Annotated in this window: 211 protein-coding genes, 1 other RNA gene and 3 pseudogenes; 109 read left to right on the forward strand and 106 right to left on the reverse strand. The window is 65.7% G+C overall.

Annotation, left to right across the window (positions count from 1 at the left end; genetic code table 11):
* Positions 1-245, forward strand: a pseudogene (locus AC1DR6_RS14645) (hypothetical protein); the annotation flags it as partial.
* Positions 246-330: 85 nt separating this feature from the next.
* Here the strand turns inward: AC1DR6_RS14645 and AC1DR6_RS14650 are convergent.
* Complete coding sequence (locus tag AC1DR6_RS14650) at positions 331-1,959, reverse strand: long-chain-fatty-acid--CoA ligase (RefSeq protein ID WP_476829982.1); 1,629 nt, start codon at positions 1,957-1,959, stop codon at positions 331-333.
* A gap of 199 nt (positions 1,960-2,158) precedes the next feature.
* Between AC1DR6_RS14650 and AC1DR6_RS14655 the strand changes: the two genes are divergently transcribed.
* Positions 2,159-2,560, forward strand: coding sequence for a MarR family winged helix-turn-helix transcriptional regulator (locus tag AC1DR6_RS14655; RefSeq protein ID WP_476830217.1), 402 nt, complete (start codon positions 2,159-2,161; stop codon positions 2,558-2,560).
* A 158-nt stretch (positions 2,561-2,718) separates the two neighbouring features.
* Positions 2,719-4,098, forward strand: coding sequence for an aspartate aminotransferase family protein (locus tag AC1DR6_RS14660; protein WP_476829983.1), 1,380 nt, complete (start codon positions 2,719-2,721; stop codon positions 4,096-4,098).
* Between the two features lie 596 nt (positions 4,099-4,694).
* Here AC1DR6_RS14660 and AC1DR6_RS14665 read toward each other — a convergent pair.
* Positions 4,695-5,291: a L,D-transpeptidase gene (locus tag AC1DR6_RS14665; protein ID WP_476829984.1), complete on the reverse strand. Its 597-nt coding sequence runs from the start codon at positions 5,289-5,291 to the stop codon at positions 4,695-4,697.
* A gap of 229 nt (positions 5,292-5,520) precedes the next feature.
* On the opposite strand from AC1DR6_RS14665, the gene AC1DR6_RS14670 reads away from it, so the two are divergent.
* Complete coding sequence (locus tag AC1DR6_RS14670; RefSeq protein ID WP_476829985.1) at positions 5,521-6,450, forward strand: histone deacetylase family protein; 930 nt, start codon at positions 5,521-5,523, stop codon at positions 6,448-6,450.
* A gap of 6 nt (positions 6,451-6,456) precedes the next feature.
* Here the strand turns inward: AC1DR6_RS14670 and ribB are convergent, their stop codons facing one another.
* The 4 genes from ribB to AC1DR6_RS14690 all read right to left on the reverse strand — a co-directional run bounded on the left by ribB (position 6,457) and on the right by AC1DR6_RS14690 (position 13,990).
* Positions 6,457-7,737: a 3,4-dihydroxy-2-butanone-4-phosphate synthase gene (gene ribB, locus AC1DR6_RS14675; RefSeq protein ID WP_476829986.1), complete on the reverse strand. Its 1,281-nt coding sequence runs from the start codon at positions 7,735-7,737 to the stop codon at positions 6,457-6,459.
* Between the two features lie 219 nt (positions 7,738-7,956).
* Positions 7,957-9,075 carry a chorismate synthase gene (gene aroC / locus AC1DR6_RS14680; RefSeq protein ID WP_476829987.1) on the reverse strand — a complete coding sequence of 373 codons (1,119 nt, stop codon included), beginning with the start codon at positions 9,073-9,075 and terminating at the stop codon, positions 7,957-7,959.
* 73 nt (positions 9,076-9,148) lie between these two features.
* Positions 9,149-13,171 carry a Pls/PosA family non-ribosomal peptide synthetase gene (locus AC1DR6_RS14685; RefSeq protein ID WP_476829988.1) on the reverse strand — a complete coding sequence of 1,341 codons (4,023 nt, stop codon included), beginning with the start codon at positions 13,169-13,171 and terminating at the stop codon, positions 9,149-9,151.
* Between the two features lie 222 nt (positions 13,172-13,393).
* Entirely contained in the window at positions 13,394-13,990 is a 597-nt protein-coding gene (locus AC1DR6_RS14690) for a histidine phosphatase family protein (RefSeq protein WP_476829989.1), read from the reverse strand.
* A 177-nt stretch (positions 13,991-14,167) separates the two neighbouring features.
* Between AC1DR6_RS14690 and folP the strand changes: the two genes are divergently transcribed.
* From folP to folK, 3 genes are read left to right on the forward strand one after another with little or no spacing between them, the layout of a single operon-like run.
* Positions 14,168-15,007: a dihydropteroate synthase gene (gene folP / locus AC1DR6_RS14695; protein ID WP_476829990.1), complete on the forward strand. Its 840-nt coding sequence runs from the start codon at positions 14,168-14,170 to the stop codon at positions 15,005-15,007.
* Positions 15,004-15,378 (forward strand): dihydroneopterin aldolase, encoded by a 375-nt coding sequence (gene folB / locus AC1DR6_RS14700; protein ID WP_476829991.1) that lies wholly within the window; start codon positions 15,004-15,006, stop codon positions 15,376-15,378. Before folP ends, folB begins: the two co-directional genes overlap by 4 nt.
* A complete protein-coding gene (gene folK / locus AC1DR6_RS14705) occupies positions 15,368-15,883 on the forward strand; it encodes a 2-amino-4-hydroxy-6-hydroxymethyldihydropteridine diphosphokinase (protein WP_476829992.1) in 516 nt (171 codons plus the stop codon). The genes folB and folK overlap by 11 nt, the downstream gene beginning before the upstream one ends.
* Here folK and fabI read toward each other — a convergent pair whose 3' ends face one another.
* The 3 genes from fabI to AC1DR6_RS14720 all read right to left on the reverse strand — a co-directional run bounded on the left by fabI (position 15,884) and on the right by AC1DR6_RS14720 (position 18,487).
* Positions 15,884-16,723, reverse strand: coding sequence for an enoyl-ACP reductase FabI (fabI, locus tag AC1DR6_RS14710; RefSeq protein ID WP_476829993.1), 840 nt, complete (start codon positions 16,721-16,723; stop codon positions 15,884-15,886).
* Positions 16,724-16,844: 121 nt separating this feature from the next.
* A complete protein-coding gene (locus tag AC1DR6_RS14715; protein WP_476829994.1) occupies positions 16,845-17,765 on the reverse strand; it encodes a DnaJ C-terminal domain-containing protein in 921 nt (306 codons plus the stop codon).
* Positions 17,766-18,028: 263 nt separating this feature from the next.
* Positions 18,029-18,487, reverse strand: coding sequence for an RT0821/Lpp0805 family surface protein (locus AC1DR6_RS14720; protein WP_476829995.1), 459 nt, complete (start codon positions 18,485-18,487; stop codon positions 18,029-18,031).
* Positions 18,488-18,609: 122 nt separating this feature from the next.
* Here AC1DR6_RS14720 and pdxH point away from each other — a divergent pair, with 122 nt between their 5' ends.
* The 5 genes from pdxH (at position 18,610) to AC1DR6_RS14745 (ending at position 21,391) form a co-directional block, all read left to right on the forward strand.
* Positions 18,610-19,224: a pyridoxamine 5'-phosphate oxidase gene (gene pdxH, locus AC1DR6_RS14725; RefSeq protein ID WP_476829996.1), complete on the forward strand. Its 615-nt coding sequence runs from the start codon at positions 18,610-18,612 to the stop codon at positions 19,222-19,224.
* A 68-nt stretch (positions 19,225-19,292) separates the two neighbouring features.
* A complete protein-coding gene (locus AC1DR6_RS14730) occupies positions 19,293-20,015 on the forward strand; it encodes an SDR family NAD(P)-dependent oxidoreductase (RefSeq protein WP_476830218.1) in 723 nt (240 codons plus the stop codon).
* Positions 20,016-20,031: 16 nt separating this feature from the next.
* Entirely contained in the window at positions 20,032-20,511 is a 480-nt protein-coding gene (locus AC1DR6_RS14735; RefSeq protein WP_476829997.1) for an NUDIX hydrolase, read from the forward strand.
* Positions 20,508-20,939 (forward strand): TIGR02301 family protein, encoded by a 432-nt coding sequence (locus AC1DR6_RS14740; RefSeq protein ID WP_476829998.1) that lies wholly within the window; start codon positions 20,508-20,510, stop codon positions 20,937-20,939. Before AC1DR6_RS14735 ends, AC1DR6_RS14740 begins: the two co-directional genes overlap by 4 nt.
* A 182-nt stretch (positions 20,940-21,121) precedes the next feature.
* The gene (locus tag AC1DR6_RS14745) at positions 21,122-21,391 is read left to right on the forward strand and encodes a hypothetical protein (RefSeq protein ID WP_476829999.1); all 270 of its coding nucleotides are present in this window, start codon (positions 21,122-21,124) and stop codon (positions 21,389-21,391) included.
* Here the strand turns inward: AC1DR6_RS14745 and AC1DR6_RS14750 are convergent.
* From AC1DR6_RS14750 to AC1DR6_RS14765, 4 genes are all read right to left on the reverse strand, one after another.
* The gene (locus tag AC1DR6_RS14750) at positions 21,388-22,662 is read right to left on the reverse strand and encodes an RNA polymerase sigma factor (RefSeq protein WP_476830000.1); all 1,275 of its coding nucleotides are present in this window, start codon (positions 22,660-22,662) and stop codon (positions 21,388-21,390) included. The two genes, AC1DR6_RS14745 and AC1DR6_RS14750, sit on opposite strands and share 4 nt — an antisense overlap.
* A gap of 60 nt (positions 22,663-22,722) precedes the next feature.
* Positions 22,723-23,145, reverse strand: a complete 423-nt coding sequence (locus tag AC1DR6_RS14755; RefSeq protein WP_476830001.1) for a YciI family protein — start codon at positions 23,143-23,145, stop codon at positions 22,723-22,725.
* Positions 23,146-23,148: 3 nt separating this feature from the next.
* Positions 23,149-23,568: a YciI family protein gene (locus AC1DR6_RS14760; RefSeq protein WP_476830002.1), complete on the reverse strand. Its 420-nt coding sequence runs from the start codon at positions 23,566-23,568 to the stop codon at positions 23,149-23,151.
* 137 nt (positions 23,569-23,705) lie between these two features.
* Positions 23,706-25,046, reverse strand: coding sequence for a dihydroorotase (locus AC1DR6_RS14765; RefSeq protein ID WP_476830003.1), 1,341 nt, complete (start codon positions 25,044-25,046; stop codon positions 23,706-23,708).
* A gap of 258 nt (positions 25,047-25,304) precedes the next feature.
* On the opposite strand from AC1DR6_RS14765, the gene ygfZ reads away from it, so the two are divergent.
* From ygfZ to AC1DR6_RS14780, 3 genes are all read left to right on the forward strand, one after another.
* Entirely contained in the window at positions 25,305-26,192 is an 888-nt protein-coding gene (gene ygfZ / locus AC1DR6_RS14770; RefSeq protein ID WP_476830004.1) for a CAF17-like 4Fe-4S cluster assembly/insertion protein YgfZ, read from the forward strand.
* Positions 26,189-26,824, forward strand: coding sequence for a DNA-3-methyladenine glycosylase I (locus AC1DR6_RS14775; RefSeq protein ID WP_476830005.1), 636 nt, complete (start codon positions 26,189-26,191; stop codon positions 26,822-26,824). Before ygfZ ends, AC1DR6_RS14775 begins: the two co-directional genes overlap by 4 nt.
* A 172-nt stretch (positions 26,825-26,996) precedes the next feature.
* Positions 26,997-27,638, forward strand: a complete 642-nt coding sequence (locus tag AC1DR6_RS14780; RefSeq protein WP_476830006.1) for a YfbR-like 5'-deoxynucleotidase — start codon at positions 26,997-26,999, stop codon at positions 27,636-27,638.
* Here the strand turns inward: AC1DR6_RS14780 and AC1DR6_RS14785 are convergent.
* The gene (locus tag AC1DR6_RS14785) at positions 27,613-28,905 is read right to left on the reverse strand and encodes a vWA domain-containing protein (protein WP_476830007.1); all 1,293 of its coding nucleotides are present in this window, start codon (positions 28,903-28,905) and stop codon (positions 27,613-27,615) included. The two genes, AC1DR6_RS14780 and AC1DR6_RS14785, sit on opposite strands and share 26 nt — an antisense overlap.
* A 290-nt stretch (positions 28,906-29,195) precedes the next feature.
* Between AC1DR6_RS14785 and aceB the strand changes: the two genes are divergently transcribed.
* Positions 29,196-30,803: a malate synthase A gene (aceB, locus tag AC1DR6_RS14790; protein ID WP_476830008.1), complete on the forward strand. Its 1,608-nt coding sequence runs from the start codon at positions 29,196-29,198 to the stop codon at positions 30,801-30,803.
* Positions 30,804-30,808: 5 nt separating this feature from the next.
* Here aceB and AC1DR6_RS14795 read toward each other — a convergent pair whose 3' ends face one another.
* The 3 genes from AC1DR6_RS14795 to AC1DR6_RS14805 are packed head-to-tail and all read right to left on the reverse strand — an operon-like array spanning position 30,809 to position 32,220.
* Positions 30,809-31,024, reverse strand: coding sequence for a hypothetical protein (locus AC1DR6_RS14795; RefSeq protein WP_476830009.1), 216 nt, complete (start codon positions 31,022-31,024; stop codon positions 30,809-30,811).
* 45 nt (positions 31,025-31,069) lie between these two features.
* Positions 31,070-32,002 carry a dihydrodipicolinate synthase family protein gene (locus AC1DR6_RS14800; RefSeq protein WP_476830010.1) on the reverse strand — a complete coding sequence of 311 codons (933 nt, stop codon included), beginning with the start codon at positions 32,000-32,002 and terminating at the stop codon, positions 31,070-31,072.
* An 8-nt stretch (positions 32,003-32,010) separates the two neighbouring features.
* Entirely contained in the window at positions 32,011-32,220 is a 210-nt protein-coding gene (locus AC1DR6_RS14805; protein WP_476830011.1) for a hypothetical protein, read from the reverse strand.
* 239 nt (positions 32,221-32,459) lie between these two features.
* Here AC1DR6_RS14805 and AC1DR6_RS14810 point away from each other — a divergent pair, with 239 nt between their 5' ends.
* From AC1DR6_RS14810 to AC1DR6_RS14835, 6 genes are all read left to right on the forward strand, one after another.
* On the forward strand, positions 32,460-33,023 hold the full coding sequence (locus tag AC1DR6_RS14810; protein ID WP_476830012.1) for an NUDIX hydrolase: 564 nt from the start codon (positions 32,460-32,462) through the stop codon (positions 33,021-33,023).
* Between the two features lie 135 nt (positions 33,024-33,158).
* Positions 33,159-34,067: a hypothetical protein gene (locus tag AC1DR6_RS14815; RefSeq protein WP_476830013.1), complete on the forward strand. Its 909-nt coding sequence runs from the start codon at positions 33,159-33,161 to the stop codon at positions 34,065-34,067.
* A gap of 115 nt (positions 34,068-34,182) precedes the next feature.
* Complete coding sequence (locus AC1DR6_RS14820) at positions 34,183-35,295, forward strand: S-(hydroxymethyl)glutathione dehydrogenase/class III alcohol dehydrogenase (RefSeq protein WP_476830014.1); 1,113 nt, start codon at positions 34,183-34,185, stop codon at positions 35,293-35,295.
* A 199-nt stretch (positions 35,296-35,494) separates the two neighbouring features.
* Entirely contained in the window at positions 35,495-36,331 is an 837-nt protein-coding gene (fghA, locus tag AC1DR6_RS14825; protein WP_476830015.1) for an S-formylglutathione hydrolase, read from the forward strand.
* 66 nt (positions 36,332-36,397) lie between these two features.
* Entirely contained in the window at positions 36,398-36,829 is a 432-nt protein-coding gene (locus AC1DR6_RS14830) for a low affinity iron permease family protein (protein ID WP_476830016.1), read from the forward strand.
* Positions 36,830-36,968: 139 nt separating this feature from the next.
* Positions 36,969-37,832, forward strand: coding sequence for an outer membrane protein (locus AC1DR6_RS14835; protein WP_476830017.1), 864 nt, complete (start codon positions 36,969-36,971; stop codon positions 37,830-37,832).
* A 110-nt stretch (positions 37,833-37,942) separates the two neighbouring features.
* Here the strand turns inward: AC1DR6_RS14835 and gpmI are convergent, their stop codons facing one another.
* Entirely contained in the window at positions 37,943-39,457 is a 1,515-nt protein-coding gene (gene gpmI / locus AC1DR6_RS14840; RefSeq protein WP_476830018.1) for a 2,3-bisphosphoglycerate-independent phosphoglycerate mutase, read from the reverse strand.
* 90 nt (positions 39,458-39,547) lie between these two features.
* Positions 39,548-41,032: a sensor histidine kinase gene (locus tag AC1DR6_RS14845; protein ID WP_476830019.1), complete on the reverse strand. Its 1,485-nt coding sequence runs from the start codon at positions 41,030-41,032 to the stop codon at positions 39,548-39,550.
* Positions 41,033-41,325: 293 nt separating this feature from the next.
* Between AC1DR6_RS14845 and AC1DR6_RS14850 the strand changes: the two genes are divergently transcribed.
* The gene (locus tag AC1DR6_RS14850; protein ID WP_476830020.1) at positions 41,326-42,999 is read left to right on the forward strand and encodes a formate--tetrahydrofolate ligase; all 1,674 of its coding nucleotides are present in this window, start codon (positions 41,326-41,328) and stop codon (positions 42,997-42,999) included.
* A gap of 112 nt (positions 43,000-43,111) precedes the next feature.
* On the opposite strand, the gene AC1DR6_RS14855 is transcribed toward AC1DR6_RS14850, so the two are convergent.
* From AC1DR6_RS14855 to ybgF, 5 genes are all read right to left on the reverse strand, one after another.
* Positions 43,112-44,149, reverse strand: a complete 1,038-nt coding sequence (locus AC1DR6_RS14855; protein WP_476830021.1) for an L-idonate 5-dehydrogenase — start codon at positions 44,147-44,149, stop codon at positions 43,112-43,114.
* 182 nt (positions 44,150-44,331) lie between these two features.
* Entirely contained in the window at positions 44,332-45,675 is a 1,344-nt protein-coding gene (gene glmM, locus AC1DR6_RS14860; protein ID WP_476830022.1) for a phosphoglucosamine mutase, read from the reverse strand.
* A 303-nt stretch (positions 45,676-45,978) separates the two neighbouring features.
* The gene (gene ftsH, locus AC1DR6_RS14865) at positions 45,979-47,904 is read right to left on the reverse strand and encodes an ATP-dependent zinc metalloprotease FtsH (RefSeq protein ID WP_476830219.1); all 1,926 of its coding nucleotides are present in this window, start codon (positions 47,902-47,904) and stop codon (positions 45,979-45,981) included.
* Positions 47,905-48,026: 122 nt separating this feature from the next.
* On the reverse strand, positions 48,027-49,085 hold the full coding sequence (gene tilS, locus AC1DR6_RS14870; protein ID WP_476830023.1) for a tRNA lysidine(34) synthetase TilS: 1,059 nt from the start codon (positions 49,083-49,085) through the stop codon (positions 48,027-48,029).
* Entirely contained in the window at positions 49,082-50,020 is a 939-nt protein-coding gene (gene ybgF / locus AC1DR6_RS14875; RefSeq protein ID WP_476830024.1) for a tol-pal system protein YbgF, read from the reverse strand. Before ybgF ends, tilS begins: the two co-directional genes overlap by 4 nt.
* 155 nt (positions 50,021-50,175) lie before the next feature.
* Here ybgF and ssrS point away from each other — a divergent pair.
* The 3 genes from ssrS to AC1DR6_RS14890 all read left to right on the forward strand — a co-directional run bounded on the left by ssrS (position 50,176) and on the right by AC1DR6_RS14890 (position 51,813).
* Positions 50,176-50,331: non-coding RNA, 6S RNA (ssrS, locus tag AC1DR6_RS14880), on the forward strand.
* Positions 50,332-50,337: 6 nt separating this feature from the next.
* A complete protein-coding gene (locus AC1DR6_RS14885) occupies positions 50,338-50,937 on the forward strand; it encodes a 5-formyltetrahydrofolate cyclo-ligase (protein WP_476830025.1) in 600 nt (199 codons plus the stop codon).
* A gap of 54 nt (positions 50,938-50,991) precedes the next feature.
* On the forward strand, positions 50,992-51,813 hold the full coding sequence (locus tag AC1DR6_RS14890; protein ID WP_476830026.1) for a TIGR00282 family metallophosphoesterase: 822 nt from the start codon (positions 50,992-50,994) through the stop codon (positions 51,811-51,813).
* A 29-nt stretch (positions 51,814-51,842) separates the two neighbouring features.
* Here the strand turns inward: AC1DR6_RS14890 and AC1DR6_RS14895 are convergent, their stop codons facing one another.
* Positions 51,843-53,198 carry a methyl-accepting chemotaxis protein gene (locus AC1DR6_RS14895; protein ID WP_476830027.1) on the reverse strand — a complete coding sequence of 452 codons (1,356 nt, stop codon included), beginning with the start codon at positions 53,196-53,198 and terminating at the stop codon, positions 51,843-51,845.
* A 198-nt stretch (positions 53,199-53,396) separates the two neighbouring features.
* Between AC1DR6_RS14895 and AC1DR6_RS14900 the strand changes: the two genes are divergently transcribed.
* Positions 53,397-54,140: a YebC/PmpR family DNA-binding transcriptional regulator gene (locus AC1DR6_RS14900; protein WP_476830028.1), complete on the forward strand. Its 744-nt coding sequence runs from the start codon at positions 53,397-53,399 to the stop codon at positions 54,138-54,140.
* Between the two features lie 89 nt (positions 54,141-54,229).
* Here AC1DR6_RS14900 and AC1DR6_RS14905 read toward each other — a convergent pair whose 3' ends face one another.
* Entirely contained in the window at positions 54,230-55,009 is a 780-nt protein-coding gene (locus AC1DR6_RS14905; RefSeq protein WP_476830029.1) for a sulfite exporter TauE/SafE family protein, read from the reverse strand.
* 159 nt (positions 55,010-55,168) lie between these two features.
* Here AC1DR6_RS14905 and ruvC point away from each other — a divergent pair, with 159 nt between their 5' ends.
* The 13 genes from ruvC to pal all read left to right on the forward strand — a co-directional run bounded on the left by ruvC (position 55,169) and on the right by pal (position 65,071).
* Positions 55,169-55,684, forward strand: a complete 516-nt coding sequence (gene ruvC / locus AC1DR6_RS14910) for a crossover junction endodeoxyribonuclease RuvC (protein WP_476830030.1) — start codon at positions 55,169-55,171, stop codon at positions 55,682-55,684.
* 7 nt (positions 55,685-55,691) lie between these two features.
* Entirely contained in the window at positions 55,692-56,309 is a 618-nt protein-coding gene (gene ruvA, locus AC1DR6_RS14915; protein ID WP_476830031.1) for a Holliday junction branch migration protein RuvA, read from the forward strand.
* Entirely contained in the window at positions 56,306-56,833 is a 528-nt protein-coding gene (locus AC1DR6_RS14920) for a GNAT family N-acetyltransferase (RefSeq protein WP_476830032.1), read from the forward strand. The genes ruvA and AC1DR6_RS14920 overlap by 4 nt, the downstream gene beginning before the upstream one ends.
* A 23-nt stretch (positions 56,834-56,856) precedes the next feature.
* A complete protein-coding gene (ruvB, locus tag AC1DR6_RS14925; RefSeq protein ID WP_476830220.1) occupies positions 56,857-57,876 on the forward strand; it encodes a Holliday junction branch migration DNA helicase RuvB in 1,020 nt (339 codons plus the stop codon).
* Entirely contained in the window at positions 57,869-58,444 is a 576-nt protein-coding gene (locus AC1DR6_RS14930) for a hypothetical protein (RefSeq protein WP_476830033.1), read from the forward strand. Before ruvB ends, AC1DR6_RS14930 begins: the two co-directional genes overlap by 8 nt.
* Positions 58,445-58,466: 22 nt before the next feature.
* The gene (ybgC, locus tag AC1DR6_RS14935; protein ID WP_476830034.1) at positions 58,467-58,871 is read left to right on the forward strand and encodes a tol-pal system-associated acyl-CoA thioesterase; all 405 of its coding nucleotides are present in this window, start codon (positions 58,467-58,469) and stop codon (positions 58,869-58,871) included.
* 48 nt (positions 58,872-58,919) lie between these two features.
* Positions 58,920-59,579 carry a TetR/AcrR family transcriptional regulator gene (locus AC1DR6_RS14940; RefSeq protein ID WP_476830035.1) on the forward strand — a complete coding sequence of 220 codons (660 nt, stop codon included), beginning with the start codon at positions 58,920-58,922 and terminating at the stop codon, positions 59,577-59,579.
* A 99-nt stretch (positions 59,580-59,678) separates the two neighbouring features.
* Positions 59,679-60,134, forward strand: coding sequence for a DUF2852 domain-containing protein (locus AC1DR6_RS14945; RefSeq protein WP_476830036.1), 456 nt, complete (start codon positions 59,679-59,681; stop codon positions 60,132-60,134).
* Positions 60,135-60,477: 343 nt separating this feature from the next.
* The gene (gene tolQ, locus AC1DR6_RS14950; RefSeq protein WP_476830037.1) at positions 60,478-61,188 is read left to right on the forward strand and encodes a protein TolQ; all 711 of its coding nucleotides are present in this window, start codon (positions 60,478-60,480) and stop codon (positions 61,186-61,188) included.
* An 11-nt stretch (positions 61,189-61,199) separates the two neighbouring features.
* Complete coding sequence (tolR, locus tag AC1DR6_RS14955) at positions 61,200-61,649, forward strand: protein TolR (protein ID WP_476830038.1); 450 nt, start codon at positions 61,200-61,202, stop codon at positions 61,647-61,649.
* An 86-nt stretch (positions 61,650-61,735) separates the two neighbouring features.
* Positions 61,736-62,944: a cell envelope integrity protein TolA gene (tolA, locus tag AC1DR6_RS14960; RefSeq protein ID WP_476830039.1), complete on the forward strand. Its 1,209-nt coding sequence runs from the start codon at positions 61,736-61,738 to the stop codon at positions 62,942-62,944.
* Positions 62,945-63,024: 80 nt separating this feature from the next.
* Positions 63,025-64,302, forward strand: a complete 1,278-nt coding sequence (gene tolB / locus AC1DR6_RS14965) for a Tol-Pal system beta propeller repeat protein TolB (RefSeq protein ID WP_476830221.1) — start codon at positions 63,025-63,027, stop codon at positions 64,300-64,302.
* 250 nt (positions 64,303-64,552) lie between these two features.
* Positions 64,553-65,071, forward strand: coding sequence for a peptidoglycan-associated lipoprotein Pal (gene pal, locus AC1DR6_RS14970; RefSeq protein ID WP_476830040.1), 519 nt, complete (start codon positions 64,553-64,555; stop codon positions 65,069-65,071).
* A 99-nt stretch (positions 65,072-65,170) separates the two neighbouring features.
* On the opposite strand, the gene AC1DR6_RS14975 is transcribed toward pal, so the two are convergent.
* Entirely contained in the window at positions 65,171-65,539 is a 369-nt protein-coding gene (locus tag AC1DR6_RS14975; protein WP_476830041.1) for a cell division protein ZapA, read from the reverse strand.
* Between the two features lie 36 nt (positions 65,540-65,575).
* Positions 65,576-65,896 carry a DUF4164 domain-containing protein gene (locus tag AC1DR6_RS14980; RefSeq protein ID WP_476830042.1) on the reverse strand — a complete coding sequence of 107 codons (321 nt, stop codon included), beginning with the start codon at positions 65,894-65,896 and terminating at the stop codon, positions 65,576-65,578.
* Positions 65,897-66,219: 323 nt separating this feature from the next.
* On the opposite strand from AC1DR6_RS14980, the gene tkt reads away from it, so the two are divergent.
* The 11 genes from tkt to AC1DR6_RS15035 all read left to right on the forward strand — a co-directional run bounded on the left by tkt (position 66,220) and on the right by AC1DR6_RS15035 (position 78,505).
* Entirely contained in the window at positions 66,220-68,217 is a 1,998-nt protein-coding gene (gene tkt / locus AC1DR6_RS14985) for a transketolase (RefSeq protein WP_476830043.1), read from the forward strand.
* Positions 68,218-68,449: 232 nt separating this feature from the next.
* Positions 68,450-69,460: a type I glyceraldehyde-3-phosphate dehydrogenase gene (gap, locus tag AC1DR6_RS14990; RefSeq protein WP_476830044.1), complete on the forward strand. Its 1,011-nt coding sequence runs from the start codon at positions 68,450-68,452 to the stop codon at positions 69,458-69,460.
* Positions 69,461-69,531: 71 nt separating this feature from the next.
* Positions 69,532-70,044, forward strand: coding sequence for a hypothetical protein (locus AC1DR6_RS14995; protein ID WP_476830045.1), 513 nt, complete (start codon positions 69,532-69,534; stop codon positions 70,042-70,044).
* Positions 70,041-71,234 carry a phosphoglycerate kinase gene (locus AC1DR6_RS15000; protein ID WP_476830046.1) on the forward strand — a complete coding sequence of 398 codons (1,194 nt, stop codon included), beginning with the start codon at positions 70,041-70,043 and terminating at the stop codon, positions 71,232-71,234. The genes AC1DR6_RS14995 and AC1DR6_RS15000 overlap by 4 nt, the downstream gene beginning before the upstream one ends.
* Positions 71,235-71,379: 145 nt before the next feature.
* Positions 71,380-72,462, forward strand: a complete 1,083-nt coding sequence (gene fba, locus AC1DR6_RS15005) for a class II fructose-bisphosphate aldolase (protein ID WP_476830047.1) — start codon at positions 71,380-71,382, stop codon at positions 72,460-72,462.
* A gap of 213 nt (positions 72,463-72,675) precedes the next feature.
* Positions 72,676-73,830, forward strand: a complete 1,155-nt coding sequence (locus AC1DR6_RS15010) for a benzoate/H(+) symporter BenE family transporter (protein ID WP_476830048.1) — start codon at positions 72,676-72,678, stop codon at positions 73,828-73,830.
* Complete coding sequence (locus AC1DR6_RS15015) at positions 73,827-74,480, forward strand: thiamine phosphate synthase (RefSeq protein WP_476830049.1); 654 nt, start codon at positions 73,827-73,829, stop codon at positions 74,478-74,480. The genes AC1DR6_RS15010 and AC1DR6_RS15015 overlap by 4 nt, the downstream gene beginning before the upstream one ends.
* A complete protein-coding gene (locus tag AC1DR6_RS15020) occupies positions 74,477-75,403 on the forward strand; it encodes a tetratricopeptide repeat protein (RefSeq protein ID WP_476830050.1) in 927 nt (308 codons plus the stop codon). The genes AC1DR6_RS15015 and AC1DR6_RS15020 overlap by 4 nt, the downstream gene beginning before the upstream one ends.
* Positions 75,404-75,553: 150 nt before the next feature.
* Complete coding sequence (locus AC1DR6_RS15025; RefSeq protein ID WP_476830051.1) at positions 75,554-76,345, forward strand: inositol monophosphatase family protein; 792 nt, start codon at positions 75,554-75,556, stop codon at positions 76,343-76,345.
* An 83-nt stretch (positions 76,346-76,428) separates the two neighbouring features.
* Positions 76,429-77,442 (forward strand): flagellar motor protein MotA, encoded by a 1,014-nt coding sequence (locus AC1DR6_RS15030; RefSeq protein WP_476830052.1) that lies wholly within the window; start codon positions 76,429-76,431, stop codon positions 77,440-77,442.
* 43 nt (positions 77,443-77,485) lie between these two features.
* A complete protein-coding gene (locus AC1DR6_RS15035) occupies positions 77,486-78,505 on the forward strand; it encodes a peptidoglycan -binding protein (RefSeq protein ID WP_476830053.1) in 1,020 nt (339 codons plus the stop codon).
* A gap of 111 nt (positions 78,506-78,616) precedes the next feature.
* On the opposite strand, the gene AC1DR6_RS15040 is transcribed toward AC1DR6_RS15035, so the two are convergent.
* On the reverse strand, positions 78,617-80,395 hold the full coding sequence (locus AC1DR6_RS15040) for an ABC transporter transmembrane domain-containing protein (protein WP_476830054.1): 1,779 nt from the start codon (positions 80,393-80,395) through the stop codon (positions 78,617-78,619).
* A gap of 259 nt (positions 80,396-80,654) precedes the next feature.
* Between AC1DR6_RS15040 and rpmE the strand changes: the two genes are divergently transcribed.
* A complete protein-coding gene (gene rpmE / locus AC1DR6_RS15045) occupies positions 80,655-80,891 on the forward strand; it encodes a 50S ribosomal protein L31 (RefSeq protein ID WP_476830055.1) in 237 nt (78 codons plus the stop codon).
* A 218-nt stretch (positions 80,892-81,109) separates the two neighbouring features.
* Here rpmE and rcdA read toward each other — a convergent pair whose 3' ends face one another.
* Complete coding sequence (gene rcdA / locus AC1DR6_RS15050) at positions 81,110-81,652, reverse strand: protease adaptor protein RcdA (RefSeq protein WP_476830056.1); 543 nt, start codon at positions 81,650-81,652, stop codon at positions 81,110-81,112.
* Positions 81,653-81,980: 328 nt separating this feature from the next.
* Complete coding sequence (locus tag AC1DR6_RS15055; protein WP_476830057.1) at positions 81,981-82,181, reverse strand: DUF1192 domain-containing protein; 201 nt, start codon at positions 82,179-82,181, stop codon at positions 81,981-81,983.
* Between the two features lie 97 nt (positions 82,182-82,278).
* Here AC1DR6_RS15055 and AC1DR6_RS15060 point away from each other — a divergent pair, with 97 nt between their 5' ends.
* Positions 82,279-83,277, forward strand: coding sequence for an NAD(P)H-quinone oxidoreductase (locus AC1DR6_RS15060; protein ID WP_476830058.1), 999 nt, complete (start codon positions 82,279-82,281; stop codon positions 83,275-83,277).
* Positions 83,278-83,454: 177 nt separating this feature from the next.
* A complete protein-coding gene (locus tag AC1DR6_RS15065) occupies positions 83,455-84,183 on the forward strand; it encodes a DUF1013 domain-containing protein (protein WP_476830059.1) in 729 nt (242 codons plus the stop codon).
* Between the two features lie 114 nt (positions 84,184-84,297).
* Here AC1DR6_RS15065 and AC1DR6_RS15070 read toward each other — a convergent pair.
* Positions 84,298-86,231 (reverse strand): annotated as a pseudogene (locus tag AC1DR6_RS15070) (propionyl-CoA synthetase).
* Between the two features lie 142 nt (positions 86,232-86,373).
* Between AC1DR6_RS15070 and AC1DR6_RS15075 the strand changes: the two are divergent.
* Together AC1DR6_RS15075 and AC1DR6_RS15080 are read left to right on the forward strand one after the other, a co-directional pair.
* Positions 86,374-87,138 carry a sulfite exporter TauE/SafE family protein gene (locus AC1DR6_RS15075; protein ID WP_476830060.1) on the forward strand — a complete coding sequence of 255 codons (765 nt, stop codon included), beginning with the start codon at positions 86,374-86,376 and terminating at the stop codon, positions 87,136-87,138.
* An 80-nt stretch (positions 87,139-87,218) separates the two neighbouring features.
* On the forward strand, positions 87,219-88,847 hold the full coding sequence (locus AC1DR6_RS15080) for an acyl-CoA synthetase (protein ID WP_476830061.1): 1,629 nt from the start codon (positions 87,219-87,221) through the stop codon (positions 88,845-88,847).
* A gap of 77 nt (positions 88,848-88,924) precedes the next feature.
* Here AC1DR6_RS15080 and AC1DR6_RS15085 read toward each other — a convergent pair whose 3' ends face one another.
* The 3 genes from AC1DR6_RS15085 to AC1DR6_RS15095 all read right to left on the reverse strand — a co-directional run bounded on the left by AC1DR6_RS15085 (position 88,925) and on the right by AC1DR6_RS15095 (position 90,082).
* Positions 88,925-89,422, reverse strand: a complete 498-nt coding sequence (locus tag AC1DR6_RS15085; protein WP_476830062.1) for a YidB family protein — start codon at positions 89,420-89,422, stop codon at positions 88,925-88,927.
* 31 nt (positions 89,423-89,453) lie between these two features.
* Complete coding sequence (locus AC1DR6_RS15090; protein ID WP_476830063.1) at positions 89,454-89,708, reverse strand: GlsB/YeaQ/YmgE family stress response membrane protein; 255 nt, start codon at positions 89,706-89,708, stop codon at positions 89,454-89,456.
* Positions 89,709-89,893: 185 nt separating this feature from the next.
* A complete protein-coding gene (locus AC1DR6_RS15095; RefSeq protein ID WP_476830064.1) occupies positions 89,894-90,082 on the reverse strand; it encodes a YdcH family protein in 189 nt (62 codons plus the stop codon).
* A gap of 229 nt (positions 90,083-90,311) precedes the next feature.
* Between AC1DR6_RS15095 and AC1DR6_RS15100 the strand changes: the two genes are divergently transcribed.
* From AC1DR6_RS15100 to AC1DR6_RS15120, 5 genes and pseudogenes are all read left to right on the forward strand, one after another.
* Positions 90,312-90,530 carry a YdcH family protein gene (locus AC1DR6_RS15100; RefSeq protein WP_076438768.1) on the forward strand — a complete coding sequence of 73 codons (219 nt, stop codon included), beginning with the start codon at positions 90,312-90,314 and terminating at the stop codon, positions 90,528-90,530.
* Between the two features lie 102 nt (positions 90,531-90,632).
* Complete coding sequence (gene purE / locus AC1DR6_RS15105) at positions 90,633-91,133, forward strand: 5-(carboxyamino)imidazole ribonucleotide mutase (protein WP_476830065.1); 501 nt, start codon at positions 90,633-90,635, stop codon at positions 91,131-91,133.
* Positions 91,130-92,230: a 5-(carboxyamino)imidazole ribonucleotide synthase gene (locus AC1DR6_RS15110; protein WP_476830066.1), complete on the forward strand. Its 1,101-nt coding sequence runs from the start codon at positions 91,130-91,132 to the stop codon at positions 92,228-92,230. The genes purE and AC1DR6_RS15110 overlap by 4 nt, the downstream gene beginning before the upstream one ends.
* Positions 92,231-92,393: 163 nt before the next feature.
* Positions 92,394-92,612 (forward strand): annotated as a pseudogene (gene rpsU, locus AC1DR6_RS15115) (30S ribosomal protein S21); the annotation flags it as partial.
* A gap of 299 nt (positions 92,613-92,911) precedes the next feature.
* Positions 92,912-93,766, forward strand: a complete 855-nt coding sequence (locus AC1DR6_RS15120) for a tetratricopeptide repeat protein (protein ID WP_476830067.1) — start codon at positions 92,912-92,914, stop codon at positions 93,764-93,766.
* 103 nt (positions 93,767-93,869) lie between these two features.
* On the opposite strand, the gene AC1DR6_RS15125 is transcribed toward AC1DR6_RS15120, so the two are convergent.
* The 6 genes from AC1DR6_RS15125 to pepT form a co-directional block, all read right to left on the reverse strand.
* The gene (locus AC1DR6_RS15125; RefSeq protein ID WP_476830068.1) at positions 93,870-95,273 is read right to left on the reverse strand and encodes an NAD(P)(+) transhydrogenase (Re/Si-specific) subunit beta; all 1,404 of its coding nucleotides are present in this window, start codon (positions 95,271-95,273) and stop codon (positions 93,870-93,872) included.
* 4 nt (positions 95,274-95,277) lie between these two features.
* Positions 95,278-95,712, reverse strand: coding sequence for an NAD(P) transhydrogenase subunit alpha part 2 (locus AC1DR6_RS15130; protein WP_476830069.1), 435 nt, complete (start codon positions 95,710-95,712; stop codon positions 95,278-95,280).
* Positions 95,705-96,901 carry a Re/Si-specific NAD(P)(+) transhydrogenase subunit alpha gene (locus AC1DR6_RS15135; protein WP_476830070.1) on the reverse strand — a complete coding sequence of 399 codons (1,197 nt, stop codon included), beginning with the start codon at positions 96,899-96,901 and terminating at the stop codon, positions 95,705-95,707. The genes AC1DR6_RS15130 and AC1DR6_RS15135 overlap by 8 nt, the downstream gene beginning before the upstream one ends.
* A gap of 37 nt (positions 96,902-96,938) precedes the next feature.
* Positions 96,939-97,223 carry an aa3-type cytochrome c oxidase subunit IV gene (locus AC1DR6_RS15140; protein ID WP_476830071.1) on the reverse strand — a complete coding sequence of 95 codons (285 nt, stop codon included), beginning with the start codon at positions 97,221-97,223 and terminating at the stop codon, positions 96,939-96,941.
* Between the two features lie 179 nt (positions 97,224-97,402).
* The gene (locus AC1DR6_RS15145; protein WP_476830072.1) at positions 97,403-98,764 is read right to left on the reverse strand and encodes an ABC1 kinase family protein; all 1,362 of its coding nucleotides are present in this window, start codon (positions 98,762-98,764) and stop codon (positions 97,403-97,405) included.
* A 188-nt stretch (positions 98,765-98,952) separates the two neighbouring features.
* The gene (gene pepT, locus AC1DR6_RS15150) at positions 98,953-100,185 is read right to left on the reverse strand and encodes a peptidase T (protein WP_476830073.1); all 1,233 of its coding nucleotides are present in this window, start codon (positions 100,183-100,185) and stop codon (positions 98,953-98,955) included.
* A 166-nt stretch (positions 100,186-100,351) separates the two neighbouring features.
* Between pepT and AC1DR6_RS15155 the strand changes: the two genes are divergently transcribed.
* Positions 100,352-100,570 carry a hypothetical protein gene (locus tag AC1DR6_RS15155; protein WP_476830074.1) on the forward strand — a complete coding sequence of 73 codons (219 nt, stop codon included), beginning with the start codon at positions 100,352-100,354 and terminating at the stop codon, positions 100,568-100,570.
* 43 nt (positions 100,571-100,613) lie between these two features.
* Here AC1DR6_RS15155 and AC1DR6_RS15160 read toward each other — a convergent pair whose 3' ends face one another.
* Together AC1DR6_RS15160 and AC1DR6_RS15165 are read right to left on the reverse strand one after the other, a co-directional pair.
* The gene (locus AC1DR6_RS15160; RefSeq protein WP_476830075.1) at positions 100,614-101,009 is read right to left on the reverse strand and encodes a type II toxin-antitoxin system death-on-curing family toxin; all 396 of its coding nucleotides are present in this window, start codon (positions 101,007-101,009) and stop codon (positions 100,614-100,616) included.
* The gene (locus AC1DR6_RS15165) at positions 101,006-101,266 is read right to left on the reverse strand and encodes an AbrB/MazE/SpoVT family DNA-binding domain-containing protein (RefSeq protein WP_476830076.1); all 261 of its coding nucleotides are present in this window, start codon (positions 101,264-101,266) and stop codon (positions 101,006-101,008) included. Before AC1DR6_RS15165 ends, AC1DR6_RS15160 begins: the two co-directional genes overlap by 4 nt.
* A gap of 182 nt (positions 101,267-101,448) precedes the next feature.
* On the opposite strand from AC1DR6_RS15165, the gene AC1DR6_RS15170 reads away from it, so the two are divergent.
* A complete protein-coding gene (locus AC1DR6_RS15170) occupies positions 101,449-103,074 on the forward strand; it encodes an acyl-CoA synthetase (RefSeq protein WP_476830077.1) in 1,626 nt (541 codons plus the stop codon).
* Between the two features lie 120 nt (positions 103,075-103,194).
* Here the strand turns inward: AC1DR6_RS15170 and AC1DR6_RS15175 are convergent, their stop codons facing one another.
* The 3 genes from AC1DR6_RS15175 to AC1DR6_RS15185 form a co-directional block, all read right to left on the reverse strand.
* Entirely contained in the window at positions 103,195-104,049 is an 855-nt protein-coding gene (locus AC1DR6_RS15175) for a PCC domain-containing protein (protein WP_476830078.1), read from the reverse strand.
* A 156-nt stretch (positions 104,050-104,205) separates the two neighbouring features.
* Positions 104,206-105,840 (reverse strand): acyl-CoA synthetase, encoded by a 1,635-nt coding sequence (locus AC1DR6_RS15180; RefSeq protein ID WP_476830079.1) that lies wholly within the window; start codon positions 105,838-105,840, stop codon positions 104,206-104,208.
* Positions 105,841-105,842: 2 nt separating this feature from the next.
* The gene (locus AC1DR6_RS15185) at positions 105,843-106,655 is read right to left on the reverse strand and encodes an IclR family transcriptional regulator (protein ID WP_476830080.1); all 813 of its coding nucleotides are present in this window, start codon (positions 106,653-106,655) and stop codon (positions 105,843-105,845) included.
* A 382-nt stretch (positions 106,656-107,037) separates the two neighbouring features.
* Here AC1DR6_RS15185 and AC1DR6_RS15190 point away from each other — a divergent pair, with 382 nt between their 5' ends.
* The 7 genes from AC1DR6_RS15190 to iolB all read left to right on the forward strand — a co-directional run bounded on the left by AC1DR6_RS15190 (position 107,038) and on the right by iolB (position 116,099).
* On the forward strand, positions 107,038-108,057 hold the full coding sequence (locus AC1DR6_RS15190) for a TRAP transporter substrate-binding protein (protein WP_476830081.1): 1,020 nt from the start codon (positions 107,038-107,040) through the stop codon (positions 108,055-108,057).
* A gap of 226 nt (positions 108,058-108,283) precedes the next feature.
* Positions 108,284-109,087: an SDR family NAD(P)-dependent oxidoreductase gene (locus AC1DR6_RS15195; protein ID WP_476830082.1), complete on the forward strand. Its 804-nt coding sequence runs from the start codon at positions 108,284-108,286 to the stop codon at positions 109,085-109,087.
* Positions 109,088-109,211: 124 nt separating this feature from the next.
* Entirely contained in the window at positions 109,212-110,081 is an 870-nt protein-coding gene (locus tag AC1DR6_RS15200) for a MurR/RpiR family transcriptional regulator (RefSeq protein ID WP_476830083.1), read from the forward strand.
* 106 nt (positions 110,082-110,187) lie between these two features.
* A complete protein-coding gene (locus tag AC1DR6_RS15205) occupies positions 110,188-112,122 on the forward strand; it encodes a bifunctional 5-dehydro-2-deoxygluconokinase/5-dehydro-2-deoxyphosphogluconate aldolase (RefSeq protein WP_476830084.1) in 1,935 nt (644 codons plus the stop codon).
* A gap of 188 nt (positions 112,123-112,310) precedes the next feature.
* Positions 112,311-114,161 carry a 3D-(3,5/4)-trihydroxycyclohexane-1,2-dione acylhydrolase (decyclizing) gene (iolD, locus tag AC1DR6_RS15210; RefSeq protein WP_476830085.1) on the forward strand — a complete coding sequence of 617 codons (1,851 nt, stop codon included), beginning with the start codon at positions 112,311-112,313 and terminating at the stop codon, positions 114,159-114,161.
* A 127-nt stretch (positions 114,162-114,288) separates the two neighbouring features.
* Positions 114,289-115,173: a myo-inosose-2 dehydratase gene (gene iolE / locus AC1DR6_RS15215; RefSeq protein WP_476830086.1), complete on the forward strand. Its 885-nt coding sequence runs from the start codon at positions 114,289-114,291 to the stop codon at positions 115,171-115,173.
* Between the two features lie 128 nt (positions 115,174-115,301).
* The gene (iolB, locus tag AC1DR6_RS15220) at positions 115,302-116,099 is read left to right on the forward strand and encodes a 5-deoxy-glucuronate isomerase (protein WP_476830087.1); all 798 of its coding nucleotides are present in this window, start codon (positions 115,302-115,304) and stop codon (positions 116,097-116,099) included.
* A 16-nt stretch (positions 116,100-116,115) separates the two neighbouring features.
* On the opposite strand, the gene AC1DR6_RS15225 is transcribed toward iolB, so the two are convergent.
* Positions 116,116-116,445: a hypothetical protein gene (locus AC1DR6_RS15225; protein WP_476830088.1), complete on the reverse strand. Its 330-nt coding sequence runs from the start codon at positions 116,443-116,445 to the stop codon at positions 116,116-116,118.
* Positions 116,446-116,630: 185 nt separating this feature from the next.
* Between AC1DR6_RS15225 and AC1DR6_RS15230 the strand changes: the two genes are divergently transcribed.
* Complete coding sequence (locus tag AC1DR6_RS15230; RefSeq protein WP_476830089.1) at positions 116,631-116,942, forward strand: hypothetical protein; 312 nt, start codon at positions 116,631-116,633, stop codon at positions 116,940-116,942.
* A gap of 85 nt (positions 116,943-117,027) precedes the next feature.
* Here the strand turns inward: AC1DR6_RS15230 and AC1DR6_RS15235 are convergent, their stop codons facing one another.
* Positions 117,028-117,711, reverse strand: coding sequence for a hypothetical protein (locus AC1DR6_RS15235; protein ID WP_476830090.1), 684 nt, complete (start codon positions 117,709-117,711; stop codon positions 117,028-117,030).
* Positions 117,712-117,953: 242 nt separating this feature from the next.
* Here AC1DR6_RS15235 and AC1DR6_RS15240 point away from each other — a divergent pair, with 242 nt between their 5' ends.
* The 3 genes from AC1DR6_RS15240 to AC1DR6_RS15250 all read left to right on the forward strand — a co-directional run bounded on the left by AC1DR6_RS15240 (position 117,954) and on the right by AC1DR6_RS15250 (position 120,640).
* Entirely contained in the window at positions 117,954-118,163 is a 210-nt protein-coding gene (locus AC1DR6_RS15240; RefSeq protein ID WP_476830091.1) for a hypothetical protein, read from the forward strand.
* Positions 118,164-118,239: 76 nt separating this feature from the next.
* Complete coding sequence (locus AC1DR6_RS15245; RefSeq protein WP_476830092.1) at positions 118,240-118,593, forward strand: polyhydroxyalkanoic acid system family protein; 354 nt, start codon at positions 118,240-118,242, stop codon at positions 118,591-118,593.
* A gap of 169 nt (positions 118,594-118,762) precedes the next feature.
* Positions 118,763-120,640, forward strand: a complete 1,878-nt coding sequence (locus AC1DR6_RS15250; RefSeq protein WP_476830093.1) for a cation:proton antiporter domain-containing protein — start codon at positions 118,763-118,765, stop codon at positions 120,638-120,640.
* Between the two features lie 45 nt (positions 120,641-120,685).
* On the opposite strand, the gene AC1DR6_RS15255 is transcribed toward AC1DR6_RS15250, so the two are convergent.
* The 3 genes from AC1DR6_RS15255 to AC1DR6_RS15265 all read right to left on the reverse strand — a co-directional run bounded on the left by AC1DR6_RS15255 (position 120,686) and on the right by AC1DR6_RS15265 (position 123,070).
* Positions 120,686-121,102, reverse strand: a complete 417-nt coding sequence (locus AC1DR6_RS15255; RefSeq protein WP_476830094.1) for a DUF3830 family protein — start codon at positions 121,100-121,102, stop codon at positions 120,686-120,688.
* Between the two features lie 112 nt (positions 121,103-121,214).
* Positions 121,215-122,288: a patatin-like phospholipase family protein gene (locus AC1DR6_RS15260; protein WP_476830095.1), complete on the reverse strand. Its 1,074-nt coding sequence runs from the start codon at positions 122,286-122,288 to the stop codon at positions 121,215-121,217.
* Positions 122,285-123,070: a 3-hydroxybutyrate dehydrogenase gene (locus tag AC1DR6_RS15265; RefSeq protein WP_476830096.1), complete on the reverse strand. Its 786-nt coding sequence runs from the start codon at positions 123,068-123,070 to the stop codon at positions 122,285-122,287. The genes AC1DR6_RS15260 and AC1DR6_RS15265 overlap by 4 nt, the downstream gene beginning before the upstream one ends.
* A gap of 113 nt (positions 123,071-123,183) precedes the next feature.
* Between AC1DR6_RS15265 and AC1DR6_RS15270 the strand changes: the two genes are divergently transcribed.
* The 3 genes from AC1DR6_RS15270 (at position 123,184) to AC1DR6_RS15280 (ending at position 127,078) form a co-directional block, all read left to right on the forward strand.
* Complete coding sequence (locus tag AC1DR6_RS15270; RefSeq protein WP_476830097.1) at positions 123,184-123,726, forward strand: Fur family transcriptional regulator; 543 nt, start codon at positions 123,184-123,186, stop codon at positions 123,724-123,726.
* 29 nt (positions 123,727-123,755) lie between these two features.
* A complete protein-coding gene (ispG, locus tag AC1DR6_RS15275; RefSeq protein WP_476830098.1) occupies positions 123,756-125,030 on the forward strand; it encodes a flavodoxin-dependent (E)-4-hydroxy-3-methylbut-2-enyl-diphosphate synthase in 1,275 nt (424 codons plus the stop codon).
* 80 nt (positions 125,031-125,110) lie between these two features.
* On the forward strand, positions 125,111-127,078 hold the full coding sequence (locus AC1DR6_RS15280; RefSeq protein WP_476830099.1) for a potassium transporter Kup: 1,968 nt from the start codon (positions 125,111-125,113) through the stop codon (positions 127,076-127,078).
* Between the two features lie 196 nt (positions 127,079-127,274).
* On the opposite strand, the gene AC1DR6_RS15285 is transcribed toward AC1DR6_RS15280, so the two are convergent.
* Both AC1DR6_RS15285 and AC1DR6_RS15290 read right to left on the reverse strand, forming a co-directional pair.
* A complete protein-coding gene (locus tag AC1DR6_RS15285; protein WP_476830100.1) occupies positions 127,275-128,138 on the reverse strand; it encodes a DMT family transporter in 864 nt (287 codons plus the stop codon).
* A 155-nt stretch (positions 128,139-128,293) separates the two neighbouring features.
* Complete coding sequence (locus tag AC1DR6_RS15290; protein ID WP_476830101.1) at positions 128,294-128,776, reverse strand: MarR family winged helix-turn-helix transcriptional regulator; 483 nt, start codon at positions 128,774-128,776, stop codon at positions 128,294-128,296.
* Between the two features lie 265 nt (positions 128,777-129,041).
* Here AC1DR6_RS15290 and folD point away from each other — a divergent pair, with 265 nt between their 5' ends.
* Positions 129,042-129,914 (forward strand): bifunctional methylenetetrahydrofolate dehydrogenase/methenyltetrahydrofolate cyclohydrolase FolD, encoded by an 873-nt coding sequence (gene folD / locus AC1DR6_RS15295; RefSeq protein WP_476830222.1) that lies wholly within the window; start codon positions 129,042-129,044, stop codon positions 129,912-129,914.
* 113 nt (positions 129,915-130,027) lie between these two features.
* Here folD and lpdA read toward each other — a convergent pair whose 3' ends face one another.
* The 13 genes from lpdA to argH (AC1DR6_RS15360) form a co-directional block, all read right to left on the reverse strand.
* Positions 130,028-131,422, reverse strand: a complete 1,395-nt coding sequence (lpdA, locus tag AC1DR6_RS15300; protein ID WP_476830102.1) for a dihydrolipoyl dehydrogenase — start codon at positions 131,420-131,422, stop codon at positions 130,028-130,030.
* Positions 131,423-131,461: 39 nt separating this feature from the next.
* The gene (locus tag AC1DR6_RS15305; RefSeq protein WP_476830103.1) at positions 131,462-131,857 is read right to left on the reverse strand and encodes an MAPEG family protein; all 396 of its coding nucleotides are present in this window, start codon (positions 131,855-131,857) and stop codon (positions 131,462-131,464) included.
* A 38-nt stretch (positions 131,858-131,895) separates the two neighbouring features.
* Positions 131,896-133,173: a 2-oxoglutarate dehydrogenase complex dihydrolipoyllysine-residue succinyltransferase gene (odhB, locus tag AC1DR6_RS15310; protein WP_476830104.1), complete on the reverse strand. Its 1,278-nt coding sequence runs from the start codon at positions 133,171-133,173 to the stop codon at positions 131,896-131,898.
* An 83-nt stretch (positions 133,174-133,256) separates the two neighbouring features.
* A complete protein-coding gene (locus tag AC1DR6_RS15315) occupies positions 133,257-136,214 on the reverse strand; it encodes a 2-oxoglutarate dehydrogenase E1 component (RefSeq protein ID WP_476830105.1) in 2,958 nt (985 codons plus the stop codon).
* A 178-nt stretch (positions 136,215-136,392) separates the two neighbouring features.
* The gene (gene sucD / locus AC1DR6_RS15320; RefSeq protein WP_476830106.1) at positions 136,393-137,277 is read right to left on the reverse strand and encodes a succinate--CoA ligase subunit alpha; all 885 of its coding nucleotides are present in this window, start codon (positions 137,275-137,277) and stop codon (positions 136,393-136,395) included.
* A 9-nt stretch (positions 137,278-137,286) separates the two neighbouring features.
* Positions 137,287-138,483 carry an ADP-forming succinate--CoA ligase subunit beta gene (sucC, locus tag AC1DR6_RS15325; protein WP_476830107.1) on the reverse strand — a complete coding sequence of 399 codons (1,197 nt, stop codon included), beginning with the start codon at positions 138,481-138,483 and terminating at the stop codon, positions 137,287-137,289.
* 75 nt (positions 138,484-138,558) lie between these two features.
* On the reverse strand, positions 138,559-139,521 hold the full coding sequence (mdh, locus tag AC1DR6_RS15330) for a malate dehydrogenase (protein WP_476830108.1): 963 nt from the start codon (positions 139,519-139,521) through the stop codon (positions 138,559-138,561).
* Between the two features lie 276 nt (positions 139,522-139,797).
* Positions 139,798-140,397, reverse strand: coding sequence for a TetR/AcrR family transcriptional regulator (locus tag AC1DR6_RS15335; RefSeq protein ID WP_476830109.1), 600 nt, complete (start codon positions 140,395-140,397; stop codon positions 139,798-139,800).
* A 3-nt stretch (positions 140,398-140,400) separates the two neighbouring features.
* Positions 140,401-141,579, reverse strand: a complete 1,179-nt coding sequence (gene zapE, locus AC1DR6_RS15340) for a cell division protein ZapE (protein WP_476830110.1) — start codon at positions 141,577-141,579, stop codon at positions 140,401-140,403.
* A 200-nt stretch (positions 141,580-141,779) separates the two neighbouring features.
* Positions 141,780-142,601, reverse strand: a complete 822-nt coding sequence (locus AC1DR6_RS15345; protein ID WP_476830223.1) for an ABC transporter substrate-binding protein — start codon at positions 142,599-142,601, stop codon at positions 141,780-141,782.
* A 178-nt stretch (positions 142,602-142,779) separates the two neighbouring features.
* A complete protein-coding gene (locus tag AC1DR6_RS15350) occupies positions 142,780-143,571 on the reverse strand; it encodes an amino acid ABC transporter ATP-binding protein (protein WP_476830111.1) in 792 nt (263 codons plus the stop codon).
* On the reverse strand, positions 143,568-144,464 hold the full coding sequence (locus AC1DR6_RS15355; RefSeq protein WP_476830112.1) for an amino acid ABC transporter permease: 897 nt from the start codon (positions 144,462-144,464) through the stop codon (positions 143,568-143,570). The genes AC1DR6_RS15350 and AC1DR6_RS15355 overlap by 4 nt, the downstream gene beginning before the upstream one ends.
* Entirely contained in the window at positions 144,461-145,879 is a 1,419-nt protein-coding gene (gene argH / locus AC1DR6_RS15360) for an argininosuccinate lyase (protein ID WP_476830113.1), read from the reverse strand. The genes AC1DR6_RS15355 and argH (AC1DR6_RS15360) overlap by 4 nt, the downstream gene beginning before the upstream one ends.
* Before the next feature lie 95 nt (positions 145,880-145,974).
* On the opposite strand from argH (AC1DR6_RS15360), the gene AC1DR6_RS15365 reads away from it, so the two are divergent.
* On the forward strand, positions 145,975-146,886 hold the full coding sequence (locus AC1DR6_RS15365) for a LysR substrate-binding domain-containing protein (RefSeq protein WP_476830114.1): 912 nt from the start codon (positions 145,975-145,977) through the stop codon (positions 146,884-146,886).
* 21 nt (positions 146,887-146,907) lie between these two features.
* On the opposite strand, the gene phoB is transcribed toward AC1DR6_RS15365, so the two are convergent.
* From phoB to AC1DR6_RS15400, 7 genes are all read right to left on the reverse strand, one after another.
* Positions 146,908-147,606 carry a phosphate regulon transcriptional regulator PhoB gene (gene phoB, locus AC1DR6_RS15370; RefSeq protein ID WP_476830115.1) on the reverse strand — a complete coding sequence of 233 codons (699 nt, stop codon included), beginning with the start codon at positions 147,604-147,606 and terminating at the stop codon, positions 146,908-146,910.
* Between the two features lie 171 nt (positions 147,607-147,777).
* Positions 147,778-148,494 carry a phosphate signaling complex protein PhoU gene (gene phoU, locus AC1DR6_RS15375; protein ID WP_476830116.1) on the reverse strand — a complete coding sequence of 239 codons (717 nt, stop codon included), beginning with the start codon at positions 148,492-148,494 and terminating at the stop codon, positions 147,778-147,780.
* 77 nt (positions 148,495-148,571) lie between these two features.
* The gene (gene pstB / locus AC1DR6_RS15380) at positions 148,572-149,372 is read right to left on the reverse strand and encodes a phosphate ABC transporter ATP-binding protein PstB (protein ID WP_476830117.1); all 801 of its coding nucleotides are present in this window, start codon (positions 149,370-149,372) and stop codon (positions 148,572-148,574) included.
* Positions 149,373-149,417: 45 nt separating this feature from the next.
* The gene (gene pstA, locus AC1DR6_RS15385; protein WP_476830118.1) at positions 149,418-150,302 is read right to left on the reverse strand and encodes a phosphate ABC transporter permease PstA; all 885 of its coding nucleotides are present in this window, start codon (positions 150,300-150,302) and stop codon (positions 149,418-149,420) included.
* 20 nt (positions 150,303-150,322) lie between these two features.
* Positions 150,323-151,297 (reverse strand): phosphate ABC transporter permease subunit PstC, encoded by a 975-nt coding sequence (gene pstC, locus AC1DR6_RS15390; RefSeq protein ID WP_476830119.1) that lies wholly within the window; start codon positions 151,295-151,297, stop codon positions 150,323-150,325.
* Positions 151,298-151,517: 220 nt separating this feature from the next.
* Positions 151,518-152,543: a phosphate ABC transporter substrate-binding protein PstS gene (pstS, locus tag AC1DR6_RS15395; protein ID WP_476830120.1), complete on the reverse strand. Its 1,026-nt coding sequence runs from the start codon at positions 152,541-152,543 to the stop codon at positions 151,518-151,520.
* 114 nt (positions 152,544-152,657) lie between these two features.
* A complete protein-coding gene (locus AC1DR6_RS15400; RefSeq protein WP_476830121.1) occupies positions 152,658-153,713 on the reverse strand; it encodes an ATP-binding protein in 1,056 nt (351 codons plus the stop codon).
* Positions 153,714-153,878: 165 nt separating this feature from the next.
* On the opposite strand from AC1DR6_RS15400, the gene ppk2 reads away from it, so the two are divergent.
* Complete coding sequence (gene ppk2 / locus AC1DR6_RS15405; protein WP_476830224.1) at positions 153,879-154,835, forward strand: polyphosphate kinase 2; 957 nt, start codon at positions 153,879-153,881, stop codon at positions 154,833-154,835.
* 138 nt (positions 154,836-154,973) lie between these two features.
* Here ppk2 and AC1DR6_RS15410 read toward each other — a convergent pair whose 3' ends face one another.
* The 8 genes from AC1DR6_RS15410 to AC1DR6_RS15445 all read right to left on the reverse strand — a co-directional run bounded on the left by AC1DR6_RS15410 (position 154,974) and on the right by AC1DR6_RS15445 (position 163,053).
* The gene (locus AC1DR6_RS15410) at positions 154,974-156,260 is read right to left on the reverse strand and encodes a TRAP transporter large permease (protein ID WP_476830122.1); all 1,287 of its coding nucleotides are present in this window, start codon (positions 156,258-156,260) and stop codon (positions 154,974-154,976) included.
* Entirely contained in the window at positions 156,257-156,772 is a 516-nt protein-coding gene (locus AC1DR6_RS15415) for a TRAP transporter small permease (protein WP_476830123.1), read from the reverse strand. The genes AC1DR6_RS15410 and AC1DR6_RS15415 overlap by 4 nt, the downstream gene beginning before the upstream one ends.
* Positions 156,773-156,938: 166 nt before the next feature.
* The gene (locus AC1DR6_RS15420) at positions 156,939-157,931 is read right to left on the reverse strand and encodes a sialic acid TRAP transporter substrate-binding protein SiaP (protein WP_476830124.1); all 993 of its coding nucleotides are present in this window, start codon (positions 157,929-157,931) and stop codon (positions 156,939-156,941) included.
* Positions 157,932-157,996: 65 nt separating this feature from the next.
* Complete coding sequence (locus AC1DR6_RS15425) at positions 157,997-158,674, reverse strand: GntR family transcriptional regulator (protein WP_476830125.1); 678 nt, start codon at positions 158,672-158,674, stop codon at positions 157,997-157,999.
* Between the two features lie 10 nt (positions 158,675-158,684).
* On the reverse strand, positions 158,685-159,581 hold the full coding sequence (locus AC1DR6_RS15430; RefSeq protein WP_476830126.1) for a dihydrodipicolinate synthase family protein: 897 nt from the start codon (positions 159,579-159,581) through the stop codon (positions 158,685-158,687).
* A 96-nt stretch (positions 159,582-159,677) separates the two neighbouring features.
* Positions 159,678-160,496 (reverse strand): carbohydrate ABC transporter permease, encoded by an 819-nt coding sequence (locus AC1DR6_RS15435; RefSeq protein WP_476830127.1) that lies wholly within the window; start codon positions 160,494-160,496, stop codon positions 159,678-159,680.
* Between the two features lie 154 nt (positions 160,497-160,650).
* Entirely contained in the window at positions 160,651-161,577 is a 927-nt protein-coding gene (locus AC1DR6_RS15440) for a carbohydrate ABC transporter permease (RefSeq protein ID WP_476830128.1), read from the reverse strand.
* A gap of 138 nt (positions 161,578-161,715) precedes the next feature.
* Positions 161,716-163,053, reverse strand: a complete 1,338-nt coding sequence (locus AC1DR6_RS15445) for an ABC transporter substrate-binding protein (RefSeq protein ID WP_476830129.1) — start codon at positions 163,051-163,053, stop codon at positions 161,716-161,718.
* Positions 163,054-163,276: 223 nt separating this feature from the next.
* On the opposite strand from AC1DR6_RS15445, the gene AC1DR6_RS15450 reads away from it, so the two are divergent.
* Positions 163,277-164,179 carry an amidohydrolase family protein gene (locus tag AC1DR6_RS15450; RefSeq protein ID WP_476830130.1) on the forward strand — a complete coding sequence of 301 codons (903 nt, stop codon included), beginning with the start codon at positions 163,277-163,279 and terminating at the stop codon, positions 164,177-164,179.
* A gap of 84 nt (positions 164,180-164,263) precedes the next feature.
* Positions 164,264-164,788, forward strand: coding sequence for a hypothetical protein (locus AC1DR6_RS15455; RefSeq protein WP_476830131.1), 525 nt, complete (start codon positions 164,264-164,266; stop codon positions 164,786-164,788).
* A gap of 50 nt (positions 164,789-164,838) precedes the next feature.
* On the opposite strand, the gene AC1DR6_RS15460 is transcribed toward AC1DR6_RS15455, so the two are convergent.
* Together AC1DR6_RS15460 and AC1DR6_RS15465 are read right to left on the reverse strand one after the other, a co-directional pair.
* A complete protein-coding gene (locus AC1DR6_RS15460; RefSeq protein ID WP_476830132.1) occupies positions 164,839-165,099 on the reverse strand; it encodes a hypothetical protein in 261 nt (86 codons plus the stop codon).
* Between the two features lie 213 nt (positions 165,100-165,312).
* A complete protein-coding gene (locus tag AC1DR6_RS15465) occupies positions 165,313-166,290 on the reverse strand; it encodes an alpha/beta hydrolase (protein ID WP_476830133.1) in 978 nt (325 codons plus the stop codon).
* Positions 166,291-167,221: 931 nt separating this feature from the next.
* Here AC1DR6_RS15465 and AC1DR6_RS15470 point away from each other — a divergent pair.
* The 6 genes from AC1DR6_RS15470 (at position 167,222) to AC1DR6_RS15495 (ending at position 174,104) form a co-directional block, all read left to right on the forward strand.
* On the forward strand, positions 167,222-168,001 hold the full coding sequence (locus AC1DR6_RS15470) for a phage Gp37/Gp68 family protein (RefSeq protein WP_476830134.1): 780 nt from the start codon (positions 167,222-167,224) through the stop codon (positions 167,999-168,001).
* 27 nt (positions 168,002-168,028) lie between these two features.
* Positions 168,029-169,288, forward strand: a complete 1,260-nt coding sequence (locus AC1DR6_RS15475; protein ID WP_476830135.1) for a three-Cys-motif partner protein TcmP — start codon at positions 168,029-168,031, stop codon at positions 169,286-169,288.
* A gap of 175 nt (positions 169,289-169,463) precedes the next feature.
* On the forward strand, positions 169,464-170,642 hold the full coding sequence (locus AC1DR6_RS15480; RefSeq protein ID WP_476830136.1) for a phosphoserine transaminase: 1,179 nt from the start codon (positions 169,464-169,466) through the stop codon (positions 170,640-170,642).
* Positions 170,643-170,802: 160 nt separating this feature from the next.
* Positions 170,803-172,392 carry a phosphoglycerate dehydrogenase gene (gene serA / locus AC1DR6_RS15485; protein WP_476830137.1) on the forward strand — a complete coding sequence of 530 codons (1,590 nt, stop codon included), beginning with the start codon at positions 170,803-170,805 and terminating at the stop codon, positions 172,390-172,392.
* A 67-nt stretch (positions 172,393-172,459) separates the two neighbouring features.
* A complete protein-coding gene (bla, locus tag AC1DR6_RS15490; protein ID WP_476830138.1) occupies positions 172,460-173,458 on the forward strand; it encodes a class A beta-lactamase in 999 nt (332 codons plus the stop codon).
* Positions 173,459-173,534: 76 nt separating this feature from the next.
* A complete protein-coding gene (locus AC1DR6_RS15495; RefSeq protein WP_476830139.1) occupies positions 173,535-174,104 on the forward strand; it encodes a PAS domain-containing protein in 570 nt (189 codons plus the stop codon).
* A gap of 43 nt (positions 174,105-174,147) precedes the next feature.
* Here AC1DR6_RS15495 and AC1DR6_RS15500 read toward each other — a convergent pair whose 3' ends face one another.
* A complete protein-coding gene (locus AC1DR6_RS15500; protein ID WP_476830140.1) occupies positions 174,148-175,092 on the reverse strand; it encodes a DMT family transporter in 945 nt (314 codons plus the stop codon).
* A 107-nt stretch (positions 175,093-175,199) separates the two neighbouring features.
* Between AC1DR6_RS15500 and AC1DR6_RS15505 the strand changes: the two genes are divergently transcribed.
* The 3 genes from AC1DR6_RS15505 (at position 175,200) to AC1DR6_RS15515 (ending at position 176,949) form a co-directional block, all read left to right on the forward strand.
* Positions 175,200-176,084: a type 1 glutamine amidotransferase gene (locus AC1DR6_RS15505; RefSeq protein WP_476830141.1), complete on the forward strand. Its 885-nt coding sequence runs from the start codon at positions 175,200-175,202 to the stop codon at positions 176,082-176,084.
* A 165-nt stretch (positions 176,085-176,249) separates the two neighbouring features.
* On the forward strand, positions 176,250-176,651 hold the full coding sequence (locus AC1DR6_RS15510; RefSeq protein WP_476830142.1) for a PRC-barrel domain-containing protein: 402 nt from the start codon (positions 176,250-176,252) through the stop codon (positions 176,649-176,651).
* Between the two features lie 175 nt (positions 176,652-176,826).
* Positions 176,827-176,949, forward strand: a complete 123-nt coding sequence (locus AC1DR6_RS15515) for a hypothetical protein (RefSeq protein WP_476830143.1) — start codon at positions 176,827-176,829, stop codon at positions 176,947-176,949.
* A gap of 92 nt (positions 176,950-177,041) precedes the next feature.
* Here AC1DR6_RS15515 and AC1DR6_RS15520 read toward each other — a convergent pair whose 3' ends face one another.
* Complete coding sequence (locus tag AC1DR6_RS15520) at positions 177,042-177,620, reverse strand: tyrosine phosphatase family protein (RefSeq protein ID WP_476830144.1); 579 nt, start codon at positions 177,618-177,620, stop codon at positions 177,042-177,044.
* Between the two features lie 11 nt (positions 177,621-177,631).
* A complete protein-coding gene (locus AC1DR6_RS15525; protein WP_476830145.1) occupies positions 177,632-178,843 on the reverse strand; it encodes a M20 aminoacylase family protein in 1,212 nt (403 codons plus the stop codon).
* Between the two features lie 314 nt (positions 178,844-179,157).
* Between AC1DR6_RS15525 and AC1DR6_RS15530 the strand changes: the two genes are divergently transcribed.
* Together AC1DR6_RS15530 and AC1DR6_RS15535 are read left to right on the forward strand one after the other, a co-directional pair.
* Positions 179,158-180,450, forward strand: a complete 1,293-nt coding sequence (locus tag AC1DR6_RS15530) for an adenylosuccinate synthase (RefSeq protein WP_476830146.1) — start codon at positions 179,158-179,160, stop codon at positions 180,448-180,450.
* A 126-nt stretch (positions 180,451-180,576) separates the two neighbouring features.
* Positions 180,577-181,818: a hypothetical protein gene (locus tag AC1DR6_RS15535; RefSeq protein WP_476830147.1), complete on the forward strand. Its 1,242-nt coding sequence runs from the start codon at positions 180,577-180,579 to the stop codon at positions 181,816-181,818.
* A gap of 214 nt (positions 181,819-182,032) precedes the next feature.
* Here the strand turns inward: AC1DR6_RS15535 and AC1DR6_RS15540 are convergent, their stop codons facing one another.
* Positions 182,033-182,980 carry a polyprenyl synthetase family protein gene (locus AC1DR6_RS15540; RefSeq protein WP_476830148.1) on the reverse strand — a complete coding sequence of 316 codons (948 nt, stop codon included), beginning with the start codon at positions 182,978-182,980 and terminating at the stop codon, positions 182,033-182,035.
* Positions 182,981-183,134: 154 nt separating this feature from the next.
* On the opposite strand from AC1DR6_RS15540, the gene mtgA reads away from it, so the two are divergent.
* Positions 183,135-183,800 carry a monofunctional biosynthetic peptidoglycan transglycosylase gene (gene mtgA / locus AC1DR6_RS15545; protein ID WP_476830149.1) on the forward strand — a complete coding sequence of 222 codons (666 nt, stop codon included), beginning with the start codon at positions 183,135-183,137 and terminating at the stop codon, positions 183,798-183,800.
* A gap of 153 nt (positions 183,801-183,953) precedes the next feature.
* Positions 183,954-184,139, forward strand: coding sequence for a 50S ribosomal protein L32 (gene rpmF, locus AC1DR6_RS15550; RefSeq protein WP_476830150.1), 186 nt, complete (start codon positions 183,954-183,956; stop codon positions 184,137-184,139).
* Positions 184,140-184,244: 105 nt separating this feature from the next.
* On the opposite strand, the gene AC1DR6_RS15555 is transcribed toward rpmF, so the two are convergent.
* Entirely contained in the window at positions 184,245-184,445 is a 201-nt protein-coding gene (locus AC1DR6_RS15555; protein WP_476830151.1) for a hypothetical protein, read from the reverse strand.
* A 170-nt stretch (positions 184,446-184,615) separates the two neighbouring features.
* On the opposite strand from AC1DR6_RS15555, the gene AC1DR6_RS15560 reads away from it, so the two are divergent.
* Complete coding sequence (locus tag AC1DR6_RS15560) at positions 184,616-186,313, forward strand: bifunctional diguanylate cyclase/phosphodiesterase (RefSeq protein WP_476830152.1); 1,698 nt, start codon at positions 184,616-184,618, stop codon at positions 186,311-186,313.
* A 34-nt stretch (positions 186,314-186,347) separates the two neighbouring features.
* On the opposite strand, the gene phaR is transcribed toward AC1DR6_RS15560, so the two are convergent.
* Positions 186,348-186,944 (reverse strand): polyhydroxyalkanoate synthesis repressor PhaR, encoded by a 597-nt coding sequence (gene phaR, locus AC1DR6_RS15565; protein ID WP_476830153.1) that lies wholly within the window; start codon positions 186,942-186,944, stop codon positions 186,348-186,350.
* Between the two features lie 309 nt (positions 186,945-187,253).
* On the opposite strand from phaR, the gene AC1DR6_RS15570 reads away from it, so the two are divergent.
* Positions 187,254-188,435, forward strand: coding sequence for an acetyl-CoA C-acetyltransferase (locus AC1DR6_RS15570; protein ID WP_476830154.1), 1,182 nt, complete (start codon positions 187,254-187,256; stop codon positions 188,433-188,435).
* Positions 188,436-188,523: 88 nt separating this feature from the next.
* Positions 188,524-189,246: an acetoacetyl-CoA reductase gene (gene phbB / locus AC1DR6_RS15575; protein ID WP_476830155.1), complete on the forward strand. Its 723-nt coding sequence runs from the start codon at positions 188,524-188,526 to the stop codon at positions 189,244-189,246.
* Between the two features lie 137 nt (positions 189,247-189,383).
* Here phbB and AC1DR6_RS15580 read toward each other — a convergent pair whose 3' ends face one another.
* Positions 189,384-190,586, reverse strand: coding sequence for an MFS transporter (locus AC1DR6_RS15580; RefSeq protein WP_476830156.1), 1,203 nt, complete (start codon positions 190,584-190,586; stop codon positions 189,384-189,386).
* 164 nt (positions 190,587-190,750) lie between these two features.
* On the opposite strand from AC1DR6_RS15580, the gene yddG reads away from it, so the two are divergent.
* Positions 190,751-191,635, forward strand: coding sequence for an aromatic amino acid exporter YddG (gene yddG, locus AC1DR6_RS15585; RefSeq protein ID WP_476830157.1), 885 nt, complete (start codon positions 190,751-190,753; stop codon positions 191,633-191,635).
* Between the two features lie 185 nt (positions 191,636-191,820).
* Here the strand turns inward: yddG and AC1DR6_RS15590 are convergent, their stop codons facing one another.
* From AC1DR6_RS15590 to argH (AC1DR6_RS15605), 4 genes are all read right to left on the reverse strand, one after another.
* The gene (locus AC1DR6_RS15590; protein ID WP_476830158.1) at positions 191,821-194,520 is read right to left on the reverse strand and encodes a TIGR02302 family protein; all 2,700 of its coding nucleotides are present in this window, start codon (positions 194,518-194,520) and stop codon (positions 191,821-191,823) included.
* A 222-nt stretch (positions 194,521-194,742) separates the two neighbouring features.
* Positions 194,743-196,032: a diaminopimelate decarboxylase gene (gene lysA / locus AC1DR6_RS15595; protein ID WP_476830159.1), complete on the reverse strand. Its 1,290-nt coding sequence runs from the start codon at positions 196,030-196,032 to the stop codon at positions 194,743-194,745.
* A gap of 140 nt (positions 196,033-196,172) precedes the next feature.
* Complete coding sequence (gene lptM / locus AC1DR6_RS15600) at positions 196,173-196,436, reverse strand: LPS translocon maturation chaperone LptM (RefSeq protein WP_476830160.1); 264 nt, start codon at positions 196,434-196,436, stop codon at positions 196,173-196,175.
* Between the two features lie 219 nt (positions 196,437-196,655).
* Positions 196,656-198,047: an argininosuccinate lyase gene (argH, locus tag AC1DR6_RS15605; RefSeq protein WP_476830161.1), complete on the reverse strand. Its 1,392-nt coding sequence runs from the start codon at positions 198,045-198,047 to the stop codon at positions 196,656-196,658.
* A 30-nt stretch (positions 198,048-198,077) separates the two neighbouring features.
* Between argH (AC1DR6_RS15605) and tlpA the strand changes: the two genes are divergently transcribed.
* The 4 genes from tlpA (at position 198,078) to AC1DR6_RS15625 (ending at position 201,583) form a co-directional block, all read left to right on the forward strand.
* The gene (gene tlpA / locus AC1DR6_RS15610; protein WP_476830162.1) at positions 198,078-198,704 is read left to right on the forward strand and encodes a thiol:disulfide interchange protein TlpA; all 627 of its coding nucleotides are present in this window, start codon (positions 198,078-198,080) and stop codon (positions 198,702-198,704) included.
* Positions 198,705-198,879: 175 nt separating this feature from the next.
* Positions 198,880-200,610, forward strand: coding sequence for a carbamoyltransferase family protein (locus tag AC1DR6_RS15615; protein WP_476830163.1), 1,731 nt, complete (start codon positions 198,880-198,882; stop codon positions 200,608-200,610).
* A gap of 74 nt (positions 200,611-200,684) precedes the next feature.
* Positions 200,685-200,933: a DUF1272 domain-containing protein gene (locus tag AC1DR6_RS15620; RefSeq protein ID WP_476830225.1), complete on the forward strand. Its 249-nt coding sequence runs from the start codon at positions 200,685-200,687 to the stop codon at positions 200,931-200,933.
* A 41-nt stretch (positions 200,934-200,974) separates the two neighbouring features.
* Positions 200,975-201,583 carry an ATPase gene (locus tag AC1DR6_RS15625; protein WP_476830164.1) on the forward strand — a complete coding sequence of 203 codons (609 nt, stop codon included), beginning with the start codon at positions 200,975-200,977 and terminating at the stop codon, positions 201,581-201,583.
* Positions 201,584-201,586: 3 nt separating this feature from the next.
* Here AC1DR6_RS15625 and grxD read toward each other — a convergent pair whose 3' ends face one another.
* The 6 genes from grxD to galU form a co-directional block, all read right to left on the reverse strand.
* Positions 201,587-201,922: a Grx4 family monothiol glutaredoxin gene (gene grxD / locus AC1DR6_RS15630; protein WP_476830165.1), complete on the reverse strand. Its 336-nt coding sequence runs from the start codon at positions 201,920-201,922 to the stop codon at positions 201,587-201,589.
* 47 nt (positions 201,923-201,969) lie between these two features.
* A complete protein-coding gene (locus tag AC1DR6_RS15635) occupies positions 201,970-202,206 on the reverse strand; it encodes a BolA family protein (RefSeq protein WP_476830166.1) in 237 nt (78 codons plus the stop codon).
* A 12-nt stretch (positions 202,207-202,218) separates the two neighbouring features.
* Positions 202,219-204,429 carry a phosphoribosylformylglycinamidine synthase subunit PurL gene (gene purL, locus AC1DR6_RS15640; RefSeq protein ID WP_476830167.1) on the reverse strand — a complete coding sequence of 737 codons (2,211 nt, stop codon included), beginning with the start codon at positions 204,427-204,429 and terminating at the stop codon, positions 202,219-202,221.
* An 86-nt stretch (positions 204,430-204,515) separates the two neighbouring features.
* Positions 204,516-204,953 (reverse strand): acyl-CoA thioesterase, encoded by a 438-nt coding sequence (locus AC1DR6_RS15645; protein WP_476830168.1) that lies wholly within the window; start codon positions 204,951-204,953, stop codon positions 204,516-204,518.
* Positions 204,950-205,837, reverse strand: a complete 888-nt coding sequence (locus tag AC1DR6_RS15650; protein ID WP_476830169.1) for a methyltransferase domain-containing protein — start codon at positions 205,835-205,837, stop codon at positions 204,950-204,952. Before AC1DR6_RS15650 ends, AC1DR6_RS15645 begins: the two co-directional genes overlap by 4 nt.
* Before the next feature lie 56 nt (positions 205,838-205,893).
* Positions 205,894-206,772 carry a UTP--glucose-1-phosphate uridylyltransferase GalU gene (gene galU / locus AC1DR6_RS15655; RefSeq protein WP_476830170.1) on the reverse strand — a complete coding sequence of 293 codons (879 nt, stop codon included), beginning with the start codon at positions 206,770-206,772 and terminating at the stop codon, positions 205,894-205,896.
* A 171-nt stretch (positions 206,773-206,943) separates the two neighbouring features.
* Here galU and galE point away from each other — a divergent pair, with 171 nt between their 5' ends.
* Positions 206,944-207,936 (forward strand): UDP-glucose 4-epimerase GalE, encoded by a 993-nt coding sequence (galE, locus tag AC1DR6_RS15660; RefSeq protein WP_476830226.1) that lies wholly within the window; start codon positions 206,944-206,946, stop codon positions 207,934-207,936.
* Between the two features lie 9 nt (positions 207,937-207,945).
* Here galE and rnk read toward each other — a convergent pair whose 3' ends face one another.
* A complete protein-coding gene (rnk, locus tag AC1DR6_RS15665) occupies positions 207,946-208,371 on the reverse strand; it encodes a nucleoside diphosphate kinase regulator (protein WP_476830171.1) in 426 nt (141 codons plus the stop codon).
* 310 nt (positions 208,372-208,681) lie between these two features.
* Here rnk and AC1DR6_RS15670 point away from each other — a divergent pair, with 310 nt between their 5' ends.
* Together AC1DR6_RS15670 and AC1DR6_RS15675 are read left to right on the forward strand one after the other, a co-directional pair.
* Positions 208,682-209,914 (forward strand): lytic murein transglycosylase, encoded by a 1,233-nt coding sequence (locus AC1DR6_RS15670; RefSeq protein ID WP_476830172.1) that lies wholly within the window; start codon positions 208,682-208,684, stop codon positions 209,912-209,914.
* A gap of 58 nt (positions 209,915-209,972) precedes the next feature.
* On the forward strand, positions 209,973-211,175 hold the full coding sequence (locus tag AC1DR6_RS15675) for an SGNH/GDSL hydrolase family protein (protein ID WP_476830173.1): 1,203 nt from the start codon (positions 209,973-209,975) through the stop codon (positions 211,173-211,175).
* Between the two features lie 28 nt (positions 211,176-211,203).
* Here AC1DR6_RS15675 and AC1DR6_RS15680 read toward each other — a convergent pair whose 3' ends face one another.
* The 3 genes from AC1DR6_RS15680 to gltB all read right to left on the reverse strand — a co-directional run bounded on the left by AC1DR6_RS15680 (position 211,204) and on the right by gltB (position 217,622).
* Positions 211,204-211,389, reverse strand: coding sequence for a hypothetical protein (locus AC1DR6_RS15680; protein ID WP_476830174.1), 186 nt, complete (start codon positions 211,387-211,389; stop codon positions 211,204-211,206).
* Positions 211,390-211,407: 18 nt separating this feature from the next.
* Positions 211,408-212,832, reverse strand: a complete 1,425-nt coding sequence (locus AC1DR6_RS15685; RefSeq protein WP_476830175.1) for a glutamate synthase subunit beta — start codon at positions 212,830-212,832, stop codon at positions 211,408-211,410.
* 95 nt (positions 212,833-212,927) lie between these two features.
* Positions 212,928-217,622 (reverse strand): glutamate synthase large subunit, encoded by a 4,695-nt coding sequence (gene gltB, locus AC1DR6_RS15690; protein ID WP_476830176.1) that lies wholly within the window; start codon positions 217,620-217,622, stop codon positions 212,928-212,930.
* A gap of 605 nt (positions 217,623-218,227) precedes the next feature.
* Here gltB and AC1DR6_RS15695 point away from each other — a divergent pair.
* Together AC1DR6_RS15695 and AC1DR6_RS15700 are read left to right on the forward strand one after the other, a co-directional pair.
* On the forward strand, positions 218,228-219,280 hold the full coding sequence (locus tag AC1DR6_RS15695) for a threonine aldolase family protein (RefSeq protein ID WP_476830177.1): 1,053 nt from the start codon (positions 218,228-218,230) through the stop codon (positions 219,278-219,280).
* Between the two features lie 109 nt (positions 219,281-219,389).
* Positions 219,390-220,307: a hypothetical protein gene (locus AC1DR6_RS15700; RefSeq protein WP_476830178.1), complete on the forward strand. Its 918-nt coding sequence runs from the start codon at positions 219,390-219,392 to the stop codon at positions 220,305-220,307.
* A 64-nt stretch (positions 220,308-220,371) separates the two neighbouring features.
* Here the strand turns inward: AC1DR6_RS15700 and AC1DR6_RS15705 are convergent, their stop codons facing one another.
* Positions 220,372-220,842 carry an Hsp20 family protein gene (locus AC1DR6_RS15705; protein WP_476830179.1) on the reverse strand — a complete coding sequence of 157 codons (471 nt, stop codon included), beginning with the start codon at positions 220,840-220,842 and terminating at the stop codon, positions 220,372-220,374.
* 219 nt (positions 220,843-221,061) lie between these two features.
* On the opposite strand from AC1DR6_RS15705, the gene AC1DR6_RS15710 reads away from it, so the two are divergent.
* Complete coding sequence (locus tag AC1DR6_RS15710) at positions 221,062-222,105, forward strand: alpha/beta fold hydrolase (protein WP_476830180.1); 1,044 nt, start codon at positions 221,062-221,064, stop codon at positions 222,103-222,105.
* Here AC1DR6_RS15710 and hisN read toward each other — a convergent pair.
* Positions 222,010-222,792, reverse strand: coding sequence for a histidinol-phosphatase (gene hisN, locus AC1DR6_RS15715; protein WP_476830181.1), 783 nt, complete (start codon positions 222,790-222,792; stop codon positions 222,010-222,012). The two genes, AC1DR6_RS15710 and hisN, sit on opposite strands and share 96 nt — an antisense overlap.
* Positions 222,793-222,990 lie beyond the last annotated feature (198 nt).

Genomic DNA, 222,990 nt, shown 5'->3' on the forward strand with positions numbered 1-222,990 from the left:
ATGCCGCAGCCGGCGGCATGAGCCGCAGCGCCCCGCGCCCTGCACCACGCGCTGCTGCTCCGGTTCCGGCAAAGCCTGCGCGCTCTCCTGCCCCCACGGCCTCGCATGGCAGCGGCGGCGAACCGCAGCGCCTGCGCCAGCTCGCCGAAGCCGCCTTCGCCCAGACCCGCGCAGCCCCCGGCAAGCCCGCTCCCCGACAGGTCGCCAACGGCCGCGCCCAGGACGATGGCTGGGAAGAGTTCTGAGGCAGGACGTCGATCCTCGAACAAACGGCGCTCGAACAAACGGCGCCCGAAAGGGCGCCGTTTTCGTTTCGGTCGATGTCCGCCCTCACTCCGGCAGCCGGTAGTCCTTGAACATCTCGCGCAGCGCCGTCTTTTGGATCTTGCCGGTCGCCGTATGCGGGATCGCCTCGACCAGCACGACATCGTCCGGCAGCCACCATTTCGCGATCTTGCCCTGCATGAAAGCCAGCATCTCCTCCTTGCCGGGGTGGCGCCCGTCCTTGGGCACGATGACCAGCAGCGGCCGCTCCTCCCATTTCGGATGCGCGACCCCGATGACCGCCGCCTCGGCCACGTCGGGATGGCCGACGGCGAGGTTTTCAAGATCGATCGACGAAATCCATTCGCCGCCGGACTTGATCACGTCCTTGGAGCGGTCTGTGACCTGCATGTAGCCGGCAGGATCGATGGTCGCGACATCGCCGGTGTCGAAGAAGCCCTGCTCGTCGAGGATCGCCTCGTCCGCGCGCCGGTAATAGGCACCCGACACTGCTGGGCCCCGCACCTTGAGCCGCCCGAAGGTCTTGCCGTCCCAGGGCAGGTCCTGCCCGGCATCGTCCGTCAGCCTGAATTCGACGGTGAAGGGCGGATGGCCCTGCTTCATCTTGAGATCGTAGAGCGCATCGCCTTCCAGATGGGCCTGCCCCGGCTTGATCGAGCAGAAGGAACCGAGCGGGCTCATCTCCGTCATGCCCCAGGCATGGGCGACGGTGACGCCGTATCTGAGCTCGAAGGCTTCCGTCATCGCCCGGGGACAAGCCGAGCCGCCGATCACCACCCGTTTCAGCGTCGAGAGCTCCGCGCCCGTCTTTTCCAGATATTCCAGCAGGCCGAGCCAGACGGTCGGCACCGCCGCTGTCATCGTCACCCCCTCCCCTTCCAGCAATTCGTGCAGGGAGGCGCCATCCAGCTTCGCGCCGGGCATCACGAGGTTGGCGCCGCTCATCGGCGCCGAATAGGCCAGCGACCAGCTATTGGCATGGAAGAGCGGCACGACCGGCATCACCGTATCGCGCGACGACAGGCCCATGTAATCCGGCGCGGCGCAGGCCAGCGCATGCAGCACATTGGACCGGTGCGAGTACAGCACGCCCTTCGGGCCGCCGGTGGTGCCGGAGGTGTAGCAGAGCCCCGCTGCGGTGTTCTCGTCGAGGCTTGCCCAGGCGAAGTCATCATCCGCCTCCGCAAGCCAGTCCTCATAGGGCACGGCGCCTTTCAGCGTCGTCTGCGGCATATGGGCGGCATCGGTCAGCAGGATATAGCGCTCGATGCTCGGCAATTTCTCCTCTAACGCCTCGACCATCGGGACGAAGGTGAGGTCGAGAAACAGCAGCCGGTCCTCGGCGTGGTTGACGATGCCCGCGATCTGCTCGGGGAAGAGCCGTGGATTGACGGTATGCGTGATCGCCCCGATCCCGCTGATCGCATACCAGAGCTCGAGATGCCGGTCGCTGTTCCAGGCCAGCGTCGCGACCCGGTCGCCGACGCCCACGCCCTCTCTCGTCAAGCGCTTGGCCGCCTTCAGCGCCCGGCTGCGAATCTCCGCATAGCTGCGCCGCCGCAGAACTCCGGTCTCGACGGCGCGGCTGACGACCCCGCGCGTGCCATGCTGAACGGCGGCATGGTCGATGATGCGGTGGAGCAGAAGCGGCCAATCCTGCATCAAGCCGAGCATGGTCATTCCTCCCGAGCGCGTTCTTTCCGGGAGGATAACGACGGCCCGACCCCAAGGGAAAGCAGACCTTCGGCAGGCTCGCATCCGACGCGCGAATGGTTTAGCTGTGATCCGTCGTTCGCCCCGGTGAAATCCCTTGTCCGCACTCAAACCTGCGCCGCACGCTGCTTCGGAGCCCGATCGCGTCTGGTTTCGCGTCATGCGGCTGCACCAGCGCATGCTGCTGCAGATGACGGCACGCATTCGCGCCATCGGCTTGTCGATCCCGCAATTCGACCTTCTCTCGACACTGACCGAGCAGGAAGGCATCAGCCAGAGCGAGTTGGCCGAACGCCTTTACGTCACCAAGGGCAATGTCTCCGGTCTGGTCGATCGACTGGTTCAGGCCGGCCTCGTCGAGCGTCGCGCCATCGCGGGCGACCGGCGCTCCTACGCCATGCATCTGACGCCGGAAGGGCGAAGCCTCGCGGAAACCGGGCTCGCCATCCAGCGCGATTTCGTCGCGAATACGCTGGGCAAGCTCGAGAGCGGCGACCTCGCCGAGCTCGACCGGCTCGTGCTGACGTGGCGCGATCTTGCCCGGGCGATCGACGCAAGATGACACCTCTGCCGGGAAGCCGGCTCCAGGCGCGGACCTTGCATCGCCCGCAGGCGGATGCAGTGGCACACTCTGCCGTCTAGCCCACCAAATTTGCTCAACATTTGCGGCCAGTCAGGCGTAGGGTGGCAAGAATACTCAACAGCGAGCGGGAGCCCATCATGCTGTCGAATTTGGCCGTCAGGGACATCGAGACACTCGTCCATCCCTATACGAACCTCGCGGCCCATCGGGATAACGGCCCGCTTGTGATCGAGAGCGGCAAGGGCGTCTACGTCACCGATTCGAACGGCAAGGACTACATCGAAGGCATGGCCGGGCTCTGGTGCACCTCGCTGGGCTTCTCCAACCAGGAGCTGGCCGAGACCGCCTACGAGCAGATGAAGAAGCTGCCCTACCAGCATATCTTCGGCGGCCGCAGCAATGATCCGGCGATCGAGCTGGCCGAGAAACTGAAGGAAATCGCCCCGGTCCCGATCTCGAAGGTGTTCTACGGCGCCTCCGGCTCCGACGCCAACGACACCCAGGTCAAGATCGTCTGGTATCTCAACAACGCGCTCGGCCGGCCGCAGAAGAAGAAGATCATCTCTCGTCTGAAGGGCTATCACGGCGTCACGGTCGCCTCGGCCTCGCTGACCGGCCTGCCCAACAACCATATCGATTTCGACCTGCCGCTGCCCGGCATCCTGCACACCTCCTGCCCGCATCACTACCGCTTCGCGGAGCCCGGCGAGAGCGAGCAGGATTTCTCCAGCCGTCTTGCCGCCGAGCTGGAAGAGATGATCCTGCGCGAGGGGCCAGACACCGTCGCCGCCTTCATCGCCGAGCCGGTGATGGGCGCAGGCGGCGCGATCACCCCGCCGGCCGGCTATTTCGAGAAGGTCAACGCGATCCTCGCCAAATACGACATCCTGTTCATCTCGGACGAGGTCATCACCGGCTTCGGCCGCACGGGCGAGATGTTCGGCACCGCCACCTATGGCATGGCCGCGGATTCGATCTCGCTCGCCAAGCAGATCACCTCGGCCTATTTCCCGCTCAGCGCCGTGATGCTGAACGACAAGATCTACGACGTGCTGGTCGACCAGAGCCGCAAGATCGGCGTCTTCGGTCATGGCAACACCTATGCGGGGCACCCGGTCGGCTGCGCCATCGCCGTCAAGACGCTGGAGATCTACCAGCGCGACAAGATCGTCGATCACGTCAAGAAGGTTTCCCCGACCTTCCTGAAGCGCCTCGAGAAACTCACCGAACATCCGCTCGTCGGCGAGGCGCGCGGCGTCGGCCTGATCGGCGGCGTCGAACTTGTCCGCGACAAGCAGACCAAGGCCGCCTTCGAGATCAAGAAGGGTGTCGGCGCCAAGGCCGTCGCCTTCGCCTTGCAGGAAGGCCTGATCACCCGCGCCATGGGCGACCGCCTCGCATTCTGCCCGCCGCTCATCATCACCGAGGCTGAGATCGAGGAGATGTTCGACCGCTGCGAGCGCGCGCTGAACAAGACGTTGGATTGGGCCAAGGGCGAAGGCCTGCTCGCCGCCTGAGCGATCGCCATCGCGCCGATCGGAGCTTCGAAGCCGGGCCCAGCGCCCGGCTTTTTCGCGGGCGATTGTGGCAAAACCCGTTCGAAAAAACCGGCATTGCCACGAACTGATCACGATCGTGCCGCGCCGCCGTCCCGATCCGGCGCGACCGTAGCGATGCCGGGATCGAGACCCTCGGCACGAGACATCAGTCGGGAGTTTTATTTCACCACTGCGCGCATACCCAACTTCAATCCGATCTGGCTTCACGACGCGATCGCGGTCGAAGCTTTTCAAATGTCCCCTCTTCACCTGCCAATCGGCTGGACGAGAGGGGAACCAAGTGGATTGTCGGCGCGTTTTGAGACCGGATGATGGATGAGAGGATGACCCGCCTCACCGTCTTTCATCACGGTTTTGACGACCGTAGCCTCCTTTTCGAGACCCAATAACTGGCCGGCGTGGAGCTTCTCCCGCCGGCCTTTTTTCTTGCGCCGGCCTTATTCGCTGCTCCCGAGCCCTCGGCCTGATGAGGGACGTCTCGGTGCCCGTAAAAAACGGGCGCCTCGCAGCGCCCGCTCATCACTCTCGCATCATCGAACCCTGGCCGGCTCGGATCAGACCACGATGACCCGGGCGCCGGCAGGAACGCGGTTGTAGAGGTCGATCACGTCGATGTTCCGCATGCGGATGCAGCCCGACGACGCGCCACGACCGATCGTCTCCGGCTCGTTGGTGCCGTGGATGCGGTAGAGGGTGTCGTTGCCGTTCTGGTAGAGATAAAGCGCGCGGGCGCCGAGCGGATTGTCCGGCCCGCCATTCATGCCACCCGCCACCGGCTTCAGATGCGGCCAACGCTTTACCATCTCGGCCGGCGGCGTCCATCGCGGCCACTCGGCCTTGCGCTGGATCGTGGCCTCGCCCGTCCAGCCATAGGCCTCGTCGCCGGTCGCGACGCCATAGCGAATGGCCTTCTTGTTCGGCAGCACGAGATAGAGGAACTTCTCCTTGGTATCGATATAGATCGTCCCAGGAGGCTGGCCGGTCGGGTCGGAGATTTCGTAGGGAAGATAAGGCAGATAGGTGTCGAACTTCGGCACCAGCGCGATATATTCGGCGTCGCGGGCCGAGAGCTGCGGAGCCTGGACGCTCTTGTACTGGCAGGCTCCCAGAAGGGCAGCCAAGGCCAGGGCAACGAAAACGGTCTTCTTCATAGCTTGCACCCGCGACCCGAAGGCAGCCTTTATGGTGAATCAACGGTTAACGCTTCGTAGCACTGGCCGAAACGCCACATGAAGGCCGGCAGAACGCTGTGCCGCAGGGGTAGGCCGCAACCGGCGGTGTCGCAACCCGCTTCCGCCTTCGGGGCGGTTTCGCTGCGGAACCGTGGCAATCACGCCACGTTTTTCCTTGCCACCGACCGTCGAGCAGGATGACAGGCCTTTGACCACCCTCTTCATCACCCATCCCGCTGGCCTGCGCCACCTCATGCCCGATGGCCATCCGGAACGTCCCGACCGCTTGAGGGCCGTCGAGCGCGCCCTGGAGGCGGAGGCGTTCGCTTCGCTGATTCGGCTCGAGGCTCCGCAAGCCACGCTCGAGCAGGTCGCGCTCTGCCACCCGGCTCCCTACATCGACAAAGTGCTGAAGGCGGCGCCGTCGGACGGTCTCGTTTCACTGGATGCGGACACGGTGATGTCCCCTGGTACCGTCGAGGCGGCGTTGCGCGGCGTCGGCGGGGCGATCCTCGCCGTCGACGAGGTCATGACCGGCCGTGCCCGCAATGCCTTCAGCGCGATGCGCCCGCCGGGACACCACGCCGAGCGCGAGCGTGCCATGGGCTTCTGCTTTTTCAACCAGGCCGCCATCGCCGCGCGCCACGCCCAGCGCATGCACGGCGCCAAGCGTGTCGCCATCGTCGATTGGGACGTTCACCATGGCAACGGCACGCAGGACATTGTTTGTGACGATGCCAGCATCCTTTATGCCTCGACCCACGAGATGCCGCTCTATCCCGGAACAGGGGCGCCCACGGAGCGTGGCGCGCATGACACCATCGTCAATGTCGCGCTGAGCCCGGGCAGCGGCTCCGATGAATTCCGGGAGGCGTTCGACCTCGCCATCCTGCCGCGCGTCGAGGCTTTTCGCCCTGATCTCATCATCATCTCGGCCGGGTTCGACGCGCATTGGCGCGACCCGCTCGCCGACATCAACCTGCGCGAGGCCGATTTCGGCTGGGCGACCTCGAAGCTGATGGAGATCGCCGATCGTTGCTGCGGCGGCAGGGTGGTCTCCGTCCTGGAGGGCGGCTACGACCTCCAGGCGCTGACGACCTCGACCACGGCCCATGTCGCCGCCCTGATGGGGGGCTGATGCCGCTCAGGCGAGCGGCTGCGTCTCCGCGATCTCGATGCCGAAGCCGCTCAGGCCCACATAGGAGCGCGCCGAGGACGCCAGATTCACGATCGAGCCGACACCAAGATCGCGCAGGATTTGCGCGCCGACGCCGACCTCGCGCCACTGCTGGTTGCGCAGCGCGTCGGAGCCTTCCTCATCCACGCTCTTGATCGGCACGCCGGCGCTGCCATCGCGGAGATAGACCAGAACGCCTCGCCCCTCCTGCTGGAAGCGCTTCAGCACGCACTGGATGGTGCCGGCTCCGCCGAGCACATCGGCCACGACATCGGCGCGGTGAAACCGCGCCGGCATCTTCTGGCCGTCGCCGACCTTGCCCATGACAAAGGCGAAATGCTGCGTGTCGTCGAAGGGCGTGACGTAGACATGGCCAGTCATCTCGCCGAACTCGGTCTTGACCGGGAAGGAGTGCACGCGCTCGACCAGCTTCTCGCGCGACTGGCGATAGGCGATGAGATCGGCGACGGTGATCTGCTTCAGCCCGTGCTTGGCGGCAAAGGCGGTGATCTGCGGCCCCTTCATCACGGTGCCGTCGTCATTGGCGAGCTCGCAGATGACGCCGACCGGCGGCAGCGCGGCAAGCTTGCACAGATCGACCGCCGCTTCCGTATGGCCCGACCGCATCAGCACCCCGCCCTCCTTGGCGATCAGCGGGAAGACATGGCCCGGCCTCACGAAATCGGTCGCGCCCATATTGCCGTTGGCGAGCGCGCGCACCGTGTTGCAGCGCTGCTCGGCCGAGATGCCGGTGGTGAGCCCATGCTTGACGTCGACCGTGATGGTGAAGGCCGTGCCAAGCGGCGCGTCGTTGGAAGACACCATCGGGTCCAGCCGCAGGCGCCTTGCCTCTGCCGGGGTCAGCGGCGCGCAGACGATGCCGCAGGTGTTGCGGATGATGAACGCCATCTTCTCCGGCGTGCAGAGCGAAGCCGCGACGATGAGATCGCCCTCGTTCTCGCGATCGTCGTCATCGGTGACGATGACGATCTCGCCGCGGGCGAAGGCTTCGATGGTCTCGGTGACGTTGTTGGTCATGCTGGCCTCGCGTGGCCCTGACAGGCCGAGAAAATCATTGGGAGTGACGGAGCCGCCAGTGGCGGAGGCGATGCGCTCGGCGCTTTCGCGGGAGATCCACGACGATGGATCGTTGCAGAGCGCCGTGACGCTGGCAGGCGACAATGCTACCGTCTTTGCGAAGGTGCTGCGAGCGATGTTGTTCTGCCGGAGCCAGACGTCGAGCTTCATGCGGCGAAGTTAATACGACGCAGTTTCATCCGCAATGAACGACCCATGCACTTTCAGTATTGCTGAAATGCATGCCGATCTCGTTAGCGCTACCCGTCATTGCGAGACGCGAAGCGACAAAGCAATCCAGGAGGACAGGGCTGGAGCGCTTCACCCAGCCGCCCTGGATTGCTTCGCTACGCTCGCAATGAAGGCTGCTTCCGTGGATGGCGCCTGACGTCACTCCTGAAACGGCCAGCGCGGCTCGATCACGCCGACCTGCCCGCGATGGCGCAGATAATGATCCGCCAACACACAGGCGACCATCGCCTCGCCGACAGGCACAGCCCGGATACCGACGCAGGGGTCGTGTCGCCCCTTGGTGAACATCTCCGCCTCGCCTCCCGTCCGCGTCACGGTCGCTCTCGTGGCGAGGATCGAGGAGGTCGGCTTCACCGCGAAGCGCGCCACGATCGGCTGCCCGGTCGAAATACCGCCGAGGATGCCGCCGGCATGGTTGGACAGGAACAGCGGGCGGCCATCATTGCCGGCACGCATCTCGTCGGCATTGTCTTCGCCGGACAATTCCGCAGCGCCGAAGCCATCTCCGATCTCGACGCCCTTGACTGCATTGATGCTCATCAGCGCCGCTGCGATCTCGGCGTCGAGCTTGCCGTAGATCGGCGCGCCCAACCCCGCCGGAGCGCCTTCCACCACGATCTCCAGCACCGCGCCGATCGACGAGCCGGATTTGCGGATGCCGTCGAGATAGGTTTCGAACAGGGCCGCGGCCTTGGCGTCGGGGCAAAAGAACGGATTGTTGCCGATCTCGTCCCAATCCCAATTGGCGCGGTCGATCTTGTGCGGTCCCATCTGCACCAGCGCGCCACGCACGATCATCCCCGGCACGACCTTGCGCGCGATGGCGCCGGCCGCGACCCGCATCGCCGTCTCGCGCGCCGAGGAGCGCCCGCCGCCGCGATAATCTCGGATGCCGTATTTGACGTCGTAGGTGTAGTCGGCGTGCCCGGGCCGGTATTTGTCCTTGATCTCGGAATAGTCCTTCGAGCGCTGGTCGACATTGTCGATCATCAGGCCAATCGAGGTGCCGGTCGTGACCTGCTCGCCATCGCTCTCGCGGGCGAAGACGCCCGAAACGATACGAATCTGGTCGGGCTCCTGCCGTTGCGTGGTGAAGCGCGACTGACCGGGCCGGCGCCGATCCAGATCGCCCTGAATATCGGCCTCGTTCAGCGGGATCAGCGGCGGGCAACCGTCGACGACGCAGCCGATCGCGGGCCCGTGGCTCTCGCCGAAGGTAGTGACGCGGAAGAGGTGGCCGAAACTGTTATGGGACATGGACGCCTGCACGAAAATCCGTGCAGGCACTTAGTCCGTGGCGGGACCGGCGGTCAAACCCGCCGGCTCCGGTTCAGTGAGCCAACACCGCCTTCGCAGGTACCGCCGGCGCGCCCTCCCAGCGCGTATGCGCCGGCAGGTTTTCGCCCTTCATGATCACCGTGAGCTGCCCGACATGGGCATAGTCGCCGACATGTGTGTCGTAGAGCACGGTCGCACCCGCGCCGACGCAGACACCCTTGCCGAGCCGCACGCGCCCCGTCTTCATCACGCGGTCCTCGTAGAGATGGGTCTGCAGCGCCGAATGGGCATTGATGGTGCAGAAATCGCCGACGCGGATGCAGTCGAACTCGGTGATATCGGTCGAGTCCAGCCAGACGCCCTTGCCGTATTTCGCGCCGAACAGCATCAGGAACCAGGGCAGGAACGGCGTGCCGCGCAGATAGTCGAACAGCACCTTGCCGCCCAGGCCCCAATACATCACCGCAACGGCCTCGGTGCGCATCGCCCACCACGACCACATCGGCTTCATCACGGGCTTGTAGACGCCCATCATCAACCACTTAACGGCCGCGCAGATCAGCGCTTGCACCAGCGCGATCACCATCGCCACGCCCATGAAGGAGACGACCAGACCGAGCCAATCCCCTTCGTTGATGCGCTGCTGCAGCACGAGATCGACGGCGATGGTGCCGAAGGTGATGAACAGCATCGAGGGGAAGGAGGTGTGCAGCGCCTCGAACAGGCCGCGCCCGACCTGCTTCATCATCGAGGGCTTGTAGGTCCAGTCCGCACCGAGATCGACCTTCTGCCGCGTCGGCAGCTTGATCGGCGGCGAGCCGAACCAGGTATCGCCCGGCTGCATCCGGTCGTTGGCCGGCGGCTTCGACTTGATGCCGATCAGGACACGGTCGGGGATGATCGAGCCTGGAGGCACGACCGCATCATTGCCGACGAAGACCTGCTCGCCGGTCCGCGTCTGGTCAAGCCGCATATAGCCACGGCGCATTTCCTCGTCGCCGAACACCACCTCGTCGGCGATGAAGTTGCCGGCACCGATCCCGGTCACGTCGTAGCGGCCCGAGAGATTGGTCGAGATTTCGGCGCCACGTCCGATCCGCGCGCCCATCAGGCGGTACCAGGCCCGCATGTAGATGGTTGCAAACAGCGAGGAGAGCGTTTCCAGCGTCACCTCTGTTGCCAGCGCCACCGTCCATTTGCGCGCGTAAAAACTCGAATGGATCGAATAGGTGCCGGTGGTCACGCGCGGCAGGATGATCCAGCGCAGAGCCGCCATCAGCACGACGGTGAAAGCGATGAGACCGATCGCGGTCGGCCAGGTCAGGATCGGCAGGAACCAGAGATAGCTGATGTCGGTCCAGGTCGCGATCCAGTTGTCGATCTTGTCGAAAAGCCAGAAGGCGGGGAAGATCGGCAGCAGGCTGACAGGCGGCAGCACGATCAGCATCAGCACGTAAAACGCTGTCAGCAGCGCGCGTCGCACCGGCGACGCCTGGGCCTGCGCCGGCAGCGTCGCGAGATCGACCGTGCCCACCTTGCGGCCGGGAGAACCGTCCCAGCTTTCCGCCTCGCCGATATGGGTATGAGGCGCGATCGAGGTCAGATCACCGATTTCGGCATGGTCGCCGATGACCGAACCGTGACCGAACACGACCGAGGCGCCGGCCGAAACGTCCTTGCCGATGGTGATCCGGCCGATGATCAGCTTGTCGCCGATGGCCTCGCCATTGGCGAAGGTGGTCTTGCTGCCGAAGCTCGACCCGTCGCCGATCTCGATCAGATCGATCGCGCCGGCTTCATAATCCGAGATGATCACGTCGCGGCCGATCTTGGCGCCGAGCAGGCGCCAGTAGAAGCGCATCACCGGCGTGCCTTGCAGCCACTTGATGTGCACCAGCCCGGCGATGCGGGCCGCGAACCACCAGCGGAAATAATAGACGCCCCAGAGCGGATAGACGCCCGGCTTCGTCTTTCCGAGCACGATCCATTTCAGCGCGATGGCGATGATCGCCGTTGCGATGATGATCAGCACATAGACGCCGAGCAAAGCGCCGATCTGACCCATCAGCGAGAGGTCCTCGCCGGACATGATCATGTAGGTCACGAAGACGCCGAGCCACTGCGCCGTCGACAGCCCGATGATCACCGGCAGCACGGCCGCCTGCGCCAGACCGCACAGGAAGCGGCGCATGAAGGGCGGCGGCGTGAAGGACAGATCTTCGACGTCGGCGGCGCCGCGCTCTTCAAGCACGGCAGCCATTGCCCGCAAGGTGCGCGCACCATAGACGTCCTGCAACGTGATGCCGGCATAGGCCGGCGTCTCGCGCACGATCGAGATGAAACGCGCAGCAAGCAGCGAGTGCCCGCCAAGGTCGAGGAAGAAGTCGGCCTCCAGCGGCAAGCTCGAAGCACCCAGAACCCGCTTGGCAGCTTCCAGCAGCACGGCCTCCGCAGCATTGCGCGGCGGTTCCTGCTCGCCATCCGAGCTCGGCGCCGTCAGCGGCGCCGCCTTCAGCATTTTCCGATCGACCTTGCCGGAGACCATGCGCGGCAGCGAGCCTGCAGCCTCGAAATGCGCCGGCACCATATAGGGCGGCAGCTTCTCGCGCAGCGCCGCCCGCAGCGCCGGCCCGTCGACACCGACACCGGGCTCAGGCACCACGAAGGCCACCAGCCGCTCGATGCCGTCATCGGTGCGCAGCACGACCGCCGCCTGCGCGACTCCGGGCTCGTCGGCGAGCTTCGATTCGATCTCGCCAAGCTCGACGCGGAAGCCGCGGATCTTGATCTGGTCGTCGATGCGGCCATGGAAAACGATATTGCCGTTGGCATCGAGGCTGACGGCATCGCCCGAACGGTAGAGGATGGGATCGTCGCCTCCGGCCACGCTGGCGAACGGATTGGCGATGAACTTCTCGGCCGTCAGTTCCGGCCGGCCGTGATAGCCCTTGGCGACGCCGGGCCCGCCGATCAGCAATTCGCCCTGTTCGCCCGGCTGCACCAGCCGCAGGTCCTCTCCGACCACATAAGCGGTATAATTCGCGATCGGCTTACCGATCGTCACGACTTCGCCGGGCACGACTTCCGCCGCCGTCGCCACCACCGTGGCCTCGGTCGGGCCATAGGTGTTGAGAATGCGCCGTCCGGGCCGCGACCATTTCTGCACGATGGCCGGCGGCAAAGCCTCGCCGCCGAGCAGGATCAGCCTCAGCGAAGGCACGTCGGCGGGCAGGATGCCGAGCAGCGTCGGCACCGTATCGATGACGGTGACGCCGGCTTCGCTCAGGATCACGGGCAGCTTCTCGGCATCGCCCATCATCTCGGGCGAGGCGACGAACAGCGTCGCGCCGACGAGATAGGGCGTCCAGATCTCCTCCATCGAGAGGTCGAACGCCACTGAAGCACCCTGAAACACAACATCGTCGGGCCCGATGCCGTAGAACGCGTTCCCCGAGCGAAGGAAGTGACAGATGTTGCGATGGCTGATGACGATCGCCTTGGGCACGCCCGTCGAGCCCGAGGTGTAGATCAGATAAGCCGGGTGATCCTTGGTCAGCCCCGCCGCACGTGCGGCCGGTTCAGAGCCATCCGCCGCGGCAGACAACGCCTCCGGCGTCCAGACCTTGCGCTCGGTTGCCTCGGCGCGGAAAGTCCATCCGGGAGCGGTGACGATGCCCTTGGCGGTCGCATCGTTCAGGCAGGTCGCGATCCGCTCGACCGGTGCCTCGGCGTCGAAGGGCACCCAGGCGGCGCCTGCGCGCGTGATCGCGATCTGGGCGATCAGGAGGTCGATGCCGCGCGGCATCCAAAGCCCGACCATGTCGCCGGGGCCGGCGCCGGCAAGCTGCAGGCCGCGCGCCTGGCGACCGGCCTCCGCCCAGATTTCGGCATAGCTCAGCGAACGTCCCGGTGCGATCAGCGCGGTATGGTCGGGCCGCGCTGCGACCGTCGCCGCGAAAATCTCGGAAAGGACCTCGTCGCGAACCAGCTCCGGGCGCTTCTCGCCCGCCAGCATGCCGAGAGGATGGGCGACGGCCGCATCAGCCGCTGCCGCCAGCTTCGTCATATCGTTCATCGCGCCCCGCTGCGCTTCCAGAGCCTGCTTACTCCTCGCCAACAACCGTCGGCCGGAGGAAGCTGTTCCTACCACGCACCTTAAAAGAAACCATGAAACGCAAGCGGCATCATCGCCGTCGGGGCGGAGCCCCTTTAACAGCGCACCGTCTCTGACAGCGCTGCTCCCGCCATCGTTCTCCGATATCGACCGTGAACCCGGCGTGAATGGGGCAGCCTGCTGTCAAACCCAATCCGCGCTGTTGCCTTCCACGACAAGCAGCTTGCCCTGCCAGATCTCGACCATCGACGCCTTTTGCGGTGAAACCGCGCCGACAAGCGCGAGCACCGCACGGGCGACACCGCCATGGCTGACGATCACCGTCTCCCGCGCCAGCTCTTCAAGCACGGGGCGGACGCGTTCCGCCAGCATGCGATAGCTTTCGCCGCCGGGCGGTACGAAGCCCCATTTGTCGCGCTCGCGTAAGCCGGCCTGTTCGCGCTCCGCCTTGCGGATGTCGCGCCAGGTGAAGCCCTCCCAGCTACCGAAGGTCAGTTCCTTCAACCGCTCGTCGAAACGGTATTCGCCAGGCGTCATCGCGAGTTCGCGACGCAGGATGTCCATGGTTTCGCGCGCACGCTGCATCGGAGAGCACAGATAATCGAGATCCGCGAAATTCGGTGCCAGCGTCTTCAGCCGCCCGGCCGCCTCGGCGGCCTGCTCGCGGCCGAGCGCGTTCAGCGGAATGTCCTGCCCGCCTTGCAGGCGCCCTTCCCTGTTCCAGTCGGTCTCGCCGTGGCGGACGAGGATGAGCCGGTGCGAGAGCGTGAGCGGGAGCATGTCCGGCTTCTGCACGCTGCGGGTGGCGCCGTCAAAACCTAACACGCCTCACCAGCGGCGTTTGCCATCCGGCTTCGCCTTCCCTCCCAATGGGTGGCCGATCCGCAACGCTCTCGTGTATAGCCGGCTGCGAGCCCTTCGATCGGCTCGCGCTGCCTCTCGTCGGGTTCCGTCACCATGCCCCCCACCCTCACTTTGCCGGACGGTCGCACGCTGGTGCTCGATGCGCCGCTGGTGATGGGGATCGTCAACGTCACGCCGGACTCCTTTTCGGATGGCGGGCTTCTGGCGGACGCCGAACACGCGGTCTCCCACGGCCTGCAGCTGGCGGCGGAGGGCGCAGCCATCGTCGATATCGGCGGCGAATCGACCAGGCCCGGACATGCGGAGGTCGATGCGCAGACGGAGCTTGCGCGCGTCCTGCCGGTCATTACGGGGCTGAGCCGAGCCGGCCGCGTGCCGATCTCGATCGATACCTGGAAAGCCGACGTGGCGGAGGCGGCATTGGCCGCGGGCGCCTCGCTCGTCAACGACGTCTGGGGGGCGCAGCGCGATCCCGGGATCGCCGACGTCGCGGCGGCAGCCGGCGCCCCGATCATCCTGATGCATAACCGCGACTCGATCGACGCCGCGCTCGACATCTTCGCAGAGGTGACGCGCTATCTTGAGAAATCGGTCGCCATCGCCCGCCGGGCGGGAGTTCCGGAGCGCCAGATCGTGATCGATCCCGGTATCGGCTTCGGCAAGACGCCGCGCCAGAACCTCGATCTCATTCGCGGTCTCGACCGGCTCTCGGTTCTCGGTTGCCCGATCCTGCTCGGTGCCTCCCGCAAATCCACGCTAGGGTTGATCACCGGGCGCAAAATCCCGGCCGAACGGCTCGCCGCGAGCCTGTCCGCTCATCTCTACGGCGCGAGCCGCGGCGCCGCCATCATCCGCGCCCACGACGTCGCGCCCCATGTCGACGCGCTCAAGGTCTGGCGCGCCATCGCCGACGAAACGCAGGTGTTCCCATGAGCGAAACCGGCCAGATCCTCATCGAGAAGCTCGACATCTACGCCTATCACGGCGTCTTCGCCGAGGAGGAACGGCTCGGCCAGCGCTTCCTGATCGACCTCGTGCTCGACGCCGATCTGCGCCCGGCCGCCACGAGCGACGCTCTCACTGATACCGTCGATTACGGCCGCGTCGTCGGCATCGTCGCTGAGACCTTCACGACCCGCCGGTTTCAACTGCTCGAGGCGGCAGCCAAGGCCATCGCCGACGCGCTTTTCGCCGAATTTTCCGCGATCACGCGCATCGAAATCACCCTGCGCAAGCCCGCGCCCCCCATCCCAGCGACGCTGGCCGCAACCGGCATCAGACTGAGCTTTCGCCGTGACGACTGAAGCCATCCTCGCCTTCGGCGGCAATCTCGGCGATCCCGTCGAAGCCTTCGCCAAAGCGCTGCGCAGCCTGCGCGCGCATCCCGGTGTCGCGCTCGTGCGACTGTCCTCGGTCTGGCGCACCGCGCCCTGGGGCAAGACGGATCAGCCGGAATTCCTCAACATGGCGGTCGCCATCACGACGAGCCTGCCGGCCGAACGCCTGTTGGAACTAGGTCTCTCCCTCGAACGCGAGGCCAAGCGCGAGCGGGCAGAGCGCTGGGGTCCGCGCACGCTCGATATCGATATCCTGACCTATGGCAATGAAGCGATCGATCGTCCCGGGCTGCAGATTCCGCATCCGCGCATCGCGGAGCGTGCCTTCGTCCTGGCCCCGCTGGCGGAACTCGATCCAGCCAAACCTATCGGCGGCATCCCCGTCGCCACGCTTTTAAACGCTCTCGCCGATGACAGCATCCGCCGCGACGAGGCCGCGACGGAAAAGCTCAGAGCCTTGCTCGAAACCTGATCACTCGCTCTTGTCGAGCGAGATATCCGGCGCGGTCGGCACCTTCATGCCGACGACATGGTAGCCGGCATCGACATGGAGAACTTCGCCGGTGATGCCGCGCGACATGTCGGACACCAGGAAGACCGCAGTCTCGCCGACCTCTTCGATCGTCACGGTCCGACGCAATGGCGAATTATATTCGTTCCACTTCAGGATGTAGCGGAAATCGCCGATACCGGAGGCGGCGAGCGTCTTGATCGGCCCGGCCGAGATCGCGTTGACGCGGATCTTGTCCGGCCCGAGATCGGCCGCGAGATACTTCACGCTGGTTTCCAACGCTGCCTTGGCCACGCCCATCACATTGTAATGCGGCATCCACTTTTCGGCGCCGTAATAGGTCAGCGTCAGCAGGGACCCGCCATCCGGCATCAGCTTCTCGGCGCGCTGCGCGATCGCCGTGAAGGAATAGGCCGAGATCAGCAGCGATTTCGAGAAGTTCGCTTCGCTCGTGTCGACATAGCGGCCGGTCAACTCGTCCTTGTCGGAAAAGGCGATGCAGTGGACGACGAAGTCGAGCTTGCCCCACAGCTTTTCGACCTCGGCGAAGACTGCGTCGATCGTCGCGGCATCGGTGACATCGCAATGGCCGACGACATGCCCGCCAAGCTGCTTGGCGAGCGGCTCGACCCGCTTCTTCAAAGCGTCACCTTGATAGGTGAAAGCGAGTTCCGCGCCGGCGTCCGCCGCTGCCTTTGCGATGCCCCAGGCGATCGACCGGTTGTTCGCCACGCCCATCACGAGCCCGCGCTTGCCCTTGAGCAAATTGGCGGTCGGCGAAATGGCGTTGGAATCAGGCATGGGAAACCCGCAGATGAACGATTGAGCAGGTCTCTTAGAACAGTCGCGGGAAAACGGGAACCGCTTTCAGGCCGGGCTCCACGGCTGAATCACAGGCTTCGAGCAGTCCGGGAACGACGGATCACGATTCGGCACGGCTCTTCATGAGCGCCGTGAGTTCGGCGTCGCTGGCCGGCATTTCGATGTCGATCGCGACGAACAGGTCGCCAGCCGTGCCCTTGTCGTCCTTCAGCCCCTTGCCGCGCAGCCGGAACTGCTTGGTCGTGCCGGTCATCGGAGCGATTGTCATCTCGACAGCGCCGGTCAGCGTCGGCACATGCAGCGGCCCGCCGAGCACGGCCTTGGCGAGCGGCACAGCCACGCGCGTGCGCAAATCCTTGCCATCGATGACGAAGCGCGGATCGGACTTGACCTTGATGGTCATCAGCACGTCGCCGCTCTCGCCCGAGACCGGATCGGTCTGTCCAAGCCCGCGCAGGCGCATCACCTTTCCATCGGTGACGCCTTCGGGAACCGTGATCTCGACCTCGCGGCCGCCCGGCAGTTTGATGCGCCGCGTCGAGCCGCCGGCAGCCTCGGCCAGAGTCACCTCCAGCGTGAAGCTCTGCTCCGCCGGCTTCTGCGGCTCGGCGCGGCCCCGTGCCCGGCGGCCTTGCTCCCCGAACAGCGAGGAAAAGATGTCGGCAGGGTCGAAGCCGGCTTCCGTGCCGCCGGCCCCCGCCCGCCCATAGGGCGAGCCGCCTTGGCCGAAATTGAATTCGAAACCGCCGGCGCGGTTGCCCCGGCCCGCGCCCATGCCCTCGAAGCCTTGAAAGCGCGGCTTGCCCTCCGCGTCGATCTCGCCACGATCGAACTGCTTGCGCTTGGTGTCGTCGCCGAGAATTTCATAGGCCGTATTGAGTTCGGCGAAGCGATCCTGCGCCTTGGGGTCATCCCGGTTTGCGTCGGGATGCAGCTTCTTGGCGCGGTTGCGAAAAGCCTTCTTGACCTCGGCGTCGCTGGCGGTGCGGGCGACGCCCAGAACCTGATACGGGTCGCGCATCCGAAGAACCTCGTTTCATACGATCGGGGACGGCCCGGCTCGCGGACCACCCTGTCACGTCTATCTGGGAGCGGTGTGGCGCGAACGCAACACCCGTTTTGACTTTCTCGGAAGCCGGGCCTATGCGCCATCTCGCAATCGTCATCGCGAAGAGCGAGCGACGAAGCAATCCAGGGGGACTGGGTGAGGGGTCCGCCCGGTCCTCCTGGATTGCTTCGCTCTGCTCGCAATGACGGTCGAATCTGTTGCCGCCCGCTGGAAGCTCAGCCGAGGCCTTTCCAGGGGTCCATATCCTTAACTGCCCACTCTCCGCCCGAAGGGCGGCAGGCCGTGCCCTGGAGCTTGAGCGGCTTGCTCTGCGTCTGCACGCTGGCGATGAAGGCACGGCAAATCTCGTCGGCGCGCAGGAAGGGCCCACCGACCGGGACGAAGGAGCCTTTGATCCCGCTTTGTGGATTGTCCCATGAGACGGCGGCGCCGTTCCCTTGCGGATCGAGCGCGACCGACATCGCCCCGTCGGCGCGGCGCAGATCCTCCGGGCCCAGTTCGCTTGCAAGCGTTCCGAGATTGGCGGTCTTCTCGGCTGGACGCGCCGGCAGGGAGGCGGTCGTGGCGACCTCGTCCTCGCTTTTGCTCGAAAGCCCGATGATCGGGAACGAAACGGAGCAGCCGGCGCAGAAAAGCCCGAGCAGCACAGCGCCCAACGCGGCATGTCGGCGCATGGCCGGCCCGCGCGCAGGAAGGCTTTGGCTCGCCATGGCGGCTGCCCTATATAAACCAACCGCCCGATACCGGATCAACACCCGCACGCCCGCACCCTTGCCCCTAGCAGAGGATTAGAGACTTGGAACGGTTAACGAGCGGTGACTTCACGCAGTCCGACGAGCCTTTTGCGTTGTTTCAGGAATGGCTCGACGAAGCCACGAAATCCGAGCCGAACGATCCCACCGGCATGGCGCTCTCGACGGTCGATGCCGACGGCTTGCCCAACAGCCGCATGGTGCTGCTGAAAGGCCATGGGCCGGATGGCTTCGTGTTCTACACCAACACCGAAAGCCAGAAGGGCGAGGAGCTGCTTGGGCAGCCCAAGGCCGCCCTGTTGTTTCACTGGAAGAGCCTGCGCCGGCAGGTGCGTATCCGCGGCACGGTCACCCAGGTGACCGACGCGGAATCGGACGCATATTTTCAGTCTCGTCCGCGCGACAGCCGCATCGGCGCCTGGGCCTCGCAGCAATCGCGCCCGCTGGAGAGCCGCTTCGCGCTGGAGAAGGCGGTTGCGAGCTACACCCTCAAATTCGGCATCGGCGAGATTCCCCGGCCATCCTATTGGCGTGGCTTTCGCGTCGCCCCGGCCTATATCGAGTTCTGGCGCGACGGCGCCTTCCGCCTGCACGACCGCGTCATCTTCAGCCGCGAGACAGCCTCGGCGGACTGGACCAAGAAGCGCTTCTATCCTTGAGGGAAACAACGCCCATGGCGATGCCGACATTCGATTTCCCCAAGACCGAAGCCGGCAAGCGCCCGGTGATGCTGCTGACCGGCGCCAGTCGCGGCATCGGCCACGCGACGGTGATGCAGTTCGCCATGGCGGGCTGGCGCATCCTCTCCTGTTCGCGCCAGGCGTTCTCGGACAAATGCCCGTGGCCGTCCGGCGCCGACGACCATGTCCAGATCGACCTCGGCGATCCCGAAGACACGATGCGCGGCATCGCCGAGATCAAGAAGCGGCTCCAGGCCGAGGGCGGCAAGCTCAACGCTCTCGTCAACAATGCCGGGATTTCGCCCAAAGGCCGCAACGGCGAGCGGCTGGGCGCGGCCACGACCTCCTTCAACGACTGGCACAAGGTCTTTCAGGTCAATTTCTTCGCGCCGATCATGCTGGCGCGCGGCCTGCTGGACGAGCTGACGGCGGCCAAGGGCGCCATCGTCAATGTCAGCTCCATCGCCGGCTCGCGCGTGCACCCCTTCGCGGGCGCTGCGTACGCGACGTCCAAGGCGGCGCTGGCCAGCCTGACGCGCGAGATGGCGGCCGATTTCGGACCGATCGGCATCCGCGTGAACTCGATCTCGCCCGGCGAGATCGATACCGCGATCCTCTCGCCCGGCACGGAAAAGATCGTCGCGACGCTGCCGTTGAAGCGCCTCGGCAAGACCGACGAAGTCGCCAAGGCGATCTATTTCCTTTGCACGGAGTCGTCGAGCTACGTCACCGGCTCCGAGCTGCACATCAATGGCGGGCAGCACGTTTGAACGGCGGCTCCGCCCGATGAACCCCGGCAGCGGCCAGATCATCCGCTTCCCGTCACCGGGAAAGGCAGCGGCCCGGCCGGTGCTGGCGGCCTCGATCGCGGTGTTTCGGGAGGGACAAGTGCTCCTCGCGACCCGGACCAAACCGCCGGCCGATCAGCTCTGGTCGTTGCCCGGCGGCAAGGTCGAGGCCGGCGAAACGCTCGAACAGGCCGCTTTGCGGGAACTGGAGGAGGAGGTCGGCGTCCGCGCCCGCATCCTCTCTTTCAACCGCCATGTCGAGATTTTCGGGCGCGATCCCGCAGGCGCCATCACCCATCACTTCGTCGTCGCCTCTTTCGTCGGCGCCTGGATCTCCGGCGAAGCGCAACCGGGGCCGGAGGCAGGCGCGGTGATGTGGGTAGATCCGCTGAAGCTCGGCGGGCTGCCGACCACGAGAGAGCTCGGCGACGTCCTGCGCCGGGCGCATCGACTGTTCATCGCGGCAGGCGACGCGTGAAGGGCGCAGCGCTCCTCCTCGCCGCTGTGATGGCCTGGACGCCTCTGACAGCCATTTCGCAGCAGCGGCCGCCGCCGAAATCCGTGCCGCAAAAGCCGGTCGAGCCGGCCCCGGCTGAGCCTAGCGGCCCGGCCTATGAGCCGCAGTTGCTCAAGCTCGCCGAAATCATGGGCTCGCTCGCCTATCTGCGAACACTGTGCGGGGCCAGCGAGGCGCAGGATTGGGGCAACCGCATGACGGCGCTGGTCGAGGCCGAAGGGCGCACGCCGCAGCGGCGCGACCGTCTCACCGCCGCGTTCAATCGCGGCTTCAAGGCTTATGCGCTGACGCATCGGGCCTGCACCGATGGCAGCCAGGAAGCGGCCTCCCGCCTCGCCGGTGAAGGCGAGCAATTGTCGAAAGCGCTCGCCGGCCGTTATGGCGGATAGGCAACAACTGTTGCCCAACTGCGCGGTCGTGGCGGATTTGATCGGACGCATTAACCTTTCTTAAACACCGCGCTGGCGTGCCGCGCTGGCACGGCCTAAGATTCAAACTCTCGGCGACCGTCGCGATCCGGAGCATAACCGGTGCGATTCGCAGCAGATTGAAGGCGAAGAGACCCGTTTCGATGCCGATCCAGCCCGACGACTCGATGCTCGACCCGAATCTCGCCGAAGACCACGGCGATGCGCGCCGCGTCGCCTATGGCTATGTCGAGGACGCCTTCGCCGAAGGGCAGCAGGACGGTCTCGATTCAGACGCGATGGCCCATGCCGCGCTGTTTGCGGCGCTGCGCACCCTCGTCGAGACCTATGGCGAGGAGGCCACGGCCGTCTTTACGGAAGCCTTGCCGGAAAAGGTCCGCTGCGGCGGCTTCACCAGCGGCACCCGCCACTAATCCGCTGCGACAGAACGGGCGTTTTCCGCCCTTTTCGCTATCAGGGCCCGCTCCTTGAGATTGCGCGTCAAATCGACAGCCTGATCGAAAGCGCAGGCCGCCTCGTCATGCCGGCCGAGCTTCGACAAAAGATCGCCCCGCACGCTCGGCAGCAGATGGTAGGCCTTGAGCGCCGGGTCGTTCGCGAGAGCCTCGACCCGGGCGAGGCCGGCTTGGGGGCCCTCCGCCATGCCGACGGCAACCGCTCGGTTCAGCTCCACGATCGGTGACGGCATCACGCGGGCCAGCACGCCATAGAGCGCTGCGATCCGCGCCCAATCCGTGTCCTCGGCGGTCCGCGCCCGGGCATGGCAGGCGGCGAGCGCGGCCTGCAACAGATACGGCCCCGGCCTCGTCCCGGCGAGACGTTGGGCGATTTCCAACACCTCGAGACCCCGCGTGATCAGCAGCCGGTCCCATCGCCCGCGATTCTGGTCGAGCAGCAGGATCGGCTCGCCATCGGGCCCGATCCGGGCGCCGAGACGCGATGCCTGCAGCTCCATCAAGGCGAGAAGCCCGAGAACCTCGGGTTCCTGCGGCGCGAGGGCGGCGAGGATGCGCCCCAGCCGCATCGCCTCCTCGCAAAGCGCGGGTCGGACCCAATCCTCTCCGGCAGTGGCGGCATAACCTTCGTTGAAGGTGAGGTAGACGACCTCCAGCACGGAGGCGAGGCGTGCGCCCAGTTCGGCGCCGGCTGGCACCTCATAGGGAATCCGGGCGTCGCTCAGTGTCTTTTTCGCGCGAACGATCCGCTGCGCCATCGTCGGCTCCGGAACGAGAAAGGCGCGCGCGATCTCCTCGGTCGTCAGCCCTGCGATCAGCCGCAATGTGAGCGCGAGCCGTGCCTCCCTGGGCAGGATGGGATGGCAGGCCGTGAAGATCAGCCGGAGCAGATCGTCGCCGACCTTATCGTCCAGCATGGCGTCGATATCCGGAGGCGTCGGTGCGCCCGTCGCGGTATGGTGGCCGAGCTCATCCTGCTTGCGGCGGACCATCACCGCATGGCGGGCCGCATCGAGAGCGCGATGCTTGCCGACCTGCATCAGCCACGCCGCCGGGTTATGGGGAACGCCCTGTTCGGGCCACTGCGCCAGCGCGGCAACCAGCGCGTCCTGCGCCAGCTCCTCGGCCTGGCCGATATCGCGCGTCAATCGCGCGAGGCCGGCGATCAGCTTGGGCGCCTCGATGCGCCAGACCGTCTCGATCGTGCGCTGTGTATCGCTGGCCGACATTGCCGACGATACTCAGCATCGGGCGATCCGGCTTGCAAGCGCCGGTGCCGCCCATGCGGCTCAGCTCTCGCCGGCCTGCTGCTTCAGCCGCTCCCACGCGGCCGCCGCCTCCGGCGTGACCACATCGCCGAAATCGGCCATCTCGAAATGCGGCCGGATCTCGATCTCGGATGGTCCCGGCATCGGGTTCGGGCAGCGCTTCACCCAGGCGATGGCCTCGTCCAGCGAAGCGCATTCCCAAAGCCAATAGCCCGCGACCAGTTCCTTGGTTTCCGCGAACGGCCCGTCGACGACGGTCCTTTGCGGGCCGTCGAACTGGACGCGGGCGCCCTTCGAACTCGGCTGCAGCCCATCGCCGCCCTTCATGATGCCGGCTTTCACGAGTTCCTCGTTGTAAGCCATCATCGCTGCCAGCATCTCGGCACTCGGCTTCGCACCGGCCTCGCTATCGTGGGTCGCTTTGACCAGGATCATGAAGCGCATCGCTCAACCCTTCCGCTCGATGTCGGCCCGATGCCTGGTCTCCTGCTCGCAGAGCTCCGGCGTCATCGCCGCGCCGAAATCCTCCATCTCGAAGACGGGCCTGAGCTCGATCTCGGTGCCGCCGTCGAAGGGCGCGCGCTTCAGCCACTCGACGGCCTCGTCCATCGACTTCACCTGCCAGAGCCAGAAGCCGGCGAGCAGTTCCTTCGTCTCGGCGAAGGGGCCGTCAGTCAGCGTGCGCTCGCTTCCGGAAAAGCGGATGCGCAGGCCCTTGGCGCTGGAATGCAACCCTTCGGCCGCCAGCAGGATGCCGGCCTTCACCAACTCCTCGTTATAGGCCCCCATCTTCATGAGGATGTCCTGGCTCGGCAGGATGCCGGCCTCGCTGTCCTTGTTCGCCTTGACCAGAACCATCACGCGCATGGATCTTCTCCCTGGGTTGGGAGAAGGGCATCGGCCGGTGCCGCATCCCCTTCTCTGTCCTCACGTCGAACGGGGCTCGCCGGAATCGACATGGCCCCGAATCTTTTTTGAATTCTTTTGCCGCCGGTCCCGTGATCTTAGTCCTGCCCCGGCAGCGCCTCCAGAAAGCGAGCCGGCTCGCCCTGCGACGGAGCCGTCAGTTCGCCCTCCCACATCACCTTCAGCCCGCGCACATAGGTGCCCACAGGCCAGCCGGTGACGGTGACGCCGTCATAGGGCGTCCAGCCGCATTTCGACGCGCCCCAGGCGTTGGTGATCGTCTCGCGGCGCTTCAGGTCGACAACGGTGAAGTCCGCATCATAGCCGACAGCGATCCGGCCCTTGCCTTCCAGCCCGAAGATGCGCTGCGGCCCGGCGCTGCTGAGATCGACGAAGCGTTCCAGCGTCAGCCGGCCGGCATTCACATGGTCGAGCATGATCGGCACCAGCGTCTGCACGCCGGGCATGCCGGAATGGCTCGCGGGATAGGCATGGTGCTTCTCCTCATGCGTATGCGGCGCATGGTCGGAGCCGAGCACGTCGACGATGCCCTGTTCCACGCCCCACCAGATGCGCTGGCGATGACTGTCATCGCGGATCGGCGGGTTCATCTGGGCGTAGGTGCCGAGCCGCTGGTAGCAATCGGGCGCCACTAGCGTCAGATGGTTTGGCAGCACCTCGACGGTGGCGACATCCTTATGGTCCTTCAGGAATTCCATCTCGTCGCCGGTGGAGATGTGCAGGATGTGGACACGAGCGCCGGTTTCCCGCGCGATCCGCACCAGCCGCTTCGTGCAGGTCAGCGCCACTTCGGGCGAGCGCCAGACCGGATGGCTCGACGGGTCGCCTTCGACCCGCAGGCCCATCCGCTCGCGCAGCATCATCTCGTCTTCAGAGTGGAAAGCCGCGCGCCTTCGCGTGCGCTTCAGGATCTCCGCTACGCCCTTATCGTCCTCCACCAGCAGATCGCCGGTCGACGAGCCCATGAAGACCTTGATGCCGGCCGCGCCGGGCAGCCGTTCGAGCTCGGCCACATCCGCGGCGTTCTCATGCGTCCCGCCGACCCAGAAGGCGAAGTCGCAATGCATACGCTGGCGCCCGCGCCTGACCTTGTCGGCCAGCGCCTCCGGCGTCGTCGTCTGCGGAATGGTGTTGGGCATCTCGAAGACGCAGGTCACGCCGCCCAGCACCGCCGCGCGCGAACCCGTCTCCAGATCCTCCTTGTGGTCGAGCCCCGGCTCGCGGAAATGCACCTGGCTGTCGATCACGCCGGGCAGGATGTGCAGGCCGGTGCAATCGACCGTCTCACCGGCCGAGGCCATCGACAAATCGCCCAACGCCATGATCCTGCCACCGACGATCCCGACATCGCGCTGAACGCGCCCGTCCTGGTTCACCACGGTGCCGCCCTTGAGAATGACGTCGTAGGTCTGCGGCATGGCGGGTCTCCGGGTGGCATCGAGAGAGAAGGCAGGTCGAAGGAATTAGCGGAAAGAGCCCGCCGAGGCGAGTTGAGAACGCGGCCGAAGCCGCCTACCTATCGCCACGACGTCATTTGCAGACGCGACCGTCATTGCGAGCGAAGCGAAGCGAAGCAATCCAGTAAGACCGGGTGAGACGTTCAGCCCCGCCCCTCTGGATTGCTTCGTCGCTGCACTCCTCGCAATGACGACAAGGGCTCGCCGGGAGACCAACTCATGTCAGCCACTCACCTGATCGATCGCGGCGCCATTCGCGTCAGTGGCGAGGAGGCCCGCGACTTCCTGCAGAACCTCGTCACCAACGACATGGATACAGTCACACCCGAGCGGGCCGGCTATGGCGCGCTGCTGACGCCGCAGGGCAAGATCATCTGCGATTTCTTCATCGTCGCGCTGCCACCCAACGAAGGCGGCGGCTTCCTGCTCGATACGCCGCTGCTGCAGATTCCAGACCTGATGAAACGCCTCAAGCTCTACAGGCTGCGCGCCAAGATTGCGCTCGACGATCTGACGCAGCAGAGCGCCGTGCTCGCCTCCATCGATGACGCGACGCTGCAAGCCGAAGGCGCGCTGATCTATGACGATCCGCGCCTGCCCAACATGGGCCAGCGCGCCATCGTCGATGCGGCCGGGGTCGAGAGCCTGGTCGATGCCGAGCCTGAGGCTTATCACGCGCGTCGCGTCGCGCTCGGCGTGCCGGCAGGCGGGCGTGACTTCCCCTACGGCGACACCTTTCCGCACGAGGCGCTGCTCGACCAGCTCGGCGGCGTCTCCTTCAAGAAGGGCTGCTATATTGGCCAGGAGGTCGTCTCCCGCATGCAGCATCGCGGCACGGCCCGCACCCGTATCGTGCCGATCGTCTTCAACGAGGGCATCGCGACGGAAACCGGCGCTCAGGCGTTGGCCGGCGGCAAGGCACTCGGCACCATCGGCTCCACAGCGGATGGCAAGGCCCTGGCCTTGCTCAGGCTGGACCGTCTGGCTGATGCGATGGCGGCTGGCGAAACTCCGCTTGGCGGCGGTCTCGCCTTTCATCTCGCGCATAAGCCCGGCTTTATCCGCTTCCCCTTCCCCGGCGAGCCGGACTTCGGAGTCGCCGCATGAGCGAAGCTCTGATCGAGGAGCGTATCGCGGTCGAGGGCCCCGACGGCAAGTTCCGCTGCCGCTGGCCCGGCACCGACCCGCTTTACCTCACCTATCACGACACCGAATGGGGCGTGCCGGAATATGATTCGCGCGCGCTCTGGGAGAAGCTGATCCTCGACGGGTTTCAGGCCGGCCTGTCCTGGATCACCATCCTGAGGAAGCGCGATGCTTTTCGATCGGGCTTCGCCGGTTTCGAGCCGGAGGCCGTCGCCCGCTTCGGCGAGGCCGATGTGCAGCGCTTGCTCGCCGATCCCGGCATCATCCGTCATCGCGGCAAGATCGAGGGCACCATCAAGAGCGCGCAGGCCTATCTTGGAATCAGCGAGCGCGAGCCCTTCGCCGATTTCCTCTGGAAGCATCTCGACGGCCGCGTGCTCCAGAACAGCTTCCGCACGCAAGGCGAGGTTCCCACGCAAACGAAGACCTCCGAATCGATGGCCAAGGACCTCAAGAAAGCCGGCTTCACCTTCTGCGGCCCGACCATCGTCTACGCCTTCATGGAGGCCTGCGGGTTGGTCAACGACCACCTGACCGGTTGCTTTCGCTGGAGCGAATGCGCCGCTCTGGCCCGGGATATGCGGGCGGCATGACCTCCCGGCCCATCCTCATAGCCCTCATCCTGAGGAGGCCGCTTCAGCGGCCGTCTCGAAGGATGCTCCAGGAGGCTCCGGAACCTTCTGGAGCATCCTTCGAGACGCAAGCTGCGCTTGCTCCTCAGGATGAGGGCTGTGGGAGCCGGGTTTACGTCGGTTCGGGCCGCGCATGAGACACAGCCCCGCACAGCCTCGCGCCTGGCAGCGCATGCTCTCCGGCCGGCGGCTGGATCTCCTCGACCCCTCCCCGCTCGATATCGAGATCGAGGACATCGCCCATGGCCTGGCCCGCGTCGCCCGCTGGAACGGACAGACGCAAGGGCCGCATTCCTTCTCGGTCGCGCAACATTCCCTGCTGGTCGAGGCGATTGCGGGCCATCTCAACCCGGATTGGAGCAACGACTGGCGGTTGATGGCGCTGCTGCATGACGCGCCGGAATATGTCATCGGCGACATGATCTCGCCGTTCAAGGTGGTGATGGGGGATGCCTACAAGAGCGTCGAGCTGAGGCTTCTGACTGCGATCCACCTGCGCTTCGGGCTGCCGTCGGAAACGCCTGCCCTGCTCCGCAAACGGACCAAGGAGGCCGACACCATCGCCGCCTTCTTCGAGGCGACGCGGCTTGCCGGCTTCGCCCGCGAGGAGGCGCTGACCTATTTCGGCCGGCCCAAAGCCATGCCGGCCGATGTCCTGCATTTGCTCGAGCCACTCGACACGGAGACCGCGCAAGCGCGCTTCCTGTCGCGTCACGCAGCCCTGTCGGGCTCCGCGCCTGGCGGCGACCTTACTGCGTCAGACGCACCTGGCTGATCTCGGCTGCGATCGACTTGAAGATCGGGCTGAGCTGCGAGGCCGACGTCACCTCGTAATACATGTTCGTCGCGGAGGCGCAGTTGCGCAGCAGGGTCGCGTTCCCGTCCATCACGCGGATCGTGTAGACATTGGTCCCCGTCGCCTTGATGCTGGTACAGGCGAGGCTCGTCCGAGCATCGATGTCCGATTGGTTGGATGTATATCGGTTCTGCGTGTTGTCGCCGTCGGTCAGCAGGATCATATATTTCTTCAGCCGCGGCTGGGTGAAGGGCTTGGCCTCCGTAAAAGGGGCATTCGGTGTGAGCGTCGCTAGGCCCCAGACCGCACCGATCGTCACGTTGGTGTTGCCGGTCGGGGTCATCGCATCGATTCGGGCGTTGAGCGATGTCCAGTCCGAGGTCAGCGGCAGGATCTGCGCCAGCGAGGACACCGCGCACCAATAAGCCGGATATTGCTGCGCGCTGGAGCTGAACGAGTAGTCATCGGTGGTGTCGTAGTTTTGGTCGCGATCCTGGATGCAGCCTTCGCTCGCTTGTGACCAGGTCGCCTTATCCATCGTGTCGCACTTCGTGTCATACTTCCAGGTCAGCAAATTGAAGACCTGCTTACAGTTCCGCGTCGCGCCATAGCGCATCCACTGCTCGTTCTGGAAGGTGCGGTCGATGCGGACCTGAGTGGCGAAGGGCACGATCGAGATGCGGATCTGGTCCGTCGTCTCGGTGGCGTTCTTCATGATCTGGATGAGATCCTTGGCGGCAGCCTTCAATGCGTCCATCTTCCCGCTCTGCGCCATCGAGCCGGTGTTATCGAGCACCAGCGCAAGCTCGATCGTGTTCGTGCCCCAGGTCGACTGGCTCGTCGTCGACACCGGCAAGGATGAGGTGCCGATCACTTGGCTGATCGTCGCCGGAACGGCACCGTTGGCGACGATCATGACCGTGCGTGCGGTACGGTCGATCGTCACCGTAACGCCGGTGAACTGGTCTTTGGCGTCGCTGGGGAGGTTGTCCTTCACCCAGGCGTTGATCCGGGAGGTCAGTTGCGCATCGGTCAGCTTCTGCGCGTCGCGCGCCGCCATCAGCGCCGCCGAATCGACCGCGGAGGACAACGCTTGCCGGACGCGGCTGGCGCGCGAATAATCCACCGCGACACCGATGACGCCCATCAGCGGCACAAGGGCCAGCGCGAACATCATCGCCACATTGCCGCGCTCGTTCCGGCGGAACTGTTTCAGCAGGCGATGCAGGAGGCTGATCTTGCTCATGCGCGTCATTTCCCGATCGAACGAGAGGGTTCGACGGTGAAGCCTTGGCGCTCGCGGCTTACGAATTGATAAAATCGATCTGCGGGATTCGGCTGCATCGGCACATTTTGAGCAAAAATCGCGGTTTGATAGGGGTTATGGTGTTCAAAATAGATGAACCAGCGACCGCCAAGCGGGCGGCCTCTAAACTGTTTCCAAAAGGGAACAAGTGATCGTCACGATACGCCGTTTCGAAAACAATCGGATTGCCTCAGCATGGCAGCGTTCTCAGGGATCTTCGGAGAGAAACGATGAGCGAAACGCCCACCCTCGCGCTGCCTGAAGGCGTTGCCGTGAAAGGCGCCCTTCATCCCCGCTTCGATGAAGTCCTCACCCATGATGCGCTCGCCTTCGTGGCGGACCTTCACCGCCGCTTCAACGAGACCCGCAAGCGCCTTCTCGCGCTCCGGGTCGAGCGCCAGAAGCGCTTCGACGCCGGCGAGACGCCGGACTTTCTCACTGAGACCCGCCACATCCGTGAAGGCGACTGGAAAGTCGCGCCGATCCCGGCCGATCTGCAGGACCGCCGCGTCGAGATCACCGGCCCGGTCGATCGCAAGATGATCATCAACGCGCTGAATTCCGGTGCGAAGGTCTTCATGGCCGATTTCGAGGACGCGTCGTCTCCGGTCTGGGCCAATATGATCGAGGGCCAGCTCAACCTCAGGGATCGCTGGGCGAACAAAATCGATTTTACCGATCCGAACAACGGCAAGGACTATAAGGTCAAGGACAAGCCGGCCGTCTTGATCATCCGCCCGCGCGGCTGGCATCTGCCGGAGCGGCATATCGAGATCGACGGCGAGACCGCCTCGGGTTCGCTCGTCGATTTCGGGCTCTATGTCTTCCACAACGCCAAGGCGGCGCTGGCGGCCGGTTCCGGTCCGTATTTCTACCTGCCGAAGCTGGAAAGCCATCTCGAAGCGCGTCTCTGGAACGACGTCTTCGTCGCGGCGCAGAATGCGCTCGGGCTCAAGACCGGCACCATCAAGGCGACCGTGCTGATCGAAACGCTGCCGGCTGCCTTCGAGATGGATGAAATCCTCCACGAGCTGCGCGAGCACATGGCCGGGCTGAACTGCGGCCGCTGGGACTACATCTTCTCCTTCATCAAGAAGCTCGCCCGCAACAAGGCCTATGTGCTGCCGGATCGCTCGCAGGTCGTGATGTCGAAGGCGTTTCTGCGGGCCTATTCCCTGTTGCTGATCAAGACCTGCCACAAACGCGGCGCCTTCGCGATGGGCGGCATGGCGGCGCAGATCCCGGTCAAGAACAACCCCGAAGCCAACGCCGCAGCCTTCGCCAAGGTCAAGGCCGACAAAGAGCGCGAGGCCGGCGACGGCCATGACGGCACCTGGGTCGCCCATCCCGACCTTGTCCCGGTGGCGATGGAGGTGTTCGACCGTCTGATGCCGCAGGCCAACCAGCTCGACAAGGGGCGCGAGGACGTCGAAGTCGGCGCCAGCGACCTGCTGGAGGTCCATCAGGGCACGCGTACGGAAGCGGGTTTCCGCGAGAATATCCGCGTCGGCGTGCAGTATCTCGAGGCCTGGCTGCGCGGGCGCGGCGCGGTGCCGATCTACAACATGATGGAAGATGCCGCGACGGCCGAGATCAGCCGCGCTCAGATCTGGCAGTTCGTCCGATACGGCGTCGCGCTCGAAGGCGGCGTGACGGCGGATGCCGCCCTGTTCAAGCGCTGCTTGGCCGAGGAAATGGAGCGGGTGAAGGGAGAGGTCGGGGCTGATAGTTACGCCAAGGGCCGCTTCCCGGAGGCAATCGCGCTGTTCGAGCAGCTGTCTCTGGCACCGAATTTCGAGGATTTCCTGACCGTGCCCGCCTACGGAAAACTCGGCTGACGGACTTAACGATGGCAGGAAGAGGCGCTGTCGCAAGACAGCGCCTCTTCCTGCCAGCCGGCATGCGCGGCCCACCAGATCCGCATCGCGACGACCGCCGCCATCAGCACCACGGAGACCAAAGGGTGGAACGCGTCAGCCTTCCACCCTCCGGCGGACTGACGTCGGAGCGTCCGATAGACCGCCTCGCGGCGGCGGCGATAGGTGCCGATGACCGACATGGGTGCTCCTTTGGGCTGAAAGCCTGCCGAGCGGCGAGCCGGAGCTCATTCGCCTGCGAAATCGCGCCTTGACGCACGGTCGAGGGGCTCATCGACCGGGCGTGGCAGATTCTCGATCGCCTCGCGAAGTGCTGGCAGCAGCGCCTCGCTGGCCGACATGAGCGGGGCCCGGCAGGCCGGGTCGAAACCGGGATGCAGCAGCGCCAACGCGAGCTTGACCAGCACAGGGTCCGGTTCGGAGCCGAGCAGATCGAGCAGGGGGACGAGCCGTCGCTGCATGATTTGACCCTGACCATGCAGGTCCGAGCGCACCGCGCTGCCGAGCCTCGCCAAACCCTGCGGCGCCAGATTCCCGATGCTGGTGACAGCGCCGCAGCCGCCGGTCAGCAGATAGGCTGGGATCGTGTCCGCCGCGCCCGTGAGCCGCAGGAAACGGCGGTCGCGCAGTCGCCCGATCCGTTCGCACTGGCGGAGATCGCCGCGCCGCTCCAGGATTCCGATGACGTTGGACGTTTCGCCCAGCCGCTCTAGCGTTTCCGGCAGGACCTCGACGCCGCAGCGATCGGGGTCGTTGTCCAGAACGATATCCAGCCCTGTAGCCTGCGCTGCCGCCTCGATATGCGCGACCAACCCTGCCTGCGTGGGACGGCTGTAATAGGGCATGCGCAGCAACAGCGCCGAGGCGCCGGCCTTCTCGGCTGCGATGACCTCCTCGACCGTCCGGCCGGTCGCGTAGGTCCCGACGGCGGCGATCACCAGATAATGCCGTCCGGCGATATTCCGAGCGGCCGACAGGAGCGTCAACCGCTCGGCCTCGCTCAGCGCCGAGGTTTCGCCGGTCGCCGTCGCCAGCACGATGCCGTCCGCGCCCTGCGCGATCTGCCAATCGATCAGGCGTTCGAGCGCGTTCAGGTCGAGCTCGCCGTCGTTGAACGGCGTGACCAGCGCCGTGAACATGCCGTGAAGCCAATGGTTCATGGCGGTACTCAGAGCAGTCTTAGCCGTCTCGGCGTCACGCGTACCGCGCGCGGCCGATGGGCTGTCTCGGCCACGGCGTAGCGCAGCGCCGCAGCCTGATCGGAAAACAGGCCGCCGCCGCGCCCATGCGTCTCGACGGCGAGCCAGTGTCCCTCGTCATCCCGGCCGATCAGAAAGGCGGGAAGGTCGGCGAAGCGCTTATGATGGATGCGTTGCATTGTCCTGCTGCCCAGGCGGCCCGGAGCCGCAGGAACGAGACTAGGCCCGGCGCCATAGCCGTTCGAGGCGGAAGCAGCGCGGCGCGCATGTGAATCATGTAGGAATTTCGGACGCGCGCCAGCGCCATGACCTTGGCTTTTCGCCCAAGGGAAGCCCGCCCAGCCGGGGTCGAGGCTCCCGCGAGCATGCAGGCGCTTTCAGGATGCGGTTCGGATCGGAATCATCCTATGACGCCGCCATGGACTTCCTGCCCCGTCTCGACCGCATCATCACCCGTTATCGCGCGGAGATCGCCTCGCCGCGAGAATACCTGTCCCTGCTTCGCTGGCAGCTTGAGCAGGGCCACGCGCTCGACAGCCGCGACACCTTTCCGGGGCACCTCACCACCAGCGCCTTCGTGCTGTCGTCCGATCATGCGTGGGTGCTGCTGATCGACCATGTCGTGATCGGGCGCTGGCTGCAGCCGGGCGGACATTGGGAGGCCGCAGCGCAGTTTCATCTGTCGGCGGCGCGCGAGGCGATCGAGGAGACCGGCGTGCAGGGCCTGCGGCTGCACCCCTGGCACGGCAGCGAGGACCTGCCGTTCACCATCGACAGCCATGACGTGCCGGGCAAGCCGGCGCGTGGCGAACCCGATCATGTCCATCACGACCTGCAATATCTCTTTCTCGCCGATCCCGACCTGCCGCTGGTCCCGCAAGAGGAAGAGGTGCACGCCGCCGCCTGGAAGCCGCTTGAGGCCCTGGCAGAGATCGCGCCGCGCGCGCTGGCCCGCATCGCCCTGCTTCCGCCCCTCGGGTGAGTGTTGCATCGCAACAACAACGGGGCGGATATCGAAAACAACTATGGCTCTTTAATCGCCGCTCCAGTTGCGGCAGCGCAAGGTGTCATTGTCGTCTGCGAATCACTGGCGGCTCGTGCAATCGGAATTCGCGTCATGAACCTTCGCTTCTCCTCGACCCTGGCCGTGACGCTGACCTTGCTGGCGTCAGCGGCAGGCGCCGCTGATCTGCCCTCCCGCAAGGGCGCTCCCGCAGCGCCGGCCCCTGTCGTCTCGGCCTGCACCGAGACCGACAGCATCCCGACCGACGCCTTCGGCTTCACCACCGGCTCGGAAGTGGCCGCTGTCGGCGCCTTCGGCCCGAGCCTGACCTATCAGGGCGGCTACGGCACGCGCATCGGCCGCTCGAACAGTCACGGTGCACAGCTTCAGGGCTCTTACGGGCTGTTTCCTTGCGCCGAGGTCGGCCCCTATCTGCTGGGCGGCGCCACCAATTCCCGCGCGCTCGGCGTCGGCAACGACTCCACCAGCTATGGCGCCGGCGTCGAGATGAAGTACCGCCTGCTCGGACGCGACATGCACGGGCTGGGCCTGACGCTGGTCATCGACCCCAGCGCCAACCGCACCGATCCGGACGGCCTCGCCCGCACCTTCACCACCTACAACACCGGCATCCGGCTCTATGCCGACAAGGCGCTGATCGCGAACAAGCTCTACGCCGCGTTCAACGTCTCGCAGGATCTGACCTGGACCGGGCCCTCCCCCTATGGCCGCTCCTCGACGTTGACGCTCGCCGGCTCGCTCGCCTGGCAGGTGCAGGACGGGCTCTATCTGAGCGGCGAGGTCCGTCATCAGCGCAAGCACAACGAGCTCGGCTTCGGCAAGGACGTGGGCAATGCCACCTATGTCGGCCCCGGCGTGTTCTGGCAGGCCAGCAAGGAATGGGCGCTCTCGGCCGCCTACAACATCCAGGTCGCCGGCAAGGCCAAGGGCCAGCCCGGCGATCTCGACCTGACCAATTTCAGCCGCCATGTGCTGAAGGTGAAAGCCGGCTACAGCTTCTGACCACCACGACCGAGCATCTCGCATCAGGGCGGCAGCGGCAACGCGGCCGCCCTTTCCATTTGCAGCGGGGTTGACGTACTGCTCCTCGGACGAGACTCGAGGAAGGATCCGCCCGATGAAGACCCGTGCCGCCGTCGCCTGGGAAGCCGGCAAGCCGCTCACCATCGAGACCATCGAGATCGGCGGCCCGAAAGCCGGCGAAGTTCTGGTCGAGGTCATGGCGACCGGCATCTGTCACACCGACGCTTACACGCTGTCGGGCCTGGATTCCGAGGGGAAATTCCCGGCGATCCTGGGCCATGAGGGCGCGGGAATCGTCCGCGAGATCGGCGCCGGCGTCACCTCGCTCAAGGTCGGCGACCACGTCATCCCGCTCTACACGCCGGAATGCCGCAACTGTAAGTCCTGCCTCTCGCAGCGCACGAACCTTTGCACCTCGATCCGTGCGACGCAGGGGCAAGGCGTGATGCCGGACGGCACCTCGCGCTTCTCCTGCGAAGGCGGCGAGGTGTTTCACTATATGGGCTGCTCGACCTTCGCGAACTTCACGGTCCTGCCCGAGATCGCGCTGGCGAAGGTCCGCGAGGACGCGCCCTTCGACAAGATCTGCTACATTGGCTGCGGCGTCACCACCGGCATCGGCGCGGTGATCTACACGGCAAAAGTCTGGCCCGGCGCGAACGTGGTCGTGTTCGGTCTCGGCGGCATCGGCCTCAACGTCATTCAGGGCGCCCGCATGGTCGGCGCCGACAAGATCATCGGCGTCGACATCAATCCCGCCCGGCAGGAGATCGCGCGCAGGTTCGGCATGACCCACTTCGTCAACCCGAAGGAGGTCGGCAACGACAAGGTCGTGCAGGCGATCGTCGATCTGACTGGCGGCGGCGCCGACTTCTCCTTCGACGCAACCGGCAATACCGACGTCATGCGCCAGGCGCTAGAATGCTGCCATCGCGGCTGGGGCGAGTCGATCGTCATCGGCGTCGCCGAGGCCGGGAAGGAGATCTCCACCCGCCCGTTCCAGCTCGTCACCGGCCGCGTCTGGAAAGGCACGGCCTTCGGCGGCGCGCGCGGGCGCACCGACGTACCCAAGATCGTCGACTGGTACATGGAGGGCAAGATCAACATCGACGACCTGATCACCCACAAGCTCAGCCTCGACGAGATCAACACCGGCTTCGACCTGATGCATGAGGGCAAGTCGATCAGGAGCGTAGTGGTTTACTGAAGAGCGTCGCTTTCTGAACGCATCGGCAGGGCAAGACAGCTCGTCATTCCGGGGCAGCGCATAGCGCTGAACCGGAACCCACGACTGGGTGTGACCTTTGACGACGCAACCGGGCACGATCGCCCGGTCGTGGGTTCCGGGTTCTTCGCTCCGCGAAGCCCCGGAATGACAAAGGTCGCGCAACCACAAAGGATACCCCATGGAACTGCTCTCCAGCTCGAAAGCCTTCGGCGGCTCCCAGCGCGTCTATCGCCATCAGAGCCAGGCCTGCGCTTGCCCGATGACCTTCGCGATCTACCTGCCCCATCAGGCGGAGGACGGGCCGGTGCCGGTGCTGTGGTATCTTTCGGGCCTGACCTGCAGCCACCAGAACGTCATGGACAAGGGCGAGTACCGCGCTGCGGCCGCCGCCAACGGCATCGCCGTGATCTGCCCCGACACCTCACCGCGCGGCGAGGATGTGCCAGACGAGCCCGACAATTGGCAGTTCGGCTCCGGCGCGGGCTTCTACCTCGATGCGACGCAACAGCCCTATGCCAAGAACTACCGGATGGAGAGCTATATCCGCGACGAGCTGCCGGCGCTGGTCGCCAGCAACTTCCCGCTCGATATGTCCCGCCAGGGCATTTTCGGCAATTCCATGGGCGGCCATGGCGCGATCACGCTCGCGCTCAAGAGCCCGGAGCGCTACCGCTCCGTTTCCGCCTTTGCGCCGATCAGCCAGCCCTCCACCGCCGGCTGGTCGCGCCCTGCCTTCGAAAAATACCTCGGCTCAGATGAGGCGGCCTGGCGCGGCTATGATGCGACGCTGCTCATCGCCGATGGCCACCGGCTGCGCGAATTGCTGGTCGACCAGGGCAGCGCCGACGGCTTCCTCGATGAAGGCTTGCGTCCGCAACTCCTGGAGGTCGCTTGCGCGACAGCCGGTATCCCGCTCCAGCTCACCATGCGGGAGGGCTACGACCATTCCTACAATTTCGTCTCGACCTTCATGGCACAGCACATCGCCTGGCATGCCGAGCGCCTGAGCGCATAGGGACTTTGGAACGGCCCTCCCCTCAACGGCGTTCCTGAAGGAGACTTCAGCGCTGGGGAGCCGACCATGGCCAAGCCGAGAATGCCGCAGAGCGACCGCTCGCTGTTTACCCGTCTGTCGCAGACGGTGTCGCAATGGGCGGGCAAGCCGCAGACCTTTGTCGGCGCCGCCGCGATCATCGTGCTTTGGGCGCTCTCCGGGCCGTTCTTCGGCTACAACGACACCTGGCAGCTCGTCATCAACACCTCGACGACGATCGTCACCTTCCTGATGGTCTTCATCATCCAGAACAGCCAGAACCGCGACACGGCGGCGATGCAGATCAAGCTCGACGAACTGATCAACCGTATCGAAGGCGCTCGTAACGAACTGCTCGACCTCGAGGAGCTCGACTCCGACAAGATCGAGGAAATCCGCAAGGAATTCGAGGCGCTCGCCGGCAAGGCGCGCGAAGCCTCCAGCAAGAGCGCGGCACAGGCTTGCGCGACCGAAGGTTAAGAACCCGCGGCGAGCTTCAGCGAAAAGTAAGGTTAGCGCTTAAGGTTAAGTGTCAGTTAGGAAATTCCTGCCACCGTCCTTCTCGTTGGTAACACGCACGGTCTGCGTTTCGAGCCGTGCAAACGCGAAGGACACTGCCATGGGCAGCCTGAAAACTTTTGCGCTGTCGGGCGTCCTGGCCCTCGGTGCATCCGCTGCGGCCCACGCGGCCGATCTCGCCTACGCTCCGCCCCCGCCACCCGAGCCGCTCGGCCTCAAGGGTACCATCTCCAGCGGAATCTATCTGCGCGGCGATATCGGTGTCGGCGTCGAGAGCATCAGCAAATACAGCCAGGACGACACCGTGCAGTTCGGCGGCAGCTTCTTTGGCGCGGCCAAGAGCAATGCCACCTTCTTCGGCGGCGTCGGCATCGGCTATCGCTTCAACAACTGGCTTCGCGCCGACATCACCGGCGAATATCGTGGCGCTGGCCAGATCGGCGTCAACGACATCGTCTACAACCCATTCAACAACGGGAACCAGACCAACACCTACAAGGGCAACCTGACCTCGCTGGTCACCTTGTTCAACGGCTATATCGACCTCGGCACCTGGAACTGCCTGACGCCGTATATCGGCGGCGGCATCGGCTTCGCCAACAATCGCATCGAGGGCCTGACCGATCAGGGCGTCCTGCTGGGCAACTTTGTCGGCTCGACGCTGGGCACCGCCTCCAGCGGCTCGAAGACCGGCCTTGCCTGGGCTTTGATGGCCGGCGTCGGCTACGAGGTGAACAAGAACCTCACGCTGGAATTCGGCTATCGTTACCTCAACCTCGGCGATGCCCGCTCCGGCCGCATCATGAACGCCTTCAACAGCGAGAACTACGCCCCGCTGAAGGCCAAGGACATCGACAGCCACGATTTCCGCATCGGCATGCGCTGGAACTTCGGCGACCCGAACTGCTGCGGCACGCCGGAGCCTGTCGCCTACGCCCCGCAGCCGACGGTGCGGAAATACTGAAGGCGAAAGCTTAAAACGACGACGAAACGGCGCGGATCACTCCGCGCCGTTTTGTTTTGTGACCAGTCAGCCAAGACTTGAGGATGCCAGTCCTCGTTTCCGTAAAGCGCTCAGCGCAGGAGCGACTGCCCGGTCATTTCTGCGGGCTGGGGCAGCTCCATCAGCGCGAGCAGCGTCGGCGCGATATCGGCAAGCCGACCGTCCGCGAGACCTGTCGCCTGTCCCCCGACCAGGATCAGCGGGACCGGGTTGGTGGTATGAGCCGTGTGCGGCTTGCCAGTCACCGGATCGACCATCAGCTCGGCATTGCCGTGATCGGCCGTGACCAGCAGCGCCCCGCCCTGCCGCTGGACGGCGGCCACGATGGCGCCCAACCCCGTATCCACCGTCTCGGCCGCCTTGATCGCGGCCGCGAGCACACCGGTGTGGCCGACCATGTCGGTGTTGGCGAAATTCAGGATCACCAGATCGTAACGCTCTGAATCGATGGCTTCCACGGCTTTGGCCGTGAGTTCCCGCGCCGACATCTCGGGCTGGAGATCATAGGTCGCGACCTTGGGCGAAGGCGCCATCGTCCGGTCCTCGCCCGGATAGGGCGTCTCCTCCCCGCCGTTGAAGAAATAGGTGACGTGCGGATATTTCTCGGTCTCCGCCATGCGGATTTGCTTCAGCCCGGCCTTAGCGACCGTCTCGCCGAGCCCGTTGGCGAGCGTCTGCGGGGCGAACAGGGCCGGCATGACCTTGTCGAGCTCGGCGCTGTAGGAGGTCATGCTGACCGCCTTGGCGAGATGGGCCACGCGCGGCCGTGCAAAACCGGCGAAATCCGGCTCCAGCACTGCGTTCAGGAGTTCGCGGATGCGGTCGGAGCGGAAATTGAAACTCAGTAGCCCGTCGCCATCCGCGATGCCGCGATACGCGCCGATGACGGCCGGCAGGATGAACTCGTCGTTCATATTCCCGGCATAGGCGTCAGCGATGGCCGCTTGGGCGTCGACAAAGGCCGGCCCCTCGCCCAGCACGAGGGCTCGCCACGCCTTCTCGACCCGCTCCCAGCGATTGTCGCGGTCCATCGCGTAATAGCGTCCGCAGACCGTTGCGATCGTCGCTCCGGCAGGCAGCGCGGCCTCGAAGGATTTGAGATAATCGGCGGCCGATTGCGGCGGCGTATCGCGCCCGTCGGTGAAGACATGCACCTTCACCGCGATTCCATGAGCGGCGACGATCTTCGCGAGCGCCACCGCATGGTCCTGATGCGCATGGACGCCGCCGGGCGAGACGAGGCCGACGAGGTGGCATGCACCACCGCTCGCCTTCAGCGCCGCGACCAGCCCGCTCGCAGCCAGCGCCTGCGCGATCGAGCCGTCCGTGATCGCCTGATTGATCCGCGGCAGATCCTGCATCACGACGCGGCCGGCGCCGAGATTAAGGTGGCCGACTTCCGAATTGCCCATCTGGCCTTCCGGCAAGCCGACATCGAGCCCCGACGTCTTCAGAAAGGCGTGCGGAGAGGACGCCCATAACCGGTCGAAATTCGGCGTGTTCGCGAGCTTGATCGCGTTGTTTTGCGCGTCCTCGCGCCAACCCCAGCCATCGAGGATCATCAGCATCACGGGACGGGGCGGCATCGGTCGACCTTGGTTAGGACAGGCTGCCCTGCCGGATACCACGCTGCGCGGCCTCGACGCGAGAGCGAAGACATGGGCGAACCGGCGCGCTCACGGCGAGGCGCCGTCCTCCCGGCCACCGGCCAGCGTGTCGAATGGCGCATCCAACGTGAAGAGCAGCCCGCCAGGCAGATAGGCGCTCGCCGTCCCATGGCGAGCCCCCGGGAAGGAGCGCTCGATCAGGCGCGAGCCGAAGCCGCTGCGGGCGGGCGGCGTCACCGGCGGCCCGCCGCTCTCCTGCCAACGCAGCCGGAACTGCCGCACGCCTTCGATCTCGTCGACGCGCCAGCTCAGCCCGACCCGGCCCGTGGCGTTGGAGAGCGCGCCGTATCTCACCGCATTCGTCGTCAGCTCGTGCAGGATCAGCGTCAGCGCGAGTGCTGCCTTCGGGCCAAGCACGACATCGCCACCCTGGAGATCGAAGCGGCTGGCATCGCCATGGATGCCGATGATGCTGCGCACGATGTCGACGATGTTGGCATCCGCCGTCTGTCCCGCGACGAGAAGGTCATGCGCGCGGGCCAGCGCGCCGAGACGGGCGGTGAAGGCCTCGTTAGCGCTCGCCAGCGAGTCGGCGCTGCGCAAGGTCTGGGAGGCGATGGCCTGGATCATCGCCATCGTGTTCTTCACCCGATGCGCGAGTTCCTGCATCAGGAGCCGCTGCTCCGCCTCGTTCTCCCGGCGCTCCGTCACGTCGCGATGCGCGCCGATGAGCCGCTGCGGCCGCCCCTGGGCATCCCGCTCGATCTGCGCGGCAGCCGAAATCCATCGAACCTTGCCGTCGGATGGCCTGATGATCCGGTATTCCGCGTGGTAATCCGTCACATCGCCGGCGACGGCCTCGCGGAAACGGCGCTCGACCCAGTCCCGATCCTCGGGATGGAGACGGGCGACCCAGGCTTCATGCGTTTCCTGCGCCGCATCCGGCGGCAATCCATGAATCTCGAGATATTCCGGCGAACGGCGGTTGCGGAAACCGGAACGCAGATCGACTTCGAGCCCGCCGACACGGCCGATTTTCTGCACCTGGGCAAGCTCGCGCTCGCGCTGCCGCAGCAATTCCTCGGCCCTGACGCTCTCGGTCGTTTCCAAGAGCACCGCGAGCACGCCGACGGTCGCTCCGGTCTCGTCCACGAGCGGGCTGTAGTCGATGCTGAGGCAGACCTCTTCCGGGCTGCCGTTGCGAGAGAGAACGAAGGACAGATCGCGATAGGACAGCGTCTCGCCGGCGAACACTCGCGTCACCACCTCGCGATTGTAGTCGGCGATCTCCGGCCAGCCCTCATAGGCGCTCTTTCCCAGGATATCGGGATGACGCGCTCCAGCGATGGCCGCATAGCCGTCATTGTAGAACATCAGCGCCTGCTCGCCCCAAAGCACGATCATGGGCGCCGGAGAGGGCAGGATCATCTGCAGCGCGTTGCGCAGGACGGCCGGCCAGGTGCCGGACGGGCCGAGACCGCAATCGGCCCCGCTCCAGCCGCGCAGAAGCGCCGCGACTGCGCTTTCACCCACAGGCCAGACCTGCTGATGCATCCTTGCTTCCCCCAGCCCGATCGATCGCACGACAGTGAACGGCAGAGCCCCGCCTCTTGGTAACCGGCCTCGGCCATATTCTGCAAGACACGCAAGTCCTTGCGCCCTCCGCAGCGTTAGCAGGCGGTGTCGTTCCGTCACGATCAAAAGACACTTTGCGACTGATGCCGCAGTAGCTGTGCATCGCGCCAAGCCTGGGCTGTAAAAGCCCTTGGCGTGGCGCGACCCTTCGGCCATCGTCGCGGCGCCCGAACCCTTGAGGCGCGGGAGACCTGACTATCTCCGAGGAACGGATGCCGACCGATATCGAGATCGCACGCGCCGCGACATTGCAGCCGATCGCCAGCATCGCGGAAACCGCCGGCATCCCGATGGAGGCCCTGCACCCCTACGGCCGCTTTATCGCCAAGGTCGAGACGGATGCGGTACCCGGCTTCTCGACCCGGCCCGACGGCAAGCTGATCCTCGTCACCGCGATCAGCCCGACACCCGCCGGCGAGGGCAAGACGACCACCACTGTCGGCCTGGGCGACGGCCTCAAGCGCATCGGCCGCAAGACGATGATCGCTCTGCGTGAGCCCTCGCTTGGCCCCTGCTTCGGCATCAAGGGCGGCGCGGCCGGCGGCGGCTATGCCCAGGTCGTGCCGATGGAGCAGATCAACCTGCACTTTACCGGCGACTTCCACGCCATCACCAGCGCGCACAACCTGCTCGCCGCGCTGCTCGACAACCATGTCTACTGGGGCAACGGACTGGGCCTCGACACCCGTCATATCGCTTGGCGACGCGTGCTCGACATGAACGACCGGGCGCTTCGCTCCGTCGTTTCCTCGCTCGGAGGCGCCGGCAACGGCTTTCCGCGCGAGGACGGCTTCGACATCACCGTCGCCTCCGAGGTCATGGCGATCTTCTGCCTTGCGCGGGACGGCGCGGACCTCGAAGAGCGCCTCGGGCGGATCGTGATCGGCCGCACCCGCGACAAGCGGCTCGTCACCTCGGCAGACCTCAAGGCGACCGGCGCGATGAGCGTGCTGCTCAAGGACGCGCTGATGCCGAACCTCGTCCAGACGCTGGAGGGCACGCCGGCCTTCGTCCATGGCGGGCCGTTCGCCAACATCGCCCATGGCTGCAACTCGGTGATCGCGACGAAGGCCGCGCTGAAGCTCGCGGATTATGTCGTCACCGAAGCCGGTTTCGGGGCCGATCTCGGCGCGGAGAAATTCTTCGACATCAAGTGCCGCAAGGCGGGCTTAAAGCCCGCAGCCGCCGTCGTCGTCGCCACCGTCCGTGCGCTCAAGATGCATGGCGGGCTCGCCAAGGACGCGCTCGGGCGCGAGGATCTGAAGGCGCTTGAGGCCGGGCTTTCCAACCTTGCCCGCCATGTCGGCAACATCCGCAAATTCGGCGTGCCGCCGATCGTCGCGATCAACCACTTCACCAGCGACACCGCAGCCGAGCATGAGTTGATCCGCTCCTTCTGCCGCAACCATCTCGGCGTCGAGGCGGTGATCTGCCGTCACTGGGCCGAAGGCGGCGCCGGCGCCGAGGAACTGGCCCGCAAGGTCGCGGCGATCGCAGATGAGGGCGAGGCCGATTTCGCGCCGCTTTATCCGGATGCCATGCCGCTTCGCCAGAAGCTGGAGACGGTCGCGCGCGAGATCTACGGCGCGGAAGGCGTCAGCATCCCGCCCAAACTCGAAGTGCGGCTGGAAGAACTCGAAGCCGCGGGATTCGGTGACCTGCCGGTCTGCATCGCCAAGACCCAGTATTCGTTCTCGGCCGACCCGACCCTGCGCGGCGCGCCCTCCGGCCACGTCGTACCGCTCCGCGAACTCAGGCTGTCGGCCGGCGCCGGCTTCGTCGTCGCGATCTGCGGGGACATCATGACGATGCCGGGCCTGCCGCGCGAACCGGCGGCCGAGCGCATCCATATCGACGCTCGGGGGCAGATCGAGGGGCTGTTTTAGCTTTCCTCAGCGGTCATTGCGAGCGAAGCGAAGCAATCCAGGGGGGCTCCGCTCGACGTCCCCATGGATTGCTTCGTCGCTGCGCTCCTCGCAATGACGGCGTCGCCTCGCGTCAGGCGAAGTCGAGCTGAACCTTGATCGCCTTTGACTTGTCGGCCGCGAGGTCGAAGGCCTCGACCGCCCGATCCACGGGAACGGTCGCGGTCAGCAAGGGCGACAGATCGATCGAGCCCGAGCCGATCATCGCCACCGCCCAGTCGAATTCCTCGTGGAAACGGAACGACCCGCGCAACTCGAATTCCTTGGCGACGACGACGTTCATCGGCAGCGTGAACTGACCGCCATTGCCGATCTGCACGATGGTGCCGCCCGAGCGCACCACGTCGAAGGCGCCGGTCAGCGCATGCTGATTGCCGGACGCTTCGAACATCACGTCGAAAGCGCCTTTGTCCGCGCCAAACTCTTCCTTCAACCGCTCCGGCTCGGCGGCGACGTTGATCGCCATGCCGGCGCCCATCCGGCGCGCGACCGGCAACGGGCCATCGACGACGTCGGTCACGACGATCTCGGCCGCACCGGCCGCCTTCGCCGCGACGACGGTGAGCGCACCGATCGGCCCGGCCCCCGTGACAAGGACGCGTTTGCCGAGCAGGGAACCGGCGCGCTTCACGGCATGAAGACAGACCGCCAGCGGCTCGGCAAAGGCCGCCTGCGACGAGGTGACGCCAGCCGCGACCTTCACCGCCTGCCGCTCCTCGACCACCAGCACATCGCGAAAACCGCCCTGGACATGCGGAAACCGCATCGCCGAACCATAAAACAGCATCTCGGTGCAGTGCTGCTGCAACCCCATCTGGCAATAGCGGCAATGGCCGCAGGAGCGGCTCGGATTTACCGCCACGCGATCGCCCGGCTTCACCCGCGAAACCTCGTCCCCGATCGCCTCGACCCGGCCCGCGATCTCATGGCCGAGGATCAGCGGCTCGCGCACGCGGATCGTCCCGAAGCCGCCATGCAGGTAGTAATGCAGGTCGGAGCCGCAAATGCCGCCCGCCTCGATGCGTACACGCACGTCGCGGGGCCCCATTTCCGGCGCCGCCGCGGCCTCGACGCGCAAATCTTTCTCGGCATGGATGACGACGGCCCGCATGGCGTTTCTCCCTGGATGCGGGACGACAGGCCCGGCATCGTGATCTCATTGTTTGAAGCTGTTTATCGGCGCCAGCGCCGAAAGCGCAAACCGAAACTGCCGCACAAGCACGGCATTCGTAAGGACGCGCCCTATCTCGCCCGGCGACAAGGGTCGATGGCGGGCTGACCGCGCCGGCGTGATCAGGCGGCAGCCTTCGTCACCGCCTCGACGACGTTGTCGACGGCACGCTCAACGAGATCGCGGTCGTCACCTTCCGCCATGACGCGGATCAGCGGCTCCGTGCCGGAGGGCCGGATCACGAGGCGCCCGCTGCCGCCCAGAAGCTGCTTCGACGCCTCGATCGCGCTCAGCACCGGCTGCTGCTCCAGCGGCTTGCCGGATGTGTAGCGCACGTTCTTCAGGATCTGCGGCAGCGGCTCGAAACAATGGCACACCTCCGAGACCGGCTTGCCCATCCGCTGCACCACGGCCAGCAGTTGCAGCGCCGCCACCAGGCCGTCGCCGGTGGTGCCGAAATCCGACAGGATGATGTGGCCGGACTGCTCGCCGCCGAGATTGTAGCCGTGGGTGCGCATATGTTCGAGCACATAGCGGTCGCCGACCGCCGTGCGGGCCAGCGAAAGCCCCAATCCGGCCAGATAGCGCTCCAGCCCGAGATTGGACATCACGGTCGCGACGATGCCCGGCGCCGAAAGCCGGCCATCTTCCATCCACGAGCGGGCGATCACCGCCATCAGCTGGTCGCCATCGACGATCTGGCCGAGCTCATCGACAATCAGCACGCGGTCGGCGTCGCCGTCGAGCGCGATGCCGATATCGGCGCGCAGCTCGCGAACCTTGCTGACGAGCGTCGCGGGATGGGTCGACCCGACCTCGCGGTTGATGTTGAACCCATCCGGCTCGACGCCGATGGTGATGACCTCGGCGCCCAGCTCCCACAGCGCTTCCGGCGCGACCTTGTATCCCGCGCCATTGGCGCAATCGAGCACGATGCGAAGGCCCTCGAGACTGAGATTGCGCGGCATGGTGCGCTTGGCGAACTCGACATAGCGCGCCAGCGCGCTGTCGATGCGCTTGGCGCGGCCGAGGTTTTCGGAGAGCGCCAGCCGCGGCCCGAGATCGGCGTCGATCAAGGCCTCGATCTCGCGTTCGACCTCGTCGCTGAGCTTATAGCCGTCCGGCCCGAACAGCTTGATGCCGTTATCCTCATAGGCGTTGTGCGAGGCCGAGATCATCACCCCGAGATCGGCACGCATCGAGCGCGTCAGCATCGCGACGGCGGGCGTCGGCATCGGCCCGAGCAGCATCACGTCCATTCCGACCGAGGTAAAACCGCCCACCAGCGCATATTCGATCATATAGCCGGAAAGCCGGGTGTCCTTGCCGATCACGACGCGATGGCGATGATCGCCACGGCTGAAGGCAAGCCCGGTGGCCTGCCCAACCTTCAGCGCGAGATCCGGCGTAATGACTCCGTTGGCCCGCCCGCGAATGCCGTCCGTTCCGAAATATTTGCGTGTCATTCCAATGTTCTTCCAAAGGCACGTGCACGGTTTTACGCCGCATGCCCGGCTTTGCCTGTTCTATAGCCGAAAAACCTTGCGGCCTTCTCACAAATTGTGACGGAGCGTGACCGTGCATCGACCCCAGAGGCTCGAATGACGCCGCCACCGACTGAATTGCGAAGCCAATCGTCGATGGCGAGAAGAGAGATAGCGGGGGGTCTGCCCACCGCACGGATGCCGCTGCAGGCCTGTCGACGTACGCGGCTTAAAACATGAAAGGGCGGCCTCGCGGCCGCCCTTTCATCCAAATCTGCCTCCGGCTCAAGCCTGCGGTTGAGGCTCCAGACCGGCATCGGGCTCATCGCGCTTGCGGCCCTTTCCGGCGCTCGGCACAGCCGAGCCACGCGACGCCGAGGGCGTGTCGTCGATATCGCGGGAGGGGCGCTTGCCGGCGATCAGATCGCGGATTTCTTCGCCCGTGAGCGTCTCGAACTCCAGCAGCGCCTCGGCGACATTCACGAATTCCTCGTGATGCTTGGTCAGGATCGCCGTAGCATCGCGATAGCCCTCGTCGACCAGGCGCTTCACCTCGGCATCGATCTTCTGGGCCGTGGATTCCGACACGCTTTGGCTGCGGCCCATCGACATGCCCAGGAAGACCTCTTCCTGGTTATCGCCATAGGCGACCATGCCGAGTTCATTGGAATAACCCATCTGGGTGACCATGGCCTTGGCCATCTTGGTCGCCTGCTGGATGTCGCCGGTAGCGCCCGAGGTTACGTTCTCGCGTCCGAAGGTCATCTCCTCCGCGACACGGCCGCCCATGGCGACAGCGAGCTGCGAGGTGAACTCCTTGAACTTCATCGAGTAGCGGTCGCCCTCCGGCAGGAACTTGACCATGCCGAGCGCACGGCCGCGCGGAATGATCGTCGCCTTGTGCACCGGGATGCCCGCCGGAACATAAAGCCCGACGATGGCGTGGCCGGCCTCGTGATAGGCCGTCAGCTTCTTTTCTTCTTCCGACATCGCCATGGATTTGCGCTCGGCGCCCATCATGACCTTGTCCTTGGCGTCTTCGAACTCGGCATGGGTGACCATGCGCTTGCCGCGCCGGGCCGCCAGCAGAGCCGCCTCGTTGACGAGGTTCATCAGGTCGGCGCCGGAGAAGCCGGGCGTCCCACGGGCCAGGATGCGAAGGTCGACATCCGGTGCCAGCGGCACCTTGCGGACATGGACCTTGAGAATCTTCTCGCGGCCGGCGACGTCCGGATTCGGCACGACGATCTGGCGGTCGAAGCGACCGGGACGCAGCAATGCGGGATCGAGCACGTCGGGACGGTTCGTCGCGGCGATGATGATGACGCCCTCGTTCGGCTCGAAGCCGTCCATCTCGACGAGAAGCTGGTTCAGCGTCTGCTCGCGCTCGTCATTGCCGCCGCCGAGGCCGGCGCCGCGATGACGGCCGACTGCGTCGATTTCGTCGATGAAGATGATGCAGGGCGAGTTCTTCTTGGCCTGCTCGAACATGTCGCGCACGCGGCTTGCGCCGACGCCGACGAACATCTCGACGAAGTCCGAGCCCGAGATGGTGAAGAACGGCACATTGGCTTCGCCGGCGACGGCGCGCGCCGTCAGCGTCTTGCCCGTGCCGGGAGGCCCGACGAGGAGCACGCCGCGCGGAATACGACCGCCCAACCGCTGGAACTTCTGCGGATCGCGCAGGAACTCGACGATCTCGGTCAAGTCCTCCTTGGCCTCGTCGATGCCGGCGACATCCTCGAACGTCACGCGACCATGCGCCTCGGTCAGCAGCTTCGCCTTTGATTTGCCGAAGCCCATCGCCCGGCCGGCGCCGCTCTGCATCTGGCGGGACATGAAGATCCACAAGCCGATGAAGATGACGAAGGGCAGCGAATTGACCAGCAGCGCCATGAACCAGGGCGTGCCTTCCGACGGAGCCTTGGCCGACACCTGAACGCCCTTCTGTGCCAGAGTCCGCAGCAGTGTCGGGTCGCCATAAGGCGCGTAGGTCACGAAGTTGCGGCCGTCCGAGAACGTGCCGGTGATCTCCTGCCCCGCCACGACCACGCTCGAGATGCGGCCGGATTCGGACTCGTTGATCAGCTGGCTATACGGGATCTCATTGGTGTTCGCACGCTGACTCGGGCTCTGGAACAACGTGACCAGCGCGAGCACCAGCAGGAAAATCACCACCCAGAGGGCGAAATTGCGGAAGTTCGGATTCATCACCAGTCCGATCGGGCCTGCCGGGACCTACCGGAAGAAGCCTGGATTTCGTTGGAACCAATTTAGGTGTCGCACAGGCCCTTGCCAAGAGAAACGCCGGGGAAAGCATCGACACGACATCATTATGATGTCGCAGGGTGAACGCCGCGCCTGCGCAGTCCCTCGGGCCGGATCGTCAACAAGCCCCGGATATCGAGCGAAATCGTACAGCCGGATAATGTCCGCCGCATGGCGAGCCCAGTGCGCAATGCGGCGAAAACCGCCTCCGCGCAGGCTTCGAGACGCTCCAGCCGCGCATAGTTCCCGGCCGGTTCCGTTGTCGCCGCCACCGCCTGAGCCAGCACCCGCAGCAGAATTTCATCCGGCTCGCTGCCGATGAGACGCAGGTCCAGCCGCGTCACGCCCGCGACCGGCGAAGGCAACAGCGCTTTTTCGAAAGCGCCGTCTGCGAGAGCCGACAGGGCATCCTCCTGCCTCGCCAGGCGCTGCGCCAGCACTCCGAACCTCGCGGCATCGAGCCCGTGATCGGAGAGCAACGGGGCAAGGCTTCTCAAGCGCACCCGCTCGAAGCGCGCATCGGCGTTACTGGGGTCCTGGCTGTAAGACAGGCCGCGCGCCTCGGCGGTGGCGACCAGCCTGGCCTTGGCGATCCCGAGCAGCGGCCTGACGATGTCCACATCCGCGCGCCGGCTGCGAAAGCGCATGCCGGCGAGCCCTGCGGGGCCGGACCCATGCGCAAGCCGCATCAGAAGCGTCTCTGCCTGGTCGTCGAGCGTGTGGGCCGTGACGATCGCAGCGCCCCCGACACGTCGGGCCTCGACCGACAGAAGGTCGTATCGCGCCCGCCGGGCCGCGTCCTGCAATCCGCTGGCCGGCTTGGCGCCGCCCCATCGCAGGATATTGTGACCGACCCCGAGCCGCCCGCACAAGGCCGCTACGGACTCCGCCTCTGCAACCGAACCCGATCTCAACCCATGCTCGACGGTCGCCGCATCAAGCGCCGGACGGCCTGCAGTCTTGGCCCATTCCGATAGCAGGGCCAGCATCGCCACCGAGTCAGGGCCGCCCGACACGGCGACGAGCAGCCTCGGCTCCCCAGCCAAAGGCGCAAAAAGCGCCTCGGCCTCGCGGGCGCCGATGGCGGCCGCGCTGTGCCTTTCCGCTTCTGGAACCGCGCTCAAGCGCAGCCGGAGCGGCGGCGCTCGCGCACCACGGCGCTGCGGACCGAGGTCGAGGCCTGCGGGTAGTCGACGCCGACCTTGGCGTAGGTCGCGCAGGCCTGCTCCTTGGCGCCGAGCCCGTTAAGCGCCATGCCCAGACGCAGCAGGCTGTCGGGCGCCTTGGTCGCGCGCGGCGATTCCTTCGAGATCTTCAGGAACTGCTCGGCCGCCTCCCGGTAGCGCTGGCGCTGCATGTAGCTTTCGCCCAGCCAGTAAGTGGCGTCGATGGCGAGCCGGTCACGCGGATAAGCCTGCAGGAACTGACGAAAACCCATCTCGGCCTGCTCGTATTCGCGGCGCTGCAACAAGGCATAGGCCACGTCATAAGCGTCCTTCGCGGTGGCCGGACCGCTGGCCGCAGCCGCGCTCTGGCCACGCGGCGGCGTGGTGGTACCGTTCTGCACCGGGCGGCCGACGCCCTGGAGATCGAGAGGCTGGCCTGTGGCCGGGCCGTTCTCATCCTCGATGATGCTGGCGATGCCGCCGCCGAGCGGCTGAGGCGCGCCCGCCGCGCCCTGCTGCGTGGTCGGATCGAAGGCGTCGCCCCGGCGCTGTCGCTGCGGCGCTCCCCCTGGGGCCCCGCCGGCCGGAGGCCCGGACGGGGCGGTGCCGCCCGCTGGCGCCCGGCTCCCGCCGCCGCCTTTTTCGTTGAGGCGGAAGTCGACATCCTGCTGGAACCGGCCGAGCTGGTCGGAGAGCCGCTTGTTTTCGAATGTCAGCTGCTCGATCTGCCCCGACAGCTGGCGAAGCTGGTTTTCCAGCCTGGCCACGCGGACGAGCAGGTCTGCGGCATCCTGCGCAAAGGCTGGCAGACTGCCGCAAAGCAGGCCGGCCGCAAGCGCGAGCGCCGGCAAGGCCGGCCGGGCGAGGAAGCGGGCGAGACGGAGGCGGGACATGGAAAACATGGTCTCCTGAGTAAAGTCGCGTCGAGTATAACAGCCTGCGCACCACGGCCAAAATATGGACCGATTCCCGTCCTGCGCGAACAATTCCTGGCCTGCCGCGAAAATGGCCTCTGGCGCTTTGCCGGCGTCTTGCCTACATTAACGAGGCGGGGCTGCCTGGTGCGTGTAAGACAGCATTCCCCGGGCCCATACGACTCCCTAGGGAGCTGTCCCTGTCCGGATCCTTGGAACCGGACACACGGCGCCCACCTACTCTGTAGGTGTCCCGGGATTCAAAACTTCACGGCCGAGGTGGCTCCGCAGCCTTCATGCAAGACCAAGATACGAAAGCGCCAGCCCCGCTACGGTCCCAGGCGTCGTTGCGCAAGGCGGCCCTCCGCGACGAGGCGCTGGCGCGACGCGACGCACTTGAGATCGACGATCGTCTCGAATGGGATCCGCTCATCGCCGAATGCGCATTGGCTTTGCCAATCTGGCACCAGGGCGGCCCGGTATCGGCTTATTGGCCGATGCGGTCGGAGGCTGATCCCCGTCCGATCCTCGAAGAGCTCGGCCGTCGCAATCTCCTGCTTTGCCTGCCCGCCATCGTCGCAGGCCGGATGATCTTCCGCGAATGGGCACCCTATGGGCCGATCGTTCCGGGCGGCTTCGGCACCCTCGTGCCACCGCCGCAGCAGCCGGAGTGTCAGCCGCGCATCCTGCTCGTACCGCTGGCGGCCTTCGACCGCCGCGGCTACCGCATCGGCTACGGCAAGGGCTATTACGATCGCGCCCTCGGCGAGCTCGGCGGAACCATCAGCATCGGCATCGCCTATGCCGCCCAGGAGATCGAGGCCGTGCCGGAGGAACCGCACGACAGGCGCCTCGACTGGATCGTGACCGAGCGCGAGACGATCCGCTGCGGTTGATTCCGTCGGTCTTTCAGGTCACGGAGGAGGCAAGGCAGCCCTCGGACCCGTTTCATGCGTCTTCTCTTCCTCGGTGACATCGTCGGCCGCCCCGGTCGCCTCGCGGTTCAGGAGCGACTGCCGGCTCTGCGCGAAGCGTGGAAGCTCGATTGCGTCGTCATCAACGGCGAAAACTCCGCCGGCGGCTTTGGCATCACCGAAGCGATCTGTGAAGAGATCCTGGCGGCGGGCGCCGATGTCGTAACGCTCGGCAACCATTCCTGGGACCAGCGCGAGGCGCTGGTCTTCATCGCCCGGCAGGACCGGATGATCCGCCCCGCCAACTACCCGCCCGGCACGCCGGGCCGTGGTGCCACCGTGATCGAGGCCCGCAACGGCGCCCGCGTGCTCGTTGTCAACGTGATGGGCCGGCTTTTCATGGACCCTCTCGACGATCCCTTCGCGGCGGTGGAACGCGAGCTTGCCGCCTGCCCGCTCGGCGACGTGGCCGATGCCGTGGTGGTCGACGTCCACGCCGAAGCGACGAGCGAGAAACAGGCAATGGCCTGCTTCCTCGACGGCCGCGCCAGCCTCGTCGTCGGCACGCATACGCATGTGCCGACCTCCGACACCCGCATCCTGCCGGGCGGAACCGCTTATCAATCCGATGCCGGCATGTGCGGCGACTACGATTCCGTGCTCGGTATGCAGAAGGACGAACCGGTTCGGCGCTTCCTGCAGAAGGTGCCGGGCGCCCGGCTCGAACCCGCGACAGGCCAGGGCACCCTGTCTGGCATCGCCGTCGAGATCGACGACGGCACGGGGCTCGCGACGTCGGTGTGGCCGGTGCGGATCGGCCCTCATCTCGGCGAGGCACTGCCCGGCTGGCAGATCTGACCCAACACCTCCGCAGTCCGGCCGAAGCCTCAGGCGACGCGCGACTGCCGGATGAGGGATTCGAACGCTTCGCTCATGCTTGATGCCTGACGCGAGAGTGTCGCCGCGACGCCGAGCACATCGGTCACCGCATTGCCGGCCTCAAGCGCGCGCCCGCTCAATTGTCCGATCACCTCAGCATTCGCGCGGGTGCTGACGGCGGCCCTGTCGGCACTGCGCGCGATCTGCAATGTGGCATCGCGCTGGATGTCGATGCTGCCGGCGACGGCGCTCGCGATCTCGTTCACCTGGCTGACGAAGCCGACGATGTGCTCGATCGCAGAGACGGCCTCGCGCGTCGCCTCCTGCATGGCCGGAACCTGCAGCGCGATCTGCCCCGTGGCCTGCGCGGTCCGCGCGGAGAGTTGCTTGACCTCCGTCGCGACGACCGCGAAACCACGGCCGGCATCGCCGGCCCGAGCCGCCTCGATCGTCGCGTTCAGCGCGAGCAGATTGGTCTGCTCCGCGATCAGGCGGATCATTTCGACCATCGAGCCGATCGTCCGGGCCGAGCCCGACAGGCTCTGGACGATCGCGTCGGTCTTCTGCGCGGCGGCGTTCGCTTCATGGGCCAGCATCGAGGCGCGGACCACCTCGGCGGCGACATGGTCAAGCGACACCGACAATTCGTTGGCGGCCGAGGCGACGTTGCTGACGCTGCCGGAGGCATCGTCAGTGGTCCGCACGGCGGTCAGAGCCTGGGCGCTCGTCTCGCCGGCGACCGCCTGCATCGTCGTGGCCAGGCTCTCGACCTTCACGGCCCCGAGCCCAACCGCGCTGACCACGCCGCGAACCGTGCCCTCAAAAGCCTCGATCTGCGTCAGCGTGGCGCGCCGGCTGTCCTGCTGCACGACCGCATAGGTTTCCAGAATGAGTTCGAGGTCGAGCTGCACGGCCTTGGCGAGCGCGGCGCGCGTCGCGATGCCGGCATCGAGCCGCGTCCGGCGCCAACGCCCGCTCAGGCTGGTCAGCCGATGTCGCGCCAGCCCCATCTCGACGATCAGCGCATGGGAAACGATGGAATGGCAGATCACGACCGCATAGATCGGGACGCCGTTTTCGTGGAACGTGGTCGCCAGGCTGCGGGCGGACTCGACAAATCCCTCGCCCAGCTCGCCCGATGCGAGCCTGATCCAGTGAGCAAGCCGGCGCTCGTGCACGGCCGGCTGCTGCAAAGCGAGCGCGATCTCGGGCCAGGGTGAGAACTGCTCATGCAGTTGCGGCAGCAGACTGGGCAGTCGCTCGCGGGCGAAGCGGGCCTGGGCCGCCAGCAATGCCAGATCCTCCTCGGAGATCTGGAAGGCGCGAAAGCGGTGCTCCTGCCCTGCGATCGATGTGATGGTCAAATTGCGATCCGGAAGGGAGGACTGCGCCAGGCGGCTCACCCCGAAACTGCGTGGATTATGTGAAAAATCGGCTAATGGCGCATCGCTACGGGCGCTTGCCTGGGGGCAAACCGAGCGCCTATAACGCCGCTTCGCCAGATCGGCCTCGACGATCCCGATCTGAAACGACACTTCGCATGCGAAAAGGCAACGGGTTCCATGGCCGGCCATTCACAGTTCAAGAACATCATGCACCGCAAGGGCAAGCAGGACGCCGTGCGCTCCAAGCTGTTCTCGAAACTGGGCCGCGAAATCACCGTCGCCGCCAAGATGGGCATGCCCGACATCAACATGAACCCGCGCCTGCGCATGGCGGTGCTCGCCGCGCGCGCCGAGAACATGCCCAAGGACAATATCCAGCGCGCCATCACCAAGGCCGCCGGCGGCGAAGGCGATAATTACGACGAGGTCCGTTACGAGGGTTACGGCCCCGGTGGCGCCGCCGTCATCGTCGAGGCGCTGACCGACAACCGAAATCGAACCGCCTCCGCCGTGCGCTCCTACTTCACCAAATCGGGCGGGGCGCTGGGCGAAAGCAACTCCGTCTCCTTCATGTTCAATCGCGTCGGCGAGATCGCCTATCCGCTCGAGGCCGGCAGCGCCGACACCGTCATGGAAGCCGCCATCGAGGCCGGCGCCGACGACGTCATCAGCGATGAGAACGGCCACACCATCCTGTGCGCCTTCGACAGCCTGAACGAGGTCTCGAAGGCACTTGAAGCCGCGCTCGGAGAAGCTTCTTCCGCCAAGCCGGTCTGGCGGCCGACGACGAGCGCGCCTCTGGACGAGGAGAAGGCGGCATCGATGATGCGCCTGATGGAAGCGCTCGACAATGACGACGACGTCCAGAACGTCTTCGCCAATTTCGAAATCTCCGACGAGATCATGGCCAAGCTCGACTGAACGCCACCGAATACAAGAGCGTCATTCTCGGGCAAATCACAGCTTTGCCCGGGAATCTCCGGAAGGGAGGCGCAACAACCTTCTCCGCATCAACGCCCGAGCCAGTGGTCCCACAGCGGCAGGCTCGTCAGCGCGCTCAGGAAGATCACCGCATAGGCGCCGCGCCGGAACGTCGCTTCCGAGGCGAGCCGGAAGCCATGCGTGCCGGCCCACAGCCCGGCGCCATAGATGGCAAATAGCGGCAGGGCCATCGCCAGCCCCTGCCAGGTCAGGATGCCGTTCCACAGCAGCACGGCGCCCGTGATCAGCGTCGTCGTGCCGAAATAGGTCTGCAGGTTGGCCCGCGTCTTGTGCCGGTCGTTTCGTTGGGCGCCGAGCCAGAAGACGGCCAGCGGCATTCCACCGATCGAGGCCATGCCGTTGAACAGCCCCGAGAAAGCGCCGACCACGAGCGAGAGCGCCCGGCCGGGCGCTCCATGATAGCGCCAGCCCGACGCCATCAGCCCGACCGCCATCAACACCAGCCCGGCGAGCAGCCAGCGCATCGTCTGCCGATCGAGCCAGGTCAGAAGCCAGACGCCGACCGGCAGCGCCAGTGTCGCGGTCAGCATCAGCGGCAGGATCTCGCTCCACTCGGCCTGCCGCGAGGCGCGCGCCGCGATCGGCAGGGCGAAGGGTAGGTCGATGAACCAGATCAGGCCGAGCGCCGCGACGGGTCCGAGCACGACCGAGGCCAAGGGCATGAACACCATCGCAAAGCCAAAACCGGTGAAACCGCGCACGATGCCGCCCAGCAGCGTCGCGCCGAGCAGCACGGCCAGGCCGTCTCCGGTCAGGCCGGGAAAGAACAGCTTGGGAATGTCGATCATGAACGTGCTTCGGAACGAGGGGTCATGGCGGCGCAGCATGGTCTGGCCAAACGGACAAGGGAAATCGCGTTTTATGATCGGCCCGATGAGAGCAATTCATTCATCGCTCGAATGGCAAGCATGGGACGAATCCGAAACATCCGTTAGTTTGGGCGCGACATGGCACCCCCGATTCGCATTCTCGGCATTGATCCCGGCCTTCGAAAAACCGGCTGGGGGGTCATCATCTCAGAGGGCAGCAAGCTCTCCTTCGTCGCCTGCGGCTGCATCGAAAGCGACGGGACCGCGCCGCTGAGCGAGCGCCTGCGACAGCTTCACGACGGCCTGCAGAAGGTCATCGTCACCCAGAAGCCGCACGAGGCGGCGGTGGAGGAGACCTTCATCAACCGCGACCCGCAATCGGCGCTGAAGCTAGGCCAGGCGCGGGGCATCGCGCTGGTCGTGCCGGCGCTGGCGGGGCTCGATGTCGCCGAATACGCCGCCAATCTCGTCAAGAAGACGGTCGTCGGCGTCGGCCATGCCGACAAGAAGCAGGTCCAGGCCATGATCCGCGTGTTGCTGCCCCGGGCCGAGACCTCGTCGGCCGATGCCGCCGATGCGCTCGCCGTCGCGATATGCCATGCCCAGCATCGCGGCATGAGGGCGCTCGTCGCACAGATGCGCGCGACAGGGTGACGGAACGATGATCGGCAAGCTCAAGGGCGTGATCGACTCCTATGGCGAGGATCACGTCATCATCGATGTGCAGGGCGTCGGCTATGTCGTGCAATGTTCGTCGCGCACGCTCCAGCGTTTGCCGAAGCCCGGTGAAGCCGCGGTGCTCTCGATCGAGACCCATGTCCGTGAGGATGCGATCCGCCTCTACGGCTTCATGTCCGACAATGAGCGCGACTGGTTTCGCCTGATGCAGGCGGTGCAGGGCGTCGGCGCCAAGGTCGCGCTCGCGATCCTGTCGACGCTCGATCCCGGCGCGCTCGCCACCGCCATCGCCACCAACGACAAGGCGGCCATCGCGCGCGCCCCGGGTGTCGGCCCCAAACTGGCGCAGCGCATCTGCGCCGAGCTCAAGGATAAGGCGCCGGCCTTCGGCCATGTCGACCCCAGCCTCGCACAGCTCTCAGGCGCGCTGGAAGCAAGGGCGCTGCCGCAGCCGGTCGCCGACGCCATCTCGGCGCTGGCCAATCTCGGTTATCCGCAGGCGCAGGCGATGGCGGCCGTCGCGGCAGCCTCCCGAGCGGCCGGCGACGAAGCCGGCACGGCCCAGCTCATCAAGCTCGGCCTGAAGGAGCTCGCCAAATGAGCCCGCAGCGGAGCGGCAGGAACGCCGTCATGGCCGAACTCGATCCAGACCAGCTCGATCTGCGCGTCGTCGCCGATAAGAGCGAGCTACTGCGCATCATGATGGCGAGCTGGGGCTCGCACAGCATGATGATCGACCTGCACGTCTACGATGTCGCCGAGATCGACGCGCTCGGCCTCTACGCCCCGGACGGGAGCACCGCCGCTCTCGCGAGCTGGACCCTGCGCGGCGAGCACGCCTACCTTTGCGCGCTGCATTCGCTGAAACCCGGCGAAGGCGCCGCCATCCGCATGGTCGACGAGGTGATGTCCGCCGCGCGCAAGGCCGGCGCCCGCAGGCTCAAGGCCATGGTGACCAACGACAACATGCCGGGCCTGGTCTTCTATCAGCGTCGCGGCTTCCGGCTCTCCGGGCTTTATCTCGACGCGATCGACGCCTATCGCTCCATCGTCCCCACGATCATCGCGACCGGCTACAAGGACATTCCGATCCACGACGCGCTGGAACTGGAGATCGCGCTGTGAGCGATCCGAAACGCGCCGGGCTGATGACGGGCGAACGCCGCGAGGACGACAGCGAGACCTCGCTGCGCCCGCTTTCGCTGGCCGATTTCACCGGTCAGGCTGCGGCACGCGCCAATCTCCAGGTATTCATCAACGCCGCCAAGAGCAGGGGCGATGCGCTCGATCACGTTCTTTTCGTCGGCCCTCCAGGGCTGGGCAAGACGACGCTGGCGCAGATCGTCTCACGCGAGCTCGGTGTCAACTTCCGCTCGACCTCCGGCCCGGTGATCGCCAAGGCCGGCGATCTCGCGGCCCAGCTCACCAATCTCGAAGAGCGCGACGTGCTCTTCATCGACGAAATCCATCGTCTGAGTCCGGCCGTCGAGGAAATCCTCTATCCGGCGATGGAGGACTACCAGCTCGACCTGATCATCGGCGAAGGCCCCGCCGCCCGCTCGGTCAAGATCGACCTGCCGAAATTCACCCTCGTCGGCGCCACCACCCGCGCCGGCCTGCTGACGACACCGCTACGCGACCGTTTCGGCATTCCGATCCGCCTGCAATTCTATACGGTGCCGGAGCTGCAAAGCATCGTCGCGCGTGGCGCCCGCGTGCTCGGCGTACCGATGTCCGATGACGGCGCCAACGAGATCGCCAAACGCTCGCGTGGGACGCCGCGCATCGCCGGACGCCTGCTCAGGCGCGTGCGCGACTTCGCCATCGTCGACGGCGACCCGATCGTCACCCGAAAGGTCGCCGACAAGGCGCTGTCCTTGCTCGATGTCGACGCCATCGGCCTCGACCAGATGGACCGGCGCTACCTCACCACGGTCGCGATCAATTTCGGCGGCGGCCCAGTCGGCATCGAGACCATCGCCGCCTCGCTCTCCGAGCCTCGGGACGCGATCGAGGAGATCATCGAGCCCTTCCTGCTCCAGCAAGGCTTCATCCAGCGCACCCCGCGCGGGCGCCTCCTCACCCCCCACGCCTTCCGCCACCTCGGCATGCCCGAGCCGTCCAGGGAGACGGGGCAGTTCGGTTTGTTTGGGGATGATGATGAGTGAAGATAATTCGAACTTTGCGGTCGTACCGGCGAGCGCGGATGAGGAAGAGCTCGGACCGCACAGCCGCAACTCCACACTTCGGGAAAATATTGCGGAACACCTCTTCACCGGAGAATTGCTGCGGCGCTTATGGCAGCGAGGAATTTACGACGCGGAAATTCTCCACTCAGAGTTTGACGCGGGCGGCTATGATCTCGTCCTAAGCCGTGGAAAGCTTGTCCGGCATATCCAGCTCAAGACGGCTATAGCCAGTGGTAAAGCTGCGCGGGTTAACATCAGTCTGCGGCTTGCTGAAAAGCCAAGCGGTTGTGTTGTCTGGATGATGCTCGACGAGGATCTAACGATTAAATCCTATCGGTGGTTTGGAGCCGCAATGCCAGGTGATCCGCTGCCCGACATCCAGAACCTCAAACTCGCGAAACACACAAAAGGCGATGCATCTGGAAAAAAAACGGAAAGGCCAAATCTAAGGGTCGTGGAACGACGGCGTTTCACCGAAATCGACACGCTCGACGAGCTTTTGCGCCTCCTTCTTGGCGATCTGATGCAGAGCCACGAAGTGACCTAATCCTCCTTTTTTTGCGCAAAACATGTCGAACACCCACACCCTCCCCGTCCGCGTCTATTACGAGGACACGGACTTCTCCGGCGTCGTCTATCACGCCTCCTATCTGCGTTTCATGGAGCGCGGCCGCACCGAGCTGCTCCGCGCGCTCGGTATCGAGCAGCGCGAATTGTTCGATGGCGAGACGGCGCTGGGTTTCGCCGTCCGCAAGATGACGATCGAGTTTTTGCGGCCGGCCGTGATGGACGATCTGCTGACGGTCGAGACCCGGTCCGTCGAGGCCCGTGGCGCGACCATGGATCTCGAACAGCGTGTGCTGCGCGGTGACGAGGTTCTGATCACGGCGCAGGTGAAGGTCGCCTGCGTTGGCGGCGGCCGTGCACGCCGCATTCCCGATGGCTTGCGCCTGCGGCTGATGCTCGAAGACTGAGGCCGATGGTCATCGACGCGATGCCGCCCTCATGTTAGCGCTCCTTACATGAGCTGGAAGCGCGACCGCCCCGAACATCCCCGCGGCTACCACCACGGCAACCTCAAGGAGGAGCTGGTGCGGGCAGCGTTGGGACTGATCGGCGAGAAGGGCCCGAATGGCTTCACCTTCGCCGAGGCCGCCCGCGTCGCCGGCGTCAGTCCGGCCGCGCCCTACCGCCATTTCCGCGACCGCGACGAGCTGCTGGCCGATGTCGCGACGCGCGGTTTCCAGGCGTTTCAACTGGCGCTGTCCCGAGCCTGGGACCAGGGCAAGCCCGACCCGGAGGCCGCGTTTCACCGCCTCGGCCGGGCCTATCTCACCTTCGCCCATGACGAGCCCGCCTATTATTCGGCGATGTTCGAGGCCGGCGTGCCGCTGGACGCCAGCCCCGAGCTGCGCGCTGCGGCCGACCACGCCTTCGCCGATCTGCGCCAGGCAGCCGAGGCGCTGATCGCCCGGCTGCCGCAGGGCAATCGCCCGCCAGCCCTGATGATGGCGCTGCACATCTGGGCGATGTCGCATGGCATCGCGGCGCTGTTCGGCCGCGCCGATGGCGGCCGTCGCCCGCTGCCGATGTCGGCGGCCGAACTGCTCGAGGCCGGCATGATGATCTACCTTCAGGGCCTCGGCCTTGCACCGGCAGGCGCCCCTCCCACATCAGACTAAGCAAAAGCCGTCCGGCGCCGGTATTGACAAGCAGCAGCGTCGCGACCAGATATGTAAATGTGATTTACATTCACGCCGATGATAAAGCGGAGGAGAAAAATGCCGATCGTCGCGAAACTTGACGAACATGGACGGGGAGCCTGGATCGCATTCGCGGTGCTCGGCTTCATCCTGTGGTGGCCTTTGGGTCTGGCGACCCTGGCCTTTACTTTTTGGAGTGGACGGATGGGTTGTGGTTTCAGCGGAGACCGATACGAACATCGGATGGGCCGTCTTCAGGCCAAGATGGACCGGATGCGCGAGCGTATGGGCGGCCGTGAAGGCTTCGGTGGCGGGCTCAGTGGCTGGGGCCGTGGCGGTCCCTCCAGCGGCAACCGCGCCTTCGACGAATACCGCTCCGAGACGTTGCGCCGCCTCGAGGACGAGCAGCGCGAGTTCCAGGATTTCCTGGGCCGCCTTCGCATGGCTCGCGACAAGGTCGAGTTCGACCAGTTCATGACGGACCGTCGCAACAATCCCCCAGCGACGCCGCCGACCCAGCCTGACGCGGGCTGATCTCTCCCGCCGAACAATATCGTCGGACGATCGAAAAAGCCTGTCCCGGGAAACCGGGGCGGGTTTTTGTCATGCGGGCCTGCACCGGGCGCCCATCCGTATACCCGGCATTAACCTTGCTGGATGCTTAACTCGATCAGAAGCATGTGTTCTGTAGGAAATCCCGTTTCGGCCGCTCTTTCGCCGGATTCGCGCGTAAAAGACGGGGTACGGCATTCCCCCGGATCGCAGGACGGGCAGCGGCGCGGGATTCCGTGACGCGAGCGGCGGGGCTTGGGTTGGAATTTCGCGCTGAGCCGCGCGGCCTCCGGCCTCACCGCCCCTGGTTTGGAAGGATGACAGGATGAACCCCGCGGATGTCGCGCAAGCCGCGCCGCAGATCGACATGTCGTTCTGGACGTTGTTCTGGCACGCCCACATCGTCGTCAAGCTGGTGATGATGGGGCTGATCGGCGCCTCTGTCTGGTGCTGGTCGATCATCGTCGACAAGGCGCTGCTCTATCGCCGCACCCGCAAGGACATGGATGCGTTCGAGGAGATGTTCTGGTCCGGCCGCTCGCTGGAGGAGCTTTATCGTGATCTCGCCAGCCGGCCGGTCGCGGATATGTCCGCCGTCTTCGTCGCGGCGATGCGGGAATGGAAGCGCTCCTTCGAGAACGGCACGCGCTCCATCGCCAGCCTTTCCCAGCGCATCGACAAGGTGCTGGACGTCACGATCCAGCGTGAGACCGAGCGGCTTGAATCGCGGCTTCTGGTGCTCTCGACCATCGCGTCGGCCGCGCCCTTCATCGGCCTGTTCGGCACGGTCTGGGGCATCATGACCTCGTTCACCGCCATCGCGGTGTCCAAGAATTCTTCGCTCGCCGTCGTTGCGCCCGGCATTGCCGAGGCGCTGTTTGCTACCGCGATCGGCCTCTTCGCCGCAATTCCTGCCCTGGTCGCCTATAACCGCCTGCAGGCCGACGTCGCCAAGGCGCAAGGCCGGCTCGAAGCCTTTGCCGACGAGTTCTCCGCGATCCTGTCGCGGCAGATCGACGAACGCATGGCCGCGTGAGGATCTGACCGATGGGAATGTCCGCAGCCGCAGGCGCAAAAGGTGGAGGCCGTCGGGGCCGGCGTTCGCGCCGCCACAGCGCCATCGCCGAGATCAACATGACGCCGTTCATTGACGTCATGTTGGTCCTGCTGATCATCTTCATGGTCGCCGCGCCGCTGATCGCCACCGGCGTCCCGCTCGACCTGCCGCAGACCGGCGCCAAGCCGATCAATGTCGACCAGAAGCCGGTGACCGTGGCGATCGACGCCAAGGGCCAGATATTTCTGCAAGACGAGCCGACGCTGGAGCCGGACCTCGCCGCTAAGCTTCAGAGCTTGGCCAAGCAGGGCTTCGACGAGCGCATCTATGTCCGCGGCGACAGGCAGGTCGACTACGGCCGCGTCGCCTCCGTGATGTCGACGATCACCGCCGCCGGCTTCAAACGGGTCGCGCTGGTGACGGAGCCGGCCGCTCGCTGAGGGGCTCGAGCATTCTCCAGCGAGGCGAACACCGTTCGCCTGAAAGAGAATGCGTCTAAACAAGGATCGCCAAAGGTAACCGTCGCGTGAAGCTTTCGACCTCCGAACCTGGCATGCTGGTGTCGGCGCTGGGCCATGCCACGGCGCTCGTCGTCGGGCTGCTCGCGTTCTCGTCGCCCGCGCCGCTGCCGGAGCACGAGGAGGCGATCGCCGTCGAGATGGTCGATCCCAGCGCGCTGAACCAGGTCACACGCGGCGAGCGCAACGCCCAGAAGGTCGAGGACAAGCCGACGCCGCGCGCCGAGCGCCAGTCCGAGGTTGTCGAGCGCAAGGAGGCTGGCGAGGCCAAGGTCGACACACCGGCCCCGCCTTCGCGTCCCGTCGAGCTGAAGACCGCCGACGCCAATGCCTCCGCGCCGCTGCCGCCGGCCCGCCCGGTCGAGGAGCCCAAGCCTGAGACCAAACCGCCCGAACCGGCAAAGCAGCCCCCGCAGAAGAGCGAGGCGGCCGCCGCGCGCGAGGCCGAGCAGAAGCGCGAGGAACTCGCCAAGCTCGCCGAGGATGCCGAACTCGCCTCCAAGGCCAAACAGGCCGAGGAGGAGGCCAAGGCTGCCGCCAAGGCGAAGTCGGAAGCCGACGCGCAGCAGGCGAAGGCCAAGGCCGACGCGAAGCTGAAAGCCGACGCGCTCGCCAAGGCCGAAGCCGACAAACTGGCGAAACAGCAGGCCGAGGCCGCCGCGAAAGCAAAGGCCGAAACGGAGAAGCAGGCTAAGCTCGCCGCCGAGGCGAAGGCCAAGCAGGAGGCCGAGGCCAAGGCGAAGAAGGAGGCGCAGATCGCCAAGAACTTCAACGCCACGGATATCGAGCGGCTTCTTCAGTCCAAGGAGAAGGCGCAGTCCTCCGGCTCCTCGGCGCCGCAGGTCAACCGCACTGCCTCGCTCGGCACGCAGACCGGCTCCTCCCAAAAGCTCAGCCCTTCGCTGCGCGCGCAGCTAATCGGGATCATTCAGGATCAGCTTCTGAAGTGCTGGAACGTCCCGATCGCGCTCGCCAATGCCCATGGCGGCGGCAATGTGGTGCCCTCCGTGCGCATGAAGCTCAATACTGACGGCTCGCTCGCCGGCCAGCCCGGCGTGGTCAACAGCTCCGCCGACCCGCTCTTCCGCGTCGCCGCCGATTCAGCGCTGACCGCCACCCGCCGCTGCGCGCCGCTGCGCATTCCGGCTCAATTCGCTTCCTTTTACGACGACTGGCGCGATGTCGTCGTCAATTTTGACGCAAGGGACGTGCTGTGACCGGACGTGCTGTGACCCTCATCGACCGCAACCCCCTCCCCTTCCTCTCGGCAGCGCCCACGCGCCGCGGCCTCCTCGCGATGGCGGGCGCCAGCCTGCTCGTGCCGGCTGCGGCGAAAGCCGAGCTGGTCATCGACCTGAAAGGCGGCACCTTCCAGCCGCTGCCGATCGCGATCGCGGATTTCGCCGGCGAGGGCGGCATCCTCGTCTCCGGCGTGATCTCCAACAATCTCAAGCGCTGTGGCTATTTCCTGCCGGTCGACAAGGCCCGCTTCCCCGAGAAGAGCCCTCCCTTTGACGCCGCGCCGCAGTTCCAGGCCTGGCAGGCGGCGGGCGTGCAGGCGCTCGTCACCGGCCGCGTCTCTCGCGATGCCGGGCGCATCCGCGCCGAGTTCCGCCTCTGGGACGTCGCCACCGGCACCCAGACCGACGGTCAGCAATATTTCACCGACCCGAGCAATTCCCGGCGCGTCGGCCACATCATCTCGGATGCGATCTTCTCGAAGGTCACCGGGCTTGGTGGCTTCTTCGATACGCGTGTCGTCTTCGTCGACGAATCCGGCACCAAGGAAAACCGCCGCAAGCGCCTCGCGATCATGGATCAGGACGGCGCCAATGTTCGCTACCTCACCAATGGCGACGTTTCGGTCGTCACACCGCGCTACTCGCCGGTCGGGCAGGACGTGACCTTCATGACCCAGCGCATGGGCGAGCAGCCGCGCGTGCAGGTGCTGAACATCGAGACCGGCCAGCGCCAGATCGTCGGCAACTTCCCCGACATGACCTCGAGCCCGCGCTTCGCGCCGAACGGCCAGCGCGTCGTGCTGTCGCTCCAGCAGGGCGGCAACGCCAATCTCTACGCCATCGACATCGCCTCTCGCACGACGCAGCGGCTGACCTCGACGGCGGCGATCGACACCTCCCCCTCCTACGCGCCGGACGGTTCGAAGATCGTCTTCGAGAGCGATCGCGGCGGCAGCCAGCAGCTTTATGTGATGGGCGCCGGCGGCGGCGAGGGCCAGCGCATATCCTTCGGACAGGGACGCTATTCGCAGCCGAGCTGGTCGCCGCGCGGCGACCTCATCGCCTTCACACGCCAGAGCCCCAACGGCTTCGGCATCGGCGTGATGCGGGCGGACGGCTCGGGCGAGCGCATCCTGACCGAAGGCTTCCACAACGAAGCGCCGAACTGGGCCCCGAACGGCCAATACATCATGTTCTTCCGCGATCCCGGCGGCGAAACCGGCGGCAAGCTCTACATGGTCGACATCACCGGCCGCGTCGAAGTCCCAGTCCCGACCCCGGCCTACGCCTCCGACCCGACCTGGTCACCCCTGCTGGGCGGACCGGCGCGCTGAGGGCGCGTCAGGTGGATTCAAGACGCGGCTGCTTGTCGGAAACGTTGCCCAGACGCCACAGCCGAGCGCGGGCTGCGCTGATCTCCAGATTTGGTTAACCATACGCCGCAATGCCGCCACTTCGGCTTGTTCTGGCAAGGTCTCGTTTAGGTTGACGCTTCATTGATGGGATGAGTTCAACGCCCTCCCCGCTGCGGCGCCGACAAACCAGATCAGAAGTCCCCAAGAACAGATCGCCCGGAGTTCAGCCATGTTGACGACCCTTTTCAACGGCGGCCGTGCCGTCCGTTTCGCCGCCGCCCTCGTCTGCACGCTGGCGCTCGGCGCCTGCGCCAAGGACCAGAATGCCGACGCCAACGGCGCGGGCTCCGGCTTCGGCGCCGGCGGCGCTGCGACGCCGGGCAGCGCGCAGGACTTCGTCGTCAATGTCGGCGACCGCGTCTTCTTCGAGAGCGACTCCACCGACCTGACCTCGACCGCCACCGCCACGCTCGACAAGCAGGCCGGCTGGCTGCAGCGCTACCCGCGCTATACCTTCACCGTGGAAGGTCACGCCGACGAGCGCGGCACCCGCGAATACAACTATTCGCTCGGCGCCCGCCGCGCCCAGACGGTTCGCGATTATCTGGCTTCGCGCGGCATCCAGGCCAACCGGCTGCGCACCGTCTCCTACGGCAAGGAACGTCCGGTCGCGGTGTGCAACGACATCTCCTGCTGGTCGCAGAACCGCCGCTCGGTCACCGTGCTCGACGGCGCTCCCGGCGTCTGATCACAACGCATGCTGGTATGCAAAGCCTCGGACGGCGACGTCCGGGGCTTTTTCATTAGAGCAGGGGCGAATGTATGCCGGAAGGCATCCGCGCGTCTTTCAGCCCGCGGGCGTCGGGATCAGGCTTTTGGCTATGCCCTCGATGCGTTCGGCCGCCGCCGCTAGCGCCTCGGCTGCGCGGTCCTCGACCTCGGTAAACCGCTGATCGGCCGCCCCGGCATCGCCCCGGATCGCCGCGAGTTCGCCTTCGAGCTTCGCCGCGCGCGTTTTCGCCTCATGCAGATCGTCGGCGACCATCAACGCGGCCATGACGTGCAGGCGCATATCGCCGATCTCGCCGAAGGCCTGGCGCATTTCGCTGATCTTCTCGTCATAGGAGCGCGCGAGCCCTTCGAGATGGGCCTCTTCGCCCTCGCCGCAGGCCATGCGGTAGGCCTTCCCCGCGATCATGACGTTGACTTGCGGCATGGCACTCCCTTCCCTCGGCTCGCCCTTCGGAAAGCCTTACTCCGTCGCCTCGGGCACCGGTTCGTCATCGGCCGGCTGCTGCGACTGCACGCGCTCGATCACCGCGCCGATCACGCCCATCGCCCGCTGCAGCCGCTGATCGACATCCGCCGCCGCCGTCTCGACATGACCGAGCCTTGCCATGGCGCCGTCGAGCTCGGCCGCCAGCCTCGCCCGGTCGTCCTGCATCAGCGCGAGTTCGGTCTCGAGATTGCCGCGGCCGCGCTCTGCCTCGACGCGCCGCCGCGCCGCCGCCTCCAGCTGCCCGAGCGCCCCGTCGAGGCGCGCCAGCGCATTGTCCAGCATCAGGCTCGCCACCATCGCTCTCCTTTTCGGACCGAAGCCGGCTCACACGATTCGCTGCCCGAATTTACAGCACTGCGCTGCGGAAAGGGACTCGCGTCACGGGTTCGGAAAGGCCTCGCAAGGAGTTGTCCCCATCGCTTCTCGCCAGAGAGCGATCGGGACATGCCGAAGAGGCAGGCAAACCGCGCAAAAACGCGGCCGGCGAATTGACTCAGGTCGAGCGGCGGGCCTAATCCACGCGTCCTTTCGAAGTCCTGCGGCCGCCCACGCGCCGGCCGCCCTGCCAAGCCGCCCGCAAGGCCGGCCTGCCGCCCGCCAGACGGAGCCACGAGACGATGACCAAAATCGACCGCGCCCAGCACGACAGGCTCGCCAACGCCATTCGCGGCCTCGCCATGGATGGCGTCGAGAAGGCCGGGTCCGGCCATCCAGGCCTCCCGATGGGCGCCGCCGACATGGCGACCGTGCTGTTCACCCGCGTCATGACCTATGACGCGGCCGATCCGCGCTGGCCCGACCGCGACCGCTTCGTGCTTTCGGCCGGCCACGGCTCGATGCTGCTCTATTCGGTGCTCTACCTCACCGGAAACGGCAATCTTGAGCTGGAAGACCTCGAGAAATTCCGCGCGCTTGATTCCAAAACGCCGGGCCACCCCGAGAACTTCCACACGCTGGGCGTCGAGACGACCACCGGCCCGCTCGGCCAGGGGCTTGCCACCGCCGTCGGTATGGCGATGGCGGAGCGCATGCTTGCGGCCGAATTCGGCAGGAAAATCGTCGATCACCATACCTATGTGCTGGCCTCGGACGGCGACCTGATGGAAGGCATCAGCCAGGAGGCGATCGCGCTCGCCGGCCACCAGAAGCTCAACAAGCTGATCGTGCTCTGGGACAATAACGGCATCTCGATCGACGGCCCGCTGACGATCTCCGATAATGTCGACCAGGTCGCCCGCTTCAAGGCCTGCGGCTGGCGCTCCGAGCATGTCGATGGCCACGATCCCGATGCGATCGAGGCCGCGATCCGCCGCGCCCAGAAATCCAACAAGCCGACGATGATCGCCTGCAAGACGGTCATCGGCTTCGGCGCGCCGAAGAAGCAGGGCACCTCCAAGGCCCATGGCGAGGCACTGGGGCCGGAGGAGCTTGCCGCCGCCAAGAAGGCGCTCGGCATCACCGGCGGCCCGTTCGAGGTGCCGGCCGAGGTCTTGAAGGCCTGGCGCAACGCCGGTAAGGCCGGGGCGTCCGCCCATGCCGACTGGAACGAGCGCTTCGGCGCCTTGTCCGAGCGCAAGCGTGCCGATTTCGAGCGCCGCCTGTCCCATCATGTCCCGGCGAAGCTCGACAAGACCATCCTCGCCCACAAGAAGGCCCTGATCGCCAATCCGCAGAACGTCGCGACCCGCAAGGCCTCCGAGCTGGCACTGGAAGCGATCATTCCGGTTATGCCGGAACTGGTGATGGGCTCGGCCGACCTGACGCCCTCGAACAATACCCGCGTCAAGGAGGCGGAGGACTTCACGCCCAAGACGCCGAAGGGCCGTTACGTCCGCTACGGTATCCGCGAACACGGCATGGCCGCCGCGATGAACGGCATTACGGTGCATGGCGGCTTCCGCGCTGCCGGCGGCACCTTCTTCGTCTTCGCCGACTATGCACGCCCTTCGATGCGGCTCGCGGCCCTGATGGGCCTGCCCGTCATCTACGTCATGACGCATGACTCGATCGGCCTCGGCGAGGATGGCCCGACCCACCAGCCGGTCGAGCAGCTCGCATCCTTCCGCGCCATGCCGAATATGCGCCTCTTCCGCCCGGCCGATGCCATCGAGACGGCCGAAGCCTGGCAGATCGCGTTGGAACGGCTCGACGGGCCGACGATCCTCGCCCTCTCGCGCCAGAACCTCGCCCAGCTTCGCACCGACGCCTCGCAGAACAACAAGCTCGCGACCGGCGCCTATGAGCTGTTCGCGGCCGAAGGCGGCGAGGCGCAGGTCTCGCTCTTCGCCTCGGGCTCCGAGGTCGAGATCGCGGCGAACGCCCGCAAGATGCTGGCGGAGAAGGGCGTGCGCGCCCGCGTCGTCTCCGTGCCATCACTCGAGCTGCTGCTGGCGCAGGACGAGAAAACGCAGGCTGAGATCATCGGCACGGCACCGGTCAAGATTGCGGTCGAGGCCGGCGTGCGCTTCGGCTGGGATGCGGTCATCGGCCATGACGGCGGCTTCGTCGGCATGCACTCCTTCGGCGCCAGCGGCCCCTACAAGGAGGTCTACAAGCATTTCGGCATCACGCCGGAAGCGGTGGTGGACGCCGCGATGCGCAAGCATAACGGCTGACGCTGCCCGTCATTGCGAGCGTCGGCGAAGCAATCCCGGGGCGGCAGCGCTCGACGTAGCCCCGGATCGTCGCTCAAGCTCCTCGCAATGACGGTTTATCTTGCGTTCGGCCACGCTTTGGCCGAATTGCCCGCGTGAATGGCGCGTGAGCGTTGCAGAGCATCGCGCGAAAAAGTGGGCACCGGTTTTTCGCTGGAGCGATGCTCCCAAGGGTTCGAAGGAGAAGGTCGAGATGACGGTCAAGGTGGCGATCAACGGCTTCGGCCGCATCGGGCGCAACGTTCTGCGCGCGATCATCGAGTCGAAGCGCCGGGATATCGAGGTCGTCGCGATCAACGATCTCGGCCCCGTCGAGACCAATGCCCATCTCTTCCGTTTCGACTCCGTCCATGGCCGCTTTCCCGGCACCGTGACTGTTGCCGGCGACACGATCGACGTCGGCCGCGGGCCGATCAAGGTCACCGCCGTGCGCGACCCCAAGGACCTGCCGCACAAGGCGCTGGGCGTCGATATCGCGCTCGAATGCACCGGCATCTTTACCACCAAGGACAAGGCCTCGGCCCATCTGGCCGCCGGCGCCAAGCGCGTGCTGGTCTCGGCCCCCTGCGACGGCGCCGACCTCACCGTGGTCTTCGGCGTCAACAACGGCCAGCTCACGAACGAGCACGTCGTCGTCTCGAACGCGTCCTGCACCACCAACTGCCTCGCGCCGGTCGTGCGCGTGCTCCATGACACTGTGGGCATCGACAAGGGCTTCATGACCACGATCCACGCTTATACCGGCGATCAGCCGACGCTCGACACGATGCACAAGGATCTCTACCGCGGCCGCGCCGCCGCGCTCTCGATGATCCCGACCTCGACCGGCGCCGCCAAGGCGATCGGTCTCGTCATCCCCGAGCTGAAGGGCCGGCTCGACGGCTCCTCGGTGCGCGTCCCGACACCGAACGTCTCGATGGTCGATTTCAAGTTCCTGGCCAAGCGCAAGACCACGGTCGAGAAGGTCAACGAAGCCATCCTGAAGGCAAGCAAGCGCGGGCCCCTGAAGGGCATCCTGGCCGTCACCGACCAGCCCAACGTCTCGATCGACTTCAACCACGACCCGGCCTCCTCGACCTTCGCGCTCGACCAGACCAAGGTCATGGACGAAAAGTTCGTCAGCGTCGTCGCCTGGTACGACAACGAGTGGGGCTTCTCGAACCGCATGAGCGACACCGCCGTCGCCATGGGCGCCCTGCTCTGATCGACCCCTGAAACGAGGCTGCGACGCTCAGGTCGCGGCCTCGACCGCTTTCGAGACCTCACGGAGTGCCCATGGCCAAGATCGAGCCGACCGTCATGCCTGCGGCCACCACCCAACCCACCATTGTGACCCCTCCTCCCGCACCGGCCTCGGCCTCCGCCGCCCCGCTGCCGGCCGAGATCACCTCTCCGGTATCGCAGGCTCACGCGCCGAGCATGGCCGAAGCTGCGATCCGCGCCGAGCATGCGCCCTCCTCCGACCCCCGCAAGCTCGAGCAGCTCTCCCGTATCGAGGAGAAGACTGCCCGCATCGAGGAGAAGTTCGCCCGCTACGAGGCCGTGCTGACCCGCGCGGAAGCCTCGCTCGAGCGCAGCGCCCACAAGGTCGACGCCGCCGCCGGCACGATGGACTTCGCCGCCATTCGCGGTGAGATCGCAGCCCTGCGCAGCCGCATCGACGCGACGCCGCGCGCCGGCACGCTCTTCGTGACCGCGATCGTCACCGCCGTGCTGACCGTCGCGCTGACGGTGCTCGTGCTGCGCTTCGGCGTGCCCGGCCTGTTCGGGAGCCTGCTGGTTCGATGAACGCCTTCCGGACCCTCGACGACGCCGATCTCGCCGGAAAGCGTGTTCTCGTCCGCGTCGATCTCAACGTCCCGATGGACGGCGGCAAGGTCACCGACACCACCCGCATCGACCGCGTGCTGCCGACGATCCGCGAGATCGCGGAAAAGGGCGGTAAGGTCATCCTGCTCGCGCATTTCGGCCGGCCCAAGGGTCGCGACGAGGCCAACAGCCTGCGGCAGATCGTGCCGGCGCTGGCCCACGCGCTCGGCCGCCCCGTGACCTTCGTCGAGGACTGTATCGGCGACGATGTCGCCAAGGCCGTTGCCGCTGCACGCAACGGCGACGTGCTGCTGCTCGAAAATACCCGCTTCCATGCCGGCGACGAAAAGAACGATCCCGAGTTCGTCGAGGCGCTCGCCGCCAATGGCGACCTCTATGTCAACGATGCCTTCTCGGCCGCCCACCGGGCGCACGCATCGACCGAAGGCCTCGCCCATGTCCTGCCGGCCTATGCCGGGCGTACCATGCAGGCGGAGCTGGAAGCGCTGTCGTCCGGCCTCGACAACCCAGCGCGCCCGGTGATGGCCATCGTCGGCGGCGCCAAGGTTTCGACCAAGCTCGAGCTGCTCGGCAACCTCGTGAAGAAGGTCGATATCCTCGTCATCGGCGGCGGCATGGCCAACACCTTCCTCGCGGCGCGCGGGCTCGATGTCGGCAAGTCGCTCTGCGAGCACGATCTGGCAGGCACCGCCCGCGAGATCGAGGAGAAGGCCAAGGCCGCCGGCTGCGAAATCCTGCTGCCGGTCGATGCGCTGGTCGCACGCGAGTTCAAGGCTCATCCCGGCCACCGCGTCGTTCCAGTCGGCGAAGTCGCCTCCGACGAGATGATCATGGACGCCGGCCCGCTCTCGATCGCCGAGGTCGTGCTGCGGCTGAACAAGGTCAAGACGCTGGTCTGGAACGGCCCCTTCGGCGCCTTCGAACTGCCGCCCTTCGATACCGCGACCGTCGCGGTCGCCAAGGCCGCCGCCAAGCGCGTCAAGGCGGGCGAACTGGTCGCGGTCGCCGGTGGCGGCGACACCGTTTCGGCGATGAACCACGCCGGCGTCATCGACGACCTCACCTACATTTCGACGGCGGGCGGCGCCTTCCTCGAATGGATGGAGGGCAAGCCGCTGCCCGGCGTCGAGGCGCTGCGCAAGGCTTGAAGCACCGGCGAAAGACATGGATCAAGGCCGCTCCCGCGACGGGGCGGCCTTCCGCATTTAAGCCTGTCGGCCGCTTTCGCTTTGCGATTCCGGCCCGTCCGCACTACATCCTCCCCATCCAATTGCCTTCAAGGGGAGTGCCACCGTGGCCCGCATCACGCTTCGCCAACTGCTCGACCATGCCGCCGAGAACGACTACGGCGTGCCGGCCTTCAACATCAACAATATGGAGCAGGCGCTGGCGATCATGGCGGCGGCGGACGCGACCGACGCGCCCGTCATCATCCAGGCCTCGCGCGGCGCGCGCTCCTATGCCAACGACATCATGCTGAAGCACATGATGGACGCGGTTACCGAGATCTATCCGCACATCCCGGTGTGCGTGCATCTCGACCACGGCAACGAGCCCGCGACCTGCATGACCGCGATCCAGTCCGGCTTCACCTCGGTGATGATGGACGGCTCGCTCAAGGCGGACGGCAAGACGCCGGGTGACTGGGACTACAATGTCGGCGTGACCAAGACCGTCACCGATATGGCCCATCTCGGCGGCATCTCCGTCGAAGGCGAGCTCGGCGTTTTGGGCTCGCTTGAAAGTGGCGAGGGCGAGAAGGAGGACGGCCACGGCTTCGAGGGCAAGCTCTCCCACGACCAGCTCCTGACCAATCCGGAAGAGGCAGTGAAGTTCGTCGCCGAGACCAAGGTCGATGCGCTCGCCATCGCCATGGGCACCTCGCACGGCGCCTACAAGTTCACCCGCAAGCCCGATGGCGCGATCCTGGCGATGAACATCATCGAGGAAATCCACAAGAAGCTGCCGAACATGCACCTCGTCATGCATGGCTCATCCAGCGTGCCGCAGGACCTCCAGGACATCATCAACCAGTATGGCGGCAAGATGCCCCAGACTTGGGGCGTGCCGGTCGAGGAGATCCAGCGCGGCATCAAGCACGGCGTGCGCAAGATCAACATCGACACCGACAACCGGATGGCGATGACGGGCCAGATCCGCAAGATCTTCGCGGAAAACCCCGGCGAGTTCGATCCCCGCAAATACCTTAAGCCCGCCATGGAGGCGATGACCAAGCTCTGCACGCTGCGCCTGCAGGAGTTCAACACCGCCGGCCAGGCCTCGAAGATCAAGCGCGTCATCACGCTGGCCGAAATGGCCAAGCGCTACGCCAAGGGCGAACTCGACCCGACCTTCGCGGGCAACAAGGCGGCCTGACGTATCATTCTTTTCATACAAGCGCGGGGAACCCCTCTCCTGTAAGGAGAGGGGCAGGGTGAGGTTCGGCCGCTGGACCGGTTTGCGAGTTTTCTAATCGCAGCAGCGGTCGGATAGCAGCTTAAGCGACCAACGGCAGACCCCTCACCCTGCCCCCTCCCTACGGGAGAGGGTTCCCGCGCTTCTCGTCCCGGCGATACCGCCTGTCCCGCCATGTCCATCCTCTTCTCCGCCCTCGTCGCGGTCTTCGTCGGCTTCACCGCCTCGGTCGCCGTCATCCTGTCGGCCGCGCAGGCGATGGGCGCGACCCCGGCGCAGACCGTGTCCTGGGTCGCGGCGCTGGCTATCGGCACCGGCCTGCCCAGCATCTGGCTGTCCTCGCGCTATCGCCAGCCGATGATCTGCGCCTGGTCGACGCCGGGCGCGGCCTTAATCGCGGCCGCCAGCGGCTTCGACCTTGCCGCTGGCGTCGGGGCCTTCCTCCTGGCGGCTCTGCTGATGATGCTGACGGCCGCATTCCGCCCTCTCGGCCGGCTGATCGAGCGCATCCCGATGCCGGTGGCCTCGGCGATGCTGGCAGGCGTGATCTTCCGCTTCGTCGTCGCGGTGTTCGACGAGATGCGCGTCTCGCCCTGGCTGGTGTTGCCGCTGCTGGCGATCTTCCTCGTCGCCCGTCTGATCAGCCCCTTCCTGGGCGTCATCGCGGCGCTCATGGCCGGCATCGCGATCAGCTTCCTGGGCGGGCTGGCCCATTGGCCGGCGGGAGACGTCGCCTGGACCAGCCTCGAAATCGTCACGCCGCGCTGGGATATGGCCGCCATGCTCGGCATCGGCGTCCCGCTTTATCTCGTCACCATGGCGGCCCAGAACCTGCCCGGCTTCGCCGTCTTGCGCGCAGCCGGCTACAACCCACCGACGGCGCCAGTCTTGTTCGCGACCGGCTTCGTGTCGCTCCTGACCGCTCCCTTCGGCGCGCATATGTCGAACCTCGCCGCGATCAGCGCCTCGATCTGCACCGGCCCCGACACCCATCCCAACCCCGGCCAGCGCTGGAAGGCCGGCGTGATCTACGGCGTCTGCTACCTCGTCATCGCGGCCTGCGCCGGCCTGCTGATCGCGCTGCTGCTGGCCCTGCCCAAGGCGCTCATCGTCAGCGTTGCGGGCCTTGGGCTGCTGGGCTCCTTCAGCGGTGCGCTGAGGCAAGCCATGAACTCGGACCGTGAGCGTTTCGCGGCGGCGGTCACCTTCGCCGTCGCGGCGTCGAGCCTGACGCTGTTCGGCGTCGGCTCGGCCTTCTGGAGCCTGATTGCCGGCCTCGCGGTCTTGACATTGGACGCCGTCGCGGGCCGTTTGCGCAGCCGATCATGACCACACAATCCCCCCTCACCCGCCTGATGCTCGTCACCCCGCTTGTCGCGGATGCAGACGCGATGGCGTTTCGCCTGATGCAAGCCATGGCCGGCGGCGATCTCGCCGCGATCCTGCTGCGCCTCGGCCCCGGCGACGACCGCAGCCGGATCGAACGCGTCAAGCGGCTCGTCGGCCCGGTGCAGTCCAATGGTGTCGCCCTCGTCATCGAGGACAACGCCATGGTCGCTGCGCGCGGCGGTGCCGATGGCGTCCATCTGACCGGTGGCCCGGCGGCGATCGCCGAGGCGCGCTCCAGCCTCAAGGGCGAGCGCATCATTGGCGCCGGCGGCTTGCGGGCGCGCCACGACGCCATGGATATCGGCGAGGCCGGCGTCGACTATGTGATGTTCGGAGAGCCCCGCCCCGATGGCAGCCTTCCGCCTCTGGCCGCCGTGGTCGAACGCGCCGGCTGGTGGGCGGAGATCTTCGAAACGCCTTGTGTCGCTTATGCACCGGATGCCGACTCGATCGGAACCCTGGTCGAGACCGGCGCGGAATTCATCGCACTCGGTGAATGGGCCTTCGCCGAAGGGCAGGACCTGCGGGCGCTCGTCGAGGCTGCGAACGCGGCGATCGGCGCTTGCGCGGTTCGGAAAGCCAAGCGATGAGCCGGGTCGGCCGCGCGATCCTCGTCGCGACGCTGCTCTGCGCGGCAGTGCCAGTCCGCGCCGCCGACAAGCCTTTCGAGGATCTGGCCTATGGCGCTTATCAGGCCGGCCATTATCGCCGCGCCCAGACCGAAGCGCTGAAGCGCATCGAGGCGGACAACAAGGACGCCGCGGCGATGACACTGCTGGGCGAGCTTTACCGGCAGGGCCTCGGCGTCGCGCCGGACCAGAAGGCTGCGACCGAATGGTATGAGCGCGCCGATGCGCGCGGCGACATCAACGCCACCTTCGCGCTGGCGACCCAGCTTCTCGACGAGGCCAGCGGCAAGCGCGATCCCGTCCGTGCGGGAAAATTGCTCGAGAAGGCGGCGGCAGCCGGGCACCCGTCCGCGAACTACAATCTCGCCCTCGCCTTGCTGGCGACAGGCAGCCCTGAGGATGACAAGCGCGCCGTCGCCTGCCTCGAGATCGCCGCCAAGGCACAGGTGCCGGACGCGATGTACGCGCTGAGCGTCCTCGCCAAGCAGGGTCGCGGCCTGCCGCAGAGCGAGGAGACGGCGGCTCTCTGGATGAAGCGGGCGGCCGCCGCCGGCCACGTCTCGGCCGAGGTCGAATACGCGATCATGCTGTTCAACGGTGCCGGCGTCGCCAAGGACGAAAAAGCGGCGGCGAAGCTCTTCCAGCGCGCAGCCGCCCAAGGCAACGCGATCGCGCAGAACCGCCTCGCCAAGCTCTATCAGTTCGGCCTCGGCCTGCCGCCCGACATGATCGAGGCCGCGGCCTGGCACCTCGCCGCACGCTCGCAGGGGCTGGGCGATCCGGGCCTCGACGCGCTCTTCGACAAGCTCAACCCCGAGCAGAAGACCCGGGCGACCGGCATGGCCGCCTCCCGTATCAGCAGCTTCGCCTTGACGGCGCCCTGAACGCCGCGCAAACGACGAGGCCAATACGCATCGAACCACAGCCCTCATCCTGAGGAGCCGCGTCAGCGGCCCGCTCCTCAGGATGAGGGCTGAGAGTTTCCGAGGCATCGCTTTTTCTCAGCGCCCCGCCGGCGCGCAAGAGGTTCCAAAATGATCCGCTCGCCCTTGATGACCGTGATGACCGACGCCGTGATGAAGGCGTCCCGCTCGCTGAAGCGCGATTTCGGCGAGGTCGAGAACCTTCAGGTGCTGGCCAAGGGCCCGGGCGACTTCGTCTCGAAGGCTGACCATAAGGCCGAGCAGATCCTGCGGGAATCGCTGGAGAAGGCGCGGCCGGGCTACGGCTTCGTGATGGAGGAGAGTGGCGTTGTCATCGGCACGGACGAGAGCAACCGCTGGCACATCGACCCGCTCGACGGCACCCACAACTTCCTGCGCGGCATCCCGCACTGGAACATCTCGGTCGCGCTCGAGCGCGACAACCAGTTCGTCGCAGGCATCGTCTATGACGGCGCCAAGGACGAGATGTTCATGGCCGAGAAAGGCAAGGGCGCCTACGTCAACAACCGGCGTCTTCGCGTCTCCGGCCGCAACGAGATCACCGAGATGCTGGTCGGCTGCGGCATTCCGCATATCGGCAAGGGCGGCCATGGCCAGTTCCTGCGTGAACTGGCGGCCGTCATGCCGCGCTTCTCCAATGTCCGCCGCATGGGCGCCGCCGCGCTCGACATCGCCTATGTCGCCGCCGGCCGCCTCGACGGCTACTGGGAGCGTGGGCTGAACACTTGGGATTTCGCAGCCGGAAGCGTGCTGATCCGCGAGGCAGGCGGCACCTTCGGCTCGCTCGACGGCAAGTCACTGACCTCCGCGAAGGATATCATCTGCGGCAACGAGCCCTGCGAACAGGCCCTGCGGGCCGCGCTGAAGACCGCTTTGGCATAAGGACAGGCGCGCTTTCGCGCTTGCTTGCAGCGGCTTGGGAGGCGACAGTCCCCCCGCGGCCCGAGGCGAACGGAAGTCGAAGCATGGCGAATGAGGATATCGCGGCCGGTGAGTTCCCGGTCGCTCCACGCGACGACGAGACCCGTTTTTCACGCCCGCTTCGCTATGCCGTCCGCGCGCTGGTCTTCATCGCGCTGATCGGCTTTCTCGGCTTCATCCTGCAGGCAGGCCTGGCCAAGGCCTTCATGACCAATCCGGGGCTGAACGGCCTCATTCTGGGCTCGCTGCTGGTCGGCGTGCTGGTCGCGCTGCGTGAGCTCTGGCGGCTGCACAGCGAGGCGCGCGCCGCCACCCGCCTCGCCGCGGCGCCGCTCTCCGCCGAGATCCGCCGTGGCGACGTCATCGCCCCGCTCAGCACCGTTCTGCCCGCGCTGGACCGGCGCAGCCTGAGCCCCGCGCAAGCAACCTCGATCGTCGAATCGATCGCGGTGAGGCTCGATGACGGGCGCGAGGTGCTGCGCTATCTCGCCGGCCTTCTCGTCTTCCTCGGCCTGCTCGGGACGTTCTGGGGCTTGCTTGATACGGTGGGCTCGGTCGGCAACGTCATCAATTCGCTGCGGACGGGCGCTGAGTCCGGCGTGCTGTTCGACGAGCTGAAGGCGGGCTTGTCGGCGCCGCTTGCCGGTATGGGCTTGTCCTTTTCCTCCTCGCTCTTCGGCATAGCCGGTTCGCTGATCCTCGGCTTTCTCGAATTGCAGGTGGCCCAGGCGCAGCGGCGCTTCCGCAACGAGATCGAAAGCTGGCTCGGCACGCGCTCTTCGCTGGCAGGCGGCACGACCTCGGCCCTGCTGCCCATCGGCGAGCCCTTGGCCGACCGCTTCGAGCAGATGAGCGCCGCGATGGCGGACGGCGCAGCCAACAACCGCGCCGCCACCCAGGCGCTGGCTAACCTCGCGGAGGGCATCCAGGGCCTCGTGCAGCATATGCGCTCCGAGCAGCAGATGATCCGCGACTGGGTCGAGGCTCAGGCCTCACGCGAAAAAGACCTGAAGAGGCTGCTCGACCGCCTCGCCGCCGACCATATCCGGGAGCCCTGATCTCCCGGGCGCCACCAAAAGCTGAGACCGCAGGACACCGACAATGGCCCTCTCCCGCGCCCATCGCCGCGAGGACGTCAATTTCTGGCCCGGCTTCGTCGACGCACTGTCGACGATGCTGATCGGCATCGTCTTCCTGCTCACCGTCTTCGTGCTCGGCCAGTTCTTTCTCTCGCAGGAGCTTACCGGCAAGGACACCGCGCTCGAGCGCATGAACCGGCAGATTTCCGAGCTGACCGATTTGCTGGCGCTGGAGCGCTCGCAGAACCGGCAGGCGCAGGAGAGCCTACAGCTGATGCAGTCGACGCTCGGGAGCGCCCAGAACGAGCGCACACGGCTGCAAGGGCTGCTCGACACGCAGCAGGCCGGCAACGCGCCCGGCCAGCTCACCGAGACGCAAAAGGCGCTCGACGCCGAAAAACAGCTCTCGGCCCGCGCCCAGGCCACCGTCGATCTCGTCAACCAGCAGATCCTCGCCATGCGCCGCCAGCTCGCCGCGCTGGAGGAGGCCCTGTCCGCCTCCGAGGCCAAGGATAAGGATTCGCAGGCCCGCATCTCCGATCTCGGCTCGCGCTTGAACGTCGCCTTGGCCCAGCGCGTACAGGAACTGGCACGCTATCGTTCCGACTTCTTCGGGCGTTTGCGTCAGGTGCTCGGCACGCGGCCCGACATCCGTACGGTCGGCGACCGGTTCGTCTTCCAGTCCGAGCTGTTCTTCGATGCCGGTCAGGCCGTGCTGAAGCCGGAGGGCCAGGCCGAGCTCGACAAGCTCGCCGCAGTCCTGCTCGATCTCGGCCGCGAGATTCCGCCGGATCTCCCCTGGATCCTGCGCGTTGACGGGCACACCGACAACCGGCCGATCAAAACCGCCCAGTTTCCCTCGAACTGGTATCTCTCATCGGCTCGCGCCATCGCGGTGGTCGAATATCTGATCACGCGAGGCCTGCCGAACGACCGCATCGCCGCCACCGGCTTCGGCGAATACCAACCCCTCGACGTCGCCAACACCGACGACGCCCACCGCCGCAACCGCCGGATCGAGTTCAAAATCACCGAGCGGTAAGTCTTCCCGTCATTGCGAGGAGCACAGCGACGAAGCAATCCAGGGGCGGCAGAGCTCTACGTCCACCTGGATTGCTTCGCTTCGCTCGCAATGACGACAGACCGCCAGCCCCTACGCCGCCTCCAGCCCGAACTGCAGCGCTGCCAGCCTTGCATAGAGCCCGCCGCGCGCCTTGAGTTCGGCATGGGTGCCCTGCTCGACGATGCGGCCCTCTTCCATCACCAGAATGCGGTCGGCCGAGAGGATGGTCGCGAGACGATGCGCGACCACCAGGGTCGTGCGCCCTTGCATCAGCCGGTCGAGCGCGTTCTGCACCGCGCGCTCGCTTTCGGAATCGAGCGCGCTCGTCGCCTCATCAAGCAGCAGGATCGGCGCATCCTTCAGGATCGCGCGCGCGATGGCGAGGCGCTGCCGTTGCCCTCCCGACAGGGTGACGCCCCGTTCGCCGACCACCGTGTCGTAACCTTCCGGCAGCGAGCCGATAAAGCCGTCCGCCGCCGCGAGCCGCGTCGCCGCCTCGACCTCCTCCTGGCTGGCCTCGGGCCGGCCATAGGCAATATTGTCGCGCACCGAGACGCCGAACACGGTCGGTTCCTGCGGCACCAGCGCGAAATGCTGCCGCCAGATTTCCGGATCGGCCTCCGGCCCCGCCACGCCGTCGACCAGCACGCGCCCGCCCTGCGGATCGTAGAAGCGCAGCGCCAATTGCAGCACCGTGCTCTTGCCGGCGCCGGACGGACCGACCAGCGCGACGCGCTCGCCTGGACGGATGGCGAAGCTCAGATGGGAGAGCGCCGCGCCGTCCCGCCCCGGATAGGCGAAGGAGACGTCGTCGAAGGTCAGCTCCCCCAGCGAGGGGCGAGGCATCGGGCGCGGGTTCGGCGGCGCGGCGATCGCCGGCTTCGTCGCCAGGATCTCGCCGAGCCTGCCGGATGCGCCGGCCGCCGCGCTGATGTCGCCATAGACCTCGGAGAGCTGGCCGAGCGAACTCGCCGCCAGCACGGCATAGAGGATGAATTGCGAGAGCCGCCCGCCGGTCATCCGGCCGTCGAACACCTCCGTCGCGCCGACCCAGAGCACGCAGACCACGCTCGCCGAAACCAGGAAGATCGCGACGCCCGACAGCAGCGCCCGCGAGGCCGTCGCCCCGCGCGAGGCATCGTAGGCCTCGTCGGAGGCGGCCTCGAAATGCCGCGCCGTCTGCCCGGCCGCCCCAAAGGACTGCATCGTGCGGATCGCGCCCATCGCCTCGGCGGCGAAAGCCGACGCATCGGCGAGACGGTCCTGCGCTTGCCGCGCCCGCCGCCGCACCGACCGCCCCGACAAGACGAGCGGGATGACGATCAGCGGGATGACCCCGATGACGATCGCCGAAAGACGCGGGCTCGTCGCGACCATCATCGCAACCGCGCCCAGCGCCATGATGGCGTTACGCAGCGCAATCGAGGCGGTGGAAGCGAAGGTCGCCTTGATCTGGGTCGTGTCGGCCGTCAGCCGCGAGACGAGATCGCCCGCCTTGCTCGCGTCGAAGAAGGCCGGCTCCAGCCGTGTCAGATGCCGGAAGACATCGGCGCGCAGCGAGGCGACGATGCGCTCGCCGACCGTCATCACCAGATAGAATCGCGCCGAACTCGCCAGCGCCAGAACGAGAACGACGCCGATCAGCAGCATGAAATAGCTGTTGGCGAGCTGGCGTTCCCCGCCGGCAAAACCGACATCGATCACCCGCCGCACCGCCGTCGGCAGCGCCAACGTCGCAAGCGAGGCGATGACCAGCGCGACGAGGGCGGAGATGATGCGCCCCTTTTGCGCCCGCGCATAAGGCCAGAACGTCGTCAGCGAGCGCAGATCGGCCCTCGGTTTCCTGTCATTGCCTTCGGTTTCGGCCACTTTTGGCCTCCTGAGCGTCGCGCGCGAGTGCGCATCTTGGAATGAGAATATGTCGCCAGCGGTCAAACCCGATCCCGCTGCGCTTGGCAAATGGCGCGTCGCCGCAGCGGGTCAAGACGCAAGCCGACCTTGCGCTGGCCTTGCGTCTGGGATATGTGCACGCGACTTCACGACAGGCTCATCCGAATTCTTTCGACGGGCCCGGCGGGCTCGCCTGCCAGTCGACACGCCCGTTTTTATAAGTTTCGAGGACTTCGCCATGGCCAAGACCGGCATCCACCCTGAATACCATTCCATCAAGGTCGTGATGACCGATGGCACCGAGTACATGACGCGTTCGACCTACGGCAAGGAAGGCGACACGCTGAACCTCGACATCGACCCCAAGACCCACCCGGCCTGGACCGGCGGCACCCAGCACATGCTGGACCGTGGCGGCCGCGTCTCGCGCTTCAACTCGCGCTTCGGCGGCCTGGACACGGTCACCAAGCGGTGAGGCCTGGCGCTTCGGCGCCGCTCACGAACGGATAATAAAAAACCCGGCCTCGCGGCCGGGTTTTTTATTGAGGCATGATGCGGCGCCTGCGAAGCGTCATTCTCGGGCGTAGCGTAGCGAAGACCCGAGAATCGCAGGCGGCAGCAGGCGCCAAAGTTTCTTTCGGCCTGAGATGCTCGGGTCGAGCCCGAGCATGACGCGCTCCCCAAGACGACCGGTTATAAATTCATGCCCAACCGCGCCTTCAAACCCGCGAGCTGGTCCTGCACTGGATTGACGCGCGGCGCGACCGGTGCGGTCCCCGACATCTGCTCTTCCAGCCGGCGGATGCGGATCTGGAGGCGCAGCGAATGCGCCATCAGGTCGCGCAAGCTCTGGGGCAATTGCGCGAAGATCTCGGCGGCGGGAGCGGAAATCGGATCGGCGATCTTGACCTTGTTATGCTCGGCGCGGGCCTGTTCGGCCGTCATCTCGCCTTCCGCAACCGCGCGCTGGACGAGAAGCCAGGAGGCGATCTGCATCAGCCGCGTGGTCAGTCGCATGCTTTCGGTGGCGTAGGTCAGCGCCACATCGCGCGGCAGGGCAGCCGATTCCTTGCGTCCGTCGCCATCGAGATAGGCCGCCGTCTGCTCGACGAGACCCATCCCCTCGCGGAACAGCGTCATGAAGGCATCGGAGCGCACGAAGCCGCGCGCGAAAGATATGGCACCCTCGGCGCCATCGTGCAGGGCCTGCGGCTCGAGAAACTGGACGTCGTTCATGCGGTGTCTCCCATCGACACGATCGCGTGCGTCTTTGGGACGCTCCGTCGATCATGCCACCGACATCGCAAGGATAACGCCGTCCAGCGGCGAGGGCTTTGTCAATAAGTGATTAACCTTAATGGAGGGGGAGACGGCCCGATCCCACCTGCCGGATGTCGCCCAGGCAAAAAAAAAGAGCCGCCCGAAGGCGGCCCGTGAAAGTCAAAAACAGGGAGGCGTCAAACAGAGATGGCAGGAGCCACCGAATCCAGCGAAACTGGATGATGAGATTCATACTTTGGAATCTTTAATGCCGTCTTAACGCGGGGCTTTTGGAGCGCGTCTTCTAGGTCGCTTTCCGAAAAAAGGCATCGGCGGCCTGCCGCGAGGCACCTTTCGCCGCGCCGGCCTCGCGCAATCGCTCGACCTCCGCCTGCAACACCGCAATCCGCGCCTCGATCTCTTCGAGCGAGAGGGCCGAGAGATCCTGCCCGATCTCGTGGGCGAGCTTCTTCCTGGGACGGTCATCCTCGGGAAATAGCGACATGATGACCTCACCTCTGACCCAATGCGAAGGCACAGGCTAAACAGCATGGACGCCGGGCGCCAATCTTGCGCCGCAACAATCCCAACCGGAGCATCGCATGAGTTCGCTGCCACAGACCATGACCGCCATCGGCATCGCGGCGCCGGGCGGCCCTGACGTGCTCCAGCCGGAGACACGGCCTGTGCCGCAGCCCGGCCCCGGACAGATCCTCGTCGCCGTCGCCGCGGCCGGCATCAACCGGCCCGACGTCCTGCAACGCCAGGGCGGCTACAATCCCCCGCCGGGCGCCTCCGACATCCCCGGCCTGGAGATCGCCGGCACGGTGGTGGCCTTGGGCGAAGGCGTGCAGCTTCATGCGGTGGGCGACCTCGTCTGTGCGCTCGTGGCCGGTGGCGGCTATGCCGAATATGCGGTCGTGCACGAGAGCCATGCCCTGCCGGTGCCACATGGGCTGTCGCTCGTGGAAGCCGGCGCCGTGCCGGAGACCTTCTTCACCGTCTGGACCAACGTCTTCCAGCGCGGGCGACTTGGCTCCGGCGAGAGCTTCCTGGTGCATGGCGGCTCGTCCGGCATCGGCACCACGGCGATCCAGCTCGCCAAGGCCTTCGGCGCGACCGTGCTGGCGACAGCCGGCTCGCCCGAGAAATGCGAAGCCTGCCGCGGGCTCGGCGCCGACCATGCGATCAACTATCGCGACGAGGATTTCGTCGCGGCGGTGAAGGCCGCAACCGGCGGCAAGGGCGTCGACCTGATCCTCGACATGGTCGGCGGCGACTACATTGAGCGCAACTACGAAGCCGCCGCCGATCAGGGGCGCATCGTCCAGATCGCATTCCTCAACGGCCCGAAGGCGACGGTGAACTTCAGCCGGCTGATGCTGAAGCGCCTGACCCATACCGGCTCGACGCTGCGCCCCCGCACCGTGGCGGAAAAGGCCGCCATCGCTGCCGAGGTGTACGAGAAGGTCTGGCCGCTGCTGGAGGCCGGGCGCTGCAAGCCGCTGATCAACGCAACCTTCCCGCTGACGCAGGCAGCGGAGGCCCACCGCTTGATGGAGTCCAGCACCCATATCGGCAAGATCGTGCTGAGCGTGTGACCTGACGGATTCCATGGACAGTCCGTCCGCCCTCGCCTATAACGCGCGCCATCCTGCTCATCGTCGATGATTTGGATGGCCGGCCGAGGAGGCCGGTCGGCGCATGAGAGCTATTGTCCGCGACCTCGAGCCTTGACGAGCCCGCTAACGGGCGCGAAGGCCTTTCAGGAGACGCCCGTGTCACAACCCCCGCTGATGCCGAAGGCCACTGCGGTCTGGCTCGTCGAGAACACCTCGCTGACGTTCGAGCAGATCGCCGAGTTCTGCAAGCTGCATCCGCTGGAGGTGCGCGGCATCGCCGATGGTGAAGTCGCGGCCGGCATCAAGGGCTTCGACCCCATCACCGCCGGTCAGCTCACCCGCGAGGAGCTCGAGCGCGCCGCCGGCAACCCGAACCACCAGCTGCGCCTCGCCGAGCGCAAGGTGAAGGTGCCGGAAATGAAAAAGGCCAAGGGCCCGCGCTACACCCCGGTGTCGAAGCGCCAGGACCGGCCGAACGCCATTCTCTGGCTGCTGCGCAACCACCCCGAGCTCAAGGACGCGCAGCTTATCCGCCTGATCGGCACCACCAAATCGACCATCGCCCAGATTCGCGACCGGACGCACTGGAACGCCCAGCAGCTCAACCCGATCGACCCGGTCAGCCTCGGCCTGTGCTCGCAGATCGATCTCGATTTCGAGGTTGGCCGCGCCGCCAAGGACCGCCCGGCCCCCGTCGTCGAGGTCGGCTCGACCCTGCTGCCTGCCGAGGAGACCACGGCACCGACGCCGTCCCGCAGCGACACCCAGCCCTTCGCCGATATGAGCCGGCCGAAGCGCGAGGAAGAGGCCGCGATCGACGTCAACTCCGTCTTCGCCAAGTTGAAGCAGATCAAGCGCCCGGCCGAAGAAGAAGACGAAGGCTGAGGTTCTCACCGGCCGTCATGCTCGGGCTTGACCCGAGCATCTCGGAAACCAGCGCTCTCTCGTCACGAGATCCTCGGGTCGAAGCCAGGCTTCGCCCGAGAATGACGTTTGGGGCTACCCGATCCCCCGGCCCTTCAGCGCCGTGCCGATCTCGTCCAGCACGCTCGCGTCCTCGATTGTCGCTGGCACCGCATAGTCCTGCCCATCCGCGATCTTCTTCATAGTCGCGCGCAGGATCTTGCCGGATCGTGTCTTGGGCAGCCTGGCGACCGTCAGCGCCAGCTTGAAGGCCGCCACGGGGCCGATCCGTTCGCGACCAGCGCGACCAGCTCCCTCTCGACCTCGGCGGGTGCTTGCGTCACCCCGGCCTTCAACACCACGAAGCCGCAGGGCTGCTCGCCCTTCAGCGCATCGTGGATGCCGACGACGGCGCATTCCGCCACGGCCGGGTGCGAGGCCAGGACCTCCTCCATGCCGCCTGTCGAGAGCCTGTGTCCGGCGACGTTGATGATGTCGTCGGTGCGCCCCATGATGAAGACATAGCCGTCCGCATCGATGAAGCCGGCATCCGAGGTGTTGTAGTATCCCGGATAGGTGGTCAGATAAGCCTCGCGAAAGCGCTGGTCGTCATTCCAAAGGGTCGGCAGCGCGCCCGGCGGCAACGGCAGCTTGATCGCGATGGCGCCCATCGTGCCCGGCGGAACCTGCCGGCCGCCTTCGTCAAGGCACTGCACGTCCCAGCCAGGCAAGGGCACGGTCGGCGAGCCGTGCTTGACCGGCAGCAGCCCCAGCCCCATCGGGTCACCGACGATGGGCGAGCCGCTTTCGGTCTGCCACCAATGGTCGATCACCGGCACCTTCAGCAGATCCTCGGCCCATTTCAGCGTCTCGGAATCGGCCCGCTCGCCGGCGAGAAACAGCGCCCTGAAATGCGAAAGATCGTGCCCCTCGCGGTATCGGCCCTCGGGATCCTCCTTGCGGATGGCGCGGAAGGCGGTCGGCGCCGTGAACAGCACCTTGACCTTGTGCTCCGCGATGACCCGCCAGAAGGCGCCGGGGTCGGGCGTGCCGACCGGCTTGCCCTCGTAGAGCACGCTGGTCGCACCCTGGATCAGCGGCGCGTAGACGATATAGCCGTGGCCAACGACCCACCCGACATCGGACGCGCAGAACATCACCTCGCCTGGCTTCACGTCGAAGAGCTGGTCCATCGTCGCCTTCATCACGACGAGATGGCCGCCATTGTCGCGCACCACGCCCTTGGGCCGGCCCGTCGTGCCGGAGGTGTAGAGCACATAGAGCGGGTCGGTCGCCGCGACCTCCACGCACTCCACCCGGCGCCCGGCGGCCTTGGCGGCAGCGACCAGCATCCGCCAGCTCTGGTCCCGCCCTGCCGTCATCGAGGCCTCGACTTGCGGCCGCTGCAAGAACACGCAGCTCTGCGGCTTGTGCACGGCCATCGCGATCGCGCCATCGAGCAGCGGCTTGTATTCGACGACTCGCGTCGGCTCGACGCCGCAGGTCGCGGTCAGGATCACCTTGGGCTGCGCATCGTCGATCCGCGTCGCCAGTTCCTTCGCGGCGAAACCACCGAACACCACCGAATGCACCGCCCCGATCCGCGCGCAGGCGAGCATCGCGAACGCCGCCTCCGGGACCATTGGCATATAGATCAGGACGCGGTCGCCCTTGGCGACGCCAAGCTCCTGCAGAACGGCGCCGAGTGTCGCCACCTCCTCCAGCATCTGGGCGTAGCTGTAGGCCGCCTTCGTCCCGGTGACGGGGCTGTCATAGATGAGCGCAGTCTGCGCTCCGCGTCCATCGCGGACGTGCCGGTCCAGCGCATTGAAGCAGGTGTTGCAGGTCGCATCCGGGAACCATCGGCCATAAATCCCGGCTTCCGGGTCGAAGGCCTTCTCCGGTGGCTTGATCCAGTCGATCCCTCGGGCGATGTCGAGCCAATAAGCCTCCGGTTCCGCCTGCCAGCGCGCATAGGTCTTGGCATAGCGCGATCCGCCTGCGGGCCGTGAAGCATGGGCACCATTCATCGGAAGCGTTCCTCCCCGCCGGTTTTCGTCTTAAGCCTTGCTTGCGGCGGCATCGCGAAGCGGATCGGCGCGGAATCTGCGGAAGCCGGTCTCGTGACGCAAGCGTCAGGCCGTAAGACTTTCGCCGGAACCGCCTGCTCGCATGTCTCTAGATCTCGCTTTCTTCGCGGCCGCCGTGCCGGCAGTTATTCTCGCCGGGCTGGCCAAGGGCGGTTTCGCCGGCCTCGGGCTTCTGTCCGTGCCGCTGATGGCGCTCTCGGTCTCGCCGGTGACGGCGGGCGCGATCATGTTGCCCTTGCTCATCGTGCAGGATGTGGTCTCGGTCTGGAGCTATCGCCGTGAATTCGACCGGCGCAACCTCATGACGCTGGCACCCGGCGCGCTGCTCGGCGTGCTCGCCGCCTACCTGTTGGCGGCGAAGGTGTCGGACATGGCGGTGGGGTTCGCGGTCGGTGTGATCTCGATCGGCTTTGCGCTGCGCCGCATGCTCGCCGGCGGGCAGATCGAGCGCCGGGTGCGCCGCCCCAGTTGGTCCGGGGGCACCCTCTGGGGTTTCATCTGTGGCTTCACCAGCATGATCGCCCATGCTGGCGGGCCGCCTTTCCAGATCTATGTCATGCCGCAGAAGCTGCCCCCGGCCTCTTTCATCGGCACCGGAGCGCTGTTCTTCGCCGCGCTGAACTGGGTGAAGGTCGCGCCCTATATTGCGCTCGGCCAGTTCAGCAGCGCCAATCTCCTGGCCTCGGCGGCGCTGCTGCCGGTCGCGATCCTGTCCACCTTCGCCGGAATCTGGCTGATCCGCCGCGTCCCGGCGGAGCGCTTTTACGGCATCATCTACTGGCTGCTGCTGGTGGTGGGTGCCAAGCTGATCTGGGACGGCATCAGGCATCTGCCGCTTTTCGGCTGAACCAGCGCTAGGAGCGACAAAAGGGATGACGTGCGGCAAGCCGAGCCATTAGCCTGACGCACTCCGCATGGAAGGCACCCATGATCCGCTCGGCCTACGATACCGATCTCGACCGCAACCCGGCCAATCATCAGCCGCTGACGCCGCTGGCATTCCTGGAGCGAGCCGCGGCCATTTTCCCCGAGCGCACGGCGATCATCCACGGCCCGCTGCGCTGCGACTATGCGACATTCTATGCCCGCACGCGGCGTCTGGCCTCGGCCCTGTCGAAACACGGCATCGGCAAGAACGACACCGTCGCCGCGATGCTGCCAAACACCCCGGCCATGCTCGAATGCCATTACGGGGTGCCGATGGCAGGCGCCGTGCTCAACACGCTGAACACCCGCCTCGATGCCGCGATCATCGCCTTCTCGCTCGACCATGGCGACGCCAGGGTGCTGATCGCCGACCTTGAATTCTCCAAAACCGTCGAGGAGGCGCTGCGGCTCTGCAAGGTCAAACCGCTGGTCATCGACTATGACGACCCGGTCTATGACGGGCCGGGCGAGCGACTGGGCGAGATCGAATACGAGGATTTTCTGTCGAGCGGAGACCCCGATTTCGCCTGGAGCATGCCCTCCAACGAATGGGACGCGATCGCGCTGAACTACACCTCGGGCACCACCGGAGACCCGAAAGGCGTGGTCTATCACCATCGCGGCGCCAGCCTGCTCGCGACCTCCAATGTGATCACCGGCAACCTCGGCCGCCATCCGGTCTATCTCTGGACGCTGCCGATGTTTCACTGCAATGGCTGGTGCTTCCCCTGGACGATCTCGATCGTCGCCGGCACGCATGTCTGCCTGCGGCAGGTCCGGGCCAAGGCGATGTACGATGCGCTGGCCGAGCATGGCGTGACGCATCTGTGCGGGGCACCGATCGTGATGTCGACGCTGCTCAACGCTCCGCCGGCCGAGCGTCGCGAGTTCGCACAGACCGTCTCATTCTTTACCGCCGCCGCCCCGCCCCCTGAGGCCGTTCTTGCCGGCATGAAGCAGGCGGGATTCGAGGTGACGCATCTCTACGGGTTGACGGAGTGCTACGGCCCGGCCGTCGTCAACGAGTGGAACGACGATTGGAATGCCCTCTCGGTACCGGAGCAGACGACTAGGAAAGCCCGCCAGGGCGTGCGCTATCCGGCGCTGGAAGAGCTCGATGTTCTCGACCCCGAGACGATGCAGCCGGTCGTGCGCGACGGCCGGTCCCTCGGTGAGGTGATGATGCGCGGGAATGTCGTGATGAAGGGCTATCTGAAGAACCCCACCGCCACCCAGGCCGCCTTCGCCGGAGGCTGGTTCCACACCGGCGATCTCGCCGTGCGCTACCCGGACGGCTATCTCCAGCTCAAGGACCGGTCGAAGGACATCATCATCTCGGGTGGCGAGAACATCTCCTCGATCGAGGTCGAGGACGCGCTCTACAAGCATCCGGCGATACAATCGGCAGCCGTCGTCGCGAAGCCGGACGAGAAATGGGGCGAGAGCCCTTGCGCCTTCATCGAGCTAAAACCCGGCGCGAGCGCCACCAAAGACGAGATCCTGGACTGGTGCAGGCAGCATCTGGCTTCGTTCAAATGTCCCCGGACCATCGTCTTCGCCGACGTTCCCAAAACCTCGACCGGCAAGATCCAGAAGTTCCGCTTGCGGGAGCTTGCGCGAGCGCTCTGATGGCTCGCAAAACGAAGCGCCGCCGCTCGGCTTGAACCGAGCGACAGCGCTTTGGAAGTGCAACGGACCGGTGCGGTTCAGGACCGGGTGAGCTGTCCGTTCGGCGTATAACGATCGACCGCATCCGGCAGCACGGTCGAGAGCTTGTCGAGCAGCTCCTGACGCGACAAGCCGGTATGCTGGGCGATCTTGTCTAGGATCTCTGGCCCGATAGCCTGTTCCAGATCGCCGGGCGCAACCTGCTGGTTTGGCCCTTGCGACACCCAGGAATTGGCCTTGTCGCCATGGCCATTCTGGTTGAAGCGATCGACGAGCTCGCCGAGCCCGTTGTTGAGCATGGCGCCGATGCCGCCCGCTCCCAACAGACCGCCGAGGCCGCCGAGCATCCCGCCGCCACCACCGCCGGCCTGCTCCGGCGCGACGCCGGTTTGGCCGAGAGGCGGAACGGAGCCTTGCGGGGCCGCACCGCGGTTGCCCATCCATTCAGAGATCTTGTCGCGGTTCTGGTAGCCGGCCACCGCCAACAGACCAAGAAGCGCGGTCAGCGACGGAAAGCCGCCATTGTCATCGCTCATGATGGTTCTCCGTTATGGCTGAAGACGACGCTCAGGCGCGCCGACCCGAGACCGCGCCCCAGATGACCAGCACGACGATGGCGCCGACGACAGCGCCGATCAAACCCGCGCCCTGGCCGGGGGCATACCAACCCATGGCCTGCCCGAGATAGGTCGCGACGAAGGCGCCGACGATGCCGAGGATCGTGGTCAGAATGAAGCCGGATGGCTCGTTGGAGCCCGGCGCGATGAACTTCGCGATGACGCCAGCGACGAAGCCGATGATGATGGTCCAGATGATACCCATGCTATCCCTCCCAGGTTCGAGCGGGGCTTTAACCCGCACGACCCGCGCAAAGTTCCCCACCTCCGCAGCATTGCATCGGTCGACGAAATAAAAAAGACCGGCCCTAGGGCCGGTCTGATCCGCATCTTCAACTCGTCGGGGCGTGACTCGTCGGGTTATATGACGCGCCCCAAGCCCGGTTCGGCTCAGTGCAGCGTCCGTTCCGGTATCGTCAGTCTCACGCGCTCGATCTCGTCCTTGAGTTGCAACTTCTTGCGTTTGAGCTCGGCCATGCTGAGACCGTCAGACGATGGACTGACCGCCGCCTGGGCGATGGCGTCTTCGAGCTGACGGTGTTTGCGTTCGAGTTCGGCAAGCCTGGTCTGCAACGACATCTGGATCCTCCTGATGAGCAGTTGAGATGAAGCAATCTGACAGAAAGCCGGCTTCACGTCTGCACCGCATTGTCACGGCGCATTCATGAGATTCTGTGATCCTCGCCAGCTCCTGCCCTCGCAGCCGTGAATAGACGGCTTTTGAGGCGTTTGCCGCGCGACACGCTCTTGCGAGGCGCCTCGCGGCACGGGCATAGTCGCGACGAACTGCGGCGATGATGAGATGGCTATGGGATTCGAGCTGAGCCCCGAGGAGGTCGAGACCTTCACTGCGGAACTTGCGCGCTTGCGCGAGGAGCATCGCGATCTCGACAGCGCCATCGACGCCCTTGAACGGGTCGGCTCGATCAATCAGGTGCAGGTGCAACGCCTGAAGAAGCGAAAGCTCTACCTGAAGGATCGCATCTCGCAGATCGAGGATGCGCTGACCCCGGACATCATTGCCTGAATCACAGGCTTTCAGTGCCGTCGCGCGGCTGATTCGCCCTTGCTTATCGGCGGTTCGGCAGTCTAGATCGCGCGCTTCCAGAGCGGAGCCGTCAGGCGCATCATGGCCACAACCTCCACACCCGTCGCCATCATCATGGGCAGCCAGTCCGATTGGGCGACGATGCGCCATGCCGCCGAGGCGCTGGACGCGCTCGCCATCGCCTACGACGCCCGCATCGTCTCCGCCCATCGCACGCCAGACCGGCTCTTCGCCTTCGCCAAGGGCGCCAGGGCCGAAGGCTTCAAGGTGGTGATCGCGGGCGCCGGCGGGGCGGCCCATCTGCCGGGCATGACGGCCTCGCTGACGCCGCTGCCGGTCTTCGGCGTGCCGGTCGAATCGAAGGCGCTGTCGGGACAGGACAGCCTGCTTTCCATCGTGCAGATGCCGGCGGGCATTCCCGTCGGCACGCTCGCCATCGGCCGGGCTGGCGCGGTCAACGCCGCCCTGCTCGCCGCCGCCGTGCTGGCCCTTTCGGACGAAAGCCTGGCCGAACGCCTCGACGCCTATCGCGCCCGCCAGAGCGCCGGCATCGCCGAGCGCCCCAGCCGGGACGAGGCATGAGCGCGCCCCTCCCTGCCGGCCTCGCACCCGGCGCGGTTCTCGGCATCCTCGGCGGCGGCCAGCTTGCCCGCATGATGGTGCTCGCCGCGGCCGATCTTGGGATCCGCTGCCATGTCCTGGCTCCGGATACGGATTGTCCGGCCTTCGACGTGGCCGCCCGCCACACCATTGCGGATTACGAGGACGAGGCGGCGCTGGCGCAGTTCGCCGACGGCGTCGATGTCGTGACGTATGAATTCGAGAACGTCCCGGCCGCGACGGCGGCCTTTCTGGCCGCGCGGACCTCGCTGCACCCCGGCGCGCAGGCGCTGGCCGTGACCCAGGACCGGCTGAGTGAAAAGAGCTTCATCGCCGACCTCGGGCTTGAGGTCGCGCCCTTCCGTGCGGTGGATTCACTGGAGGATCTGGAGGTCGCGATTGTCGCGATCGGCCGGCCCGCCGTCCTGAAGACGCGCCGCTTCGGTTATGACGGCAAGGGTCAGGTCAAGATCACGCTTGGGACCGACATCGCGGAAGCCTATGAGGCGATCGGGCATTTCCCTGCGATCCTCGAAGGCTTCGTGCCGTTCGTGCGCGAGGTTTCGGTGGTGGCGGCTCGCGGGTCGGACGGGGCCTTCGCCGCATTCGATGTGTGCGAAAACGAGCACCGCGACCACATCCTTGCCTTCACCCGTATCCCGGCTCGCTTGTCCGATGCAGCCTCGAAAGACGCCATCGAGGCGGCGCGGCGCATCGGCGAGGCACTGGGCTATGTCGGCGTCTTCGCGGTGGAACTGTTCGTGCTGGAAGAGGCTGGCGGCGAACGCATCGTCGTCAACGAGATCGCCCCGCGCGTCCACAATTCCGGGCACTGGACCAGCGAGGGCGCCGAGACCTCGCAATTTCACCAGCATGTCCGGGCGGTGTGCGGGTTCCCGCTCGGCTCGCCCGCACGGCGGGGCCGCGTCGAGATGGAGAACCTCATCGGCGACGCGGCGCTGCGCTGGGCCGAGATCCTGGCCGAGCCCGGCGCCCATCTTCATCTCTACGGCAAGCGCGATGTCCGGCCCGGCCGGAAGATGGGTCACGTGACCCGGGTGAGCCCCGAAACCGCCTGAAAGCAGCCGCTGCGAAAAAAGGCCGCTTTGGCCTGATTTTTAGGACTGTCGGGGCGTGGACAGCTCCTCGGAATTCTGTTATCGGCACCCACCCTTGAGCGACGCGCAGCGCGTGCCGCCGGCCCGGATTTTTGGATCAACCGCTCACTAACGGACGTTTCACGTGCAGGTTCTCGTTCGCGACAACAATGTCGACCAGGCTCTCCGCGCCCTCAAGAAAAAGATGCAGCGCGAAGGCATCTTCCGCGAGATGAAGCTGCGTGGACATTACGAGAAGCCCTCTGAGAAGAGAGCCCGCGAATCGGCCGAGGCCGTGCGCCGCGCCCGCAAGCTGCACCGCAAGAAGCTGCAGCGCGAAGGCCTGCTCCCCATGCCGGTCAAGGCGAAAGTCTCCTGATTTTGTTCGGACGACGCGTCGTCGTTCGACAAAGCTTTTAGAAAAAGCGCCTGGAGCCCGCTCCGGGCGCTGTTGCTTTTCAAGGGCCTTGCGTTTGAGCGACGCCTCCGTTCTCTAGACCACGGCGACCAAGCGCTGGACGTTAACCAAGTTTTGGCGGGTTGCAGGCGTTTGCTGAGGCAAGCGCCGTTCGGTTGGGGTAGCGCGATCACGCCGCGACGGGCTCACAAGCCCTGCTCCCTCGGGAACGCGGCAGGCACGACACGAATCGAAGGGGCTTGAGCATGATCCGAGGCAATATCTGGTTGGCCGCATCCGGCCTCGCGCTGATGTTGGGAGGCTGCGACACTGTTTCCGGCATCTCGTCGCAAGCCAATGTCGCGGTGCTGGACACCAGCACTGCCGCGGATGCCAGCGTCAATATCGGCTCGCTGAGCGAGGTCATCAGCCGCAATCCCAACGACGCCGGCGCCTATAACACGCGCGGCGCGGCTTACGCCCGCGTCGGGCGCTTCTCGGATGCGGTCTCGGACTTCACCAAGGCCGTCCAGATCGACCCGAACCTTGCGTCCGCCTACACCAATCGCGGCCTCGCCTTGCGCCAGACCGGCAAGAACGACGCGGCCATGTCCGATTTCGGTCGCTCGGTCGCGGCCAATCCCAATTATGCGCCGGCCTATATCGCGCGTGCCAATCTGCTGCGCCTGCAGGGCAATCTGCCAGCGGCGCTGGCCGACCTGAACACGGCGATCCGCCTCAATCCGGAATCGGCCGAGGCTTTCCACTCACGGGGCCTCGTCTACCAGAAGCAGGGTCAGAACCAGCAGGCCGTGACGGACTTCGATTCGGTCATCGACCGTAATCCCTATACCGCGCCGCCCTATATCGCTCGGGGCCAGAGCCTCAACGCGCTCGGCAAATACGATGCGGCGCTGGAGGACTTCACGGCCGCGCTCAACGTCGATAACCGCAGCGCCGAGGCCTGGACCGGCCGGGGCTTCGCCCAGGAAAAGCTCGGCCAGAAGACCGAAGCGCAGCAATCCTACCAGCGCGCCATCGGGCTGGACGGCAACAACGCCGATGCCCGCTCCGGGCTCTCGCGCACGGGCGGTGGCGGCGGCGGGCTGTTCAGGAGCTGAGGCGCCGAGCGGCGCTCTTCTTCTCCGAAGACGCGTCAACGAATTTCAAAGAAAAAGGCCGGCTTCCGCCGGCCTTTTTCTCGTTTGGAGCGGCGTCGGCGTCTCAGTGCGCCATCGCCTTGACGATCTCGTCGGTGACCTTCTTGGCGTCGCCGAACAACATCATCGTGTTGGGGCGGAAGAACAGCTCGTTCTCGACGCCGGCATAACCCGCCGCCATGCCGCGCTTGATGAAGATCACGGTCTTGGCCTTCTCGACGTCGAGGATCGGCATGCCGTAGATCGGCGAGGTCTTGTCGGTCTTGGCGGCCGGGTTGGTGACGTCGTTGGCCCCGATGACGAAGGCGACATCGGCCTGCCCGAATTCCGAGTTGATGTCCTCGAGCTCGAAGACCTCGTCATAGGGCACGTTGGCCTCGGCCAGCAGCACGTTCATATGGCCGGGCATGCGCCCCGCCACCGGATGAATGGCGTATTTGACCTCGACGCCTTCCTTCTTCAGCAAATCGACCATCTCGCGCAGCGTGTGCTGCGCCTGCGCCACCGCCATGCCATAGCCGGGCACGATGATGACCTTGCCGGCGTTCTTCATGATGTAGGCGGCATCGTCCGGCGAGCCCTGCTTGACCGGCCGCGCCTCGACCGCGCCGGCAGGCCCGGCCGCAGCGTCGCCGCCGAAACCGCCGAGGATGACAGAGATGAAGCTCCGGTTCATCGCCTTGCACATGATGTAGGACAGGATCGCGCCGGACGATCCGACCAGCGCGCCGGTGATGATCAGCGCCATGTTGCCGAGCGTGAAGCCGATGCCGGCGGCAGCCCAGCCGGAATAGGAGTTCAGCATCGAGACGACGACGGGCATGTCCGCCCCGCCGATCGGGATGATCAGCAGCACGCCGAGCGCGAAGGAGACCGCCACGATCAGCCAGAAGACGACATGGCTCTCGGTCTTCAGGAAGATCGCCAGCAGCACGACCAGCGCGATTGCGAGCCCGATATTGATGCCGTGGCGCTGCGGCAGCATGATCGGCTTGCCGCTCATCCGCCCGTCGAGCTTGAGGAAGGCGATGATCGAGCCGGTGAAGGTGATCGCGCCGATGGCGACGCCGAGCGCCATCTCGAACAGGCTGGAGCCGTGGATCATGCCGCCATGGCCGATGCCGAAGGCCTCCGGCGCATAGAGCGCGGCCGCCGCCACCAGCACAGCCGCAAGGCCCACCAGCGAGTGGAAGAAGGCAACGAGCTGCGGCATCTGCGTCATCTGCACGCGCTTGGCCATGACAGCGCCGATACCGCCACCGATGGCAATGCCAAGGATGACAAGCAGCCAGCCGGAGAAGCCCGCCGGCGGAAAGAACACCACCGTGGTCAGGATGGCGATCGCCATGCCGATCATGCCGTAGCGGTTGCCCTGCCGCGACGTGGTCGGATGCGACAGGCCACGCAGGGCCATGATGAACAGGACGCCGGAGACGACGTAGAGCAGGGCTGAGAGGTTGGCGGCCATGCGCTCAGCCCTTCTTCTTGTACATGGCGAGCATCCGCTCGGTGACGAGGAAGCCGCCGAAGATGTTTACCGAGGCCAGCACGAGCGCGACGAAGCCGAAGACCTTGGCCCAGATCGGGCCGTCGCCCAGCGACGGCAGCGCCTCGACACCCACCGCCAGCAGCGCACCGACGACGATGACCGAGGAGATCGCGTTGGTGACCGACATCAGCGGCGTGTGCAGCGCCGGCGTTACCGACCAGACGACGTAATAGCCGACGAAGACGGCCAGCACGAAGATGGCAAGGCGGTAGATCGTCGGGTCGATGCCGCCGGTGGCGAGGCTCGCCGCGGCAGCAGCCTGATCGGCATAGCGCTCGGCCAGCTCGGCCGCCTGCCGGGCGAGGGTCGCGGCCGCGCGAGCCTGGTCCAGGGCCTGTTCGGGTGCCGGATTAGCCATTGTTGACGCTCCCATCGACAAGCACAGGCGCAGGCTCGACCACCGCTGGGGCGGCCTTCGCTGCGAAATTCGGATGGATCACGGCGCCGTCCCGGGTCAGGGCGGTCGCCTTCACCAGTTCATCGTCCCAGTTCACGGCAATCTTCTTCTCGGTCTTGTCGATCAGCGTCTCGACGAAGGCGTAGAGGTTCTTGGCGTAAAGCGCGGACGCGGTCGCGGCGAGGCGACCGGGCACGTTGAGATGGCCGACGATCTTGACGCCGTTCGGCGTGGTAACGACCTCGCCCGGCTTGGCGAGTTCGCAATTGCCGCCGCGCTCGACCGCGAGGTCGATGATCACGGAACCCGGCTTCATGCTCTCGACCATCGCGGCGGTGATCAGCCTCGGGGCGGGACGGCCGGGGATGAGCGCGGTGGTGATGACGATGTCCTGCTTGGCGATGTGGCTGGCGGTCAGCTCGGCCTGCTTCGCCTGATATTCCCCGGACATTTCCTTGGCGTAGCCGCCGGCCGTCTGCGCCTGCTTGAACTCCTCGTCCTCCACGGCGAGGAACTTGGCGCCGAGCGATTCGACCTGTTCCTTGGTGGCAGGCCGCACATCGGTCGCGGTGACGATGGCACCCAGGCGCCTTGCCGTGGCGATGGCCTGCAGGCCGGCGACACCGACGCCCATGATGAAGATCCTGGCGGCGGGCACGGTGCCGGCCGCCGTCATCATCATCGGCAGCGCCCGGCCGTATTCGGCAGCACCGTCGATCACGGCACGGTAGCCGGAAAGGTTGGCCTGCGAGGACAATACGTCCATCACCTGCGCGCGGGTGATGCGCGGCATGAACTCCATCGCGAAGGCCGAGACATTGGCCTTGGCCAGCGCCTCGATCTGCGCTTCGTTGCCATAGGGGTCCATCGCCGCGACGACGAGCGCGCCCGAAGGCAGCCCTGCAACCTCGTCGGGCCCGGGACGGCGAACCTTTAGCACGATATCCGCGCCGGCCAGCGCATCAGCGGCACTGGGCGCAATGCTCGCACCCGCCGCTTCGTACTCCGCATCCGGAATACCAGCGTTCTTGCCGGCGCCGGCTTCGACCATCACTTCGGCCCCGAGGCCCATGAACTTGCGAACGGTTTCCGGCGTGGCGGCGACACGAGTCTCCGCCCCTTGCGTTTCGGCTGGGACAGCAATGCGCATGGTGGGGACGAGCCTTTCCGAAGCGACGGGAAGCAGATCAGTACAGCAGCAGCGCGAGCAGCATCAGCACCAGCGCGACGAGTGGAGCCCGCCAGGAGATCTTGTCCGAGGCGATGCCGACGCCGGTGCCGATCACGGCCAGGATCGTGCCGATCAGCGCCGTGCCCCAGGCATGCTTGGTGCCGCCGACGGCAAGCGCGGCGACGATCGCGATGCAGGCCACCGTGCCGACCTCGGCGAAGTGCACGAAGCCGACATAGGTCTTCTCGTGCTCGGGATAGTCCATCGCGGGGGTATCGGCGTGATGGGCGTGGTCGGCCATGAGTCTCGATCCTGAAAAAGACACAGTCGCTTTAGGCTGTAGCGCACCTGTGTCGGGCGGGCAAACGCATCTGCATGCCCGCCCACAAATCGGCGCAAACCCAATTATGAGCCGCCGATAATCGACGCCAGCCCAAATTTCAATCGATTTAATTTGCGAGAAGCGCGCCTATTTCACACTCAAGGCGACAATCCTGCCAGCGCAAGCGCGGCTGCCTGCCGCTCGGTCACGGCCTCGACCGAGAAGCCTTCGATCTCCGCTTCGAACATCCGGTGGAAATTCAGCTCCGCATCGAGATGCAGAAAGACGCCGCCGAGCCCGATCGCAGCCCGGTCCATGAACACGAACTCCCGCGGCACGGTCACCGGCCCCCTCGCCTTCAGGGCCTGATGCACCTGGAAGGCCTGCTTGCGCCCATATTCGGCCGGGCTGACATCCTCCGCGATCCGCCGAACCCGATCCTCCAGAAGCGGCCCATAAATGAAGCGCGCCCAAATGTTCAGCGTATCGACCAGCTCCTTGCTCAGCCCCTTGAAGCCCCAGGTCTCGTAGGCGTGGACGACGCGGGCATCATCGCCGGTTTGAAGGCCACGATAGAGATCGACCACGCCGCCGACGAAACTCGGCGGGAAGATGCGGATGCAGCCATAGTCCAGCAGGTTGACCCCCTGCGGCTCGCCGCCTTCCGAGAAGACCGTGTAGTTCCCCAGATGCGGATCGCCATGGATCGCGCCATGACGGCTTAAGGGGCGCCACCACGCCTTGAACATCGCGGTCGAAATCCGGTCGCGAACGGCTTGGCCATCCGTTTTGTGCGAGAGGATCGACGTGCCCTCAAGCCAGTGCATGCTGAGCAGGCGCTTGGTCGAGAGACTGTCCTCGACCGCTGGAACACGAATTTCGGGCGTTTGCGCCAGCATGGTCCGGTAGAGCGCGGCATGCTTCGCCTCGCGGCGATAATCCAACTCTTCGCGGACGCGCGCACCGATTTCCTCGACGATCTCGCTGGTGTCGATCACCGCGCCCATGCGCCGATGCAGCGAGAACAACACTTCGAGCTGCGCGATGTCGGCTTCGACTGCCGATTCCATATCCGGATATTGCAGCTTGCAGGCGAGCGCGCCGCCTTCCAGGGTCGTGGCGCGATGCACCTGGCCGAGCGAGGCGGCTGCCGCCGGCTTCAGATCGAACTCGCCGAAGCGCTCGCGCCAGCCGGCACCGAGTTCGGCCATCATCCGCCGCTTGACGAAGGCCGCGCCCATCGGCGGCGCCTGCGACTGCAGCTTCTGCAGCTCGGCGGCGTATTCCGGCGGCACGACATCCGGAATGGTGGCGACGAGCTGCGCCACCTTCATGATCGGGCCCTTCAGCCCACCAAGCGCCTTCGCCAGCGCCTCGGCATTGGAAGCGTCGCGCCCCTCCATGCCGAAAAGCCGCGCGCCGGCCATCCGCGCCGCCACCCCACCGACATTGGCGCCGACGCGGGCATAGCGCGCCGCGCGGGCGGAAAATCGGTTAGCTTCGCTGTCGCGCTCTGACATGGGATAGGGCTCTCGCTTTCAATCGAGAATGTAGGAAGCGCACGGGGCTGCAACCAGAGTCCACGACGCCGCACGACGCCGTCATTGCGAGCGCAGCGAAGCAATCCAGGGGGACTGGATCGAACGTTTCACCCGGTCTTCCTGGATTGCTTCGTCGCTACCTCCTCGCAATGACGATCTGAGGCACCTCAACCCTGGCCCTGTCCTGCCAGCAGGCAGATCCGCCGCGCCACCTCATAGGAAGCCTCGAAAGCCGGAACGGGCAGGCACTCGAAACGCGAGTGGAAGTTCAGTCCGCCGGTGAAGAAGTTCGGCGTCGGCAATCCACGCGCCGACAGCGCCGCGCCATCGGTCCCGCCGCGCATCGGAATGATTTTCGGCGCGATCTGAAGCTCGTTCAGAGCCGTCATCAGCAGATCGACCGAGCGGCGGTCATCGCCCAGGCTGTCGCTGATGTTGCCATAGGTATCGCTGACCTCCCAGCGCACCTCCCCTGTCGGATAGCGGCTGGCGATCTCCTGCCCCACCTCGCCGATCCTCCGCTTACGCGCAGCGAAAGAGGCACGGTCGAAATCGCGGATATTCGCTTTCAGCACAGCCTGCGATGCGTCAGCGCTCAGGCCGGTGAACCAGACATAGCCTTCCCGGCCTTCCGTCTGCTCCGGCGTCTGGGCCCGGTCGAAGGCGGCGACGAAATCCTGCGCCATCAGCAGCGGGTTCACCAGCACGCCCTTGGCCGACATCGGATGGGCGGTGACGCCGGTGAAGACGATCTCGGCCGCCGCCGCATTGAAGTTCTCGTAGACCACCTCGCCCAGTTCGCAGCTGTCGATCGTATAGGCGAAGTCGCAGGCGAAGCGCTTGAGATCGAGCGCCTTGGCGCCGCGCAGGCCGATCTCCTCGTCCGGCACGAAGGCGACATGGATGTCGCCATGCCTATCCTCCGGTGTCAGCCGGGAAAGCAGCGTCATCACGATCGCGACCGCCGCCTTGTTGTCGGCGCCGAGCACGCTGGTGCCGTCGCTGAAGACGACATCATGCCCCCTCCAGGGCGCGATTTCCGGATGCTCGGCCACACGCAACCAGATGTCCTTCTCCGCATTCAGGCAGAGATCCTCGCCGGCGAAGCGCAACAATTGCGGGCTGATCGCCGGTGACAGGCCGACATCGACGGTATCAAGATGGGCGATGAAGCCGATGCGCGGCGCGCCCGCCACCGTGCCGCGCTTCACCGCCGTCACGGTGGCATGCGCGTCGATGACGATGTCGTCGAGGCCGAGCACCCGCAGCTCGCCGGCGAGCTGCTCCGCCAGCGTTTGCTGGCCCGGCGTGCTCGGCAATGTCGTCGCGGAGGCATCGCTTTGGCTGTCGATCGCCACATAACGGAAAAAGCGATCCAGCAATTCATCGCGCAGGGTCATGATCAAGGATCTCCGGCGCCGCCTCGCATATTGGCCGGCGGCAACATCAACGAGCTATGCCAGTTGCGCCGGCACCGGCGCCACCTGAAACCGCAAGCGCCGTCATGCGTCCCTATCAGCATGCGTCCATGCGAGGCGCACGCGATCGCAGCATGTGGAGGATGTCATGACGGAACGTGCCGAGCAGTCGCAGGGCGCCCCTCATCCTGAAGAAATGCGCGCCAGCGTCACGCTGCGTCTAGGCGGCGACCGGGTGCTCGAAGCCGAGGCCCGGACGACCCCTGCGGGCATCGTCGCCGTCGGCGTCGCAGTGGCGGCGATCCTCGCCTCGACAGCCGTTCTCGTGAGAGCCGCGCGCCCGGGCGTGAGGTGGCTACGTTTCTAAAACAACGGCGTGGCATGGCCCGGATACCGGTCGATCGGCCGGTTCAAGCGAGCGCTTCCTTTGGCCAATTGTCGCGGATCCAGCGGGTCAGCCCCTCCTCGTCAACCTCTCCGGCCGCGAGGGCGAGGATGGCGGCGGCGGCCATCGCTGGGTCGACATCAAAGTCGATCCCATTGAGGCCGAGAAAAACCAGCATGCAGGCGAAGGCTGCCCGCTTATTGCCGTCGATAAAAGGATGGTTCCGCGCGATGCCGAAGGCATAGGTCGCCGCAAGCGCTGCAAGATCGGTTTCGCCATAGCTGAACTTGTTGGGCGCCCGCGCGAGAGCTGAATCAAGCAAGCCCGGATCGCGAATGCCCTCGGGCCCTCCGAAAATGACGAGTTGTTCGGCGTGGATGTCCAGAGCAAGCGCGACGCTGACCCATGAAGGCTCGGTCATTTGGCGAGTTCTCGATAAGTCGCAGCATATTTCTTGAACGACTTGCGAGCGATCGCCATGCCCCGCGCGTGCAGATCGTCATGGCGCTGAAGCTTGAGGCCGCCTTCCGGCTGTCTCACGACCTCGAGCTGGTCACCCTCGCTGAAACCGAGTTGGAGCAAAAGCTCCTTGGGCAGGATGAGGCCGAGGGAATTGCCGATTCGACGAATCTGTAGAACCGTGGCGTCGGATTGGGCCGCCTTCGCAATCTCGTTCATAAGCTCGCTCCCTCGTTATACCCCGAGTATAACACGCAACGCGGCTGGCGTCATGGATATTGAGTCCTTGTCACCTGACTCAGGACCTCAGCTACACTGACGCGAACGCCGAGGATAAAGCGCATCTGCCGCAGCAACCTCCACCTTGTCGGCTTTAAGATCGGGGCGAAGGGGAAGACGCCATGCTGAAGCGCTTTGCCACCTACGAAGAAACCGCCGCCCGCTTCGCCTGGGCGATCCCCGATCGCTTCAACATCGGCACCGCCTGCTCGGACGCTCACGCCGATGGGACAGGGAAACCGGCACTGATCTTCGGGGATGACGGCGGCCGGGTCTCGACGCTGTCCTTCGACGATCTTTCCCGCGCCTCGAACTGCTTCGCCAATCTGCTGGCCGCGCACGGTATCGGGCCGGGCGAGCGCGTCGGCATCCTGCTGCCGCAATCCCCGCAGACCGCGATCGCGCATCTCGGCACCTATAAGCGAGGCGCCATCGCTTTGCCGCTCTTCATCCAGTTCGGGCCCGAAGCGCTCGAGCATCGGCTTGGCCATAGCGGCGCCAGCATCCTCGTCACCGACGCCGAGAACATCGGAAAGGTCGAGGCGATCCGGGATGCGCTTCCTTATCTGCGAAAGATCCTCGTCGTCGGCGGCGCCGGCTATCTCGACTTCGAGACCGAAATGTCGAAAGCCTCCGACAGTTTCGCAGCGGCGGAAACCCGCGCCAACGACCCGGCCGTCATCATCTACACCTCCGGCACGACGGGTAAGCCGAAAGGCGCGCTGCACGCCCACCGCGTGCTGCTCGGCCATCTGCCGGGCGTGCAGATGCCGCAGGAGTTCTTTCCGCAGCCGGGCGACCTGTTCTGGACCCCGGCCGACTGGGCCTGGATTGGCGGCCTGCTCGACGTGCTGCTGCCAAGCCTTTACTGCGGCATCCCCGTGCTGGCCTCCCGCGCCCGCAAATTCGATCCCGAGGCGGCCTTCGCCTTGATGGCGCGCCACAAGGTCCGCAACGCCTTCCTGCCCCCGACCGCGTTGAAGCTGATGCGACAGGTCGGCAATCCCCGGCGCTTCGACTATGAAATGCGCTCGATCGGCACCGGCGGCGAAACGCTGGGCGCCGATATGCTCGACTGGAGCCGCGAGACCTTCGGCTTTCCCGTGAACGAGTTCTACGGACAGACGGAAGCGAACCTGCTCGTCGCCAATGGCGCGAGCCTTTTCCCCATCAGGCCGGGCTCGATGGGCCGCGCGGTGCCGGGCCATCGGGTCGCGGTCATATCGCCGGAAGGCCGCGAATTGCCGGCGGGCGAAGCGGGCCTGATCGCGGTGGCACGGCCCGACCCGGTGATGATGATCGAATACTGGAACCAGCCCGAAGCGACGGCCGCGAAGTTCATCGGCGACTGGCTGGTGACGGGCGACACCGGCACCCGTGACGAAGAGGGCTATTTCTGGTTCCAGGGCCGCGACGACGACATCATCTCGTCCGGCTCCTACCGCATCGGGCCGGGCGATATCGAGGATTGCATCATGCGCCATCCGGCCGTGCTGATGGTGGCCGTGGTGGGCGTGCCGGATCCCGTCCGCACGGAAATCGTCAAGGCCTTCGTACTGCCGAAACCGGGTATCGTCCCAAGCGCGGCCCTGGCGGCGGAAATCCAGGCGGTCGTGCGCGATCGGCTGGCGGCCTATCAGTACCCGCGCGAGGTGGAGTTCGTGACCGAACTGCCGATGACCGCGACCGGCAAGATCAGGCGGAAGGATTTGCGGGACGCAGAGGTGGCAAAGCAACGGGGCGAATGACGCGCGCCGTCATGCTCGGGCTTGACCCGAGCATCTCCTGCCGAAGGAGGCGTCAATGCCTTATCTGGCCCGAGATTCTCGGGTCTACGCTACGCTTCGCCCGAGAATGACGACCTCGATCTAGCGAGCCTCCAACACCAGCTCGAACGTCATCAGCACGGGGTTGTCGCCGCGCACCAGCCGGCCGCTCGCCAGGCCGCCGCGATAGTCCACCAGCGCGACATCGGTCGCCGCCCGCAACCCCTCGCCGCCATCGGCAATCCGCCCTTCAGTGATCGCGACCTCGGTGGCGAAATTCTCGACCACGCTGCCGTCGGCAAACCGCGCGCCGATGGTCGAGCCGACGCCGCCATGGATGACCGCCTCATGGATGCCCTGCTCGGCGCAGAAGGCTTCCAGCGCACCGCAAAGATCGATATTGGGCTTGATCCGCAGCGCATAGAACCGGCCGTTATGCGTCGCCTCGAGCATTGGTGCGGGCTTGGCCCCGAAGAGTTTGAAGTGGGTCTCGTCATCCGGCTCGCCGACGAAGGCCGCGCCGTCGAGCCCAAGGGCCGGCACCGTGATCGTCTCGGCCACCACCGTCTCCTCGGGCAGGATATGCCCGCCGCTGCGCTTTCCCGAGCCTTCCGTCCATACCGCATGAGCGTGAAAGAACGGTCCGCCGTCGCGCTGGCCGAACGTCATGGTGCCGACCTCGACGCGCGCGACGCCGCCAGGGCGAAAAGTGTCGCTGTAGAAGGCGGCATGTTCCGGCGTCTTCGACAGCGCCGGCATCACATAGGCGAAGGGCGACAGCGCAAGCCCGTCGAGCTTCGCGACGCCTGAGACGAAGCCAGCCGCGGCGAAGCTGCGCCGCACCGCCTCCAGCAAGGGCAGCCCGGCCTCCAGCGTGATCGGGAAGGGAAGCCCGTGGCACTCCGCCCACTGGATGCGCTCGGGGGTGCCGACGCCCGGTTGTTGGATGCTTCTCATCAGTCCAGCCATCATCTCAGCCCTCATCCTGAGGAGCCGCGAAGCGGCATCTCGAAGGATGCTCCAGATACCTCAGAAGCCAACTGGAACATCCTTTGAGATGCGGACTGCGTCCGCTCCTCAGGATGAAGGCTGCGGTTCGGCGAAGAGGAAACGTCACGACACCTTCCCCCCCATCCGCGCAAGCTCGCCGCGTTTCTCCAGCTCATCCTTCACCAGGCGTTTGGGCACCTTGCCGTAGCCCGATTTCGGCAGCGCCTCCCAGAACAGGAAGCGCTTGGGCATCTTGTAGCGGGCGATCTTCGGCGAGAGGAAATCGGCGATCTCGGCCTCGGTCGCACTTTGGCCAGGCCTGTTGACGCAGACCGCGATGCCGATCTCGCCCCAGACAGGATCGGGCACGCCCAGCACCGCAACCTCGGCGATGGCCGGATGGGTCAGGATCTTCTCCTCGATCTCGCGCGGATAGATGTTGGAGCCACCGGAGATGTACATGTCGGAGGCCCGGCCGGTGATGTAGACGAAGCCCTGCTCGTCCATATGGCCGAGATCGCCGGTGCGGAACCAGCCGTCGCGGAAGGACTTCGCATTGGCCTCTGGGTTGTCGTAATAGCCGGCGAAGACGGCGGGCCCGATCACGCAGATCTCGCCTTGCACGTTCGCCGCGACCTCCCGGCCCTCCTCATCCTGGATTTGCACCTGCATGCCCGTGCGCTCGAAGCCGCAGGTGCCGATGCGTGCATGCGGCCCGTCCTCGGGCTCGTGCAGCGCCGGCGGCAGCACGGTAATGTTGCCGGTGACCTCGCCCAGCCCGAAATACTGCACGATCACCTTGCCGAGCTTGGCCAGCGCCGCCTTCTGGTCCTCGCGATACATCGGCGCGCCCGCATAGATGATGTGGCGCAGGCTGGAATGATCATGGCTGTCGGCAGCAGGATGCTCGACCAGCATCTTCAGGATCGTCGGCACGGTGAAGATGTTGGTGATGCGGTGCTTTTCGATCAGCCGATAGGCCTCGTCGATATCGAAGCGCTCGCTCGACAGCAGAATCGAGGTCGCGCCCCGCGCTGACATCATCAGCTGGTGCACGCCCGCGCCGTGGGAGAGCGGCGCCACCACCAATGAGGCGTCGGCCTCTGTCGAGCCCGGCACGAGATCGCAAAGGTGGTTGGTGATGACGAAGCCCATCTGGCCATGCGTCAGCACCGCCGCCTTTGAGCGCCCGGTCGTGCCGGAGGTGAAGAAGAACCAGCACGGATCGTCGCGTTCGACCGCGACATTCCCGACTTTGGTGCCGAGACGGCGCGCGATCACCGCGCCGACCTCGTCCTCGCCGAAAGCGCCCTCGCCGATCCGCCAGGTGAACTCCGGCGCCGGGCTTGCCGCCGCGACGGTCGCCGCGTGTTCCGGGAAATCGCCATGGCAGAGGAAGGCCTTGGCACCGGAGGCGGTCGCGAGATAGGCGACCTCGTCCGGCAGCAGGCGGAAATTCGTCGGCACCCAGACCGCGCCGAGCCGGAAGGTCGCGAACATCGAGACGAACATCGCGTCGCAGTTCTTGGAATGAACGAGCAGCCGGTCGCCCTTACCGAGGCCGCGCGCCTTAAGGCCGGCGGCGAGCGCCGACACCTGCGCATCGATCTGCGCCCAATCCAGCGTCCTCTCGCCCCAGATGAAGGCCGGATGCTGCGCCAACCGCCGCGCATTCTGCGTCGCGATATGGCCGAGGTTCATCACCCGTCGCGTCATCGGCACGACGCCACCGGTCGGCGCCACAGTTGCGCTCACCATTTTCATGCACTCCTTTTCGCAAGGGGTATGATCGGGGCTCCCGCTGCCGGCGCGACCCCCCGCTTCGATCCGAACATCGTGGCAAGCAGGCCCTCGATCAGCCGCACTTCCTGTTTCAGCAACGCGCCGATCCCGGAGCGCCGCTCGGCGGTCATGCGGCTGTCGATCGCGGCGATCGACAAAGCTCCTGCGACACGCCCGTCCGGATAGCGAAACGCAGCGCCGAGGCCCCAGGAGCTTGCGACGACCCGCCCCGGGTTCACCGCGACCCCGAGTTCGCGTGTCTCAGCGATATCGTCCCGCAATGTACGCGGCCCGAATGCGGGGTAGCGCGCCTCCAGCACCGAGGCATTGGCCGCGACGATCCGGTCCACATCATCGTCAGGCAAGGCTGCTAGGATTGCGAGAGAACCCGCTCCAACCCCCAGGGGATGCTGGTCGCCCACCTGCAAGGCATGGGTCCGGACCGGATAGGTGCCCTCCTCCCGATGCAGGCAGACAGCGTAATTGTCGCGCCGAACTGTCAGGAAGCTCGTATCCTGCGTCTCGCGCGCCAGCCTCTTGAGGCCATCCATCGTCAGATCGAGCAATCCGTGGCGCCGCCCCGCAAGCACGCCGAGCACGAACGCTTCCTCGCCAAGGCAATAGCAGCGCGTCACCGGCTCCTGCTCCACCAGCCCGGCGCGCATCAGGGCCAGCAGCAGGCGCCGCGCCGTCGGCTTGTTGAGGCCGCTGGCGGCGACGATCTCGCCCAGCGGTAAGCCCTGCGCCGGCTCCCGCCCGATCAGCGACAGCAGCCCGAGCGCACGATCCACGCTCTGCGAGCCCGACAATTCTGCGGACTGACCGGCAAGGGCTGGCAAAAGACGCCTCTCCCACGAAGTCCATCATGTGGACCTTCTTCTTGGACTACGAGCCTAGTCAGCGCTGGGCTCGATTGCAATGGTGTGCGCCTCATGCCATCGTCAGTGGGTTCCACGCTCGTCTCGTTCACAGTGTGGACCGCAATCGACGCCGGCCCTTGTTCACGAGATCGGCGCGATGGGAGGAACGCGAATGACCCGGAGCGCGCTGCGCGACGACATCTGTAAAGGCGCCCGCGCCGGCGATATCGCCGAAGACGCAGCGCATTTGCGTCTCCCGCACTGACCTCCGCATCACCGCGATCATGCAACGATAAAATCTGGAGAAACGCTCATGACCCTCTCGCGCCGCACGCTGCTCAAGGCCACCGCCGCCGCTTCCGCCATCGGGACCTTCCAGATCGGGCGCGCGAACGCCCAGAGCGCCGAGTTCACCTATAAATACGCCAACAACCTGCCCGTCGCGCACCCAATGAATGTGCGGGCGACCGAGGCCATGGCCAAGATCAAGGACGAGACCAAGGGTCGCGTCGATATCCAGATCTTCCCCAACAACCAGCTCGGCTCCGACACCGATATGCTGAGCCAGGTCCGTTCCGGCGGCATCGAGTTCTTCACGCTCTCGCCGCTGATCCTGTCGACGCTGGTCGCCAATGCCTCGCTCTCCGGCATCGGCTTCGCCTTCCCGAACTATGACGCGGTCTGGAAGGCGATGGACGGCGAGCTCGGAGCTTACGTCCGCGGCCAGATCGGCAAGGCCAACCTCGTGGTCATGGACAAGATCTGGGACAACGGCTTCCGTCAGATCACCTCGTCCAGGGGCCCGATCAACACGCCCGACGACCTGAAGGGTTTCAAGATCCGCGTCCCAGTCTCGCCGCTCTGGACCTCGATGTTCTCCGCCTTCCAGTCCGCCCCGGCGAGCATCAACTTCGCCGAAACCTACAGCGCGCTGCAGACCAAGGTCGTCGACGGCCAGGAAAACCCGCTCGCGATCATCTCGACCGCCAAGCTCTTCGAGGTACAAAAGTATCTCTCGCTGACCAACCACATGTGGGACGGCTTCTGGTTTCTCGGCAACCGCCGCGCCTGGGAGAAGCTGCCGGAGGATTTGCGCGCCATCGTCTCCAAGAACATCGACGCGGCCGCCTTGCTCGAGCGTGTCGACGTCGCCAAGCTCAATGCCGGCCTCCAGGGCGATCTCCAGTCCAAGGGCATGACGATCAACGAGACTAAGGCGGAAGCCTTCCGCGACGCGCTGCGCAAGGCCGGTTTCTATGCCGACTGGAAAAAGAAATACGGCGACGAGGCCTGGACCATCCTCGAAAAGGCCGTCGGCAGCTCGCTGAGCTGACACCTTCGAACACCCATCGCGCAGCCCATAAGAGCGCGAGGAACCCTCTCCCATAGGGAGAGGGCAGGGTGAGGGGTCGGCCGTTGGGCATTGTAGCCTAGACCTGACCGCAGCTGCGGTTAAGTCATAGCGAACTGGTCAAGGGGCCGACACCTCACCCCTGCCCCTCTCCTTACAGGAGAGGGGTTTCCTGCGCCCATCGTCCCAATCATCGAAAGACCTCCTCATGCCCGGCCGCCTCGACGGCAAGATCGCCATCGTCTTCGGCGCCGGCTCCTCCGGCCCCGGCTGGGGCAACGGCAAGGCCGCGGCCGTCGCCTATGCCCGTGAGGGCGCGGCTGTTGCCTGCATCGACCTGAACCGGGATGCCGCAGACGAAACCGCGCAGATCATCGCCGGCGAAGGCGGCCGGGCGCTGGCGCACGCGGCGGACGTCACCAATCTCGCCTCGGTCGAAACCTGCGTCGCTGAAACAATGCGCGTCTTCGGCCGGCTCGACATCCTCCACAACAATGTCGGCGTCACGCATATGGGCGGCCCGGTCGAGCTCTCGGAGGCGCAGTTCGAGGCCTCGCTGCAGCTCAATCTCGGCTCGGTCTATCGCTGCGCCAAGGCCGCGATCCCGGCCATGCTGAAGGGCGGCGGCGGCGCCATCGTCAACATCTCATCGCTCGCGGCCATCCGCTGGACCGGCTACCCCTATTTTGCCTATTACGCGACGAAAGCGGCGGTGAACCAGGCGACCGTCGCGCTCGCGATGCAATACGCGAAGCAGAATATCCGCGCCAACTGCATCATGCCGGGTCTGATCGATACCCCCCTGATCTACAAGCAGATTTCGTCGCAATACGCCTCCGTCGAGGAGATGGTCGCCGCCCGCAACGCGCAGGTGCCGATGGGCAGGATGGGCACCGCCTGGGACATCGCTAACGCCGCCGTGTTCCTCGCCTCCGACGAAGCGAAATTCATCACCGGGGTCTGCCTGCCGGTCGATGGCGGCCAAAGCTGCGCGACGGGACAGCCCGGCTGAACGCGCGGAAGGCTGAGCGCACGGCGAGCTGACGCCCCATTCCCGCCGTGGAACGCTTGCTCCGCCCCGCCTTCGCTGCCAGAACGGGAAGACAACGAGAATCCGCGACGCGAACGGACATGCTATGAGCGACCTGGCGAGCGAGCTTCCGCGAGATTTCGACAATCTGCGATCGCTGATCCTCGCCAAGCGCGAGAGCCTGCCGAAGCGCATCGCCCAGATCGCGGCTTACGCGCTCGACAACCCCGACGAGATCGCGTTCGGCACGGCCGCGAGCATCGCCGTCTCCGCCGGTGTGCAGCCCTCCACTCTGATCCGCTTTTCCCAGCATCTCGGTTTCGACGGCTTCACCAGCCTGCAGGGCGTTTTTCGCGAGAGACTGCGCGAACGCAATTCGAGCTATGAGGAGCGGCTGGCGGCGCTGCGGGACGACGACGACACCGTCGCCGGCAACCACCGTATCCTCGACGGTTTCCTCACCGCCTCGCGGAAATCGCTCGATGTGATGAGCCGCAGCATCGACGAGGCGACGCTGGACCGGGCGATCGAGCTGCTGGCCGGCGCCGACACCATCTACATTCTGGCGCGCCGCCGCTCCTACCCGGTCGCGAGCTACCTGGCCTATGTGCTGGCAAAGCTCGAAGTGCGGGCCCAACTCGTCGAATCGGCTGCGGGCCTGAACGCCGAGATCACCTCCTTTGCGGGGCGTAAGGACGTGGCGCTGGTCGTCAGCTTCGCGCCCTACACCCCGACGACGATCGAGGGGGCGCGGGATCTCGTGGAGCGCGGCGTGCCCGTCGTCGCGATCACCGATAGCGCGTTTTCGCCGCTCGCCGGCTTCGCGGATATCTGGTTCGAGGTGGCAGAGGCCGATTTCGGCGGCTTCCGCACGCTGACCTCGACCATGGCGCTCGCCATGGCGCTGGCCGTGGGAGTCGGCGAAGCCCGGCGTGGCGCGCTCCCTGCCAAACGCCGCGTCCGCCCGTCAAATTGACAGGAACGAACGTTCCGCGTTGACGAAATAATGGAATTATTATTTCATGGCGGCTCAACGCGGCGCCCTTCCATCCGGACGCTGCGACCATAGCCGGGAGGACATCATGACGGGACCGCTCAGCGGATCGGCGCAGGCGCTCGACGTGATCACCATCGGCCGCGCCTCGGTCGATCTCTACGGCCAGCAGATCGGTTCGCGGCTGGAGGATGTCACCTCCTTCGCCAAATCGGTCGGGGGCTGCCCGGCGAATATCGCGATCGGCACAGCCCGGCTCGGCCTGCGTTCGGCCTTGCTCAGCCGCGTCGGCAACGAGCAGTTCGGCCGCTTCCTGCGCGAGCAGCTGGCGCGCGAAGGCGTCGATCTCGATGGGCTCAAGACCGATCCCGAGCGGCTCACCGCGCTCGCCATCCTTTCGGTCGAAAGCGACAAATCCTTCCCGCTGCTGTTCTATCGCGACAACTGCGCCGACATCGCGCTGGACGAAGGCGACATCGACCCGGCCTTCATTGCGCGGGCCCGCTCCGTGGTCGTCACCGGCACGCATTTTGCCAAGCCCAGTCCCGAAGCAGCCCAGCGCAAGGCGATGAAGCTGATGCGCGAGGCCGGCGGCAAGGTCGTGCTCGACATCGATTACCGCCCCAACCTGTGGGGTCTCGCCGGGCATGATGCGGGCGACAACCGCTACATCGCCTCGGCCGCCGTCTCCGACCGGATGAAGACCGTCCTGCCCGGCTGCGACCTGATCGTTGGCACGGAGGAGGAGGTGCTGATCGCGTCGGGCGAAAACGAGCTTTTGTCCGCCTTGAAGACGATCCGCGCGCTGAGCGCGGCGACGATCGTGCTGAAGCGCGGGCCGATGGGCTGCATCGTCTATGACGGCGCCATCCCGGGCGATCTTGAAGACGGCATCGTCGGCAAGGGCTTCCCGATCGAGGTCTACAACGTGCTCGGCGCCGGCGACGCTTTTATGTCGGGCTTCCTGCGCGGCTGGCTCGGCGGTGAGAGCCTGCAGACCGCCGCGACCTGGGCCAATGCCTGCGGCGCCTTCGCTGTCTCCCGCCTGCTCTGCGCGCCGGAAATCCCGACCTTCGCGGAGCTGCAATATTTCCTTGCGCATGGCAGCCCGCACCGGGCGCTGCGGAAGGACGAGGCGATCAACCACGTCCATTGGGCGACGACCCGGCGCCGAGACATTCCCTCGATGATGGCGCTGGCCTGCGACCACCGCTCGCAGCTGGAAGAGCTCGCGATGAGGCTTGGCGCCGAGCCGGCCCGCATCCGCGATTTCAAGGTGCTCGCGGTCAAGGCCGCCGCCCGCGTCGCCGCCGGCCGCCCAGGCTATGGCATGCTGCTCGACGAAAAGCATGGCCGCGAGGCGATGTACGAGTACGCGCGTCATTCCTTCGACTGGCTCGGCCGCCCGGTCGAGCTGCCGGGCTCGCGCCCGCTCCGGTTCGAGGTCAGCCAGGACATCGGTTCGCTGCTGCCGGAATGGCCGGTCGATCACTGCATCAAGGCGCTGTGCTTCTATCACCCCGACGATCCCGCCGAGTTGAAGCACGAGCAGCAGGAGAAGCTGCGCGGTCTGTTCGAGGCGTCCCGAAAGGTCGGTCGCGAGCTGCTGATCGAGATCATCGCCGGCAAGAACGGCCCCCTCGCAACGGATACTGTCGCGCGGGCGCTGGAGGAGCTCTATGCGCTCGGCATCAAGCCCGATTGGTGGAAGCTGGAATCGCAATCCTCGGCTGCGGCTTGGGCGGCGATCGAGAATACCATCGCAAAGCATGATCCATGGTGCCGGGGCGTTCTCCTGCTGGGGCTCGACGCGCCGGCCGAGGAACTGGAAGCGGGCTTTGCCGCAAGCACCAGTGCGCCCATCGTGAAGGGCTTCGCCGTGGGCCGCACCATCTTCATGAACGCCGCCGAGGGCTGGCTTGGGGGCACATTGTCGGATGAAGCCGCCATCGCCGACATGGCCCGGCGTTTCGAGGCGCTGACCGGCCTGTGGCTCTCCACACGCGGCCGCAAGGCGGCCTGATTCATGTTCGGTCTGGAGCCCCATCTGTCATTCCGGGGCGCGCTTCAAGCGCGAACCCGGAACCCACGACGGGATGAGACATTTCGAACCCGATTGCGACCGGATCACCAGGTCGTGGGTTCCGGGCTCTTCGCTCCGCGAAGCCCCGGAATGACAACGTCACGTCTGACAAAGAGGCGGAAGCCGACATGACCCGTACCATCCGCCTCACCATGGCGCAGGCGCTGACGCGCTATCTCGCCGCCCAGATGACCGAGATCGACGGGCAGCGCCTGCCGATTTTTGGCGGGGTCTGGGCCATTTTCGGCCATGGCAATGTCGCCGGCATCGGCGAGGCGCTCTGGCACGAGCGCGAGCGCTTGCCGACCTTCCGCGCCCATAACGAGCAGGCCATGGCACACGCGGCCATCGCTTATGCAAAGGCGAATATGCGCCGTCGCTTCATGGCCGCGACGACCTCGATAGGCCCCGGCGCGACCAACCTCGTCACCGCCGCAGCACTCGCCCACGTCAACCGCCTGCCGATCCTGCTGCTGCCGGGCGAGGTCTTCGCCAACCGCATTCCCGATCCCGTTCTCCAGCAGGTCGAAGCTTTCGGAGACGGCACGGTTACCGCCAATGACTGCTTCAAGCCGGTTTCGCGCTATTTCGACCGGATCGCCCGGCCCGAGCAGATCATCCCGGCGCTGGCCCGCGCGATGCAGGTGCTGACCGATCCGGCGGAATGCGGCCCGGTGACGCTGGCCCTGTGCCAGGACGTTCAGGCCGAAGCCTATGACTATCCGGAGAGCTTCTTCGCAGAACGGCTCTGGACACCGCGTCGCCCCCGCCCCGACCGCAGCGAGTTGAAGGCCGCAGCCGATGCGCTGAAAGCCGCCAAGAAGCCGCTCATCGTCGCCGGCGGCGGCGTGCTTTATTCCGAGGCCAGCGCCGAACTCGCCCGCTTTTCAGCCGCGACCGGCATTCCCGTCTGCGAGACGCAAGGCGGCAAATCCGCCCTGCCCGACGACAACGCCCTCAACATGGCCGCCATCGGCGTGACCGGGACGACGGCGTCAAACCGTCTCGCCGCCGAGGCCGACCTGATCCTCGCCGTCGGCACGCGCCTGCAGGATTTTACCACCGGTTCGTGGGCTTTGTTCGGCGCTTCGGCTAAGACGATCATCGGCCTCAACGTCCAGCCTTTCGATGCCGGCAAGCACCGCGCCTTGCCTGTAGTCGCCGATGCGCGCGAGGGTCTGGCGGAGCTTGCCGAGGCCATTGGTGGCTGGACCGCCCCCGAGAGCTGGACCGCCGACGCCAAGGCCGGCAAGGCGGAATGGCAGCGGGAAGCGGGACACGTCACCGCCGCCAGCAATGCCGCCCTGCCCTCGGATGCGCAAATCATCGGCGCCGTCCAGCGCGCGCTCGGCTCCGACGTCATCCTGCTGCACGCGGCCGGCGGCTTGCCCGGAGAGCTGCACAAGCTCTGGCAGGCCGGCGCGCCCGGCTCCTACCATGCCGAATATGGCTTCTCCTGCATGGGTTATGAGATCGCGGGCGGGCTGGGCGCCAAGATGGCGAAGCCCGAGAAGGAGGTTGTCGTCATGGTCGGCGACGGCTCCTATCTCATGCTCAATTCCGAGATCGCCACGTCGGTGATGCTGGGTCTCAAGCTCACCATCGTGCTGCTCGACAATCGCGGCTATGGCTGCATCAACCGGCTCCAGAACGCGACCGGCAGCCCGAGCTTCAACAACCTCCTCAAGGATGCCCGCCACGAGACACTGCCGGAGATCGACTTTGTCCAGCACGCCGCCAGCCTGGGCGCGATCGCGACGAAGGCTGCCTCCATCGCGGAGCTGGAAGCGGGCCTGGCGCAGTCCAGGGCGAACACCCGCACGACCGTCATCGTCATCGACACCGACCCGCTGGTCTCGACCGAGGCCGGCGGCGCCTGGTGGGATGTCGCGGTGCCCGAGGTCAGCGAGCGCGAACAGGTGCGAGCGGCGCGGGCGAGCTATGACGAGCTGCGCAAACAGCAGCGCGTCGGCGAGTGAGCCCATGACGTCATTACGAGGAGCGAAGAGACGAAGCAATCCAGGGGCGGCAGAACTCTACGCCCCCTGGATTGCTTCGCTTCGCTCGCAATGACGGGTGAGACAGTTATCAGGAGAGAATAGGCGAATGATCCGCATCGGCGCGAACCCTATCGGCTGGTCCAATGACGACTTGCTGGAGATCGGCGGCGATATTCCGCTCGAAACCTGTCTGAATCAGGCGCGCGAAGCCGGCTTCACCGGGATGGAACTTGGCAACAAATTCCCGCGCGAAGCAGCCAGGCTGAAGCCGATCCTCGACGCGCACGGCCACGCTCTGGTGTCCGGCTGGTACTCCACCGAATTGCTGGTCAGGGATGTGGCCGCCGAGCTGGACGCAGTAAAGGCTCATGCGACGCTGTTGCGCGATATGGGTTGCGCGGTCCTGATCGCGGCCGAAACCTCGAACGCCATTCATTCCGACATCGCCAAGCCGCTCTCGGCTCGCCCTGTTCTGGCAAAAGCCGGTTGGGATGATTTCGGTGCGCGCTACACCGGTTTCGCGGAAGCCGTGCAGGCTGAGTACGGTCTGCAACTCGTCTACCACCACCACATGGGCACGGTGGTGCAGACCGAAGCCGAGATCGACCGTTTCATGCAGGTCACCGGCGACCCGGTCGGATTGTTGCTCGACACTGGCCATGCGACCTGGGGCGGGGGCGATCCCGCCCGCATCGCCCGCCATTGGAAGCCACGCATCCACCATGTCCACTGCAAGGACATCCGCGAAGAGGTGATGTGGCGCTCCAACCGCGAGGACTGGTCCTTCCTCGAATCCGTTCTGGCCGGCGTCTACACCGTGCCGGGAGACGGCCTCATCGACTATGTCCGCGTGCTCAAAGAGCTGCAGGGTTATTCCGGCTGGATCGTGGTCGAGGCCGAGCAGGACCCGAAGAAAGCCGAGCCCGCGACGTATGCGAAGCTCGGCCACGCCAATCTCAGCCGCTTCATCACCGAGGCGGGATTAGCGTAGCGCTCGTCATTCTCGGGCGAAGCGAAGCGCAGACCCGAGAATCTCATGACGAAAGAGGCGCCTTCTCCGTCAAGAGATGCTCGGGTCGAACCCGAGCATGACGCGCAGGCATCCGATAGGAACCACCCATGTCGCATCTCAAAATCCGCCCCAACGGCACTCAAGGCCGCGTCACCCATGTCACGCCGGAGAGCGCCGGCTGGACCTATGTCGGCTTCGACCTGCACCGCCTGAAGCCGGGCGAGACCGTCTCGGCGCCAACCGGTGACCGGGAAGCCTGCCTCGTCTTCGTCACCGGCAAGGGCGAGGCGATGGCGAACGGCGCGGCTTTGGGCGAACTCGGGCAGCGCATGAGCCCCTTCGAAGGCAAGCCCTGGTCGGTCTATCTCCCCGAGGGCTCGGACTGGACGGTTACCGCCACCACCGATCTGGAACTTGCCGTCTGCACCGCGCCTGGGCTCGGCGGCGGCCTGCCTGTGCGGATCATCCGCCCGGACGATCTCGGGCAGGAAATTCGCGGCAAGGGCTCCAACACCCGCCACGTCACCAACATTCTACCGGAGAATCAGCCGGCCGATTCGCTGCTGGTCGTCGAGGTGATCACACCGGCCGGCAACACCTCGAGCTACCCGCCGCACAAGCATGATCAGGACGATCTGCCACGCGAATCCTATCTCGAGGAAACCTATTATCATCGCTTCAACCCGCCGCAGGGGTTCGGCTTCCAGCGGGTCTATACTGACGACCGCAGCCTCGATGAGGCGATGGCGATCGAGAATGGCGATGTCGTGCTGGTGCCCAAGGGCTATCACCCTTGCGCCACCTGCCACGGCTACGATCTCTATTATCTCAACGTGATGGCCGGCCCCAGGCGCACCTGGAAATTCCACAACGCGTCAGAGCACGAATGGCTGATGAAGAGCTGATTGCCTTGAGACAGGCTCAGCCCGTGCTGCATCGATAGACGGTGCCTGTGGTTTTCAGGCCCTTCCACTTGACGTCGGCCACCGTCGAAAAGACATGCGTCCCGCCGAGTTCCGCGCCCCGGATTTTCAGCCGGGCCAGCACGATGTCACGCGTCTTGTCGACCGGCACGAAGCCTTCATAGCCCGAGACTCCGTCGATTTCGCCGAGCTTGGTGCAGCTTGCGACGACCTTGTCCGCGTCGGTGACCACCACGACGCTGGTGCGCGAGGTTTGATAGGCGCAGGCGCCGAAAAACAGGGCCGGCGCCAGAATCAGGAAGCGGGGGTTCAAGGCGACACTCTCCATGTTGGACATCCATGATCGGTGCTTGGGCGACAAAGGCAAGCCCCCGCGCGCCCACCCTCTGTCGGCGACGGCCGATCTCCGTCCTGTCTGGCAAGTGCTTAACCGAAACCCGATCGATGTCTTGACCCGCCGTCGCGGCTGCATTTAAGTCCGCGCAGGCCATGGGAGGCTAAAGAGGAAAAACAATGCGTAGCATTTTGATCGTCGGGGCCTTGGCTGCCCTGCTTGCCGGCTGCCAGACCGCGCAGGAATCGATGGCTAATGCCGAGGTGGATTGCCAGGGTCAGGGCTTCCGCCCGGGCACACGCGCCTATCAGCAGTGCCGTTCCGCCAACTATACCGAGAATCGTCGCGCGTCGAACGAGGCCGGCAGCGCGGTTGCGGCCGGCGTGGCCGCTGGTGTCGTCGGTGGCGCCATCGCAGCGAGCGCCCGCCCGAGCTATTACGGCGGTGGCTATTATCGTCGCGGTTACTACGGCCCCGGCTACTGGTACTGAGTTCGACGGCTCTTAGCCCGTTCAACGAAAAGACCCTGCCGAGCGACGCTCGGCAGGGTCTTTTTTATGCGATGTGCGATGTGCGTCAGGAGGCGCGGCGCGTCCCGCGACGGCGCGTCTGCGAGCGCGGCGCCTCGTCGGACGACGCATTGGCAGCAGCCGCGCTCAGCATCGAACCGATGAAGTACACGGCGATGCCGACGCCGAGCAGCGCCGCAATCGGCTCACGTTCAGCGCGCTTGGCCAGCATCCGCCCGCCCATATCGGCGTAGTCGCGGGCACGGGACGCATACTCGCTGGCGCGGTCGGAATACTCGTCGGCATCGTTGCGATGGGCGCGGAACCACTTGCTCCCTTCCTTCATCGCACGATCGCGGGCGTCGGCGGCCTGCGAACCGTAATCCTGGAACAGGCCGCGCAGGCGACCATAGTCCGGCTGATAACGGTCCCAGCGGGAGGACGAGGTGTCGCGCATCGCGGCCCAGGCGACCAGACCGACACTGAGCGCGCCGAGACCGAAGGCCGCGAGCGGATGCCGCTCCACGGCATCAACGACCGCACGTCCGCCTTCCTTGGCCAACTCGACCGGGTCGGTTTCGTCCCAGCTCTCCTTGGCACGCTCATACTGGTCCTTGACCGTCTCGGTGGCCTTGTCGGCGATGTCGCCGGCCTTGTCGCGCAGCGTCCGCACGGTGGCGCCGGCCTCGTCGCGGGCTTCGTCCCAATCCTTGGGGACATCGGGCGGGAAGGAAGGATTGTTGATCGCCATCGCGGGACACTCCGTTCGTAGCTTGTTGCGGGCGCACCGAACGCCGATCACCGGCAATTCGGTCTTGGCGATTGAACAATCGAGTCTGCGGAGGGTTCCCTTCCTGTGACGAAAACGCGCTGTCGCATCTCGCGCCTCCGTTCTGCCGCTCGTTTCGTTTCGTCGCCGCCCAGCCACATCCGAGACATGATTCGATGGGACCAATGGCGTCATAGGGGCCAGTCAACGAGAAGGAGACGCTCATGCACGTTCAGCACCTCCAGATCGCACATCCCTTTGTGCTGTCGGATCCCGAATGGATCGCGCTCGAGAGCATCGAGGACAAGACGCGGCATTTCATCTTCGATGAGACGATGCTGTTTTCATTGAAGGATCGCGGTCTGGTCGAAACCGACGGGTCGCAGTGGCGCGTCACGAAAACCGGCCGCAAACGCCTGGTGGACCGCGACTGACATTTCGGCGGCCGGTCTGCGGCGGACGAAGACAAACCTGTTTGGGCGGCGCTGGACATCCTCTGGCGCCGTTGCCATGTCAGGGCCTGTTCATCGCAAGCGGGGCCTCATGGAAAAGCCGGTTTCCATCACGATTTCACACGATCTCGGCCGCGAAGTCGCGATCGGGCGGCTGCGGAGCGGGCTCGACCGCGTGCGCGACCGCCTGGGCATGGTGAAGATGCAGCTTGTCGAGGAGCGCTGGGAAGGCGACAGCCTACATTTCGGCGTCGCGGCCTTGGGCCAGACCGTCAATGGCCGGCTCGACGTGGCGGATGATCTGGTGCGGGTCGAGGTCGCCCTGCCCTGGCTGCTGGCCGCCTTCGCCGAAAAGGTCAAGCTCGGCGTGCAGAAGCAAGGGCAGATCCTGCTCGAAAAGCCGAAGACCTGACTCAAGCCGAAGACCTCACTCACGTATGCACGCGCGGTTCACGCGTCGCATGAAGCAGTGCGGCCTTGAAAGTCGTACGACTTTTGGTTGAATTTGCGGCAGCGAGGCCTCATGGTCGAGGCCATTCCAACCGCTTCGTTTTCCTCGTCTTTTCCAGTTTGAGAGATCCATGCACCCCGGCCCGCTGATCGCCATCATCGTTGCGGGCCTTGGCCTTGCCTTCGTCTTCGGAGCGCTTGCCCATAAATTGCGGATTTCCCCGCTGGTGGGGTACCTCGTCGCCGGCGTAGCCGTCGGCCCCTTCACGCCGGGGTTCGTCGCCGACCAGAACCTCGCCAACGAACTCGCCGAAATCGGCGTCATCCTGCTGATGTTCGGCGTCGGGCTGCATTTCTCCCTGAAGGAGCTGCTCTCCGTCAAAACCATCGCGGTGCCCGGCGCCCTGGTGCAGATCACGGTCGCAACAGCGATGGGCCTGGGTCTCGCTCTGCTGCTCGGCTGGGGTTGGATGGCCGGCCTCGTCTTCGGCCTTGCCTTGTCGGTCGCGAGCACCGTCGTGCTGTTGCGCGCGTTGCAGGAGCGGCGCCTTGTCCAGACCGAGAAGGGGCGCATCGCCGTCGGCTGGCTGATCGTCGAGGATCTCGCCATGGTGCTTGCGCTCGTCGCCCTGCCGGCGATCGCGGATGCACTCAACGGGCCGAAGCCCGGCGCGCCATCGCCGCTTTCGACGCAGTTCGATCTCGGCCTTTGGGGCGTATTGGGGCTGACATTGGCGAAGGTCCTGGCCTTCGTCGCGTTCATGCTGATCGTCGGGCGCCGCGTCATTCCCTGGGCGCTGCACTGGGTGGCGCATACCGGTTCGCGCGAACTCTTTCGCCTCGCAGTCCTGGCTCTGGCCCTGGGCGTTGCCTATGCGGCGGCGGTGCTCTTCGGCGTGTCCTTCGCGCTTGGCGCTTTCTTCGCCGGCATGATCCTCTCGGAATCGCCGCTCTCGCAGCGGGCGGCCGAGGAAACCCTGCCGCTGCGCGATGCCTTCGCCGTGCTGTTCTTCGTCTCGGTCGGCATGTTGTTCGATCCCGGCATATTGCTGCGCGCGCCCTGGCCGCTGCTGGGCACGCTGGCGATCATCCTCGTCGGCAAGTCGCTCGCCGCCTGGCTGATCGTGCGCGCCTTCGGCCGCTCCAATTCGGTGGCGCTGACCATCTCGGCGTCACTGGCGCAGATCGGCGAATTCTCCTTCATCCTCGCCGGGCTCGGGACTTCGCTCGGCATCCTGCCGGCGCAGGGGCGCGACCTTATCCTCGCCGGCGCGATCCTCTCGATCCTCCTGAATCCGGTGATGTTCGCGATCGTCGACCGTTTGAGGCTGGGCGAAGCGCCGGCGGCCAAGCCGAAACTTGACGGGGCGATCCACGATAGCGGCGCCCCGCACGCCCCTGCTCCCGCGACGCCTGAACCTGCCGCCCAGCCCGATCGGGACATCGTCCCGACCGCGCTTTCCGGCCACATCGTCGTGGTCGGCTATGGCCGCGTCGGCAGCCTGCTCGGCGCAGGGCTGCTTTCGCAAGGCGCCAAGCTGCTGGTGATCGAGGACAATCCCTCAGCCGTCGAAACGGCGAAGCGCGACGGCGCCGAACTGCTCATCGGCAATGCCGCCGACCCGGAGGTGCTGGCCGCAGCCGGTGTCGACCGCGCGATCCGGCTCTTCGTCGCGATCCCCGGCAGCTTCGAGGCCGGCCAGGTCTGCCAGCAGGCTCGCGGCGAGAACGGCCTGTTGCCGATCGTCGCCCGCGCCCATTCCGATGCCGAAGTCGAGCATCTCTCGAAATGCGGCGCGACTCTGACGATCATGGGCGAGGCCGAGATCGCCCGCGCCATGCTGTCGATGTGCCAGAACCTGCGGGAGACGGGCGAGCGTCCGGCCGCTGACGGAAACGCCGCCAGCCCTGTCACTGAAACGGCGACCGAGCCGGCCGACGACCCCGTTCAGACCGCGGCACCTGTTCGCCTGCCGAAACCGCCCACCGATACCTCGACGGCGGCCTGAAGGCTCCGCTTCATCCCCGGCTCACTCCAGGGTGAAGCGAAAACCTCAGTCGACCAGATCGAAGCGGACATCCTGCACGCCCTCATAGAGCGTCTTGCGCCCGAGCGCGTAGAGGTTCTCCAGCCCCGAGGTCAGGGTGATGAAATGGTTGCCGGAAAGCACGCCGGCCTTGCTGGCGAACTGCACCCCGCCATAGGCCAGCAGAATCTCGGTCTCGCTGACGCCGCCCGGATAGAGGATGATGTGGCCGGGCGCGGGATAGGCGGTGTTGTTCTCGTAGCCGACGCCGAAATCGAGATCACCGAGCGGCATCCAGACGCCCTCGCCGCTCCAGCGCACATGCACCATCTTGCTGACGAACGGCATCTGCTCGCGGAAGGCGGCGCACGTCTTCGGCGCGGCTTCCAGCTCGAACTTCGCGTCGAAGCGATAGGGGCCGGCGGTGACGATCAGCTTGCTCATGAAATCCCCGTTCGTTCGAAAGGCTCGCACACGCTGAATGGCATTCAGCCTCGGGCTTACGCAAGCGCGCCGCTGAAACAACTCCGATCCCGGAACGGAAAGAATGGCACGCTCAGTCGATCGCATCCTTCAGGCCGAGCGTGCCCTCTGTCCCGATCGCGTCGTAATGCCGCTGCAGCCAAAGTTTGCCGGCGGCGCGGCCCATGTCGCGCAGCTTGAGCAGGAAATCCCAATCGGAATTCATCCGCGAGGACGAGGCCAGTTCCGCCAGCGGCGACCCGCCGTCGATGCGGTGCATCAGCACGCGCTTGTATTCGTCGCGCGGCAGCTTGCCCTCGTCGATCAGCCGGTTGACGAAGCCGATCGCCCTGAGCTCGCGCAGCAGCGAGGCGTTGAAGGTGATCTCGTTCAGCCGGTCCTGGATCTCGCGCGCCTTGGTCGGCAGGTCCTCGCGCTGGAGCGGGTTAATCTGGACCAGCAGGATATCGTCGCAATGCGCCTTGTAGAACAGCGGAAACAGGGCCGGATTGCCCATATAGCCGCCGTCCCAATAAGCCTCTCCGCCAATCTCCACCGCTTGGAAAACCATCGGTAGGCAGGCCGAAGCCATGACGTGATCGGGCGTCAGCTCCTTGCCCTCGAAGATCGCGATCTTGCCGGTGCGCACGTTCGTCGCCGCGATGAAGAGCTTCACCGCATCGAGCGCACGCACCTTCTCGAAGTCGATCAGTTCGGAGACGACACCGCGCAACGGGTTGATGTTGAGGGGATTGATGTCGTAGGGGCTCGCCACCTTGGCGAACATCTCGAAGAACAGCAGCCCGGGCGGCGTGCCGTTGCTGTTGCCCCAGGCGCCGAGCATCGTGTCCAGCAGCGAGCGTTCCGAGCCGCCATATTTGCCGTCGACGCTGATCGCGCGCCAGAACTGCTCCAGCTTGGTACGTGCACCGTCCGCCCCGCCGTCGAGCCACCCCTCCGCTAGCACGACCGCGTTCATGGCGCCCGCGCTGGTGCCCGTCAGCGCCTCGATGGCGAGGCGCCCGTCCTCCAGGATCGCGTCGAGCACGCCCCAGGTGAAGGCGCCGTGCGCGCCGCCGCCTTGCAACGCCAGCGACACGGTCTTTTCGGCCTTCGGCCCGGCCAACCCCTTGGCCGGATCCGGCTTGCGCGATGGACGTCGGCTCACGCTGCGGTCCAGCCGCCATCCATCGGCAAGGTCGTGCCGGTGATCGACTTGGCGGCGTCGGTGCAGAGAAACACCGCCAGCGCCGCGACCTGCTCGACCGTGACGAACTCCTTGGTCGGCTGCGCCGCCAGCAGCACGTCGTTCATGACCTGCTCCTTGGTCATGCCGCGCGCCTTCATCGTGTCCGGAATCTGCTTTTCGACCAGCGGCGTCCAGACATAGCCCGGCGCGATGGCGTTGACGGTGATGCCCTTGGTCGCGACTTCCAGCGCCACCGTCTTGGTCAGGCCGGCGATGCCGTGCTTGGCCGCGACATAGGCCGATTTATAGGGCGAGGCGACGAAGGCATGCGCCGAGGCCGTATTGATGATGCGGCCCCAGCCCTTCTCCCGCATCTTCGGCAGCGCCGCGCGGATGGTATGGAAGGCCGAGGACAGGTTGATCGCGATGATCTGGTCCCATTTCTCGATCGGGAATTCATCGATCGGCGCGACATATTGAATGCCGGCATTGTTGATCAGGATGTCGATGGCGCCGAAGGCCTTCTCGCCTTCGCCGATGAAGCCCGCGATTTCGGCGGGCTTCGTCATGTCGGCGGCCGAGAACACCACCTTCACCCCGAATTCGCCCTCCAGATCGGTGCGCAGTTTCTCGGCATCGGCCGGCGGCATGATGCCGTTGACGACGAGGTTGGCGCCCTCGGCCGCGAGTGCGCGGGCATAGGCCAACCCGATACCGGAGGTCGAGCCGGTGATGGCGGCAGCGCGGTCTTTAAGAAACATGAGCTTCGAGGCTCCTGACAATCGGGGAGGAAATGCTTAAGTTGGCGTCTGAAAGCGGCCATGAGGCGGTGGAATATCGCCGCACGTTGCCCGATGAGTCTTTGCAGCGCAACATGACGAAAATGCAGCCAAACGCGCACGCGCACGCCGGACACGACCACGCCGGGCATGGCCAGGGCGCCTGCGCCCATGCGCATGAGCACGCCCTGCACGCAGGCGAGGCCCTGGCGCGTGCGGAGCGCATCTGCCGCGAGCGCGGTCTGCGCCTGACACCGATCCGCCGGCAGGCGCTGGAGGCGCTGCATGCCGACCATAAGCCGGTCGGCGCCTATGATCTGGCCGATCGCATCTCTCCGACCGGCGGGCGACGGATCGCACCGATCACAATCTACCGGGCACTGGATTTCCTGGTCGAACAGGGCTTCGTGCATCGCCTTTCCTCCAAGAATGCCTATCTCGCCTGCCTGCACGGCCACGGTGCCGACGAGGTCGTGGCCTTCCTGATTTGCGAGGTCTGCGGCGGCGTCGATGAGGATTCCTCGCCAGCGATGAAGAAAGCCGTGGCGGCGATCGCCGAAACACGGCATTTCTCACCCGCCCACCAGATGGTCGAAATCGTTGGCCGCTGCGAGCATTGCAGCCAAGTCACCGTCTGAATAAGTCGTCTCCTGATCGAGAAGCCCGCATGAACGAGCGCGCCTTCCCAAACTTTTCGCCGGAGCGTTCCGGGGCGCTCGCGCGCCAGTTCACGGTGCCGGTCAAGGTCGGGCATGTCGCCGTCGGCGGCGGCGCCCCGATCGTCGTGCAGTCGATGACCAATACCGATACCGCCGATATCGACGGCACGGTGCGTCAGGTCGCCGCGCTCGCCAGGCAGGGCTCGGAGCTGGTCCGCATCACGGTCGATCGCGACGAAGCGGCCGCTGCGGTCCCTAGGATCCGCGAGCGGCTCGACCGCATCGGCGTCGATGTGCCGCTGGTGGGGGACTTTCATTATATCGGCCACAAGCTGCTGGCCGATCACCCGGCCTGCGCCGAGGCGCTGGCGAAATACCGCATCAACCCCGGCAATGTCGGCTTCAAGGATAAGAAGGACAGGCAGTTCAGCCAGATTGTCGAGACGGCAATCCGCTATCGCAAACCGGTCCGCATCGGCGCCAACTGGGGCTCGCTCGATCAGGAACTGCTGACCGCGCTGATGGACGATAATGCTCGTTCGGCCCAGCCGCTGGAAGCGCGCGCCATCATGCGCGAGGCGATGGTGCAGTCCGCCCTGCTGTCGGCAGAGCGGGCCGAGGAAATCGGGCTTTCGCGCGAGTTCATCATCCTCTCGGCCAAGGTTTCGGGCGTGCAGGATCTCATCACGGTCTACCGCATGCTCGCGAGCCGGTCGAACTACGCCATCCATCTCGGCCTGACTGAGGCCGGCATGGGCTCCAAGGGCATCGTCGCCTCCTCCGCAGCGCTCGGCATCCTGCTGCAGGAGGGCATCGGCGACACGATCCGCTTCTCGCTGACGCCGGAGCCCGGCGGCGACCGGACGCTCGAGGTCAAGACGGCGCAGGAACTGCTCCAGACCATGGGCTTTCGCGCCTTCGTGCCGCTCGTCGCCGCCTGCCCCGGCTGCGGACGCACCACCTCGACCGTATTCCAGGAGCTGGCGCAGGACATCCAGGGCTGGATTTCCAATTCCATGCCAGAATGGAAGACCCGCTATCCCGGCGTCGAAAACCTTAACGTCGCGGTGATGGGCTGCATCGTCAACGGACCCGGCGAATCGAAGCATGCCGACATCGGCATCTCGCTCCCCGGCACCGGCGAAACGCCGACGGCGCCCGTCTTCGTCGATGGCGAGAAGGTCACGACCCTGCGCGGCCCTGGCATTGCGGACGAGTTCAAGACCATGGTCGCGGACTACATCACGCGGCGTTACGGCGCTGGCCTGCCGCTAACCGGATGACCCGCAACCTTTGCCAGGCGCCCGCATTGTGGTAGAGGCGCCGGCCTTTCGCTGCATCGCAGCACCCGCGGAGATCCCCGATGGGGCATGAAAATCCGAATCCTTCGACCCTGCGGCCGGAGGATTCCCGTTTCGGGCTGGACGACGGTCACGGCAGCCCGGGCGGCCATCACGGCCATGGAACGGCGGGCTATGGCGCGCTGGCTCTGGGTGCGCTCGGCGTCGTCTTCGGCGACATCGGCACCAGCCCGCTCTACGCACTGCGCGAAACCATCCTGGCCGCGACCGGAGGCGATGAGCACGCCGTCGTCCCGCCATCGGTGGTGATCGGCGTCCTGTCGTTGATCCTGTGGTCGCTGGTCGTCGTCGTGACGCTGAAATATGTCGTTCTGTTGATGCGGGCCGACAATAACGGCGAAGGCGGCATCCTGACGCTGGTCGCGCTGGCCCAGCGCAGCCTCGGCCGCAACAAATCCCGCTCGGTGCTGCTGCTGGGCATGATCGGCGCCGGCTTGTTTTACGGCGACACCGTCATCACCCCGGCGATCTCGGTGCTCTCGGCGGTCGAGGGCGTGAAGCTGATCACGCCCTTGCTCGACGATTACATCCTCTGGATCTCGTCGGTGATCCTGATCGGCCTGTTCATTGTCCAAAGCCATGGCACGCAGAAGGTCGCGACCTTTTTCGGCCCGGTGATGATGCTCTGGTTCATCACGCTGGCCGCGCTCGGCCTTTATCACATCGCCGACGACCTCTCGATCTTCAAATCGGTCAATCCGTATTACGCGCTGACCTTCTTCCGGGACCATGCCGGCGTCTCGCTCGCGGTGCTGGGCTCTGTCTGTCTCGCGGTCACCGGCGCCGAGGCGCTCTATGGCGATATGGGCCATTTCGGCCGCGGCCCCATTCGCGGCGCCTGGCTTTATGTCGTGTTTCCGGCCTTGTGGCTGAACTATCTCGGCCAGGGCGCGCTCATCCTCGCCGACCCCTCCGCCATCGACAATCCCTTCTACAAACTGGCCCCGCCGGCGCTGCTGCCCGTCTTCGTCGTGCTGGCGACAGTCGCGACCATCATCGCGAGCCAGGCTGTCATCACCGGCGCGTTTTCGCTGACGCGGCAAGCGATCCAGCTCGGCATGCTGCCGCGCATGGACATCCGCCACACTTCGGAACAGACCTCGGGTCAGATCTACGTGCCGCGCGTCAACCTGATGCTGCTGGTCATCGTGCTGATCCTGGTCTGGTCGTTCCGCACCTCGTCCAGCCTCTCGCACGCCTACGGCATCTCGGTGTTTGGGACGATGGTGGTGTCGTCGATGCTGGCGGCCATCGTCATCCGCCGCCACTGGGGCTGGAGCCTCACCGCCACGACCGTCATCATCCTGCCCTTCCTCACGGTCGACGTCGCCTTCTTCGCGGCCAACATGCTGAAGCTGTTCCATGGCGGCTATGTGCCGGTGCTGCTGGCCATGGCGCTCGTCGTGGTGATGGGCACCTGGATGCGCGGCACGAAGATCCTCTTCGACAAGACTCGCAAGACCGATGTCCCGCTGCTCGAACTCGTCGGCATGCTCTCCAAGAGCCCGCCCGCACGGGTTAAGGGCATGGCGGTGTTCCTGACCAGCGACCCCGAGACCGCGCCGGCTTCGCTGCTGCACAACCTCAAGCACAACAAGGTGCTGCATGAGCGCAACGTGGTCTTGACCGTGCGCTCCGCCGACACGCCGCGCGTGGCGGAGGAAGAGCGCGTGCGCCTCGCCCGCATCACCGACGATTTCTGGCGCGTCGATATCGTCTATGGCTATATGGAAAGCCCGAACGTGCCCAAGGGGCTGGCGATGCTGCGCAAGCAGGGCTTCAAGTTCGACATTATGTCGACCTCGTTCTTCCTGTCGCGCCGCTCGATCAAGGCCTCGCCGCAATCGGGCATGCCGGTCTGGCAGGACAACCTTTATATCAGCCTGACCAAGAGCGCGACGGACGCCACGAACTTCTTCCAGATCCCGACCGGCCGCGTCGTCGAGGTCGGCACGCAGGTCACGGTCTGAGAGCCGCCGATCGTCGGCCAGTGCTGGGCAGAGACTTGAAAGCGGTTGCCTTAGAGATCGTTTGCCAAGTCGCTGCGGTGAGGCGAATGGGGGTGCTTTTCGGGAACCGGAGCGGAGCGTACTTTTGTACGTGAGCACCGGAAGCGCAGAAGAGCACCGCCAGTCGGCCGCCGCAGTAGAGTTGGCGAGCGGTCTCTCAGTCCAGCCGCGCCGAGACCGCATCCGCCGGAACGTGCCTGACCCGCTCGCGATAAAGCAGGTAAAGCCCGGAGCCGATGACGACGGCCCCGCCCGCGAAGGTCCAGCGATCGGGGAGCTGGCCGAAGACGAGCCATCCCAGCAGCACCATCCAGACCAGCTGCGAATAGATGAAGGGCGCCAGCACGGTCGCCGGCGCCAGCCGATGCGCCTTGATCAGCATCCAGTGGCCCAGCGCCCCAAAGAAGCCGGTAGCGATCAGCGAGGCCCAGACAGAGGGCGATTGCGGCCAGGTCCAGACCCAGGGCAGCGTCGGCAGCAACGCTACCGTTCCGGCAAGCCCTGAATAGACCATCGTGGTCTCGGAACTGTCCGATGCCGCCAGGACCCGCGTCGTCAGGACATAGAAGGCATAGCAAAGACAGCCCGCCACGGACAGGAAAGCGGCAGGGTGCATTCCGCCGGCACCGGGCCGCGTCACCAGAATCACGCCGAGAAAGCCGACGCCGATCGCCGCCAGCCGGCGCGGTCCCGGCCACTCGCCCAGCAGCGGCCCCGAGGCCAGCGCGACCAGCAGCGGGGTCGCGAACATGATCGAGATCGTCTCAGCCAACTGCAGATAGCGCAGCGCGAAGAAGTTCAGCACCGTCGAGCTCAGCAAAAGCAGCGAGCGCAGCAATTGCAGCCAGGGCCGCTTCGTTCGCAGAACGCCGGGATGGCTCACCGGATTGATCAGGAACGAGACCAGCACGACGCTGACGCCATAACGCGCGAACGAGACCAGCAGCGGGTCCATGCCATGCTGGCCCAGCCACTTCGCATTGGTGTCGAGCAGCGCGAAGCAGATGACAGCCGCGCACATCAGGCCGATGGCGGTCAGGCGCTGGCGGCCGGCCTCAATGGCGGAAGGATTGGAAAAGGGCAGAACGGCCTCGTCATGCTCACAGCGAATGGCACGACCAGACTTAACCGATCTGCGCGCTGTAGCCAGTTCGCCTACGCATGCGTTGCATGCGGTCAGGCGTCGCTATCGGCCTCGTCCGTGTCGAGTTCGGCGTCATCCGGCTCGGCACCCGCCTTGGAAAGCCCCTTGGCGGCCTTGCGCAGCAACTTGCGCAACTGCTTGCGCTCCTTGCCGTCGAGCCGGTCCAGAAGCTCCTCCTCGACCTCGTTCCAGAGATCGTCGAGTTCCACCGCCTTCTGCTGCCCGGCTTCGGTCAATGCCACCTGGACCAGGCGCCCGTCGCGATTGCCGCCTTCGCGCATCACCAGCCCTTGCAGGGATAGCCGGCCAATGGTTTTCGACACGGTCGGCGGCTTGACCCTCAACAACGACGCCAGTTCGCCCATCGTCATCGGCGCTGGCTGGAGCGCCTTCAGGGCCTGTTCCTGGCCTGGAAACAACCCAAGCCCGGTCAGCCGCTCGCCCATCCGCGACCTGTGCAGACGCGCCGCGACGAGCAGGGCCCGGCCGACGCTCTTTTCGATAGCCTTGGTCATGATCGATCCCTTGGCCGTCCCGGCTCGCGATCCTGCAGGATGCTTGCCAAGATGCTTGCACGGATAAGAAGACGCTTCGCCGGCTGCTGACTGGCCTGCGAACATGACAGACGCATGACATATCGATGTCGCCTGCGCGAGAGCGGCCCGTATGGCGTGTTTAACGGCCTTCCGCGTCGGCGGGTTCGCAAGCGACGGCGTATTCGGGCTTGTCCGGATGGTCCCGATCGCGCAAGAGGTCGCTGCTGCAAACGAGGGCGGGACCATGACCGGGCAGGCACGCATCATCGACGGCAAGGCAGCGGCGGCGGCGCTGCGCGCCGACATCGCTCGCGAGGTTGCCGAGATCAAGGCCCGGCGAGGCCTTACGCCTGGCCTGCATGTCGTCCTCGTCGGAGATGATGCAGCGAGCCGGGTCTATGTCGCCTCGAAGGAAAAGCTCGCGGTCGAAGTCGGCATGGCGTCCGTCGCGCACCGCCTGTCGGGGGAAACCAGCGAGGCCGATCTTCTGGCCAAGATCGCCGCGCTCAATGCCGATGATGCCGTCGACGGCATCCTCGTTCAGTTGCCGTTGCCCAAGCATATCGACACCGGCCGTATCCTCGACGCGATCGATCCCGCCAAGGACGTCGATGGGCTGCACCCGATCAACGCCGGGCGCCTCGCCGGCGGCAAGGCCGGTGGGGACCATCTGCTCGTCCCCTGCACCCCGCTCGGCTGCATGCTGCTGCTGAAACAGACGCTGGGCAGCCTGTCGGGCCTGGATGCCGTCGTGATCGGCCGTTCCGAGCTTGTGGGCCGCCCCGTAGCGCAGCTCCTGCTCCAGGCCGACTGCACCGTGACCATCGCCCATTCGCGGACCCGCGACCTCCCGGCCGTCGTGAGGCGTGCCGATATCGTCATCGCGGCGGTCGGCCGGCCCTCGATGATCAAGGGCGACTGGATCAAGCCAGGCGCGACCGTGATCGATGTCGGGATCAACCGCATGCCCAATGGCAAGCTCGCCGGCGACGTCGACTTCACTGACGCGGTGGAGGTCGCCGGCGCGATCACCCCCGTACCCGGCGGTGTCGGTCCGATGACGATCGCCTGCCTGCTGCGCAACACGCTGACGGCGTTCAAGGCGCGGCGGGGCTGACGCTCTTTAGATCTCCAAGACAAGCGAGCCCGGAATCTTGATAAAAGCGAAGCTGCGCTTTTGAGGACGGAGGAGAGCGCGCAGACGCGCCCTCTCCGAAGCCCCGCCGCAGATCACATATGGATCTGGCGCTTCTCGACGGCCATGGCCGCTTCCTTCACCGCCTCGGCCAGCGTCGGATGCGCGTGGCAGGTGCGGGCGAGGTCCTCCGAGGAGCCGCCGAACTCCATCAGCACCGTCACCTCGGCGATCAGGTCGCCGGCACGCGGGCCGATGATGTGGCAGCCGAGCACGCGGTCGGTCTTGGCATCGGCCAGGAACTTCACGAAGCCGTCGGTCTGGCGCATCGCGCGGGCGCGACCATTCGCGGTGAACGGGAACTTGCCGACCTTGTACTCGACACCCGCCGCCTTCAGCTCCTCCTCGGTCTTGCCGACCGAGGCGACTTCGGGGCCGGTATAGACCACGCCGGGGATCGCGTCGTAGTTCACATGGCCGTGCTTGCCGGCGATGATCTCGGCCACCGCGACGCCTTCGTCCTCGGCCTTGTGCGCCAGCATCGGCCCGCGCACCACGTCGCCGATGGCGTAGACGCCCGCGACATTGGTCTTGAAATGATCGTCGATGACGACGCGGCCCTTCTCGGTCGCGATGCCCGCCTTGTCCAGGCCGAGGCCATCGGTGTTCGGCCTGCGACCGATCGCGACCAGCACGATCTCGGCGCTCAGCGTCTTGGCCTCGCCGCCTGCCGAAGGCTCGACAGTCACGGTCGCGCCGCCAGCGGCAGTCTCGACCTTAGTAACCTTCGAGCCCAACATGAAGGTGAAGCCCTGCTTCTCCAGAATCCGCTGGAACTGCTTGGCGACCTCGCCGTCCATCCCAGGCAGGATGCGATCGAGATATTCTACCACGGTAACCTTGGCACCGAGCCGGCTCCAGACCGAGCCGATCTCGAGCCCGATAACGCCGGCGCCGACCACGACGAGTTCCTTCGGGACGGCCCCGATCTCGAGCGCGCCGGTCGAGGTCACGACGGTCTTCTCGTCGATCGTCACGCCCGGCAGCGGCGCCGATTCAGAACCTGTCGCGATGACGATGTTCTTGGCGTCGAGCTCCTGCGTCTTGCCGTCCTCGGACGTCACGACGACCTTGCCGGCGGCCGGGATAGAGGCCGTGCCGTGGAAAGCCTCGATCTTGTTCTTCTTGAACAGGAAGGCAACGCCGTTGACGTTGGCGTCCACCGTCTCCTGTTTGTGGGCCATCATCGCTGTCAGATCGAGCTTGGGCTCGACCACGACGCCGAGCTTGCCGAAGCTGTGCGCGGCTTCCCCGAACATTTCGGAGGCATAAAGCAGCGCCTTGGAGGGGATGCAGCCGACATTCAGGCAGGTGCCGCCATGGGTCTTGCGCTTCTCGACCACCGCGACCTTGAGGCCGAGCTGGGCGGCACGGATAGCGCAGACATAGCCGCCGGGGCCGGTGCCGATGACGACGAGATCGTAGGACATGGGGTTCTTCCGGTAAGGATCGGGTATCGAGGCAATGCCTCAGGCATAGGCGAAGAGCATCATCACGAGCCCGACGACCGACAGTATCCAGACGCCGGTGCGAAGGACGGGAATGCCGGCCGCGTAGATCGGCACGTAGATGACACGCGCAGCCAGCCAGAGCTGCGCGCCGGTGACGCCAAGACCGCTGGCCTTGTTGGTGACGATAAGCCCGAGCGCCAGGGCGACAAAGGCGGGGTAGGTCTCAAGCAGGTTGGCCAAGGCCCGCGTCAGGCGGCCCGAAAGAAGCGTCGGCGGCGTGTTGCCGCCGTCGCGTGGCCGCATCGCCTCGGACATGCCGACCGCCGCGGTGACGGTGCTGGCTTGCGCGCAGACCTGGGCCAGCAGAAGAACGACGCTCCAACCGAGAAGGCCGGTCAATGTTGTGAAGGCCATGATCGTCGTCTCCCGCTGTCAGCGCAGAATTGCGCCCGTCAGAGGTCCAGCACGAGCCGCGCCGGATCCTCCAGGCCTTCCTTCAGGCGCACAAGGAAGGTCACGGCTTCCTTGCCGTCGATGATGCGGTGGTCGTAGCTGACCGCGAGATACATCATCGGCCGCGCTTCGATCTTGCCGTTCACGACCATCGGCCGCTCCTGGATCTTATGCATGCCCAGGATCGCCGATTGGGGCGCGTTCAGGATCGGTGTCGACATCAGCGAGCCGTAGACGCCGCCGTTCGAAATCGTGAAGGTGCCGCCCTGCATCTCCTCGATCTTGAGCTGGCCGTCGCGCGCCTTCTTGCCGTAGGCGCCGATCGCCTTCTCGACGCCGGCGATGGAGAGCTGGTCGGCGTCGCGCACCACCGGAACCACGAGGCCCTTGTCGGTGCCGACGGCGACGCCGATGTGGTAGTAGTTCTTGTAGATGATGTCGGTGCCGTCGATCTCGGCGTTGACGCTCGGGATCTCCTTCAGCGCCTGTACGGCGGCCTTCACGAAGAAGCCCATGAAGCCGAGCTTCACGCCGTGCTTCTTCTCGAAGGCGTCCTTGTACTGCGTGCGCAGCGCCATGACGTTGGTCATGTCCACCTCGTTGAAGGTGGTCAGCATGGCGGCGCTGGACTGCGCCTCCTTCAGGCGACGCGCGATCGTCTGGCGCAGCTTCGTCATCCTGACGCGCTCTTCGCGCGCGCCGTCATCGGCGGGCGACGGTGCGCGCACCTGGACAGGCGCGGGTGCTGCGGCCGGCGGCGCAGTACCGCCGGTCGCGATCGCGGCCAGCATGTCGCCCTTGGTGACGCGGCCATCCTTGCCGGACGCCGCAACCTTCGAGGGATCGACGCCGCTCTCGGCAGCGATCCGCGACACGGCCGGGCCGGAATCGGCGGCCTTGACCGCCGGCTGCGGCGAACCCACGATCTCGGCCGTCTTCTTTTCGGCCTCGGCGACCGTGCCGGAGCCGGACTTGCCGGAGGCCTGCGCGACCGCGGTCTCATCCTTTTTCGGCGCCGGAGCAGCGGCAGCGGCCCCGCTGCCTTCGCCGATCGAGCCGAGCAATGCGTTAACGCCGACCGTCTCGCCTTCCTTGGCGACGATCTCGCCAAGCACGCCGGCGGACGGCGCGTTGACCTCCAGCGTCACCTTGTCGGTCTCGAGTTCGACCAGCGGCTCATCGGCCTTCACGGCCTCGCCGGGCTTCTTGAACCATTTGCCGATGGTGGCCTCGGTGACGGATTCGCCGAGGGTGGGTACGCGGATTTCGGTCGCCATGTCGGGCCTCTTCTAATTCGGGTCTCTTGGAGGTCGTCCCGGGCATCGCCGAAGCGCAGGCCCGGGAGCCGGTCCGGAACGGGTCAGGCCGCGAAGGCCTCGTCGAGGAAGGCGTTGAGCTGGGCGACGTGCTTCGACATCAAACCCGTCGCGGTCGCGGCAGAAGCCGGACGGCCGACATAGCGCGGCCGCTTCGACTTGACGCCGGCATGACCCAGCACCCACTCCAGATAAGGCTCGACGAAGGTCCAGGACCCCATGTTCTTGGGCTCCTCTTGGCACCAGGCGACATCGGCGCCCTTGAAGCGCGACAGCTCCTGCGCCAGCGTCTTGAGCGGGAACGGGTAAAGCTGCTCGACGCGCATCAGGTAGACATCGTCGATGCCACGCTTCTCGCGCTCTTCCAGCAGGTCGTAATAGACCTTGCCCGAGCACAGCACGACGCGGCGGATTTTCGCGTCCTTCGCCAGCTTGATGGTCGACTTGCCGCGCTCGGCATCGTCGTTCAGCACGCGGTGGAAGGTCGAGCCCTCCGCCAGATCGGCCAGGTCGGAGACGCAGCGCTTGTGGCGCAGCAGCGACTTCGGCGTCATCAGGATCAGCGGCTTGCGGAAGTCCCGCTTCAGCTGCCGGCGCAGGATGTGGAAGTAGCTCGCGGGCGTCGAGCAGTTCGCCACCTGCATGTTGTCCTCGGCGCACATCTGCAGGAAGCGCTCGAGACGGGCCGAGGAGTGCTCAGGACCCTGGCCCTCATAGCCGTGCGGCAACAGGCAGACGAGGCCGGACATGCGCAGCCACTTGCGTTCGCCCGACGAGATGAACTGGTCGAACACGACCTGCGCGCCATTGGCGAAGTCGCCGAACTGGGCTTCCCAACAGGTCAGCGCATTCGGCTCCGACAGGGTGTAGCCGTACTCGAAGCCCAGCACCGCTTCTTCCGAGAGCATCGAGTTGATGACCTCGAAGCGTCCCTGGTCCTCGCGGATATGGTTCAGCGAGGTGTGGCGGGCTTCCGTCTCCTGGTCGATCAGCACAGAGTGGCGCTGCGAGAAGGTGCCACGCTCGCAATCCTGCCCCGAAAGGCGCACGGGATTGCCGTCGAGCAGCAGCGAACCGAAAGCAAGCGCTTCGGCGGTCGCCCAGTCGATGCCCTGGCCGCTCTCGACCGCCTTCTTGCGGTTGTCGAGGAAACGCTGGATCGTCTTGTGGGCGTTGAACCCGGCCGGAACCGCCGTGATCTTCTCGGCGATTTCTTTCAGCGTCTCGGCAAGGACGCCGGTGGCGCCCCGGCGCGGATCGTCCTCGTCGGCGCGGATCGCCTTCATGCCGGCCCAGCGGCCATCGAGCCAATCGGCCTTGTTCGGCTTGAACGACTGCCCGGCGTCGAACTCGATCTCGAGCTTGGCCTTCCAGGCCGCGCGGGCGTCGTCGAGCTCGGCGGCGCTGATCACGCCTTCCGCTTCGAGCTTGGCGGCATAGAGCTCCAGCGTCGTCTTGTGGCCGCGGATCTTGCGATACATCAGTGGCTGGGTGAAGCCCGGCTCGTCGCCCTCGTTATGGCCGAAGCGGCGATAGCAGAACATGTCGACCACGACCGGCTTGTGGAACTTCTGCCGGAACTCGATCGCGATCTTGGCGGCAAACACCACCGCTTCCGGATCGTCGCCATTCACATGGAAGACCGGCGCCTCGACCATCTTCGCCACATCGGACGGATAGGGCGAGGAGCGCGAATAACGCGGATAGGTGGTGAAGCCGATCTGATTGTTGATGATGAAGTGGATCGAGCCGCCGGTGCGGTGTCCCTTCAGGCCCGACAGGCCGAGGCACTCCGCCACGACGCCCTGGCCGGCGAAGGCCGCGTCGCCATGCAACAGCAGCGGCAGCACCTTGGAGCGCTCGACGACATCGCCGAACTGGTCCTGCTTGGCGCGCACTTTGCCAAGCACCACGGGATCGACGATCTCGAGATGCGATGGGTTGGCCGTCAGCGAGAGGTGGACCGTGTTGCCGTCGAACTCGCGGTCGGACGAGGCACCGAGATGGTACTTCACGTCGCCCGAGCCCTCGACGTCATCAGGCGCGTAGGAGCCGCCCTTGAACTCGTGGAACAGCGCCCGGTGCGGCTTGCCGAGTACTTGCGTCAGAACGTTGAGGCGGCCGCGATGCGACATGCCGAAGACGATGTCGCGCACGCCGAGCGCGCCGCCACGTTTGATGATCTGCTCCAGCGCCGGGACCAGACCCTCGGCGCCATCGAGGCCGAAGCGCTTGGTGCCGGTGAACTTGAGATCGAGGAACTTCTCGAAGCCCTCGGCCTCGACGAGCTTGTTGAGGATCGCCTTCTTGCCTTCCTTGGTGAAGGCGATTTCCTTGTCCGGCCCCTCGATGCGCTCCTGCAGCCAGGCCTTCTGCTCGGGGTCGGAAATGTGCATGAACTCGACGCCGACCGTGCCGCAATAGGTCCGCTGCAGGATCGCGACCATCTCGCGAACGGTGGCGAACTCCATGCCGAGCACGTTGTCGATGAAGATCTTGCGGTCGAGATCGGCCTCCGAAAAACCGAAGGCGGCTGGCGCCAGCTCGTCGGAATCGTCGCGGCTCTCGATGCCGAGCGGATCGAGCTTGGCGTGCAGATGCCCGCGCATGCGATAAGCGCGGATCAGCATGATGGCGCGCACGGAATCGCGCGTCGCCTGCTGCACGTCGGAGGCCGAAAGGGTCGCACCCGCCGCCTTCGCCTTGGCACCGAGCTTATCGGAAACCGCCTTCTCGACCTGGGCCCAGTTTCCGTCCAGCGCCGAGATCAGCTCGCCATTGGCGGTTATCGGCCAGTTCGGCTTCTTCCAGGAGGCGCCCTTGGCGTTCTCCAGCACGGACTGCTTGTCGTCCTGCAACGCGCCGAAGAAGCTCCGCCACTGCTCGTCGACCGAATTCGGATCGGTCTCGTAGCGGGCGTAAAGGTCCTCTATATAGGCCGCGTTTCCGCCGTAGAGGAAACCGGTCTGCGCGAGAGCCTCGTTATTGTCCTGGCGAGCCATGATGCTCCTGCCTTCCTTCGCCGCTTGCTCAGGCCCGGACCCTTGCCCGGACCTCCTTCAACCTGCCGTCATGCTCGGGCTTGACCCGAGCATCTCTTGCCAGTGTTGCCATCGCCTCCTCCGGGACGAGATAGTCGGGTCAAGCCCGACCATGACGCTCTGGAGAAGCGGCAGCGCCTCAGCCCTTCAACACTTCGACCAAGGTCTTTCCAAGGCGCGCCGGCGAGGGCGAGACCCGGATGCCAGCCGCTTCCATCGCCGCGATCTTGTCTTCCGCGCCGCCCTTGCCGCCCGAGATGATCGCGCCCGCATGGCCCATGCGGCGTCCCGGAGGAGCCGTGCGGCCGGCGATGAAGCCGACCATCGGCTTCTTGCGGCCACGCTTCGCCTCGTCCTTGATGAACTGCGCTGCGTCTTCCTCGGCCGAACCGCCGATCTCGCCGATCATGACGATCGAGGTGGTCTTCTCGTCCGCCAGGAACATCTCGAGCATGTCGATGAACTCGGTGCCCTTGACCGGGTCGCCGCCGATGCCGACGGCCGTGGTCTGGCCGAGGCCCTCGTTCGTGGTCTGGAACACCGCCTCATAGGTCAGCGTACCCGAGCGCGAGACGATGCCGACGGAACCGGGCTTGAAGATGTTGGCCGGCATGATGCCGATCTTGCATTCGCCCGCCGTGACGACGCCGGGGCAGTTCGGCCCGATCAGGCGCGACTTGGAGCCGGCCAGCGAGCGCTTGACGCGCACCATGTCGAGCACCGGAATGCCCTCGGTGATGCAGATGATCAGCGGGATTTCGGCGTCGATCGCCTCGCAGATCGCGTCGGCAGCGCCCGGCGGCGGCACGTAGACGACCGAGGCATCGCCGCCGGTCTTGTGCTTGGCTTCGGCGACCGTGTCGAAGACCGGCAGGCCGAGATGCAGGCTGCCGCCCTTGCCCGGCGAGGTGCCGCCGACCATGATCGTGCCATAGGCGATGGCCTGCTCGGAGTGGAAGGTCCCGTTCTTGCCGGTGAAGCCCTGGCAGATGACCTTGGTGTTCTTGTCGATCAGGATGGACATGTCTGCTCCTCAGGCCTGCTTGACCGCGGCGACGATCTTCTGCGCCGCATCGTCGAGGTCGTCGGCGGGAATGACGTTGAGGCCGGATTCGCGGATGATGGTCTTGCCTTCCTCGACATTGGTACCTTCGAGGCGCACCACCAGCGGAACCTGAAGGCCGACCGCCTTCACCGCCGCGATGACGCCGCGCGCGATGACGTCGCACTTCATGATGCCGCCGAAGATGTTGACGAGGATGCCCTTCACCTTCGGGTCGGCGGTGATGATCTTGAACGCCGCCGTCACCTTCTCTTCCGAGGCGCCGCCGCCGACATCGAGGAAGTTCGCCGGGCTTTCACCGTAGAGCTGGATGATGTCCAGCGTCGCCATGGCGAGGCCGGCGCCGTTGACCATGCAGCCGATCGTGCCGTCGAGCGCGATATAGGCGAGGTCGTACTTCGAGGCCTCGATCTCCTTCTCGTCTTCCTCCGTCGTGTCGCGCAGCGCGACGATCTCGGGATGACGATAGAGCGAATTCGAGTCGAACGAGATCTTGGCGTCCAGGCACTTGATCTGACCCTGCGTGGTCACGATCAGGGGGTTGATCTCCAGCATGTCCATGTCCTTGGCCACGAACGCGCTGTAGATCTGCGCGAGCACCGTGCCGGCCTGCTTGCCGAGATCGCCCGACAGCCCGAGGATGCGCGCCATGGCACGGCCGTGATGCGGCATGATGCCGGTCGCCGGATCGACCGAGAAGGTCTCGATCTTCTCGGGCGTGTCGTGAGCGACGGCCTCGATGTCCATGCCGCCTTCGGTCGAGATGACGAAAGCGATGCGCGAGGTCTCGCGATCGACCAGCGCCGAGAGGTAGAACTCCTTCTCGATGTCCGAGCCGTCCTCGATATAGAGGCGGTTGACCTGCTTGCCGGTCTCGCCGGTCTGCGCGGTCACCAGCGTATTGCCGAGCATTTCCTTGGCGTGGCTCTCGACCTCCTCGACCGACTTGGCCAGGCGCACGCCGCCCTTGGCGTCGGGACCGAGTTCCTTGAACTTGCCCTTGCCGCGACCGCCGGCATGGATCTGGCTCTTCACGACATAAAGCGGGCCGGGCAGCTTCTTGGCGGCCTCGACGGCTTCCGCCACCGTGAGCGCCGGGAAACCGGCAGAGACGGGCGCGCCGAACTCCTTGAGGAGCGCCTTGCCCTGGTATTCGTGGATGTTCATATGCTCGGTTTCCCTGGCAGCGAAGAGAATGGCGAAAGACGGCGATCGCGCAGGCGACCGCCGTCGTGTTGAAGATCAGGCCAGCGAGGAGTCGACCGACTTGCAGGCATCGATCAGCGTCTGGACCGACGCGACCGACTTCGCGAGCATGTCCTTCTCGGCACCGTTGAGGCGGATCTTGACGACGCGCTCGACGCCCTTGGCGCCGATCACCACCGGCACGCCGAGGAACATGTCCTTTACGCCGTACTGGCTCTTGAGATAGGCCGCAGCCGGCAGGACGCGCTTCTGGTCCTTGAGATAGCTCTCGGCCATCGCGATCGCGGATGCGGCCGGAGCGTAGAAGGCCGAGCCGGTCTTGAGCAGGTTGACGATCTCGCCGCCGCCCTTGCGCGTCCGGTCGACGATGGCGTCGACGCGCTCCTGCGTCGTCCACTTCATCTTGATGAGGTCCGGCAGCGGGATGCCGGCGACGCCCGAATAGCGAACCAGCGGCACCATGTCGTCGCCATGGCCGCCGAGCACGAAGGCCGAAACGTCCTTGACCGAAACCTGGAATTCCTCGGCGAGGAAATAGCGGAAGCGGGCGGAGTCGAGGACACCGGCCATGCCGCAGATCATGTTCGGCTTGATGCCGGAGAACTTCTGCAGGGCCCAGACCATCGCGTCGAGCGGGTTGGTGATGCAGATCACGAAGGCCTTGGGAGCATATTGCTTGATGCCTTCGCCGACCGCCTTCATCACCTTGAGGTTGATGCCGATCAGGTCGTCGCGGCTCATGCCAGGCTTCCGCGGCACGCCGGCGGTGACGATGATCACATCCGCGCCCTTGATGTCCTCATAGGTATTGGTGCCGCGATAGCCGGCATCGAAACCGTCCACCGGGGAGGATTCGGCGATGTCGAGGCCTTTGCCCTGCGGAATGCCGTCGGCGATGTCGAACAACACGACGTCGCCCAGTTCCTTGAGGCCCGCGAGATGGGCGAGCGTGCCGCCGATCTGGCCGGAACCGATGAGGGCGATCTTCTTACGGGCCATGGCCGTATCCTTCATGTTCGGGGCCATGGGAGACATGGCCAGGCGAGAGGCCGGCGGGCCGGCGAACCGTGCGTTGCTTTGGCCCAGACCGGGCTTTTGCCGCAACCCTTGCCGAAAAAGCGGCTTTTCCGGGGCAATGCCTATGTTTGCCTCAATGACAAAAGCGACTCTTGATTTTTCAAGGACTTGCAGAAGGCGCCGACTGGCTCACCCCGTTAAAAACCCGCAAAACACCATAATTACAATATACAGATTCTGTAAATCGTAACATGATTTTCAGACGATGCCGCTTCCGATCACCCTCAGGATCACACGGATCAGCGTTGCCAGCCGCGTATCGACGGAGGCCTGCGGGACATCGCCTTCCAACGCCAGGGAAGCGGGATGGATAAAGCGATGCGTCGCATCGATCACGAAGGCGATCGCCCGGTCCCGGTCGCGGGGCTCGAACACGCCGGTGGCGATTCCCTCGTCCACGACGCGCTCGAACAGGGTGCGAACCCGCGTGCGGTTGCGCCGGCTGATCGCATGCCGCTTGGCGACCGCAAGCGACAACGCCGCGAACAGATGCGGCTCCTCGTGCAGCAGATCGCGATTGGCTTTGGCGAGGCCGAGGATCAGCCGCTCAAGCTTGTCGTCGGCGGGGTCGGGCCCATCGGCGATATCGGCGAGCTTGCGCTCGGTCGCCTTGAGCCAGACATCGACCACCGCGTCGACCAGCGCCGCGCGCGAGGGAAAGTAGCGGTAAACGTTCGCGTGCGTCATTCCCGCCTCTTCGGCGACGGCGACGACGGTGAACCGCTTCAGGCCGAACTGGCGCAGATGCTCGCTGGCGACCGTGAGGATGCGGGTCTCGCTCGGCTCGCGCTGCGGCATCGGTCAGGTTTCCACCAGCCCGGTCGTGTCGCCGCTCGCCGTCGAATCCGGCCGGCCATGCGGTTTGGCCAGATAGTCCTCCGAGCGCATTTCGATCAGCCGCGAGACGGTGCGATCGAACTCGAAGGCCTCGCGCCCGCGGCTGGCATGATAGAGTTCATGCGGTTCGGCAGCGGCCGACGCGACGAGCTTCACATGATGCTCGTAGAGCGTATCGATCAGGATGATGAAGCGCTTGGCTTCGTTGCGCCGGTCGAAGTCGAGGACGGGGATGTCGTCGAGCACCAGCGTGTGGAAGCGCTGCGCCAGCGCGATGTAGTCGGAGGCGCCGTAAGCCTGTGCGCAGAGGTCGGCGAAGCTCGCCCGCGCCACGCTGCCCGCAGCCTGCGGAAGGACGAGCTCGTGCCCCTGCACGCTCAGCACCGTCCGTTTGCCTTCGGCCGTGCCCGATAGTGCCTTGAAGGCGGCATCGAGCGCGGCTTTCGCCTTCTCGTCGGCAGGCACATGATAGACCGGCGCCCCTCCGAGCTTCTCCAGCCGGAAATCCGTGCGGGCATCGAGCTTCAGCACCTCGACCCTGGTCTGAAGCAGCTCGATGAAAGGCAGGAACAGCGCCCGGTTGAGGCCGCCCTCGTAAAGCCGCGACGGCTCGACATTCGAGGTCGCGACGACGACGACGCCAGCCGAAAACAGCGCCGTGAACAGGCGCCCGAGGATCATCGCGTCAGCAATGTCGGTGACGGTGAACTCGTCGAAACAGAGCAGATAGGCCTCATCGGCCAGATCGGCCGCAACCGGCGCGATCGGGTCGGCATCCCTAACCTCGCCGCTCTTGATTTTCTGGCGGTAGACGCCGATGCGGCGATGCACATCCGCCAGGAATTCGTGGAAATGGACCCGGCGCTTGCGTCGCACCGGCGCGCCCTCGAAGAACAGGTCCATCAGCATGGTCTTGCCGCGCCCGACCGAGCCCCAGATATAGAGCCCCTTCGGTGCCTCTGCCGTGTCCGATTTGCGGCCGAAAAGCCAGCCCAGCGCGCTGCCCTTGCGGGCCAGCCGGCGCGCTGCGAGCGTCTCGCCCAGCGACTGAAGCCTCTTCACCACAGCGACCTGCGCCGGATCGCGCTCGATGGCGCCGGCCTCGACAAGGGCGGTGTAGCGGTCGGTGAGCGAGGCGGTCATGATGTAAGAGGCAGCGTCGTCCGGAGAAAGGCCTTTCTGGGTTACGGCAGCGCTGCCGCGTGGGCAAGGGCGCGGCCGGACGAAGCCATCAAGCACCCGTCATTGCGAGCGAAGCGAAGCAATCCAGGGGCGGCAGCGCTCGACGCCCCCCTAGATTGCTTCGTCGCTCCGCTCCTCGCAATGACGGTTGTGCCAGCGCTTTACTCGCCCTTATTAAGCGAAATCGGCTTCAGCGGATTGTCGACCAGCCCGTACTTGGCAATCAGCGCATCATAGCCGCCATTGGCCTGCAGCTTGTCGAGCGCACCCTTGACCGCGTCGCGCAATTGCGTGCCCTCAGCCGTCTTCGCCAGCGGCGTGCCGACCAGCGTCATCGTGAAGGGCTTGCCGAGCGGGATATAGGTGTTCGGCTCCAGCTTCTGGAAATGGGCCATCGTCTCGCTGCCCTGCACCGCCGCCTGCAAGCGCTGCGTCTTGAGCTGCGTGCGCGCATCGACCGAGCCCTCGGTGCCGACGACGTTGATCGCGGGCTTGCCCTTGGCGACGCAGTTGGCCTGGCTCCACTCGCCGATCTGGACCGGCCAGTTGGTCGAGCGGCTGGCGCCGACCGTCTTGCCGCAGAGGTCTTCCGGAGTCTTGATCTGATCCTTGAACGGCGTGACCGTGTAGAACTGCGCGCCCGAAACCAGATAATCGACGAAATCGACCTGCTCACGCCTCGCCGGAAGGTCGCTCATGCCCGCCATCGCCATATCGACGCGGCCGGTCTGGATCGAGGGCAGCATCTGTGCGAAGGCCGTCTCCTGCCACTCGACCTTGAGGCCAAGTTCTTTGCCGATCGCTTCGCCCAGTTCGATGTCGAAGCCGGAAAGCTGGTTGGTCGCCGGGTCCTTGAAGGCGATCGGCGGATAGTTCGGCTGCGTCGCGATGACGAGCTTGCCGGCGGTCTTGATGCGTTCCGGCAGGGCCTGCGCCTGGGCGGCGAGCGTGGTCGCGGCAAGCAGCGCCGCCGTCAATGTCATGCGAAGCATCTGGTTTTCTCCCTCGGTTGTTTGAAAGCGTATCTTCTGCGTACCAGCCCCACCGTGATTGCGAGCGTCAGACAAGCAATCCAGGGGACGTAGAGCTCTGCCGCCTCTGGATTGCTTCGTCGCTATGCTCCTCGCAATGACGACAAAGCGGATCGAACCTTCAGCGAAATCACTTGAGCACGGCGGCGATGAAGTCACGGGTGCGCGTCTGCGTCGGTGCCACCAGCACGGTCTGCGGCGGCCCCTGCTCGACGATCTCGCCCTTGTCCATGAAAACCACGTCGCTTGCCACCTCGCGCGCGAAGCCGAGCTCATGCGTGACGACGATCATGGTCATGCCCGACGCCGCGAGATCGTGCATCACAGTCAAAACCTCGCCGACCAGTTCGGGGTCCAGCGCAGAGGTCGGCTCGTCGAACAGCATCAGCTTGGGCTTCATCGCCAGCGCACGCGCAATCGCGATGCGCTGCTGCTGGCCGCCGGACAGTTCGCTCGGATAGGAATCGCGCTTCTCGGCGAGGCCGACCCGCTCCAGCAGCGCCATCGCCTCGGCGACGATCTGCTTGCGCGGCTGCTTCAACACCGTCAGCGGCCCCTCGATGATGTTCTGCAGGGCCGTCATGTGGTTGAACAGGTTGAAGCGCTGGAACACCATGCCGGTGGCGAGCCGCTGACGCGCGATCTCGACATCGCTGAGTTCATGCAGCTCCTCGCCGGCGCGGCGATATCCGATCAGTTCGCCATCGACGGCGATCGCACCCTTGTCGATCTTCTCGAGCTGGTTGATGCAGCGCAGCAGCGTCGATTTGCCCGAGCCGGACGGCCCGATGATGCACTGCACGGAGCCGGGCGCGACCGAAAGCGAAACGTCGTTCAACGCCTTCAGCTCGCCGAAGAACTTGCTGACATGGGCGATCGTGACGATCGCAGGCGCGCCAGTCACTATTTCAACCGCGCTCATGCTGCCTCCCGCGGCACGGCGGCGCGTTTGGCGGGACGGCGCGTGCCCCGGCCCTTGGAGTAATAGCGTTCGAGGAAATACTGGCCGATCTGCAGCAGCGTCACAACGATCAGGTACCAGCCGGCGGCGACGATCAGCAATTCGATGACGCGGGCATTGGCGTAATAGATCGTCTGCGCGTTGCGCAGGATTTCCGAATACTGGATCACGCTGGCGACAGAGGTCAGCTTCACCATGCTGATCACCTCGTTGCCGACCGGCGGGATGATGACGCGCATCGCCTGCGGCAGCATGATCCGGCGCAGCGTCGTCAGCCGCGTCATGCCGATCGCCTTGGCGGCTTCGGTCTGGCCGGTATCGACGGAGAGGATGCCGCCGCGCACGACCTCAGCCGTATAGGCGCCCTGGTTCATGCCGAGCCCAAGCAGGGTCGCCATGAACGGCCCGATGATGTCGATGGTGCGCCACGAAAAAAGGCCGGGGATACCGATAGTCGGGAAGACCAGCGCGAGGTTGAACCAGATCAGCAGTTGCAGCAGCAGCGGCGTGCCCCGGAAAAACCAGATGTAGAACAGCGCCACCCCACGCAGCACGGGATTGGGCGACATGTACATAACCGCGAAGACGACGCCGAGCACGACGCCGAGCGCCATCGCACAGACCGTCATGATCAGCGTATTGCCCAAGCCTGAGAGGATCGCCGGCGCGGTGAAGAACTGCGCGACGACCGGCCAGGCGATGTCGCCCTTGGCGAAGGCGAAGCCCATCCACACCAGCACGGCGATGATGAGCACAGCCGCGATCCAGCGCCCGTAAAAACGCCGCGGCACGATCCGGAGGCCAGCGACACGCGCCAGCTCCTCGCCGCCGACATGCGAGACCGCTCCGCTCATCGCAACGCCCCTTCCCCGCACCAGCCCTCGAAGGCGGCAAGCTTTTCGCGGAACCGGCCGATCTGCGCGACGACCTGTGCCGGAGCGGTGCCGCCATGACCGCTGCGGGCCGCAACAGCCGCGTCGAGCGTCAGGCAGTCCAGCACGCCGGCATCCAGCCGTGGATCGACGGCCCGGAGATCGACAGCGTCGAGCCTTTCAAGATCGCGCCCCATTTCCTCGCAATAGCGCACCAGCGCCCCCGTGATCTCATGCGCCTCGGCGAAGGGAATTCCCTTGCGCGCGAGATAGTCCGCGACCTCCGTCGCCAGCGTGAAGCCCAGCCCGGCTTGCGCCCGCATCGGCGCGGTATGCACCTCCATGCTGGCGATCAGCCCGGCGAAGGCCGGCAGCACCTGCTCCAGCACGTCCACCGCGTCGAAAGCCGTCCGCTTATCCTCCGCCAGATCGCGGTTATAGGAAAGCGGCAGCCCCTTCAACGCTCCCAGCATCGTCACCACGTCGCCGGCCAGCCGCGAGGCGCGCCCACGCGCAATTTCCGCGATGTCCGGGTTCTTCTTCTGCGGCATGATCGAGGACCCGGTGGCGAAACCGTCGTCCAGCGTGACCCAGCTGAACTGGCGCGAGGTCCACAGTGTCACCTCCTCGGCGAGCCGCGAGAGGTTGGTCAGTGTCAGCGCCGCGACGAACAGGAATTCCGCGACATGGTCGCGCGCCGCCACCGCATCGACCGAATTCTCGAAGGGCGCATCATAGCCGAGCGCCGTGGCGCTCAGTTCCGGGTTCAGCGTGATCGCCGAACCCGCAAAGGCCGCCGCGCCCAAAGGCGACTGCCCGGCGCGCTTTTCCCAGTCCGCGAGACGCGAGGCATCGCGCAGCAGCACCTGCCCATGCGCCATCAGCCAATGCCCGAACGTCGCCGGCTGGGCGTTCTGCAAATGGGTGAAGCCCGGACAGATGCTTGCCGCATGCTGCTCCGCTTGGTCGGCGATTGCAGTCAGCAGATCCGCGAGCATCCCTCCGAGCGGGCGTGACGTCTGCCGCAGATAGAGCTTGAGATTATTCGCCGCCTGGTCGTTGCGAGAGCGCCCTGCCCGCAGCTTCGAGCCGATGACACCGGTGCGCTCGGTCAGCACGCGCTCGATGAAGGTGTGGACATCCTCGTCCCCAGCGCTCGGCGCAATCCGGCCCGCAGCAAAATCAGCCGCGATCGCATCGAGTGCCTCAAGGATCGTCTCGCGCTCTGCCGCATCCAGCAGACCCGCTCGGGCCAGTTCAGCCGCATGCGCCTTGCTCCCGGCGATGTCCTGCGGCACCAGCCGGGCATGCTCGCCGGCCGCGCTCGACAGCTTCATCAGCCGCGGGTCCGGCGGCTTGCGGAACCGGCCACCCCAAAGACGCGTCGTCTGGTTCATGCTGCCGGCTCCTGCCCCTCGGGCAGAATGACCTCTTGACCGGCGAGCCAGCAAACGAAACCATCTCCCGGCCCTAGTCGCAAAAGGAATACCCTATGGCCGCAGGCCGGCCACCTCCTTCATCGACCGCACTGCGAGCCTTCGCAACCGTTGCCCGCCTCGGCTCGACGGCGCGGGCCGCCGTTGAGGTCAACCTGACGCAAAGCGCGGTTTCCAAGCAGATTCTGTCGCTGGAACAGCACCTCGGCGTGATGCTGTTCGACCGAAACCCACTGGGGCTGAAGCTGACCGAGGCCGGCGCGATCTACCTGCCTTACGCGCAAGCCGCGCTGGAGCAGATGGGTCGCGGCGCGATGCGGCTGACCGAGCGCGCCGCCATCGCCCGGCCGATCCGCCTGCATATGGTCGCGGTCGCCGGCGAGCGCTGGCTGATGGAGCGTTTTCCCGCCTTCGCCCAGGCTCATCCCGGCATCGACGTGCAGTTCACCAACTATGTCAGCGAGAGCGAGAGTGAAGAGCCGGATATCGAGATCAACCACGGCACGCCGCCCTGGCCGGACCGGCAGGCACACTACCTCTTCGGCCGCGACGTGGCGCTGGTCGCAGCGCCGGAACTGATCGAGCGCATGGGCGGCTTCAGGCGGCCCGGCGACATCCAGAAGATGACGCTCCTGCAGCACTTCCAGATGCCGACCTTCTGGGCCGAGTTCACCGAGGCCCATGGCCTGCGCGGTGCCGTGCCGGCCCATACCGTCCGCTACGGCTATTATTCGGTGATCACGCGGGCGGCCGTCGCGGGACTTGGCGTCGCGCTGGCCCCGCGCTGCTATGTCGCCGAGGAACTGGCTTCAGGCGCATTGGTCAACCCGCTCGACCTCGGCTTCGCCAGCGCGATCGGCTGCTGGCTGACCTTGAAGCGCGACGCGCCGAAACGGTCGGGGCTCGACGAATTGCTGGCCTGGCTCTTGTCGGAAGCAGCGACCTTCGACGCCGGCACCCGCGCCTGAGGTGCCGGGCCTCCACAGGGATCAGCCGCGCGCGAACGTCTCGTCGAAGGCATAGCCCGCGCCGCGCACCGTGCGCAGCGGGTCTTTCATGTCGGTGGGGGTGATCGCCTTGCGCAGCCGCCCGACATGCACATCGACGGTACGCTCGTCGATATAGACGTCCCGCCCCCAGACGGCATCGAGCAACTGGGCGCGCGAATAGACCCGGCCCGGCGCCTGCATCAAAAATTCGAGCAGGCGGAACTCGGTCGGCCCGAGATGCAGCTCGCTGCCGGCGCGGCGCACGCGGCGCGTCGTCCGGTCGAGTTCGAGATCACCCGCCTGCAGCAGCCCGGCGACATGCCCCGGCTTCGCCCGGCGCAAGAGAGCCTGGATGCGTGCGATCAACTCTGGCAGCGAGAACGGCTTGACGACGTAATCATCGGCACCCGTCGCGAGGCCCCGCACGCGCTCGGTCTCCTCGCCACGCGCGGTCAGCATGATGATCGGCACGCGCTCGGTGTCGCGGCGCGAGCGAAGGCGGCGGCACAGCTCGATGCCGGAAAGACCGGGCAGCATCCAGTCGAGAAGCACGAGGTCCGGCGTCGAGTCGCGCAGATGCAGCTCCGCATCGTCGCCCCGCGCCACGCTGTCGACCTCGAAGCCCTCGGCTTCGAGATTATAGCGCAGGAGCAGGGTGAGCGGCTCTTCGTCCTCGACGATCAGGATGCGTGCGGCCATGGCTGGTTCCGTTCTTGGCGTTCAGCGGGCTCTCCCCGTCATGCTTAGCCCTGGGGCGAGCATCCACGTCTCGAACACCACGCTCGCCGAAGGAAGATGTGGATGGTCGGCGAAGAGCCGACATGACGGGGGCCGACCATGACGGGTGCAGACCCCGCCGGGCGATCTGCGTCAGCTTTCCACCGGCTCGAGCGAAATATTCGTGGTGTCGAGCTTCGGCCGGTTCGTATCGAGCGAGTCGCCGGTGATCAGATAGTGGATGGTCTCGGCGATGTTGGTGGTGTGGTCGCCGATGCGCTCGATGTTCTTGGCGCAGAACAGAAGATGCGTGCAGAAGGTGATGTTGCGCGGGTCTTCCATCATATAGGTCAGGAGTTCGCGGAACAGCGAGGTGTAGAGCGCGTCGATCTCGTCGTCGCGGCGCCAGACCTCCAGCGCCTTCTGCTCGTTGCCGGCGGCATAGGCGTCGAGCACGTCCTTGAGCTGGGCCTGCACCAGCCGGCTGATGTGCTCGAGGCCGACGACGGCGCGGTGCGGCGGCTGGAACTGGCCGGCGATGGCCACTGCGCGCTTGGCGATGTTCTTGGCGAGATCGCCGACGCGCTCGATGTCGGCGGCGATGCGGATGGCCGAGATCAGCTCGCGCAGGTCGTTGGCGAGCGGCTGGCGGCGCGCGATGGTCAGCACCGCCTTCTCCTCGACCTCGCGCTGGAGATTGTCCAGGCGCTGGTCGGCGCTGATGATCTTCTGGGCGAGCGCGGTGTCGCGGCGCACCAGCGCCACGGTCGAGTCGCCGAGCATGCGCTCCGCCATCCCGCCCATTTCGGCGAGGCTGCGGCGGATGCCTTCAAGGTCGGTATCGTAGGAACGAACGATGTGGTCGGTCATGTGGTGCTCCTCCGGCGCATCGGCCCGAAAAGTGGAAACCGGTTTTCGGGCAAGCCGATACGAAACAAAATCGCCGCTCAGCCGAACCGGCCGGTGACGTAGTCCTGCGTCTGCTTTTTGGCCGGGTTCATGAAGATCGTGTTCGTCGGCGCGAACTCGATCACCTCACCCAGATACATGAAGGCGGTGTACTGCGAGATGCGGGCCGCCTGCTGCATGTTGTGCGTCACGATGGCGATCGTGAAATCGCTCTTCAGCTGCTCCAGCAGATCCTCGATCTTGCCGGTCGAGATCGGGTCGAGCGCCGAGGTCGGCTCGTCGAACAGGATCACCTCTGGCTTCTGCGCGATGGTGCGCGCGATGCACAGGCGTTGCTGCTGGCCGCCCGAGAGGCCCATGCCGGAGCTCCGGAGCTTGTCCTTGACCTCGTCCCACAGCGCGGCGCGGCGCAGCGCGCCCTCGACGCGATCGTCGAGCTCGGATTTCGGCGGCTTCTCGTACAGGCGGATGCCAAAGGCGACGTTGTCGTAGATCGACATCGGGAACGGCGTCGGCTTCTGGAACACCATGCCGACACGCGAGCGCAGTTCGTTGACGTCGACGTCGTTGGAGATGACGTTGCGCCCGTCGAGCATGACCTCGCCGGTCGCCTTCTGTTCGGGATAGAGCGAATAGATCCGGTTGAAGATGCGCAGCAGGGTCGACTTGCCGCAGCCCGACGGGCCGATCAGCGCCGTGACGTGCCGGTCGCGGAAGTCGAGGCTGATGTTCTTCAGCGCCTTGTGCTCGCCGTAGTAGAAATCGAGGTTCTTCACCGCGATCCGGACGGGAGCAGCGGCGTCGAGCGTCTGCGGGGAAAGTTCAAGGGTCGAGAGCATCGACTGAGGTCCCTCAGGGTCGGGGCGATAATGCGGTTTCAGTTCTCACTTACCGCCGGCGACGATACGCCGGGCGATGAGCGAAAGGATGAGGATGGACATGGTGATGATCAGCGACCCCGCCCAAGCGAGCTGCTGCCAGTTTTCATAGGGCGCGGAGGCGAATTGGTAGATCGTGACCGGCAGATTGGCGATGCCGCCTGCCAGGCTGGGCGAAAACCAGGAATTGTTGTTTAGCGCGGTGAAGATCAGCGGCGCCGTCTCCCCGGCGATGCGGGCGAGCGCCAGCAGGATGCCGGTGACCATGCCCGATTTCGCGGCGCGCCAGGTCACGGCGGTGATCACCACGGAGGGCGGTGCGCCCAGCGCCGAGCCAGCCTCCCGCAACGGGCCGGGCACCAGGCTCAGCATGTCTTCCGTGGTGCGCACGATGACCGGGATCGCGATGATGCCGAGCGCCACGCCGCCGGCCCAGCCGGAATAGCCCCGGAAGGGCTCGACCAGGATGACGTAGACGAACAGGCCGATCAGGATCGAGGGCGCCGAAAGCAGGATGTCGTTGATGAAGCGGATGATGTTGGCGAGCTTCGAGCTGCGGCCGTACTCCGCCAGCCAGGTGCCGGCCAGCACGCCGACCGGCGTCGCGACCGCGATGCCGAGGAAGGTCAGCACGATCGAGCCCACGATCGCGTTGGCGAGACCGCCGCCCTCGGAGCCCGGACCCGGCGTGACATGCGTGAAGGTCGCGAGCGAGAGCCCGCCGATGCCCTTCACGATCAGCATGCCGAGGATCCAGAACAGCACGAAGATGGCGATGAAGGTGAAGCTCGTCGCGATGATCTTCATCGCGCTGTCGGCCGTGCGGCGGGCCGGGCGCACGCGGCCCCACGGGATGTGGGAGGAGGTTGCCGGGGCGGAGGCGGTGCTCATGCTCATCTCAGGTCCCAGCCTCAGAACTTCTTGACGCGGGCGACAAGCAGCCGCGCGATGACAAGGACGACAAAGGTGACGAAGAACAGGATGCAGCCCAGCGCGATCAACGAATTGAGCTGCAGGCCCATTGCCTCGTTGAACTCGTTGGCGATACGCGAGGCGATGGTCGAGCCGGGATCGAGGATCGAGGCCGAAAGCCGGTTGGCGTTTCCGACCACGAAAGTGACCGCCATCGTCTCTCCGAGCGCGCGCCCCAGACCCAGCATGATCGCGCCGATGATCGAGACCCCGGCCTGCGGCACCAGCACATGGCGCACGACCTCCCAGGTCGTGGCGCCAATGCCGTAGGCGCTTTCGCGCAGCACGGAGGGGATCTGCTCCAGCATGTCGCGGGTGATCGAGGCGATGAAGGGCACGATCATGAAGGCCAGGATGATGCCGGCCGTGAAGATGCCGAGGCCCGACGGCGAGCGCGAGTAGAAGATCGTGCCGATGACCGGCATACCCTCGACGACGTTCGACAGCGGGATCTGCACATATTGCGCGAAAAGCGGCGCGAAGACGAAGAGCCCCCACATGCCGTAGATGATCGAGGGAACGGCGGCGAGCAGCTCGATCGCGGTCGCGACCGGCTTCTTGAACCAGGCCGGCGCCAGCTGCGTCAGGAAAATCGCGATACCGAGCGAAAGCGGCACGCCGATCAGAAGCGCGATCAGCGCGGTCGAGAGCGTGCCGACGATCGCCGGCCAGGCGCCGTACTGATCGTTCTGCGTATCCCAGACACTGGATGTGATGAAGCCGAAGCCGAACTCGCGGAAGGCGGGCCAGCCGCCGATCACCATCGAGAGCATGATGCCGGCCAACAGCACCAGCACCAGCAGCGCGGCAAGGAAGCTGGCATGGCGGAAAACGAGATCGAACGTCGCCTTCGGCGCCTTGCGGATCGCGGGTCCTGTGCCGGGAAGGCTTGTCATGTCGGTCACTGCGGTCATCCGCGAGGCTCCGGCGGGCCCCTATCCCATAACGAGAGAGGGGTAAGTTAAAGGTTCAATGTCGGCCCGCCACGTCATGCTCGGGCTTGTCCCGAGCATCCACGTCTTGAACACGACATTCGACCAGCGAAGACGTGGATGGTCGGCACAAGGCCGACCATGACGGCGAGAGGCTTCAATTGCGCCTCGGTGTCTAACCTATCCAGAGATCGGCAGGCGATCAGAAGATCGGCTTACCGGAATTGTCGGTCACGCCCTTCCAGGCAGCCCGGACGTCGTCCTTCAGCTTGGTCGGCAGCGGCACGTAGTCCATGTCGGTCGCCAGCTTGTCGCCGCTCTTGTAGGCCCACTCGAAGAACTTCAGCGCAGCCTGCACGTCGGCGGCGTTGTCCGGCTTGGCATGGACGAGGATGAAGGTCGCCGAGGTGATTGGCCAGGCATCCTTGCCCTTCTGGTTGTTCAGCGAGATGCCGAAGCCGGGCTGTTCCTTCCAGTCGGCGGTGGCGGCAGCCGCCTGGAACGCCTCGATCGTCGGCATCGGGAAGTTGCCATCGGCGTTCTTCACGAGCGCATAGGAGAGCTTGTTCTGCTTGGCGTAGGCGTATTCGACGTAGCCGATCGAGTTCGCGACCTGCTTCACCGAAGCCGAGACGCCCTCATTGCCCTTTCCGCCGATACCGACCGGCCACTGCACCGACTGGTTGTTGCCGATCTTGGTCTTCCACTCCGGCGAAACCTTGGAGAGGTAATCGGTGAACACGAAGGTCGTGCCCGAGCCGTCGGAACGATAGACCGGGTTGATGTTGGCGTCGGGCAGCTTCAGATCGCCGTTGAGCGCGACGATCTTGGGGTCGTTCCACTTCTTGATCTCGCCCATGTAGATCCCAGCGACGATCTCGCCCGAGAGCTTGAGCTTGCCGGGCTCGATGCCGACGATGTTCACGGCCGGCACGACACCGCCCATCACGGTCGGGAACTGGACGAGGCCGTCCTTGGTCAGCTCTTCGCCCTTGAGCGGGGCATCGGTGGCGCCGAAGGCGACGGTCTTCGCCTTGATCTGGCGGATACCACCACCCGAGCCGATCGACTGGTAGTTCAGGCCCGTGCCGGTCTCTTTCTGGTAGGCCTCGGCCCATTTGGAATAGATCGGGAACGGGAAGGTCGCGCCGGCGCCGGTGATGTCGGCAGCCTGGGCGGGACCGGCGATCCCGGCGGCTACGGCCGCGAGAACGAGAATTTTGCGCATTGAGATGTCCTCACTGGGTCTCTGCTTCAGCGACCCTGTCAGAACACCCTCCATATGACAGCCACATGACATTTCGTCACGAAAGCTGTCATGAAAGCCCGATGCAACCCAAAGTCAGCCGCCGCGATGCGCGTGGAAACGCGGCATGATCGCCTTGAAGGTCGCGCCTTCACCCGGCTTGCTCTCGATCGTCAGCCGGCCGCGATGGCGCAGCACGATGTGCTTTACGATCGCCAGACCGAGGCCCGTGCCGCCCGCCTCCCGGCTGGCCGCGGTGTCGACGCGGTAGAAGCGCTCGGTCAGCCGCGGCAGATGCTCGGGGGCGATGCCAGGTCCGTCGTCGCGTACGCCGACGCTGGCCTCGTCGTCCTGCGCCACGACGGTGATCGAAACCTCGCCGCCGCGCTTTCCATATTTGATCGCGTTCTCGACGAGGTTTTCCATCAACCGCAGCAATTCGTCCCGGTCGCCCGGCACCTGCACCGGCCCGGACGGGACTGCGAGTTTCAGTGAAACGTCGCGCTCGCGCGCCATCAGCGTCAGCGAATCCACGATCTCGCGCGAGATGCCGGCAAGATCGACCGGCGTATCGGGCGCGACATGCGCCCGTTGCTCGATGCGCGAAAGCGACAGCAGGTCGTCGACGAGCCGCGCCATGCGCAGGCCCTGGTCGCGCATGATGCCGAGGAAGCGTTCGCGCGCCTTTTCGTCGTTGCGGGCGGGCCCTTGCAGGGTCTCGACGAAGCCGAGCAGCGACGCCAGCGGCGTGCGCAGCTCATGGCTGGCATTGGCGACGAAATCGACCCGCATCCGTTCGATGACGCGCTGCTCGCTGAGGTCCTGGAATGTCAGCAGCGTCGCGTGCCGCCGTCCGTTGCCGGAGAAGGCCGCGATATGGATGCGGAAGGTGCGCTCGACAGGCACACGCTCGATCAGCTCGATGATCTCGCGCCCGCCGCGTCGCGAGACCTGTTCGATTGCCTCGATCAGGTCGGGGTCGCGCAGCACCAGCGCGAGCAGCTTGCCGATCTCCAGCCCCGGAATCAGCGCCCGGATGGCCGGGCTCAGCGCTTGCGCCACCCCCTGTTCGTCGAGGAGCACGACCGGCGCGCCGATGGCATCGATCAGGCTGCGCGCGGTCGCGGGAGGAAGAACGGCGATGTCGATCATTGAAACGCCCGGAGCTGCCGCCTGTTGTCGGCCCGGCTCTTCCTGCGCATATGCACCGAGGGCGTCAATTCCCTTTGGTGAGACAGCCGGCTAGGCTTATGGCCGACGCGGCTGGATTGCGGACGACGAGGTAAAACCATGAAAAAGAAGAATTCAGGCTCGGAGATGAAGGACACGATCCGGATTTCCTCCGAGGCCGAGCCGGCCATGGACGCCGCCGCCAAGAGCCAGAAGATCAAACCGACAAAAGCGCAGAAATCCAGGGCCGCGAAGAACGGAGGCTTCGACATCGAGGCCGATACGCTGCCGGAAGCGATCGTCGACGCCGCCTATCACAGCGGCCACTATCCTTATGGCAAGCGGATGAAGCGCAAGCGCTACGAGCGCGAGATGGAGCCGCTGCAGATCGAGCTGCAGAAGCTATCCCGCTGGGCCGCCAAGCAAGGCGAGCGCATCGTCATCGTCTTCGAAGGCCGCGACGGCGCGGGCAAGGGCGGCACCATCGCCCGCTTCACCCAGCACCTCAATCCGCGCGAGGCCCGCATCGTCGCCTTGTCCAAGCCGTCGGACACCGAGAAGGGGCAATGGTATTTTCAGCGCTATGCCGCGCGCATGCCGGCAGCAGGCGAGATCGTGTTCTTCGACCGCTCCTGGTACAACCGCGCCGGCGTCGAGCGGGTCATGGGCTTTTGCAGCCCGGAGCAGACCGAAGCCTTTCTCCGCGAGGCGCCGGTCTTCGAGGGCATGCTGGTGCGCGACGGCGTCCGCGTCATCAAGCTCTTCCTCACCATCGGCCGCGAGATGCAGATGCAGCGTCTGCACGCCCGCTGGCATGATCCCCTGAAGCGCTGGAAGCTCTCGCCGATCGACTTCGAGGCGATCCCGCGCTTCGACGACTATTCCCATGCCTTCGATGAGATGCTGGCGCGCAGTTCGAGCGAGGCGCCGTGGCACGTCGTCCGCAGCAACGATAAGCTTCGGGCCCGGCTCGAGGCGATCCGCCATGTGCTTCTGTCGGTGCCCTATGCGGACAAGGACGAGAAGGCGATCGGCTCGCTCGACGACGAGATCGTCGTCACGGTGAGCCGCTATCTCGCCAAGGGCGGCGAGCCGGAGAGCTGAAAGAGCTGGATCGGTTTCGACCCGACCAAACCGTCATTGCGAGCGCAGCGAAGCAATCCAGGGAGACCAGGCTGACCGGCCAACCCAATTCTGGGTTGCTTCGTCGCTACGCTCCTCGCAATGACGGCCCAGCCGGCCTCAGGGACCCATCAGCAGGTTCGGCAGCCAGGTCGTCAGCGGCGGCCAGAGCGTGATCATCGCCAGCACGACCAGCAGCGGCACGAGCCAGGGCAGGATCGCCCGGGACATCGTCTCGAACGAGACGTTGGCGATGCGCGTGACCACGAACAGCACGACGCCGATCGGCGGATGGATCGTCCCCAGGATCAGGTTCAGGATCATGATGATGCCGAACTGAACCGGGTCGATGCCGAAGCTGTTCGCCGCCGGCACCAGAATCGGGATCAGGATCAGCATCGCCGCCAGCGCCTCCATGAAGCAGCCGACGATGAGCAGGATCAGGTTGCAGACCAGAAGGAAGACCAGCGGGTCCTTGATCGTCTCGACGATCAGCGGCGTCAGCGTCTGCGGCACCCGCGAGATCGACATGCACCAGCCGAGCGCGCCCGCCGCCATCACCAGCACCGTGACGAGGCCCGTCGTTTCCACCGTCTCGATCAGGATCGGGCCGATCTGCTTCAGCTCAAGCGTCCGGTAGACGAAGAAGCCGAGGAACAACGCGTAGATGCAGGCCACTGCCGCGGCCTCGGTCGGTGTGAAGGCGCCGGAAAACATGCCGCCCAGGATCAGCGGCGGCGTCATCAGGGCGAAGAAGCCCTTGAAGAAGGTCCGGCCGATCTCGCGGAAGCCCTTGAAAGGCTCCTTCCGGAAGCCCTGCCGCTTGGCGATCATCGCGACCATCACCATCAGGGACAGCCCCATCAGGATGCCCGGCACGATCCCGCCGATGAACAGCCGGCCAATCGAGACATCCGCCGTCACGCCATAGATCACCATCGGCAGCGAAGGCGGAATGATCGGGCCGATCGTCGCCGCCGCCGCCGTAATGGCGGCCGCGGTTTCAGGCCGGTAACCGGCTTTCTTCATTGCCCTGATCTCGATCGCGCCGGAGCCGGCGGCATCCGCCACCGCCGAGCCGACCATGCCGGCGAAGATCATGCTAGTCAGGATCGAGGCATGGGCATAGCCGCCGCGCACCCAGCCGATCACCGCCGTAGCGAAGGCGACGATGCGGTCGGTAATGCGCGCCGCGCCCAGAATACTGCCCATCAGGATGAAGAGCGGCGCCGCGACGATCGGGAAGGAGTTCATCGCCTGCGCCATCTTCTGCGGCACGATGGTGGCCGAGAGGTCACCGATCAGCACGAAGGCGAAGGCGGCCAGCCCCATCGAGGCGAACAGCGGAAACCCAGCGAGGATCGACAGCAGCCAGACGCCGGCGATCTGGAAGATCAGCGTGGTCATTCCACGATCTCCTGCACCGGCGTCTCCGCCTGCAGCGTGACCTGCGGCGGCACGCTCCACAACCGAGCGCTTTCGATCAGTTCCGCTGCGCCCTGAAGCGCGGTGACGAGCCCCGCCAGCAGCATCGGCGCGTAGAGCAGCCCCATCGAGAGCGGCACCGTGGTCGCCTCGAGGTCCCAGTTCACGGCGACCAGATGGACGCTGTAGCTCAGGATCATCAGCCCGAACGCGACCATGGCGAGCTGCATCACGATCTCGGCCGTCCGCCAGGCGCGCGGCGGCAGCAGATCATGGAAGAAGCGGATGCGGATATGGGCGCGCTTGCGGCTCGCCAGTATCCAGCCGTTCACCGCGAGCCAGAGCATCAGGAAGCGGGACATCTCGTCGGTCCAGATCAGAGGCTCCCCGAAGGCCCGCGTCACGATACCAAGCGTCACGACGACGAGGAGCACGACGATGAGGATGGCGGCGAGCCCTTCCATCGTCCGGTCGAAAACACGGGTCCAGATCATGCGGATCGTCTCTCGTTCGACGGCGGCCGAACTCCAGCCTTCATCCTGAGGAGCGCTTCGCAGAAGCGCGTCTCGAAGGTGGTCCAGCTGGTTCCGGAGCCTCCTGAAGCATCCTTAGAGACGCCGCTCGCGGCTCCTCAGGATGAGGGCTGTTCCAGTCAGGGCATCAAAGCGTCTGGATGCGGTCCCAGAGGCCCTTGCCCCATTTGCTTTCGAACTTGGCGGGCAGGCTCGCGAGCACCGGCTTCCGGAACGCCTCCTGATCGGGCTTGAGCACGGTCATGCCGGCCTTGCCGAGGCTCTCGGCCAGCCCCTTTTCCTGCTCCAGGATTTCGTTGTCCTGCCAGGCGGCGGCCTTGTCGACCGCCGCGACGATGACGGTCCGGTCGGCCTCGGGCAGCTTCGACCACGTCGCCTCGTTCACAATGACGAGGCGCGGCGTGATGATGTGAGCCGTCAGCACGAGGTATTTCTGCACTTCGGCGAGCTTGGCCGAGGCGATGGTCGGCAGCGGGTTCTCCTGCCCGTCGACCGCGCCCTGCGACAAGGCCAGATAAAGCTCGGAGAAATTCAGCGGCGTCGGCCGTGCGCCCCAGGCCTCGGCCATCGCGCGGAAGGTATCGACCTCCGGCACGCGCAGCTTGAAGCCCTTCATGTCCTCGACCGAATTGATCGGCTTCTTGCCGCTGGTGAGGTGGCGCACTCCGTAATAGTTCACGCCGATCATCCGCATGCCGCGCTTGGCGACGAGCACCGCGTTGAGCTCGTCCATCAGCGGGGATTTCAGCGCCCGGATCATATGGGCGGCGTCCTTCCAGATGTAGGGCGCCTCGATGATCGAGATTTGCGGTACGAACTGACCGAGTTGCGCGGCGCCCTCCGTCACCATGGTCAATGCGCCGCTGGCGACCGATTCCACCATGTCGCGCGAGGAGCCGAGCTGGCCGTTCGGGAAGGACTGCACATCGATCCGACCGCCGGTCTTCTCCTTGATCTCGGCCGCGGCCCTGACCGCGCTTTGCGGCGAGGGATGCGTCGCCGGCTGGCCGTCGGCCCAGCGCAGGACGAGCTGCTGAGCCCGCAGGATCGAGGGCATCGCGATCGCGGCTGAGCCTGCTGCCGCAGCAGTGAGGATCTCGCGTCTGGTCTTCGTCGTCATGGCGTCCCCTCCAAGGAACCGGCCCGATTTCGGGCTCGTCGGTCAGCCGCTCTTGCGGCGCATTTTCAATACTGCATCGCCCTCGCGCGGGCGTTCCCGATATGGATGCTCATCTCATCGGCCGCGCGCACAGGGTCGCGGCTTTCGATCGCGGTGATGATCTTCAGATGGTCGCGCATCACCGGCACCAGGATGTGGTTCTGGATGCGCGTCTCGTATTGCCGGATCAGCCGGATCTTCAACCAGGTGACGCGGAAGGATTGGCTGACGATGTCGTTCTCCAGATGGTCGATGATCGCCTCGTGCATCAGGCGGTCGACATCCTCCGCGTCCTCGATCAGGCTCTCGTCGCCGCCGGCCTCGGCGCGCGCGATGATGGCCTCATGCCGGGCGCGCTGCCCGGCGATCTCCTCGTCGGTGGCGCTCGCGGTGTAGAGCGCCGTCGCCTCCCGCTCGAGGAAGAGCCGGAACTGGAAAGCGTTGCGGATCAGGTTGAGATCGACATGGGCGACCTGCATGCCCCGTTGCGGCACCGTCTTGATCAGCCCTTCCGCTTCCAGTCGCGGCACCAGCTCGCGGATCGCGCCCAGCGGAAACCCCGTCATCGCGACGAGTTCGCGCTGGGTGACGAACTGGCCGGGCTTGATCTCGCGCGCCAGCAGCCGCTCGGTGAAGGAGGCATAGGCGCGCTCCCTCAGCTTCAGCGGCTCAGCCTCGCGCGGTTCAAGCTCCGGCTGGTTCAAGTGTCGCTCCTCAAGCGGCTTTGGCCTGCGTGATCGAATCGAAGGCTGCGAACAGCCGCTTGCGGGCGGGCTCGTCCAGCGCCTGCAGCGGCGCGCGCATCGGCCCGAAACCGCTGTCGCCATGGACATGGCCGGTCAGCGCCTTCACCGACGCGATCACCGGCCCCGAGCAGATCTCGTCGACCAGCGCGTTGACGACCGGGCTGTCCTTGCCCTCGTAGACCATCGGCCGCAGCAGGTGCGGGATCAGGTTGGCGACGCCGCAGATCGACCCCTGCGCGCCGTTGCGGACCGCTTGCGCGAGCTGGCGCTCGTCGCCGACGAGGATGGCGAGTTCGCCATGCGCCTTCAGCAGCGCCTCGGTGTTGGCATAGCTGCCCGACGAATCCTTCACACCGCTGATGACGCCCGGGAAGGCCTTCTTCAACCGCTGGACGAGGTCCACGCTGATATCGACTGCCGTCACCGAAGGGATATGGTAGAGAATTATGCCGCGCGCGGAGGCGCCGAGCTTTTCGATGAACTGGACGAACCAGGCATAAAGCCCGTCATCGCTTACGCCCTTGAAGTAGAAGGGCGGCGCGACCAGCAACCCCTTCGCGCCGGCGTCCAGCGCGACCCGCGCCTGCTCGATCGCCTCATGCAGCGAGGAGGCGGCGATGCCGGCATAGATTTGCTTCGAAGGATCGATGCCCGCGCCCATCAGCGCGCCCATCATCGCCGTGCGCGCCGGCAGGCCGAGCGCCGCGCCCTCCCCGGTCGTGCCGTAGAGCGTGACCGAGTCGCAGCCATGGGCCAGAACATGTTTGGCGTGATGCACGAGGCGCGGCAGGTCGACGCCGCCACCCTCCCGCATCGGAGTGGTCATGGCACAGGAGAGGCCGAAGCGGTTGGGCGAGATGGCCATCGGAGAAAACTTTCGGGGCTGAGTCGTGACTGACATGTCGGTTTAGGCAGGACAGCCCCGGCGGATCATCCCGCCAGAGCCGCTATAGGAATTCTGCTAGCCGTCCTTGAGACCGCCTGCGGACAGACCGGCAACGATCTGGCGTTGGGCGAGGATGGTGACGATCAGAACCGGCGCCGTCACCAGCAGGGCCGCGGCCGCCAGCGGGCCCCAGGATATCTGCTCGAAGGTCAGCGAGTTGTAGACGGCCGAAGGCAGCGTGCGGCTGCCCTTGCCGCCCAGCACCACCGAGAAGATGAAGTTGTTCCAGGAGAAGATGAAGGCGAGGATGCCGCCGATGACGATGCCGGGCTTGGCCAAGGGCAGCGCGACATGCAGAAACGCTTGCCAGCTCGTCGCCCCGTCGATGCGCGAGGCGTCCTCCAGCTCCATCGGAATGTTCTCGAAATAGCCGATCATGATCCAGACGATGATCGGGATGGTGATGACGAGATGGGTGATGACCAGCGCCGTAATCGAACCCACCAATCCCGCGATCTGAAACAACAGGAACAGCGGGATGAGATAGGACAGGGCCGGCGTCATCCGCGCCACCAAAATCAGGACGGCGAATTTATGCGCCTTGCCGCGCGCGATGCCGTAACCGGCCGGCACGCCGACCAGCAGCCCGATCAGAACCGCCCCGCCCGTGACGAGAATCGAGTTCCAAAGATAGAGCCCGAAATTGTTCTTGGCGAACACGTCGACATAGTTCGCCAGCGTCGGCGGACTCGGGATGAAGACGGGCGGGAAGGCAGTGTTGTCGAGTTCGTTCTTCAGCGACAGCGAGATCATCCAGAGGAAGACCAGCACCGCAGGCGACACCAGCACGAAAACGGAGAGCCAGAAGCCGAATTTCTTGGCGATGCGCTTCATGCCGAAACTTCCCCCGTCATTGCGAGGAGCGAAGCGACGAAGCAATCCAGGAGGACTGGGCTGATCACCGCATGCGCCCGGCCGGATGTCTCACCCGGTCCCACTGGATTGCTTCGCTGCGCTCGCAATGACGGCTGAGTGCGTCGGGCGTCCATCACGCGTTCCACTTCGACTTCTGCCGCGCATAGAGCAACAGCAGCGAGAGCATGATGATGATGATGAAGAAGATTACCACGACGGCCGAGGCATAGCCGATCTTGTAGAACTGGAAGGCCTGCAGATAGAGGAAGATGTTCATCGTCTCCGAGGCTGTTCCCGGACCGCCCTGCGTGATGACGAAGATCGTGTCGAAGGCCTTCAGCGCATCGATGGTGCGGATGACGATCGCGACCATGATGAACGGCCAGACCAGCGGCAGCGTGATGTGCCGGAACATGTGCCAGTCGCTGGCGCCGTCGATCAGCGCCGATTCATAGGGCTCCTTCGGCAGGCCGGCGAGCCCGCCGAGCACGATCAGCATGACCAGCGGCGTCCAGTGCCAGACCTCGACCATGACCAGCGTCGGGATGACCGTGCCGGGATCATAGACCCAGGCCGAAGGCCCAATGCCGACCAGCGACAGCAGATAGTTCAGTACCCCGAGCTGCGGATGGAACATCATCGTCCAGACCAGCGCCACCGCGACCGGCGTCGCCATCATCGGCATGATGAAGATCGTCCGCAGGATGCCGCGTGCCGGAAATTCGCGATGGAACACCAGCGCCGCCGCCGTGCCGAACAGGATCGGCAGCACCACCGCGAGTACGGTGAAATAGGCCGTATGCCCTAGCGTCTCGAGGAAACGCTGATCCTTCGCCAGGTCCAGGAAATTGCCGAGGCCGACGAATTCGATCCCGCCACCGATCTTCCAGTCCTGCGTGGACATGAACAACGTGAACAGCCACGGGAACACGATCACAGTGGCGATGACCAGCACGGCCGGCAATGAGAACAGCCAGTAACGCGGCGTGAAATCGGCCGAGACCTTGGCCGGCGACGGCGCCGTGCCGCTCATGCTTGCTGGAAGAGAGGTGCTGGTCATACGTTCTGCTTTACCCGGAACCGATCGTCATGCTCGCCCTTGTGGCGAGCATGCACGCCTTGAACACGACACTCGACCAGCGAAGACGTGGATGGTCGGGACAGGCCCGACCATGACGCTTGCTGGACGACCGTCCGCTCAGCCCTGCTCGCTCTTGACGAGCACAGGCGCGAAGGTCTCGGTCGCCTTCTTGAGTTCAGCCGCGACATCGCCGCCGCCGATCGCATTGGTCAGCGCCACGCCGAAGACGTCGCGGAACTCGGTCACCGGCACGATCTGCGGCAGGCCGGCGCGCGCGATCTTCGCCGAGCCCAACAGGCACTCGAAATACTGCTTGCCGAACTTCGAGGCCTGGATCGTCTCCGTGTCGAGATAGGCCGAAGAGCGGCCGGGCGCGCCGGCGCCGCTCTTCAACATCGCGATCTGGTTCTTCTTGTTGGTCATGAACTGGATGTAGAGCCAGGCCGCTTCCTTCTTGGCGGAGCCGCGCGAGATGCCCATGCCGTCGGCGAACATGCCGGCGTAATGCGCCTTCGGCCCGGGCGGGGCGATGCCGTAGCCGACCTTGCCGACGATGCGCGACTTGGTCGGGTCCTCCAGCGGGGTCGCGAAGCCGATGCCATCGAGCCACATCGCGGCGCGGCCCTGCATGAAGGTCGTCTGGCACTCGTTCCAGTTGAAGCCGACGGAGCCGAGCGGACCGGTCTCCTTGTTGAGCTTCCGGTAGAGGTCAGCCGCCCAGATCGCCTCCGGCGTATCGGTCGCCAGCTTGCCCTCGGGGGTGACCGTCTCCATGCCCTGCCCCAGCATCAGCGAGGTCCAGACCGGGACGTTGGCGTTCTTCAGGCCGCGCGAGACGAAGCCGGCGATGCCCTTGGCGGGGTCATGCAGCTTCTGCGCGACGGTGAACATCTCGTCCATCGACTTGGGATAGGCCACGCCCTTCGCGTCGAAGAGCTCCTTGTTGTAGTAGACCACCCAGTAGTCGACGAAGAACGGGATCGTATCGAGCGATCCGTCCGCCTGCCGCGCATAGGCGACGGGGCCTGCGCCGAAATCGGCGAAGTCGAAATCGGGCGCCGTCAGCGAAGCGTTCTTGATCAGCGGGTCGAGGTTCTCGAACCACTTGCCCTTGCCGGCCATGCGCTTCTGCACATGCAGCGAGATGCCGCTGACGTCGAAGGAGGGCTTGCCCGCAGCGAATTCGATCACCGCCTTCTGGCGCTGCTGCTGCTCCGGAACCTGCTCCGAAGACACCTTGATGCCGGTGAGTTCGGTGAACTCCTTCTCGGCCTGCTGCATCAGGTCGGAGCGCGGGTTCTTCACCAGGAGCGCGTCGATCGATTGGCCCGAAAACTTCTTCCAGTCGAAAGCGCCCTGTGCCTGCGCCTTGCGCAGCACCAGCGGCGAGGCGATCGCAGCGGCGCCGCCTGCCAAAAGAACACGACGGGTCGGCTTGAGAAGGTGATCGGTCATCGGCGTCCTCCCACGGACATGAAATGCGGCCCTGATACGAGCCGCTTGATCCTGCGCCCTTGGCGGGCTTTGCTGCGCAGCGCGGCACTGACTCTGGGTCAGGTCGGCTGCGATCGGACTGGACGCTAATCCCGTTTCACGCCGGTTGCAAGCTGACATGTTGGCGTGCAGACAGTGTATCGGTGGGCCGCCAACCGGCGGTTGCAAGGCCGGAGAAGAACCTGTGACCGACGCCATCCGGGAAACGATCCGCATCGATTCCCATCAGCATCTCTGGCAGATCGATCGCGGCGATTACGGCTGGCTGACCTCCGATCTCGCACCACTCTACCGCGACTTCACCGCAGCCGATCTTGCTCCTCTCCTCGCAGCTGCCGCAATCGATGCAACCATCCTCGTGCAGGCCGCGCCCACGGAAGCCGAAACGCGCTTTCTCCTGACGACAGCGGCCGAAACGCCCTTCGTGGCCGGTGTCGTCGGATGGTGCGACTTCGAGGCGCCGGACGCCGAGGTTTGCATCGCCTGCCTCGCGGCCGACCCGCTTCTCGTCGGCCTCAGGCCGATGGTGCATGACATTCCCGATCCGCACTGGCTCGCCCGGCCCGATCTCGCACCAGCCTTCGCCGCGATGAACCGGCACGGCCTCGTCTTCGACGCGCTGGTCAAGCCGCCGCATATCCCCGCGCTGCTCGACCTGCTTGACCGCGAGACCGAGCTTGCGGTGGTGATCGACCACGGCGCCAAACCTGATCTCACCGGCACCGACCTCACCGCCTGGCATGAAGGCATCACCCGGCTCGCGGCGCGGCCGAACACGGTCTGCAAGCTCTCCGGCCTCGTCACCGAAGCCGCTCCCGACTGGACCATCGCAACGCTGCGCCCTGCCTTTGACCATCTGCTCGCCTGCTTCGGACCCGACCGCCTGCTCTGGGGCAGCGATTGGCCCGTCGTGACCTTGCGCGCCCCTTACGCCCGATGGCTGGAAACCACCGAGCGCCTGACCGAAACCTTGTCGGTCGACGAAAAAACCGCGATCTTCGGCGGCAACGCCGCGAGGGTCTATCTGCGTCAGCGTGGCCGAAATCTGTCGAAGACGCTCAGCGACCGTTCATCTTCACCGTCCTAGCTTCCGTCCGCTGCCCGACCGCCCGGAATGACCCGTCCGGCCGTATGCACACCGACAGGCACCCCATCTTGGGGGAGGACCACTATGAAACAGACCCATTTCGCGCTCGCTGCCGGCATCTTCGCGCTTGCCGGCGGGTTCATCGTACAGGGCTCGACGCCAGCGCTCGCGCTGACGATGAAGGAATGTTCGACCAAGTATCAGTCCGCCAAGACCGGCAATACGCTGAACGGCCAGAACTGGAACGACTTCCGCAAGGCCCAGTGCGGCGACACCGCTGCCGCCACCCCCGCAGCGACCCCGGCTGCGGCGCCTGCCGCGGCTGCGCCGGCCCCCGCCAACCCGATGAAGCCCGCGCCGACCACCGCCGCAGCCCCCGCCGCGCCCAAGCCGATGGCTGCAGCCCCGATGGCCCCGGCCGGCAACGCCGTCTTCCCGGCCAAGGTCGACCCGAAATATTCGCAGCTCTCGGCCGGCAAGCAGCGCTTCAAGACCTGCGACGACCAGTACAACGTCAATAAGGCCGCCAACGGCAATGGCGGGTTGAAGTGGATCCAGAAGGGCGGCGGCTATTACAGCCAGTGCAACGCCAAGCTGAAGGGCGCCTGAGCGACCCGACTTTTCTCGAGCCCGGCAGGTCGCCGGGCTCGGCCTCAGCTTCAGCTTCCCTTGGCGATGGCCTGCTTCAGCCGCGCCACCGCCTCGCTCGCGCCGGCCTTCACCGAGACATCCTGCTTCTCGTTCTCGCGCTCGATCATCTCGATCAGCGCCTCCGGCGTGATCGCCTCCCGCGCAGCGGTCAGCTTCAGCACGGCATTGGCGACGATGTTCGGCCAGAACGCCGCCCCGCCCTTGGCCAGGCCCTTGGCCTTGCGCCCCTCGAATTCACGGGTGAGCTGTTCGGGGGTCTTCTGGGCCATCGGAAATTCCGCTGCGTTCGGGCGAGTCGGGGCTCGATTAGCATATCGCGACGGTTGGTGCGTCTGCTCGCTTTAGCTTGGCGCTCCTTGGAAACGCGTGTCATCCCGGACGGAGCGAAGCGGAGATCCGGGATCCATGCCGGAACCGTTCCGGAATGGATCCCGGGTCAAGCCCGGGACGACGGCGCGTTTCCGAGACAAATCGGCATGCCCTCACCCCTCCAGCCAGGACTTCATCACCCGCCAGAAGGTGAAGCGCTGCTTGCTGGAGACCAGCGTGTGCGCCGCGCCCGGCACGATGGTGAGCTGCTTGTCGCCATTGGGCAGCTTCTTGAAGAAGTCGCAGATGTCGTCCATCGAGGCGATGCCGTCGAACTCGCCGCTGATCATCAGCACCGGCGCGGTCACCTTGTCGGGATGGACGATCGGCAGGTTCGCCGTCATGTCGAGATAGGTGCCGGCGGGCACGCTGTCGCCGAAGGGCAGCTCGGCCTTGATGAAGGCGTCGATCACGTCTTGGTCGGTGGTGTTGGGCTTGTCGCGGGTGAAGATGCTGGTCAGCATGCCGGCATCGCGCGGGCGCCGCGCATGGGTGCGGAAATACTCCGCCTGCTCGGCGCGCTTGCCGAGCGTGCCCGAGCCCTGGCCGGTATAGGTGAAGGCCTGCAGCACCAGCCGCCCGACACGGTCGGGCCGCGCCATCGCATAGCCGCCGACGCGCAGCGCGCCCGAGCTTTCCCCCATCATGTGCATGCGCTCCTGGCCGGTCTCCTTGCGCACGAGATCGCCCGCCGCGATCAAATCGGCGACGCCGCTGGCGATGTCGGAATTGCCCGCCGTGCGGGTCGAGTTGCCATAGCCCTCATGGTCCATGGTCCAGACATCGTAGCCCCAGCGCGCCGCGACGTTCATCATCGAGACGTCGTCGCGGCCGGGAATGGTGAGGTCGTAGGTCGGCCGGCCCGAGGCCGATGAACCGTGCACGAAGAACAGCACCGGCAAGGGCTTGGCCGGATCGGGCGGGCCGACGCGCTTGCGATAGACCGCGAGCTCGACGCCGGGCGCCTTCGTGACCTTGTAATCGGCGCTCCAGATCGGCACCGGCTCGGCCGCTTGCGCGCTGCCCGCACCGAGCGCGGGAACGGCGGCCGCCAACGCGGCGCCCTTCATCAATGTCCGACGGTGAAGCATGGTCGACCCTCCCGGAGCCCTTTTGTGATTGGCGTCACAGTAGGAGGCGCAAGGCTGGCGTCACAAGCCGGAAGGCGCGCGCGCCCCCTGCCCGGAGATCACCCCTGCGTGATCGTCCATGCCTGATGGCCCCGGCCGCGCGGGTGCGGCGAGGTTCGAGAGCGAGGGGCAGCGGAGCGCCGCGAGGCGCGGGGGTTAGAGGCCGCATCCATTGAGCCAGGACGCGGCGCGGGCAGATTGAGCCACTGCCCGCACGCCCCGTGGCGCTCCGCTTCAGGCGATTTTAAAGTTCCGGGCCGCGCTTATAAGGAAGGCGTCGCATCGTGATCATCGTCCGCCCGGCTTGAGGCCAAGGCCACTGGCACCGAACCGGAAGGGGCTGATCCCTCGCCGGCCCGATACGGCCCTGGTCCCTTAGCCGCGCTCGCGAAACCCGAAACGCGTCGCATCCCGTCCAGCGAGCTCCTCGCACAGGGATCGTAATGTCCCCAGGGCGGTGCCCCGAAACCTCCCGGGAGCGGATCGTGACTCCACCCGCAGGCGCCGACCCCACCCCGCCAACGGCACACCTCCGGATGGCTGCCCCTCGGGGATGAGGTGGGTCAAGGATAGGGGTGTGGTGGGAGGCGGGGATAAGTTTCGAGCGCTGGCCTCCTCACCCAGATGGGAGACCGCGTGCCATGGATTATTCGACTGCCAAGAGTTCAAGCAGCTCATCGCCGCTGCACAGCGCTTCAAGGCCGCTTCATCCTATCGCTGAACGACGTGACCGAGATGCGCTAGCTGTTCGCCTGGGCCACGATCGAGACGGTCGAGCTGACGTATCAGGCTGGCGGTGCTGACAAAACCAGGCGCGTCCACAAGGTGATTATCACTTAGTTATGCTGGCGCATCGCAGTAGGATGCCGTGCTGAGCCACAGGAGGCCGACCATGGCTGAGACCGACATTGAATGGACAGATGCGACCTGGAACCCCGTCGCCGGGTGTTCAATCGTTTCTGCTGGCTGCACGCACTGCTACGCCATGGAGATGGCACGTCGGCTGGACGCGATGGGAATCGAGAAATACAGCGGTTTGGTCCGAAAGAGCGGCAACCGCACGATTTGGAACGGCGTCGTGCGAGAGGATCAAGCCGCGCTGGCTATTCCGGCGAGATGGTCACGGCCACGGAAGATCTTCGTGAACTCGATGAGCGATCTGTTTCACGAGGCGGTCTCGGAAAGTTTCATCGCACAGGTCTGGGAGGTGATGGAAAATACGCCTCGCCATCATTATCAGATACTGACCAAGCGGCCCGATCGTATGGCCCAAGTGCTTCAGAGCTGGGGTAGGGAGCCCTTACAGAATGTCTGGCTCGGCACGAGCGTAGAGAATGCGGGAGCAGCCGGTCGCATAGACATGCTCCGAGCGGTGCCCGCGAGCATACGCTTCATCTCGTTCGAGCCGTTGATAGGATCCGTCGGCGATGTCGACCTTAGAGAGATCGACTGGGCGATCGTCGGCGGTGAGAGCGGTCGATTTGCGCGACCAATCCGGGAGGCGTGGATCGACGAGATCCACGCTCAATGCACCGTCGCCGGCACCGCTTTCTTCTTCAAGCAATGGGGAACCTGGGGAAAAGACAACAAAAAGAGGTCCAAGAAGGCGAACGGGCGCGAATATCGCGGAAAGTTATGGGACGAAATGCCGAGCACTGAGCAGCGGGTGTAGGGCCATAGGCCCTTTTGGGGGTCGGCCATGGTGAAAGTTCAATACAAGTGGTCTGCTGGGGCCAGCCTTGGCGAGCACTCCCGGCGAAAACACAAGATCCTCCGAGAATACCTTCGGGCATACCTGACGGTGCGCTGCTCCCTGCCGCGCGAGCGATTTCGGATCGCGATCGTCGATGGCTTCGCCGGCGGAGGGCGATACGACGATGGAGCTTTGGGGTCTCCGCTGATCATTATTGAGGAGCTGCTGCTAGCTTCACAGGCGCTGAATGCTGAGCGGGCGGGCCAAGGGGCTCGTGCTCTGGAGTTCGAGTGCCTACTCATTCTTAATGAAGCCGATCCCGAGGCTCTCCAGTTGCTCCGTGAGCTGTGCGAACCGCGCCTCGCGGCAATAAAGGAGGAGGCTCCCCGGCTACACATCTCACCTCGCTATCTCAACACGGAGTTCGAGGCTGCATATCCAGAGATAAAGGCTCTGATCGCTGCTGGACGCTATCGGAACGCGATCTTCAATCTCGACCAGTACGGATATGCACAAGTCGCGCGGGCTACGATGCAGGACATCATGGCATCGACCCAATCGGCCGAGATCATCTACACATTCGCCATTCAGAGCCTGCTGACGTTCCTAAGCAAGACAGATCCCGCAGTTTTGAAGCAGCAGCTTAGTCCTTTTGGGCTTGGCGAGAGTGTCCCTGCGGATCTCGATGGCCTCGTCAGCAAGCGGGATTGGCTGGGGGCCGCGGAGCGCCTGGTCTTCTCGACTTTTCGGAGCATCGCCGGATTCAGCAGTCCCTTCTCTATCAACAACCCGGAGGGCTGGCGCTACTGGCTCGTTCATTTCGCCAACAGTTACCGAGCGCGGCAGGTGTACAACAACGTTCTGCATCAAAACGCGTCCTACCAAGCCCATTTCGGCCGTTCTGGCCTGAACATGCTGGCATATGACCCTGGCCAGCATGGTGGCCTGCTGTATCTTTTTGAGAAGCAGGACCGGGCAGTTGCCCACGAGCAATTGCTGACGGACATACCCCGGTTTGTGACCGACTTCGGTGACATGATGTCAGTCGGCGAGTTCTACGAGGCCGTCTACAACGCCACCGCGGCCCATTCTGACGATATCCACGAGGCGATGATCGGGAGCGGCGAGCTTCACGTGATGACCGCTGAAGGTGGAGAGAGGCGCAGAGCCAGCACGATCACCATCACCGACACCTTGAAGCTCCGCCATCAGAGAAGCCTTTTCCCGATGTTCTTCAGCGGTAGCGCAACCCTCCCGAAGGACTGAGCACGGCCTGTCGAAAACCCTACCTGTTGCCATTTGATTGTTCGCGCGCTGCCATTTGAAAGTTCGCGCTACATGAGCTGCTCCCGCTTGACTCACGCCACCTCCCCATCCTACCCCCATCGACGGGACACGACCCCCCAACGGGTCGCGCCCATCTGTAAGGATGGAGACATCGATGGTGAATACGGTTCCGGCCACGCGTCCGCGCGTGCCGCATTTCTCGTCCGGCCCTTGCGCCAAGCGCCCCGGCTGGGCTCTCAAAAATCTTGGCGGGGCACCACTCGGCCGCTCGCATCGTGCGAAGGTCGGCAAGGACAAGCTCAAGCTCGCGATCGACCTGACGCGCGAGGTTTTGCAGGTCCCGGCCGATTACCGCATCGGCATCGTGCCCGCCTCCGACACCGGCGCCGTCGAGATGGCGATGTGGTCCATGCTGGGCGCGCGCGGCGTCGACATGGTCAGCTGGGAGAGCTTTGGCGCCGGCTGGGTCACCGATGTCGTCAAGCAGCTCAAGCTCCAGGATGTCCGCACTTTTGAGGCTGAATATGGCGAGCTGCCGAACCTGAAGAAGGTCGACGCTAAGACCCGCGACGTCGTCTTCACCTGGAACGGCACCACCTCCGGCGTGCGCGTCGCGGATGCCGACTGGATCGCGGATGACCGTGAGGGACTGACGATCTGCGACGCCACCTCCGCTGCCTTCGCGCAGAAGCTCGACTGGCCCAAGCTCGATGTCGTCACCTTCTCCTGGCAGAAGGTGCTCGGCGGCGAGGCCGCTCATGGCATGATCGTGCTCTCTCCCCGCGCGGTCGAGCGGCTGCTGACCTACAAGCCGGCCTGGCCGCTGCCGAAGATCTTCCGCATGACGTCGGGCGGCAAGTTGATCGAGGGCATCTTCCAGGGCGAGACGATCAACACCCCCTCCATGCTGGCGGTCGAGGATTATCTCGATGCGCTGAACTGGGCCAAGAAGGTCGGCGGGCTCGACGGGCTGGTGAGGCGGGCTGACGCCAACGCCCGCGTCGTCGCCAAATTCGTACGCGAGACTGACGGCATCGAGTTCCTCGCCGTGAAGCCGAAGACGCGGTCGAACACCTCGGTCTGCCTGAAGTTCACCGACCGGGCGGTGACGGCGCTTGCGCCCGATGCACAGGCTGCCTTCGCCAAGCAGGTGGCGAGCATCATCGAGAAGGCCGGCGCCGGCTACGACCTCGGCCATTACCGTGACGCCCCTCCGGGCCTGCGCATCTGGTGCGGCGCGACCGTGCAGGCGCGCGACCTCAAGGCGCTGATGCCGTGGGTGGCCTACGCTTTTGCCGAGGCGAAGGCTTCGCTGGGCAAGAAGGCGGCCTGACAAGGACGTCATGGTCGGGCTTGACCCGACCATCTCTTCCAGGGTGGGCGCCACCCTGCGCCTTCGCGTCCCGAGATGGCCGGGTCAAGCCCGGCCATGACGCTCTCTTTTCCCCTTTTCAGCGCAGAGCGCCTTCGCGCCGCGCCAGCCGGAGCTCCCCATGTCCGCCCCTCGCGTTCTGATTTCCGACGCCCTCTCGCCCGCCGCCGTGCAGATCTTTCGGGATCGCGGCATCGACGTGACCTTCGATCCCAATCTCGGCAAGGACAAGGACAAGCTCGCGGCCATCATCGGCGAGTATGACGGCCTCGCCATCCGCTCCGCCACCAAGGCCACCGCCAAGCTGCTGGAGGCCGCGACCAAGCTGAAGGTCATCGGCCGCGCCGGCATCGGCGTCGACAATGTCGATATCCCGGCCGCCACCGCGCGCGGCGTGATCGTGATGAACACGCCCTTCGGCAACTCGATCACCACCGCAGAGCACGCCATCGCGATGATGTTCGCGCTCGCCCGGCAGATCCCCGCGGCGGATGCCTCCACCCAGGCCGGGAAGTGGGAGAAGAACCGCTTCATGGGCGTCGAGATCACAGCCAAGACCTTGGGGCTGATCGGCGCCGGCAATATCGGCTCGATCGTCGCCGAGCGCGCCATCGGCCTGAAGATGCGCGTCATCGCCTATGACCCTTACCTCTCGCCCGAACGCGCGGTCGCGCTCGGCGTCGAGAAGGTCGAGCTCGACGAACTGCTGAAGCGCGCCGATTTCATCACGCTGCACGTCCCGATGACAGAGAAGACGAAAAATATCCTTTCTGCCGAAAGCCTGGCCCAGACCAAGAAGGGCGTGCGCATCATCAATTGCGCGCGCGGCGGGCTGGTCGACGAGGCGGCGCTGGCGGCGCTGATCAAATCCGGCCATGTCGCCGGCGCGGCCTTCGACGTGTTTTCGCAGGAGCCGGCCGAAACGAACCCGCTCTTCGGCCTCGACAACGTCGTCTGCACGCCGCATCTCGGCGCCGCCACCAACGAGGCGCAGGAGAACGTCGCACTGCAGGTCGCCGAGCAGATGAGCGACTATCTGCTGAAGGGCGCGATCACCAACGCCGTCAACTTCCCCTCGGTCACTGCGGAAGAAGCCCCGCGCGTCAAACCCTTCGTCGATCTCGCGGAGAAGCTCGGCTCCTTCCTCGGCCAGCTCACGGAGGCCCCGGTCAAGGGCATCCGCATCGAGTATGAAGGCGCGGTCGCGAGCCTGAACCTCAAGGCGATCTCGGCTGCCGCCATCACCGGCGTGCTCAGGCCCTTCCTGCCCGAGATCAACATGGTCAATTCGGCCATGGTCGCGAAGGAAAAGGGCATCGTCGTCGAGGAATTGACCCGCGAGATCGCCGGCAATCTCGAAAGCCTGATCCGCATCGTCGTCGATGCCGAGGACATGCCGCGCCACGCCGCCGGCACCGTCTTCCAGGACGGCAAGCCGCGCATCGTCGAAATCCGCGACATCCCGGTCGATGCCGAGTTCGCGCCGCACATGCTCTATGTCCGCAACGCCGACAAGCCGGGCTTCATCGGCGCCTTCGGCTCGGCTCTCGGCAATGCCGGCGTCAACGTCGCGACCTTCGCGCTCGGCCGCGACAAGCCGGGCGGCGACGCGATCTGTTATGTCGCGCTCGACGAGGCGATCTCCGACGAACTGCTCGACAAGATCCACGCCATACCGATGGTGAAGCGGGCGCGCCGGCTGAAATTCTGACTCGCTCAGGTTGCGCCGCAGCCCCGCCGCAATTCTGATCCCCTGTGGCGCACCACAGGGGATTTTCATGTCGCGCTTCCGTTTCACGCTCATCGCTCTCAGCCTGATCGCCGCCTCGCCGGCTTTCGCAGATTGGGACAAGGCAGCGCTCGACAAGGGCGTCGCCAAGATCGAGCGCCGCGCCAAGGGCCGGCTCGGCGTAGCCCTGCTCGACCTGAAGGACCACAAGCTCTGGTCGTATCGCGGCAGCGAGAGCTTCCCGATGCAGAGCGTCTTCAAGTTGCCCCTCGCGGTCGCCGTGCTGCAGCAGGTCGAGGCTGGCAAGCTCAAGCTCGACCAGCCGATCACCGTCACCCGCAAGGACATCTCGCTGTTCCACAGCCCGCTCGCCAAGCAGTTCAAGGGCGAGAGCGCGAGCTATCCTCTGCGCGAGCTGATCCAGCTGGCAGCGGGCCTGAGCGACAACACCGCCGCCGACCGGCTGATGCGGGAGATCGGCGGACCGCAGGTGGTGACGGCGATGCTGCGAGGTGGCGGCATCGAGGGCTTGTCGGTCGATCGTTACGAGCGCCAGTTCCAGCCTGAGATTTACGGGCTGAAGGGCTTCGGCTGGGACGAGGTGGTCGACGAGCCGCGTTTCCGGGCTGAACTCAAAGCGCTGAAGCCCAATTTGCGCCTGGCCGCGCTCGCCACCGCGCTGAAGGACAAGCGCGATGCCTCGACACCGGACGCCAGCGCCCGCTTTCTCGAAGGCTTCGCCCAGGGAACGTGGCTGCGCGACCCCGCGAACACCGCCTTTCTGACGAAGATCATCACCGAAAGCCCGATCGGCGCCGACCGCATCAAGGCCGGCCTGCCCGCTGGTTCGACGCTGGCCCATCGCACCGGCGCGGGGCTGACGACAGACGGCGTGAACCACGCCACCAACGACATCGGCATCGCCGCACTGCCGGATGGAAAGCGCTTCGTGATCGTCACCTATCTCGCAGGCTCGCGCGTCGATGCGCGGGAACGCGAAGCGGCATTAGCCGAGGTAGCGAAGCTGGCGGTAGCCGCGCAGCGTTGAAAAAACGCCGTCTGTTGCGGTTCCTTCCCTTGCGTTCGCTTGCATGCTCTCGCAATCTGACGCAGCGGGAGGCGACATGGGCAGTTCGGCGGGCAGCGCGGTCGAAGAGACATCTTCGTCCCTCTTTGGCGATGTTCGCCTCAACGACAATGCCGTCGTCGGCATGTGGTATTGGGACGTCCTCAACAACCGGCTCTACGCGGACGCCGGTATGGCCGATCTGTTCGGCGTCGACCGGGACGACGCGATGCACGGCGTCGAAGTCGATGCCTTCGTGAACGGCATTTACGCTGAGGATCGCGAGCGCGTCGCCATCGAGGTCGCGCGCTGCACTGAACTCGCGATCGACTTTCGCTATGAGTACCGATTGGCCGAGGACGATGGAGAACGTCGTCTCGCGGCTTTCGCGCGCTGCCACCGCACGCCTGATGGTCGGGCCAGCCATTATGTCGGGGTCGCGCTCGACGTCACGGAAATGCGAAGCGAGGACACCGTAACGGCTGCGGCACAAGTCGCCGACCATCTCATGAGGGCGTATCGGATCGCGACGGCGGGCAACGATGAAGAGCTCAAGCGCGAACTGAAGAAGACGCTGTTCCTGATCGGCTCGCGCCTCGCGATCGAGGCTGGCATCGTGCCGGGATAGCGATCTCGCGGTGAAGGCGGGGCGCTCGAAGCGGGAGGCTGGCTTAGCGCCCCAGCCTTTCCGCGATGAAAATGCCGCCGAGCACGAGGGCAAGCGCCACGGCGTGATAGAGCCCGAAGGGTTCGCCCAGGATCAGCACGGCGAGAATCGGCGCGAAGACGGGAACGAGATTGACGAAGACCCCTGCCCGTCCGGGCCCAATGATCTCGATCGCGCGAATGAAAAGCAGTTGCGACAGGATCGAGGGACCGATGACGGTGAAGGCCAGGATCGCCCAGCCGGCCGGGGTCGGCGCGTGGAAGCGGCCGAGCGCGATCTCGGCCGCGAAGAGCGGTAGGGAGACGACGCAGGCGAAGCATGCGATCGCGCTGAAGAAGACCAGTCCCGGGATAGCCGGGCGGTTGCGCACGCCGACCGTGTAACCGGCATAAAGGATGCACGCGACGATCATCATCAGGTCGCCCGCCGCGAAGCGAAACCCGGTCAGGACATGGATGTCACCGCGGCTCGCCGTCACCGCCACGCCCAGGAGCGTAACCATCACGCCCAGCGCCTGCATGGCCGTGATCGGTGTGCGATAGGCGAAGAAGGCGCCGATCAGGACGAAGACCGGGATCGCGCCTTGCAGGATGCCTATATTGATGGCGGAAGTCGAATAGGCCGCCAGATACATCAGCGTGTTGAAGGCGGTGAAACCGGTAATGCCCAGAAGGGCCATGAAAGCCCAGCGCGCCTTGATCTGCGGCCAGTACAGCGCGATCTCGCACCGCAGCAGGATCGGCATTACCAGACAGACGGCGACCCAGCGCAGGCTCGTCAGCGCCATCGGCGTGATGTTGCCCACGGCCAGCCGGCTGGCGACGGCGTTGCCGCCCCAGATCAGCGTCGTCACCACCAAAAGCAGGTAGGCATTGCCCCAGAGGCGTCGGGTCAGGCTCGGCGTCGATGTCGGGTCTGGGTGCACGCTGTCGGCCTGTCGCAATGGCATGTCCTCTGCCATAGCCTTGGGCGCGCCGCCTCTCCTATGAGCACCGGCGCACACCCGCCCGTCGCCCGATGCATCCCCAGCGGACCTCCAACGAAGAAAGCCTGCCCATGATCGAGACCGGCCATCGCGCGCTGCGCCTGCTCTTCGTCGACGGCAATACGCGCGCGCAGCGCGAGGCCCACGCGGCAGGCTATGGCGGCGTGAGCCCGGCTGAATCCTATGCGGCAGAGATGACGGTCATCGTTCCGGAGATCATTTCCGACATCTGCCTGCCGGCCGACGAAGGCGCCAATCTGCCCGATGGCGCCGGCCTGCAATCCTATGACGGCATCGTCCTCACCGGCTCGGCCCTGCATATCTATGATCTGGAACCGGCCGTGACCCGGCAGATCGAGCTGATGCGGGCGATCTATGCCAGCGGAACGCCCTGCTTCGGTTCTTGCTGGGGCATCCAGATCGGCTCGGTCGCGGCGGGGGGAACCGTCATCGCCAATCCGAACGGCCGCGAGGTCGGCTTTGCCCGCCGCATCGCCCGCACCGAAGCCGGCCGCAATCATGCGATGCTGGCCGGGCGCCCGGCCAGCTACGACGCACCGGCGATCCATCTCGACACCGTGGCGCTGCCGCCGCACGGCACCACCATTCTTGCCTCCAACGCCTACAGCCAGGTCCAGGCCGCCGAGATCCGGCACGATGGTGGGGTGTTTTGGGGCGTGCAGTATCACCCCGAATTTCCGTTGCGCCAGGTCGCCTCGATCCTCGGTCGCATGGTCCCGATCCTGATCGCCGAGGGCTTTCGCAAGGACGAGGCCGCGGCGATGACCTGGCTCGAGAATTTGCGCACGCTCGATCGGGACCGCGACCGCTGCGACCTCGCCTGGGCCCATGGGCTCGACCGCGAGGTGCTGGAGGATGCAAGGCGCGTCACCGAACTGCGCAATTTCCTGGAGCATCGCGTCAAGCCGCAGGCCAGCGCACGCGGGCGTGCCTGACCTAGCGATCTTCCGCCGAACAATCAGATGTGCAGTCGCGAAGGCAGGCCAACCCTAGCAAAGCATTGCCGAAATTTAATGATGATCGCGCTCGCAATTCAGGAACCCTAAGCTCACGGGAACGTTACCTCGCCAGCTGGGGCATCTTGGATTTGGAGTTTTACGATGCGCAACATGATCATCGCTATTGCGTCTGCCGCTGTTCTTACGACCGCCGCCCATGCGCAGACCGCAACCACGAGCACAGCGATGAAGCAGATCTATGTTGCCGCGAAGCCGACCGACGTTCTCAGCAGCAACCTGATCAACCTGAACGTCACCAACGCGGCGAAGGACAAGATCGGCGAGATCAAGGACATCGTGGTTTCGAACGGCCAGGTCACCGGCTACATCCTTTCCGTCGGCGGCTTTCTCGGCATGGGCGAGCACTACGTCATCGTCTCACCGGCTGCGCTGAAGGTGAACTATTCGGAGAACGACAAGAAGTGGTCGGCTCTGATGGAAACCACCAAGGATGCGCTGAAGGCGGCGCCGCAGTTCAAGTATGAAGGCCGTTGGTCCAAGTAAGCTCTGCGGGCAAGTAAGCCCTGCGGAAATGCCTTGGGCGACGATGTTCCAAGCCGTCGCCTGATCGCAGTTTCGTCATCGCAGACATCACAGGCGGCTCCGCTTCGGCGGGGCCGTTTTCGCGTGCGCGCTCAAACTTTCGTCGAAGGCTGGAACTCCCGACACCTGTCACGGATTGGTTCTGCAATCTCTGCGTGTACAACCGGAGGCTGCTATGGACGAGATGCTCTTCGTGACGGTGGGAATGGTCGTGGTGGCGACCGTCGCCTGGTATGCCTCGCAGCGCTGGAATCTCTAGCGATATCCCTGAGATTGCGGACCCTGTCGGGCTTTGCCATGCGTCCCGCATGACGGCCGTCCTGCACAGACAGACGGAACCCGCCGGGCGGACTAAAGCGCCATCTCGACTTCCCGGTTTCGCCCGAGATCGTTCATCCAGATCCGATATTTCGGCTGCGCAGCGAGTTGCAGCCCGTAGTGGCGGCGCAACGCAGCCGTCAGCCGCCCGGAGCGGCCAAGCTGCTCATCTGCAAACCCCACCATCACAGAATTCGGCCAGGCCTGAGGCCTAACGTCGCGCAGGCGCGCAAACAGCGCGTCCTCGTCCTCCTCGGGGTCAGCCTGCGCCATCAGCGTCAGCATCGCCGCCGTGGATCGCGAGATGCCCATATGACAGTGAACCAGCAGATGGCCGCTGGCCCGCCCGGTCGCCGTCTCGCGCAGGCCCTCGCCGAAGCGCAGGATCTCCACGACATGCTCCGGGGCGGGCATGATCTGGCCCGGTCGCGGATCGATGATGTCGTGGAACCGCAAGGTGACGCGATGGTGCTCGCCATAGCTTCCGAAGGCCTCGATCTCTCCACGGTCCGGATCGAGGACGGAGAGCACATGCGTGACTTCGCGCGCGCTGTTGCCCGGCAATTCGTCGATGCCGCAGATCGTCAGGGTCGAGATGGCGAGCGTCTTCATCGGCTCGCCCCTTATTCCGCCGCCATCGCCCGCAGGCCTCCCCCGAGCTCCTCCTCGACCAGACCGACCCAGTAGCGCGTGCCGGCCGGGATGATCGCGTCGTTGAAATCGTAGAGCGGCGTGTGCAGACCGGTGAAGGAACCGTCCGGGTTGACGCCGTTGCCGATGCGCATGAAGGCGCCGGGGCGCACCAGCATCATCTCGGCGAAATCCTCGCCACCGGTGCCGGGCCTGAGCTGGCCGTTGACATGCTCCGCCCCGGCCGCCGCCGTCGCAGCCGCGACCGCGACCCTGACCTGCTCGGCCTCGTTCACCAGAGGACTGGTCCCACGATGATAAGAAGGCTCGGCCTGGCAGCCCCAGGCCTGCGCTGTCGCCAGAGCAAGCTCGGCAATGCGCCGCTCCACCGTGTCGCGCACCTCGAGCGAATAGGTCCGCGCCGTGCCGCCGATGATGAGCTCGGAGGGAATGACATTGGAGGCGGCGACATCGCCGCCATGGATGTAGCCGACGCTGATCACGGCCGTGTCGAGCGGGGCGACGTTGCGCCCGACGATGCCCTGCAGGCCGAGCACGAAATGCGYCTGCGCATAGGTGATGTCGGTCGAGCGATGTGGTTGCGAGCCACCATGGCCGCCGACGCCGCGAAATGTCACCTTCCACGAATCGGCAGCCGCCAGGAATGGCCCGACCGCGGTGCCGAAGCTCCCCGTCGGCATGCCCGGCGTATTGTGAAGCCCGTAGATCGCATCGCAGGGAAAGCGCTCGAACAGCCCGTCGGCAAGCATGGCGTTGGCTCCGCCACGACCTTCCTCGGCCGGCTGGAAGATCAGGTTCACGGTCCCAGTGAAGTCGCGATTCTCGGCCAGGTAGCGCGCCGCCGAAAGCAGCATGGTGGTGTGCCCGTCATGGCCGCAGGCATGCATCCGGCCGTTTGTCTTCGAGGAATAGGGGAGATTGGTCGTCTCCTCCAGCGCCAGGCAGTCCATGTCGGCACGAAGCCCGATCGCCCGATCGCCCGGCTGATTACCGCGGATGACCCCGACAACGCCGGTCTGGCCGATGTTCTCGGTGACCTCGACGCCCCATTCGCGCAGCTTGTCGGCCACGAGCCTGGCCGTACGCACCTCTTCCAGCCCGAGCTCGGGATGGGCGTGGATGTCGCGGCGGATCGCGGTGAAATCGGCGTGGTGACGTTCGAGCCAGGAGTCGAGCTTGGTCATGATGGCGAGTTCCCCTTGGGCTTCGGGCCGGCGGCCGTGATCCGTTGCCCTTCCGCTGCGATCTTAGCCCATAGCGCCGATTGCGGCAGGATTACCGTGCGGATCGCGCAGAGCAGCCATGCTCGGTGGTTTCGGTAGGCTGCGCGCGCTGTGCGGAACCGCGCCCGCCAGCCGCGAAAACTTGACCTTCCCGCCGCGTTGGCTCATGAGGGCTTGCAAGGACCTGCCCCGAAACCCCGGCCTTGCGCCGGGGTTTTTCGTTTGCGCGGGCCGCTTGCATGGCAATGCGGTTGAACAGCAGGGACACCTCGCTCATGGCGAATGTTGTGGTGGTCGGCGCCCAGTGGGGCGACGAGGGCAAGGGCAAGATCGTCGACTGGCTGTCGAGCCAGGCCGATGTCGTCGTCAGGTTCCAGGGCGGGCACAATGCCGGCCACACGCTCGTCATCGACGGCAACGTCTACAAGCTCTCGCTCCTGCCCTCGGGCATCGTCCGCCCCGGCAAGCTCTCGGTCATCGGCAACGGCGTCGTGGTCGATCCCTGGCATCTGGTCGAGGAGATCGCCAAGCTGCGCGGCCAGGGCGTCGCGATCACGCCCGACAATCTGCGCATCGCCGACAACGCAACCCTGATTCTGCCGCTGCACCGCGAGCTCGACCATTTCCGCGAGACCTCGAACGCCGGCATGAAGATCGGCACCACCAAGCGTGGCATCGGTCCGGCCTATGAGGACAAGGTCGGCCGCCGCGCCATCCGCGTCGTCGATCTCAAGGACGAGGCGCTGCTGGAGGCCAAGATCGAGCGGCTGCTCGCTCACCACAATGCGCTGCGCCGGGGCTTGGGCATCGCCGAAGTGGACGGGGCCGAGCTGCTCGGCCAACTCAAGGCGATCGCGCCCGAGATCCTGCCCTTCACCGAGGCCGTCTGGCTGCTGCTCGACCAGCAGCGCCGTGCCGGAAAGCGCATCCTGTTCGAAGGCGCGCAAGGCGCCCTGCTCGACGTCGACCACGGCACCTATCCCTTCGTCACCTCCTCCAACATCGTCGCCGGCCAGGCTGCGACCGGCTCAGGGCTAGGACCGTCGGCGGTCGGCTATGTGCTGGGCATCGCCAAGGCCTACACCACCCGCGTCGGCGAGGGTCCGTTTCCGACAGAACTCTTCGACGAGATCGGCGAGCTGATCGGCACCAAGGGCAAGGAATTCGGTGTCGTCACCGGCCGCAAGCGCCGCTGCGGCTGGTTCGACGCCTGCCTCGTGCGCCAGACGGTCAAGACCTCCGGCATCGACGGCATCGCCCTGACCAAGCTCGACATTCTCGATGGCTTTAAGGAGATCAAGGTCTGCGTCGGCTACCGGCTGAACGGCGAGATCATCGAGCATCTTCCCGCCGGCCAGAGCGACCAGGCCCGCGTCGAGCCGGTCTATGAGACGATCGAAGGCTGGGAAGGCTCCACCGCCAACGCCCGCTCCTGGGCGGACCTGCCGGCGCAAGCGATCAAATATGTTCGTCGCATCGAGGAGCTGATCGGCGCGACCGTCGCCGTGCTGTCGACCAGCCCGGAGCGCGACGACACCATCCTCGTGCATAATCCTTTCGAGGGCTGACCTTTCTTTTGAAGGCTGCCTTGCCTCTCGAAGGTTGACCTGCCCTTTGAAAGCGACCTCGACCCTCGAAGGCTGAACCGGCCTTCGAGGGTTGACGCCACCTCCCCCACGGGACAAGTGAGGCCAATGGCCGACTTCTATCCGATCCTGTCGCGTGCCGTCGCCGGGCTGTCCGACAACACCCCCGAGGCGCGACGTGCGCTTTACGAGCGGGCGAAGACGGCGCTCGTCAATCAGTTGCGTGGGCTCGATCCGCCTCTCGGCGAAGCCGAGATCATGCGCGAGCGCCTTGCTCTCGACGAGGCGATGGCCCGCATCGAGGCCGATCACGACGAAACCGCGACGCCGGCCCCTGCGGCACGCGGACCGGTCATCCGGCCGGTCGAACCCGTCGCCACACCGGCATCCGCCTTCTCTCTTCCCGAGCCGCGCCGGCAGCCTGAATTCGCGCCGCTCCCCGCAGCGGGGCCGGCCGACGACCTGCCCCTGCCGGAGCCGGCCGAGCCGCAGCCGGTCAGGCCGCGGATCATGCCGCCGCGCGAATCCCGCGTGAAGCCCGGCCATATCCGAACCGTGGTGGTCGGCGTCGTCGTCGCGATCGCGGTCGCCGCGATTGCCGCGACCGCGATCTATGTCCACCGGCTGCGGCCGCAGGAGGCCCAGCGTCAGAGCGCGCAGACCGCGACCCAGAACCAGCCTGCCCAGCCCGAGGGCAACGGCAAGATCGGCGACCGTTTCGGCGAGCAGGCCGGCTCCGGCCAAAGCCGTGCGACGGGCGGCAGCGCGCCCGGCACGCCGGTGCCGCAGCCCGGCGGCGAGATCGCTGTCGCGCAGCGCGCCATCCTCTACGTCGAATCGCCCGAGAACCCGCAGCAACCGCAGACCATCCAGGGCCGTGTCTTCTGGCGGCTCGACAGCGAGAGCGCGGGCGAGGGTCGTCCGGTCGAGACCATCGTGCGGGCCAGCGTCGAGATTCCCGAATTTCGCCTGAACCTCGATTTCACCATCCGGCGCAACACCGACTCCGCCTTCCCCGCCTCGCATATCATCGGCATGCGCTTCACCAGCACGGGCGATCCGACGACACAGAGCGTCAAGGAGGTCGGCGTGCCGCAGTTCAAGACCGAGGAGGGCGAGCGCGGCGCGCCGCTTTCGGCGATCAATTCGGCGCTTGGCGACGGGCTGTTCGTGGCTGCGATGTCGAACGTCCCGATCGAGGTCGAGCGTAACACCGACCTGATCCTGAACCGCAGCTGGATCGACATCCCAGTCCTGCTGACCTCCGGGCGGCGCGGGATCATCACCTTCGAAAAGGGTGTCTCCGGCAGCCAGACGCTCGCCGACGCCTTCGGGCGCTGGCAGCAATAGGTCGCGCCGCAACGCCAGGCACATCTTCTCCGGACACGCGAAGGCAGGCGCGGGGAACCCCTCTCCTAAAGGAGAGGGGCAGGGGTGAGGTGTAGGCCGCTGGACCAGCAAAGCGCAGCGACCAGCTCACGGCAACAAGGGTGAGGGCCGACCCCTCACCCTGCCCTCTCCCTTTGGGAGAGGGTTCCTCGCGCCCTTCTCTAGCTCTGCCTGCTCAGCTCCGCCTCGTCGCCGCAAATCGCGCTGCAGCCCTCAGCACATCCGCCTCCGGCCCGAAGCCCGAAAGCGCCCTGATCGCGGCCTCGCTCAGCCGGTCGCGCTCGCGCTTGGCGCCGTCGAGGCCCAGCGCGCCGATCAACGTCGCCTTGCCCTTGTCCTCGTCCTTCGCCGTGGCCTTGCCCATCTGAGCGGCGTCGGCCTCGACGTCGAGGATGTCGTCGGCGATCTGGAAGGTCGCCCCCAGCGCCCGGCCATAGGCTCCGAGCGCCGCCAGCGCCGGCCCATCCGCTCCGCCGAGGCGCGCGCCGATCTCGACGCTCGCCGCCAGCAAGGCGCCGGTCTTCATCGCCTGCAACTGCCGGATGTCAGTCTCGTTCAGCTCTTGCCGCTGCGCCTCGAACCGCCCTTCGGCGGCGAGATCGAGCATCTGCCCGCCGACCATGCCGCCGAGCCCGGAGGCTCGCGCGAGGCAGCGGACCAGCGAAACCCTGATCTCGCCGGACACATGGGTCGCAGGGTCGGCCAGCACCTCGAAAGCGAGCGTCAGCAGCGCGTCCCCGGCCAGAATCGCGGTCGCCTCGTCGAAGGCTTTGTGAACGGTCGGCCGCCCCCGACGCAAATCGTCGTCGTCCATCGCCGGCAGATCGTCATGCACCAGCGAATAGCAATGCAGCAGCTCGACGGCCGCGCCCGCCCGCAGGGCGCCGGCGTCGGAGACACCGAACAGCCGCGCTGTTTCCACCGTCAGAAACGGCCGCAGCCTCTTGCCCCCCGCCAGCGCGCCATGCCGCATCGCGGCCAGCAGACGGCCGGGCCGAGCCATCTCGCCCTCGACTGGGGCCGTGCCGAGCAACGTCTCCAGCAGGCGCTCGATCGCGGCGGCGGTCCTCGCCAGTCTGGCCTCGAGCTCGCCCTCGCGAGCTGCGGTCGGAACGGAACTCATGCGGCCTGCCTCGCGTTCGCTGCCGAGGGGCCTTGCCGGACGTCAAGCGCAGCGTCAAGTTGTCCGCTCGAATGGCCAGACGCTTCGGAGACGGCTTGAGCGTGACGGCTGAACGGCAGGAAAGACGAGTCGGCGGGAAAGCCGGGGCCGCCCGGTGAGGCGCGCTGTCGCGTGGTTCCTGCGCATCGTTGTCGGTCTGGTGCTGTTGTTCGCGCTGACCTTCGCGCTTTATGCCGTCGTGCCGGTTCCCTCGACGCTCATGCTCGGCCGCTGGCTCACCTTTCGGCCGGTGGAGCGGCAATGGGTGCCCTTGAGCGAGATCTCGCCCAACCTGACACGGGCTGTCATCGCCTCCGAGGACCAGCGCTATTGCAGCCATGACGGCGTCGACTGGATCGAGCTCAACGCGGTCATGGACGACGAAGACGGGCCAAGCCGCGGCGCCTCGACCTTGACCATGCAGACCGCGAAGAACGTCTTCCTCTGGCCCGGCCGCTCCTATCTTCGCAAGGGGCTGGAAATCCCGCTGGCGATGGCGATCGACCTCGCCTGGGGCAAGCGGCGCGTTATCGAAATCTATCTCAACGTCGCCGAATGGGGCGAGGGCCTCTATGGCGCGGAGGCTGCGGCGCAGCGCTATTTCGGCAAGCCTGCGGCCCGCCTGTCGCCGGCCGAGGCGGCGAGGCTAGCGGGCGCCCTGCCCAACCCGATCCTGCGCGACCCCGCCAAGCCCAACGGGGCGCTGCGATCGGCCACCGGCCGGGTCCAGCGCCGCGTCGGCCAGCTTGGTCCTCTCGGCGACTGCGCCATCCCCGGTTGATGGCCTTCGCCGCCAAGAAATCGGGATTCCGCACTAGCCATCCCCGGCACGAGCGTGTAAGGGCAACGCCTCAAGAGATTTAGATCCGTCGCCGTGGCGGTGGCGTGGCTTTGCAAGGCCGCGCATCCTGACGGCGGCACGATGGAGAGTGCAATGGCCGTTCCGAAGAAGAAGACGTCGCCGTCCAAGCGCGGCATGCGCCGCTCGGCCGACGCGCTGAAGCAGCCCACCTATATCGAAGACAAGAACTCCGGCGAACTGCGCCGCCCGCACCATGTCGACATGAAGAGCGGCATGTATCGCGGCCGCCAGGTGCTGAAAGTCAAGGCCGAGGCCTGATCCACCGCAGGCCTTTAGGCCAGATGGCGATCGTTATGACAAAACCGGCCTCGCGGCCGGTTTTTCTTTGCCGATTCGATGGAGCGCTCCGACCTGAGCCGCCCCTCAGCGGCGGCCGGTCGTCCCGGTCCAGCGCATCAACCGCGCGGTCGCACGGTAGCGCGAAACGGCGGTTTGCGGGGTCTCCAGGCCTCGCCGTGCGAAACTGCCGATGCCCGCCTGGGCCGCAGCAGCCTGCAACAGCACGAGCGCCGGCCCGCTATCGGCACAGCGTCTCGATTCGGCGTCGTCCCTGGCCTCGGACATGTCTCACTCCGGCACAAACGCGAGATGGAGCGATCCCCGGTGCAAACGGCTCGCCAAGTTAACGAGACGTTAAGCAAAATGATCCCACTCTCGCAAACCCCCCGAACATGGGCAGTGCGGGATGCGCCAGAACCGGCGCCACACGAGCTGTCTGACTGAGGCTGCTCGCGATGCCCTCCCCGTCGCTCTTCTCCTTCCGGAACGGCAGCACGCTGGACCCCCGCGGGCTGCTGTCCTCAATCGGAGAGGTCGTCTACTCCTGGGACATCCAGCAGGACGCCCTGAGCTGGGGCCCCAATGCCACGACGGTGCTCGGCCGCCTGCCCGAAAAGGCGATGCAGCGCGGCATCGGCTTTGCGGCTCTCGTGGAACCCGGCAGCGGCCCCAGCCGCTACGATGCGATCTTCGGTTCGAGCGAGCACGACCAGGGCGAGGGCGTGATCTACCGCACGCGCTATGCCGTCGATCTCGCCGGCCGCAAGATGTGGGCGGAGGATACCGGACGCTGGTTCGCCGGCAGCGACGGCCGGCCTTCCTGCGCGCGCGGCGTGCTGCGCCTCGAGCGCGCGGCCCGTGCCGAGGAGCTGAACGTCTCCGGCCCCGACCTCTGCGACCGCCCGGCCTTGGTCGACCAGATCCACGCGACCCTGCAGGACCATCTGCCGCAGGAGCGTCCGGTCGTCGTGCTGGTCGCCGCGATCGACGAACTGGCCCGCCTGAACGACGATTTCGGCCACGAGGCCACCGACGAGATCATCGGTACCGTGCATGAGCGGCTGCGGTCGGTGACGCGCCGGCGCGACCATCTCGTGCGCTATGCCGGCAACAGCTTCGCCATCCTGCTCGCCGGCTGCCCGCGCGAGCAGATCGAGGCCGCCGCCAAGCGCTTCACCAAGGTCGTCGCCGAATCGGCCATCGAGACCGGACGCGGCATCGCGCTGGTGCGGCTGCGCGTCGGCGCCGCGCTCGCGCCCGAGCTGACCAGCCATGCCGGCGAATTGCTCACGGCGGCGGAGGCCGCCCTGGCATCGGCACGGGCCGGCGCGATCGACGATGCCGTCATCGCCAAGCCGCAGCGCCGCCGGCAGGACAAGGTCGAAAACGACAATCTCGATGTCCAGGCCGTCGCGGCGCTGAACGAGCGGCGCGTGCGCCTGGCCCTACAGCCGGTTGTCCGGTCCGGCTCGCGCGAGATCGCCTTTCACGAGGCGCTGCTGCGCGTCGGCCAGCCCCAGGCCGGGCTCTACTTCGCCTCCGCCGAACTGGTCCCGCTGCTGGAGCGGCGCGGCCTGGTCCGCCTGTTCGACCACCGCGTGCTGGAACTCGCGCTTGAGCGCATGGTTGCAGACCCCGCTCTGTCCCTATCGGTCAATGTTTCGCCGCGCTCGCTCGTCGATCCCGAGTGGCTGGACGCGTTCATGGCCTGCACCGGCGCGGCCGGCAGCGCGGCGACGCGCCTCATCGTCGAGGTGACCGAGACCGCCACGATCGAGAACCCGGCCAAGGTCGCCAAGCTGCTCGGCCGCATCAAGAGCCGGGGGGCGCGCATCGCCATCGACGATTTCGGCGCGGGCCATACCTCGCTGAAGCATCTGCGCGCTTTCCCGATCGACCTGCTCAAGATCGACGGAGCCTTCACCCAGAATCTGCGCCGTTCCACCGACGACCGCTTTTATGTGCGGACGCTGATCGACCTCGCCGGCCATCTCGGTGTCGAGACCGTCGCCGAATGGGTCGACGACGAGTGGCAGGCGATGATGCTGCGCGACTGGGGTGTGACCTATCTCCAGGGCCATCTTGTCGGGCGTGCCGAACTTGATGCGCCGGTCGTCGCCGCGCCGCCGGTGGCCTTGCGCGCCGCCGGCTGAGGGCGCTTATCGCCCCGAGCCGGCTGCCGCTTATTCACTTCGGGCGGGCGATCTTGTCCAGCCGCTCGCGCATTTCGCTGAGCTCGCGCTTGAGATCGCCGATATCGTCGGCCTTGGCCGGCGGGGCAGCGCCCCCCTCCTGTTTCGCCTTTGCTGCGGCTGTCGCCGCGAAGGGGTTGAACAGGCGAAAGGCCTCGGTAAAGATCTGCATGTTGGCCTGGGTCTGCGCCTGCAAGGCGTCCATCGCCGGCACGCCAAAGGGCTGCCCGCCGAAGGCCTTGCCCATCTGCTCGCGCATCTTGGTCTGCTCCTGCGCGAAATTCTGGATCGAGAATTCGAGGTATCGCGGCACCAGCGCCTGCATGCTGTCGCCATAGAAGCGGATCAGCTGGCGCAGGAAGGCGATCGGAAGCAGGTTCTGGCCGTCCTTGGCCTCTTCGTCGAAGATGATCTGCGCCAGCACGGAGCGGGTGATGTCCTCGCCGGATTTGGCGTCATAGACGACAAAATCCTCGCCGGTGCGCACGAGGGCCGCGAGATCTTCCAGCGTGACGTAGGAGCTCGTTCCGGTGTGATAGAGCCGCCGATTGGCGTATTTCTTGATGACGGTCGGTTCTTTGTCGCTGGCCATCTTATCCTGCTCGACGTTGATCCGTCCCGTCCGGCCATGACCGATACGGTGTACGGAACGTTCTCCCCAACCAGAACGATATCCTCTCGGTGCTGCGCCGCAAGCGTTTTGAGCGTGCGGCGCAAAAACGCGCCTGAATTGCGGCAAATCGAAAATCTTAGCCTCGTCCGCCGTCGCGGGTGCGATCCAGGACCTTCCGATGGGGCAGCATGGCTGACTTGACGGGGCGGCGGAGGCCTTCGAAGGTGGCGGAGAACGGCTGGCGTCGGCGGGAGCGGCGAACGGCCAACAACAGCGAGGAACTCTCTCATGGCAGATTCAGATATCGTGATCGTCGGCGCCGCGCGCACGGCGGTCGGCGCCTTCAATGGCGCTTTCGCCAACACGCCGGCCCACGAGCTCGGCGCCGCCGCGATCAAGGAAGCGCTGAGCCGCGCCAAGGTCGACCCCGCCGATGTCGACGAACTCATCATGGGCCAGGTCCTGACTGCCGGTCAGGGCCAGAACCCCGCCCGGCAGGCCGCCATGGCCGCCGGCATCCCGCAGGAAGCTACTGCCTGGGGGCTGAACCAGCTCTGCGGCTCGGGCCTGCGCGCGGTCGCGCTCGGCCTGCAGCAGATCGCCAATGGCGATGCCGACATCATCGTCGCCGGGGGGCAGGAATCGATGTCGATGTCCCAGCACGCCGCGCATCTGCGCAACGGCACCAAGATGGGCGACACCAAGTTCATCGACACGATGATCAAGGACGGTCTTTGGGACGCCTTCCACGGCTACCACATGGGCACGACGGCCGAGAACGTCGCGACGAAGTGGCAGATCAGCCGGCAGGAGCAGGACGAGTTCGCCACCCGGTCGCAGAACAAGGCGGAGGCCGCGCAGAAGGCCGGCCGCTTCAAGGAGGAGATCGTCCCCTTCACGGTCTCGACCCGCAAGGGCGACATCATCGTCGATCAGGACGAATACCCCCGCCACGGCGCCACCACCGAGGCGATGGCCAAGCTCAAGCCCGCCTTCTCCAAGGAGGGCACCGTGACCGCCGGCAACGCCTCGGGCATCAATGACGGCGCGGCCGCGTTGGTGATCATGAGCGCCAAGGAGGCCGCCAAGCGCGGCCTGAAGCCACTGGCGACGATCAGGGGCTGGGCCACCGCCGGCGTCGATCCCGCCATCATGGGCACGGGTCCGATCCCGGCGACCCGAAAGGCGCTGGAGAAGGCCGGCTGGAAGGTCTCCGACCTCGATCTGGTCGAGGCCAACGAGGCTTTCGCGGCGCAGGCGATCGCGGTCAACAAGGACCTCGGCTGGAACACCGACATCGTCAACGTCAATGGCGGCGCCATCGCCATCGGCCACCCGATCGGCGCGTCCGGCGCCCGCGTGCTGGTGACGCTGCTGCACGAGATGGAAAAGCGCGACGCCAAGAAGGGCCTCGCCACGCTCTGCATCGGCGGCGGCATGGGCGTCGCCATGGCGCTGGAACGCGCCTGAGCGAAGCCGGCTCGCCCTGAGATCCGACGCCCCGGCTCGAACCGGGGCGTTTTCTAACCGCCAAGAAAATCTGCGAGAGGGAACCGTTATGACGAAGGTTGCACTGGTCACGGGGGGCACGCGCGGCATCGGCGCGGCGATCAGCAAGGCGTTGCAGGAGGCCGGACACAAGGTCGCCGCGAGCTATGCCGGCAACGACGAGGCGGCCGCCAAGTTCAAGGCCGAGACCGGCATCCCGGTCTTCAAATGGGATGTCGGCAACTACGACGCCTGCACTGCGGGCATCGCCAAGGTCGAGGCCGAACTGGGCCCGGTCGACATCCTTATCAACAATGCCGGCATCACCCGCGACGGCTTCTTCCACAAGATGACGAAGGAGCATTGGTCGGATGTGATCCGCACCAACCTCGATTCGCTGTTCAACATGACGCGCCCGGTGATCGAGGGCATGCGCGCCCGCAGCTTCGGCCGCATCGTGGTGATCTCCTCGATCAACGGCTCGAAAGGCCAGATGGGCCAGGTGAACTATTCCGCCGCCAAGGCCGGCGACATCGGCTTCGTCAAGGCGCTGGCGCAGGAGAACGCCAACAAGGGCATCACGGTGAACGCGATCACGCCGGGCTATATCGGCACGGACATGGTCTCCGCGATGCCGGAAGCCGCGCTCCAGCGCGTCGTCGCAGGTATCCCGGCCGGCCGCCTCGGCAAGCCCGAGGAAATCGCCCAGATGGTGGTCTGGCTCGCCTCCGAGCACGGCTCCTTCGCCACCGGCGCGACCTTCGCCATCAATGGCGGTCAATACATGCACTGAGCCCTTCGCGGCTCGACAGGCGGCTTTACCGTCATTGCGAGAAGCGAAGCGACGAAGCAATCCAGGGGCGGCAGAGCGCTACGCCCCCTGGATTGCTTCGCTTTGCTCGCAATGACGGAAGAGCCGATAAACTGCCTTCAGACCCGCTTGCCGCCGCTCGGCAGCAGGAAAGTCAGCAGCCCCAGCACCGGTAGCCAGGCGCAAAGCTTGAACACGGCGATGATGCCGATCTGATCGGCCAGCGCGCCGAGCGCTGCCGCCGCCACCCCGCCGAGCCCGAACGACAGCCCGTAGAACAACCCTCCGACGAGCCCGATACGGTGCGGCACGAGGTCGATCGCGTAGATCAGGATCGCCGAAAACGCGCTCGCCATGATGAAGCTGACGATGATACTCAGCACGCCGGTCCAGAATAGGTCGGCATAGGGCAGCATCAGCGCGAAGGGCAGCGAACCCAGGATCGATAGCCAGATCACCCGGTCCCGGCCGATCCGATCGCCGATCATGCCGCCGAGGATGACGCCGACGGCACCGACGACGAGATAGAGGAACAGCATGATTTGCGAGAGCTGCACATCGACGCCGAAACGCTCGATCAGATAGAAGGTATAGTAGGAGGTGAAGGCAGCGGTGTAGCCGTTCTTCGAGGTCAGCAGCACGATCAGCACCGCCATCGCCAGGATGATCCGCCCCTTGGGCAGGCCATGGCTGGCCACCTCCTCGATATGGCCTTTGGAGCCTGCCTGCTCGCGCCGCATCGCGGCATAGCGGGAGCCGATCCAGCCCATCAGCCCCATCGCCAGCAGCACGACTCCCGAGAACCATGACAGGCTCTCCTGCCCGCGAGGCATCACCACCGCCGCCGCCAGCAGCGGGCCGACCGCATAGCCAACATGGCCGCCGACCTGGAAAACGCCCTGCGCCAGCCCCTGCCGCCCAGCGGCGGCATGGCGCGCCATGCGCGTCGCCTCCGGATGGAACACCGCCGAGCCGAGCCCGATCAGGCCGGCCGACAGCAGGACAACTGCATAGCTGTGGGCGAAGGACAGCAGCAGAAGCCCGGCCAGTGTCGAACACATGCCGGCGACCATCGCATAAGGCCAGGGCCGCTTGTCGGTGACGAAGCCGAGCAGCGGCTGCAGCAGCGAGGACGTCACCTGAAACGCCAGCGTGATGAAGCCGATCTGCATGAAATCGAGCCGATAGGTTTCCTTGATCAGCGGATACAGCGCCGGGATCATCGACTGGACGAGGTCGTTCAGCAGATGGGCGAGGCTCAGCGCGGCCAGAACCGGCATCAAGGGGCGGCGGGCGATCGTCTGCAGCGGAATCGTGGTCATGCGCGACGCATGGGCCGCCGCCGCCCTCGGGTCAACGCCGCGACGAGCATGGCCCCCATGGCCGGAAAGCCGTGCTGCGCTGCGCAAACGGGCCACGCGGGGCCTCGCCGCTGGTCATCGCCCGAAAAGCTGGTTATCGCGACCGGACACAAACAAGAGCGACCATGACCTCCCGGACCGCGACCCTCATCGGCTTCTGTGCCATCCTGCTCTGGTCGACGCTGGCGCTTTTCACCGCGATGTCCGGTCGCGTACCGCCCTTCCAGCTCGTCGGCATGACGTTTCTGGTCGGGGGCCTGCTGATTCTGGCGATCGCGGCGGCGCGCGGACAGCTCGCACGCATCCGGCCCACGCCGGCCTCGCTCGCGCTGGGCATCTACGGACTCTTCGGCGACTCGGCGCTCTATTATGCGGCGGTGAAGACAGCGCCCGCCGCCGAGGCGAACCTGATCCATTATCTCTGGCCGTTGCTGATCGTGCTGTTCGCCGCCTTGCTGCCCGGAGCGGGGCTGAAGCTGCGCCATCTCGCTGGGGCGACGATCGGCCTGGTCGCGACGCTCCTGCTGGTCTCCGGGGGGCTCAGTGCGGGAGCGGGGCTGGCCCCCGGCCATATCTTCGCGGCACTCGGCGCCTTCGTCTGGGCGAGCTATTCGGTCGCCTCACGCCGCTTCGCCGCCGTGCCGTCCGAAAGCCTGTGCATGACGATGCTGGGCTGCGCCGTGCTGGCGTTTCTCTGTCATGCGGCGTTCGAGACGACCTTGTGGGCACCGACCGTCACCGAATGGATCGGCATCCTCGGCCTCGGCCTGGGCTCGATCGGGCTGGCCTTCGTGGTCTGGGACATCGGCATGAAGCAGGGCGATGTCGCCCTGCTCGGCGTCGCCTCCTATGCGGCGCCGGTGCTCTCGACACTGGTGCTCGTGCTCTTCGGCTACGCGCAGGCAAGCTGGCTGCTAGGGGCATCCTGCGCACTCATCGTCGTCGGAGCGCTGGTCGCGAGCGGCGGCGGAATGGTTCAAAAAAGGGCTCGGAGAACCCCTCTCCTGTAAGGAGAGGGGCAGGGGTGAGGTGTAGGCCCCTGAAACCAGAATAACACTGCCGACCGCAGCAGCGGCGAGGGCACGGCCAAAGCGTCCAGCGGCCGACCCCTCACCCTGCCCTCTCCCTCCGGGAGAGGGTTCCTCGCGCCTTCCAAGCCAGCTTGGTGGATCGGTAATCGGCAACCGACGTCCGCTCAATTCCGCCGCAGCAGCCGCTCCAGATAATCCAGCTCTTCCTGCGGCCGCAGCGGATCGCCGAGCCGCTTGCGCAGCTCTTCGAGGATGCGTCGCGCCCGTTGCGTCGCGCCCTCGTCGGCACCGGGCACCTTCACCCGCCCGTCCGACCAGTCGCGCTGGCGCTGCGGACGGCCGAGCGGGTCCTCGCTGCCGCGCTGTTGCGCCGAGGGCCGGCCGGCGGGACGCCCGTCCGGCTCGCCATAGGCCTGACCCTGGCCTTCGCCCTCGCCAGGCTGTCCCTGCATCTGCTGGGCAAGGTTCTGGCCGCCGCGCCGCAAAGCATCGAGCGCGCGGCCCTGAGCATCGAGAGCGCCTTCGCCCTGCCCTTGGCCTAGCTGGCCTTCGGCATCGCGCATCGCCTGTTCGGCCTCGTCGAGCTCGCCGCTTTGCGGCGCGCCCATGCCGCGCATCTTGCGCTGGAGGTCTTGAAGCCGTTCGCGCAAGGCCTGCTGGCGCTGCGAAAGCCCTTGCCCGCCTTGCCCCTGGCCGTTCTGGCCCTGCATGCCCTCGCCGTCTTCCCCATCCTGACCATCCTGGCCCTGGTCGCCCTGCTGACCCTGCTGACCCCGTGGACCCTGCTGCCCACGCTGGCCCGGACGCCCCTGCTGCTGGCCCGGCCGCTGGCCGCGCTGCGTCTGGCCTTGCCCCTGCCGGCGCTGCTCGTTCTGATAGGTCTGGTCGCGAAGGTTCTGCTGGTCGCGCGTCATCCGGTCGAGATCGCCGAGCGCCTGCCCCATCTCGTTTTGCCGCTGCTGCCCGGGGCGCGCCATCTGGAGATTGTTGAGCATCTGGTTGAGCTGCTCCATCAGGCGTTGCGCCTCGGCCATGTCCCCGCGCTTCGACAGCTCCTCGATGCGGTCGAGCATGTTCTGGAGATCGCGCGGCGTCACGGTGCGAAAATTCTCCGGGATGTTCGCCTGGTCCTGCTGGCCGTTCTGCTGCTGACGCATCATCTGCTCGGCGAGCTGGCGCATATAGTTGTCCATCGCCTTGCGCATCTCGTCGGTCAGCTTCTTGATGTCCTCCTCCGAGGCGCCGCGTTCCAGCGCTTGCTGAAGGTTCTCCTGCGCCTGTTTGAGCGCGCGCTCGGCATCCGACATGCTGCCATCCTCGAGCTGCAGCGCCATCGCCCACATCAGCTCGGAAACCTCGACCAGCTCGGCGTCGCTGCCGGATCTGCGCAGCCGCTCGCCCAGCATCCGCATGCCGAGATAGACGCCCTTGTCCTTCATGAAGAGATCGGGCTCGATCAGCAGCGCGTCCATGGCGAGCTGGACGAGCTTCCGGTCGTCGACGTTCATCACGAGCTTGCGCCGCTGCTCGACCAGCGCCTTGGCGAGAGGATTGGCGAAACTACGCTGCGGCAGCACGATCTCGACCGGCTCGCTGCGGCCCTCCTGCCCGGCATCGTCTTTGGCGATCAGCACCATGCGCACCTTGGCGCCGGCCCAGGGATGCGCCGAGAAATCGACCGTGCCCTTCTGCTCGTCCTCGCCGCTAGCCGAGGACGGCACGGCGAGGTTCTGTTTTGGCGGCTCGACCAGCGAGCGTCCGCCTTTCGCCTGATCGGGCCGGGTGACGTTCACTTCGACGGAGGCGATGCCGTAATCGTCCTTGGCCTTGTAGAGGATGCCGAGCCCGCCCGACTGCGCCCCGACGATCGCTTTCGGCGGCTCGACGAAGGCGATCGTCGGCGGCTGATCGGCAATCGCTGTGAGGGTCAGCGTCGTGCCGGGCGCGCCGCTGCCGGTGAGCTTCAGCGTGCCGTTGCCGGCCAGCGTGAAGCGCTTCTCCATCACCGCCTGCTGCTGCCCCGGCGCCGGCTTGACGGGCGGCACGGCTTCGCCCTTCCCGTCCCCGGCCTGCTTGTCCTCGGGCTTGATCAGGTCGAGCCGCCCGGTTGTCGCGACATCCAGGCTGCTCTTGCCGGCGACGCGCACCACGATGATCGACTTTTCCGGCGCGCTGATCTTCGAGCTCGTCAGCTTGGCGAAATCGATCAGGATCGGCGGCAGCCGCGTATAGGCGGGCGGATCGATCCAGGCATCGATCCGGGTGGAGGGCGCCGCGCCGGGCGGGCCCTGCCAGTCGAAGGCGGCGGAAAGGCGCTGCGTCGCCTCAGGCCCCGCGACGAACAGCGCGCAGATGGCGGCGAGCAACGGCACGGCTCGCAGCGCCCGCCGGTCATGCCCCGCCATACGCGGCTGGGGGCCAGCGACCTTCAACCCGGCAACCTGCCGGCTTTGGCGCTCGACATGCAGCTTCCACAGCGCTTGCGAAACCGGATCGGCCGAGCCGACCGCCAGATTGTCGTTCAATGTCGAGGCCGGGCGATGCCCACCCAGAAACGAGCGGTCGAGCCGTGCCAGCCCGTCGCGATGCGTCGGCCAAACCACCTGCGCCACCCGCCACAGGCTCAGTGCCAAGGCGGCAAGGAACAGCACGACACCTGCGATCCGCCCATACCAGGGCAGATGCGTCCACAGCCCAAACCAGGAGACGGCGACAAAGCTCAGCACGACGCCGAGCAGCAGCCACAGAAGCGGCCACAGCCGCTCGAAGCCGAGCGAGACACGCGAAGCCAGCGCGAGACGGCGCAGCCTGAGGCGGATGCCGTCGATCGTGTCGGGCGCCTTACGGCGCTCTGCCTCGCTCATGCCATCGCTCCGGGCGGCCCCCATCGTCTCAACTGATATCGCCTATGATCTCAGGCTAGCACGGGAATGTGGCGTGACCAGCCCCCGGCGGGAGCCTTTGCACGGCGCTCGACGTTTCGTGAACGCTGCCACCGTCATGCTCGGGCTTGACCCGAGTATCTTGGAAACCAGAGCCCATGCGGCACGAGATTCTCGGGTCAAGCCCGAGAATGACGCTGCAACTTACGCGAACCAACCCGGCAGCCGGTCCATGCCGATCAGCTCTTCATAGCTCTGGCGCGGTCGGGTCACGGCGTAGTCGTCGCCTTTCACCATCACCTCCGGCACCAGCAGGCGCTGGTTGTAGGTCGAGGACATCGAGGCGCCATAGGCACCCGCCGTCATGAAGGCGATGAGGTCGTGCGGCGCCAGCTTCGGCAGGCTGCGGCCGGTGGTGAAGGTGTCGCCCGATTCGCAGATCGGCCCGACCACGTCGTAGGCGACGCGGGGCGCGTCGTCCGCGCTCTCCGTCACTGGCCAGATCTCGTGATAGGCCTCGTACATCGCTGGGCGCACGAGATCGTTCATCGCCGCATCGACCACGAGGAACTGCTTCGTCGGACGCGGATTGAGGTGCAGCACTTTGGTTAGCAGGATACCGGCATTGCCGACGATCAGGCGGCCGGGCTCGAAGCCGAGTTCGACATCGAGCCCCTTCGTCACGCGCCCGACCATCTTCGCATAAGCCTCGATCAGCCCCGGTCCATGGTCGAAATGCTTGGGGATATCGTAGGGAATGCCGAGCCCGCCGCCGAGATCGAGCCGGTCGACCCGGTGCCCCTCGCCTCTGAGATCGCCGACCAGCGAAACCATCTTGGTGTAGGCCGCCTCGAAGGCGTCGGTCTCGCGGATCTGGCTGCCGATATGCACGGCCAGCCCCATGATCCGCACGCCCGGCATGTTGGCCGCACGGGCATAAAGTCGGCCGACCTCCTCGAAGGAGACGCCGAACTTGTTTTCGGAAGAGCCAGTGGTGATCTTGGCGTGGCCGCCGGCGCCGATATCCGGATTGACCCGGAACACCGCCTCCTGCCGCTTGCCGAGTTGGGCCGCGACCCTGGAGAGCAGGTCGAGCTCGCCCTCGGTCTCGATATTGACCTGATAGATCCCCGCCTCGACGGCGAAGCGCAGCTCTTGCTCGCTCTTGCCGACCCCCGAAAACACGATCTTCTCAGGCGCGATGCCAGCCGCGAGCGCCTTGCGGATTTCGCCTTCCGACACCGTATCGATGCCGGCGCCAAGCGCGCCCAGCGTCTTCAGCACGCCGAGATTGCCGTTGGCCTTCATCGCGTAGAACACATGCGCGCCGCCAGCCGGCGCGACGCCCTTCACCGCGTTGGAAAACAGCCTGTAGTGCCGCTCGATCGTGGCGCTGGAATAGACATAGACCGGCGTGCCGACCTCGGCCGCGATCCGTGCGAGATCGACGCCCTCGGCATGAAGCGAGCCGTCACGGTAGGCGAAATGGTGCATGGTTTCTTGCTCGCGTCAGCGACGGCGAAAACCGTCATTCTCGGGCGAAGCGTAGCGCAGACCCGAGAATCTCTTGCAGGAGATGCTCGGGTCGAGCCCGAGCAGGACGCCCGTCATTGGCCGGGCGTCATAGCCGCGGTTCACATCAGCGGATCGAGGATGAACGGTTTGTTCGGAACGGTGATCGCCCGATTGGCCTTGGCCGGCTTCGCCAGCACGGAAGCCGAGCCGATATCCGCCGGCTCCTGCTCCTTGGCGCCGACCTGGTCGTCGGGCAGGTCCACCGCGCCGGTGACGTTCGGGGGCGCCTCGAGCGGCCCCTTGCGCCCGCAGGCGCCGAGCGCCAGCCCGAGCAAGCCGACGACCAGCAGGGCACGGCCGAATTTCAGCGGCCTTGATTTCAAACTTGGTTGAAGCACGAAGGCGGCCCTCGGACGAAACGTGGCGGGACATTAGCGGAGGAAGGGGCGGAGAGCGAGGCTCGAAGGCGCGTTAATCTCGGGTCAATCGAGCGCACCTTCCGTCATGGTCGGCCTTGTGCCGACCATCCACGTCTTCGCCGGTCGAAGGTCATGTTCAAGACGTGGATGCTCGCCACAAGGGCGAGCATGACGCACGAAGGCTCAGGCCTTGTCCTTGGCAAGCCGCTTCAGCCAGCCCCTGGCCTGCTTGCGGACATTGGCCGGCGCCGTGCCGCCATAGCTGACCCGGCTCTTCACCGACTGGTCGACGCCGAGCACGGCAAAGACGGCCTCCGTGATGGCAGGCTCGACCGCCTGCATTTCGGCCAGCGTCAGCTTCTCCAGCCCGATCTTGCGTTCGGAGGCGATGCCGACGAGCCGGCCGGTGACGTGATGCGCATCGCGGAACGGCATTTTCAGCACCCGGACCAGCCAGTCGGCGAGGTCAGTCGCGGTGGCGTAGCCGAACCCGGCCGCCTTCTTCATCGCCTTGAGGTCGGGCTGCAGGTCGCGGATCATGCCGGTCATGGCGGCCAGGCACAGCGAGAGGGTCTGGAGGGCGTCGAAAGTGCCCTCCTTGTCCTCCTGCATATCCTTGGAATAGCTCAGCGGCAGGCCCTTCATCATCGTCAGCATCGCTTGCAGCGCCCCAAAGACGCGCCCGGCCTTGCCGCGCACCAGCTCGGCCGCGTCCGGATTGCGCTTCTGCGGCATGATCGAGGAGCCCGTCGAGAACGCATCGGAGAGCCTGACGAAGCCGAATTGCGGGGTCGCCCACAGCACGATCTCCTCGGCCAGACGCGACAGATGCATCGCGCAGATCGAGGCATCGGCCAGCGTCTCCAGCACGAAATCGCGGTCCGAGACCGAATCGAGCGAGTTCGCCGTCGGCCGGTCGAATCCCAGAGCCTTCGCCGTCATGTGCCGGTCGATCGGGAAGGAGGTACCGGCAAGCGCCGCCGCTCCCAAGGGGCATTCGTTCATCCGGGCGCGCGCATCGCGGATGCGGCCGCGATCGCGGCCGAGCATCTCGACATAGGCCAGCAGATGGTGGCCGAAGGTGACCGGCTGCGCCGATTGCAGATGGGTGAAGCCCGGCATCACCGCGCCGGCATGCAGATCCGCCTTTTCCGCCAGCGCCTGCTGGAGATCGCGCATCTGGCCGTCGATCTCGTCGAGCGTGTCGCGCACCCATAGCCGCATGTCGGTCGCGACCTGGTCGTTGCGCGAGCGGGCGGTGTGGAGGCGGCCGGCGGCGAGGCCGATCTTGTCCTTGAGGTTGGATTCGACGTTCATGTGAACGTCCTCGAGCGCGCGGGAGAAGGTAAAGCTGCCGGCCTCGATCTCGCCTTCGACCTTTTTCAGGCCTTCCGTGATCGTCGCCACATCGTCCTTGGTCAGGATGCCGGTTTCGGCCAGCATCGCCGCATGAGCCAACGAGCCGCGAATGTCCTGCCGCCAGAGCTTCTTGTCGAAGTCGATCGAGGCGTTGATCTCCTCCATGATGACGTCGGGACCTGTGGCGAAACGCCCACCCCACATGCGGTTGCTCACGGCGGTCTTTCCTGCTTTTGAGGACGCACGATGACGTCAGGAACGAAGATCGGTCTGGCCCTCGGGGTCGCAGCAGCGCTCGGCCTCGCAGGTGTGGCCGCCTTCTACTCCGTCATGGGCGATGCCGGCAACGGATCATGCAAGGCCGCGCGCCAGACGGCGGCCCGCATGGCGCCGCTGGCCAAGGGCGAGGTCGCGGCCGTCGAGATCCGCAAGGACCCGCAGCCCGCGCCTGAGCTGACCTTCAACGGGCCGGATGGCCGGCCGATGACGCTGGCCGCGCTGAAGGGCAAGACGCTGCTGGTCAATCTCTGGGCGACCTGGTGCGCGCCGTGCCTCAAGGAAATGCCGGCACTCGACGCATTGCAACGCGAGATGAGCGGGCCAGATTTCTCGGTTGTGGCCATCAACATAGACACCCGGAATCTCGACAAGCCCAAGGCCTGGCTGACCGAGAACAAGGTGGGTGCCCTGCCCTTTTACGGCGATCCCCAAGCCGTAACCTTCCAGAGCTTGCGCGCCGCGCACAAGGTCGAGGGCATGCCCGTCAGTATCATCGTCGACAAGGAAGGCTGCGAACTCGGCATCATCCAGGGCCCGGCCGATTGGGCGAGCGCGGATTCGAAAGCGCTGATGGCGGCCGCGATCGGGCGCTGACCCGTTGTCATTCCGGGGCTCGCGCAGCGAGAACCCGGAACCCACGACTGGATGAGCAACTGGACCCGCAATTGCGCTCGCCCAGTCGTGGGTTCTTGGTCCAGGCCTTCGGCCTGCCCCGGAATGACAGCACGCGATTGCCTGTCGCACCGCCCTGCGCCATATCCTCCCGCCCATGACCTACACCATCGGCCTCGCCACCACCTTCCATGACCCGGCCATCGCGATCATCGGCCCCGATGGCGAGGTGCTCTTCGCCGAGGCGACCGAGCGCTATCTGCAATACAAGCGCGCGCCGAACTGCGAGCCGGATTCGGCGCCGCGCATGGAAGCCCTGCTGAAGCGCTACATCCCGCAGGACGCCGAGGTCCGTATCGCAACAAGCTGGGGCGAGGATTTCACCGGCTTCCTCGACCAGATGGCCCGCGCCGGCTCCTTCACGCTGGAGGCGCTGCTGAAGCTTTCGCCGGAGCTAAACCGCTCGCTGGTGCCGGAGCGCACCGAGCGCGCGCTGATCGCCTCGCTGCATCTCGGCCAGCAGCGCGCCGGCATGGGCGTGCTGCTTGGGCTCGACCGCGCCTATGGCACCGCCAACGTCACAGGCCTCACGCGACATGGGCACCATCTGAGCCACGCAGCTTACGCCTGCTGGTCGTCACCCTTCACCGATGCAGCCTGCCTCGTCGTCGACGGCATGGGCGAGACAGGGGCGTCCGCCATCTTCGCGCTTGAAGGCGGCAAGCTGCGCGAGGTGAAGCGCCATCGCGGCCGGGAATCGATCGGCTTCTATTTCGGCCTCGTCACCGACCTTGCCGGCTTCGACCAGGCCAAGGGGGAGGAGTGGAAGATCATGGGGCTGGCGCCCTATGGCAAGACCGACCCGGAGCTGATGGCGCTGCTGCGCAAACTTTATACGATCGAGGGCCACAAGCTCTCCTTCGCCAAAGCCGATATCGTCAAGGCCGTGGCGGCGGAGATTTTGGCGAAGCGCCCGGCTGACGCGCTAGACCAGGGCTGGGCTGATCTGGCCCGCTGCGGGCAGGATGTCTTCGCCGAAATGATGGAAGCCTTGCTCGGAGAAGCCGCCGCGCTTGTCCCGAGCGAAAATCTCGTGCTGGCCGGCGGCTGCGCGCTGAACTCCTCGTTCAACGGCAAGATCGTCGGGCGCCACGGCTTCAAGCACGTATTCGTGCCTTCCGCCCCGGCGGATGACGGCAATGCAATCGGTGCGGCCTGGCTCAGCCATGCCGAGGCGAACCCGGACTGGCGCGCTTCGAAGGGGCCGCTCTCGCCCTATCTGGGCTCGCGCGTCTCGACCGAGCCCCTCGAACGCATGCAGCTCTGGGAAAAGCGTCTGCGCAAACTCGACCCCGACGAGGTTGCTCCGGTAACAGCCAGGCTCCTGACCGAGGGCAAGCTGATCGGCTGGGTGCAGGGCCGCGCCGAATTCGGCCCCCGCGCGCTCGGCAACCGCTCGATCATCGCCGATCCGCGCCCGACTGAGGCCAAGGACATTCTGAACGCCAAGGTCAAATACCGCGAGGCCTTCCGCCCCTTCGCGCCGTCGATCCTCGCCGAGCACGCCGCCGACTGGTTCGAGAATTACCAGGACGCGCCCTATATGGAGCGCACGCTGGTCTGGAAGGAGGCGGTGCGGAACCGCGTCCCCGCCGTCGTCCATGAGGATGCGACCGGCCGCCTCCAGAGTGTCACGGCCGAACGCAATCCGCGCTATCACGCGCTGATCCAGGCCTTCCATGAGCTGACGGGTGTGCCAGTGATCCTGAACACCTCCTTCAACATCATGGGAAAGCCGATCCTGCACACGGCCGAGGACGCGATCCTCATGTTCTACACCAGTGGCCTCGACGCGCTGGTGGTGGAGGACTGGCTACTGGTGAAGTGATCGCGATCATCAGCAGGATGCGTTGGCAAGACGCCGCTCAAGCTTCATGCTCCAGCAACTTTGAGGAGGCTTGCATGCTGCAACTGCGCCCGAACTGCGAATGCTGTGACCGCGACCTAGCGCCCGGCAGCCGCGACGCGATGATTTGCTCGTTCGAATGCACCTTCTGCGCCGATTGCGCGGAAGGCCGCTTCAAGGGTGCCTGCCCCAATTGTGGCGGCGAACTTGTCCGCAGGCCGATCCGACCCGCAGGCAAGCTCGAAAAAAACCCGCCTTCGAAAGAGCGGGTTTCGAAGCCTCACCCGGAATGCGCGGCGGCCTGAGAGAATTGGCGATGCAGCATGACGCGTGCTAGCCAGACCGGATGAATGCTTCGCAGCCGCAATTCTGGATCGTGGCAGGGCCTAATGGCGTCGGCAAGACGACCTACGCCTTTCGGCACATTCGCGCCGTGTCGGGCAGCACGCGCTTCGTCAATCTCGACGAGATCGCGCGGGGTCTCTCGCCGCTCGATCCATCGGCAGAGCAGCAGCGCGCCGCGCGCGTCGCACTCGACATGACCCGCTCGCTGATCGGGGACCGCCGCTCGTTTTCTATCGAGACGACGATGTCGGGAAAGACGCATCTGCGCACCATAGCAGCCGCGCACGACGCCGGCTTCGAGATCAACCTGCTTTTCTTCCTGACAGCCTCTCCCGAGGTTTCGCTGTCGCGTATCGCGCGGCGCGTCAGCGAAGGTGGCCATGACGTGGCAGAGGTGGATGTCCGAAGGCGCTTTGCGCGCGCCATCGACAATTTGCCGCTCTATATCGGCGCGGTCGACAGGTGGCGCGTATTCGACAACGCCACGCTGAAACCAAAAGCCGTGGCCGAAGGGCGGCGCGGCTGCGTCGCGCTCATCGAGCGCTCGCGGACGCTGCCGGACACGCTCTGGGCGGCGCTTGGGTCGCTGCCCGCATGCCCCGAAGTCTAAGCCTCAGCTCGCCTGCTTGACGGCGATGCCCTTCTCTTCGAGCAAGGTCTGCAACTCTCCTGCCTGGAACATCTCGCGGGCGATGTCGCAGCCGCCGACGAACTCGCCCTTGACGTAGAGCTGGGGGATCGTCGGCCAGTTCGAATAGCCCTTGATGCCCTCGCGGATTTCCTGGTCCTCCAGCACGTTCACGCTTTTGAACGGCACGCCGACATAGGACAGGATCTGCACGACCTGACCGGAGAAGCCGCACATCGGGAATTGCGGCGTGCCCTTCATGAAGAGCACCACGTCGGCGGACTTTACTTCGGCATCGATGCGGGCGTTGACGTCGGTCATCGTTTTATCTCCTGAAGCGGGTTCAAGGCCCGTCGGATTGTCTGGTTCTAATCTTGGGAAACGCTCGTCGTCAACGCAAGGGCGTGGAGCACGCCGCCCATGTTCCCCTGAAGCGCGGCATAGACCATCTGGTGCTGCTGCACCCGGTTTTTGCCCTTGAAGGCGGCCGAAACGACGGTCGCGGCGTAATGATCGCCATCACCTGCGAGATCCTTGATCTCGACCGTAGCGTCCGGCAGCGCGGCCTTGATCATCCGCTCGATCTCGTAGGCATCCATCGCCATCGTCTGGTCTCCTCAAGCCGCCTTACCGGCCATATAGGTCGGCAGCCAATCTTCATGGATGGTGCGGAGATCGGCTATCGCGAGGGCCGGTTCACCCGGGAGGGCAAGCGCCGCGCCGCCGGTGCGACCGAGAACGAGGGCCGGCACGCCGGCGGTCTTCGCCTCGGCGACGAGTGCATCCGACTGCGCAGCGCCAATCGTAAGGATATAACGAGCCTGGTCCTCGCCGAAGAGCACGGCGTGAGCCGGCCCGGCCGGCAGCGTCTCGATCGTCGCCCCGATGCCCTTTGCCAGCGCCATCTCGGCCAGCGCGATGGCGAGACCGCCATCCGACAGATCATGACAGGCCGTGATCCGGCCGGCCTCGATCAACCCACGCACGAAATCGCCATTGCGGCGCTCGACGGCCAGGTCGACCGGCGGCGGCGCACCCTCTTCACGGCCGCAGACCGTCGCGAGATAGGCGCTCTGGCCGAGCCAGCCGGCGGTCTCGCCGATGAGGATGATCGCCTCGCCCTCGGCCTTGAACGCGATCGTGGCGTGCTTCATCACATCGGCCATGACGCCGACGCCGCCGATGGTGGGCGTCGGCAGGATCGAAACGCCGTTGGTCTCGTTGTAAAGCGAGACATTGCCTGAGACGACGGGGAAGTCGAGCGCCCGGCAGGCCTCGCCGATGCCGCGGATGCAGCCGACGAGCTGGCCCATGACCTCAAGCTTCTCGGGGTTGCCGAAGTTGAGGTTGTCGGTGATCGCCAAGGGCTTGGCGCCCACCGCCGTCAGGCTGCGCCAGGCTTCGGCCACTGCCTGCTTACCGCCCTCGAACGGATCGGCTTCGCAATAGCGCGGCGTCACATCGGCGGTCATGGCGAGGCCCTTCGGCCCGTTCTCGATGCGGATCACCCCGGCATCGCCACCAGGCGTCACCGCCGAATTGCCGAGGATCAGCGTGTCGTACTGCTCCCAGATCCAGCGCTTGGACGACAGGTCCGGCGAGCCGATCAGCTTCTTCAGCGCCTCGGCATTGCCGCAGGGCGGTGTCACGCTTTCGGACGCGATGCGCTGGCGCTTCGGCGTCTCGACCCAGGGACGATCATATTCCGGAGCCTCGTCGCCGAGTTCCTTGATCGGCAGGTCGACCATGACCTCGCCCTTGTGCTTCACGACGAAGCGCAGCGTATCGGTGGTGTGGCCGATGACGGCGAAGTCGAGGCCCCATTTGGTGAAGATCGCCTCGGCGGCGTCTTCATGGCCTGGTTTGATCACCATGAGCATGCGCTCCTGGCTTTCAGACAGCATCATCTCATAGGCGCTCATGCCCTCCTCGCGGCAGGGCACCTTGTCGAGGTCGAGCTCGACGCCGAGATCGCCCTTGGCGCCCATCTCCACGGCCGAGCAGGTCAGGCCGGCCGCGCCCATGTCCTGGATCGCATCGACATGGCCCGCCGCCATGATCTCGAGGCAGGCTTCGAGCAGGAGCTTTTCGGCGAAGGGGTCGCCGACCTGCACGGTCGGGCGCTTCTCCTCGGATTTGTCGTCGAATTCGGCCGAAGCCATGGTCGCGCCGTGGATGCCGTCGCGGCCGGTCTTGGAGCCCAGATAGACGATCGCCTTCCCGACGCCCGACGCCTTGGCGTAGAAGATCTCATCGGCCTTGGCGATGCCGACCGCCATGGCGTTGACCAGGATGTTGCCGTCATAGCGGCTGTGGAAGCCGGTCAGCCCGCCGACATTCGGCACGCCGAAGGAATTGCCGTAGCCGCCGACGCCGGCGACCACGCCCGAGACGAGGTGGCGCGTGCGCGGATGCTCCGGCGAGCCGAAGCGCAGCGCGTCGAGCACCGCGATCGGCCGCGCGCCCATCGTGAAGACATCGCGCAAGATGCCGCCCACGCCCGTCGTCGCGCCCTGATAGGGCTCGATGAAGGACGGGTGATTGTGACTCTCCATCTTGAAGACGATGGCCGTGCCGTCGCCGATATCGATCACGCCGGCATTCTCGCCCGGCCCCTGGATCACCCAGGGCGCTTTGGTCGGCAGCGTCTTTAGATGAAGCTTGGAGGATTTGTAGGAGCAATGCTCGTTCCACATCGCCGAGACGATGCCGAGTTCGGTGATCGTCGGCTCGCGCCCGATCAGGTTCAGGAAGCGCTGATATTCGTCCGGCTTCAGGCCATGCTCGGCCACGAGCTGCGGGGTGATCTTGATGTCGTTCGGAATCACGGGCTGAAGGCTTCCTGGCGGTCCGGCGGGCGATGGGGCCGGCATAACCCGTGTGCGCCTGCGAGACAACGCTTTAGCCGCGATTCTCAGCCTTGCATGGCCTCGAGTGCCGCTCGCAGCGGCGGCGGGATCGGAACCGGCCTCTGGCCGGCGCGCTCGACATAGACATGGGTGAAGCGGCCTTGCGCCGCTGCTTCATTGCTTCCGTGCCTGAAAATGCCGAGGCGATAGGTCACCGAGCTGGTGCCCAGCCGCTCGACGGCGATGCCGACCTCAACCGCCTCCGGAAAGGCGACGCTCTCGAAATAGGTGCAGGTGGTCTCGACCACGAGCCCGATCGTGTCGCTGCCGCCGATGTCGAGGAAGCCGTTTTCGACCAGCCAGCCGTTCACCGCCGTGTCGAACCAGCTGTAATAGACGACGTTGTTCACGTGGCCGTAGACGTCATTGTCGTGCCAGCGCGTCTGGATTGGCCGGAAGATACGGAAGTCGGCGCGGCCCCGGCGGGGTGGCCTCTCACTCACCCTGCGCCTCCCGGCTTGTCGCCGGTCCCAATCTCCGGGACGCCGAGCGCATCCGCCAATCGTGTCTTGGCCGAGCCCGGCTTCAGCGGCTTCTGCTGGCTTTCATGCGGCGCCCAGCCCGAGAGCCAGACGCATTCGAAGGTTGCGCGCAGCCGGCCGTCGGCATCGGAATAACGCTCGGCATAAAGCGCTGCCGCTCTCAGCAGCGTGTCGCGCCGCAGCGTCGTCCTGCGGCGAGACAGCAGCGCATTCGCCCAGCCCATCGCCTTCAGATCACGCATCAGCCCGAAAATGTCGCCATACCGCACCGTCACGACCTCGCTGTCGATGACGGGCAGCGCAAACCCGGCCCTCTGCAAAAGGCTGCCGAGATCGCGCAAATCCCCGAAAGGCGCCACGCGCGGGCTTGCCCCGCCGGTCGTCTCGGCCTCGGCCTCGAGCAAGACCTGCCGCAGTTCTTGAAGCGTCCGCCCGCCGAGCAGGCAGGCGATGAACAGCCCATCCGGCCGAAGGCTGCGCCTGATCTGGACCATTGCGCCCGGCAGATCGTTCACGCCTTGCAGGGCCAGCAGCGACACCGCAAGATCGAGCGAGGCGGCGGCGAAGGGCAGAGCCTCGAGATCGCCGACGAGATCGGTCGGCGCGCCCGCCACCTCTGCCAACCGCCACAGGCGCCCGACCTTCCCTTGCAGGAGCGGCGCCACAACCGGCAGCGGCGTACCCAGATCGGCCCCGACCGCGAACTGCCGCAGCACGGCGCCGAGACGGTCATCCAGATCGCCCGCCACGCGCTGAAGCAGAAAATCCGGATAATCACCAGCCAGCGCCCGCGCCAGCCGCGAACGACCGAGGTTCCGATCGAAGACGAGGCTCTGATCGCTCAAACACTCATCTCCCCTGCGCGGCTCCCGTCAGGAGCCAGGCGCCGTCGGCCCAGACATCAACGTTCGAGCAGCCGCTCGATTTCGGCGCGCAGCTGCGGGCCGAGATCGCTGCGGTCGAGCGCATAAGCGAAGTTGGCGGTCAGAAAGCCGATCTTGGAACCGGTGTCGTAGATCTCGCCGTCGAAGCGCACCGCATGGAAAGGCTCCAGCCGCGACAGCGCGATCATCGAGTCGGTGAGCTGGATCTCGCCGCCGGCACCGGGCTCCTGATGCGCCAGCAGGTTGAAGATCGTCGGCTGCAGGATATAGCGGCCGCTGACATGCAGGTTGGACGGCGCGGTGCCCTTCGGCGGCTTCTCGACCATGCCGGTGATCTTCGTGACCTTGGCTTTGGCGTCCTCGACCGCGACGATACCGTACTGATGCGTCTGGTCGTCCGGCACCGGCGCCACCGCGATGTGGTTGCCGCCATGCTTGTCATAGGCGTCGATCATCTCGGCGAGACAGCCCTTGCCCATCGTGTAATGCAGCATGTCGGGCAGCAACAGCGCGAAGGGCTCGTCTCCGACAAGCTCGCGCGCGCACCAGACGGCATGGCCGAGACCCAGCGGCGCCTGCTGGCGGGTGAAGCTGGCGGCGCCGGCCGCCGGCAGATCAGCCTTCAGCGCCTCGAGCTCCTTGAGCTTGTTGCGCTTGGCCAGCGTGTCGTCGAGCTCGTAGGCCATGTCGAAATGGTCCTCGATCACCGCCTTGTTACGGCCGGTGACGAAGATGAAATGCTCGATCCCGGCCGCGCGGGCCTCGTCCACCACATGCTGGACCACCGGCCGATCGACGATGGTCAGCATTTCCTTCGGAATCGCCTTCGTAGCGGGCAGGAAGCGGGTCCCGAGACCGGCGACGGGCAGGACGGCCTTGCGGATGCGTTTCGTCATGAAAAGTCCATTTGTCCCGTGGCTGAGGGCCGATGATGGGCAGGGGGTCAAATCTGTCGCTCATTCGCTGTGGATGCGAACCGCGACGCTCTATAGGAGAAGGGGCTTGAGAACCCGTCAACGCTTTTTCGTGAGAGCGGTTCCTGGCGGGTGCAAGGGGAGATGACGCGCATGACCGTGCTGGTTTCGGGCGGAGCGGGCTATATCGGCAGCCATATGGTGCTGGAACTGCTCGACCGCGGCGAAAAGGTCGTCGTGCTCGACAATCTCTCGACGGGATTCTGGTGGGCGGTTCCGCCAGAGGCGACCTTCGTTCAGGGCGACATTGGGGACCAGGCGCTGGTCGAGTCCGTGATCGCCGAGCACGGCGTGAGCGAGATCGCACATTTCGCGGCGCGGATCGTGGTTCCTGAATCGGTCAGCGACCCACTCGGCTATTATTACAACAACACCGTGAAGACGCGCGCACTGCTGGAAAGCGCCGTCCGCTGTGGCGTCAAGCATGTGATCTTTTCCTCGACGGCGGCGGTCTATGGCGAGCCCGCCATCTCGCCGGTGCCGGAGGAGATCGCGCTCAACCCGATCAACCCCTATGGCCGCTCCAAGCTGATGAGCGAGTGGATGTTGCAGGACGCCGCCAAGGCGCACGGCTTCTCCTACCTCATCCTGCGCTATTTCAACGTGGCCGGCGCCGATCCGCGCGGGCGCTCGGGCCAGTCATCGCCCAACGCGACCCACCTGATCAAGGTGGCGAGCCAGGCGGCACTCGGCCAGCGCGACGGCCTCACCGTTTTCGGCAGCGATTACGCGACGCCGGACGGCACCTGCGTGCGCGACTATATTCACGTCACCGACCTCGCCCGCGCCCACCTCGCCGCGCTCGACCATCTGCGCGCCGGCGGCGACAGCCTGACACTGAATTGCGGCTATGGCCGCGGCTATTCGGTGAAGGACGTCGTCGAGGTCGTGAAGAAGGTCTCCGGCGTCGATTTTCCGGTGACGATGACTGAGCGTCGCGCGGGCGATCCGGGCTCGCTCATCGCGCGCGCCGACCGCATCCGCGCGGAGCTGGGCTGGACGCCCGAGCATGACGACCTCGAGGAGATCGTCGGCCAGGCACTCGCCTGGGAAGAAAAGCTCAGGCTGAAGAACAGCTCCGCCTGAGCTCCCGTCTCATGCTGCGGCAGAGGCCGGCGCGGGATCGCCGACCGTGACCACCGTCAGTTGCTTGACCTCGCCTGAGCGTGTCGTCCAGTCGATCGAGCGCCCCGCCGCCATGCCGATCAGCGCGACGCCGATCGGTGTCATGACCGAAACGCGCTGCTTCTCGATATCGGCATCCTCCGGCCATACGAGCGTGAGGCTCGTCTCGCGACCAGTGCTTTCATCGCGGTAGAGGATGGCGCTGCCGATATGCGCGTGATCCGACGACACGCGGCCCTTCGGCAGAACTCGCGCACGGTCGAGCTCGCGCGCGAGCTCCTCGGCCAGTTCCGGCATGGTGTCGATGGCGCCATCGGCAAGGCGGGTGAGGATGGCATGGTCGCTTGCGGTCACGACGATGGCCGGCCGTGCCGGCGCCTTGGTCTTGCGGGTCATGAGGAAGGCCTTTGAAAAATGCGCAGCGGCACGCCGGTCGGCGCGCCGCGAGGTTGGACGAGATTGGAAAGCCGCCCCCGGACCGGGGCGCGACGCGCGACAGGCCCGGGGCTAGACGCCCGCGATGATGATCCCCGACCGGTGACGGCCGTGCTGGAAGGTCGACGCTTGGTGCATGAGAGGAGACTCGGCCAATCCCGGCGCCTTGTCAAATGGTCGCGGAAAGCCCGAAAGCCACCTCGTTTAACCGCTGATTAATCTTGTTCAGGCGCTTTGGAGATGTTTCCATCCTTCAAAGCCGGGAGCCCCCATGCGCCTGACCGTCATTGCCGCCTCGGCGCTGCTCAGCCTGACGCCGGTCGTCGCGCAGGTCACGGGCTCGATTTCGGTGTCGCGCAACCCGGACGGGGTTCCGGCCGCGACGCCCGCCAGTGTCGGCTTCGAGATTTTCGTGCAGCGGCTCTGGCCGCTGGCTCAGGCGCGCGGCATCTCGCGGCGGACCTTCGATCTCGCCTTCCAGAACGTCACGCCCGACGCCTCGATCGTCGCGCTGACGAAGAAACAGTCGGAATTCAGCGCCCCGATCTGGGGTTATCTGAACAGCGCCGTCGGCGGCGGCCGCATCGGGCGCGGCCAGGCGGTCGCGGCCGAGAATGCAGGCGTGCTGGCCCAGGTCGAGGCGCGTTACGGCGTGCCGAAGGAGGTCGTCCTCGGCGTCTGGGGGATGGAGACCAATTTCGGCTCCTTCAAGGGCAACAAGGATGTCATCCGTTCGCTCGCGACACTGGCCTCGATCCGCTATCGCGGCGACTTTTTCCGCGACGAGTTGCTGGTGGCGCTGGAGCTGATCGAAAAGGGCTATGTCGGGCGCGATGAGTTGCGCGGCTCCTGGGCCGGCGCGATGGGCCATACCCAGTTCATGCCGTCGAGCTATCTGAAATACGCCGTCGACTTCACCGGCAACGGCCATGCCGATATCTGGACCTCCTCGGCCGACGCCATCGCCTCGACCGCGAACTATTTGAAGAGCTTCGGCTGGGTGCCGGGCCTGCCTTGGGGCATGGAGGTGACACTGCCCGAAAGCTTCGACTATCGCCTCGAAAAAGGCAGCTTCTCCTCCTTCCGCAGTGCTGGCGTGACCCGCGCCGATGGCCGCGCCCTGCCCTCCTCCGGCGAGGGCCGCCTGTTTTTTCCGGCCGGCCACACCGGCCCTGCCTTGCTGCTGACCGCCAATTTCGACGTCATCAAGAAGTACAATTCCTCGGACGCCTATGCACTCGCGGTCGGCCATCTCGGCGACCGCATCATGGGGCGGCCGGAAATCCAGGCCGATTGGCCGGTCAAGGCCGCGCGCCTCGATATGGGCGGCACGAAGGATGTGCAGCGCCGCCTGAAATCGCTCGGCCTCTACGACCACGACGCCGATGGCCGCATCGGCTCGGGCACGCGCGAGGCGGTGCGGCGCTACCAGATCAGCGTCGGCGAGATCGCCGATGGTTACCCGACGCCGGCCTTGCTCGCCCGCATGCGCGGGGGACGCTGACTTCGGACAGGCGCGGGCTTATGATGACGGTGTCGGTGGTTGCCGGATCGGGTGGCTGATGCTGCGCCTTCCCCTGCTCGTCATGATGCTTGCGGCCACCTGCCTGTCGATCGTGACGGGCGGGCCGGCCGCATTCGCCCAGCAACCCCAGCAGCGCAACCTCTTCCAGATGTTCTGGCAGATGCCGTCGCAGCCGGCGGCGCCACAGGTTCAGCCTCGCCCGCGCGCCGCGCCGGTCGCGAGGCGCCGGCCCGCGCCCGTGGTCGTGCGCGACGATCCGGTCGTGCCGAAAGTCGACGTCGCCTATCACATCATGGTGCTGGGCGACTCGCTTGCCAACCTGCTGGCGGACGGGCTCGACAACGCCCTGAATGACCGGCCCGATGTCGAGGTGACCGCGCGGACGAGGCCCGATTCCGGCCTGGTCCGCGCCGATTTCTATGATTGGCCGAAAGCGGTCACGGAGCTGCTCGCAGGCGAGCAGAAGATCAGCATCGCTGTCATGCTGATCGGCCTGAACGACCGTCAGCCCTTGCGGGACGGCGATCTGGTGCAGGAGCCGCTGAGCCCCCGCTGGCTCGAGCTTTATCGCGAGCGGGTGGACGCCATTGCCACGGCCTTTGCGGCCAAACGCATTCCGCTGATCTGGGTCGGCGTGCCGCCGGTGCAGAATGCGCGCCTTTCCGCCGATCTCGTCACCTTTAACGAGCTTTATCGCGAGCGCGCCGAGAAGGCGGGCGGACACTATGTCGATCTCTGGGGCGGCTTCGTCGATGCGGAGAACCGCTACACAGCGTCGGGCCCCGACGTCTCCGGCCAGGCGACGCGCCTGCGGCTGGGCGACGGCGTCCATTTCACCAAGGCCGGCGCGCGCAAGGCGGCGCATTTCGTCGATCTGGTCATCCGCCGGATGATCGAAGCCGCGCCGCAAGCCAGTGTCGTCGCCCTGCCCATTGCCCCTGTGATCGGCCCCCCGGCAGCGCCGGAACTGCAGCCCGGCGGCGTCGAGCGGCTGATCGACCAGATGGTGGCGGGCATCCCGACGCTCGGCCTCGCCGACGCCTTGCGCGCCCGGCCGCTGGCGGGCGCAATCCAGCCGCTCACCGGCCAGGTGCCCCTACCGGACCAGCCGCTGCTATCCTCGATCGCGGAAGCACGCGGCACCGGCGACGCGGCCCTCCTGCTGGAGCGCGTCTTCGGGCATGGCATCGCGCCGGAGGCCGTGCCGGGCCGGCTCGACGACGTGCGCTGGCGGCGTTGATCCAGCGGGATGCGGTCGGACACGCCCTTCAGCCGCGACGTTGCCGCCAGGCGATCAGGGTCTTGAACAGCGGCGCGCAGAAGCCGGCGGTGATGGCTCCCGTCGCAGCCCATCCCAGCGCGCTGTCGCCGATCAGCTCCTGACCGACATAGGCGCCGAGACAGCAGCCCGCCACGGCCAGAACGATCTGCAGGAGGAGTGTCTGCTTGTTCATTCCACGTGCCCCCGTCGATCACATCGGCAGGATCGTCGCGCCCATCAGCTCTTTGTCGATGGCATGGGCCGCCTGACGACCCTCGCGGATCGCCCAGACGACCAGCGACTGGCCACGGCGCATGTCGCCGGCGACATAGACCTTGTCGACGCTGGTGCGATACTCCCGGTCGTCGGCGACAACGTTGGCGCGCTTGTCCATCGCTACACCCGCTTGCGTCAGCATCCCCTCGACCAGCGAACCGGCAAAGCCGATCGCGAGGAAGCAGAGATCGGCCGGCAGCACGAATTCGGTGCCGGGAATGGGCTGGCGCCTGTCGTCGACGCGGGCACATTTCACCCCGGTGAGACGCCCGTTGCGGCCTTCGAGCCCGAGCGTCGCGGCCTGGAATTCGCGTTCGGCGCCCTCGGCCTGCGAGGAGGAGGTGCGGAACTTCGTCGGCCAATACGGCCAGACGGTGAGCTTGTCCTCGATCTGCGGCGCCATCGGGCGGATGTCGAGCTGCGTCACCGAGAGCGCGCCCTGCCGAAACGCTGTGCCGACGCAGTCGGACGCCGTATCGCCGCCGCCGACGACCACGACATGCTTGCCGCCGGCCAGGATCGGCGCCTCGTTCGAGACATCCTCGCCGCCGACGCGCTTGTTCTGCTGCGTCAGGAAGGGCATCGCGTAATGCACGCCCGCGAGATTGGTGTCCGGCAGGCCGGGATCGCGCGGCGCCTCGGCGCCTGCCGTCATCAACACCGCATCGTGCCCGGCGGCGATGTCGGCGAAGGCCACGGTGACACCGATGTTCTGCTTGTAATGGAAGGTGACGCCCTCGGCCTCCATCTGCTTCACGCGGCGGTCGATGTGCTTCTTTTCCATCTTGAAGTCGGGAATGCCGTACCGCAGCAGGCCGCCGGCCTTCGCCTCTCGCTCATAGACATTCACCTCGTGGCCGACGCGCGCGAGCTGCTGCGCCGCTGCCATCCCGGCCGGGCCGGAGCCGATGACGGCGATGCGCTTGCCCGTCCGCTTGGCCGGGATTTCCGGCGCGATCCAGCCTTCCTGCCAACCCTTGTCGGCGATCGCCTGCTCGATCGTCTTGATCGTCACCGGCATGTTCTCGAGGTTGAGCGTACAGGCTTCCTCGCAGGGCGCCGGGCAGATGCGGCCGGTGAACTCCGGGAAGTTGTTGGTGGAATGAAGGTTGCGCAGCGCCGCTTCCCAACCGCCGGAAAACACCAGCTCGTTCCAGTCGGGGATCTGATTGTGCACCGGGCAGCCGGTCGGCCCATGGCAGAACGGGATGCCGCAATCCATGCAGCGCGCCGCCTGCTTCTTGACGTCGCGCTCCTCCAGCGGGAGCGTGAACTCGCGGAAATGCCTGATGCGATCGCCGGCGAGCTGATATTTCTGCTCCTGCCGGTCGTATTCGAGGAAGCCCGTAACCTTGCCCATACGCCTGTATCTCTCGCCGTCGGCCGGGCTTGAGCCCGCGCATATCTGTCCTGATCGCGGAACCGGGGCCAGCGGGCCCCGGCGGATAGCGTGCCTTATTCGGCAGCCTGCAAGGTGCGGGCCTGCTCCATTTCGCGGAGCGCGCGGCGGTATTCGACCGGCATCACCTTGACGAATTTGGTGCGGTAGTCCGCCCAGTTGTCGAGGATCGTGCGCGCCTTCGCTGAGCCCGTATAGGTGAAGTGGTTCGTCAGCATCTGCATCAACCGCTCGTCGTCATGGCCGGACATGTTGGTCATGTCGATGCGGCCCTTATGCTCGAGATCGCCGCCATGATGGTGCAGCCGCTCCATCAGCTCCTCTTCCTCCTCGACCGGTTCGAGATCGACCATCGAGAGGTTGCAGCGCGATTTGAAGGTGCCGTCCTCGTCCAGCACATAGGCGATGCCGCCCGACATGCCGGCCGCGAAGTTGCGCCCGGTCTGGCCGATGACGACGACGACGCCGCCGGTCATGTATTCGCAGCCATGGTCGCCCGTGCCTTCGACCACCGCGATGGCGCCGGAATTGCGCACTGCGAAGCGTTCGCCCGCGACACCCCGGAAATAGGCCTCGCCCGAGATCGCCCCGTAGAGCACGGTGTTACCGACGATGATCGAGCGCTCGGGCTCGGCCCGCGAGGCCGGATCCGGCTTGACGATCAGCTTGCCGCCCGAGAGACCCTTGCCGACATAATCATTGGCTTGCCCGGTCAGCTCGACGGTGACGCCGGCCGCCAGGAAGCAGGCAAAGCTCTGGCCCGACGTACCCTTCAGCTTCACCGTGATGGTGTCGTCCGGCAGGCCGGCATGCCCATAGGCCTTGGCCACGACGCCCGACAGCATCGCGCCGGCCGAACGGTCGACATTCGAAATCGTCTCTTCGATCACGACCGGCGTGCCGGTCTCCACCGCGCCCTGTGCGGCCTGGATCAACCGGCGGTCGAGCACGCTGTCGATCGGGTGATGCTGCCGCTCGACATGACGGAACGCGACGCCGGGCAGCTCGACCTTGTGGAAGAGCTTCGAGAAGTCGAGCCCCTTCGCCTTCCAGTGGTCGATGGCCTCGCGCTTGTCGAGCAGGTCGGAGCGCCCGACCAGCTCCTCCATCTTGGTGAAGCCCATCTCCGCCATCATCCGGCGGACATCCTCGGCCACGAAGAAGAAGTAGTTCACCACATGCTCGGGCAGGCCCTTGAAGCGCTTGCGTAGCACCGGGTCCTGCGTCGCGACTCCGACCGGGCAGGTGTTGAGGTGGCACTTGCGCATCATGATGCAGCCGGCCGCAATCAGCGGCGCGGTCGAGAAGCCGAACTCGTCGGCGCCCAGCAAGGCGCCGATCACCACATCGCGCCCGGTGCGCAAGCCGCCATCGACCTGCAGCGCGATGCGCCCGCGTAGCCTGTTCAGGACCAGCGTCTGCTGGGTCTCGGCCAGGCCGATCTCCCAGGGCGAACCGGCATGCTTCAGCGAGGTCAGCGGGCTCGCGCCCGTGCCGCCCTCGAAGCCGGAGATGGTGATGTGGTCGGCGCGCGACTTGGCGACGCCGGCCGCGACCGTCCCGACCCCGATCTCGGAGACGAGCTTGACCGAGACATCGGCCGCCGGATTGACGTTCTTCAGGTCGAAGATCAGCTGCGCCAGATCCTCGATCGAGTAGATGTCGTGATGCGGCGGCGGCGAGATCAGGCCGACGCCGGGCGTCGAATGCCGGGTCTTGGCGATCTTGGCGTCGACCTTGTGGCCGGGCAGCTGGCCGCCCTCACCGGGCTTGGCGCCCTGCGCGACCTTGATCTGCATCATGTCGGCATTGACCAGATATTCTGTGGTCACGCCGAAGCGGCCCGACGCGATCTGCTTGATCGCGGAGCGCTTGGAGCGGCCATCCGCCATCGGCTTGAAGCGGATCGGCTCTTCGCCGCCCTCACCGGTGTTGGACTTGCCGCCGATCTGGTTCATCGCGATCGCGATCGTCTCATGCGCCTCGCGCGAGATCGAGCCGAAGGACATCGCGCCGGTGGCGAAGCGCTTCACGATCTCGGTCGCAGGCTCGACGCTGTCGAGCGGCACGGGCGCACGCCCGTCCTCGCCCGCCAACTTGACCTTGAACAGGCCGCGAATGGTGCTGAAGCGCTCCGCGTCGTCGTTCACCTGCCGGGCGAACTCCTCGTAGCGGTCCTGCGCGTTGAGGCGCACGGCATGCTGAAGCGAGGCGACGACATCGGGCTTCCAGACATGGTCCTCGCCCCGGATGCGGTACATGTACTCGCCGCCGATATCGAGGCTGTCGCGATAGATCGGCGCATCGCCGAAGGCGTCGCGATGACGGCGCAGGCTCTCCTCGGCGATCTCTTCCAGCCCGACGCCCTCGATCGCGGTGCCGGTACCGAAGAAGAACTTCTCGACGAAATCCGTCTTGAGGCCGACGGCGTCGAAGATCTGCGCGCCGCAATAGGATTGGTAGGTCGAGATGCCCATCTTGGACATCACCTTGAGCACACCTTTGCCGACCGACTTGATGTAGCGCTTCACGACCTCGCCGGCATCGACCTCCTCGGGGAAGGCGCCCTGCGCATGCTGGTCGAGCAGGGTATCGAAGGCGAGATAGGGGTTGATCGCCTCCGCGCCATAACCGGCGAGGCAGCAGAAATGATGGATCTCGCGCGGCTCGCCGGTTTCGACGACGAGGCCGGCCGAGGTGCGCAGGCCCTTGCGGATCAGGTGATGATGCACGGCGGCCGTCGCCAGCAGCGCCGGGATCGGGATGCGGTCCGCCCCCACCTGCCGGTCGGACAGGATGATGATGTTGTAGCCGCCATGGACGGCCGCCTCGGCCCGCTCGCACAGCCGCGCCAGCGCGCCTTCCATACCCGCAGCGCCATCGCGCGCCGGATAGGTGAAGTCGATCGTCTTGGTGTCGAACCGGTCCTCGTAATGGCCGATGCAGCGGATCTTCTCAAGATCGTCATTGGTCAGGATCGGGGTGCGCACTTCAAGACGCTTGCGCCGCGACGTGCCTTCGAGATCGAGGATGTTCGGACGCGGCCCGATGAAGGAGAGCAGGCTCATCACCAGCTCTTCGCGGATCGGGTCGATTGGCGGGTTCGTCACCTGCGCGAAGTTCTGCTTGAAATAAGTGTAGAGCAGCTTCGACTTCAGCGAGAGCGGCGAAATCGGCGTGTCGGTGCCCATCGAGCCGACAGCCTCCTGCCCCGTCACCGCCATCGGCGCCATTAACAGACGGACATCCTCGGTGGTGTAGCCGAAGGCCTGCTGGCGATCGAGCAGTGGCACGTCGGTGCGCGAAGCCCGCGCCTCGACCGGCGGCAGATCCTCCAGCACGATCTGGGTGCGCTTCAGCCAGTCCTTGTAGGGGTTGGCGAGGCACAACGACGTCTTGATCTCGTCGTCGCCGATGATGCGGCCCTGTTCGAGGTCGATCAGCAGCATCTTGCCCGGCTGGAGGCGCCACTTCTCGACAATCTTCTCCTCCGGGATCGGCAGCACGCCGAATTCCGAAGCGAGCACCACGAGCCCGTCATCGGTGACGAGATAGCGCGCCGGCCTCAAGCCGTTGCGGTCCAGCGTCGCGCCGATCTGGCGCCCATCGGTGAAGGCGATCGCGGCCGGCCCGTCCCAGGGCTCCATCAGCGCGGCGTGGTATTCGTAGAAGGCGCGCCGCTCCTCGTTCATCAGCGGGTTGCCGTTCCAGGCTTCGGGAACCAGCATCATCATCGCATGGGTCAGCGAATAGCCGCCCTGCACCAGGAATTCGAGCGCGTTGTCGAAGCAGGCGGTGTCCGACTGGCCCTCATAGGAGATCGGCCAGAGCTTCGAGATATCCGAGCCGAACAGCTCGGAATCGACGCTGGCCTGCCGGGCCGCCATCCAGTTGACGTTGCCGCGCAGCGTGTTGATCTCGCCATTATGCGCGACCATGCGGTAGGGATGGGCCAGCCGCCAGGACGGGAAGGTGTTCGTCGCGAAGCGCTGATGCACCAGAGCCAGCGCGCTTTCGAAACGCTCGTCCTGCAAATCCTTGAAGTAGGAGCCGAGCTGGTTCACCAGCACCATGCCCTTGTAGACGATGGTGCGGCAGGACAGCGAAACCGCATAATACTCCGCCGAGCTGCGGTCCTGCTGCCGGTAGATCTTGTTCGAGACCGCCTTGCGCAGGACGTAGACCTGCCGCTCGAACTCGTCCTCGTCGAAATCGGCCGGGCGGCCGATGAAGAGCTGGCGATGCACCGGCTCGGTCTCCAGCACCGCCTCGCCGAGGTCGGAATTGTCGACCGGCACATCGCGCCAGCCCAGGAAAGCCAGGCCCTCCTCCTCCACGGTCTGAGCGATGATCTCCTCGCACAGCGCCCGCACATTGGCGTCGCGCGGCATGAAGAATTGGCCGATCGCGTAGAAGCCGGCCTCGGGCAGCGCAATGCCAAGCGCCGCGCACTCCTCCTTGAAGAAGCGATACGGGATCTGGGTGAGGATACCGCAACCGTCGCCGAGCTTCGGATCGGCGCCGACCGCGCCGCGATGGTCAAGATTGCTCAGGATCTGGAGACCCTGCTTCACCAGCCCATGGCTCTTGCGGTTTTTCATGTCGGCGACGAAGCCGACACCGCAGGAGTCTTTCTCGTTGGCGGGATTGTAGAGGCCCTGATGGATCGGCAACAACGGATCGCGCACGGCGGGAAAACGCCCGCTGTCGTCGTTCGCGAAATGCTCGTTCGATTGGCCGGTCGCGCTCATCGTCAAACCCCGCTCGCCAAAAACCCACAGGCGATGCCTGCGGGATAATCCATCCGATCCATCCCGCGCGCCATCGCCGCCTCGGCCCTCACCGGTACCGATATCAGCGTGGCGGCGGAAGCGGGCCGGCCGTCTTGTCGTCGGAGTTGGCTTGCTCAGGTATCCCCGCGCCCGCGTCCTCCGCAGGCGCTTCGGGCTGGGTGGCCCGGTCGCGCCTGTCTTCAGGCCGTCGTTTTACGGACGGCGCGCATAGGAGCGGCTTTGGCGTTATTGGCCCTGCCTCCCGTCATGTTCGCCTCCGTTGCGACAGCCCGATCGAAAACCGCATGGGCTTTCTATCGGCGCGATGAAAATGGGACAGCAGCACTGTCCTATCGAGACGAATTTGCCAGAATTCCAATCTGCGCACAAGCACGGAGTTTGGCCCGAAACGAAATTTTGTTGCGATATGTGATCTTCGTCGGATATTTCTGGAATGAAAGCCTGACTCAGGCTGCTTGCTTCTTGTTTTGATCGCTTTCCTAGGACGAGCTCGGCGCCAGATGCAGGGCACGGCCTCGATTGCTCGTCTTGGCAGCCGCTCGTCTCCTGCCTACCGTCGCCTCATGAATTTCCTCAGCGACAACACCGCCGGCGCCAGCCCCCACGTTATGGCCGCCCTCGCCGCAGCCAATGACGGTCCCGCAGCGGGCTACGGCGCCGACGACTGGACGAAGCGGGTGGAGGAGCGTCTTTCCGCGATCTTCGACCGCGAGGTCGCGGCCTTCCTCGTCACAACCGGCACGGCCGCCAATGCGCTGGCGCTCGCCAGCGTCGTCAGGCCCTGGGGGGCGGTCATCACCCATGAAGAGAGCCATATCGTCGAGGACGAATGCGGCGCGCCCGAATTCTTCAGCGACGGCGCCAAGCTGGTCGATCTCCCCGGCCCCGGCGCGAAATTGACACCCGGGGCGGTGACGAAGGCGCTCGGCCATCTCGGCGAGGGCAGCTTCCATCATGTCCAGGCACAGGCGCTTTCCATCACTCAGGCGACCGAATGCGGCACGATCTACACTCCCGCCGAGGTGCGTGCCTTGCGCGAGGCGAGCGCTGCCCGCCGCCTGACCTTCCACATGGACGGCGCCCGCTTCGCCAATGCGCTTGTGAGCCTCGGCTGCACCCCGGCCGAAATCACATGGAAGGCCGGCATCGACGTGCTTTCGTTCGGCGGCACCAAAAATGGTGCCTGGGCGGCGGAAGCCGTGGTCTTCTTCGATCCCGCCAAGGCAGACGAGATGAAGTGGCGCCGCAAGCGCGCCGGCCAGACCCTGTCGAAAGGCCGCTTCCTCGGCGCCCAGTTCGAGGGTCTGCTGGCCGACGACCACTGGCTCCATCTCGCCCGGCACGCCAATGCGCAGGCGCGCCTGCTCGCAGACGCGGTCGAAGCCGGCGGCAAGGCCCGCCTGGCCTGGCCCAGCCAGGCCAATGAGGTCTTCATCATCCTCTCCGCAGAGCTGGATCGCGAGCTGACGGGCGCGGGAGTGCGCTATTACCCCTGGTCGTCCCGCTCGCTCGCACCAGACAATGCATTGCGGCCCGACGAAATCGTCGCCCGCTTCGTCATGTCCTTCGCGACCGATCCCGAAGAGGTGCAGCGCCTGATTGCGCTCGTTCGCTGACGAACCAGCGGTTTTCGCCCTGATTTCAGCCGTATGCCCGCCTCATTCCCTAAGACAATGCAAATCCGGCGACATCGCGTTAACGGATTTGACGTTGAGGACAATCGGCATGGCATTTCGTTCGACGGTTGCGTGGCGCATCGGCCTGCTCGGCCTCGCCGCGGCCGGGGCGCTCGCTGGCTCGGCCGGCAGCGCCGCCGCGCAGTATTACTATTACGAGAACCGCCCCTATCCGCCCGCCGATATCTACGGCTATGGGCCTCGCTACGACGACGGCTACGATGATGGCTATCGCGAGCGATATGCTCCCCCGCGTCGCGCTCCGGCTGCGGTGACGCCGCGCGAGATCGGGCGGATCGCCGCGCAGCGCTACGGTTTCGTCAGGGTCGATCGACTGACGCGCAGCGGCGACGCCTATCTCGTCGACGGGATGCGGGAAGACGGCCGCCGCCAGCGCCTCATCCTCGATGCGTTCGCCGGTGGCCTCATCCGCCGCGAAGCCTTGGCATCCCCCTCGGTGCCCGAGGGTGCGCGGATCGACCCCCGCGAACCGGCCCGCCCCATTGCGCCGCGCTCGAATGCGGCGCGCAAGCCGCCGGAGCGCCCGACAGAACTCAAGGGACAGGCGGGTACGCCCCCAGCCATTCCCGCCCCATCCATCGCCGCCCCAGAGACGCCCGCAATCCCAAGGCCTGCGCCGGTCCCCCCGGCGGAGAAGAACCCACCTGCCAACAACGCTTCGCCGGCGCCGGCAACCTCACCCCCGCCTGCTACACCACCTGCGCCAGTCGATCCTGCGACGGATCGGGACAAACCCAAGCCGGTCGATCCGAACGATGTCCGCGCGCCGCAATGGTCGCAGCCGACGCCGGAACCGGACGTCAAGCCCCCGGTGCCGGCAGCGACGGCTCCGACGCCACCTGTGCCCCCCGCCCCGGCCACGACACCGCCTGTGCAGGGCCAGGACACGGGTTCGGCTCAACCCAAGGCCGAGACCGTCATCCCGCCGGTGACCCCACTCGACTGACAAAAAGGGCCCCCGTCGCCGGGAGCCCTCTCGCCTCGAGCGTTCAGCGCGATGGCAACGCTGGTTAAGCGGCCTTGGCGGTCTCGACCTTGGCCTCGATCACCTTGGCCGAACCGGCGCCGATCGGAATCTGGCGTGGCTTCTTGGCCTCGGGGATTTCGCGGACGAGCTCGATATGGAGCAGCCCGTTCTCCAGGCTGGCTCCGGTGACCTGGACATAGTCGGCGAGCTGGAAGCGACGCTCGAAGGCCCGCGCGGCGATGCCCTGATGCAGGACCTCGCGCTGCTGGCCGTCCTCGGCGTTCTTCTCGCCCTTCACGGTGAGCGTGTTTTCCTTGCTCTCGATCGAGAGATCGGAATCGCCGAAGCCCGCGACCGCGATGGTGATGCGGTAGGCGTTCTCAGCGGTGCGCTCGATGTTGTAGGGCGGATAGCTCGGCGCCGCGTCGTTGCTGGACGCCTGGTCGAGAAGCGAGAACAGGCGGTCGAAGCCGACGGTGGAGCGGTAGAGCGGGGAGAGATCGAAATGACGCATGATATGTCCTCCAAGAAGCGACGTTCATAAGGCCCGCCTCGCCTGAGCACGGGCCGTTTCCGGTTTGCGCAGCCGGTGTCCGGCCTGCGCAGGGATGATCTGGTAAGCGGTTTTCGGCTTTTCAAGAGGTGACGGAGAGGGGCATAAGCAAGCTCGCGAACCCGCCCGCTGACGCTCGCCGCGCCGGTTGCAAGCGCCGGAGATCGCACCGGAGACCCCATGGCCGAGGCCAGCTTCTTCAACCATCCCGACTACCCCCTGCCCGGCCACGGCAAGGTCTGGATGGCCATGGCGCGAGACGGCGCTCAGCTGCGTTTCGCCAGCTGGCATCCGACGGTGAAGCCCGTGCACGGCACGGTGGTTCTGATTCAGGGCAGGGCCGAATTCATCGAGCGCTATAGCGAGACCATCGCGGAACTCCGCCGCCGTGGCTTGCATGTGCTGACCTTCGACTGGCGCGGCCAGGGCGGTTCCCAGCGCTTCGTCCGGCGCGGCCGCAAAGGCCATGTCGGATGGCTCAGGCACTATGAGGCCGATCTGGCGCTGGCGATGGCCGAGATGCAGGCGAAGTTTCCGCTTCCCTATTTCATCCTGGCCCATTCGATGGGCGCGGCGCTCTGTTTGGATGCCGCCCGACGCGACGCCCTGCCGGTCTCGCGCATGGTCGCGCTCGCGCCGATGCTGGGGCTTTCGATGGTCGGCCGGCCGCAGGCGGCGAGCCGGCTCGCGAGCTTTCTGTTCTGGCTCGGTTTCGGCAGGGCATTTGTTCCGGGCGGCAGCGACACGGCCATCGCGACCAAGCCGTTTCTGGGCAACCGCCTGACCAGCGACGAGGCCCGCTATGCCCGCAACAGCACGCTTTCGGCTGCGGCGCGCGATTTGTGCATCGGCGACCCCACCATCGCCTGGGTGAGAACCGCCTTCCGGCTGATGACGCGGCTGAATGCTTCCACGGCGGCCAGCGAGGTCAAGGTGCCGACGCTGATCATCGCCGCCGGGCAGGACCCGGTCGTCTCGACGCCGGCGATCGAGCGCTTCGCGGCTCGTCTCAAGACCGGCGCGGCGCTGGTCTTCCCCACGGCCCGCCATGAAATTTTGATGGAGAGCGATGCGATCCGGGCGCAGTTCTGGGCGGCTTTCGACGCCTTTATCCCCGGCGAGGACGCATCAGCCGGCGAGCAGGGCGAGCGCCGCCTCGTGCAGCGACTTGCTGGCGGCGGCGAGGACGCGCCCGCCCCCGGCGGCGCTGCCGCCATCCCATGAGGTGACGACGCCGCCGGCGCCCTCGATGATCGGGATCAGCGCGACGATGTCGTAGGGCTTCAGCCCGCTTTCGATGACAAGATCGACATGGCCCGCCGCGAGCATGCAGTAGGCATAGCAATCGCAGCCATAGCGCGAGAGTCGCACCTGGGATTCGACTCGCGCGAAGGCCTCCGCCTCGGCGCCTTCGAACAGCGCCGGCGATGTCGTCATCAGCGTGGCCGTCGAAAGATCGCTTCCCTGCCGGGTGCGAAGCCGGCGCGGGCCGCCGGGGCCGTGGTAATGCGCCTCGCCGCCATCGCCGAAGAAGCGTTCGCCGGAGAAGGGCTGGTGCATCATTCCGTAAACCGGCGCACCGTTGCGCGTCAGCCCGATCAGCGTGCCCCAGACCGGGATGCCCGAGATGAAGGCCCGCGTGCCGTCGATCGGATCGAGAACCCAGACATATTCGGCATCGGTGTTCTCGCTCCCGAATTCCTCACCCAGAATGCCATGCTGCGGAAACTGCTGACCGATCAGCCGTCGCATCACGGCCTCGCCTGCCTTGTCGGCTTCGGTCACGGGATCGAACACGCCGCCGCCCGACTTGTCCTCCGTCGCGTGATGGGCGCGGAAGAACGGCAGGATCACCTGCCCCGATTGCGTCGCAAGCTCGGCGACAAAGGCCTCGAAATCGACTGCACTCACGATTGGACCTGCCGTTTATTGCGCCGCACCATTATGGCTATCCTGCTTAAAGCTTTCGTTCCGGCAGCGCCAAGCCTCGCGCAAACGGTTCGATTCGCAACGATTTTCGATTTGTCATGCACAAAATGCATAGCTAACCCGATGCCCGACAATTCCGCTTGCGCACTCCCATCGGTCAGACTTATTGTGCACTTGCGA

The sequence above is a fragment of the Allobosea sp. P5_A5 genome, from assembly GCF_056400625.1.

What these genes read in the sequence shown, in the direction of transcription:
- AC1DR6_RS14650 (WP_476829982.1), bottom strand. Translation starts at nt 1,959, where the DNA reads ATGCTCGGCTTGATGCAGGATTGGCCGCTTCTGCTCCACCGCATCATC.
- AC1DR6_RS14655 (WP_476830217.1), top strand. Translation starts at nt 2,159, where the DNA reads ATGCGGCTGCACCAGCGCATGCTGCTGCAGATGACGGCACGCATTCGC.
- AC1DR6_RS14660 (WP_476829983.1), top strand. Translation starts at nt 2,719, where the DNA reads ATGCTGTCGAATTTGGCCGTCAGGGACATCGAGACACTCGTCCATCCC.
- AC1DR6_RS14665 (WP_476829984.1), bottom strand. Translation starts at nt 5,291, where the DNA reads ATGAAGAAGACCGTTTTCGTTGCCCTGGCCTTGGCTGCCCTTCTGGGA.
- ribB (WP_476829986.1), bottom strand. Translation starts at nt 7,737, where the DNA reads ATGAAGCTCGACGTCTGGCTCCGGCAGAACAACATCGCTCGCAGCACC.
- aroC (WP_476829987.1), bottom strand. Translation starts at nt 9,075, where the DNA reads ATGTCCCATAACAGTTTCGGCCACCTCTTCCGCGTCACTACCTTCGGC.
- AC1DR6_RS14685 (WP_476829988.1), bottom strand. Translation starts at nt 13,171, where the DNA reads ATGAACGATATGACGAAGCTGGCGGCAGCGGCTGATGCGGCCGTCGCC.
- AC1DR6_RS14690 (WP_476829989.1), bottom strand. Translation starts at nt 13,990, where the DNA reads ATGCTCCCGCTCACGCTCTCGCACCGGCTCATCCTCGTCCGCCACGGC.
- folP (WP_476829990.1), top strand. Translation starts at nt 14,168, where the DNA reads ATGCCCCCCACCCTCACTTTGCCGGACGGTCGCACGCTGGTGCTCGAT.
- folB (WP_476829991.1), top strand. Translation starts at nt 15,004, where the DNA reads ATGAGCGAAACCGGCCAGATCCTCATCGAGAAGCTCGACATCTACGCC.
- fabI (WP_476829993.1), bottom strand. Translation starts at nt 16,723, where the DNA reads ATGCCTGATTCCAACGCCATTTCGCCGACCGCCAATTTGCTCAAGGGC.
- AC1DR6_RS14715 (WP_476829994.1), bottom strand. Translation starts at nt 17,765, where the DNA reads ATGCGCGACCCGTATCAGGTTCTGGGCGTCGCCCGCACCGCCAGCGAC.
- AC1DR6_RS14720 (WP_476829995.1), bottom strand. Translation starts at nt 18,487, where the DNA reads ATGCGCCGACATGCCGCGTTGGGCGCTGTGCTGCTCGGGCTTTTCTGC.
- AC1DR6_RS14730 (WP_476830218.1), top strand. Translation starts at nt 19,293, where the DNA reads ATGCTGCTGACCGGCGCCAGTCGCGGCATCGGCCACGCGACGGTGATG.
- AC1DR6_RS14735 (WP_476829997.1), top strand. Translation starts at nt 20,032, where the DNA reads ATGAACCCCGGCAGCGGCCAGATCATCCGCTTCCCGTCACCGGGAAAG.
- AC1DR6_RS14745 (WP_476829999.1), top strand. Translation starts at nt 21,122, where the DNA reads ATGCCGATCCAGCCCGACGACTCGATGCTCGACCCGAATCTCGCCGAA.
- AC1DR6_RS14750 (WP_476830000.1), bottom strand. Translation starts at nt 22,662, where the DNA reads ATGTCGGCCAGCGATACACAGCGCACGATCGAGACGGTCTGGCGCATC.
- AC1DR6_RS14755 (WP_476830001.1), bottom strand. Translation starts at nt 23,145, where the DNA reads ATGCGCTTCATGATCCTGGTCAAAGCGACCCACGATAGCGAGGCCGGT.
- AC1DR6_RS14760 (WP_476830002.1), bottom strand. Translation starts at nt 23,568, where the DNA reads ATGCGCGTGATGGTTCTGGTCAAGGCGAACAAGGACAGCGAGGCCGGC.
- AC1DR6_RS14765 (WP_476830003.1), bottom strand. Translation starts at nt 25,046, where the DNA reads ATGCCGCAGACCTACGACGTCATTCTCAAGGGCGGCACCGTGGTGAAC.
- ygfZ (WP_476830004.1), top strand. Translation starts at nt 25,305, where the DNA reads ATGTCAGCCACTCACCTGATCGATCGCGGCGCCATTCGCGTCAGTGGC.
- AC1DR6_RS14775 (WP_476830005.1), top strand. Translation starts at nt 26,189, where the DNA reads ATGAGCGAAGCTCTGATCGAGGAGCGTATCGCGGTCGAGGGCCCCGAC.
- AC1DR6_RS14780 (WP_476830006.1), top strand. Translation starts at nt 26,997, where the DNA reads ATGAGACACAGCCCCGCACAGCCTCGCGCCTGGCAGCGCATGCTCTCC.
- AC1DR6_RS14785 (WP_476830007.1), bottom strand. Translation starts at nt 28,905, where the DNA reads ATGAGCAAGATCAGCCTCCTGCATCGCCTGCTGAAACAGTTCCGCCGG.
- aceB (WP_476830008.1), top strand. Translation starts at nt 29,196, where the DNA reads ATGAGCGAAACGCCCACCCTCGCGCTGCCTGAAGGCGTTGCCGTGAAA.
- AC1DR6_RS14795 (WP_476830009.1), bottom strand. Translation starts at nt 31,024, where the DNA reads ATGTCGGTCATCGGCACCTATCGCCGCCGCCGCGAGGCGGTCTATCGG.
- AC1DR6_RS14800 (WP_476830010.1), bottom strand. Translation starts at nt 32,002, where the DNA reads ATGAACCATTGGCTTCACGGCATGTTCACGGCGCTGGTCACGCCGTTC.
- AC1DR6_RS14805 (WP_476830011.1), bottom strand. Translation starts at nt 32,220, where the DNA reads ATGCAACGCATCCATCATAAGCGCTTCGCCGACCTTCCCGCCTTTCTG.
- AC1DR6_RS14810 (WP_476830012.1), top strand. Translation starts at nt 32,460, where the DNA reads ATGGACTTCCTGCCCCGTCTCGACCGCATCATCACCCGTTATCGCGCG.
- AC1DR6_RS14815 (WP_476830013.1), top strand. Translation starts at nt 33,159, where the DNA reads ATGAACCTTCGCTTCTCCTCGACCCTGGCCGTGACGCTGACCTTGCTG.
- AC1DR6_RS14820 (WP_476830014.1), top strand. Translation starts at nt 34,183, where the DNA reads ATGAAGACCCGTGCCGCCGTCGCCTGGGAAGCCGGCAAGCCGCTCACC.
- fghA (WP_476830015.1), top strand. Translation starts at nt 35,495, where the DNA reads ATGGAACTGCTCTCCAGCTCGAAAGCCTTCGGCGGCTCCCAGCGCGTC.
- AC1DR6_RS14830 (WP_476830016.1), top strand. Translation starts at nt 36,398, where the DNA reads ATGGCCAAGCCGAGAATGCCGCAGAGCGACCGCTCGCTGTTTACCCGT.
- AC1DR6_RS14835 (WP_476830017.1), top strand. Translation starts at nt 36,969, where the DNA reads ATGGGCAGCCTGAAAACTTTTGCGCTGTCGGGCGTCCTGGCCCTCGGT.
- gpmI (WP_476830018.1), bottom strand. Translation starts at nt 39,457, where the DNA reads ATGCCGCCCCGTCCCGTGATGCTGATGATCCTCGATGGCTGGGGTTGG.
- AC1DR6_RS14845 (WP_476830019.1), bottom strand. Translation starts at nt 41,032, where the DNA reads ATGCATCAGCAGGTCTGGCCTGTGGGTGAAAGCGCAGTCGCGGCGCTT.
- AC1DR6_RS14850 (WP_476830020.1), top strand. Translation starts at nt 41,326, where the DNA reads ATGCCGACCGATATCGAGATCGCACGCGCCGCGACATTGCAGCCGATC.
- AC1DR6_RS14855 (WP_476830021.1), bottom strand. Translation starts at nt 44,149, where the DNA reads ATGCGGGCCGTCGTCATCCATGCCGAGAAAGATTTGCGCGTCGAGGCC.
- glmM (WP_476830022.1), bottom strand. Translation starts at nt 45,675, where the DNA reads ATGACACGCAAATATTTCGGAACGGACGGCATTCGCGGGCGGGCCAAC.
- ftsH (WP_476830219.1), bottom strand. Translation starts at nt 47,904, where the DNA reads ATGAATCCGAACTTCCGCAATTTCGCCCTCTGGGTGGTGATTTTCCTG.
- ybgF (WP_476830024.1), bottom strand. Translation starts at nt 50,020, where the DNA reads ATGTCCCGCCTCCGTCTCGCCCGCTTCCTCGCCCGGCCGGCCTTGCCG.
- AC1DR6_RS14885 (WP_476830025.1), top strand. Translation starts at nt 50,338, where the DNA reads ATGCAAGACCAAGATACGAAAGCGCCAGCCCCGCTACGGTCCCAGGCG.
- AC1DR6_RS14890 (WP_476830026.1), top strand. Translation starts at nt 50,992, where the DNA reads ATGCGTCTTCTCTTCCTCGGTGACATCGTCGGCCGCCCCGGTCGCCTC.
- AC1DR6_RS14900 (WP_476830028.1), top strand. Translation starts at nt 53,397, where the DNA reads ATGGCCGGCCATTCACAGTTCAAGAACATCATGCACCGCAAGGGCAAG.
- AC1DR6_RS14905 (WP_476830029.1), bottom strand. Translation starts at nt 55,009, where the DNA reads ATGATCGACATTCCCAAGCTGTTCTTTCCCGGCCTGACCGGAGACGGC.
- ruvC (WP_476830030.1), top strand. Translation starts at nt 55,169, where the DNA reads ATGGCACCCCCGATTCGCATTCTCGGCATTGATCCCGGCCTTCGAAAA.
- ruvA (WP_476830031.1), top strand. Translation starts at nt 55,692, where the DNA reads ATGATCGGCAAGCTCAAGGGCGTGATCGACTCCTATGGCGAGGATCAC.
- AC1DR6_RS14920 (WP_476830032.1), top strand. Translation starts at nt 56,306, where the DNA reads ATGAGCCCGCAGCGGAGCGGCAGGAACGCCGTCATGGCCGAACTCGAT.
- ruvB (WP_476830220.1), top strand. Translation starts at nt 56,857, where the DNA reads ATGACGGGCGAACGCCGCGAGGACGACAGCGAGACCTCGCTGCGCCCG.
- AC1DR6_RS14930 (WP_476830033.1), top strand. Translation starts at nt 57,869, where the DNA reads ATGAGTGAAGATAATTCGAACTTTGCGGTCGTACCGGCGAGCGCGGAT.
- ybgC (WP_476830034.1), top strand. Translation starts at nt 58,467, where the DNA reads ATGTCGAACACCCACACCCTCCCCGTCCGCGTCTATTACGAGGACACG.
- AC1DR6_RS14940 (WP_476830035.1), top strand. Translation starts at nt 58,920, where the DNA reads ATGAGCTGGAAGCGCGACCGCCCCGAACATCCCCGCGGCTACCACCAC.
- AC1DR6_RS14945 (WP_476830036.1), top strand. Translation starts at nt 59,679, where the DNA reads ATGCCGATCGTCGCGAAACTTGACGAACATGGACGGGGAGCCTGGATC.
- tolQ (WP_476830037.1), top strand. Translation starts at nt 60,478, where the DNA reads ATGAACCCCGCGGATGTCGCGCAAGCCGCGCCGCAGATCGACATGTCG.
- tolR (WP_476830038.1), top strand. Translation starts at nt 61,200, where the DNA reads ATGGGAATGTCCGCAGCCGCAGGCGCAAAAGGTGGAGGCCGTCGGGGC.
- tolB (WP_476830221.1), top strand. Translation starts at nt 63,025, where the DNA reads ATGGCGGGCGCCAGCCTGCTCGTGCCGGCTGCGGCGAAAGCCGAGCTG.
- pal (WP_476830040.1), top strand. Translation starts at nt 64,553, where the DNA reads ATGTTGACGACCCTTTTCAACGGCGGCCGTGCCGTCCGTTTCGCCGCC.
- AC1DR6_RS14975 (WP_476830041.1), bottom strand. Translation starts at nt 65,539, where the DNA reads ATGCCGCAAGTCAACGTCATGATCGCGGGGAAGGCCTACCGCATGGCC.
- tkt (WP_476830043.1), top strand. Translation starts at nt 66,220, where the DNA reads ATGACCAAAATCGACCGCGCCCAGCACGACAGGCTCGCCAACGCCATT.
- gap (WP_476830044.1), top strand. Translation starts at nt 68,450, where the DNA reads ATGACGGTCAAGGTGGCGATCAACGGCTTCGGCCGCATCGGGCGCAAC.
- AC1DR6_RS14995 (WP_476830045.1), top strand. Translation starts at nt 69,532, where the DNA reads ATGGCCAAGATCGAGCCGACCGTCATGCCTGCGGCCACCACCCAACCC.
- AC1DR6_RS15000 (WP_476830046.1), top strand. Translation starts at nt 70,041, where the DNA reads ATGAACGCCTTCCGGACCCTCGACGACGCCGATCTCGCCGGAAAGCGT.
- AC1DR6_RS15010 (WP_476830048.1), top strand. Translation starts at nt 72,676, where the DNA reads ATGTCCATCCTCTTCTCCGCCCTCGTCGCGGTCTTCGTCGGCTTCACC.
- AC1DR6_RS15015 (WP_476830049.1), top strand. Translation starts at nt 73,827, where the DNA reads ATGACCACACAATCCCCCCTCACCCGCCTGATGCTCGTCACCCCGCTT.
- AC1DR6_RS15020 (WP_476830050.1), top strand. Translation starts at nt 74,477, where the DNA reads ATGAGCCGGGTCGGCCGCGCGATCCTCGTCGCGACGCTGCTCTGCGCG.
- AC1DR6_RS15025 (WP_476830051.1), top strand. Translation starts at nt 75,554, where the DNA reads ATGATCCGCTCGCCCTTGATGACCGTGATGACCGACGCCGTGATGAAG.
- AC1DR6_RS15030 (WP_476830052.1), top strand. Translation starts at nt 76,429, where the DNA reads ATGGCGAATGAGGATATCGCGGCCGGTGAGTTCCCGGTCGCTCCACGC.
- AC1DR6_RS15035 (WP_476830053.1), top strand. Translation starts at nt 77,486, where the DNA reads ATGGCCCTCTCCCGCGCCCATCGCCGCGAGGACGTCAATTTCTGGCCC.
- rpmE (WP_476830055.1), top strand. Translation starts at nt 80,655, where the DNA reads ATGGCCAAGACCGGCATCCACCCTGAATACCATTCCATCAAGGTCGTG.
- rcdA (WP_476830056.1), bottom strand. Translation starts at nt 81,652, where the DNA reads ATGAACGACGTCCAGTTTCTCGAGCCGCAGGCCCTGCACGATGGCGCC.
- AC1DR6_RS15055 (WP_476830057.1), bottom strand. Translation starts at nt 82,181, where the DNA reads ATGTCGCTATTTCCCGAGGATGACCGTCCCAGGAAGAAGCTCGCCCAC.
- AC1DR6_RS15060 (WP_476830058.1), top strand. Translation starts at nt 82,279, where the DNA reads ATGAGTTCGCTGCCACAGACCATGACCGCCATCGGCATCGCGGCGCCG.
- AC1DR6_RS15075 (WP_476830060.1), top strand. Translation starts at nt 86,374, where the DNA reads ATGTCTCTAGATCTCGCTTTCTTCGCGGCCGCCGTGCCGGCAGTTATT.
- AC1DR6_RS15080 (WP_476830061.1), top strand. Translation starts at nt 87,219, where the DNA reads ATGATCCGCTCGGCCTACGATACCGATCTCGACCGCAACCCGGCCAAT.
- AC1DR6_RS15085 (WP_476830062.1), bottom strand. Translation starts at nt 89,422, where the DNA reads ATGAGCGATGACAATGGCGGCTTTCCGTCGCTGACCGCGCTTCTTGGT.
- AC1DR6_RS15090 (WP_476830063.1), bottom strand. Translation starts at nt 89,708, where the DNA reads ATGGGTATCATCTGGACCATCATCATCGGCTTCGTCGCTGGCGTCATC.
- AC1DR6_RS15095 (WP_476830064.1), bottom strand. Translation starts at nt 90,082, where the DNA reads ATGTCGTTGCAGACCAGGCTTGCCGAACTCGAACGCAAACACCGTCAG.
- AC1DR6_RS15100 (WP_076438768.1), top strand. Translation starts at nt 90,312, where the DNA reads ATGGGATTCGAGCTGAGCCCCGAGGAGGTCGAGACCTTCACTGCGGAA.
- purE (WP_476830065.1), top strand. Translation starts at nt 90,633, where the DNA reads ATGGCCACAACCTCCACACCCGTCGCCATCATCATGGGCAGCCAGTCC.
- AC1DR6_RS15110 (WP_476830066.1), top strand. Translation starts at nt 91,130, where the DNA reads ATGAGCGCGCCCCTCCCTGCCGGCCTCGCACCCGGCGCGGTTCTCGGC.
- AC1DR6_RS15120 (WP_476830067.1), top strand. Translation starts at nt 92,912, where the DNA reads ATGATCCGAGGCAATATCTGGTTGGCCGCATCCGGCCTCGCGCTGATG.
- AC1DR6_RS15125 (WP_476830068.1), bottom strand. Translation starts at nt 95,273, where the DNA reads ATGGCCGCCAACCTCTCAGCCCTGCTCTACGTCGTCTCCGGCGTCCTG.
- AC1DR6_RS15130 (WP_476830069.1), bottom strand. Translation starts at nt 95,712, where the DNA reads ATGGCTAATCCGGCACCCGAACAGGCCCTGGACCAGGCTCGCGCGGCC.
- AC1DR6_RS15135 (WP_476830070.1), bottom strand. Translation starts at nt 96,901, where the DNA reads ATGCGCATTGCTGTCCCAGCCGAAACGCAAGGGGCGGAGACTCGTGTC.
- AC1DR6_RS15140 (WP_476830071.1), bottom strand. Translation starts at nt 97,223, where the DNA reads ATGGCCGACCACGCCCATCACGCCGATACCCCCGCGATGGACTATCCC.
- AC1DR6_RS15145 (WP_476830072.1), bottom strand. Translation starts at nt 98,764, where the DNA reads ATGTCAGAGCGCGACAGCGAAGCTAACCGATTTTCCGCCCGCGCGGCG.
- pepT (WP_476830073.1), bottom strand. Translation starts at nt 100,185, where the DNA reads ATGACCCTGCGCGATGAATTGCTGGATCGCTTTTTCCGTTATGTGGCG.
- AC1DR6_RS15155 (WP_476830074.1), top strand. Translation starts at nt 100,352, where the DNA reads ATGACGGAACGTGCCGAGCAGTCGCAGGGCGCCCCTCATCCTGAAGAA.
- AC1DR6_RS15160 (WP_476830075.1), bottom strand. Translation starts at nt 101,009, where the DNA reads ATGACCGAGCCTTCATGGGTCAGCGTCGCGCTTGCTCTGGACATCCAC.
- AC1DR6_RS15165 (WP_476830076.1), bottom strand. Translation starts at nt 101,266, where the DNA reads ATGAACGAGATTGCGAAGGCGGCCCAATCCGACGCCACGGTTCTACAG.
- AC1DR6_RS15170 (WP_476830077.1), top strand. Translation starts at nt 101,449, where the DNA reads ATGCTGAAGCGCTTTGCCACCTACGAAGAAACCGCCGCCCGCTTCGCC.
- AC1DR6_RS15175 (WP_476830078.1), bottom strand. Translation starts at nt 104,049, where the DNA reads ATGAGAAGCATCCAACAACCGGGCGTCGGCACCCCCGAGCGCATCCAG.
- AC1DR6_RS15180 (WP_476830079.1), bottom strand. Translation starts at nt 105,840, where the DNA reads ATGGTGAGCGCAACTGTGGCGCCGACCGGTGGCGTCGTGCCGATGACG.
- AC1DR6_RS15190 (WP_476830081.1), top strand. Translation starts at nt 107,038, where the DNA reads ATGACCCTCTCGCGCCGCACGCTGCTCAAGGCCACCGCCGCCGCTTCC.
- AC1DR6_RS15195 (WP_476830082.1), top strand. Translation starts at nt 108,284, where the DNA reads ATGCCCGGCCGCCTCGACGGCAAGATCGCCATCGTCTTCGGCGCCGGC.
- AC1DR6_RS15200 (WP_476830083.1), top strand. Translation starts at nt 109,212, where the DNA reads ATGAGCGACCTGGCGAGCGAGCTTCCGCGAGATTTCGACAATCTGCGA.
- AC1DR6_RS15205 (WP_476830084.1), top strand. Translation starts at nt 110,188, where the DNA reads ATGACGGGACCGCTCAGCGGATCGGCGCAGGCGCTCGACGTGATCACC.
- iolD (WP_476830085.1), top strand. Translation starts at nt 112,311, where the DNA reads ATGACCCGTACCATCCGCCTCACCATGGCGCAGGCGCTGACGCGCTAT.
- iolE (WP_476830086.1), top strand. Translation starts at nt 114,289, where the DNA reads ATGATCCGCATCGGCGCGAACCCTATCGGCTGGTCCAATGACGACTTG.
- iolB (WP_476830087.1), top strand. Translation starts at nt 115,302, where the DNA reads ATGTCGCATCTCAAAATCCGCCCCAACGGCACTCAAGGCCGCGTCACC.
- AC1DR6_RS15225 (WP_476830088.1), bottom strand. Translation starts at nt 116,445, where the DNA reads ATGGAGAGTGTCGCCTTGAACCCCCGCTTCCTGATTCTGGCGCCGGCC.
- AC1DR6_RS15230 (WP_476830089.1), top strand. Translation starts at nt 116,631, where the DNA reads ATGCGTAGCATTTTGATCGTCGGGGCCTTGGCTGCCCTGCTTGCCGGC.
- AC1DR6_RS15235 (WP_476830090.1), bottom strand. Translation starts at nt 117,711, where the DNA reads ATGGCGATCAACAATCCTTCCTTCCCGCCCGATGTCCCCAAGGATTGG.
- AC1DR6_RS15240 (WP_476830091.1), top strand. Translation starts at nt 117,954, where the DNA reads ATGCACGTTCAGCACCTCCAGATCGCACATCCCTTTGTGCTGTCGGAT.
- AC1DR6_RS15245 (WP_476830092.1), top strand. Translation starts at nt 118,240, where the DNA reads ATGTCAGGGCCTGTTCATCGCAAGCGGGGCCTCATGGAAAAGCCGGTT.
- AC1DR6_RS15250 (WP_476830093.1), top strand. Translation starts at nt 118,763, where the DNA reads ATGCACCCCGGCCCGCTGATCGCCATCATCGTTGCGGGCCTTGGCCTT.
- AC1DR6_RS15255 (WP_476830094.1), bottom strand. Translation starts at nt 121,102, where the DNA reads ATGAGCAAGCTGATCGTCACCGCCGGCCCCTATCGCTTCGACGCGAAG.
- AC1DR6_RS15265 (WP_476830096.1), bottom strand. Translation starts at nt 123,070, where the DNA reads ATGTTTCTTAAAGACCGCGCTGCCGCCATCACCGGCTCGACCTCCGGT.
- AC1DR6_RS15270 (WP_476830097.1), top strand. Translation starts at nt 123,184, where the DNA reads ATGACGAAAATGCAGCCAAACGCGCACGCGCACGCCGGACACGACCAC.
- ispG (WP_476830098.1), top strand. Translation starts at nt 123,756, where the DNA reads ATGAACGAGCGCGCCTTCCCAAACTTTTCGCCGGAGCGTTCCGGGGCG.
- AC1DR6_RS15280 (WP_476830099.1), top strand. Translation starts at nt 125,111, where the DNA reads ATGGGGCATGAAAATCCGAATCCTTCGACCCTGCGGCCGGAGGATTCC.
- AC1DR6_RS15285 (WP_476830100.1), bottom strand. Translation starts at nt 128,138, where the DNA reads ATGTGCGCGGCTGTCATCTGCTTCGCGCTGCTCGACACCAATGCGAAG.
- AC1DR6_RS15290 (WP_476830101.1), bottom strand. Translation starts at nt 128,776, where the DNA reads ATGACCAAGGCTATCGAAAAGAGCGTCGGCCGGGCCCTGCTCGTCGCG.
- folD (WP_476830222.1), top strand. Translation starts at nt 129,042, where the DNA reads ATGACCGGGCAGGCACGCATCATCGACGGCAAGGCAGCGGCGGCGGCG.
- lpdA (WP_476830102.1), bottom strand. Translation starts at nt 131,422, where the DNA reads ATGTCCTACGATCTCGTCGTCATCGGCACCGGCCCCGGCGGCTATGTC.
- AC1DR6_RS15305 (WP_476830103.1), bottom strand. Translation starts at nt 131,857, where the DNA reads ATGGCCTTCACAACATTGACCGGCCTTCTCGGTTGGAGCGTCGTTCTT.
- odhB (WP_476830104.1), bottom strand. Translation starts at nt 133,173, where the DNA reads ATGGCGACCGAAATCCGCGTACCCACCCTCGGCGAATCCGTCACCGAG.
- AC1DR6_RS15315 (WP_476830105.1), bottom strand. Translation starts at nt 136,214, where the DNA reads ATGGCTCGCCAGGACAATAACGAGGCTCTCGCGCAGACCGGTTTCCTC.
- sucD (WP_476830106.1), bottom strand. Translation starts at nt 137,277, where the DNA reads ATGTCCATCCTGATCGACAAGAACACCAAGGTCATCTGCCAGGGCTTC.
- sucC (WP_476830107.1), bottom strand. Translation starts at nt 138,483, where the DNA reads ATGAACATCCACGAATACCAGGGCAAGGCGCTCCTCAAGGAGTTCGGC.
- mdh (WP_476830108.1), bottom strand. Translation starts at nt 139,521, where the DNA reads ATGGCCCGTAAGAAGATCGCCCTCATCGGTTCCGGCCAGATCGGCGGC.
- AC1DR6_RS15335 (WP_476830109.1), bottom strand. Translation starts at nt 140,397, where the DNA reads ATGCCGCAGCGCGAGCCGAGCGAGACCCGCATCCTCACGGTCGCCAGC.
- zapE (WP_476830110.1), bottom strand. Translation starts at nt 141,579, where the DNA reads ATGACCGCCTCGCTCACCGACCGCTACACCGCCCTTGTCGAGGCCGGC.
- AC1DR6_RS15345 (WP_476830223.1), bottom strand. Translation starts at nt 142,601, where the DNA reads ATGACATTGACGGCGGCGCTGCTTGCCGCGACCACGCTCGCCGCCCAG.
- AC1DR6_RS15350 (WP_476830111.1), bottom strand. Translation starts at nt 143,571, where the DNA reads ATGAGCGCGGTTGAAATAGTGACTGGCGCGCCTGCGATCGTCACGATC.
- AC1DR6_RS15355 (WP_476830112.1), bottom strand. Translation starts at nt 144,464, where the DNA reads ATGAGCGGAGCGGTCTCGCATGTCGGCGGCGAGGAGCTGGCGCGTGTC.
- argH (WP_476830113.1), bottom strand. Translation starts at nt 145,879, where the DNA reads ATGAACCAGACGACGCGTCTTTGGGGTGGCCGGTTCCGCAAGCCGCCG.
- AC1DR6_RS15365 (WP_476830114.1), top strand. Translation starts at nt 145,975, where the DNA reads ATGGCCGCAGGCCGGCCACCTCCTTCATCGACCGCACTGCGAGCCTTC.
- phoB (WP_476830115.1), bottom strand. Translation starts at nt 147,606, where the DNA reads ATGGCCGCACGCATCCTGATCGTCGAGGACGAAGAGCCGCTCACCCTG.
- phoU (WP_476830116.1), bottom strand. Translation starts at nt 148,494, where the DNA reads ATGACCGACCACATCGTTCGTTCCTACGATACCGACCTTGAAGGCATC.
- pstB (WP_476830117.1), bottom strand. Translation starts at nt 149,372, where the DNA reads ATGCTCTCGACCCTTGAACTTTCCCCGCAGACGCTCGACGCCGCTGCT.
- pstA (WP_476830118.1), bottom strand. Translation starts at nt 150,302, where the DNA reads ATGAGCACCGCCTCCGCCCCGGCAACCTCCTCCCACATCCCGTGGGGC.
- pstC (WP_476830119.1), bottom strand. Translation starts at nt 151,297, where the DNA reads ATGACCGCAGTGACCGACATGACAAGCCTTCCCGGCACAGGACCCGCG.
- pstS (WP_476830120.1), bottom strand. Translation starts at nt 152,543, where the DNA reads ATGCGCAAAATTCTCGTTCTCGCGGCCGTAGCCGCCGGGATCGCCGGT.
- AC1DR6_RS15400 (WP_476830121.1), bottom strand. Translation starts at nt 153,713, where the DNA reads ATGATCGACATCGCCGTTCTTCCTCCCGCGACCGCGCGCAGCCTGATC.
- ppk2 (WP_476830224.1), top strand. Translation starts at nt 153,879, where the DNA reads ATGAAGGACACGATCCGGATTTCCTCCGAGGCCGAGCCGGCCATGGAC.
- AC1DR6_RS15410 (WP_476830122.1), bottom strand. Translation starts at nt 156,260, where the DNA reads ATGACCACGCTGATCTTCCAGATCGCCGGCGTCTGGCTGCTGTCGATC.
- AC1DR6_RS15415 (WP_476830123.1), bottom strand. Translation starts at nt 156,772, where the DNA reads ATGATCTGGACCCGTGTTTTCGACCGGACGATGGAAGGGCTCGCCGCC.
- AC1DR6_RS15420 (WP_476830124.1), bottom strand. Translation starts at nt 157,931, where the DNA reads ATGACGACGAAGACCAGACGCGAGATCCTCACTGCTGCGGCAGCAGGC.
- AC1DR6_RS15430 (WP_476830126.1), bottom strand. Translation starts at nt 159,581, where the DNA reads ATGGCCATCTCGCCCAACCGCTTCGGCCTCTCCTGTGCCATGACCACT.
- AC1DR6_RS15435 (WP_476830127.1), bottom strand. Translation starts at nt 160,496, where the DNA reads ATGAAGCGCATCGCCAAGAAATTCGGCTTCTGGCTCTCCGTTTTCGTG.
- AC1DR6_RS15440 (WP_476830128.1), bottom strand. Translation starts at nt 161,577, where the DNA reads ATGACCAGCACCTCTCTTCCAGCAAGCATGAGCGGCACGGCGCCGTCG.
- AC1DR6_RS15445 (WP_476830129.1), bottom strand. Translation starts at nt 163,053, where the DNA reads ATGACCGATCACCTTCTCAAGCCGACCCGTCGTGTTCTTTTGGCAGGC.
- AC1DR6_RS15455 (WP_476830131.1), top strand. Translation starts at nt 164,264, where the DNA reads ATGAAACAGACCCATTTCGCGCTCGCTGCCGGCATCTTCGCGCTTGCC.
- AC1DR6_RS15460 (WP_476830132.1), bottom strand. Translation starts at nt 165,099, where the DNA reads ATGGCCCAGAAGACCCCCGAACAGCTCACCCGTGAATTCGAGGGGCGC.
- AC1DR6_RS15465 (WP_476830133.1), bottom strand. Translation starts at nt 166,290, where the DNA reads ATGCTTCACCGTCGGACATTGATGAAGGGCGCCGCGTTGGCGGCCGCC.
- AC1DR6_RS15470 (WP_476830134.1), top strand. Translation starts at nt 167,222, where the DNA reads ATGGCTGAGACCGACATTGAATGGACAGATGCGACCTGGAACCCCGTC.
- AC1DR6_RS15475 (WP_476830135.1), top strand. Translation starts at nt 168,029, where the DNA reads ATGGTGAAAGTTCAATACAAGTGGTCTGCTGGGGCCAGCCTTGGCGAG.
- AC1DR6_RS15480 (WP_476830136.1), top strand. Translation starts at nt 169,464, where the DNA reads ATGGTGAATACGGTTCCGGCCACGCGTCCGCGCGTGCCGCATTTCTCG.
- serA (WP_476830137.1), top strand. Translation starts at nt 170,803, where the DNA reads ATGTCCGCCCCTCGCGTTCTGATTTCCGACGCCCTCTCGCCCGCCGCC.
- bla (WP_476830138.1), top strand. Translation starts at nt 172,460, where the DNA reads ATGTCGCGCTTCCGTTTCACGCTCATCGCTCTCAGCCTGATCGCCGCC.
- AC1DR6_RS15495 (WP_476830139.1), top strand. Translation starts at nt 173,535, where the DNA reads ATGGGCAGTTCGGCGGGCAGCGCGGTCGAAGAGACATCTTCGTCCCTC.
- AC1DR6_RS15500 (WP_476830140.1), bottom strand. Translation starts at nt 175,092, where the DNA reads ATGCCATTGCGACAGGCCGACAGCGTGCACCCAGACCCGACATCGACG.
- AC1DR6_RS15505 (WP_476830141.1), top strand. Translation starts at nt 175,200, where the DNA reads ATGATCGAGACCGGCCATCGCGCGCTGCGCCTGCTCTTCGTCGACGGC.
- AC1DR6_RS15510 (WP_476830142.1), top strand. Translation starts at nt 176,250, where the DNA reads ATGCGCAACATGATCATCGCTATTGCGTCTGCCGCTGTTCTTACGACC.
- AC1DR6_RS15520 (WP_476830144.1), bottom strand. Translation starts at nt 177,620, where the DNA reads ATGAAGACGCTCGCCATCTCGACCCTGACGATCTGCGGCATCGACGAA.
- AC1DR6_RS15530 (WP_476830146.1), top strand. Translation starts at nt 179,158, where the DNA reads ATGGCGAATGTTGTGGTGGTCGGCGCCCAGTGGGGCGACGAGGGCAAG.
- AC1DR6_RS15535 (WP_476830147.1), top strand. Translation starts at nt 180,577, where the DNA reads ATGGCCGACTTCTATCCGATCCTGTCGCGTGCCGTCGCCGGGCTGTCC.
- AC1DR6_RS15540 (WP_476830148.1), bottom strand. Translation starts at nt 182,980, where the DNA reads ATGAGTTCCGTTCCGACCGCAGCTCGCGAGGGCGAGCTCGAGGCCAGA.
- rpmF (WP_476830150.1), top strand. Translation starts at nt 183,954, where the DNA reads ATGGCCGTTCCGAAGAAGAAGACGTCGCCGTCCAAGCGCGGCATGCGC.
- AC1DR6_RS15555 (WP_476830151.1), bottom strand. Translation starts at nt 184,445, where the DNA reads ATGTCCGAGGCCAGGGACGACGCCGAATCGAGACGCTGTGCCGATAGC.
- AC1DR6_RS15560 (WP_476830152.1), top strand. Translation starts at nt 184,616, where the DNA reads ATGCCCTCCCCGTCGCTCTTCTCCTTCCGGAACGGCAGCACGCTGGAC.
- phaR (WP_476830153.1), bottom strand. Translation starts at nt 186,944, where the DNA reads ATGGCCAGCGACAAAGAACCGACCGTCATCAAGAAATACGCCAATCGG.
- AC1DR6_RS15570 (WP_476830154.1), top strand. Translation starts at nt 187,254, where the DNA reads ATGGCAGATTCAGATATCGTGATCGTCGGCGCCGCGCGCACGGCGGTC.
- phbB (WP_476830155.1), top strand. Translation starts at nt 188,524, where the DNA reads ATGACGAAGGTTGCACTGGTCACGGGGGGCACGCGCGGCATCGGCGCG.
- AC1DR6_RS15580 (WP_476830156.1), bottom strand. Translation starts at nt 190,586, where the DNA reads ATGACCACGATTCCGCTGCAGACGATCGCCCGCCGCCCCTTGATGCCG.
- yddG (WP_476830157.1), top strand. Translation starts at nt 190,751, where the DNA reads ATGACCTCCCGGACCGCGACCCTCATCGGCTTCTGTGCCATCCTGCTC.
- AC1DR6_RS15590 (WP_476830158.1), bottom strand. Translation starts at nt 194,520, where the DNA reads ATGAGCGAGGCAGAGCGCCGTAAGGCGCCCGACACGATCGACGGCATC.
- lysA (WP_476830159.1), bottom strand. Translation starts at nt 196,032, where the DNA reads ATGCACCATTTCGCCTACCGTGACGGCTCGCTTCATGCCGAGGGCGTC.
- tlpA (WP_476830162.1), top strand. Translation starts at nt 198,078, where the DNA reads ATGACGTCAGGAACGAAGATCGGTCTGGCCCTCGGGGTCGCAGCAGCG.
- AC1DR6_RS15615 (WP_476830163.1), top strand. Translation starts at nt 198,880, where the DNA reads ATGACCTACACCATCGGCCTCGCCACCACCTTCCATGACCCGGCCATC.
- AC1DR6_RS15620 (WP_476830225.1), top strand. Translation starts at nt 200,685, where the DNA reads ATGCTGCAACTGCGCCCGAACTGCGAATGCTGTGACCGCGACCTAGCG.
- AC1DR6_RS15625 (WP_476830164.1), top strand. Translation starts at nt 200,975, where the DNA reads ATGAATGCTTCGCAGCCGCAATTCTGGATCGTGGCAGGGCCTAATGGC.
- grxD (WP_476830165.1), bottom strand. Translation starts at nt 201,922, where the DNA reads ATGACCGACGTCAACGCCCGCATCGATGCCGAAGTAAAGTCCGCCGAC.
- AC1DR6_RS15635 (WP_476830166.1), bottom strand. Translation starts at nt 202,206, where the DNA reads ATGGCGATGGATGCCTACGAGATCGAGCGGATGATCAAGGCCGCGCTG.
- galU (WP_476830170.1), bottom strand. Translation starts at nt 206,772, where the DNA reads ATGACGAAACGCATCCGCAAGGCCGTCCTGCCCGTCGCCGGTCTCGGG.
- galE (WP_476830226.1), top strand. Translation starts at nt 206,944, where the DNA reads ATGACCGTGCTGGTTTCGGGCGGAGCGGGCTATATCGGCAGCCATATG.
- rnk (WP_476830171.1), bottom strand. Translation starts at nt 208,371, where the DNA reads ATGACCCGCAAGACCAAGGCGCCGGCACGGCCGGCCATCGTCGTGACC.
- AC1DR6_RS15670 (WP_476830172.1), top strand. Translation starts at nt 208,682, where the DNA reads ATGCGCCTGACCGTCATTGCCGCCTCGGCGCTGCTCAGCCTGACGCCG.
- AC1DR6_RS15675 (WP_476830173.1), top strand. Translation starts at nt 209,973, where the DNA reads ATGCTGCGCCTTCCCCTGCTCGTCATGATGCTTGCGGCCACCTGCCTG.
- AC1DR6_RS15680 (WP_476830174.1), bottom strand. Translation starts at nt 211,389, where the DNA reads ATGAACAAGCAGACACTCCTCCTGCAGATCGTTCTGGCCGTGGCGGGC.
- AC1DR6_RS15685 (WP_476830175.1), bottom strand. Translation starts at nt 212,832, where the DNA reads ATGGGCAAGGTTACGGGCTTCCTCGAATACGACCGGCAGGAGCAGAAA.
- gltB (WP_476830176.1), bottom strand. Translation starts at nt 217,622, where the DNA reads ATGAGCGCGACCGGCCAATCGAACGAGCATTTCGCGAACGACGACAGC.
- AC1DR6_RS15695 (WP_476830177.1), top strand. Translation starts at nt 218,228, where the DNA reads ATGAATTTCCTCAGCGACAACACCGCCGGCGCCAGCCCCCACGTTATG.
- AC1DR6_RS15700 (WP_476830178.1), top strand. Translation starts at nt 219,390, where the DNA reads ATGGCATTTCGTTCGACGGTTGCGTGGCGCATCGGCCTGCTCGGCCTC.
- AC1DR6_RS15705 (WP_476830179.1), bottom strand. Translation starts at nt 220,842, where the DNA reads ATGCGTCATTTCGATCTCTCCCCGCTCTACCGCTCCACCGTCGGCTTC.
- AC1DR6_RS15710 (WP_476830180.1), top strand. Translation starts at nt 221,062, where the DNA reads ATGGCCGAGGCCAGCTTCTTCAACCATCCCGACTACCCCCTGCCCGGC.